The sequence below is a fragment of the Streptomyces sp. NPDC058773 genome, from assembly GCF_042746015.1.
In the GTDB taxonomy this organism is placed as follows: domain Bacteria; phylum Actinomycetota; class Actinomycetes; order Streptomycetales; family Streptomycetaceae; genus Streptomyces.
Map to the genome: position 1 here is coordinate 113,510 of NZ_JBHYPE010000004.1, position 168,959 is coordinate 282,468.

Here is a 168,959-nt window from a genome sequence, read left to right on the forward strand (position 1 = left end):
TCGGTGGCCGAGGAGGTCCGGCGCACGCTGGGCTGACGCTGCGGGATGAGGACCCCGAGGGGCCCGGACGGCGATCCGCCGGCCGGGCCCCTCGTGCGTAACGGACCTTCCGTGCCGCCGGGCCGCCGGGCGTCCGGTGTCAACGCCGGGCCGCGCGGGTCATCCCGGCGGAGGGATTCCGGCCCGGCCCGCCCCGGTGGGGCGGGCCACCGGCGGGCGGACAGGGCGGGCCGGGACGGCGAAACCTGAGAGAACGCTGTGTGCGGGGCGCCGGACTTTATGCTCATCGCACAGTGGGTCATGGTGGAGTTGGGGCAGAATGAACGGCGGGCCGCGACCGGGCCCGCGCTCAGCCCCACTCCCAAGGGATCGACGGAACGGCGATATGACGACGACAGCGCTTGACGACGTGTCCACCGACGACGACCGCGACAGCGGCACGGGCACCATCGGCTCGGGTCGCGGTTTCGCGGTGCTCCTGGTGATCACCGGCGCGCTGGGTCTGCTCGCGTCCTGGGTGATCACCTTGGACAAGATCGAACTGCTGAAGGACCCGCACTACAAGCCGGCCTGCAGCCTGAACCCGATCATCTCCTGCGGCAACATCATGCAGAGCCAGCAGGCGGAGGTCTTCGGCTTCCCGAATCCGGTCGCCGGGCTGGTCGCCTTCGGCGTGGTCGTCGCGATCGGCATGGCCCTGCTGGCCGGCGGCCGCTTCCGCCGCTGGTACTGGATCGGGCTGAACGTCGGCACGCTGCTCGGCACGGTCTTCTGCATGTGGCTGATGTCCCAGTCGCTGTACGTCATCAACTCGCTGTGCCTGTGGTGCACGCTGACGTGGATGATCACGATCCTGATGTTCTGGTACACCACCGTGCACAACCTCAAGCACGGGATCATTCCGGCCCCCGACGGTGTGCGCCGGATCGTGCTGGAGTTCCACTGGGTCGTGCCGGTGCTCTGGTACGGCGTGATCGCGCTGCTGATCCTCACCAAGTGGTGGACGTACTGGAGCAGCCTGCTCTGAGGTCCCGCCCCCACCGCGCTGCCCGCGCCCCGGCCCGTCCCCGACGGTGGCCGGGGCGTTGTCAGTGGGGTGGCTTAGGCTCGTGATCGTGGAGCCCGACCTGTTCACCGCCGCTGCCGAAGACCGCCAGGAGAAGGACCCCGCCGGGTCCCCGCTCGCCGTCCGGATGCGCCCGCGCACCCTCGACGAAGTCGTGGGCCAGCAGCATCTGCTCAAGCCGGGCTCGCCGCTGCGTCGCTTGGTCGGTGAGGGCAACGGCGGTCCTGCCGGGCCGTCCTCGGTGTTCCTGTGGGGGCCGCCCGGTATCGGTAAGACGACCCTGGCGTATGTCGTCAGCCAGGCGACGAACAAGCGCTTCGTGGAGCTCTCGGCGATCACGGCCGGCGTCAAGGAGGTCCGCGCGGTCATCGACGGCGCGCGGCGTGCCTCGGGCGGCTTCGGCAAGGAGACCGTCCTCTTCCTCGACGAGATCCACCGCTTCAGCAAGGCCCAGCAGGACTCCCTGCTGCCGGCCGTGGAGAACCGCTGGGTCACCCTCATCGCCGCGACGACCGAGAACCCGTATTTCTCGGTGATCTCGCCGCTGCTGTCCCGCTCCCTGCTGCTGACCCTCGAACCCCTCACGGACGACGATCTGCGCGGCCTGCTGCGGCGTGCGCTGACCGATGCCCGCGGGCTGGCGGGGGCGGTGACGCTCCCCGAGGACACCGAGGGGCATCTGCTGCGGATCGCGGGCGGCGACGCCCGGCGTGCGCTGACCGCCCTGGAGGCCGGGGCCGGTTCCGCGCTGTCCAAAGGCGAGAAGGAGATCACCCTCCAGACACTGGAGGAGTCCGTCGACCGGGCGGCGGTGAAGTACGACCGGGACGGCGACCAGCACTACGACGTCGCCAGCGCGCTGATCAAGTCCATCCGGGGCTCGGACGCCGACGCCGCGCTGCATTACCTGGCGCGCATGATCGAGGCGGGGGAGGACCCGCGGTTCATCGCCCGGCGGCTGATGATCTCGGCGAGCGAGGACATCGGGCTGGCCGATCCGACCGCCCTCCAGACCGCGGTCGCCGCCGCCCAGGCCGTGGCGATGATCGGTTTCCCGGAGGCGCGGATCACGCTGAGCCAGGCCACCATCGCGCTCGCCCTGGCACCGAAGTCGAACGCCGCGTATCTGGCCATCGACGCCGCCCTGGCGGACGTCCGGGCCGGCCAGGCGGGCGCGGTCCCGCCGCATCTGCGCGACAGCCACTACAAGGGCGCCCAGAAGCTCGGCCACGGCCAGGGCTACCAGTATCCGCACGACCTGCCGGGCGGTATCGCGGCCCAGCAGTACGCCCCGGACGAGGTGCACGGCAAGCGCTATTACGAGCCCACCCGGCACGGCGCCGAGGCGCGCTACGCCGAGGTCGTCGAGCGGGTGCGGGTGCGCCTGCGCTCGGACTCCGGCGAGAGCGCCGGGGCATAGCCCCTCCGCGGGCCGGGCCGCGGCCCCGGCCCGCGCTACTCCGCCGCAGCCTCGAAGAGCCGGTGCATCGCCCGCCGCAGCTCGGCCACGTCCCGTACCGGCTCGGGGAAGTCGAACCGGGCGTCGAAGGAGTGCTGCTCGGCGTCGGTGAAGCGGACCCGCAGCCCGAAGCGGTCCAGGCCCACCGGCACGGCCCGTTCGCGCAGCCCGCAGGCCTGTCCGCGGTCGCCCAGCAGAGTGCACAGCCCGCGCACCTGCTCGCTGTGCGCGGCGTGCAGATGCTGCAGCAGTTCCGCCTCGTGGGCGATGAGCGGATCGGGGGCCGCCATGGCGAAGTCGTCCGGCTCGACGGACTCGGCGCCCCACAGATCGTCCACCGCGCCCTCGCCGACCTCCAGCCGCAGCATCGTCCAGGCGGTCCGCCCGTAGAGGCCCGGTGCGGGCTCCGGCTGCAGTGCCTCGCCGATGCCGAGCAGCTCGCCCACCGGGTGCCGCTCGGCGAGCAGCAGCGCCGCCTCGGCCCGCTGCTCGTTGCGCACGGGGGTGAGCCAGCCGGCCACCCAGGCCCGTCCGCGAATGCGATGGGGCACGGATACGGGCGCGACGTCCGTGATCTCCATCACGGCTGTGAGGTCGTCGTCCTGCGCGTGGGCCGCCGCCCGAGCCGCCGCGGAGCCCCCGGAAACCAGCAACAGCACGTCTCCGCCGGGTGTCACGGTCCGGCAGACCGGTGCCGAGAGCCCGGTCTCGTCGGGATCCTCGACACCGGGGATGCTCAGTGACGCCATACCATGGGACTCGACGAGGGTTCGTATGCGCTCGGCGGCCGTGGGCTGCTGGGCGTCTTCCACGGGACGCGGCTGACCCGCCTCGGTGCGGTGTGCACTGGGCAGGGGGATCCCCGGTCGAAACATGCCTTCTCCTCGCGCTAAGGTAAGCCTCACCTAACTTACATGGAGGAACGTTCCACGTGAACCAGTCGCGTCCCAAGGTCAAGAAGTCCCGCGCGCTCGGCATCGCGCTGACGCCGAAGGCCGTCAAGTACTTCGAGGCCCGTCCCTACCCGCCCGGCGAGCACGGCCGTGGCCGCAAGCAGAACAGTGACTACAAGGTCCGTCTGCTCGAGAAGCAGCGTCTGCGTGCGCAGTACGACATCAGCGAGCGCCAGATGGCGCGTGCCTACGACCGCGCTCGGAAGGTCGAAGGCAAGACCGGCGAAGCGCTGATCATCGAGCTTGAGCGCCGTCTGGACGCGCTCGTCCTGCGTTCGGGCATCGCCCGGACGATCTACCAGGCCCGTCAGATGGTCGTTCACGGCCACATCTCGGTGAACGACCGCAAGGTCGACAAGCCGTCCTTCCGCGTCCGCCCCGGCGACGTCGTGATGGTCCGTGAGCGCAGCCGCGAGAAGCACCCCTTCCAGGTCGCGCGCGAGGGTGGCTACGCCCCCGACGGCGAGACCCCGCGCTACCTGGAGGTCAACCTCCAGGCGCTGGCCTTCCGCCTCGACCGGGACCCGAACCGCAAGGAGATCCCGGTGATCTGCGACGAGCAGCTCGTCGTCGAGTACTACGCCCGCTAAGCACCACCGCAGGCGCAGCACCACGCTCAGCCCGCCGTCTCCCCGCCGCTCGCGGAGGGGGAGGTGGCGGGCTCGTGTGTGTCCGGCGGTCCGATCCGTACGCTCCGGTGCCGGGCGGGCGCCGGACCGCCGGGCCGCAGCACCCGGGCCACCGCCGCGTCCATACCGAGGCGCCCGCCCGTGCGCACGGCCCGCCCGTACTTCTCGGCCCCCAGCCGTTTTCGCGCCTGTTCCTCGCACTCCGCGTGCGGCCCGCGGAAGTAACGCGAACCGAACAGCGGCAGCCCCACCGAGGGCCAGATCCGCCCTGCGGCGCCCTGGAGCACCGCCGCCTCCTCCGCGTCCCCCTCGCCGAGCGTCACCATCGCCACCAGTTCCAGCGCCAGCACCACGCCCAGCAGGTCGTGGAAGGTGTGATGGACGGCCAGCGACTCCGCCAGCAGCGTCCGGGCCCGCCCGCCGTCGCCCCGCGACCAGGCCGCGTACGCCAGCACGAACTGCGCGTACGCCCGCGTCCAGCGCTCCCCGTGGTCCTCGCACACCGCCAGCACGTCCTCGCACAGCCGCACCGCGTCCGCTGGCTCGCCCCGGAAGGCCACCGCCATCGCCAGCTCGACCTGGGCCAGCAGCACGGTGCCGTTCAGCTCGCCGATCTCCCGGTAGCGCCGCACCGCCCCGCGCAGCAGCTCCTCGGCGCGCGGGAGGTCGTCGCAGACCAGGGCCAGACAGCCGGTGCGGTGCAGCGCGTACGCGGCCGCGGTGGTGTTGCCGGTCCGCTCGGCCTCGTCGCGGCACTCCTGGAGCACCCCCAGCGCACCGACCGTGTCCCCCTGGATCAGCGCGACATAGCCGGCCACCCACAGCGCCTTCAGCCGGGCGTCGTCGTGGTCGCTCTCCAGCTCCAGCGCCCGGTCCAGCCAGTGCCGGCCCTCGGCGAGCCGGCCGCAGCCCACCCAGTAGAACCACAGGCTGCCCGCCAGGTACTGGCCCAGGTGCGTCTCGGCGGGGCACTCCAGGCTCTGCTCCAGCGCCACCCGCAGATTGGGCAGCTCGGCGTCGATCCGGGCCGCGATCTCGGCCTGCCGGGGGCTGAACCAGTCCAGTTCGCACCAGGTGGCCAGCCCCAGGTACCAGTCGCGGTGCCGGCGCCGCAGCCGGTCGCCGTCGTGCGTCGCCGCCAGCCAGCCCGCGCCGTAGGCCCGTACGGTGTCCAGTATCCGGTAGCGCACCCCGGCCGCGGTCTCCTCCCGCACCAGCACCGACTGGGCGACCAACTCCCCGATGACGTCGAGGAGTTCGGCGGCCGGCAGCTCCGGGCCCGAGCAGACGTACTCGGCCGCCTCCAGGTCGAACTGCCCGGCGAAGACCGACAGCCGCGCCCACAGCAGCCGCTCCTGGGGCGTACACAGCTCATGGCTCCAGCCGATCGCGGTGCGCAGTGTCTGATGGCGGGGCAGGGTGCCGCGGGCGGTGCCGGTCAGCAGCCGGAAGCGGTCGTCGAGCCGGTGCAGCACCTGGTCCACGGAGAGCGCGCGCAGCCGCCCGGCGGCCAGCTCCAGCGCGAGCGGAATCCCGTCCAGCCGCTCGCAGAGCTCGGTGACCGCCTCCTCGTTGGCCGCCCCGACGCCGAAGTCGCCGAGCACCGCCGCGGCGCGGTCGGCGAACAGGGCCGTCGCATCGGCGGTGTTCAGCGGCGCCAGCGGCATGTTCTGCTCGCCGGTCAGCCCGAGCGGCCGTCGTCCGGCGGCCAGCACCCGCAGCCCGGGGGAGCGCCGCAGCAGCTCGGCGGTCAGCTCCGCACAGGCGTCGACCAGGTGCTCGTAGCCGTCCAGGACGAGCAGCAGTTCCCGGCCGGCGAGGTGATCGCAGAGCGCGGCGCGCACCGGACGGCCGCTGTGGTCGGCCGGTGCCAGCACCTCGGCGACGGTGTGGTCAAGGAGGTGCGGTTCGCGCAGGGAAGCCAGTTCGACCAGCCACACCCCATCGCAGAAGCGATCCTGCAAGATCGCTGCGCCATGGCGGGCGAGCCGCGACTTGCCGACGCCGCCGAGGCCGGTGAGCGTCACCAGCCGGGCCGATTCCAGCTGCCGTGCCAGCGCGGCCAGTTCGTCGTCGCGGCCGATGAAGCGGTTGAGTTCCGCGGGGAGGTTCCCCGGCGCGGCCGGTGCGGGCAGCTGCTCGGGGGAAGGGCGGGAGACGGGGCCGGAGCGCGTGAGGCGTCGCATGGCACACGGAGCGTACTCGGCGCGATGCGGACCGTACAATCACGCCGCGGGATTCCTCCGGAGTCCGCTCCGCGCCACCGGGAACGGGGTACGGACGGACAGTCACGGCGCGATAAGGTCAAGGTTGCCGTTCGAGCAGGACGAGAACCAGACCGAACCAGTCGGAGAGTGGTGCCAACGTGTCCGGTGGAGAGGTGGCCGGGATCCTCGTGGCCGTCTTCTGGGCCATCCTTGTGTCGTTCCTCGCCCTCGTGCTGGTGAGGCTCGCACAGACGCTCAAGGCGACCACCAAGATGGTGGCCGAGGTGTCCGAGCAGGCCGTGCCCCTCCTGTCCGACGCCTCCGCGACGGTCCGCTCCGCGCACACCCAGCTGGCGCGCGTCGACGCCATCGCCGCCGACGTCCAGGAGGTCACCGCCAACGCCTCCGCGCTCTCCTCGACCGTGTCCTCCGCCTTCGGCGGCCCGCTGGTCAAGGTGGCGGCGTTCGGCTACGGAGTGCGCCGCGCGATCGGCAAGAAGGGCGAAGCGGCCCCTGCCGAGCGCGCAGAACGCACCGTCGTCCTCGGCCGTACCCTGCCCGGCGCCCGCCGTGGCGGGCGCCGCAACCGTCGCTCCAAGGACTGATCACAGCGATGTTCCGCCGCGCATTCTGGTTCACCACCGGCGCCGCCGCCGGCGTGTGGGCCACCAACAAGGTCCACCGCAAGCTGCGCAAGCTGCAGCCCGACAGCCTCGCCGCGCAGGCCGCGGACAAGGCCGTCGAGACCGGACACCGGCTGCGTCAATTTGCATTGGACGTACGGGCCGGAATGGCGGACCGTGAAGAACAGCTGCACGACGCCCTGGGGCTCGGCGAGCCGGACGGGGTGCGCGAGCTGCCGGCACCGCGCCGCGCGGTGCTCGAACCGCAGTACCGAACCACGAGAACAACCGGACACACCGGTCTGACCGGACCGACTGGAAAAGAGGACCACTGATGGAGTCGGCTGAAATCCGCCGCCGCTGGCTGCGCTTCTTCGAGGAGCGCGGGCACACCGTCGTGCCGTCGGCGTCGCTCATCGCGGACGACCCGACGCTGCTCCTCGTCAACGCGGGCATGGTCCCCTTCAAGCCGTACTTCCTCGGTGAGGTCAAGCCGCCCGCCCCGCGCGCCACCAGCGTCCAGAAGTGCGTCCGTACGCCGGACATCGAAGAGGTCGGCAAGACCACCCGGCACGGCACGTTCTTCCAGATGTGCGGCAACTTCTCCTTCGGCGACTACTTCAAGGAAGGCGCCGTCAAGTACGCCTGGGAGCTGCTGACCGGCTCGCAGGCCGACGGTGGCTACGGCCTCGACCCCGAGCGCCTGTGGATCACCGTCTACCTGGAGGACGACGAGGCCGAGCGCATCTGGCACGAGGTCATCGGTGTGCCCAAGGAGCGCATCCAGCGTCTGGGCAAGAAGGAGAACTACTGGTCCATGGGCGTCCCGGGCCCCTGCGGCCCGTGCTCCGAGATCAACTACGACCGCGGTCCGGAGTTCGGTGTCGAGGGCGGCCCGGCCGTCAACGACGAGCGGTATGTGGAGATCTGGAACCTGGTCTTCATGCAGTACGAGCGGGGTGCGGGCACCGGCAAGGAGGACTTCGAGATCCTCGGCGAGCTGCCCAGCAAGAACATCGACACCGGTCTCGGCCTCGAGCGCCTGGCGATGATCCTGCAGGACGTCCCGAACATGTACGAGACGGACACCCTGCGCGTCGTCATCGACAAGGCCACCGAGCTCTCCGGGGTGCGCTACGGCGACTCCGACGCCACCGATGTCTCGCTGCGCGTCGTCGCCGACCACATCCGTACGTCCACGATGCTCATCGGCGACGGCGTCACCCCCGGCAACGAGGGCCGTGGCTACGTCCTGCGCCGCATCATGCGCCGCGCCATCCGCAACATGCGGCTGCTCGGCGCGAGCGGGCTGGTCATCGGCGAGCTGCTGGACGTGGTCATCAAGACCATGGGCCAGCAGTACCCGGAGCTGCTGGAGGACCGCCGCCGGATCGAGACCGTCGCCCTCGCCGAGGAGGCCGCGTTCCTCAAGACGCTGAAGGCCGGCACCAACATCCTCGACACCGCCGTCACGGACACCAAGTCCGCGGGCTCCACGGTCCTCCCCGGCGACAAGGCCTTCCTGCTCCACGACACCTGGGGCTTCCCGATCGACCTCACCCTCGAAATGGCCGCCGAACAGGGCCTGTCGGTGGACGAGGACGGCTTCCGCCGTCTGATGAAGGAGCAGCGGGACCGCGCCAAGGCCGACGCCCAGGCCAAGAAGAGCGGCCACGCCGACCTGTCCGCCTACCGTGAGGTCGCCGACAAGACCGGCAGCACGGAGTTCACCGGCTACAGCGCCACCGAGGGCGAGTCCAGCATCGTCGGCCTCCTGGTCAACGGCGCCCCGGCCCCCGCCGCCCATGAGGGCGACGAGGTCGAGGTCGTCCTGGACCGCACCCCGTTCTACGCCGAGGGCGGCGGCCAGCTCGCCGACACCGGCCGGATCAAGCTGGACTCCGGCGCCGTCGTCGAGATCCGCGACGTCCAGCAGCCGGTCCCCGGCGTCACGGTCCACAAGGGCGTCGTCCAGGTCGGCGAGGTGGTGCTCGGCGCGGCCGCGTACGCCACCATCGACGTCACCCGCCGGCGCGCCATCGCCCGCGCCCACAGCGCCACCCACCTCACCCACCAGGCGCTGCGCGACGCCCTGGGTCCGACGGCCGCCCAGGCCGGTTCGGAGAACTCCCCGGGCCGCTTCCGCTTCGACTTCGGTTCGCCGGCCGCGGTGCCCGGCACGGTGCTCACCGACGTCGAGCAGAAGATCAACGACGTGCTCGCCCGTGAGTTGGACGTGCACGCCGAGGTCATGAGCATGGAGGACGCCAAGAAGCAGGGCGCCATCGCCGAGTTCGGCGAGAAGTACGGCGACCGGGTCCGCGTCGTCACCATCGGTGACTTCTCCAAGGAGCTGTGCGGCGGCACCCACGTCCACAACACCGCCCAGCTGGGCCTGGTCAAGCTCCTCGGTGAGTCCTCCATCGGCTCCGGTGTCCGCCGGGTCGAGGCCCTGGTCGGTGTGGACGCCTACAAGTTCCTGGCCCGTGAGCACACCGTCGTCTCCCAGCTCACCGAGCTGGTCAAGGGGCGTCCGGAGGAGCTGCCGGAGAAGATCTCCGGTGTCCTGGCCAAGCTGAAGGACGCCGAGAAGGAGATCGAGAAGTTCCGCGCGGAGAAGGTGCTGCAGGCCGCCGCCGGGCTGGCCGACGGCGCCAAGGACGTCCGTGGGGTGGCCCTGGCCGCCGGCCAGGTCCCGGACGGCACCACCGCCGACGACCTGCGCAAGCTCGTCCTCGACGTGCGCGGCCGCATCCAGGGCGGACGTCCCGCGGTGGTCGCCCTGTTCTCGGTCGCCAACGGCCGCCCGGTGACGGTGATCGCCACCAACGAGGCCGCCCGCGAGCGCGGCATCAAGGCCGGTGACCTGGTCCGGACCGCCGCCAAGACGCTCGGCGGCGGTGGCGGCGGCAAGCCGGACGTCGCCCAGGGCGGTGGCCAGAACCCCGCCGCGGTGCCCGAGGCCATCGAGGCCGTCGAGCGCCTCGTCGCCGAGGCGGCCTGACGCGCGTGAGTGAGATGCGACGCGGCCGGCGCCTGGCCGTGGATGTCGGGGACGCCCGTATCGGGGTCGCCTCGTGCGACCCCGACGGGGTCCTCGCCACCCCCGTCGAGACCGTGCCGGGACGTGACGTACCGGCCGCGCACCGCCGCCTCAAGGCGATCGTCGAGGAGTACGAGCCCCTCGAAGTCGTGGTCGGCCTGCCCCGCTCCCTCAGTGGGGGAGAGGGGCCGGCCGCGGCCAAGGTCCGGGCCTTCGCCCAGGAGCTGGCCCGGAACATCGCCCCCGTAGGGGTCCGGCTGGTCGACGAGCGGATGTCCACGGTCACCGCCACCCAGGGCCTGCGGGCCTCGGGGGTCCGGAGCAAGAAGGGCCGCTCGGTCGTCGACCAGGCGGCCGCGGTGGTCATCCTGCAGAGCGCACTGGAGACCGAACGCGTCTCGGGGGAGCCTCCGGGCGAGAGCGTCGAAGTGGTCATCTGATCGCGGTACGGTAACGTTCCGCGCGATGTGCGGCGTTCGAACAGCCGCGCGTGCAAGTAGAGGCGGATCGGTACAGCAAGCGCGCTGCCGGGACGGAGTGCACCGCCTCTCGGCTCTAGGGGATCGATGACCGAGTATGGCCGGGGCTACGGCTCCGAACCGTGGCATCCCGAGGACCCGCTCTACGGAGACGGTTCCTCCAGAGGCCAGGAGCAGCAGCCTCAGTGGGACGGACAGCAGGCCCACCGGTATCCCCAGCAGCAGGCTGACCCGTATGTCCAGCAGCACTACAACGGCGGCTGGGACGGGTCGCAGGGCGGGCAGGCGCCCTACGACCCGTACGGCCCTTACGGGCAGCAGCCGGCCGCCCCATACGGCGGGGCGGGCTCCGACTACTACGGCACTCCGGACGCCTATCAGCAGCCCCAGCACCCGCAGCACCCCCAGCCCCAGCACCCGCGGCAGCAGTCCCCGCAGGGGATGCAGGCCACGCAGGGAATGCCGCAGTACCAGCAGCCCCAGCAGCAGGAGCCGTACCACGACGACGCCGGCGACGACTGGCGGGCCGAGCCGGGCCCCCGCGAGCCGGAGCCGGAACACGCGTTCTTCGCGGACCACGGCGACGACGGCGACGACCCCGGCCTCCACGAGGAGGGCCGGGGCGGCCGCGAGCGCCGCGGCAAGAAGACCAAGAAGAACAAACGGCACAGCGGCCGGACCTGCCTGGTCGTCACGCTGGCCTTCGCCGCGGCGGCCGGCACCGTCGGCTATTTCGGCTACGACTTCATCATGAGCCACTTCGGCTCGGCCCCCGACTACGAGGGCGAGGGAACCGGCGAGGTCCAGGTCGACGTCCCGGAGAATTCCACGATCCTTCAGATGGGTCTGGCCCTCAAGAAGGCAGGCGTGGTCAAGAGCGCCGACGCGTTCTCCGAGGCGGCCGTCGACAGCAAGAAGGACAAAATCCTTCAGCCGGGGACGTATTCCCTGCGCAAGCACATGTCCGCGGCCTCGGCCGTCGAGCTGATGGTGGACCCCAAGAGCCGCAACGGCCTCACGATCCGTGAGGGTCTGCGCTCCGGCGACGTCTACAAACTCATCGACAAAAAGCTGCATCTCTCCACGGGCACCACCAAAAAGGTCGCCAAGACGGAGGCCAAGAACCTCGGACTGCCGTCGTGGGCCAATGACTCCGCGAAGATAAAGGACCCACTGGAGGGCTTCCTTTATCCGTCGACGTACAGCGTCGGCGGCAAAACGAAGCCGGAGGCGGTCCTCAAGCAGATGGTGGCGCGGGCGAATCAGGTCTACGAGAAATACGACCTGGAGCAGAACGCGCAGAAGCTGCACCTCGATTCGCCGATGCAGCTGCTCACCGTTGCCAGCCTCACGCAGGCCGAGGGCAAGTACAAGCACGACTTCCTCAAGGTCGCGCGGGTCGTCTACAACCGCCTCAAGCCGAACAACACCGAGACCTACGGTCTGCTCGACTTCGACTCGACGGTGAACTACGCCAAGTCCCAGAGCACCCTGGACACCGGTTCCGTCGACAATCTGCGGAACTTCAACGACCCCTACAACACCTACAAGTTCAAGGGTCTGCCGCCGGGGCCGATCGGAAATCCGGGCGAGCTGGCCCTCAAGTCGGCGATCGATCCGGCCAAGGGCAACTGGTACTACTTCGTCTCGATCAATCCGGAAAAGACGCTGTTCGCCGAGACGAACGAGCAGCATGAACGCAATCGCCGCATTTACTTCAAGGAACAAGAGAAAGCCAAGTAATGAGCGTCACCCGTCGGGCTGCGGTACTCGGTTCCCCGATCGCCCACTCCCTCTCCCCGGTACTGCACCGTGCCGCCTATGCGGAACTGGGGCTGGCCGACTGGGAATACGACCGCTTCGAGGTCGACGAGGCGGCGCTGCCCGGCTTTCTCGGAAAGCTCGGCCCCGAATGGGCGGGGCTGTCCCTGACCATGCCGCTGAAGCGCGCGGTGATTCCGCTGCTCGACGAGATCAGCGACACCGCGCAATCCGTCGAGGCGGTGAACACCGTGGTGTGCACCCCCGACGGGCGGTGCCGCGGGGACAACACCGACATCCCCGGCATGGTCGCCGCGCTGCGCGAGCGCGGGGTGCGGCAGGTGGAGCGGGCGTCGGTCCTGGGAGCCGGCGCCACCGCCTCGTCGGCGCTCGCCGCGCTCTCCCGGATCTGCACCGGTGAGGTCACCGCGTACGTCCGCAGCGAGGCCCGCGCCGACGAGATGCGCGGCTGGGGCGAGCGGCTCGGGGTCCCCGTCCGCACTGCCGCCTGGGCGGACGCCGCCGCGGCCTTCGAGGCGCCGCTGACCATCGCCACGACCCCGGCGGGCACCACCGACGCGCTCGCCGCCGCCGTCCCCGACCGGCCCGGGACGCTCTTCGACGTGCTCTACGAGCCCTGGCCGACCGCGCTGGCCACGGCCTGGGCCGACCAGGGCGGCGCCGTGGTGGGCGGCCTCGACCTGCTGGTCCACCAGGCCGTTCTCCAGGTGGAGCAGATGACGGGACGGTCTCCCGGGCCGCTGGCCGCGATGCGCCGGGCGGGCGAGGCGGCGCTCGCCGCCCGCTGACCCGCCGTACCGGACCCGCTCCGTCCGGATCTGCCCTCGTACCTCCCCGCGCGCCCGGTCCGCACCCTGGACTGGGCGCCGCCTGTCGCGCGCGACGTGGGAGGATCAGGGGGAGACCGTACGCGGATGAGCAGTACATGAGGAGCACCGTTGAGCAGGTTGCGCTGGCTGACGGCGGGGGAGTCGCACGGCCCCGCACTCGTGGCGACGCTGGAGGGCCTTCCGGCCGGCGTGCCGATCACCACGGAGATGGTGGCGGACGCGCTGGCCCGGCGCCGGCTCGGTTACGGCCGCGGTGCCCGGATGAAGTTCGAGCAGGACGAGGTCACCTTCCTCGGCGGGGTGCGGCACGGTCTGTCCATGGGCTCGCCGGTGGCGATCATGGTCGGCAACACCGAGTGGCCCAAGTGGGAGCAGGTGATGGCGGCCGACCCGGTGGACCCGGAGGAGCTGGCCGCGCTGGCCCGTAACGCGCCGCTGACCCGCCCCCGTCCCGGGCACGCCGACCTCGCCGGGATGCAGAAGTACGGCTTCGACGAAGCCCGCCCCATCCTGGAGCGCGCCTCCGCCCGTGAGACCGCCGCCCGGGTCGCCCTCGGCACGGTCGCCCGCTCCTTCCTCAAGGAGACGGCCGGCATCGAGATCGTCTCGCACGTGGTCGAACTGGCCGCGGCCAAGGCCCCCTACGGTGTCGTCCCCAAGCCCTCCGACGTGGACAAGCTGGACGCCGACCCGGTGCGCTGCCTGGACGCGGACGCGAGCAAGGCGATGGTCGCCGAGATCGACCAGGCCCACAAGGACGGCGACACCCTTGGCGGTGTGGTCGAGGTGCTGGCCTACGGCGTGCCGGTCGGACTCGGCTCGCACGTGCACTGGGACCGCCGTCTGGACGCCCGGCTGGCCGCCGCCCTCATGGGCATCCAGGCCATCAAGGGCGTCGAGGTCGGCGACGGCTTCGACCTGGCGCGGGTGCCGGGCTCGAAGGCGCATGACGAGATCGTCGCGACCGACGACGGGATCAAGCGCAGCTCCGGCCGCTCCGGCGGCACCGAGGGCGGGCTGACCACCGGCGAGCTGCTGCGGGTGCGCGCCGCGATGAAGCCGATCGCGACCGTGCCGCGGGCGCTGGCGACCATCGATGTGAGCACCGGCGAGGCGGCCAAGGCACACCACCAGCGCTCGGACGTCTGCGCGGTGCCGGCCGCCGGTATCGTCGCCGAGGCGATGGTGGCCCTGGTGCTGGCCGACGCGGTGGTGGAGAAGTTCGGCGGCGACAGCGTGCCGGAGACCCGCCGCAACGTGCAGTCCTTCCTCGACAACCTGGCGATCCGATGACGTCGCCGGCCGTCGTGCTGATCGGCCCGCCCGGGGCCGGCAAGTCGACGGTGGGCGCCCTGCTGGCCGAGCGGCTGGGTGTCGGCTACCGGGACACCGATGCCGACATCGTCGCCACGGCCGGCCGGCCGATCGCCGAGATCTTCATCGACCAGGGCGAACCGCACTTCCGTGACCTGGAACGGGCCGCGGTACGGGACGCGCTCGGCAGCCACCGGGGAGTGCTCGCGCTCGGCGGCGGCGCGATCCTCGACGAGGGCACCCGCGCGCTGCTGACCGGACTGCCGGTGGTCTTCCTGGACGTCCAACTCGCGGACGCCGTCAAGCGGGTGGGCCTGGATGCGCCCCGTCCGCTGCTGGCCGTCAACCCGCGCAAGCAGTGGCGCGAGCTGATGGAGCGGCGCCGCCCGCTGTACACGGAGGTTGCGCGCGCCGTGATCGCCACCGGGGAGCGGACCCCCGAGCAGGTCGCCGAGGCGATCCTGGACGCGCTGGAGCTACGCCAGGCCGCGGGAGACGCCCCGCAGGCCGCCCACAGGGAGGAACAGGCATGACGGAGCAGGCCACCCGGATCCAGGTCGGCGGCACGGCGGGCACCGATCCGTACGAGGTGCTCGTCGGGCGGCAGCTGCTCGGCGAACTCCCGGGCCTGATCGGCGAGGGCGTCAAGCGCGTTGCGGTGCTGCACCCGGAGGCGCTGTCCGCCACCGGCGAGGCGCTGCGCGAGGACCTGGCCTCCCAGGGCTACGAGGCCATCGCCATCCAGCTGCCGAACGCCGAGGAGTCCAAGACCGCCGAGGTCGCGGCGTACTGCTGGAAGGCGCTCGGCCAGACCGGCTTCACCCGCAGCGATGTGATCGTCGGCGTCGGCGGTGGCGCGACCACCGATCTGGCCGGCTTCGTCGCCGCGACCTGGCTGCGCGGGGTGCGCTGGATCGCCGTACCGACCACCGTGCTCGGCATGGTCGACGCCGCGGTCGGCGGCAAGACCGGCATCAACACCGCCGAGGGCAAGAACCTCGTCGGTGCCTTCCACCCGCCGGCCGGGGTGCTCTGCGACCTGGCCGCGCTGGACTCCCTGCCGGTGCACGACTACGTCTCCGGTCTGGCCGAGGTCATCAAGGCCGGCTTCATCGCCGACCCGGCGATCCTCGACCTGATCGAGTCCGACCCCGAGGCCGCCAAGCGCCCGGACGGCGCGCACACCGCCGAGCTGATCGAGCGGGCGATCCGGGTCAAGGCCGAGGTGGTTTCCGCGGACCTGAAGGAGTCCGGTCTGCGGGAGATCCTCAACTACGGCCACACCCTCGCGCACGCCATCGAGAAGAACGAGCGCTACAACTGGCGGCACGGCGCGGCCGTCTCCGTCGGCATGGTCTTCGCCGCCGAACTCGGCCGGATCGCCGGCCGCCTGGACGACGCCACCGCCGACCGGCACCGCTCCGTTCTGGAGGCCGTCGGGCTGCCGCTGACCTACCGGGGCGACCAGTGGCCCAAGCTGCTGGAGACCATGAAGGTCGACAAGAAGTCCCGCGGCGACCGGCTCCGCTTCATCGTCCTGGACGGCCTCGCCAAGCCGACCGTCCTGGAGGGCCCGGACCCGGCCATGCTGCTCGCCGCACACGCCGAGATCGCAGCGTGAGCGGCATGAGCAACAAGACCCGGCGGGTCCTCGTCCTCAACGGCCCCAACCTCGGCCGGCTCGGCTCCCGTGAGCCCGATGTCTACGGCGCCACCTCCTACACCGGACTGGTCGAGGAGTGCACCCGGCTCGGCAAGGAGCTGGGCTTCGAGGCCGAGGTCCGGGAGACCAACGACGAGGGGGAGATGATCCGCTGGCTGCACGAGGCCGCCGACGGCTCGATTCCGGTCGTCATCAACCCCGGTGCCTTCACGCACTATTCGTACGGCATGCGGGACGCGGCCGCCCAGCGCACCGCCCCGCTGATCGAGGTGCACATCTCCAACCCGTACGCCCGTGAGGAGTTCCGCCACAATTCGGTCCTCGCGGCGGTCGCCAGCGGTACGGTCGCCGGCTTCGGCATCGGTTCGTACCGTCTCGCGCTCCGCGCGCTGGCCGAGGAACTGAGCGGCTGACGTAGCATCACGGCGCCCCGGCCGTTCCACGGCGAAGGCCGGGGCACAAGGCCCTCCGGCCGCGTCCGGGAGGGTACCGTTCGCAGCAGTACCACCCCCGCCGACTGCCGCGGGGCACAACGGCCCCTCCGGGCCGGTGGGTTACCGCACCAGGCGCCGGGCACACGACCCGGCGCCCGGTGCCGCACCCCGGTGTGAGCCGGGGAGCACCGCACCACGTCGACCGCACGAGACGGAGAGCCACCGGATGCAGTACGCAGTGGGGGCTCCGCTGCCACCGCCCCACGGGCAGGCATCAGGACCCGGGGCCGCCATGCACTGGACGCCCAACCCGGGAGGGCACACCCCCGGTGCGCACACCCCGGGCGGGCACGCGCCGGGAGGCCACACCCCGCACACCCCGCCCGCCTCGCCACCGGCCCCCGCGGCCCCGCCGCCCGCTCCCGCCGCCCCGCCCCCCGCGCAGCAGCCCGCGCCCGCCGGCGGCCAGGGCTGGCACGGCCCGCCCCAGCAGGCCCCGCCCACCCCGAACAGCTCGGACGTCACCGGCCATGTGCCGCTGCCCCCGGGCGCCCCGGTGCCGCTGCCCAGCCCGCCCACCGACGCCGCGCCGGACGCCACGCACGCGGCCGTCGCGGTGCTGCTCATCGGCCCGGCCGGGGCCGGCAAGACCAGCGTGGCCCGCCACTGGGCCGACACCCGGCGGGTACCGACCGCACACATCAGCCTGGACGACGTCCGCGAATGGGTCCGGTCCGGTTTCGCCGACCCCCAGGCCGGCTGGAACGACCACTCGGAGGCGCAGTACCGCCTCGCCCGCCGCACCTGCGGCTTCGCGGCCCGTAACTTCCTCGCCAACGGCATCTCCTGCATCCTCGACGACGCGGTCTTCCCCGACCGCCCGGTGGTCGGCCTCGGCGGCTGGAAGCGGCATGTCGGTCCCGGCCTGCTGCCGATCGTGCTGCTGCCCGGCCTGGAGATCGTGCTGGAGCGCAACGCCCGGCGCAGCGGCAACCGCCGGCTCTCGGACGAAGAGGTGGCCCGGATCCACGGGCGGATGGCCGGCTGGTACGGCTCCGGCCTGCCGATCATCGACAACTCCCAGCACGATGTCGCCACGACGGTGCGGGTGCTGGACGACGTCGTCGCCCGGAGCATCGCCAGCCCGCCCAACTGGTAGACGGGGCGCGGCGCGGGCCATGGCCGCGCGCCGTGGTGGCGGGGGCCGCGGGCAGCGGTCCCCCGGGCGGACCCGCTCGACCGGCCGCCTCGGAGGAGTCGCCGTACGCTCGTGATATGTCCGAGTTGTACGCGGCCCGACGCACGCGGCTGCGCGACCGCTGCTCCGCAACCGGAAGCACCGCCGCACTGATCTCGCGCCCCGCGAACGTCCGCTACCTCACCGGTTGCGCGCCGCCCGGCGCCGCGCTGCTGCTGGGGCCGGCCGACGACGTACTGCTGTGCGGCAGTCCGCTCAGCGGCGATCCCTCCGAGGGGCGCCCGGCCGAGGACGTACGGGTCTCGGTGCTGCCGGCCCGTGGTGGCGACCCGGTCGTGGCCGGCGCCGACCTGGCCGAGAAGGCCGGCGCGGACATCCTGGCCGTCGAGGAACACCACCTCACGGTCACCCGGCACCGGGCGCTCTCCCAGGTCGCCCCCCGGCTGCGGCTGGCGGATCTGGCCTGCGCGGTCGAGGCGCAGCGGCTGGTCAAGGACGACGACGAGATCGCCTGTCTGCGGATCGCCGCGGAGATCGCCGACCAGGCCCTGGGGGAGCTGCTCGAATCGATCCTGGTCGGACGTACCGAGCGGCATCTCGCCCTCGAACTGGAGCGCCGGCTCGTCGACCACGGAGCGGACGGCCCGGCGTTCCCCACCTCCGTCGCGACCGGCCCGAACGCCGGCCGCCCCGGGCATCTGCCCACCGACCGGCGGGTCGAGGAGGGCGACTTCCTCAGCGTCGGGCTGGGCGCCAATTACCGCGGATACCGCTGCGAGATCGGCCGGACCTTCGTCATCGGCACCACGCCCTCGGACTGGCAGATCGAGCTGTACGATCTCGTTTTCGCAGCCCAGCGGGCGGGCCGCGAGGCGCTGGCGCCGGGGGTGGAGTGCCGCGAGGTGGACCGGGTGACCCGCCATGTCCTGGATGCCGCCGGGTACGGGGAGCGGCTCGGACCGTGGACCGGGCACGGCGTGGGACTCGAAATCGATGAGGACCCTCAGTTGTCCCCTGCCGCCATGGGTAAACTGGACGCTTGCGTGCCGGTCACCGTCGAGCCGGGGGTTCACATCCCGGGCCGTGGGGGTGTCCGGATCGACGACACACTCGTCGTCCGCCCCGAGGCGGACGGCGGGCCCGAGCTACTCACGATCACGACCAAGGAGCTGCTCGCACTCTGAGCCGTAGGGGTTCGCGTGCGCCGCTCCGCGGTCCCACCACCTGCAGTCCAGGAGATTCCGCAACCGTGGCATCCACGAACGACCTCAAGAACGGCATGGTGCTCAAGCTCGAAGGCGGCCAGCTCTGGTCCGTCGTCGAGTTCCAGCACGTCAAGCCCGGCAAGGGCCCCGCCTTTGTCCGCACGAAGCTCAAGAACGTGCTGTCCGGCAAGGTGGTGGACAAGACCTTCAACGCCGGCGTGAAGGTCGAGACGGCCACCGTCGACAAGCGCGGTATGCAGTTCTCGTACATGGACGGCGACTACTTCGTCTTCATGGACATGGACACCTACGACCAGCTGCACGTCGACCGCAAGGCCGTCGGCGACGCCGCGAACTACCTGATCGAGGGCTTCGAGGCGGTCGTGGCGCAGCACGAGGGCGAGGTGCTCTACGTCGAGCTCCCCGCCGCGGTCGAGCTGACCATCAAGCACACCGAGCCCGGTGTGCAGGGCGACCGCTCCACCGGTGGCTCCAAGCCGGCCGAGCTGGAGACCGGCTACTCCATCCAGGTGCCGCTCTTCATCACCACCGGTGAGAAGATCAAGGTCGACACCCGCACGGGCGACTACCTCGGCCGGGTGAACAGCTAACCGTGGCTGCCCGCACCAAGGCCCGTAAGCGCGCCTTCCAGATACTCTTCGAGGCCGACCAGCGCGGTGCCGATGTGCAGTCCGTGCTCGCGGACTGGATGCGGCACGCCCGGACCGATCCACGACAGCCGCCGGTGAACGAATACACCCTGCAGCTCGTCGAGGGATACGCCGACCAGGTCACCCGCATCGACGAACTGATCTCCACGTACGCGGTCGACTGGGACCTGGACCGGATGCCGGCGGCCGACCGCAGCATCCTCCGGCTCGGTGCCTACGAACTGCTCTGGGTGGACGACACCCCGGACGCGGTGGCGATCGACGAAGCGGTCCAGCTCGCCAAGGAATTCTCCACGGACGACTCCCCGGCCTTCGTCAACGGCCTCCTCGGCCGGCTCAAGGAGCTGAAGCCGAGCCTGCGGCGCGAGGCGCAGTAGGCGGTCGGCAGAGCGTACGAACGGGCCCGGAGCACAGGGCAAGGCTCCGGGCCCTTCGCATGCCCGCAGAACGCCGTCAGCGGCCTTCGTGGGGTGTCTCATGGGGCGGCCGGTGCGTACGGGAGCACCCCGCACCGGCCCCGGGTACGCAGAACCGCCGCCCCGGAAGCGCGGAGCGGCGGCACGTTTCTGCAGGTGCGCGGGGGTCTACGCGGGGCTCACAGCTCCTCGTGCGACACCGCGCGGCGGGCGTCGGCGTCGAGCACGCCCCAGCTGATCAGCTGCTCGGTCAGCACCGAGGGCGACTGGTCGTAGATGACCGCGAGGGTGCGCAGGTCGTCCTGGCGGATCGAGAGGACCTTGCCGTTGTAGTCACCGCGCTGGCTCTGGATCGTGGCGGCGTAGCGCTGCAGCGGGCCGGCCTTCTCCTGCGGGACATGGGCGAGGCGCTCGAGGTCGAGCACCAGCTTCGGCGGCGGCTCGGCCGCACCGCCCGGTGTCGTCCCCGGCAGCAGCTCCTGCACCGGAACGCCGTAGAAGTCCGCCAGCTCGGCGAGGCGCTGCACGGTCACGGCGCGGTCACCGCGCTCGTACGAACCCACCACCACGGCCTTCCAGCGGCCCTGGGACTTCTCCTCGACGCCGTGGAGAGAAAGGCCCTGCTGGGTGCGGATGGCGCGGAGCTTGGCCCCGAGCTGTTTGGCGTATTCGCTGGACATAAAACTCCCCAGACGGCTGTATCGACATGCGGCTCCGCCGCGGGCTGGTAACTCACTGTGAGGTTACGCAGCGTAATCTGACTTCGTCAAGCGGAACGGGGCAGACCCTCACCCGTCAGGGGTGCGGACGGGCTCTGGAGGGCCCCTGATAGCCTGGGCTCCGTAATTCCGACGTCCTTTAAGGTCCGTCCCGTGAGGCGGAGAAGGAGGTCCGTTTCGTATGGACGCAAGCAGTTCCGACACGAGGGCTCAGCTCCCCGTGCGGCCGGTGCTCGAAGGCCCGGACATCGCGCGGATGCTCACCCGTATCGCCCACGAGATCGTCGAGCGCGCCAAGGGCGCGGACGATGTGGTGCTCCTGGGAATCCCCACCCGCGGCGTCTTCCTCGCCCGCCGGCTGGCCGCCAAGCTCGAAGAGATCACCGGCCGTACGGTCCCGGTCGGCTCGCTCGACATCACGATGTACCGCGACGACCTGCGCCTGGGCCCCGCCCGTACGCTCGCCCGCACGGACATCCCCGCCGACGGCATCGAGGGCCGGGTCGTCCTGCTCGTCGATGACGTCCTCTTCTCCGGGCGCACGATCCGCGCCGCCCTGGACGCGCTGGGCGACATGGGGCGGCCGCGCGCCGTACAGCTGGCGGTCCTGGTCGACCGGGGCCACCGCGAACTGCCGATCCGCGCCGACTACGTGGGCAAGAACCTCCCCACGTCGCTGCGGGAGACGGTCAGGGTCCAGCTCACCGAGGAGGACGGCCGGGACGCCGTGCTGCTCGGCGTGAAGCACACCGCCCCGGCCGGCGAGCGATAGCGCACCGCACACGGACCCGGTGACCCCGGGCCCGCAGGCATGCCCGCTCAACGGACATTCCCGTACACCTCCTTCACTCACGGAGAAAACCGGATGAAGCGTCACCTCATCTCGGCCGCCGACCTCACGCGCGACGACGCCGTCCTGATCCTCGACACCGCCGAGGAGATGGCCCGGGTCGCCGACCGGCCGATCAAGAAGCTCCCCACCCTGCGTGGACGCACGGTCTGCAATCTCTTCTTCGAGGACTCCACCCGGACCCGGATCTCCTTCGAGGCCGCCGAGAAGCGGCTCTCCGCGGACGTCATCAACTTCGCCGCCAAGGGGTCCAGCGTCTCCAAGGGCGAGTCCCTCAAGGACACCGCCCAGACCCTGGAGGCGATGGGCGTCGACGCCGTCGTCATACGGCACAGCGCCTCCGGCGCCCCCTACCGGCTCGCCAACTCCGGATGGATCGACGCTCCCGTCATCAACGCCGGCGACGGCACCCACCAGCACCCCACCCAGGCCCTGCTCGACGCCTTCACCATGCGGCGCCGGCTCATCGGCCCGGACGCCGGGCTGGGACAGGACCTGAGCGGGCGGCGCATCACCCTCGTCGGTGACGTGCTCCACAGCCGCGTAGCGCGCTCGAACGTCGACCTCCTGCACACCCTCGGCGCCGAGGTCACCCTCGTCGCCCCGCCCACCCTGGTGCCGGTCGGCGTCGAGACCTGGCCGTGCGAGGTGTCCTACGACCTCGACCGCGTCCTGCCGAAAACCGACGCCGTGATGATGCTGCGGGTGCAGCGCGAGCGGATGAACGCCGCCTTCTTCCCGACCGAGCGGGAGTACTCGCGCCGCTACGGCCTGGACGGCGAGCGGATGGCGCGGATGCCTGAGCACGCCCTCGTGATGCACCCCGGCCCGATGGTCCGCGGTATGGAGATCACCGCCGAGGTCGCCGACTCCGACCGCTGCACGGTCGTCGAGCAGGTGGCCAACGGCGTCTCCGTCCGCATGGCCGTCCTGTACCTGCTGCTCGGCGGCAACGAGCCCGCCCACCCGTCGCCCGCCACCACCCAGCGATCGAGGCGCTTCGCGCCGCAGTCCGAGTCCCGTACCGAGGAGAAGTAAGACCATGAGCAAGATCCTGATCCGCGGTGCGAAGGTGCTCGGCGGCGAGGCCCAGGACGTCCTGATCGACGGCGAGACCATCGAGGCCGTAGGCGCCGGGCTGTCCGCAGAGGGCGCCGACGTCATCGAGGCCGGGGGCAAGATCCTTCTGCCGGGCCTCGTCGACCTGCACACCCACCTGCGCGAGCCGGGCCGCGAGGACTCCGAGACCGTGCTGACCGGTACCCGGGCGGCCGCCTCCGGCGGCTACACCGCGGTGTTCGCCATGGCCAACACCTTCCCCGTCGCCGACACCGCCGGCGTCGTCGAGCAGGTCTACCGCCTCGGCCAGGAGCACGGCTACTGCGACGTACAGCCCATCGGTGCCGTCACCGTCGGCCTGGAGGGCAGCAAGCTCGCCGAGCTGGGCGCCATGCACGAGTCCGCCGCCGGGGTCACCGTCTTCTCCGACGACGGCAAGTGCGTGCACGACGCCGTGATCATGCGCCGCGCCCTGGAGTACGTGAAGGCCTTCGGCGGCGTCGTCGCGCAGCACGCCCAGGAGCCGCGGCTCACCGAGGGCGCCCAGATGAACGAGGGCATCGTCTCGGCGGAGCTGGGGCTCGGGGGCTGGCCGGCGGTGGCCGAGGAATCGATCATCGCCCGGGATGTCCTGCTCGCCGAGCACGTGGGCTCGCGGGTGCACATCTGCCACCTGTCGACCGCCGGCTCCGTCGAGATCGTCCGCTGGGCCAAGTCCCGCGGCATCGACGTCACCGCCGAGGTCACGCCGCACCACCTGCTCCTCACCGACGAGATGGTGCGCACCTACAACCCCGTCTACAAGGTCAACCCGCCGCTGCGCACCGAGCGCGACGTGATGGCCCTGCGCGAGGCCCTCGCCGACGGCACGATCGACATCGTCGCCACCGACCACGCCCCGCACCCGCACGAGGACAAGGACTGCGAGTGGGCCGCGGCCGCCATGGGCATGGTGGGCCTGGAGACCGCGCTGTCGGTCGTGCAGCAGACGATGGTCGAGACCGGCTTGCTGACCTGGGAGGCCGTCGCGGACCGGATGTCCTACGCGCCCGCGCGGATCGGGCAGGCCAAGGGCCACGGCCGTCCCGTCTCGGCTGGTGAGCCCGCCAACCTCACGCTGGTCGATTCCGCTTACCGTGGAGAGGTGGACCCCGCGGGCTTCGCCTCCCGCAGCCGCAACACCCCCTACGAGGGCCGTGAGCTGCCGGGACGCGTCACCCACACCTTCCTGCGGGGCCGGGCAACGGTTGTCGACGGGAAGCTGGCGTGACTCCTCCACTGATCCACCTGGCCGAAGCGCAGAAATCCGCGCCGGTCACCGACTGGGCCGCACGGATCGGCTGGGTCGTCGGCCTGCTGGTCTTCGTGGTCTTCGTCTACTGGCTGATGCGTCAGGGCTGGAAGTGGCGCGGCACGCTCCAGGGCGATCTGCCCGAGCTGCCGTCCACCCCGGACGGCCTCGGTGAGCCGAAGCTGACGCTCAGCGGCCGCTACCACGGCTCCACCACCGCCGGGCAGTGGCTCGACCGGATCGTGGCCCGCGGTCTGGGCACCCGCAGCCGCGCCGAGCTGACCCTGACCGACCAGGGCCTGGACGTCGTACGGCCGGGCGCGGAGGACTTCTTTGTGCCGGCCGCCGCACTGCGCGGCGCCCGCCTCGACAAGGGCATCGCCGGCAAGGTCCTGCCCGAGGGCGGCCTGCTGGTCGTCACGTGGCGGCACGGGGACAAGGAGATCGACTCCGGTTTCCGCTCCGACCGCGCGGGCGAGCACCCGGCCTGGGTCGAGGCCCTGAACCAGCTGAGCACCACCGAGCACAGCACCACCGAGCACCACACCAGCACCACCGAGCACACCGAAACGGAAGGCGCACGATGACGACCTCCACCAGGGGGACCGCCAAGATCCCCGCCGTACTCGTCCTGGAGGACGGCCGCACCTTCCGCGGCCGCGCCTACGGGGCCGTGGGGGAGACCTTCGGCGAAGCGGTGTTCTCCACCGGCATGACCGGCTACCAGGAGACACTGACCGACCCCTCGTACCACCGCCAGGTCGTCGTCATGACAGCCCCGCACATCGGCAACACCGGTGTGAACGACGAGGACCCCGAGTCGCAACGGATCTGGGTCTCCGGCTACGTCGTCCGCGACCCCGCCCGGATCCCGTCCAACTGGCGCTCGGTGCGCTCGCTGGACGACGAGCTGGTCGCCCAGGGCGTCGTCGGCATCAGCGGCGTCGACACCCGCGCGCTGACGCGGCACCTGCGCGAGCGCGGCGCCATGCGCGTCGGCATCTTCTCCGGCGAGGCGCTGCCCGACGAGGGCACGATGCTGGCCAAGGTGCGCCAGGCCCCCGAGATGCAGGGCGCCGACCTGTCCACGCAGGTCGCCACCAAGGAGGCCTACGTCGTCCCGGCGATCGGCGAGAAGCGCTTCACCGTCGCCGCGGTCGACCTGGGCATCAAGGGCATGACCCCGCACCGGATGGCCGAGCGCGGCATCGAGGTGCACGTCCTGCCCGCCACCGCCACCGTCGAGGACGTCTACGCGGTCAACCCGGACGGCGTGTTCTTCTCCAACGGCCCCGGCGACCCGGCCACCGCCGACCACCCGGTGTCCGTCATGCAGGGTGTCCTGGAGCGGAAGACCCCGCTGTTCGGCATCTGCTTCGGCAACCAGATCCTGGGCCGCGCCCTGGGCTTCGGCACGTACAAGCTCAAGTACGGCCACCGCGGCATCAACCAGCCGGTGCAGGACCGTACGACCGGCAAGGTCGAGGTCACCGCGCACAACCACGGATTCGCCGTCGACGCCCCGCTCGACAAGGTCTCCGACACCCCCTTCGGCCGCGCCGAGGTCTCCCACGTCTGCCTCAACGACGACGTGGTGGAGGGCCTGCACCTCCTCGACCAGCCGGCCTTCAGTGTCCAGTACCACCCCGAAGCCGCCGCGGGTCCGCACGACGCCGCGTACCTCTTCGACCGCTTCGTTTCCCTGATGGAGGGCCAGCGTGCCTAAGCGCACCGATATCCAGTCCGTCCTGGTCATCGGCTCCGGCCCGATCGTCATCGGCCAGGCCGCCGAGTTCGACTACTCCGGTACCCAGGCCTGCCGGGTCCTCAAGTCCGAGGGCCTGCGCGTCATCCTGGTGAACTCCAACCCGGCGACGATCATGACCGACCCGGAGATCGCCGACGCCACCTACGTCGAGCCGATCACCCCGGACTTCGTCGAGAAGATCATCGCCAAGGAGCGCCCCGACGCGCTCCTGCCGACCCTCGGTGGCCAGACGGCCCTGAACACGGCCATCTCGTTGCACGAGGCCGGCACCCTCGACAAGTACGGCGTCGAGCTGATCGGCGCCAACGTCGAGGCGATCAACAAGGGCGAGGACCGCGACCTGTTCAAGGAGGTCGTCGAGGCCGTCAACGCCAAGATCGGCCACGGCGAGTCCGCCCGCTCGGTCATCTGCCACTCCATGGACGACGTCCTCAACGGCGTCGAGGAGCTCGGTGGTTACCCCGTCGTCGTCCGCCCCTCCTTCACCATGGGCGGCGCCGGCTCCGGCTTCGCCCACGACGAGGAGGAGCTGCGCCGGATCGCCGGACAGGGCCTGACGCTCTCGCCGACCACCGAGGTGCTCCTGGAGGAGTCCATCCTCGGCTGGAAGGAGTACGAGCTGGAGCTGATGCGCGACAAGAACGACAACGTCGTGGTCGTCTGCTCCATCGAGAACTTCGACCCGATGGGCGTGCACACCGGCGACTCGATCACCGTCGCCCCGTCGATGACGCTCACCGACCGGGAGTACCAGACCCTGCGGGACATCGGCATCGCCGTGATCCGCGAGGTCGGCGTCGACACCGGCGGCTGCAACATCCAGTTCGCGGTCAACCCCGAGGACGGCCGGGTCATCGTCATCGAGATGAACCCCCGCGTCTCCCGCTCCTCGGCACTGGCCTCCAAGGCCACCGGCTTCCCGATCGCGAAGATCGCTGCCCGGCTCGCCGTCGGCTACACCCTCGACGAGATCCCCAACGACATCACCGAGAAGACCCCGGCCTCCTTCGAGCCGACCCTCGACTATGTCGTCGTCAAGGTGCCGCGCTTCGCCTTCGAGAAGTTCCCGGTCGCCGACGCCACGCTCACCACGACCATGAAGTCGGTCGGCGAGGCCATGGCCATCGGCCGGAACTTCCCCGAGGCCCTCAACAAGGCCCTGCGCTCCCTGGAGAAGAAGGGCAGCCAGTTCGACTTCGTCAGCGAGCCGGGCGACAAGGCCGCGCTGCTGAAGAAGGCCGAGGTCCCGACCGACGGCCGGATCAACACCGTCATGGCGGCGATCCGGGCCGGCGCCACCCCGCAGGAGGTCTTCGACGCCACGAAGATCGACCCGTGGTTCGTCGACCAGCTCTTCCTCGTCAAGGAGATCGCCGACGAGATCGCCGCGGCCGACAAGCTCGACCCGGAGATCCTCGCCGACGCCAAGCGCTACGGCTTCTCCGACGCCCAGATCGCCGCGATCCGCGGGCTGCGCGAGGACGTCGTCCGCGAGGTCCGGCACTCCCTCGGCGTCCGCCCGGTCTACAAGACGGTCGACACCTGCGCCGCCGAATTCGCCGCGAAGACGCCGTACTTCTACTCGTCCTACGACGAGGAGACCGAGGTCGCGCCGCGCGAGAAGCCGGCCGTGATCATCCTCGGCTCCGGCCCCAACCGCATCGGCCAGGGCATCGAGTTCGACTACTCCTGCGTCCACGCCTCGTTCGCGCTCAGCGACGCCGGCTACGAGACCGTGATGGTCAACTGCAACCCGGAGACCGTCTCGACGGACTACGACACCTCCGACCGTCTGTACTTCGAGCCGCTGACGCTCGAAGACGTGCTGGAGATCGTGCACGCCGAGACCCAGGCGGGCCCGGTCGCCGGTGTCGTCGTCCAGCTCGGCGGGCAGACCCCGCTGGGCCTGGCGCAGGCGCTCAAGGACAACGGCGTGCCGATCGTCGGCACCTCGCCCGAAGCCATCGACCTCGCCGAGGAGCGCGGCGCCTTCGGCCGGGTGCTGACCGAAGCCGGACTGCCGGCCCCCAAGTACGGCACCGCCTTCTCCTTCGGCGAGGCCAAGCAGATCGCCGCCGAGATCGGCTACCCGGTGATGGTCCGCCCGTCGTACGTGCTCGGCGGCCGCGGCATGGAGATCGTCTACGACGAGCCCTCGCTGGGCGAGTACCTGGAGCGGCACGCCGGTCTGATCGACCGGCACCCGGTCCTCATCGACCGGTTCCTCGACGACGCCATAGAGATCGACGTCGACGCGCTCTACGACGGCCACGAGCTCTACCTCGGCGGCGTCATGGAGCACATCGAGGAGGCCGGCATCCACTCCGGCGACTCCGCCTGCGCGCTGCCCCCGATCACCCTCGGCGGCTTCGACATCAAGCGGCTGCGGGCCTCGACGGAGGCCATCGCCAAGGGCGTCGGCGTCCGCGGACTGATCAACATCCAGTTCGCGATGGCCGGGGACATCCTCTACGTCCTGGAGGCCAACCCCCGCGCCTCCCGTACGGTCCCCTTCACCTCGAAGGCCACCGCCGTACCGCTGGCCAAGGCCGCCGCCCGGATCTCGCTGGGCGCGACCATCGCCGAGCTGCGCGCCGAGGGCATGCTGCCCAAGGCGGGCGACGGCGGCACCCTGCCGCTGGACGCGCCGATCTCGGTCAAGGAAGCCGTGATGCCCTGGTCGCGGTTCCGTGACATCCACGGCCGCGGTGTCGACACCGTCCTCGGCCCGGAGATGCGCTCCACCGGCGAGGTCATGGGCATCGACTCGGTCTTCGGCACCGCGTACGCCAAGTCCCAGTCCGGCGCCTACGGGGCGCTGCCCACCAAGGGCCGCGCGTTCGTCTCCGTCGCCAACCGGGACAAGCGCTCGATGATCTTCCCGGCCCGTGAGCTGGTCGCGCACGGCTTCGAGCTGCTCGCCACCTCCGGCACCGCCGAGGTGCTGCGCCGCAACGGCATCAACGCCACCGTGGTGCGCAAGAACTCCGAGGGCGAGGGCCCGAACGGCGAGAAGACCATCGTCCAGCTGATCCACGACGGCCAGGTCGACCTGATCGTCAACACCCCCTACGGCACCGGCGGCCGGCTCGACGGCTACGACATCCGTACCGCCGCCGTCGCCCGCGGCGTCCCCTGCCTGACCACGGTCCAGGCGCTGGCGGCCGCCGTCCAGGGCATCGAGGCCATGTCCCGCGGTGATGTGGGCGTACGTTCCCTCCAGGAGCACGCCGAACATCTCACCGCGGCCCGCCAGGAGTAGCGGCCGGGAGGGGGACACCACAACGGTGTCCCCCTCTTCATGAGCCCTGGAAAACCTCCTCAGCGCGGAAGGCACCACCCGACGATGTACCGCCTCTTCTTCCAACTGATCTTCAAGCGCATGGACCCGGAGCAGGCCCACCACCTGGCCTTCCGCTGGATCCAGCGGGCCGTGCGCATCCCCGTGCTGCGTACCTTCCTCGCGGCCGCGCTCGCGCCCCGCCACAAGGAGCTGCGCACCGAGGCCCTGGGCCGCCGGATGCACGGCCCGTTCGGCCTGGCCGCCGGCTTCGACAAGAACGCCGCCGCCATCGACGGGATGACCATGCTCGGCTTCGACCATGTCGAGATCGGCACGGTCACCGCCCAGCCGCAGCCCGGCAATCCCAAGAAGCGGCTGTTCCGGCTCGTACCGGACCGCGCGCTGATCAACCGGATGGGCTTCAACAACGACGGCTCCGCCTCCGTCGCCGCCCGGCTCGCCGCCCGCAATCCGGTCTTCCCCACCACCGTCGGCGTCAACATCGGCAAGACCAAGGTCGTCCCCGAGGCCGAGGCGACCGCCGACTACGTCACCTCCACCGAGCGGCTCGCCCCGCACGCCGACTACCTGGTCGTCAACGTCTCCTCCCCGAACACCCCGGGGCTGCGCAACCTCCAGGCCGTCGACCACCTGCGGCCGCTGCTGACCGCGGTGCGCGAGGCCGCCGACCGTACGGTCACCGACCGCCGGGTCCCGCTGCTGGTCAAGATCGCCCCGGACCTCGCCGACGCGGACGTGGACGCGGTCGCCGACCTCGCCCTCGAACTCGGCCTGGACGGGATCATCGCCACCAACACCACCATCGCCCGCGACGGTCTCGGGCTGACCTCCGACCCGAAACTGACCGCCGAGACCGGCGGACTGTCCGGCGCGCCCGTCAAGCAGCGCTCCCTGGAGGTGCTGCGCCGCCTCTACGCCCGCGTCGGCGACAAGATCACCCTCATCGGGGTGGGTGGCATCGAGAACGCCGAGGACGCCTGGCAGCGCATCCTCGCCGGCGCCACCCTCGTCCAGGGCTACAGCGCGTTCATCTACGAGGGCCCGTTCTGGTGCCGCGCGATCCACAAGGGGCTGGCCGCCCGTCTGCGCAACAGCCCCTACGCCACCCTCGCCGACGCCGTCGGCGCCGAGCACAAGAAGGTGACCGCATGACCCAGGAAGCCGTCACCCACCCGCCGGTCCCCTTCGGGGCGCGCCTCCGGCAGGCCATGGACACCCGCGGCCCGCTCTGCGTCGGCATCGACCCGCATGCCTCGCTGCTGGCCGACTGGGGCCTGAACGACGATGTCGCGGGCCTGGCGCGGTTCACCCGGACCGTGGTGGAGGCCCTCGGCGACACGGTCGCCGTCTTCAAGCCGCAGTCTGCGTTCTTCGAGCGCTTCGGCTCGCGCGGCCTGGCCGTCCTGGAGACCGCCGTCGTCGAGGCGCGCGAGCGCGGTGCCCTGGTGGTGATGGACGCCAAGCGCGGCGACATCGGCTCCACCATGGCCGCCTACGCCGAGACCTTCCTGCGCCCGGACTCCCCGCTGTTCTCGGACGCGCTGACGGTCTCCCCGTACCTCGGATACGGCTCGCTCCGGCCGGCCGCCGACCTGGCCCGCGAGAGCGGCGCCGGACTCTTCGTCCTCGCGCTCACCTCCAATCCGGAGGGCGCGGAGGTCCAGCGGGCGGTGCGCGAGGACGGCAGCACCCTCGCGGCGACGATGCTCGGCCATCTTGCCGCCGAGAACGCCGGCGCCGAACCGCTCGGCTCCTTCGGCGCGGTCGTCGGCGCCACCCTCGGCGATCTCTCCTCGTTCGATCTGGCGATCAATGGTCCGCTGCTCGCCCCCGGCATCGGCGCGCAGGGCGCCACCCCCGCCGACCTGCCGAAGGTCTTCGGGAACGCCGTTCACAACGTCGTCCCGAGCGTCAGCCGGGGGGTGCTGCGGCACGGTCCGGACCCCGCGGCGCTGCGAGCTGCGGCGGACCGATGGGCCGGCGAAGTGCGCACCGCGCTCGCCTAGGAGCGTAAAGACGGGGAGTTTGGTCCCGAAATGTCCTGGTCAGCTGAGTCTGACCAGGACTTTTCGTCTGTTCTCGCTGACTCCGGCGCCCTTGCCCGCTAGTCTCCGTCGAGAGCACTGCACGTAAGCGCGTTGCTCGTTGCTCCGCACATGCGGGGTGACTAGGTTCCACACTGGTCCGTATCCGACAGTTCGACATCCGAGGTGACGTAGGCGTGGCTCTTCCGCCCCTTACCCCTGAACAGCGCGCAGCCGCGCTCGAGAAGGCCGCCGCGGCTCGCCGGGAGCGCGCCGAGGTCAAGAATCGGCTCAAGCACTCCGGTGCTTCCCTCCATGAGGTCATCAAGCAGGGCCAGGAGAACGACGTCATCGGCAAGATGAAGGTCTCCGCCCTGCTGGAGTCCCTGCCGGGCGTCGGCAAGGTCCGCGCCAAGCAGATCATGGAGCGGCTCGGCATCTCCGAAAGCCGCCGTGTCCGGGGTCTTGGCTCCAACCAGATCGCGTCGCTGGAGCGCGAGTTCGGCAGCACCGCTTCCTGAAATTTTCCGGCATCACCGGGAAGCTGGAATAATCGCTGCATGAGTTCTGCAGTCTCCCGGGGGACGACCCCCGCGCCCCCGGCCAGACAACCGCGACTGACCGTGCTCTCCGGCCCCTCCGGGGTCGGCAAGAGCACGGTCGTTGCGCATATGCGCAAGGTCCACCCCGAGGTCTGGCTCTCGGTTTCGGCCACCACCCGCAAGCCGCGACCCGGTGAGCAGCACGGTGTCCACTATTTCTTCGTCGAGGGCGAGGAATTCGACAAGCTCGTCGCCAATGGCGAGCTGCTCGAATGGGCCGAGTTCGCGGGCAATCGCTACGGCACCCCCCGCAAGGCGGTGCTGGACCGTCTGGAGTCCGGGGAGCCGGTCCTGCTGGAGATCGATCTGCAGGGCGCCCGCCAGGTCCGCGAGTCCATGGCGGAGGCCGAGCTGGTCTTCCTGGCCCCGCCGAGCTGGGACGAGCTGGTCCGCCGGCTCACCGGCCGGGGCACGGAGGCGCCGGAGGTCATCGAGCGCCGTCTGGCCGCCGCCAGGATCGAGCTGGCGGCGGAGAAGGAGTTCGATGTGACGCTTGTCAACACCTCCGTCGAGGACGTCAGCCGTGAGCTGCTAGCCTTGATGCTGAATCGATCCGAGGACCAGAACTCCAGCGGCTGACCGCGCAGCTCCCCGGATCGTCCGAAACTTTTCGTTCCACCCCGCTCCATTCCCCTTCGGAAGGTAGAGAGTGTCCTCTTCCATCACCGCACCCGAGGGCATCATCAACCCGCCCATTGATGAGCTTCTCGAGGCCACCGACTCGAAGTACAGCCTGGTGATCTACGCCGCCAAGCGCGCGCGCCAGATCAACGCGTACTACTCGCAGCTCGGCGAGGGCCTGCTCGAGTACGTGGGCCCCCTCGTCGACACCCACGTCCACGAGAAGCCCCTCTCGATCGCGCTCCGCGAGATCAACGCGGGTCTGCTGACGTCCGAGGCCATCGAGGGCCCCGCCCAGTAAGCAGCGCACTGACGTACCCAAGGGCCCGGCGGAGCATCCGCCGGGCCCTTGGTGTGTCATAGGGGCATACGTAGGGACCTAGCCCGGGGAGCGGCGAAGCGATGGACAAGCGGGAGCGGGAGCGGCCCAGGGTCGTCCTGGGGGTCAGCGGCGGGATCGCCGCGTACAAGGCGTGCGAGCTGCTGCGGCGGCTGACCGAGTCCGGGCACGACGTGCGGGTGGTGCCGACCGCTTCGGCGCTGCACTTCGTCGGGGAGGCCACCTGGTCGGCGCTCTCCGGCAACCCGGCGACCACCGAGGTCTGGGAGTCCGTCCACGAGGTCCCGCACGTCCGGATCGGCCAGGGCGCCGATCTCGTCGTGGTCGCCCCCGCCACCGCCGACATGCTGGCCAAGGCCGCCCACGGCCTCGCCGACGATCTGCTGACCAACACCCTGCTCACCGCCCGCTGTCCGGTGATCTTCGCCCCGGCGATGCACACCGAGATGTGGGAGAACCCCGCCACCCAGGAGAACGTCGCCACCCTGCGCCGCCGGGGCGCGCTGGTCATCGACCCCGCGGTCGGCCGGCTGACCGGCGTCGACACCGGCAAGGGCCGCTTCCCCGACCCGGCCGAGATCTTCGAGTTCTGCCGCCGGGTGCTGGCCCGCGGCGACCGGGCGACGGAGCGGGACCTCGCCGGGCGGCATGTCGTCATCAGCGCGGGCGGCACCCGCGAGCCGCTGGACCCCGTCCGCTACCTGGGCAACCGCTCCTCCGGCAAGCAGGGCTACGCGCTCGCCCGTACGGCGGCTGCCCGCGGCGCCCGGGTCACCCTGGTCGCCGGCAACACCGAGCTGCCCGATCCGGCCGGGGTGGACGTGGTCCACATCGGTACCGCCCGTCAGCTCCGCGAGGCCGTGCTGAAGGCCGCCGCGGATGCCGACGCGGTGGTGATGGCCGCCGCCGTGGCCGACTTCCGCCCGGCCGTCTACGCCACCGGCAAGATCAAGAAGGTCGAGGGCCAGGAGCCGGACCCCATCGCCTTGGTACGAAATCCGGACATCCTCGCCGAACTCTCCGCCGAGCGGGCCCACCCGGGTCAGCTCGTGGTCGGCTTCGCCGCGGAGACCGACGAGGTGCTCGCCAACGGCCGCGCCAAGCTCGCCCGCAAGGGCTGTGACCTGCTGGTCGTCAATGAGGTGGGCGAGCAGAAGGCGTTCGGCTCGGCGGAGAACGAAGCGGTGATCCTCGCCACCGACGGAACCGAGACCCCGGTGCCGTACGGACCCAAGGAATCCCTGGCCGAAACGGTCTGGGACCTGGTCGCGCCCCGCCTGGCCGAGACTCGTCGCTGAGCCGCCGAACCGGCCCCGGAATCACTCCGTCAGCCCTGCAAAATCGGGCATGTCCCCTTGACCCGGCACATCCTCAAGGTGATCGTCCTACCGTAAGGCGCGGTGTCCCAGGTCACGGGGGGTCCATAAATCGAGACCGCGTGCCCGGATGCCGCATACGACCGATAAACTGGCGAGTGGATCGGGCCGAGCGCAGCTCTCGGCCCTTCCGCCAATGATCAGCCAGCAGCCGCTGCAACCCCAGGGAGCGATGTGTCCCGCCGCCTGTTCACCTCGGAATCCGTCACCGAGGGCCACCCCGACAAGATCGCTGACCAGATCAGCGACACCATCCTCGACGCTCTCCTCAAGGAAGACCCGACGTCCCGGGTCGCCGTGGAGACGCTGATCACCACCGGCCTGGTGCACGTGGCCGGCGAGGTGACGACGAAGGCGTACGCCGACATCCCCAACCTCGTCCGCAACAAGATCCTGGACATCGGTTACGACTCGTCCAAGAAGGGCTTCGACGGCGCTTCCTGTGGCGTCTCGGTGTCCATCGGCGCGCAGTCCCCGGACATCGCCCAGGGCGTCGACACCGCGTACGAGAACCGCGTCGAGGGCGATGACGACGAGCTGGACCGGCAGGGCGCGGGCGACCAGGGCCTGATGTTCGGCTACGCCTGCGACGAGACCCCGGAGCTGATGCCGCTCCCGATCAACCTCGCGCACCGCCTGTCCAAGCGCCTGTCCGAGGTCCGCAAGAACGGCACCATCCCCTACCTCCGTCCCGACGGCAAGACCCAGGTCACCATCGAGTACGACGGCCACAAGGCCGTCCGCCTCGACACCGTCGTGGTGTCCTCGCAGCACGCCAGCGACATCGACCTGGACTCGCTGCTCGCGCCCGACATCCGCGAGTTCGTCGTCGAGCACGTCCTCAACCAGCTGGTCGAGGACGGCATCAAGCTGGACACCGACGGCTACCGGCTGCTGGTCAACCCGACCGGGCGCTTCGAGATCGGCGGCCCCATGGGTGACGCCGGTCTGACCGGCCGCAAGATCATCATCGACACCTACGGCGGCATGGCCCGCCACGGTGGCGGCGCCTTCTCCGGCAAGGACCCGTCCAAGGTCGACCGCTCGGCCGCCTACGCGATGCGCTGGGTCGCCAAGAACGTCGTCGCCGCCGGCCTCGCGGCCCGCTGCGAGGTCCAGGTCGCCTACGCCATCGGCAAGGCCGAGCCGGTCGGTCTCTTCGTCGAGACCTTCGGCACCGCCACCGTCGACACCGACAAGATCGAGCAGGCCATCGGCGAGGTCTTCGACCTCCGCCCGGCGGCGATCATCCGCGACCTCGATCTGCTCCGTCCGATCTACGCCCAGACCGCCGCCTACGGCCACTTCGGCCGTGAGCTGGAGGACTTCACCTGGGAGCGCACCGACCGCGTCGAGGCGCTGAAGAAGGCCGCGGGGCTGTAAGTCCCGTACCACCCGTGTGACAAGCCACGGCCCCGGACCGCTCGCCGGTCCGGGGCCGTCGGTTGTCCACAGGCCGCCCGGCACTGTCCGTGCGGTCTGCTAAGACTGATGCTGTGAGCAGGGAGAACGGGCGACCGGAGGCGGGGGCCTCGGATGCGGGCGAGCAGTTGGCCCTCATCCGGGAGGCCGTGCGGGAGACCAAGGCGGAGCGGGCGAAGCCGCGGACCTGGCGGGGCGCCGAGCTGGCGGCGGACCTGCCGGTGGCGCGGGTGCTGGTCGACAAGGGGCTGGTGCACCTCGACCGCTATTTCGACTACGCGGTCCCGGCGGCGATGGACCAGGAGGCGCAGCCCGGGGTGCGCGTCCGGGTGCGCTTCGGGGCGGGCGAGAAGGGCGGCCGGCGCGAGGGCGGCAAGCTGGTCAGCGGGTTCATCGTGGAGCGGGCCGCGGAGAGCGACTTCCGGGGGGTGCTCGCCCCGATCGCGCAGGTGCTGTCGTCCGAGCGGGTGCTGACGCCCGAGCTCCTGGCGCTGTGCCGGTCGGTCGCGGACCGCTATGCCGGCACGCTCGCCGATGTGGTGCAGCTGGCGGTGCCTCCGCGCAGGGCGCGCGCGGAGGCCAAGCCGTCGCCCGCCCCACTGCCGCCCAACTCCCCCCCGGAGCCCGGAAGTTGGGAGCGCTACGGCGCAGGCGCCGGATTTCTGGCGGCGCTGACCCGGGGGGACGCGCCACGGGCGGTATGGACGGCGCTGCCCGGGGTGACCTGGCCGCAGGAGCTGGCGCGGGCGGTCGCCGCGACGCTGGCGGGCGGGCGCGGCGCGCTGGTCGTGGTGCCGGACGGGCGGGCCGCGGCGCGGGTGGACGCGGCGCTCGGCGAGCTGATCGGAGCGGGCCGACATGTGCTGCTGACCGCCGACGCCGGGCCGGAGGAGCGCTATCGCCGCTGGCTGGCGGTCAGCCGGGGCGCGGTCCGTGCCGTGGTGGGGACCCGGGCGGCGATGTTCGCGCCGGTCGCCGGACTGGGCCTGGTCGCCCTCTGGGACGACGGGGACGCCAGCCACAGCGATCCGCACGCCCCGCAGCCGCATGCCCGCGAGGTCCTCATCCAGCGGTCGGTCCATGAGCGCGCCGGATTCCTGCTGGGCGGGCTGAGCTGCACGGTCGAGGCGGCCCAGCTGGTCGAGACGGGCTGGGCGCGCCCGCTGACCGCCGAACGCGAACAGGTCCGCGCCGCCGCGCCGCTGGTGCGTACGGTCGGCGACGGTGACGAGGCGAGGGACGCCGCCGCGCGGGCCGCCCGGCTGCCGACGATGGCCTGGCAGGTGGTCCGGGAGGGTCTCCAGCGCGGACCGGTGCTCATCCAGGTCCCGCGCCGGGGATATGCGCCCCGGCTGGCGTGCGAACGGTGCCGTACCCCCGCGCGCTGCCGGACCTGCGCGGGACCGCTGGAGTCGCAGGACGCCGGCGAGCTGTGCTGCGGCTGGTGCGGACGGCCGGAGCCGGACTGGCACTGCTCCGAGTGCGGCGGTGCGCGGCTGCGGGCGCAGATCGTGGGGGCACGGCGGACCGCGGAGGAGCTGGGCCGGGTGTTCCCCGCGGTTCCGGTGCGGACCTCCGGGCGGGACCATGTGCTGGCCACGGTCCCCGGTGCCCCCGCGCTCGTGGTGAGTACCCCGGGCGCCGAGCCGGTGGCCGAGGGCGGCGGGTATGCGGCGGCGCTGCTGCTGGACGGCTGGGCGCTGCTGGGGCGGCCGGATCTGCGGGCGGGGGAGGAGGCGCTGCGCCGCTGGCTGGGCGCCGCCGCGCTGGTCCGTGGCCAGGCGGCGGGCGGCACGGTCGCGGTGATCGCGGAGCCGACGCTGCGGCCGGTGCAGGCGCTGGTGCGCTGGGACCCGGTCGGCCATGCGGTCCGTGAGCTGGCCGAGCGGGCCGAGCTGGGGTTCCCGCCGGTGTCGCGGATGGCCTCCGTGGCAGGCCGCGGCGAGGACGTCGCCGAGCTGCTGAGATCCGCCCAACTCCCCGAAGGCGCCGAGGTGTTGGGGCCCGTACCACTGCCGGTCCCGGACCCGGCGCGTCCGCGCCGTCCGGGCGACCCGCCGCCGGGCGAGCAGTGGGAGCGTGCTCTCGTGCGGGTCCGTCCCGGTCAGGGCGCGGCCCTCGCCGCCGCGCTCAAGGCCGCCCGCGCGGCCCGGCTGGTCAAACGGGAGGGCGAGGCCGTACGCGTCCGGATCGACCCGCCGGACCTGGGGTGAGGGGCGGCCGCGCACACGGCGCTGCTCCGCACACGGCGCCGCCCCCGGGCATGGCGCCGCCCCGGGACCGAGGTCGGCGTCCCGGGGCGTTGGCGAGCGGCGTGGGGGCGAAGGCGCCCGGTGTCGCGGGTGGTTCAGCCGTTGCGGGGCCCGGGGAAGGCGCCCGGCCGGGCCGGCTCGTCGCGGGTGACGGCGGAGGGCTGGGCCGGCATGGCGCGGGCGGCCGGGACGGCCGCGGAACCCGGCAGCCCCGCGGCCACGGTGACCGCGCGGGTCGCCGAGGACTCGGGCGAACGCACCGCCGGCTCGGCGCCGTTGCCCTCCGCGGCCGACTGGGTCGTGGCTCTGCGGGAGCCGTAACGGCGGTGTACCGCCTGTTTGGTGACGCCCAGCGCCGAGCCCACCGCGTCCCAGGAGAATCCCAGCGAACGGTCGAAGTCGACCGCGGCCGTGACGAGGGTTTCGACGCTGTCCCGCAGTTCCTGGGCGAGGCGCACCGTCGGAGCGGGCGCGCGTCCGTAGACGACGAAGCCCGCGGAGGGGCCCGTGCGCCGCGGCCGGTAGACGTTGCCGAGCTGAGCGGTCAGCGTGCGCAATGCGTCCACCTGCCGGCGCACCCGTTCGATGTCCCGCACCAGGAGATGCAGGCTGGCGCGCGCCTGGGCGTCGTGGGTTGCGTGGTCGGCCATGAGCAAGCCTCTCGAACCGGCGTGGAATAGGAAGGATGAAAACGAGCGGGCCGCCAAAGCGGCCCGGTCGGGTCAATGCTGTTTGACCAACGCGACAGGAGCGGCTCTGGTCACGGTATGGGGGCGTACGAGCTTCCTTACGAGGCGCGGGAAATGGTGTACGCCCCCTGGATGCACCGCCCACGGCCCGGGACGGCCCCATAGACTGGTGTGTCGTTCCGCTGCGTGTGAGAGGTAGTTCGCCACCCATGAGGCTTGTCTTCGCCGGCACCCCCGAGGTCGCCGTACCCGCCCTCGATGCCCTGATCGCCTCGGACCGGCACGAGGTCGTGGCCGTGGTGACCCGGCCCGACGCCCCCGCCGGACGCGGCCGGAAGCTGGTCGCCAGCCCCGTCGCGGAGCGCGCGGAGGAGGCGGGCATCGAGGTGCTCAAGCCCGCCAAGCCGCGCGACGAGGACTTTCTGGCCCGGCTGCGGGAGATCGCGCCGGACTGCTGCCCGGTGGTCGCCTACGGTGCGCTGCTGCCGAAGTCCGCGCTCGACATTCCCGCCAAGGGGTGGGTCAATCTGCACTTCTCGCTGCTGCCCGCCTGGCGGGGCGCGGCGCCCGTGCAGCATGCGGTGCTCGCGGGCGACGAGGTGACCGGCGCCTCGACCTTCCAGATCGAGACCGGTCTGGACTCCGGCCCTGTCTTCGGCGTGCTGACCGAGGAGGTCCGGCCGACGGACACCAGCGGCGATCTGCTCACCCGGCTGGCGTTCGCCGGTTCCGGGCTGCTGGTGGCGACGATGGACGGCATCGAGGACGGCACGCTGCAGGCGGTGCCGCAGCCGGCCGACGGTGTCACGCTCGCCCCGAAGATCGAGGTCGAGGACGCGAAGGTGGACTGGGCGGCGCCCGCGCTGCGGGTCGACCGGGTGATCCGCGGCTGCGCGCCCGCACCCGGCGCCTGGACGGTCTTCCGCGGTGAGCGCCTGAAGCTGATGTCGGCCAACTCGGCTACGGAACACGGGGAGTTGGACCTGGCGCCCGGCGAACTCGCCGTCTCGAAGAAGGCGGTCCACGTCGGCACCGGCAGTCACGCCCTGGAACTCAACTGGGTCCAGCCGCAGGGCAAGAAGCCCATGAAGGCGGCGGACTGGGCGCGCGGCGTACGCATCGAGGCGGGGGAGCGGCTGGGGGACCGGCCGTAGGGGGTGGGCGAACACATCCCGTAGGGGATGCGAGCGCCCCCTGCGGGGCCACAACGTGGCGGGGCGGGCGGTTATTCCCGAGCGGCCCGCCCACTCGCGCCGCCTGCCGCGCCGTGGCCCCCACGCCGCGTCCCGCGCGCCAACCACTGCCCGCGCCACCCACCGTGTCGCGGCCTCTGTGCCTTGGTCCCCGCGCCGCTCACCACGCCGCGCTGCCCGCTGCGCCCCATCCCTCATCCCACCTCTCACCCCCTCCCTCCCCGGGGTCGCCGCCATCCGGTCCGCGTAGGCTGGGAGGGATCCCTCTTCTCGTATCCGGAGCACCTTTTCTGTGAGTCAGCAGCCGCGCCGTCGCCCCAGCAAGCCCCATCGCCGCCCGCAGAAGGACCCGGTCCGGATCCTTGCGTTCGAGGCGCTGCGGGCCGTCGACGAGCGCGACGCCTACGCGAATCTGGTCCTGCCGCCGCTGCTGCGCAAGGCGCGTGAGGGCGGCGACTTCGACGCCCGGGACGCGGCGCTGGCGACCGAGCTGGTGTACGGCTCGCTGCGCCGGCAGGGGACGTACGACGCGATCATCGCGCAGTGCGTGGACCGGCCGCTGCGGGAGGTGGACCCGCCGGTGCTGGACGTGCTGACGCTCGGGGCGCATCAACTGCTCGGCACCCGCATTCCGACGCACGCCGCGGTCAGCGCCAGCGTCGAGCTGGCCCGGGTGGTGCTCGGCGACGGCCGGGCGAAGTTCGTCAACGCCGTACTGCGCAAGGTCGCGGCCCATGACCTGGACGGCTGGCTGGAGCGGGTCGCCCCGGAGTACGACGAGGACCCCGAGGACCACCTCGGCATCGTGCATGCCCACCCCCGCTGGATCGTCTCGGCCCTGTGGGACGCGCTCGGCGGTGGCCGGGCCGGTATCGAGGACCTGCTGGAGGCGGACAACGAACGCCCCGAGGTGACCCTGGTGGCCCGGCCCGGCCGGAGCACCACCGAGGAGCTGATGGCGGCGGCCGGCGAGGAGAGCACGCTCCCCGGGCGGTGGTCCCCGTACGCGGTGCGGCTCGCGGAAGGCGGAGAGCCGGGCGCGCTGGACCCGGTCCGCGAGGGGCGCGCCGGGGTGCAGGACGAGGGCAGCCAGCTCGTCGCCCTGGCGCTGGCCAACGCGCCCGTCGAGGGCCCCGACCGCGCCTGGCTCGACGGCTGTGCCGGCCCCGGCGGCAAGGCGGCGCTGCTGGCGGCGCTCGCCGCGCAGCGCGGCGCCGCCCTGCTGGCGTCGGAGAAGCAGCCGCACCGTGCGCGCCTGGTGGCCCGTGCGCTGGAGGGCAACCCCGGCCCGTACGCGGTCATCGCGGCCGACGGCACCCGCCCCGCCTGGCGGCCCGGCGCCTTCGACCGGGTGCTGGTGGACGTCCCGTGCACCGGTCTGGGCGCGCTGCGCCGTCGTCCGGAAGCCCGCTGGCGCCGTCGTCCGGAGGATCTGGACGGCTTCGCCCCGCTCCAGCGCGAGCTGCTGCGGCAGGCGCTCGCGGCGGTCCGGATCGGCGGTGTCGTCGGCTATGCGACCTGCTCACCGCATCCGGCCGAGACCCGGGCCGTGGTGGACGACGTCCTCAAGGGACGGGGCGGCGACCCGGTCGAGGCGGAGTGGATCGACGCCCGCCCGCTGATGCCCGGCGTACCGGCCCTCGGCGACGGCCCGGACGTCCAGCTGTGGCCGCATCTGCACGGCACGGACGCGATGTATCTGGCGTTGCTGCGGCGCACCGGCTGAGCGGGTGGGGCGCGAGGCGGTGAGCTGAGCCCTCAGGAGCTTGGGCCTCCGCCGCACCCGTGACCGTCCCCCCTCCTCCGACCCTCGCCCCGCACGCCATACTGGGGGGCATGGCCTTGATCAACCCCAGCATTCTGTCCGCCGACTTCGCCCGCCTCGCCGAGGAGGCGAAGGCCGTCGAGGGCGCCGACTGGCTGCACGTCGACGTCATGGACAACCACTTCGTCCCGAATCTCACCCTCGGCGTGCCGGTCGTGGAATCGCTGAGCAAGGCGACGGACACCCCGCTCGATCTGCATCTGATGATCGAGGACCCGGACCGCTGGGCGCCGCAGTACATCGAGGCCGGGGCCGGTTCCGTGACCTTCCACGTGGAGGCCGCCGCCGCGCCGGTGCGGCTGGCGCGGGAGATCCGGGCCAAGGGCGCGCGGGCGTCGATGGCGCTGAAGCCGGCCACGCCGATCGAACCGTACGAGGACCTGCTGCCCGAGCTGGACATGCTGCTGATCATGACCGTGGAGCCGGGCTTCGGCGGCCAGGCGTTCCTGGACATCATGCTGCCGAAGATCCGCCGCACCCGTGAGCTGATCTCCAAGCACGGGCTTCAGCTGGCGCTCCAGGTGGACGGCGGGGTCTCCGAGGCCACCATCGAGCGGTGCGCCGAGGCCGGCGCCGATGTGTTCGTCGCGGGCTCCGCGGTGTACGGCGCGGACGATCCGGCGAAGGCGGTCCGCGACCTGCGGGAAAAGGCCGAGACGGCGACCGCGGCGGCGGGCTGGGGCTGCGCGCACTGAATTTCGGAAGGGGGCGTGGGCGGCCCGGTCGATTCCGGTCACGGGAATTTCCCCGTGGCCCGGCGGAGCCGCCCCTTGTCCGTGGCGCTACCCAGCGTTCACGAGGGTCGGGACCCCGATGGTCCCCGCTGCCCCCGGGTTTCTGAAAGGATGAGCAAAGACTCGATCAGATGCGCAAAAGGGGAGAATTTCGTGGTAGCCAGCCGCCCACAGTCCGGAATGGGCCCTGCCGAGCTGGTGCAGGCCGCGGCAATGGCCCGCCGTTTCTATCTTGAGGGCAAGTCGAAGATTCAGATCGCGGAGGAATTCGGCGTCAGCCGGTTCAAGGTCGCGCGGGTGCTGGAGACGGCGCTGGAGCGTGATCTCGTACGGATCGAGATCCGGGTGCCCTCCGAGCTGGACGCCGAACGCTCCGACGCCCTGCGGGCCCGCTACGGCCTGCGGCACGCGGTGGTCGTCGAGTCGCCCGCCGACGCTCCCCCCGCCTTCGGCGGCCAGACCCCGCCCGAGGACGCCGCCGACCCGGAGAACCTCGGCGAGGTCGCGGCCGACCTGCTGGGCGAGCTGGTCGCCGAGGGCGATGTGCTGGGGCTGGCCTGGGGCCGGTCGACCATTCACATGGCCGCCGCGCTGCACCGCCTCCCGCCGTGCACCGTCGTGCAGTTGACCGGTGTCTACGACGCGGGCACCGCCGACCGTGGCTCCGTCGAGGCGGTGCGCCGTGCGGCCGACGTCTCCGGCGGCGAGGCGCACCCGATCTACGCGCCGATGCTGCTGCCCGACTCGGCGACCGCCGAGGCGCTGCGCCACCAGACCGGCATCGCCCGCGCCTTCGACTACTTCGACAAGGTCACCGTCGCCTGTGTCTCCATCGGCTCCTGGGAGCCGGGCGTCTCCACCGTCTACGACATGCTGACGGACCAGGAGCGGGAGCACTACGCCTCGCTGGGTGCCGCCGCCGAGATGTCGGCGCACCTCTTCGACGCCGAGGGGCGGCGGATCGGCCGGGACCTCGGTGAGCGGTGCATCACCGTCGAGGCGGACCGGCTGCGCCGCATCCCGGAGGTCGTCGCCATCGCGGGCGGCCGGCGAAAGGCCGCCGCGATCGGCGCGGTGCTGCGCTCCGGGCTGGTGACGAGCCTGGTCACGGACACCGCGGCGGCCGACCACCTGCTGCTGGAGACCGGCCCGGGGCCGCGCCCCGCACTGGACCGGGCGGACCCTGACGGGGCGTGACACAGGCCGGGGGCGAAGTGGCCGGGCCTGGCTCGACGGGGCGGGCCGCCCGCCGTGTCCCGGTGCGACGGGGCGGGACGCACACCGGGGCGTGACGCGGCGCGGGCCCGCCGGGCGGGGCCGGTGCCGCCCCGGCCGCAAGTACCCGTCCCGGCGCCATCGACGAGCAGCCTGCGCGGGCCTGTGACAGCATCGGCGCATGGTGATCCGCTCCGTCCCGCGCCGTGCCGCCGCCGTTGCCGGCGCGCTGCTCGCCGGGCTGCTCCTGGTGCTGACCGGGTGCGCCACGGGCGGTGGTGCCCACGGGAGTTCGTCCGGAACGCCGCGGTCCACCGCGACCGTCGTGGACAGTTCGCCCCGCGCTTCCGGCGTACCGGACTGGGCCCGCGGGATGCCCGTCGTCCCGGTCGGCGAGCTGCCGTCCCGGGCACGGGACACCCTGCGGCTGATCGACGCCGGCGGGCCCTTGCCGTACGACCGGGACGGGACGGTCTTCGGCAACCGGGAGCGGCTGCTGCCCCGTCACCCGCGCGGCTACTACCACGAGTACACCGTGCCCACGCCCGGCGCACCGGACCGCGGTGCCCGCCGGCTCGTCACCGGCGAGGGCCATGAGACGTACTACACCAACGATCACTACCGGTCCTTCAAGGCGGTGCTTCGATGACGGGTCCCGTGCCCCGGCCCCTGGCGGCGGTCCTCGACGGCAGCACACCCCCGGGGGTGCTGCCCTGGCCCGCTGAGCGCTCGGTGGCGGACGCGCTGACCGCCGCCCGGGACGCCGGCTGGACCGGTGCGTCCCTGGACCTCGACGAGATCGCGGACAAGGCGGCCTTCATGGAGCGCTGCGCCCGCGCGCTGCGGCTGCCGGACTGGTTCGGCCGCAACTGGGACGCGCTCGCCGACTGCCTCACCGATCTGTCCTGGTGCCCGCCCGGCCGCGGCCGGCTGCTCGTGGTGACCGGCTGGCAGGGCTACGCGGCCGCCGCGCCGGACGACTGGAGCATCGTCGAAGGGGTGCTGGCGGACGCGGTGGGCTACTGGCGGGACACCGACACCGGGCTGGCCGTGATCATGGCCAGGGGGCGGGCCCGGCAGGGCGTCGACCGGCGGTCGTAGCGGCCCGACCAGCCGCGATGCCAGGCGGCGCGCGGTCCGCCGTGGAGGGGCCGGCCGGACCTCGCCCCACCGGGGTCCACGGGGCCCTTGGGGGATCGCACACACGGCCCGCAGGGCGCTCGGACAATCATATGACCCCTGGTCAGGGCCCGTATCCTGGCCATATGCGATTCCTGAACCCGAAGAACGGCGCGCTCGAAGAGAGTTCTTCGGTGCCCTACGACCTGACCTACGACGACGTGTTCATGGTGCCCGGCCGCTCCGCCGTCGGCTCCCGCCAGGGCGTGGACCTCTCCTCGCACGACGGGACCGGGACCACCATCCCGCTCGTGGTCGCCAACATGACCGCGATCGCCGGCCGCCGGATGGCCGAGACCGTGGCCCGCCGCGGTGGCCTGGTCGTCATCCCGCAGGACATCCCGCTCGATGTCGTCACCGACGTCGTCACCTGGATAAAGCGCCGTCATCTGGTACTGGACACGCCGATCGTGCTGTCCCCGGTCGCGACCGTCGCCGACGCCCTGTCGCTGCTGCCCAAGCGGGCGCACGGCGCGGGCATCGTCGTCGAGGGCGGCCGCCCGGTCGGCGTCGTCACCGAACACGACCTGGCCGGGGTGGACCGCTTCACGCAGCTGGCCGAGGTCATGTCCAAGGACCTGCTGGTCCTGGACGCGGACATCGACCCGCGGGAGGCCTTCAACCGCCTCGACGCCGCCAACCGCAAGCTCGCGCCCGCGGTCGACGCGGACGGAATGCTGGTCGGCATCCTCACCCGCAAGGGCGCGCTCCGCGCCACCCTGTACACCCCCGCCACGGACGCCAACGGCAAGCTGCGGATCGCCGCCGCCGTCGGCATCAACGGCGATGTGGCCGGGCGGGCCAACGCCCTGCTGGACGCCGGTGTGGACACCCTCGTCGTGGACACCGCGCACGGCCACCAGGAGTCGATGATCAACACGGTCAAGGCGGTCCGGGCGCTGGACCCGGACATCCCGATCGTGGCGGGCAACATCGTCGCCGCGGAGGGCGTCCGCGATCTGATCGAGGCCGGTGCCGACATCATCAAGGTCGGGGTCGGACCGGGCGCGATGTGCACCACCCGGATGATGACCGGCGTCGGCCGGCCGCAGTTCTCCGCGGTGCTGGAGTGCGCCGCCGAGGCCAAGAAGTTCGGCAAGCACGTCTGGGCCGACGGTGGCGTCCGGCACCCCCGCGACGTCGCCATGGCGCTGGCCGCGGGCGCGTCCAACGTCATGATCGGCTCCTGGTTCGCCGGCACCCTCGAATCGCCCGGTGACCTCCAGCACACCGCCGACGGCCGGCCGTACAAGGAGAGCTTCGGCATGGCCTCCGCCCGTGCGGTGCGCAACCGCACGAGCGACGAGTCGGCCTACGACCGGGCCCGCAAGGCGCTCTTCGAGGAGGGCATCTCCACCTCACGGATGTTCATCGACCAGGCGCGCCCCGGCGTCGAGGACCTGATCGACTCGATCATCGCGGGCGTCCGCAGCTCCTGCACCTACGCGGGCGCGGCCTCCCTGGCCGAGTTCGCCGAGAAGGCCGTGGTCGGGGTGCAGAGCGCCGCCGGCTACGCCGAGGGCAAGCCGCTGCACGACAGCTGGAACTGATCCGGCGCGGGGCCGCTCACCGGCCCCGCCACCGGCCCTTTCAACGGCCCCGCACCGACCCGGTGCGGGGCCGTTCGGCTAAGTGGAACCCGGGGCCCCGGTCCGGTCCACCCGGCCGGAACCCGTACGATCGGAACCCGGCGCGCAACGAACGGCCGCCTGCCGCGCCGGTGCGCAACGATCCTGTGCTGTTGCGCAAGGAACCCGCATTACGGCAGGTCAGCGGCGGCCCGTAAGGTCAAGCGCTGTACGTGGAGTGGCGGAGACCGTCTGCTCGGCGGTCTCCTGCCTGCGGGGTGCTTCGGCATGCCCTTGTACCGACCGCTGCCGGTCGTCGCCATCCGTACCCGTCATCCGATCGGCAGCGATAAAGGAGCCACCCCAGTGTTGGAGCACGGCGCAGCCCCGCCCGCAGGGGACAGCGACCCCCGACCCCCCTCGGCCGGGGGCCTGGCCACTCGGCTGATGCGGCGCAAGCCCGTCGAGCGGCTGGTCTCCGAGGGCGGCCAGGGGCAGGGGGGAACGCTCCGCCGCTCGATGGGCATGTGGCAGCTGACCATGATCAGCATCGGCGCCACCCTCGGCACCGGCATCTTCGTGGTCCTCGGCGAGGCGGTCCCGGACGCCGGGCCCGCGGTCATCCTCGCCTTCGTGCTGGCCGGCGTCACCGCGCTGTTCTCCGCCCTGTCCTACGCGGAGCTGGCCGGCAGCATCCCGGTCTCCGGATCGTCGTACTCCTACGCCTACGCCACCCTCGGTGAGCTGGTCGCCTGGGTCTGCGGCTGGTGCCTGGTCCTGGAGTACGGCGTCTCGGTCGCGGCCGTCGCCGTGGGCTGGGGCGAGTACCTGAACGAGCTGCTCGGCGGCGTCTTCGGCTTCACCATCCCGGAAGCGCTGTCCCAGCCGCCCGGCGACGGCGGCGTCTTCAACCTGCCGGCCCTGCTCGTCGTGCTGCTCGCGATGGTGTTCCTGCTGGGCGGGGCCAAGGAGAGCGCCCGCGCCAACACGATCATGGTCGTCGTCAAGATCGCCGCGCTGCTGCTGTTCTGCGGTGTCGCCATCCAGGGTGTGCGGTCCGGCAACTACGCGAACTTCTTCCCGATGGGCATGGCGGGCGTCAGCGCCGCCGGCGCCACCCTGTTCTTCTCGTACATCGGCTTCGACGCCGCCTCCACCGCCGGTGAGGAGGCCAAGGACCCGCAGCGTGACCTGCCGCGCGCGATCATGCTCTCGCTGGTGATCGTCACGGCGCTGTACTGCCTGGTCGCGGCGATCGCCGTGGGCGCGATGCCCTGGCAGAAGTTCGAGGGTTCGGAGGCCGCGCTCGCCGGGATCATGAAGACGGTCACCGGCCAGAGCTGGTGGGCCGTGCTGCTCGCCTTCGGCGCGGTGGTCGCCATCGCCAGCGTCGTGCTGACCGTGCTCTACGGCCAGACCCGCATCCTGTTCGCGATGTCGCGGGACGGGCTGGTGCCGAAGGTGTTCTCCAAGGTGCACCCCAAGAGCGGTGCGCCGCGCGCCAACACCGTGATCGTCTCGCTGTTCTGCGGAGTGCTCGCCGCGGCGGTGCCGCTGGGCGAACTGGCCGACGCCACCAGCATCGGCACCCTGTTCGCCTTCGCGCTGGTCAATGTCGCGGTGATCGTGCTGCGCCGCACCCGGCCCGACATGCCGCGCAGCTTCCGCACCCCGCTCTCGCCGCTCTTCCCGGCGATCGGCTTCCTGCTGTGCCTCTACATGATGGGCAGCCTCGGCGCCGTGACCTGGGTGGTCTTCGGTGTCTGGATGGCCGTGGGCCTTGTGGTCTACTTCGGTTACGGCTTGCGCCGCTCCCGATTGGCCACCGCAGAGAAGTGATCCACCCGCAGTGCGACTGAACGATCTCGACGAACGCATCGTCCACGCCCTCGCCGCGGACGCCCGCCGCAGCTATGCCGACATCGGCCAGGAGGTCGGGCTGTCCGCACCGGCCGTCAAGCGCCGGGTGGACCGGCTGCGGGCGGACGGCGCGATCACCGGATTCACCGTACGGGTCGATCCGGCCGCGCTCGGCTGGGAGACCGAGGGGTTCATCGAGATCTACTGCCGCCGGAACACCTCGCCCGAGGCGATCCACCGCGGACTGTCGCGCTACCCGGAAGTGGCGTCCGCCTCCACCGTCACCGGTGAGGCGGACGCCGTCGTCCAGGTCTTCGCCTCGGACATGCGGCACTTCGAGCGGGTGCTGGAACGCATCGCGGGCGAACCGTTCGTGGAGCGGACGAAGTCGGTGCTGGTGCTCTCGCCGCTGCTGCGGCGCTACAGCTCGGGGGCACCGGGCTGACGCGGCCGGTCGCCTGCCGGCCGCAGGCAGGCGTCGCGGACTGCCGCGGCACCCGGGGCGCAACAGCCCCGCGAAGACCGGCACACAGGTGCCGTTGGCCCGCAACAGCCGGGCGCGGAACGGGAGTCGGGCGGGGAAGCGGCGAAGGTCATCAGTGGGGCGCTAAGGTCCGCTTCAGTTGACCTCCCAGGCAAGGTGTGCCCTCGTGATTGCGCGAAACGCAAACATCGACCTCAACCTGCTGACGGCACTGGACGCCCTGCTCGAAGAGCAGAGCGTGACCGCGGCCGCCGACCGGTTAGGTCTCTCCGGACCGGCCATGAGCCGCGCCCTCGGCCGCATCCGACGCACCATCGGCGATCCCGTTCTCGTGCGCGCCGGCCGCCATATGGTGCCCACCCCGCGCGCCCTGGAAATCAGGGCCGACGTGCGGCGGCTGGTGGAGGCGGCGCACGGCGTGCTGGCCCCCTCCGCGCCGGCCGATCCGGCCCAGCTGGCCCGGGTGTTCACCATCAACGCCAACGACCTCTTCGTCACCGCCGTCGGTCCGCGCCTGGTCGCCCGCGCCGCCGAGGAAGCGCCGCAGGTCGTGCTGCGCTTCCTCGGCGAGAGCCATATCGATCTGCCGCTGCTGCGGGACGGCGCCGCTGACCTGGAACTCGGCGTGATCGACAGCCCCGAGCCGGAGATCTGCCGGGAGGAGCTGTGCACCGACCGCAGCGTCGCCGTCGTACGCGAGGGCCATCCGCTGACCACCGGAAGCCTCACCGTCCGCCGCTTCGCCGACGCCTCGCACCTCAACTTCTCCCGCCGCGGCCGCCTGACCGGCCCCGTCGACGCGGCGCTGGCCGCCCGCGGACTGCGGCGCAAGGTGATCGCCACCGTCCCGACCTTCGCCGCGTCGCTGATGATGATCCGCGACAGCGACGCGGTCGGCCTGGCCAACGAGCGGGCCGGGGTGGCGACGGTCCGCAGCCTGGGCCTGCGCACCCTGCCGATCCCGCTCGAACTGCCCACGATGACCTTGGAGATGGCCTGGCACCCACGCCAGGACGCCGACGCCGGCCACCGCTGGCTGCGCGGGCTGGTACGGGAGACGATGCGGGAGTCCTTGCGGGACGCGGCGGGCGATGACGGGGTGACCTGACCGGTGGCCCGGTTACCCGCACGCGCGAAGCGCACTCCCTTCACCGGGAGGGGCCCGCTCAGTGAAAGGGACCCCCGTCCGCGAAGGCGTGGGCGGCGAAGCGGTTGCCCATCCGGCGGTACGCGGCGGGGCCGGGGTGCAGCCCGTCGGTCAGGTCGTCCGTCTCGTCCGGGCCGAGCAGCGCGCGTCCGTCGAGATGGTGGAGATGGGGGTCGTGTGCCCGCCGGGCCGCCACGATCCGGGACAGCTCGGCGCGGACCACCGTCAGCGACAGCGCTCCGCCGGCCACATCGGCCGGATCGCCCAGGGCCGTGAGCTTCCCGTCCGGGGCCGTTGCCGTCGGGCCGGGAGTCTCCTCCAGGGCCGGACAGCTCACCGGGGACATCAGCAGCAGCGGGGTGTCCGGATGCCCTTCCCGGATCGTGTCCAGGAAGCCGTGCACCGCCGGGCCGAACGTCCGCAGCCGGAAGGCCGCCAGGCTCACGATGTTGATGCCTACCTTGAGGCTGATCAGGTCGGCGGGCAGGTCCCGGATCGTCCGGGCGACATAGGGGTCGAGCACGGCGTTGCCCGCCTGGCTGAGGTTGATCACCTCCACGCCCCCGAGCGCGGCCGCCACCACCGGCCAGGTGCCGGTCGGGCCGTCCGCCTCCAGGCAGTGGCTGAGGGAACTCCCGTGGTGCACCCAGCGGCGCCGCCCGTCCGGCAGCGGCGCCAGCACCTCGCCGTCGGCGCGCAGGGCGACCAGTTCCGTGGGGGTCTGCTGGGGCAGCCACAGCTCCACGGTCTTCATCCCGTCCGGCAGCCCGGTGAACCGCACGGTCCCCGGCTCGCCCGGGATCAGCCGCTGCTCGGCCCCCGGTCGCGCCATCCGCAGCACGTTCCCCACCGGCGCCTGCCGGCGCCCGGCCGGGGCGCCGTCCACCAGCAGCTCCAGCATCCCGGTCGGGCGGGGCTCGGGGTCGGTGTCGAGCTGGCCCGTGGAGGTGAGTACCACGAACTCCAGCTCCCGCGCGTCGGTGCGGAACACCAGCCGCACGCCCGACGGCATCAGGGTCACCCCGTGGACCGACGGGTCCTGGTACTGCTCCTTGGTCCACTCGGGCAGCCGGCGCGGCAGCACCCCCGTCGGAGTGACCTCCAGGTCCAGCGCACCCCGTAACTCCACCGGCCCGCCCACCAGGGGAACCGCCCGCATCGTCGCCATCACCGCTCCTGTCCCGGGCCGGGCGGCACGCAACGAAGCGCGCCGACCCGAACCCATTGATCACCAGTATTCGACGACAACGATCAGACACCACGCGCCACGAACGGACCGCACCGGCACCGGAGTGGGCCCCGGCCACCGGACGCGTACCCGGCCACCATGCGCACGGCCGCCCGCCAGGACCGCCCTCAGGACCGCACCCGCATGAACGCAACGAATCACCGCACAGCCGCGTGAAGGCGCAATGAATCATCCCTTGACGTGCAACGGTGGCGCCTTGTCCCGGATCAACGGCGGCCCGTACCGTCAATGCGTCCGCCCGCACCATCCCGCCGAGGGGTCCCATGACGTCGCTGCACACCGCCCTGCTCCAGAGCTCGGGACGGCCCGGCGATGTCGCGCACAACCTGCGGGTGCTGGAGGACGCGGCCCGCGCGGCGGCCGCCACCGGCGCCGGGCTGCTCGCCTGCCCCGAGCTGTTCCTGACCGGCTACGCCATCGGCGGTGACGTCCACCGCCTCGCGGAGACCGCCGACGGCGACAGCGCCCGCGCCATCGGGAAGATCGCCGCCGAGCACGGCATCGCGGTCCTCTACGGCTACCCCGAGCGCGCCGCGCGGGACGAGTCCGACAGCGCCGCGGTCTACAACTCGGCGCAGCTCATCGGCCCCGAGGGCGAGCGCCTCGCCAACTACCGCAAGACCCATCTCTTCGGCTGCTTCGAGCGCGCATGGTTCACCCCGGGGGAGCGCGCCGTCGTCCAGGCCGACCTGGCCGGGCTCCGGATCGGCGTGATGATCTGCTACGACGTGGAGTTCCCGGAGAACGTCCGGGCCCATGCGCTGGCCGGCACCGATCTGCTGCTGGTGCCCACCGCGCAGATGCACCCCTTCCAGTTCGTCGCCGAGTCCGTCATCCCGGTCCGTGCCTTCGAGAACCAGATGTACGTCGCGTACGTCAACCGGGTCGGCGTGGAGGGCGAGTTCGAGTTCGTCGGCCTCAGCTGCCTGGCCGGTCCGGACGGTGTGGTCCGCACCCGTGCCGGCCGCACCGAGGAACTGGTCCGGGCCGATGCCGACCCCGCGTTCCTGAAGGAATCCCGGGCGGACAACCCGTATCTGCACGACCGCCGGCCCGAGCTGTACGGCCCGCTGACGTGACCTGACCTGCCCCCGCCCCCGATCCGCCGCAGGCCGGCCCACCCGGCCTGCACTGCCCTGCCTGCTGTGCCCTGTCTGCAAGGAGCCCGTCCCCGATGACGTCCACGGTGCCCACCGCCGCCCACCACGCGGATGCCCAGCCGCCGATCACCATGTTCGGCCCGGACTTCCCGTACGCCTACGACGACTTCCTCGCCCACCCGGCGGGCCTGGGCCAGGTCCCCGCGACCGAGCACGGCAAGGAGGTCGCGGTCATCGGCGGCGGCCTCTCCGGCATCGTCACCGCCTACGAGCTGATGAAGATGGGCCTCAAGCCCGTCGTCTACGAGGCGGACCGGATAGGCGGCCGGCTGCGGACCGTCGGCTTCGAGGGCACCCCGTCCGAGGCCGCGGGCCTGACCGCCGAGATGGGCGCGATGCGCTTCCCGCCGTCCTCGACGGCGCTCCAGCACTACATCGACCTGGTGGGCCTGACGACCACGCCGTTCCCCAACCCGCTGGCCGCGGACACCCCGTCGACCGTCGTCGACCTCAAGGGCGAGTCGCACTACGCCCGTACCGTCGAGGACCTCCCCGAGGTCTACCACCAGGTCATGGACGCCTGGAACGCCTGCCTGGAAGAGGGCGCGGACTTCTCCGACATGAACACCGCGATCCGCGAGCGCGATGTCCCGCGCATCCGCGAGATCTGGGCCCGGCTCGTCGAGAAGCTCGACAACCAGACCTTCTACGGCTACCTCTGCGACTCGACGGCCTTCAAGTCCTTCCGCCACCGGGAGATCTTCGGCCAGGTCGGCTTCGGCACCGGCGGCTGGGACACCGACTTCCCCAACTCCATCCTGGAGATCCTGCGCGTCGTCTACACCGAGGCCGACGACCACCACCGCGGCATCGTCGGCGGCAGCCAGCAGCTGCCGCTGCGCCTGTGGGAGCGCGAGCCGGCGAAGATCGTCCACTGGGCCCAGGGCACCTCGCTGTCGTCGCTGCACGACGGCACCCCCCGGCCCGCGGTGACCCGCCTGAACCGCACCGCCGGCAACCGCATCACCGTCACCGACGCGCACGGCGACATCCGCACCTACGAGGCCGCCGTCTTCACCGCGCAGTCCTGGATGCTGCTGAGCAAGATCGCCTGTGACGACTCGCTGTTCCCCATCGACCACTGGACGGCGATGGAGCGCACCCACTACATGGAGTCCAGCAAGCTCTTCGTCCCCGTCGACCGGCCCTTCTGGCTGGACAAGGACGAGGAGACCGGCCGGGACGTCATGTCGATGACGCTGACCGACCGGATGACCCGCGGGACCTACCTGCTCGACAACGGACCGGACGAACCCGCCGTCATCTGCCTCTCGTACACCTGGTGCGACGACAGCCTCAAGTGGCTGCCGCTGGAGGTGAACGAGCGGATGGAGGTCATGCTGAAGTCGCTCTCGGAGATCTATCCGAAGGTCGACATCCGCAAGCACATCATCGGCAACCCGGTCACCGTGTCCTGGGAGAACGAGCCGTACTTCATGGGCGCCTTCAAGGCGAACCTGCCCGGCCACTACCGCTACCAGCGCCGCCTGTTCACCCACTTCATGCAGGACCGCCTCCCCGAGGACAAGCGCGGCCTGTTCCTCGCGGGCGACGACATCTCCTGGACGGCCGGCTGGGCCGAGGGCGCGATTCAGACCGCACTGAACGCCGTCTGGGGCGTCATGCACCACTTCGGCGGCACGACGGACGCCACCAACCCCGGTCCGGGCGATGTGTACGACGAGATCGCGCCGGTGGAACTGCCGGAGGACTGAGGGGGTTTGCGGAAGTGGATCACTCAAGGTGATCCACTTCCGCGCCCCTCGGGCTCACCCGGCGGCGCGGTAGTGGTAACCGCACCGTTCACGGAAGCCCGCCCGCCCGTACAGCCGCAGCGCCGGGGCGTTGTCGTGCTCCACCTGGAGGTACATCCGGTCGGCCGCGTGGGCACCCGCCCAGCCGGCCAGCGCGGCGAGCACCGCGCGGGCCGCGCCCCGACCACGTGCGGCGGGCAGCGTGGCCATACCGAACACGCCCGCCCAGCCGGTGTCGACGACCGCGCGGCCCACCGCGACCACCTCGTCCCCGGCCCTCGCGCAGGCATAGGCGGACGGCTTCTCCACCCGGGCGAGGAGGTCCCACTCGGGGCCGGGGTCCCCGCCATGACCGTGCACCGCGTGCCAGACGTCGAACCATGGGGGCGTCGGGCGGTCGGCCAGCCGGACCCGCGACGCGCCGGGTGTCTCCGGTGCCGAGACCCCCGCGGTCGGCGCCACCTGCAACGACATCGCGCTCTCACGGCGGTAGCCACGCTCCGCCAAGACTGTGTCGAGTCCGTCCGGACACGCCCCCGCAGTGATCTGGAACCGCGCGACGGAGCGCCGGCCGGCATAGAACTGCTCCGCCCCGGCGATCCGTTGCGCCAATTCGCCCGGCCCGGCGGCCCCATGGGGCAGCACCGTTCCCACCCACCAGGAGCAGCTCGGCGCATGGCGTAGCCGCCAACCCGCCGCATCCTCGACGTACTCAGCCGGCAGCGCCCGAGCCGCCCTCTCCTGCAGACCGCGCACCGATTCCGAGCCGTTCACTGTCGCGCCTCTCCGCCCTGTCCCGCTCCGGCCACCGTGGCCTCGTGCACGTCAGCCTGCTTGCCGGCCTGTCACCGACGCAAGGGAGTTCCGGGGCGGGCGTCGCCCGGCGGGTGGCCCGTACGGGGCCGGGATCAGCCCGGCAGCGGTGTCAGCAGCATTCGTCCGACCAGGCCCACCCCGGCGTCCAGCCGCTCGGTGAGTTCCTCGGTCACCTCGGGCAGCCGGCGTACGCTCCACAGTGCCCTGGCCGCCACCCAGGCGCCGTCCCTGGCCTTGTCCAGGCTCCACGAGCCGATCAGATGCGTCAGCGGGTCGGCGACGTCCAGCACGTCGGGGCCGGGCATCAGCAGCTCGCGGATGCGTTCCTCCAGGCTCGTCAGCACCCCGCCGACCCGGTCGAAGTCCTGTTCCAGCGCGGCCGGTTCGCAGTCCAGTGCCCGGCAGGTGTCGAGCACGGCCAGCGCCAGATCGTGGCCGATGTGGGCGTTGATCCCGGCGAGCGCGAACTGCAGCGGACGCACGCCCGGATGGCGGCGGAGCTGGAAGAGCGGCCGCCAGCAGGCCGGTGGCCGCAGTCCGGCGGCAGCGGCATCCAGCGCGTCGAAGTAGCGCCGCGCGAAGCGGATGTCCAGCTCACCGGCGGCCGCCGGGTCCTGGAACGCGCCGTCCCCGATGCGCCGCGCCACCGCCTCGGTGACCGCCAGATAGACCCCGTTGAAGACGGCCACCCCGTCCTCGGCGGGCAGCCCCGCGGCCACCGCCCGCATCCGTGCCAGCACCTCCGCCACACCCGTGGTGGCCGCGGCTGCCGTGCCGTCCGGCGGAGGGGCCGCGGATTGCCCGGCCGGGTCCGTGCGGCCGGGGCCGCCGTGTTCCTGTGTCGTCGTCATCGACTCAGCGTGACAGCGGAGATGCGGATGGTGAGGTTCGCCGGTTCGCCGATGACCGGATCGGGGTAATGGGCGGCGCGTCCGCTTGTGGCCCGTACGGCCGTCGACCGCGCATCGGGCGGTGCGGGGCGACGGTGCACACGGACCGGGCCCCGGGATGTTCCTCACAGGTGGATTTCCTTCACGCGGCCGATTTCCTCACGTGGATGGCGACGAGGAAAGCCGGCCGCCCCACGCCACCCGAAGACGCCCCGGCTTCGGTTTGTCCAGAACCATTCGGTCGACTATGAATCACCTCGGCTCTGTGACGCGCAGGGCGGCACGGAGTGGAGAGTGATCATGGCCGGACTCGGGTGGAAACTGCATGGGGACGGGCGCCATCTGAAGCCCGGTGAGGTGGTCAGGCCAGGGGAGCGCCTGACGTGGGGGCGGACGATCGCGCTCGGCGCCCAGCACGTGGTGTCGATGATCGGGGCCTGCTTCGTCGCCCCGGTGCTCATGGGCCTGGACCCCAGCCTCGCCCTGATGGCGTCCGGCGTCGCCACCGCCCTCTTCCTGGTGATGACCCGCGGACGCATCCCCAGCTACCTGGGCTCCTCACTCTCCTTCGTGGGCGTCTCCGTCGTGATCGCCGGCCAGGGCGGTGACGCCGGCACCCTGACGGGCGCGATGCTCGTGGTGGGCGCCTGCCTGGCGGGCTGTGGCATCGCCATCCATGTCGTCGGGGCGCGGGTGATCCACGCGGTGCTCCCGCCGACGGTGACCGGCGCGGTCGTGATGCTGATCGGCTTCAACCTCGCCCCCGTCACGGCGTCCACGTACTGGCCGCAGGACCAGTGGACGGCCCTGGCGACGATGCTGTTCACCGGGCTCGCGCTCGTCGTGCTCCGCGGATTCTGGTCCCGGATCGCCATCTTCCTGGGTCTGGTCTTCGGCTACGCGCTGTCCTGGGTTCTCGACCGCACCGCCGGAAAGATTCATTCCGTCAACGGCGCCGGCAAGCTCACCGACCACTGGCGCATCGACTTCTCCGGCGTCGAGAAGGCCGACTGGATCGGCGTTCCCACCTTCCACGCACCAAACTTCTCCGCCTCCGCCGTCCTCGTCGCCCTGCCGGTCCTCATCGCGCTGATCGCGGAGAACGCCGGACACATCAAGGCCGTCGGCGCGATGACCGGCGACCCGCTGGACGACAAGATGGGCATGGCCATCGTCGCCGACGGCACGGCAACGGTCCTGTCCACCGCGGTGGGTGGCCCCGCCACCACGACCTACGCCGAGAACATCGGCGTCATGGCGGCCACCCGCGTCTACTCCACCGCGGCCTATTGGGCGGCGGCCGGTTTCGCTCTGCTCTTCGGCCTGTGCCCGAAGTTCGGCGCCGTGGTGGCGGCGATTCCCGGCGGTGTGCTGGGCGGAATCACCGTCATCCTCTACGGCATGATCGGCCTGCTGGGCGCCCAGATCTGGGTGCGGAACAAGGTGGACTTCTCGGTCCCCCTGAACCTCATTCCGGCCGCGGCCGGCATCATCATCGCCATCGGCGGCGTCTCGCTGAGGTTCTCCGAGAACTTCGAACTGAGCGGCATCGCCCTGGGAACGCTCACCGTGCTCACCGGCTACCACTCCCTGCGCTGGCTCTCCACCGTGGCGGCCCGGCCCCGCACACCACTCCTCGACGGCGGGACCAGCGCATACCGGAAGCCCGCCGAGGAGGAGGACTGAGAAGGGCTGAGGGCGGCGCCGGCACCGCCCGTTGGGGCGGGTCCGGCGGCCGGTGACCTGCGGCCGGTGACCTGCGGCCGGTGACTTGCGGCCGGCGACCGCGTTTCGCCGGCCGCACCGCTCACTTGCAGAGGAGGAGGCTGTCGCAGACCCCGGTGCCCTGGGGAGCGGTGGCGGGATGGGGCAGCCCGTCCCAGCTGTTGAGGACGTAATACCCGTCAGCCGGGCCGTTTCCGGCCTCGATGACGATCATTGTCTGGTCGCCCATCGACTCATTGCGCGCGACAACCACATTCTCGTAAAGGGACTTGAAGAGATTGAGGGTCTTGAAGCTGTCGGTGTGGACCACGCGATAGGTACGGGCCTGCGGATTTCCGCTCTGGTCCTCGCCGGTGACCGTGTTCAGCATCGTGGGCCAGCTCTTCCAGTCCTTCGCGACCCTGCCGGACTGGTAGGCCATGTCGAGCACGGCTTTCACGCCCTGGCGGACCGCGGAGATGTGGATGTGCAACTGCTCGTGCGAGCGGTGATGAGCCGCATTGATCCCCAGTCCCACCACGCCCCACTTCTGCTGGCCGAACCAGTAGGCGGCCCGCTCCTCGGCCACCTGCCAGTAATTGTTGCCGGCATACGCACCGGAAACGAGGTCCGGGCATTCGATGCCCTTGATGCGGTCGGTGGCGACCAGCAGATATCCCTTCACTCCTCTGGACACCAGCCAAAAGCCATTGATCTGCCGCTCCCGGCAGTCGCGGGCCATGTTCCAGAGGAATTCGTCGCTGTCCCTGGGATCGCCGCAGAGCGCCACGGGCGGCACGGTGAGAGTGGTTTCCCGTTGCTTTTCGGTCACGGCGGCAGCACCTCCACGCTGTTCCGGGCCGCGGCACGAGCTGTACCACTACCGTCCCATCACCCCGAGACGGACGCATCTGCTGGCACGAGGGCGGTGGAGGCGACAACAGCGGCTCACTCAGCGGCATCCAGCACCGCGGCGACGGCTTCGATCTCCACGAGCTGGTCGTTGTAGCCGAGCACGGTGACCCCCATCAGCGTGCTGGGCACATCGTGGTCACCGAACGCGTCCCGGACCACCTCCCACGCCGTCACCAGGTCCTCCTGCCGGCTGGAGGCGACGAGGACGCGGGTGCTGATGACGTCGTGCAGTGACGCACCGGCGTCCGCCAGCGCGGTCCGCATGTTCTCCACGGCCTTGGCGGCCTGCCCCGCGACGTCCCCGATCGCCGCGGTGGAGCCGTCCTCATTCAGCGGACAGGAACCGGCGAGGAAGATCAGCCGCGACTCGGCCGGGGCCGTGGCCGCGTAGGCGTACTCGGCGACATCGGACAGGGAGGCGGAGCGGATCAGTGTGACGGCGCGGGGCACGGGCGTTCCTTTCGCGGTGATCCGGGACGCCCATGACCTTCTCAGGGATCAACGCCGCGTTCGACGCAATTTCGTGGCGGGGCCGACGAGTTCGGTGCGCCACTCCTCGGCCGTGACGACATCCGCCCACTGCGGGAACAGCTTCTCCGTGAGGAACCGGTGGACCTCGGGGTCGGTGTCGAGGCAGGCATCCGCCAACACCGTGAGGCCGAAGTCCTGGTCGTTGGCCTGGCACAGGGTGTGCAGCACCACCCCGCTGGTCGCGATGCCGGTCAGCACCAGGCTGTCGATGCCGCGGGCCCGGAGCACCAGATCGAGATCGCTGCCCGAGAACGCACTCGCCCGCCTCTTGGTGACCACAACGTCGCTCGGCTCAGGTGCGACGTCCTGGTGGATGGCGGTGCCGGGCGCGCCCTCGTCGAAGAGCCCGGCCGCTACGGCGGCGGTGAGCACCCTGTTGCGGGGGCTGACCTCCGGCCGGCCCGACCGTAACCCGATGACCACGTAGATCACCGGGATACCCGCCGCCCGGGCCCCTTCGATCGCGCCACGCAGACGCGCCAGATACCCGGAGCCGTCGTCGGCGGCGCCCACGATATCCACGATGTCCTGTTGGACGTCCATCACGAGGAGAGCGCTGTTCGGCATGTTTTCCGTCCGTTCTTCGCTGGGCAACTAGCCGAAAAATACTGGCAGTCGTCAAGGAGATTCACCACCGGAGCTGCCCCCCCGGGGATTCTGACCGCGACGCCGGCCGGCCTCGACACCGCGCCCACGGCGCCGTCATCACCGTCTGACGGAGTCCCGGCGACCCACCCCGCAGAGGCCCCCCACCGTGCGAGGTGGGGGGCTTCCCTGCGCGTTCACCCCGGCAAGTACTCGCCGGAGAGGTCTCCGCCGTACGGAACTCGAACCCGGCGGCCACGGCCTCTAAGCGGCCGCTTACCATGGCCCGGGCTCCCCGCACGAGCCTCACCCATCGCAACAGCGTCATCCGTAACCGACAGCGCCGGCCGGCGCGAGGAACCAGGAGCACCACCCGTGAGCGTCGAACCCCTCCAGACCGCCCCCGTCCCGTACGGCGAACTGGTCCCCGTCACCGTCCACTTCGACGACCTCGACGCGCTCGGCATGCTCCACAACTCCCGCTACCCGCTGCTCGCCGAGCGCGCCTGGGCGGAGTACTGGCACGGCCAGGGTTTCGGTTTCGACGGCGACTGGGCCGCCGCGGGCGACATGTGCAACGTCATCAAGGAGATGCGGGTCTCCTACGAACGCCCGGTCACCCGCCCCGGCCACTACGGGGCGCACCTCTGGGTCGAACGCCTCGGCCGCACCGGACTCACCTACGGCTTCCGGCTCTGCTCGGCCGACGGCACCGAGACCTACGCCCAGGGGCACCGGGTGCTCGTCCGTATCGATGCGCAGACGCTGCGCCCCACTCCATGGTCCGACCGGGCCCGCGCCATCGCGGGGCGGCTGCTTCGGCCGGAGGGTGCGGGTGCGGGTGCCGGTGTGGATGTGGAGGCGGATGCGGCCTGAGGGTGTCACGGGGGCGGCGGACGGGACTTCCTGCGGGCGTTGCTCCGGGGGAGCCCTCCGGTCAGTGCGGAGCCAGGCCGGAAGCGGCGGCGCCCCTGCCGCCGCTTCCTCCCCCACCACCGCTCAGGACCGCTCCAGATCTCCCGTCACCGCGGGAGCGCTGCCGGATGTCGTACGACTCGGCACCCGCAGCACCCGCCCCCCCGCCACCAGCCCGCACGCCAACGTCGTCACCAGCATGAACGACACCGGCAGTGAGGTCGCCTGGGCGACGCCGCCGATCGCGGAGGGCGCGATCAGGCCGGAGGTGTAGGTGATCGTGGCGACGCCCGCGATCGCCTGGCTGGGGGCGGGGCCGCTGCGCCCCGCGGCCGCGAAGGCCAGCGGAACCACCACCGCGATCCCGAGGCCCATCAGGCCGAAACCGCCCATTGCCAGGGCCGGATGCCACGCCGCGACGATCAGCAGTCCGCCGGCCGTCGCCAGCACCCCGCCGGCCCGCACCGTGCGCACTGCGCCGAAACGGGCCACGACCTTGTCCCCGGCGAGCCGTGCGACCGTCATCGTGCAGGCGAAGGCGGTGGTCGAGGCGGCCGCCAGACCCGCGTCGGTGCCCAGCTCGTCGCGGAGATAGACCGCCGACCAGTCCAGACCGGCACCCTCCGCGAACACCGCGCAGAACCCGATGGCCCCGATGGCCAGAGCCGACCTCGGCGGCAGCGCGAAGCGCGGCGGCGGATGCTCCTCGGGGGCGCTGCGCAGGTCCAGTACGCCCCGGCAGGCGAGCGCGCCGAGCAGGGTCAGGACGACTGCGGCGCCGGTCAGATGGAGCCGGGCGTCCCACCCGGCGTGCGCGGCGACGGTGCCGGCCGCCGAGCCGATCAGGGCGCCCGCACTCCACATACCGTGCAGCCCCGACATGACCGGTTTGCCGAGCCGGTCCTCGGTCTCCACGCCCAGCGCATTCATCGCGACGTCCGACATCCCGGAGGCCGCGCCGTACACCAGCAGCGCCGGACCCAGCGCGTACAGACCGGGGGAGAGGGCGGGCAGGACCAGCGAGAGGGTCCACAGGGCGAGCAGACCGCGCAGCGCGGTGCGGGCGCCGAAGCGGTGGCTGATCCGGCCGGCGAGCGGCATCGCCAGGGACGCGCCGATCGCGGGGAAGGCGAGGGCCAGGCCGAGTTGGCCCGGTGAGAGGGCGGTGTGGTCCTGGATCCAGGGGATGCGGGTCGCGAAGTTGCCGGTGACCGAGCCGTGGATGAGGAACACCACGGCGATGGACCGGCGCGCGCGACGCAGTTCGGTGTGGGGGAGCGGAGTGGCGCGGTCGGGGACGTCGTTGCCAGCCATGGGCGGTAAATTATCAGGAACCCTGCCTGATAATAAGGGTGTTGGTTCGACCGGATGAAAGAATCCCGCCATGCATGCACCGCGCGCGACTGCGGCCGGCCGCACCGCCTCCCCGGCCACCGCACGGCTGATCAACGATCGCCTGGCGCTCCAACTCCTGCAGTCCGAGGGACCGTTGACGGCAGGTCAGCTCAAGTCGCTGACCGGGCTGTCCCGGCCGACCGTGGCGGACCTCGTCGAACGCCTCCAGGAGGCCGGGCTGATCGCCGTGGTCGGCGAGAGCGGTGCCCAGCGGCGCGGGCCCAATGCCCGGCTCTACGGAATCGTCGCCGACCGGGCCCATCTCATCGGCCTCGATCTGCGCACGCACAGCATCACCGTCGCGGTCGCCGACCTCCTCGGCCGGTCGCGCGCCGAACACACCGTCCCCATCGGCCCGGACGTCGCCCCCGATAAGGCCGTCGCCACCGCGCTCGCCGCCGTGGACAAGGCACTCGCCGCGGCGGGCGCGCACGCACCGCACACCATCGCCGTCGGCGCACCCGGCCTGGTGGACCCCGCCACGGGGCGGCTCGGCGCCGCCGACTGGATCACGTCCTGGCACGACGGACTGGTCGGCGCGCTGCGCACCCGGCCGGGCGTACCGGTGCTGCTGGAGAACGAGGTCAACCTCGCCGCCATCGCGGAGCAGCGCGAGGGCGCGGCCCGCGACCGCGACACCTTCGTGCTGCTCTGGCTCGGCCATGGCACCGGCGCCGCCGTGGTCCTGGACGGCAGGCTCCGGCGCGGCGCCTCGGGCGGCACCGGCGAGATCGGCTTCCTCCCGGTCCCCGGCACCGGCGCCCTGCCCTCCGCGGCCGGCTGCGACGGTGGCTTCCACTCACTCGCCGGGTCGGCCGCCGTCTGCGCACTCGCGGCCGAACACGGCCTGACGGACGGGGGGAACGAGGCCGCCGGCCCGAACTGGGCGAACGAGCCCCCGCCCGGCACCGAGGGCGAGACCGAGGGCGTCAACGAGGGGGAAACGGAGGGCGCCGACGAGGGCGAAGCCAAGGACGAAACCAGGGGCGACGCCGGAACGTCTGCTGTTGCGGCATCCGCCGTACCCCTCAGGGCTGTCCCGCCCGCCGAGCCCCTGGTCAGGGCCGCCGTGGCCGCCGGAGACGCCGGTGCCGGCTTCCTCGACGCGCTGGCCGCGCGGATCGCCCTCGGCGTGGCGGCCGTGTGCGCCGTACTGGACCCCGGGTGTGTCGTCCTCGGCGGTGAGATCGGCCGCGCCGGTGGCGCCGAACTCGCCGACCGGGTCGCCGGTCATCTGGCCCGGCTCTCCCCGCTCGGCACCGATGTACGCGCGGGAAGGGTCGGCGGTCGCGCGGTGCTGCTCGGCGCGGTGCTCGCCGCACGGGACGCCGCACAGAACGAGCTCTTCGGGGCGGCGGGTGCGGCGGGTGCGGCGGGTCCGGGGGCGTCTCCGCGACCCTGAGCTGTCCCTTCAGGGGGGCGCGAACGGATCCCGTAGGGGTTGCGGGCACCCCTTGCGGGCCACAACGCGCGTACGGCGCAAGGTATTCCGGGAGACCGAAACCTTCGCCCCCTCACCCGGGCACCACCCCTCACCCACCCATCCGCTCCCCCAAAAACTCCCCATAAGTCCACAGCCCCACCGCATGTTCCGGGGTCAGGTTGCCGCCGCGGCGCAGGGCGGCGGCGGTTGCGCCCGGGAGGGGGAGGGGGAGCAGGAGGCGGTGTCGACCGCCTGCTTCCAGGGTGGTGCGTACGAGGTCGTGGGCGGTCAGTACCTCGGGGCCGCCCATGTCGGGGACCCGGCCGGCGGGCGGGGCGGTCGCCAACTCGGCGAGGCGGGCGGCCACTTCGCGTACGTCGATCGGCTGCACCCGTACCCCGGTCGGCACGGGTACCACCGGGGAACGGGCGCCTGACTTGATCAGCTGGAGCACCAAGTGGTGGAACTGCGTCGTGCGCAGCACCGTCCAGCCGATGCCGGAGTCCTCGATCAGCCGCTCCACCGCGAGCTTGGTGCGGTAGTAGCCGAGCGGCACCCGGTCCACCCCGACGATCGAGATGTACACCAGGTGCCCGACGCCCGCCGCTTTCGCCGCCTGGACGAGCCGTCCGGCCGCCTCCATGTCGCCGCCGGCCGGTGACGTGGCGCAGTGCACGATCGTGTCCACGCCCGCCACCGCCTCGTGCAGCCCCGTGCCGTCGCGAAGATCGACGGCGTAGGACCGGGGGCGGGGCCGTTCCGTGCCGGTGTGCGGCCGCCGGCTCAGTGACCGGACGTCATGGCCGTCGTCGAGCAGCCGGTGCACCAGGGGGCGCCCGAGTGTGCCGGTGCCGCCGGTCACCAGAATTGTCGCCATCGAGGATCATTCCTTGGGGGAGAAGGGCGGGTACGTCTCCGCTATGACGCCTCACGGGCGCGGTCTGTGACACGGACGGCGCGCCGGGGGCTGTGAGGCAGCCCACAGGGCTTCGCTCGCATGGGCGACGACGCGGCGTGGCAGACTGAAGCCGTACTGACATAAAGCAGCAGCGCACTCCGGGGTCGGTGTAATTCCGAACCGGCGGTAACAGTCCGCGACCCGTCCGCAGCCAGCGGCCGGTTGAGCAGGTGAAATTCCTGCACCGACGGTGAAAGTCCGGATGGGAGGCAGTGCGCGGCGGGCGAGCTTCGGTACACCGCCGTCGGCGGCGCCTCCGGTCGTTTTCCGGACGGTCCGCGCATTTCCGGCCGCGGTGTTCCCGTGGCGTCGTTTCCGCTTCTGTCGTCACAGACAGCCCCGGAGTCCGTGCCCTGAGAGGCAGGAGGACCCGGTGGCCACCGCAGCCCCCGTCGAGATCGCGGCGATGCGCCGAGCCATTGCGCTCGCCGCGCGCGGGCTCGGGCACACCAGCCCCAATCCCGTGGTCGGCTGTGTCGTCCTGGACTCCGCGGGCCGTACGGCGGGCGAGGGCTGGCACCAGCGGGCCGGCGGGCCGCACGCCGAGATCCACGCCCTGCGTGCCGCGGGCGAAAGGGCCCGGGGCGGCACCGCACTGGTCACCCTCGAACCCTGCAACCACACCGGCCGCACCGGCCCCTGCGCCCAGGCGCTGATCGACGCCGGGGTCGCCCGCGTCGTCTACGCCGTCTCCGACCCCAACCCGGCCGCCACCGGCGGCGCCGTCACCCTCGCCGAGGCCGGAATGGACGTCGAGGGCGGACTGCTCGCCGATGAGGCCGCGGCCGGCAACGAGGCCTGGCTGACCTCGGTGCTGCGCCGCCGCCCCTTCGTGCTGTGGAAGTACGCGGCGACCCTCGACGGCCGGATCGCCGCCGCCGACGGGACCAGCCGCTGGATCTCCTCGTCCGAGTCACGCGCCGATGTGCACCGGCTGCGGGCCGCCGCGGACGCCGTGATCGTCGGCTCCGGCACCGCCCGCGCCGACGACCCGCAGCTCGGCGTCCGGATCGCCGCACTGTCCGACGACGAGATCAGCCGGCCGCTGCGGGTCGTCGTCGACTCCGGTGCCACCGCCGTCAAGGCCGGCGCCCGCGTCCTGGACGGCACCGCGCCGACCCTGATCGCGGTCGCCGAGGACGCCGACGCCGGCCACCTCGAAGGCCTCGCCCCGATCGTCCGGCTGCCGCGTGCCGCCGACGGGCGCGGGCTGTCCCTCCCCGCACTGCTCCAGGCGCTGTACGAGCGCGATGTCCGCTCCGTACTGCTCGAAGGGGGGCCCACGCTCGCCGGGGCCTTCCTCGCCGCAGGGGCCGTCGACAAGGTCGTCGGCTATCTCGCGCCGGTGCTGCTCGGCGCCGGACCGGCCGCCGTCGGCGACGCCGGAATCACCACCCTCGCCCAGGCGTTGCGGCTCGACGTGACCGACACCGCACGGCTCGGGCCCGACCTGCGTATCACCGCCACCCCCATCCGCTCCGCCCGCCATGAGGAGAACTGAAGTGTTCACCGGAATCGTCGAAGAACTGGGTGCGGTCGTCGCCGTGGAGAACCTCGGTGACTCTCCCCCAGCCACCGCTGGGGGTTCCCCCACTCGCTCCGCTCGGTTCCGGCTCCGCGGCCCCGTCGTCACCGAGGGCGCCAAGCACGGCGACTCGATCGCCGTCAACGGTGTCTGTCTGACCGTCGTGGACACCGCCGACGGTGAATTCACCGCCGATGTGATGGCCGAGACCCTCAACCGCTCCAGCCTCGGCGCGCTGGCCGCCGGTTCGCGGGTCAACCTGGAGCGCCCGATGGCGCTCGGCGGGCGGCTCGGCGGACACCTCGTCCAGGGCCATGTCGACGGCACCGGCACGATCCTCGAACGCACCCCCGGCGAACACTGGGAGATCGTCAAGGTCGCCCTGCCGGCCGCGCTGTCCCGCTACGTCGTGGAGAAGGGCTCCATCACCGTCGACGGCGTCAGCCTCACCGTCGTCGAAGCCGCGGACGACTACTTCACCATCAGCCTCATCCCCACCACCCTCGCGCTGACCACCCTGGGTATCAAGCAGGTCGGCGACCCCGTCAACCTCGAGGTCGACGTCCTTGCCAAGTACGTCGAGCGGCTGCTCGGCCGCGGCTCCGACGACCTGCGGGACCTCGACGAGATCAAGGAGATGGACCGGTGAGCCTCCTCGACACGCTGAACGGCGAGGCCTTCACGGCCCTCGGGCAGCACGTCATCTGGTCGGACATGATCGGCAACACCATCGGTCTGGCCGCGCTGGCACTCGGCTGGCGGCGCTCCATCTGGACCTGGCCCGCCCAGTTCCTCTCCGGTGTCATCCTCGTCGCCGCCTACGCCTCCGCCCACCTCAGCGGCGGCGTCGGCAAGCAACTCCTCGTCATCGGCGTGGCGTTGTGGGGCTGGCGGCAGTGGCAGCGCGGCCGGCAGCGGGCCCAGGACGGCTCCATCGCCGTACGCTTCGCCGGGTGGCGGGAGCGGGCCGTGCTGCTGGGCGGCACGGCCGTGGGCACCGCGGCCGTCGGCACGCTCTTCACCCTGCTCCCGCAGCTGTCCTGGAATCCCTGGCCGGACGCCTACATCTTCGTCGGCACGCTCGCCGCGATGGTCGCCCAGGCCCGCGGACTGGTCGAGTTCTGGTTCGCCTGGCTGCTGGTCGACGTCGTCGGCGTCCCGCTCGCCTTCAGCAGCGGGCTCGCCTTCTCCGGCCTCGTCTACGTCGTCTATCTCGCCCTCGTCGTGTGGGGCATGCGCGACTGGTGGCTGCGTACCCGCGTCGCCGATCGCACCGTCCTGGAAGGAGCAGCGGCATGACCGCACTGCAGAGCTGGTACGACGAGGACGCCGCGGCCCTGGTGCTCGACCCCGTCGAGCAGGCCATCGCCGATATCGCCGCGGGCCGCCCGGTGGTCGTCGTCGATGACGAGAACCGCGAGAACGAGGGCGACCTCGTCGTCGCCGCGGAGAAGGCCACCCCCGAGATCGTCGCGTTCATGATGAGCGAGTGCCGCGGTCTGATCTGCGCCCCGATGGAGGGCCCGGAGCTGGACCGGCTGGAACTCCCGCAGATGGTCGAGCACAACACCGAGTCGATGGGGACCGCCTTCACGGTCTCCGTCGACGCCACCGCCGCGCACGGCGTCACCACCGGCATCTCCGCCGCCGACCGCGCCACCACCCTGCGGCTGCTCGCCTCCGGTGAATCGGCCGCCGGTGACTTCGTGCGGCCCGGCCACATCTTCCCGCTGCGCGCCCGCCCCGGCGGCGTGCTGGTCCGCAACGGCCACACCGAAGCCGGTGTCGACCTCGCCCGGCTGGCCGGACTGCGCCCGGCCGCCGCCATCGTGGAGATCGCCGGCGAGGACGGCACGATGCTGCGGCTGCCGGAGCTGGTGCCGTTCGCCCGTAAGCACGGTCTGTCGATCATCTCCATCGAGGACCTGATCGCCTACCGGCAGTCGTCCGAGCCCACCGTCCGCCGCGAGGCCGAGACCCGGCTGCCCACCGCACACGGCGAGTTCACCGCCTACGGCTACCGCTCCACCGTCGACGGCGTCGAACACATCGCACTGGTCGCCGGGGACCTCGGTGACGGCGAAGACGTGCTGGTCAGGGTGCACTCCGAGTGCCTGACCGGCGACATCTTCCACTCCCTGCGCTGCGACTGCGGCCCCCAGCTGGAGGCGTCGCTCCAGCGGATCGCCGACCACGGCCGCGGCGTGGTGATCTACCTCCGCGGCCATGAGGGACGCGGCATCGGCCTGCTGTCCAAGCTGCGGGCCTACGAACTCCAGGAGCGCGGCCGCGACACCCTCGACGCCAACCTCGAACTGGGCCTGCCCGCCGACTCCCGCGACTACGCGGCCGGCGCGCAGATGCTCCAGGACCTCGGCGTGCGCTCGCTGCGCCTGATGACCAACAACCCCGAGAAGACCGCCGCCCTGCTGCGGTACGGCCTGAGCGTCTCCGGCCGCGAGCCGATGCCCGTCCAGGCCGGGGAACACAATCTGCGGTATCTGCGCACCAAGCGGGACCGGATGGGGCACGACCTGCCCTGGCTGCCCGGTGCAAGCACCGGCTCCACCGGAGCGGCAGGCGCCGCACCCCCTGATGCCACCACCTGCGACAACCAGTAGCCACCCGGCACGACACCCGGCAGCACGTCACCACCAACCAGCACCATCACCCGAACGAGGAGAACCGTGAGCGGCAAGGGCGCACCCGAACTGACCGTGAAGAACTGTGGCGACCTGCGGGTGGCCGTCATCGCGGCGCAGTGGCACCAGCAAGTGATGGACGGACTCGTGGACGGCGCGCTGCGCGCCCTCACCGAGCTCGGTATCGACGAGCCGACGCTGCTGCGGGTGCCCGGCACCTTCGAGCTGCCGGTCGTCGCCAAGGTCCTGGCGGGCCGCGGCTATGACGCGGTGGTCGCCCTCGGCGTGGTCATCAGGGGCGGCACCCCGCACTTCGACTACGTCTGCCAGGGCGTCACCCACGGCCTGACCCAGGTCGCGGTGGACACCGGTGTACCGGTCGGATTCGGCGTGCTGACCTGCGACACCGAGCAGCAGGCCCTGGACCGCGCGGGCCTGGAGGGGTCCGTCGAGGACAAGGGCCACGAGGCGGTCACCGCCGCGGTCGCCACCGCCGCGACGCTGCGGACGGTGTCCGAGCCCTGGCGCTAGGGGAGACACCCCCTAGGGCCCGCCACCTTCAGCCGAGGCGCTGCGCGCCGCAGTGACCTCACCGCGTAGGGTGGTCCCCATCATGTCCAAGAAGACGTTCGAGGAGCTGTTCTCCGAGCTCCAGCAGAAGGCCGCCACCGGCGACCCCGCCACCTCCCGTACCGCCGAGCTGGTGCAGGCAGGTGTCCATACGATCGGCAAGAAGGTCGTCGAGGAGGCCGCGGAGGTCTGGATGGCCGCCGAGTACGAATCCGACGAGGCCGCCGCCGAGGAGATCTCCCAGCTCCTCTACCACCTCCAGGTCATGATGGTCGCCAAGGGCATCTCCCTGGACGACGTCTACGCCCACCTCTGATCCAGCTCCCGGCTTCTCCCAACACCCTTAGCTGCAAAGGAACTCGCTCTCATGCTGCGCATCGCTGTCCCCAACAAGGGTTCACTGTCCGAGCCTGCGTCGGCGATGCTCCATGAGGCCGGCTACCGCCAGCGCAAGGACCGCAGGGAGCTGGTCCTGGTCGACGCCGAGAACGAGGTCGAGTTCTTCTTCCTGCGCCCGCGCGACATCGCGGTCTACGTCGGCTCCGGCAAGCTCGACATCGGCATCACCGGCCGTGACCTGCTGCTGGACTCCGGCTCGCCGGCCGAGGAGATCCTCCAGCTCGGCTTCGCCGGCTCGACCTTCCGCTACGCGACCCGTCCGGGCACGGCCAAGGAGGTCAGCGAGTTCGGCGGCATGACGATCGCCACCTCGTTCAGCGGCCTGGTCCGGCAGCACCTCGCCGACAACGGTGTGGACGCCTCCGTCGTCCACCTCGACGGCGCCGTGGAGACCGCCATCCAGCTCGGCGTCGCCGAGATCATCGCGGATGTCGTGGAGACCGGCACCACCCTGCGCAACGCCGGCCTGGAGATCATCGGCGAGCCGATCCTGAAGTCCGAGGCCGTCGTCATCCGGGGCACCGGCGCACCGGACGACGACCCGAAGGTGCGCCAGTTCCTGCGCCGCATGCAGGGTGTCCTGGTGGCCCGCCGCTACGTGATGATGGACTACGACATCCGGGTCGAGCACGTCGAGAAGGCCGTCGGCCTCACCCCCGGGCTGGAGTCGCCCACGGTCTCCCCGCTGCACCACGAGGGCTGGGTCGCGGTCCGCTCGATGGTCCCGTCCAAGGACGCCCAGCGCATCATGGACGAGCTCTACGACCTCGGCGCCCGCGCGATCCTGACCACCGGCATCCACGCCTGCCGGCTCTGATCCCCGGCCGTCCCCCTCACGCACCGCCTCAGCCACGACGGAAGACCGACAACGTGTCCGCGCCCCTGCCCAGCCTGCCGGTGACCTTCCGGCCGACCCGCACCCGGGTCGTCCTGTACTCCGTCGGCCTCGCCCAGCTCGCCGCCCTCACCGCGATCGCGCTGGCGCTGCCGAAGCTGAGCGGCGGCGAGCGGCTGAGTTTCGTCGTCACCGGACTGCTGGTGCTGGCCGTCCTCCTGCTGCTCGGCCGCCCGAAAGTGGTCGCCCGGCAGGAGGGCGTCACGGTGGTCAACCTCACCACCAGGCGCGAACTGGCCTGGGCGCAGGTCGTCCGGGTCAACCTCCGGGTCGGCGACCCCTGGGTCCATCTCGACCTCGCCGACGGCACCAGCCTGCCCGCCATGGGTATCCAGCCCGGCATCGCCCGGGAGCAGGCCCTCCGGGACGCCCGCGCGCTGCGCGACCTCACCGAGAAGCATGGTGCTGTCGACCACACGGCCGGATGAGCCTGCCCTAATCGGGGCCCCGCTGTTTACTCTGTTCTCCGGGGTGCGCCCTGCGCCCCGCCCCTCAAGGGGACCACTGCGACCCGAGGAGTGACTCCCTCCGGCAATGGACGGATCGTCCTGTAGTACCTGCGCCGCCCCTCCCCAACCCCCGCACACCACGGAGGCGGCGGCATGACCGGCCCCCTGCTGCTGCTCGCGGCGGCTCTTGTGCTGATCCTGGCCAACGGCTTCTTCGTCGCCGCCGAGTTCGGGCTCGTCACCGTCGAGAAGGCGGACGCCGAACGTGCCGCGGCCGACGGCGACCGCCGCGCCCACACCGTCGTCTCCGCCCTCCGGGAACTCTCCTTCCAGCTGTCCGGCACCCAACTCGGCATCACGATCACCTCCTTGGTGGTCGGCATGCTCGCCGAGCCCGCCCTGGCCGAGCTGCTGGCCGGCCCGCTGCTGGCCACCGGCCTTCCCCGCGGCGCGGTCCCCGGCACGGCCGTGGTGACCGGCATGCTGCTGGCGTCCGGCGTCCAGATGGTCGTCGGCGAGCTGGTCCCCAAGAACTGGGCGGTCTCCAAGCCGCTGCCCGTCGCCCGTGTCGTGGCCGGTCCGCAGCGGGCCTTCTCCCGCTTCTTCCGCCCGGTGATCACCCTGCTGAACACCGTCGCCAACCGCCTGGTGCGCGCCCTGGGCGTGGAGCCGACCGACGAGCTGGCCTCCGCCCGGACCCCGGGTGAACTGGTCTCGCTCGCCCGGCACTCCGCCCGCGCGGGCGCCATCGAGCAGGACACCGCGGATCTCTTCGTCCGCACCCTGTCGCTGGGCGATCTGACCGCGGAGAACGTCATGACGCCGCGGGTCCGGGTGAGCGCGCTGCAGGCCTCCGCGACCGCCGAGGACGTGGTCAACCTCACCCGCGCCACCGGCCTCTCCCGCTTCCCCGTCTACCGCACCCGCCTCGACGAGATCGTCGGCATGGTGCACCTCAAGGACGCGCTGGCCGTCCCGGCGCACGAGCGGCTGCGCATCCCGGCGGCCCGGATCGCCGTCCCGCCGCTGCTGGTGCCCGAGACGCTGCCCGTGCAGCCGCTGCTGGAGCGGCTGCGCAGCGAGCAGCCGATCGCGGTGGTCGTCGACGAGTACGGCGGCACCGCCGGTGTGGTCACCCTGGAGGACATCATCGAGGAGCTGGTCGGCGAGGTCCGCGACGAGCACGACGGGGTGGACCTGCCCGAGCTGGGCCAGGCCCCGCCCGAGGAGGGCCGCCCCGCCTGGGACGCCGACGGCGGCTGCCGGGTCGACACCCTCCGGCGGATCGGCCTGGACGCCCCCGAAGGACCGTACGAGACGGTGGCAGGACTGGTGGCACACATACTCGGCCGGATCCCGGCCCCCGGCGACATCGCGGAACTCGACGGCTGGCGGCTGCGGGTGCGGCTGGTGTCGCACCACCGCGCCGAGCGGATAAGGATCGTCCGGACCGCGACCGTCACGGCGCCCGCCGCCCCCGGCGCGCCCCGTGAACCCCTCGTGCTCGGTGCGGAGGTGGCCCGGTGACCCTGGCCCAGCTCCTCTTCGCGGTGCTGCTGGTGCTCGCCAACGGCTTCTTCGTCGGCGCCGAGTTCGCCCTGGTCTCCGTACGCCGCAGCCAGATCGAGCCGCTGGCGACCGGGGGCTCCGGCCGGGCCCGGCAGGTGCTGCACGGCCTGGAGAACCTGCCGCAGATGATGGCCGCCGCGCAGTTCGGCATCACCGTCTGCTCGCTGACGCTCGGTGCGGTCGCCGAGCCGACCGTCGCCCATCTCCTGGAACCGCTCTTCGAGGCGGTGCACCTCCCCGCCGCCCTGGTCCACCCGCTCGGCTATGTCATCGCCCTGGCGCTGGTGGTCTTCCTCCACCTCGTCATCGGCGAGATGGTCCCCAAGAACCTGGCGATGGCGGCGCCGGAGAAGACCGCCCTGTGGTTCAGCCCCGGTCTGGTCGCCTTCGCTCGGCTGTGCCGTCCGGTCACCGCGCTGCTCGGGGCGTGCGCCCGCGGGGTGCTGCGGATCTTCCGGGTCGAGCCGAAGGACGAGGTCGAGGCGGTCTTCACCAGCGAGCAGCTGACCCACCTCGTGGAGGACGCGGGGCAGGCCGGCCTGCTGGAGCCGGCCGAGCAGGAGCAGCTCTCGGACGTCCTGGAACTGGGCAGCCGCCCCGTCACGGACGTCCTCCTCGACCGGGCGGCGCTGGTCACCGTCGAACCGACCGTGACGCCCCGTCAGGTGGAGGAGCTGACCGTACGGACCGGCTACTCCCGCTTCCCGGTGTGCGCCCCCGGCGGTGCGTACATGGGCTATCTGCACGTCAAGGACGTCCTGGACCTGGAGGAACGGGACCGCGCGGTGCCGCAGCGCATCTGGCACCCGATGACGACGCTGCGCGCCGAGCTGCCGCTGGACGACGCCCTGACGGCGATGCGCCGGGCCGCCTCCCACCTGGCGGCGGTCGCCGATGCGACCGGCCGGGTGCTGGGGCTGGTCGCGCTGGAGGACGTGCTGGAGATGCTGGTCGGTGAGGTCCGCGACCCGGCGCACCGGCGGGCACCGGCGGCCCGCGGTCGCGGACCGGCGGGGGAGCGGGTCAGCGAGCCCCGCGAGGAGGCCTCGCTGCCGGCGGAGAACCGGGCGCTGGCGGGCTGAGCCGGCCGACGGCCGGGACCGGGCCCGGCCCGCGGCGGCGCGAAGCCGCGGGCCGGGCCCGCGTAGTGGGCGCAGGCCGGGGCGGCCCGCTCCGGTGCCCGGCCCGGGGCGCTCAGAACTCCGGCCGCCCCGGCGTGTCCGGCCCGCGGCCGGAGAGGACCTCGCCGTAGGCCTGCATCAGATCGGGCAGCCGGAGGGTGGCGAGGTCGTCGCGGGTGGGCGCACCGCGCCAGGTGGAGAGCCGCAGATCGCGGTAGGCGCAGCTCTTCTCGTACAGGGTGCGCAGAAAGCGGCCGTTGCCCAGCTCGTCGATCCAGCCCTGCTCCACGACATGTCCGCTGATGCTGCACAGCTCGTCGCGGGCCTCCTCGTCCCAGCGGTCGCCGTTCTCCTCGGCCAGCACCTCACCGATGGCGGTGAGTTCCAGCGGCCGGTAGCTGGGGAAGTCGACGCGGCTGGTGAAGCGGGACGACAGCCCCGGGTTGGCGGCCAGCAGCCGGTCCATGCCCTCCGGATAGCCGGCCAGGATGACCACGAGCCGGTCGCGGTTGTCCTCGGCGCGCTTGAGCAGCACCTGCAGCGCCTCGTCGCCGTACGCGTCGCCCTTGCTGTAACCGGAGTTGGACAGGCTGTAGGCCTCGTCGACGAACAGCACCCCGCCCAGCGCCGAGTCGATCAGCTCATTGGCCTTCACGGCGGTCTGGCCGAGGAACTCGCCGACCAGATCGGACCGTTGGGCCTCCACGAGATGGTCGCCGCCGAGGAGCCCCAGCGCGTAGAAGACCCGCCCCAATATCCGGGCCACGGTGGTCTTGCCGGTGCCGGACGGCCCGGAGAAGACGAAGTGCCGCTTGGGCGGCTGCACCGGCAGGCCCTGGCCCGCTCGCAGCCGCGCCATCCGCAGCTGTGCCGACAGCGCCCGCACCTGCCGTTTGACCGGCTCCATGCCGACCATCCGCTCCAGCTCCGCCAGCGCCTTCTCCAGCAGCACCGGATCGGCAGGTCCGGCGGGCAGCCGCTCCGCGCCGCGCGGCACCGGCGCCCCCGCCTTGACCCGGGCCGCCGTGTCGCCCCCGGTGGGCACGCCGCCCGGCTCACCGCCCGCCGCGCCGTCCGGCCCGTCCGCCGCGCCGGGCACCAGCAGCTCACGGCCGTCGACCGGGTCGAGCGGGGCCAGCGGATCCGGATCGCCGCCCGCCCCCTGCCCCAGGCCCGCCGCGGACACCGTCGCGAGGTCGGCGCCCTCGTCCAGGCCGTCCCCCTCCGCGATGGCGGCGAGCCGCGCCGCGGTGTCCATGAACGCCGGGTCGACGCGGTGCACGGCGCGGTAGAGGGGGAGCGCGGCGGCGCTGCGGCCGGTGCCCTCGTGGGCGCGGGCGAGCCAGTAGCGCAGCTCCTTGCGCTGCGGCTGCTCACTGCGGCAGCGCATCAGCGCGGCGGCCAGCAGCGGTTCGGCCTGCCCGTACGTCTCCAGCCGCACCCGCGCCATCCCGCCGAACAGCCCCGCCTCGATGCCCAGCACCGGATCGGCCAGCAGCGGCTCGGTGTGCCGTACGAGCTGGTCCCAGTCCTTGACGAGATAGGCGCGGCAGGCGTGCAGAAAGCGCACCTGCGGATCGGTGTCGACGGGCGGGCAGCCGGCCAGCGCCTGGTCCAGTTCGGCGACATGGCGGCCGTCGAGCCAGTGCGAGGCGTGCGCGAGCAGCAGATCACGGCCGGTCTCCAGCACCGGCTGGACCCACCAGCCCAGCCAGTACCAGGAGTTGAGGGTGCGTCGGTGGCGGCCGCGCATCTCCCCGAAACGGTCGCGGTGCCGGTGCATCCGCAGCAGCGCGAGGGAGGTGTCGGCGCGCAGGGCGTGCAGCCCGAGCCAGGCGTCGGCCATCGTCGGATCGAGCCGTACCGCGGCCCGGAACTCCTCTTCCGCCTGTGGATAGGCGCCGATCGTATAGGCGTCGACGGCGCGCAGCCAGGCGAGCTCGGCCGGGGCGGGCGAACCCTGAGTGCCGAAATCCATCCCGTCCCCCCACAAAGCGTCCCCCGTGCGGCGGCGGGCGAGTGCCCGGCCGCGGCTCCCTAACCGGCATACGGCGAACGGGAGTTGACCGTCTCCGCGCACACCTCGGTCCCTGGCCTGCGGTGGCACGGACTCGCATGGTACCTGCGCGATCGGCGCACGCCGAAGAGGGCGGTACGGGCAAGAACGGGTGACCGGAAGCGGCGCGACGGCGCGAAGAATGCGGTGACCCAGGGTGAGGGAGAAGGGGCGCTCAGCGGCGGCGCGAGCGCGATCTGGGCAGAACGAAGCCCCCGATCACGGGGGAACAACCGGGGGCTTCGCATCTGCGGGCGGTCCGTTGAACCGCACATTGAGAACGTAAGTCCTGTACGCCCCCCAGGTCAAGCCGAGTTGAGGTACTCGGCGCGACCCTGTTGGCGTCCCCGGGCGCGTCGGCCGCGGTACGTGACGGAGCGTGAAATGCGGGGCCGCTCAGGGTGTTGTGGAAGGTCCCACGACCACCTCGTACCCCATCTGCCCCTGGTGGACCAGGAAATCGGCGTACGGGCGCGAAGGGTCCACCGCGAAGTGCGCGCGCTCCGCCGGAATCCAGCCACTCCAGAACGCGGAGAGGCTTGGCCCGTCCCGGAGTTGACCCCTTTCCCAGGAGTCCTCATGCGTCACTTCCATCCACAGCAGGCACGTCAGAAACGGCCGCAGCGCCCGCCGCCCCGCGCCCACCCCTTCGACCAGGACCAGTGGCGCGGGTGCCAGCGCACGCTCCTCGGTGAAGGCGCCGCGCACCCAGTCGTAGACGCCGTAGTGCGCCGTCTCGCCCCGGGACAGCGGCCCGAGGATCTGGGTGCCGAACCGCTCGCTCCAGGCGAAGAGCTCCTCGTGGGTGGCGAGGTCGTCGGTGTGCACCACCGGCACCCCGTCCAGCGCGGCGGCCAGCCGCCCGGCGAAGGTGCTCTTGCCCGACCCCGCGTGCCCGTCCACCGCGACCAGCCGCACCGGACCGCAGGAGGGCGGCGCGGTGCGCAGCCGAGCGGCCAGCGGGGCGAGATCACGGTCCATTGCGCCAGCGTACGCCCCCGGTTCCGGCCGCTCCGGCGCCACTGGTCCACACCAATATTGCTGCCGCGACGCGCCCCGCACCGCCTTCCGCAGCAGGCCCGGAACGGCAATAGTTGAGCCACTGCTCAGCCGCCCGCAGCCCGGCCCGACCGCTCGCACCCGCTCCTCTGCATCCCACTGGGGGACCACACCATGACCAGCTCCGCACCCCGGCGCACCGTCCTGGCAGCCGCGCTCGCCGCCGCGGCGGGCGCCGCCACCCCCTCGGCGCAGGCCGCCGACACCTCCCGTACGCACCCCGCGCCCGAGGCCGCCGCCATCCCGGAAGCCGCCGCGCGCCGACCGAAGAGCCTCGTGGACTATCACGCCTGGACCACCACCGCCGACTGGAACGAGGGCCGCGCCCGCGGCACCGGCATCGCGCACGGCGCCCGGCCCGGCATCCGCCTCGTCCGCCCGGCCGGCACCGTCGACTACAAGGACCCGCACACCGGCCGGACCACCGCCTGGGAGTACGCCGTCTGGACGTCCCCGGCGCACGCCCTCAAGGTCCCGGCCACCGAGGCCGTCGCGTCCTGGAACGCCCACACCCCGCCCGGTACGTGGATCGGCGTCGAACTGCGCGGCACCTACTCCGACGGCGGCCGCACCCCCTGGTACGTGATGGGCCGCTGGACCGCCGGCGACGGCGACACCGACATCCGGCGCACCTCCGTCGACGGCCAGAAGGACGGCCGGAGCAGCATCTCCACCGACACCTTCGCCATCGATGAGCCCGCGAGCGGCCTCCGCCTCACCGCGTACGAACTGCGCGTCACCCTCCACCGCAGGCCCGGCACCGCCCTCACCCCCACCGTCTGGCGACTGGGCGCCATGGGCTCGGACCTCCCCGACCGCTTCGAGGTGCCGGCGTCCAGCCCCGGCCGGGTCGGCCGCGAACTGGTCGTCCCGCGCTACTCGCAGGAGATCCACAAGGGGCAGTACCCCGAGTACGACAACGGGGGCGAGGCCTGGTGCAGCCCCACCTCCTCCCAGATGATCATCGAGTCCTGGGGCCGCAAGCCCACCCGCGAGCAGCTGGCCTGGGTCAACCCCGACTACGCCGACCCCCAGGTCTGCCACGCCGCCCGCCACACCTTCGACTACCAGTACGAGGGCTGCGGCAACTGGCCCTTCAACGCAGCCTATGCCGCCACCTACCGCGATCTGCAGGGCGTCGTCACCCGCCTCTCCTCCCTCACGGACGTCGAACACCTCATCCACGCCGGCCTCCCGGTCATCACCTCCCAGTCCTTCCTGAAGACCGAACTCGACGGCGCGGGCTACGGCACCGCCGGCCATCTGATGACCGTCGTAGGCTTCACCGAGGACGGCGACGTCATCGCCAACGACCCGGCCTCACACGACAATGCGGCAGTCCGACGCGTCTACAAGCGCCGCCAGTTCGAGAACATCTGGCTGCGGACGAAGCGCAAGAACGCCGAGGGCAAGGTCGTCGGCGGCAGCGGCGGCGTCTGCTATCTGTACTTCCCGGCCAAGCCGTCACCGACGCAGCGCCGGGTGCTGGCGGAGCTGGGAATCCGCTGAGCATGTGCATCCCGAAGGTGGCCTTGGTGACTGACGGCAGCGCCCGCTGCCGTCGGGGGTGGGGTGGCCGTACCGGTCCATCGTGATCTTGATGAGTCCACTCGGGGTGAGTGCGTAGCGCACTCCTGCCGGGCCGATCGTCACGGTCCGCAGCTGTCACGTTGCCGAGAAGACCTCGGTGAGGGCCCCGGCACCGCGCTCCGGGGTGCGGGGACCCTTGGCGCCCATGGCGGACTGTCACGGGGCCGTGCGGCGTCGGCGGCCGCGTGCCGCGAGCAGGCCGGCGGCGAGCAGCGGGGCATTCACGACGGCCTCGGGGAGGCCGTAGGGCGAGGTGGAAGACGACGAGTTGGGGCCGGCGTTTTCGCTACGGCTTGATTCCGGCCTTGCCCGGGATGGTCAGGCTGATGCGGTGGCCGGGGTTGAGGCGGACCGGGAGGCCGGTGGCGGCGAGGTGATGGCCGGTGGTCTGTTGCCACTGGTGCCAGGTGTCGGGGAGGTGGGTGGGGTGGGTGAAGGCCGGGATGTAGCGGCTGCCGTCGTCCTCGGCGAGGGTGTAGAGGCCGGTCTGCCCCTCCTGGCCGAACAGGATGAGCGTGGCGTCGCGGAAGGCCGCGAGGAGTTCCTGCTCGCTGCCATAACCGGTGACGGCGCGCTGCAGGGCGCCGTCCAGGGCGGTGACAGGGGGCGGGAACTCCAACGCCATCGGCGACGGGCGGTAGTTCGGGTTGTGCGTGAAGGAAACGAGTTGGCCGGAGCTGTCGACGGACCAGCCGCCGACGATGCCGTACGGGGGGACGGCGCCGTTGGGGTCGAAGTACGGGTCGATCGCGTACACGTAGCCGTCGCGCTGTTGTGCGGCCTGGGCGCGCAAAGCCTCGGTGACAGGGGGAACGGCGGGCGCAGGGCGGAACGGGGTGGTCACAGGTACTGGCTCCACTGCTCTTCGAAGGCGATCTGCTCGGCGACTGTGGCCAGCGTCTCGCGGGGTGCGGGTTGGAATGTCTGGATGCGATCGGGGCTGGTGGGGCGAAGCCCGGGCCTGAGTCGGTGGACGAGGAATCCCCCGGCTTCACGGCACATCCCGGAGGGCCAGGTGCCGTGACGCGAGCCGTTGACCCCCAGGAGCCACCCCCGGGGGGCGATCTCGGGTCCATCTTTCGGGCAGTTGACTGGCGGGCGATGCTTCAGGGGCGGGAGCGACGGGTTTTTCGATCGGGGACATGAGACTCGTGTTGAGGGTTCGGCAACCATTCTCCCGACGGGACTCTGCAGACACACCTTAGGATGAACGGCGTACGGTCAACATCGACTTGACGGTGCCGGACGGACAGGACAACGGGGAGACAATGACCAGCCCGACCCAGGCCCCAGAGCAGACCAAGGCCTATGAGCCCCACCCCTACATCGGGGGGCGCAATGCCGCGCTGCGCGCGCTCACCGCCTGGCGGATGGAGCGGGCGGGTGCGCCTCGGGTCGTCATCCTGACCGGAAGTCCGGGCACCGGGTGTTCGCGGCTGCTCACGGGGTTCCTGATGCTCTGCGACCCGGAGTACCGGAAGGGGGTCGAGCTGGACGCGCTCGATCCGGCGACCGTGCCTGTGGACTTGCCCGCACCCGCGGTGCCGAGCGTCGCCGGGCTGACGGCGGCACAGACCCTGTGGCTGCTCGCCGATCACTACGAGCTGTCCGCCACCCGCACCGCCGACATCTTCCCCGAACTCGCTCAACTCCCGTTGTCCGGGCGGCCGGTGACGATCGTGGTGCCGGATGTGGATCGGGCCGGTCCGGTGCGGGGGACAGGTGAGCCCGCGCGCCTGGTGCGGGACGTGCTGAAGCCCCTCGCCGCCGTCGAGTCCCTACGCCTTCTCGCCGACGTGCCCCGGGAGTTCGCCGTCGAGCTCGCCGAGAGCCTGCCGCCCGGCGCGGCCCGGATCATCGACCTCGACGCACCCGAGTGGGCCGACCCCGAAGGGCTTGTGCTGCAGGCCGAGGCGCTGCTCAACCCGCAGTTCGGCGCTCCGGAGCTGCCGTTCACGACCGAGCCCGACGCTCGACGCGCGCTCGCCGGGGCGATCACCCGGAGCGCCGGAGACGGTGCGGGCAGCCGTCTGACCGTGCATCTCGCCGTGCAGTCGATCCTGATGCACCCGGAGGGGTTCGACCCGGCGGATGCGCGCCAACTGCCGGGCAGCGTCGGTGAAGTGCTCGATCTGCACGCCGAGCGACTTGACACCCATCCCCGCACCCTGCGGCAGATCCTCGCGCCCCTCGCCCTTGCCGAGGGCGACGGGCTGCCCGTGCACCTGCTGACCCCGCTCGCCTCCGCAGTCGCCGAGCGGGACATGAGCGAGGACATGGCGCGGAGCATGCTGCTCGTCGCCCCCTTCATCCGCCCCATCGAGAGGGCCGGCGAAGGCATCCCGGAGGACGAGCGGACGCTCCTGGGACTGCAGCACCCGGGCATCGGCGAGGCCGTTCGGGCAGGCATTCCGGATGTCCCGGGGGCTCAGGCACGTATCGCCATGGAGTTGCTGGAGGCCGTACCTCACCAGGACTGGGCGCAGGCAGGGGCGTACGTTCGCGATCACATCGCGGGACACACCCTGGAGGCCGGTCTGCTCCCCCGGCTCCTCACCGATCCCGGCCTGTTCGCCCACGCCGAGCCGGTGCGGTTGCGCGCCGCGGTGGAGGCCGTACCCCCGGAGCAGTTGGACGCACCGGCGCGCACATATCTGCGTACGGCCCCGCTGCTCACCCGCACCCAGGCACCCGCCGTCCTTCGAGCGGCGCTCCTGGAGACCGCATTCGTCGAAGACGGACTGCCGGAGTACGCGGCGGCGTTGCGCCGCATGGTGCCCGAGCTTCCCTGGCACACCCTGTGGAGCGTACCGGTCGCCGGGGTCGACGCCGTGACCGTCGGCAAACTGCTCCCGTCCGCGGCCGCGTCGGACAGCGCCGCCAAGGCTCCTGCGAAGCCGGAATCTCCGGAGCCGGCCCCGCTCGCGGTCACCGTGAGCGCGGTGCCTCACGGCACCCCGGGTTCCAGCCCGTTGAAGGCCGACGATCCCACGGCCCCTGCCGTGCTGGTGCAGGACCTCGCCACCGGCTCCGTCATCGATGCCGATCCGGCCCGGATCCTGCGCCCCTCGGATGACGAGCGCGCCACGGGGACGCTCGGATTCAGCCGCGGCGCTGACTACGTACGCGTCTGGCGTCGCGGCGAGCAGCAGGGTGACGAGAAGATCGTCACGGCTCTGGTCTCCGCCACGCCCTTCACGGGAATGGACCTTTCCCCCGACGGCACCCTCCTTGTTGCCACGGCAAGTGGTGTGAAGGCGCTGCAGATCCGCCCGGCGCAGCCCTAGTAGGTGTGCTGTCCCGGGACGTTGGTGACAGCCGACATGCCGCGGCTGGTCCTTGAAAGAGGCGAGGGCCCTCTGGTTTGGGTGTGGATTGCGAAGTCTGCACCCGCTGCCAGGAGGCCCTCGTGATCCACCGTAACGCCCCGCTGATGCCGACCGGCAGGCTGCGCCTGGCCCGGTGCATCGTCGACGACGGCTGGCCGCCGCGCCGGGCCGCCGAACGATGCGGCGTCACCATCGAACGTGTCCTGACCGACAATGCCTGGGCCTACACCAAGGACACCTGGCGCCACACCTGCCGCGACCTGGGCATCCGACGATTGGGCCTACCAACAGCCCTACACCTCAGACGCCGAACGACAGGCAGCTTTCCCCGACTGGCTGGACTGATACACAACTACCACCGACCCCACACCGGAATCAGCGGTCACACCCCAGCCAGCCGGTCACCAACCTCTTCTCCGGACAACGCACCTAGCTCTTGAGGACGTCGAACGTCACAGTGTTGCTTCGTCTGTCGTGGGTTCCCTCCAGGTAAACCTGACCGCCGCCGTAGGGAAGGGCATTGGGGACATTTGCTGTGGCTTGAGTGGTGCTGCCGGGGACCGGGGTGCACTCGGTCGGGGTTTCTTTTCCAGCGAAAATAAACACTGCCTTTTGCGTGGAGCCCAGCTCGCTTCCGCTGAACGTGATCTTCGCGTTGTGAGCAGCCTCATCCGGATCGGCTGTCTCAAGAATCATGACTTTCTTGGTCATGGTCGTCACGACGGTTTCCTCCTTGGGTTCGCAAATTCTGCCGACACTTCCTCGTGCGTGGACTCGACGTTAGAACGGTCTCATGGCCGCAGCAAAGCAGCCGACCCGCATGAACGATTTTTCATCCGTGTAACGCATTTTTTCCGCATTCCGGTTGCGGAATTCTGAGTCTCTGGTTGTAATGCTCCATTCCCGATGGTCAGGGGTCTGTTGGTCATCAGGATCGGCCCTTGGAGGCGCCTGCCGACGCGGACCGGTCCGTGCAATTGCTGGGCCTGGACGGCTGTGTGATCGTGACGGTGACGCACAGGTGCGACTGCGACTGCGATGACGACGCGGGCGCTGTCCCGCCGTTCATCCCCGGAGGTCACCGTGGCGAAAAAATACGCATACGCCGTTCTTCACGACGGGAAGGGGCGGTTCCTCCTCGCCACGAAGAACGAGCGGGCGTTCTTCTTCAACTCGGCGAAAGGCGGGGACGTATACCCGAAAGGCATCGATCTCACGAAGGAGAAATGCGGAGGGAAGCGGGCCCTGCCCGGCGGCGAACGCAAGGCCAAGGAAAAGCCCGAGGCCGGCGCGCTCCGCGAATTTCAGGAGGAGACCGGTGTCAGCCTGGCCAGCTGTACCGCCGTCGGCAAGGAGTGGACCGGGCAGCAGTACAGCGCCGGGTACTTCGGCACATCCCCGGCCAACTTCGACCAGCTCGTGAAAAACGTGCGAGACCGCCTTGCCAGAGGACACCAGGCCGCCAAGGACATCGCGGACGGTGTCATCAAGACCGGATCCAGCGCCTGGGGCATGTGGTGCTGGAGACAAGGGTGTTTGCCCGAGCGCTGCAGTGGTACCTGGACACACTCGGGATGATCGTCTCCGACTTCCTGTTCCTGGACGGCCAGCGCGACCGGGGCCCGACGATGGCGTTCATCCGCTGTGACCAGGGCAGCCTGGCCGTGGATCACCACACCCTGGCCATGCACCTGGGGCCGGGCGCCGGGTACGTGCACTCCGCCTATCAGGTCGCCGACCTGGACGCGATCGCGGCCGGTGGTGAGTACCTCGCCGAGCGCGGCTATCGGCGCAGCTGGGGGATCGGCCGCCACATCCAGGGCAGCCAGCTTTTCGACTACTGGCGCGACCCCGACCGCTTCCTGCTGGAGCACTTCGCCGACGGCGACCTTTTCTCCTGCGATGTCGAGCCGGGCTGGGCGCCCCTGACGGCGAGCGGCCTGGTCCAGTGGGGGCCCGCGGCCACCCGTGACTTCCTCGGCACCAGCCCCTCTCCGGCCCGGGCCCGCGACGTCATCCAGGCCCTGCGTGGTGACAACGAACTCGACCCGGCGCGTCTGCTGGGCCTGCTGAAAGCGATGAACTCATGAGCACCAACATCCTGCGCACCGCCGACGGCTGGTGGGTCGTCCGCGGTGACCGGGCGGTCCCCGTCCCCACCAAGGCCGTCACGACCGCCGAAATCCTCGCCGACCGCACTGCCGTGGGCGAGGCCGCCCGGTCCCCGGAGGAGGGGGTGCCGGTGGCGGAACTGACGCCCCTCTCCCCGGTCACCAACCCGTGCCGCGTCGTCGCCCAGATGGTCAACTACCGTAGCCACGCCCGGGATTCAGGCTTCACCGGAGCCATACCGCCCACCTTCTTCCGCAAGGCGTCGGCTTCGCTCAGCGGGCCGGAAGACGCCATCGTCCGCCCCGCCCACGTCAAGCTCCTGGACTACGAGGTCGAACTCGGCCTCGTCATCGGGGCGCCGCTGCCGGTCGGCACCGTGGTCGGGGAGGAGGGCCTGCCGGCGTTCGTCGCCGGGCTCGTGGTCGCCAACGACGTCAGCGCACGTGACGTACAGCTGACGAAGACCCAGTTCTACGAGAGCAAGTCGTACCCGACCTTCACGCCGACCGGGCCGTACCTGGCCCTGCTGGATGCGGTGGACTTCACCCGTCTCCTGGACCTGCGGCTGAAGCTGTCGGTGAACCGCGTACCGCGCCAGGACCGCACGCTGGCGGACATGATCGTCCACCCGGCGCAGGCGCTCACGCTGCTGGCCCGCTTCCAGCCCCTCGGGCCGGGTGACCTGCTGCTGACCGGCACCCCCGGCGGCACGGCCCTCAAGGCCCCGCCCAAGGCCGTTGAGAAGATCAGCGCGCTGCTGCCGCCCGCCGTGAAATGGAAGGCGTTCTTCAGGAGCCAGTCCAGGAATCCGCGCTATCTGCGCGAGGGCGACGTCGTGACCGCCACCGTCGCCACACCGGACGGCCGGATCGATCTCGGCGAGCAGCGCACCGCCGTGACGGGAGCCGAGTGAGCGCCGTGAACCGGGTACCGGTGGTGATCGTCGGTGCGGGGCCCGTCGGGGTCACGGCGGCTCTTCTGCTCGCCCGGCACGGGGTCCGCGCCGTCGTCCTCGAACGCCACCAGGACGTCTACCCGTTGCCGCGGGCCGTTGCGGCCGACGACGAGGTCCGGCGGATACTCCAGTCGGCGGGCGTCCAGGAGGAGTTCGCCGCCCTTGCCCGCCCTGCCAGGGGACTGCGGCTGCTCGACGCCCGGCATCGCGTGATCGCCGAATTCCCGCGCTCCCCGCACGGCCTGCACGGCTTTCCGCAGACCAGCATGTTCGACCAGCCCGAGCTGGAGCGGCTGCTGCGCGACGCTCTGGCCCGCCGCCCGGAGTGCGAGCTGTGGGGCGGGGCGGAGGTTGTCGCCATCGAGCAGAACGCCGACGGGGCCCGGGTCGCCTTCCGCCGCGACGGCGGCGAGCCGGAGTACCTCTGGGCCGATGCCGTCCTCGGCTGTGACGGCGCGGGCAGCCTCACCCGGGACGCTGTCGGAGCCGCGTGGGAGGACCTTCGCTTCGAAGAGCGCTGGACCGTCATCGATGTCCGCACCCGCGCCGACGTCCGGTGCTGGGAGGGCGTTGACCAGGTGTGCGACCCGAGGCGGCCCGCGACGTTCATGCGCATCAGCGAGGACCGCTACCGCTGGGAGTTCCGGCTGCGGGACGGCGATGCGCTGGACACCGAGCGGGTGCGTGAACTGATCGCCCCTTGGACGGACGCCCCGCACGGCGACTTCGAGGTCGTCCGGCAGGCGCGGTACACCTTCCGGGCCCGCGTCGCCGACCGGTGGCGCCGCGGCCGTGTCTTCCTGCTCGGCGACGCTGCCCACCTCACCCCGCCCTTCGTGGGGCAGGGCTTGTGCGCGGGCCTGCGCGACGCCCACAACCTCGCCTGGAAGCTTGCCCGCGTCCTCCAACGGCGTTCCGGCGAAGCGCTGTTGGACACGTACGAGAGCGAACGCAAGCCGCACGCCCGTCACATGATCCGCCTCGCCAGGGCGATGGGCTGGGCCATGACCGGCGGGCAGGACCGGGCCGCCGCGCTGCGCCGGGCCCTGGTGGGCACGGCCTGCCGTATTCCTGGCATGACGGCGATGGTCGGCCGCGACTTCAGTCCCGCCCTCGTCCCGGGGCCGCTGGTACGCCGCTCCAGGCGGCCGGGCGGTGCGCGCCGCCTTCTGGCCGGCACGTACTGTCCGCAGCCCTGGGTCACCGTCGACGGCGGTCGAGTCCGCCTCGACGACGTGCTGGAGGACTCCTTCGGCGTCCTGACCGCCGGCCCCCCGCCCCCGTCGGCTCGGGCGGTGGCCGAAGGGCTCGGGGCACGCATCATCCGCACGGACGGCCTGGGCGACGACGGGACTCTCGGCGCCTGGCTCCGTGGCGGCCGGGCGGACGCCGTCCTGCTGCGGCCCGACCGCGTCGTCCTGGACGTCCTTCCCGCGGGCGGCAGTGCCTTCACACAGACCGCGGACTGGGCACCGCTGCTGTGCACCACGCACCGTCCGGCCCCGCCGGGCGCACCGATTGTCCCGCTGCACGATCAGTAAGGAGCGCCATGCGATGACCGCCCCGCACACCACTCCGTACCCGTTCCTGCCTCCCGACCCGCTGACCGCCGGGCGGAGCCGCATCGCGGACTTCGGCCGTCGGGTCGCCCGGAGCCGGGGCGCCGAGGCCGGCGAGGACCACACCGCCTACGCCGCCCTCCACCGATGGTCGGTTACGGACATCGAGGGTTTCTGGGGGCGCGATCTGGGAGTACTTCGCCATCGAGGCCGTCACGCCGTACCGGCGAGTGCTGGCCGAGGAGATGATGCCCGGCGCCCGCTGGTTCCCTGGAGCGACCACGCCTCGCCTGCACACCGGTGCCCTTCGGCCACCCGCTGTGGGTCGTCTTCTCCTCCGGCACCACCGCCTGCCCAAGGGCATCGTCCATGGCCACGGCGGTGTCCTGCTGGAACACCTCAAGGTTCTCGGTCTGCACTCCGACCTCGGCCCCGGTGACCGCTTCCTGTGGTACACGACCACCCACTGGATGATGTGGAACCTGGTCGCCTCCGCGCTCCTCACCGGCGCCACCACCTGCACCTACGACGGCAGCCCCGCCCCGTCGGCCCGCCGGGACGTCCTGTGGGAGCTGGCTGCGCGCCACCGGGTCACCGTCTTCGGCACCAGCCCTCAATACCTGCTCGGCATGGCCAAGTTCGGCATCGACCCGTCCGTCCACGACCTGTCGTGGCTCCGCGCCGTCGGCTGCACCGGGTCCGCTGTACCCGCCACCGCGTACCCATGGGTGCGCGACCATGTCGGTGACCGCGTCCAGCTCGCCTCCCTCAGCGGCGGCACGGATGTCGTCTCCGCTGTCGCGGGGTGCGCGCCCACCACCCCGGTCCGGGCCGGAGAGCTGTCGGCACCTCAGCTGGGCGTGGCACTGTCCGCATACGACGACGAAGGCCACGCGGTCACGGACCAGGTCGGCGAGTTGGTCGTCACCCGCCCCATGCCGTCCATGCCGCTGTACTTCTGGAACGAACCGGACGGCAGCCGTTTTGCGCCAAGGGGCCGCGGACGTGATCCGTGGCGGGTCCGCCGGGGGGCCTGCCTCAGCTCCGGGGGAGAGGGCGGTTGACGATCGCGTGGGCGGAGCGGCGCGGCATGCCGAGCATGCGCAGAACCTGCTCGGTGAGTTCGTCGCAGGCGGCCTCGTCCACGACGTCGGGGTCGGTGACCCAGAGGTTGATCAGGGCGCACAGGGAGCCGGCGGTGGTGGCGAGGGCGACGTAGGGGTTGTCGATGTGGAAACGGCCGGCCTCGATGCCGCGCCGGATGTCCCGCAGCGCCCGGGGGGCCAGGCCTTCCTCCGACGCCAGATAGGACATGCCGGTCTGCGCGAGAATGCGGGCGATCTGCGGGTGTGTCCAGATCATCCGAGCGGTCTTGCGTACCGAGGCGGCGAAGATCTCGGCCGGGTCCTCGATGTCGGCGGTGACCTCGTCGAGGAGCTGGCCGTGCTCCTCGAGTACATCGGCGATGGCCGCGTGGAACAGCTCCTGCTTGCTGGTGAAGTGGTTGTAGAAGGAGCCGAAGCCGACGTCTGCGGCTTCGGTGAGGTCCTGGATGCTGACCTCCGCCATGCCGTGTTCGGCGAGGAAGGCGCGGGCCGCGTCGAGGAGCGCCTGACGGGTCCGGGCCTTGCGTCGGTCGAGTCGGTTCATCGGCTGCTGAGCTGTCACCATGACTGAAATCATAACCGGCCACACTTCTGATGACTATCTCAGTCCTGTGTCGTGCTCGCGCGTCTCGGGCATGCGTCCGCCCGGCCACTGACGGCGACACGGGCAGCGGCCCGGCCGGGAAGACGGCGCTCTGCACCCAGCGGGCCATGGTGAGGTCGGGCAGGTCCGTGACGTGGTCGCTGTGTACATGGGTGACGAAGACGGCGCTGAGTTCGTACGGGCGCACACCGGCCTCCGCCAGACGCAGTGTGGTGGCCCGGCCCGCGTCGAACTGCAGGGCGAAGGCCGCAGAGCCAGGCCTTTCAGCCGCCCGTCTCAGCGGAACGGGCCGCCCGGACCCCGGCCGCGTTCCAGCGCGATACCAGGCAGGCCACGGACCCCGGCCCGGAAGGAGAATGACCGGGGGCTTGTGCGTCGAGCCGAAAAGCAGGCTCTGTCACCGGAGGTTGCGGTCTGGGCCGAGTGTCATGGTGCAGGTGTACGGGGGTTCCCTTTGAGTCGTTGGCCTGATAGCCACTCACTCGCCGGAAAGAATTCGGCTTTGCGGGGGAGTCGGATGTGCGCGTATGTGTAATCCCTGATGACGGGCGACTTGTCGCTGATCTGCTTCAGGGTGTATCGCGTGGCCATGTCATCGAGGGCCTGCTTCTGTTCAGTGCTGAGCGGTTGGGAGCCGTGGTTGCAGAAGCACCAGTACTGATTTCGTTCGGAAGCAGTGATCGAGTGCGCATTCGTAAAGGGTCACGTCCGACCCGTCCGTGGTCCCCTCCGAAGTCGCATCGAGGTACTTGTCTTCGCTCGCATGGCGAATTACGTAATTCCCCTCGCGATCCCCGTCTGGATGTCCCATTTCGGGACCAAGTTGCCCGCATCGCAGGGCTCCTGATGCAGACCGCCAATCGGTACGACCGGGCACCCGGCGCCGTGGCCGGGCCGTGCGGAGCGTTTCGGCGAGCGGAGCAGGAGGGTCGGGTGCCGGTATATCGCGTCACTCGCCCCCATTCCGGTGCTTCAAGGGGCATAGCGCGTCACACATCCGAGAAGCAACGCACGTGAGAAGTGCCTCCGGCGGGCTCTGGCGGCTACCGGTGAAATCCGAAGGCGGTTCGCCTTCGCTGGGCCAGGGCTCGGCGGAACTGCTCGCAGGGCAGGAGTCGACACCATGCGGTGGCGGCTCGGCAAATGAAACGGGCGGCCAGTGTTCAGCTGATTCGCCGGAGGGGGCCGGCCGCAGCGGAAGAACGTTTACGGGGAGGTCGCCATGGTAGTTGCAGCGGTGCTCTACGCCCTTCTGCGCCGTCGCGCGCCAAAGTGTTACACCCGTGCCGAAAAACGGGTGGATAGGCTCGGCAGTGCGTTACCCGAGCCGGGTCATGAGTACACTCGCGCCCCATGTGTGAGGTCAAACGGCATGCAAGACCGGATAGAAAACGGCAGAGGAGCCAGAAAAGGCGCTATGAGCGACCGTCCGCCGATGTTTGCGCCCGGGGCGGGTCGGCCCTGCGGAGACAGGCCATAGCCGTCGCAGCGACCTCGTACCGGATAGTCGTCGGCCCAAGGGCCGATCGTACGGACGCCCCCGCGGCGCCGGCCCCCGCCGCTCCGGAGGCGATGTGAGGCGCCGCTCCAACCGGGCCCGGCACCGGCAGTCCCGTGACCCCCGCGGCCACTGGCTGCTGCTGCTCCTCGTCCTCCCCGTGATGTTCGGCGCTCTGTTCTTCGAGGGCTGGACCAACCACGAGGTCGACGCCGCCAAGGACCGCAAGCCCTGCACCACCCCCGTGCCGTCGGCCGTGGCGAAGGGCGGCCCGGTGCTGAAATTCCGCGGTGACAAGGTGACCTCGTCCAGGGTGCCCGCCCGCACCGTGGCGCTCACCTACGACGGCGGCCCGGACCCCGTATGGACCCCGCGGCTGCTGAAGCTGCTGCGCAAGCACCACGCCCACGCCACGTTCTTCCTCAACGGCTCCCGTGCGGCCCGGTACCCCGACCTCGTCCGCCGTATCCACGCCGAGGGCCATGAGATCGGCTCCAACACCTACACCGGCGCCGCCATGGGGTCGGCCTCGCCGCTGCGCGCCCCCCTGGAGCTCTCGCTCACCCAGAAGTCGCTGGCCGGGGCCGCCGGCATCCACACCACACTGCTGCGGCTGCCGCTGGTCACCGAGGTGGACACGATGTGCGGCGCCGAGTGGCAGGCGGCCCGGAAGGCCGGCGCGGAGGGCTACACGCTCGTCGCCGCCGACCGGTGGTTCCGCAAGCCGGCACAGGGAACGATCCGGCAACTCCAGCAGAACGACACCGCATACCACGAAACGGAAAAACTGCTCAGGAACCCACAGGTCAGGAAATTCACCACGGTCACCGAGGGCACCGGCCTCCCCGCTGCCGAGCGGCCGGTCTCCACTCTGGAGCGCTGGGCCGGCAGTGCCCTGATCTGGGCCAAGTACCTCGGGCACACCTTCGTCAGCGGGATGGGCTGGGTGCTGGCCATCGCCGGCACCATGGGCGCGCTGCGCCTGGCGATGCTGGTCTTCTTCGCCCGTACCCACGTGCGGCGGCTGACCCGGTTCCGGCCCGGCTCGCCCTGGCTGCGGGAGGTGACCGACCCGGTGACCGTGCTGGTCCCCGCCTACAACGAGGAGGCGGGCATCGAAGGCACCGTCCGCTCGCTGCTCCGCTCCACCCACCGGGCAATGCAGATCATCGTGATCGACGACGGGTCGACGGACAACACGGCGGACCTCGCCACCTGGATCGACGACGCCCGTGTGACGGTGATCCGGCAGACCAACGCGGGCAAGGCCGCCGCACTCAACACCGGTCTGGCACACGCCCGGCACGACATCGTGGTGATGGTCGACGCCGACACGGTCTTTGAACCGGACGCCATCCAGCGGCTCATCCAGCCGCTGGCCCACCCGGCCATCGGCGCCGTCAGCGGCAACACCAAGGTCGGCAACCGTAGTCGGCTGCTGGGGCGCTGGCAGCACCTGGAGTACGTCTTCGGGTTCAACCTCGACCGCCGGATGTTCGAGGTCCTCGAATGCATGCCGACCGTCCCCGGAGCCATCGGTGCCTTCCGCCGGGACGCGCTGATCGGCGTCGGCGGGGTCAGCGAGGACACCCTCGCCGAGGACACCGATCTGACGATGGCGTTGTGGCAGGCCGGCTGGCGGGTGGTCTACGAGGAGTCCGCCGTTGCCTGGACCGAGGTCCCCACCTCGCTGAGCCAGCTCTGGCGGCAGCGCTACCGATGGTGTTACGGCACCATCCAGGCCATGTGGAAGCACCGCCGGGCGGTGTTCGAGGTGGGCCCGGCCGGACGCTTCGGCCGCCGCGGGCTGAGCTATCTCGCCCTGTTCCAGGTCGCGTTGCCGTTGCTGGCGCCGATCGTCGACGTCTTCGCGCTGTACGGGGCGCTGTTCCTGGGGCCCGTGGAGTCGGCCGGTGTGTGGCTCGCCTTCCTGGCCCTCCAGCTCGTCTGTGCGGGGTACGCGCTGCGGCTGGACGGGGAGAAGGTGCGGGCGCTGTGGGCGATGCCGTTCCAGCTCCTGGTCTACCGGCAACTGATGTACCTCGTCGTCATCCAGTCCGTGGTGGCCTTCCTGCTCGGCACCCGCCTGAAATGGCAGCGGATGCAGCGCTCGGGCACCGCGGCCCAGCAGCTCGGGCAGCCGCTCGACCAGCCGGTGGCTCAGCAGAGCCTGACGTCGAGGTGATCACCGGACAGGGGAGCCACGCTCCCCGTCGGTGCGCCCGCCCGGCCTCCGCGCCCGCCCGGCCTCCGCGGCCGGGCGGGCACACCCGGGTGCCACCTGGCTGACGGCGCCTCCGCTTGCGGGCGGGCCCACACAAACGACATCCGCCACGTAACACCCCATCTTTCTGTGGAGAATCGAGTGAGTTTTGGTGAAGAGCTCGTGAGCATGCAGACTGTGCGCCCATGACTGACTGGCTGGACGGGTCCCCCGACACAAGCCGCTACGGCGGCCAAGCGGAGTCGACGCACGCCCTCACCGGACGGGTGTGGCAGCGGTCCTCGTACGACGCGGTGCCCCCCGCCCAGTACGACGGTCAAGCGGCGGACGCTGGATACGGCGGGTACGGACACCGCACGTACGCCCCCATGCCCGAGGCCGCAGCGGACCACGGGTACGGCGGCGAAATGGTGCGCGACGGCTCCCTCGGCAGCGGCACGGCACAGGACGGCTTCGCCACCGGTGGCGCGGTGTACGACGGCTTCGCCACCGGCGGCGCGGTGTACGACGGCTTCGGCCCGCACGGCGGCCTCGACCCGTACGAGCAGCCCGGCCCCCAGGGCGCCACCGGTGGCCCCCTGGGCGGGCCCACCCGCACGGAGTCCGACGGCGCGGGCAGCCGGGTCACCGGCGTCACGCGGAGCACCCGTCCCCCGGCGCGCACCCCCTCCCGCAGCCGCCGGATCATGCGGCTGGCGGGCGTGCTGGGCGCCGCGCTCCTGATGGGCTCCGCCGGCACCTACGTCTGGGCCGACACCCGGCTCGACCGCGACGTGAAACTCGACAACCTGGCCGGCCGGGCGCCGCTGGGCAAGGGCACCAACTATTTGATCGTGGGCTCCGACAGCCGCGCCGGCCTGTCCCAGAAGCAGCTCAAGGACCTGCACACCGGCGGCTCGGCGGACGCGGGCCGCCGCACCGACTCGATGCTCCTGCTGCACACCGGCGCCCACGGCACCACCATGGTGAGCCTCCCGCGCGACTCGTGGGTGACCATCCCGCCCTTCATCCGCCCGGAGACCGGCAGGCACTACCGCGCCTCGAAGAACAAGCTCAACGCCGCTTTCTCGCTCGGCGGTCCGGAACTCCTCAGCCGCACCATCGAGCACAACACCGGTCTGCACATCGACCACTACACCGAGATCGGCTTCGCCGGCTTCGTGAACATCGTGGACGCGGTGGGCGGGGTGCCGATCTGCATCGACCGGAACATCAAGGACGAGAAGTCCGGCGCCGACCTGACCAAGGGCTGCCACACCCTCAACGGCCACACCGCACTCGCCTTCGTGCGCCAGCGCCACCAGGAGGCCCAGGGTGACCTCGGCCGCGGCCAGAACCAGCAGAAGTTCCTGGCGGCGCTGGCCCACAAGGCCGCCACCCCAGGTGTCCTGCTCGACCCCACCACGGTCTTCCCCACGGCCGCCGCCGGCCTGGACACCCTGATCGTGGACGACGACATGAGCCTGGTGGGCGTGTCCGACCTCTTCGAGGCCATGCAGAAGGTCTCGTCGGGCAACGGCAAGCGCCTCACCGTGCCCGTCGCCAGCCTCGGCCTCCGCACCTCCAAGGGCAGCGCCGTGAAGTGGGATCTCCCTGCTGCCAAGCGCCTGTTCGCCGAACTGCGCGAGGACCGCCGGGTATCGGTGAAGGCGACGGCGCCCAAGAAGGGGTGAGCGGAGCACCGGGGCACCGAGGGGCGGCGACCGGTCATCGCTCATAAAATGGACATCTCTGACGCACGCCTGCCGGTGGGTCGGGCAGGCGCGGGAGCCGGAGTGGAAAGGTGAGCGACCGGGGACGGGATGCCCATGGAGGGGTCGTCGACTGCGCGCACGGCTCGGGCCACCCGAGACACCCGCTTCCCGGTCCGCCTGCCGCTGACCTCGGCCGGCCCCGTCCCCCACAGGAGCCATCATGACCACCCCGCACGGAATCGACCCCTCCGTCCCGCCCGGCGGGACCGGCTGCGCCGAGTGCGACGCCGGCGGCGGCTGGTGGTTCCACCTGCGGCGCTGCGCCCAGTGCGGCCACATCGGCTGCTGCGACGACTCGCCCGGCAAGCATGCGACGGCCCACGCCCGGGGCAGCGGGCACCCGTTGATCCGCAGTTTCGAACCGGGCGAAGCGTGGTTCTACGACTACGACACCTCCGAGGTGTACGCCTCCGGCCCGGCCCTCGCTCCTCCTGAGAGCCACCCGGCCGACCAGCCCACCCCGGGCCCGGCGGGACGCGTTCCGGCGGACTGGGCGGACCGTTTGGGATAGGCGGGCCGCGGACTCGCCGGCCTCGTCCGCCGTGACCCGCCCGGTCGGCCCCGCCCTGCGCGGCAGGTCCGTCCGCCAGTGGCTCCCGCCGCCGCGTGGCAGTTGCCCGGAGCCGCACTTAGCGTGGAGATGAACGGCGGTTCGCACACTCGGTCCACATGGTCGGGGGGCCGTGCGGCCGGATCGCCCTCGTAGTGGAGGTCCGGGATGGAATCTGTCTCGTTCCTGCTCCTGGCCGTGATCCTCACGGCTCTGGCATTCGACTTCACCAACGGATTCCATGACACCGCCAACTCGATGGCCACCTCCATCGCGACCGGTGCGCTGAGCCCGCGGGTGGCCGTCGCCGTCGCGGGTGTGCTCAATCTGGCCGGGGCCTTCCTCTCCACGGAAGTGGCCAAGACGATCTCGGGGGGCATCGTCAACGACGGCCAGGTGTCCCTGGTGATGATTTTCGCCGGGTTGATCGGGGCCATTCTGTGGAACCTGGTCACCTGGCTCCTCGGGCTCCCCTCCAGTTCGTCCCACGCCCTCTTCGGCGGGCTGATCGGAGCGGTGTGGGTGGGGGCCGGGGGCTCGGCCGTGCGCTTCGGCGCGATCGTCGAAAAGATCGTGATCCCGGCGGTGGCCGCGCCGGTGATGGCCTGTGTGGTGGCGGTGCTGGCCACCTACCTCGCCTACGTGATCACCCGGAGGACGGCCGCCCGCGCCGTCGGGAAGGGCTTTCGCGCGGGACAGGTCGGATCGGCGTCCCTGGTGGCCCTGGCCCACGGCACCAACGACGCCCAGAAGACGATGGGCGTCATCACCCTCGCGCTCATCGCGGGCGGCGTACTCGACCACGGCGCGGGCCCGCCGTGGTGGGTGGTGCTGACCGCGGGCCTGGCGATCTCCCTGGGGACGTACGCGGGCGGCTGGCGCATCATCCGCACCATGGGCAAGGGACTCACCGACATCCAGTCCCCGCAGGGCTTCGCCGCCGAGACCAGCGCGACCGCGGTGATCCTCGCGTCGTCGCACATGGGGTTCGCGCTGTCGACCACCCAGGTGTGCACGGGCAGCATCCTCGGCGCCGGCCTGGGCCGCAAGCTGGCACATGTGCGCTGGGGAGTCGCCGGCCGGATCGCGGTGTCGTGGCTGCTCACCCTGCCGGCCGCGGCCGTCGTGGGCGGTGTGGCGGCGTGGGTGGCAGACCAGGGCACCCTGGGTGTGGCCCTGGTGGGCTGCGTCGCCATGGCCGCCGCCGCGGGCTTTTACGTCCTCTCGCGCCGCCGCCCGGTGAGCGCCGAGAACGTCAACGAGATGCCGGCGCCGACGCCCCAGCCCACCGCCGGGCGGGCCGGCTGAGGCCTCCGGACCGGCCGGGCCGCCATCGAGGAATGCGAGGAGTCCGCGGAGTCCGAGGACGAGGAAGCGGAAGAGGGAACGGAATGGACATCGACTGGGGCGCTCTCGCCGGAGTCTTCGCCGTGAGCCTCGGGATCACGGTGGTGGTGGTCACGATGTTCGCCCTCGGCCTGGCCGCCTGGGCCCGCGCCGGGCACGGAGATCCCGTTCCCGACGCACCCCGAGGACGACACCGGAAGGTGGCGACGGTGACGGCCGTGCTGTGCTTCGGTGCTTGCCTGGCGGTCGCGGCGTATGGGATCGATCTGATCGTGCCGGGGTGAGCGGGGGAGCGGGCGACGCCACGTAGCTCCTTCCTGGCAATCGCCGACCCGTCCACCGGAGATGTCCCGCCCGGCCGCACCTGCCGCCGGCCCCGGCCTCGCGCGGAACCTCCGGCCTCTGGGCGGGACCCTCCGGCTCGGGCGAGCGGTGCGGCGCCCCCCCCGCGAGCAGTTACCACCACCCGCAGAGGTTCCATCGGCCTTCGGGCGGAAGCGGCGTTCCTCCGCTCGGCGGAGGCGGATGCTTCTGCGGCAGGAAGTGGGGGGTGCGGGGGGACGGACAGCATGGATTCATGAGCGCACGGGCCGGACCTCCCCGCTTCGGGGCAGGGGCCGACCCGGCGGCGCTTCACCGACGTCACGTGCAGTGCGTGACACCTAGCCAAGGGACACCTATGCGTATCCGTCACATTGCCGCTGTGGGCGCCGCTGTTGCCGCACTCACGCTCGGCGTCGCGCTGCCGGCCTCCGCCATCGAGGCCCAGCCGTCCGCCGCCCCGTCCCACGCGGTGGTTGCGCACCACACCGCAGACCTCGGGGACTTCGCGGCCAAGAGGAAGGTCAAGGTCTACCAGGACGGCGGCTACAAGAACCGGAACACGACCTTCACCGAGAACATGCGGAACCTGAAGAAGGACGGCTGGAACGACACCATCAGCTCAGCCAAGAACCAGGGCAAGCGCACGGTCACCTTCTACCAGCACGCCGGCTACACGGGCGCCCGCTTCTCCCTGGCGCCGGGTGAGTCGGAGCCGCACTTCGGTGACGTCGGCATGGGTGACAAGACGAGCTCCGTCAAGTTCCGCTGACAGCGGGTCCGTCAGCAGCGAAGCGCTGACGGGCGGGGTGCGGCTCACGGGGGCCGCACCCCGCCCCGGCCGGCCACCGCCCCCTTCCACGCGCCCCGCGTATCGCACGACGAGAGGCACCCATGCCGCCCTCCCGCGCCCGGTCCACCACCGCGCTCGCACTGCTTGTGCTGGCCACCACCACCGCCACCGCCTGCACAGCCGTGGAGCACGGCGCCACGGCCGGTCACCACACCGCCGCAACCCCGCCGGCGCACGCAAACAGGCAGGCCGAGCAGCTCCAACTGCCCCTGGATGCCTATGCGTCGAGCGTGGCCGAGACCCATCTCGTGGAGGACGCCCAGGACGTCCTCATGCGTCGGTGTATGAGTGACCTGGGGATGGAGTGGAAGGCGCTGCCTCGGGTGGCTGCCCGGGACATCGAGCCGCCGAATCTCGGCCGTTACGGAGCGGGTGAGGCGGACGCCCTGCGGTATGGGTATCACCCGCGTCCCGACCCGCAGTCGGTGGTGCGGCGCAACCGTGCCTGGGAGGAGCGGGAGGCGCTCCCGGCCGAGGTGCAGCACGCGGCCTACGGCGCCTCGGGCAAGGGCGGCTGCCTCAAGACCGCCCGGCACCAACTCGCCGGTGACACCGCGCCACCCGACTTCCACGCGTTCAACCAGCTGACCGGCACCGCCCTGGAAACCTCGCGGCGCGCCCCCGAAGTGCGCGCGGTCCTGCGCCGGTGGCACACCTGTATGGCGAAGGCGGGCTTTGACTATAAGGAGCCCATGGCCGCCGCCGCCAGCGAGCGCTGGAAGACGTCCGCACCCACGCCGGCCGAACGTGCCACCGCCCGCGCCGATGCGGCCTGTCAGCGGTCGGTCAAGGTGGTGAAGGTCTGGTCAGCGGCCGAGATCCGCGTCCAGCGCCGTCTGATCGAGCAGAACGCCGGCCGTCTGGACGAGGCGAAGGCCCGTAAGGACCGCTGGCTGGCGGCCGCCCGCCGTGTCCTGAGCCAGTAGGGCGGTACGCAACAACCGCATCATTCGCGTCGTTCGGATCACCGCGTCACGTGTCCGAGCAGTACCCGGTCATCAACCTTCAGACAGAGGAGTTCCTCATGCGTATGGGTCGTATCGCCGCTGCGGGCGCCGCCGCTGCCGTGCTCACACTCTGCTCCGCGCTGCCGGCCTCCGCCGGGGCGGCTCCGGCGGACTCCGGCACGCCGAAACCCGGCCGGGCCAAGGTCACGCTCTACCAGCAGCCCGACTTCAAGGGAAGGAAGACCGTCCTCACCCACAGCGTGCCGAATCTGCCGGCCGCCGGCCTGGACGAAATCGGCTCCGCCAGGAACACCGGCAAGCGCACGGCCGTGTTCTACCAGCACACCAACTACCACGGCGCCCGCTTCTCCCTGGCGCCGGGCGAGTCGGAATCCCACTTCGGTGACACCGGGATGTGGGACAAGGTGGGCGCCCTCAAGTTCAAGTGACAGCCGACGGCCCCCGGCCGGGGGCCGTTTGCCGCCCGTTACCGCGCAGAGTGGCCGAAGAACTCCAGCTCGGAGATGGCGACTTGCTTCTCGTCCGTGGTGCCGTAGGCGGAGCGCAGCACGAGTCGTACGCTCACCGCGTTCCGTACGGCCACGTCGATCTTCTGGGGTCCGCCGTCGTTGAGCCGGGGGTGCGAGACGTACTGCTTGCCGGCCGAGTCGGTCACGATCAGGTCGAACTCGCGCGGACGGGCCGGGTCGGTCGCCTGCGGGGTCCGGGGGGAAGCCCCGGGCGTGATCAGGACGTTGAGCAGGTCGGTGGGCTGGCCGAAGCCCGCCTGGAGGTACTGGCCGTTGGAATTGCCCGAATAGCCCGTACCCCACCAGGTGTTGGAGTAGGTGTCGAAGGCGAGCTTCGCGGCGTGGCCGGGGCCGGCGTGTGAGGCCTTCCAGGTGGCGGCGGGGACGGGGATGCGCTTGGCGAAGTGGTCCTGGATGGCCCGCGCGGCCGGCGGCCCCCCGAAGATGCCCCCGACGACGACGGCCACGATCACCGCCGCGACGATTGCCCGGGCGATCCAGCGGCCGCGGGTGCGGTTCAGCCGCGGCCGCTCCCCGGCGTACGGGCCCTCGGCGGTCTCGGCCGTGGTCTCGACGAGGGGGATGGCGCAGCTGCGGCAGAAGTGGCGGCCCGGCGTGTTGAGGGTGTGGCAGCTCCGGCAGGGTGCGCCGTCCACCGGCTGGTCGGTGTGCGGGGTACGGACCCGCGGACGGGCCGGCTCGGGGCGGCCCGGCAGCACGCTGCCCGGGGCCTCGGGCGGCGGCGTGGGGGAGGCGCCCGGTACGGGGACCAGCAGGGCACGGATGCCGGTTTCGGAGACGCCCTGGTCGCCGGTCGGGGGGTTGGGGGCGGCCGGGGTGCCCTGGCCGTCCTTCCCGCTCCGGTTCGCCTGGCCGGTGGGGCCGGGCTGGGGCCGGCCCGCGTCCCCCTGGTGCGGGGCGGCGGGCGGCAGCGGGGCCGTCGGCGCTGCGTCGGGGTTCTGCTGTGCGGCGGCCGCCTGGCGGGCGCCGCCGTCCCCGGTGGCCGGAGCCGGGGGAGTGGCGGGGGCCTGGGCGGGTGTGCCGGTGGCGGCCTCGGCAGGGCGGCCCGCGGAGCTGACCGGGCCGGCGGCGGGGGCCGGGGGAGTCGGGTCGGCCGCGGCGGGGGTGCGTTCCGGTTCCTGCGTGGAGGACGGCGCGGTCGGCCGGTCCCAGCGCAGGAAGGCGCCGCAGGAGTCGCAGAAGGACTGGCCCGCCTTGGGGGCGGGGGAGCCGCAGTCGGGGCAGATGGTGGGGTCGGTGGGCATAGGTCAGGTTCCTTCTGGGGTGGACAGGTGGGTCACCTCGGCCGCGAACGGGAGGTGTGCGGGGCGGGCCGCGGCGACCACGGCCTGCAGCCGGTGCCGGTCGACGGTGGCCGGATCGGGGACCCGCAGGGTCACCCGCAGGCCGGGGTGCGGCGAGCCCGGGAAGGGGCCGAGCGGGCGCGCGGACCAGGTCGCGCCGCCGCTCTCGATGATCTCCGGGCGTACCCCGAAGGCCAGGTGGACGGCGTCCGACAGACCGCGCCGGGTGCCGCGTACCCGGTGCAGCGAGACCGCCGTGGCCACCGCGCGGCGGCGGGTGGCCAGCGGTTCCGTCCCGTCGAGTTCGGTGCCGACCCAGGTGGTCAGCCAGTCGACGAAGTCCTCGGGCGCCAGGGCGGGCGTGAAGTAACTCTCCAGGCAGTCCAGGACGTTGAAGAGGGGCGCGAGGACGACATCGAGGCCCTCGACGAAGCGCTGGGCGAAGTCGTCGTCGGCGTAGACCGCGGGGAGCTGCCCGCCCAGGGGGTGCGGGGAGACCGTCCCCGCGGGTGTGCCCCTCATCGCGCCTCGATCACGCGGACGCGGTGGTCGAACGGGAACAGCAGGGCGGAGCCGGCGAGTTCGATGCGGTCGGTGGCGTCGCCGCGGCGCCCGGTGAGCGGGTCGGCGGGGTGCAGCAGCACCTCGTCGACGAGCTCCACGCCGGGGACCCGCTGGAGGGCCGCGAAGATCTCACCGGCGCGCAGCGGGCGGCCGAACGGCCAGCCGTCGCCATGGGCGCCGCCGGTCAGCGGGTCGAGGTAGGCGTAGAGCGCGTCCAGGGCCTCGGCCCGTACCCGGTCGGCCCGTGCCGCACGGAAGGAGTGCAGGGTCGCGACGACCGTGACGCCCTGATAGAAGGGCGGGCCGACGGCGAGGCGGGTGCCCACCGGGCGGCGGTCGTCGAGGAACTGGGTGACCCGGCCCAGGAGTTCCTTGCCCGGCACCAGCTGTTCGAAGCGCAGCCGGCCGCCGCGGTCGGGGACGGCCTGGGGGACGACCAGGACCCGGACGGCGTTGTCGCCGACGTGACCGGTCCCGGTGTTCTGGCCGGCGTCGGCACCCGGCGCGCTGTGCGCGGCGGGTGCCGCGCGCTCGGCGGGGTCGACCGCGAGACAGGCGATCCGGGCGGCCTCGGGGGCCGCGCGCCGCGCCAGTTCCTCGTAGTCGCGGGCGGTCACGGCCCGCTCCTGCGCACGCAGCGCGATCGGCGCCCGGACCTTCGCCTCCTGCACCGTCTCACCGTCGACCCCGCCGCGTGCCGCCTCCCGGTTCTCCACCCGCGCCACGTACGGGATCGAGCTGCGCAGCGCCTGGATCGCGCCGCGCGCCACATTGCCCGACCGCCCGCCGCCGGTGCGGTAGTGCGGAACGCGGATCATCGCGCCCTTGGGCGGTACCGCCCCGAACTGCCGTACCGAACCGTCCGGTTGGCGCACCGACGGACCGAAGGCGATTTCGCCGGTCGACTCCTCCAGCGTGAGGTGCAGATCGTCCGGACCGGAGGACGCGAAGTCGGGGACGACCTGCCACTCCTGCCAGCCGTCCCCGTTCGAGACCTCCAGCCGCAGCGGCGGGCGGTCGGCGACGACCGGGGCGTGCGCCAGCCGCATCCGCTGGCCGGGCACACCGGCCGACTCGCCGAGCATCTCGTCCCGCACCACATCGGCGTGCGCGACCGCCGTCGTGCCCCCGATGGTGAACGCGGAGGCGGCCCGTACGGTCGGTGAGGCGCTGTAGAACGGCTGGCCCTGCGCGGCCTCGACGACCCGGCAGCGCAGCCAGGCTGCGTCCGCCCGGCCGACGCGGGAGACGGTGTGTGCGACCGGGATGTGCAGGATGACCTCGCCGGGACGGTTGAGGCCGCCGGTGGAGTCCTCCTCGACCTCGCACTCCGACCAGCCGTCGGTGGTCCAGGCCTCCCAGACCAGCGGCGGCTGGCGCGGGTCGACGCCGACGCCGTCCACCCGGCTGTCCAGCTGCAGGACGGCCGCGCACCGCGGCACCGCCGCGGACAGCCCGAACAGCAGGGCGTCGCCCGGCTGCGGGGCGGCCGTGAAGACGGCGACGTCGCTGCCGCCCAAGACGTCCTGGCTGCAGTCCTCGGGGGTGGTCCCGGCCTCCTGCCGCAGCACGGCGGTCAGTTCGCAGGGAACGACGGTCAGATCCTCCTCGGTGGCGAAGAGCACCGCCTCCTCGGTCTCCGTCCGTCCGGTGGCCACCTCCGTCCCCGCGGGCAGCACGACCGGCTCCGGCTGCGGGGCGGAGAGCCAGAAGGTGACGTCCGCACGGGCGGCGGAGGGCGGGAAGAGGGTGACGCCCAGCAGGTCGAGGAAGGCCAGATGGTTCTTCTCCGGGACCCGGTTGAGCCGGTAGACGATCTGGTCGGCCATATGGGCGACGGCCTCGATGAGGGTCACTCCGGGGTCCGAGACATTGTGGTCGGTCCACTCGGGGCAGCGCTGCTGGATGTAGCGCTTGGCGTCGTCGACGAACTGCTGAAAGCGACGGTCGTCGAGATGGGGTGCGGGCAGGGCCATCAGGCTTCGCTTTCGGTGGGCGCAGGGGCGGAGGATTCCGTGGACGGGATCACATAGAAGGGGAAGACGAGGCTGCGCGGGTTGTTGGTGCCGCGCACGCTGTAGCGCACGTCGATGAAGAGCACGGACGGATCGTCGGGCGCCGGGGTGACCTCGACGTCCTGGACCTCGATCCGCGGCTCCCAGCGGTCGAGTGAGGACCGCACCTCGTAGCGGATGCGCCCGGCCGTCGCCTCGTTGACCGGCGCGAACACCATGTCGTGGACGGCGCAGCCGAACTCCGGCCGCATCGGGCGCTCGCCGGGCGCGGTGGCGAGGACGAGCCGGATCGACTCCTCGACCTCGCGCTCGCGGCGGGCCAGCGCGATGCCGCCGCCCGCGTCCGTACGCAGCGGAAAGGTCCAGCCCGCGCCGACGAACTGTTCACTCATGTCCGGTGACCCCCTTGTGATGCATGTCCCTCAACTTCCTCAATGCCCCTAGAAGGGAATGCCGTTGCGCAGGACGGCCGGCGCGTTCAGGGTGACCGTGGCAGGCGAGTTGATGGCTGCCGCGGCGCCCGCGTTGACGGCCACCGCGCCGACCGCGCTGACGGAGACCGCGCCGACCGAGTTGACCGCCACCGCGCCGGCCGACTTGAGGCTGATGGCGCCGGTCGCGTTGATGTCCGCCACACCGCCCGCCGCGACGCCGAACTTCGCGCCCGCCTTGATGTCGACCGCCCCGCCGGCGCTCATGGTCAGCGAGCCTCCCGCGGTGAGCGACAGGTTGCCGCCCGCCTTGATGCTCACGTTCCGGGTCCCGGTGATGGAGACCGAGCCATCGCTGCGGATGGTGACCTGGGTGCGCGTCTGGTCCATGTGGACGGTCAGCTTGCCGTTGCCGGTCTGCAGCCTGATGCCGCTCTTCATACGGGACTTGGCGTCGACGAGCTCGACGGTGTGACCGCTGCGCGAGGCGAGGGAGCGCCAGTTGACCCGGCCGCTGGTCGGGTCCACCGGCTGCAGCCCGTCCGTGTTGGGCGTCGGCCTGTCGATGCCGTTGTACAGCCCGGCCAGGACGTACGGATGCTCCAGCGAGCCCCGGTCGAAGGCGACGAGCACCTCGTCGCCCACCTCGGGAAGGATCAGACCGCCGCCGCGTACGCCGCCCAGCTGCGCGACCCGGCACCAGTCGCTCTCGTACGTGTCCGACAACCAGGGAAAGCGCAGCCGGACCCGGCCCAGCTTCAGCGGGTCCTTGGCATTGCTGACCAGGGCCATGGCCACGCCCGGCATCGGCGGCGCCGCCTCCGCGCCGCCGGACGCGAGCCCGTACAGCGACCGGAACTGCCGCCCCGAGACGGTCACCCAGGTGGTGAACGGCCGCCCGGACTCGAAGACATGGCGCACACCGGTCGCCGTGTACTTCCCCTCGAAGGGGAAACCGGCGCCCTTGAGCGTCACCGGCTGGCCCGGCTTCAGATCCGGGTTGCCGGTGACCGCCACCTCCAGCTCGGCGAAGGAGCCCGCCACATCGTCGGCGAGCGACCGCGCGGCATGGGTGACCTGGGCCTGGGTGGTGAACGGCGTGTGCGTGGCGGTCAGTTCGGCCTTCCCGAACGGCTTGCTGAGCGCCGAGGGCGCGATGTCCGCGACGATGTCCTTGCTCGTCGTGGCCGGGAACTGCTCGGACAGCGTCCGCTTGGCCCGCATGTTCCAGCCGCGCGCGCCCGCCTTGTTCACCTGCCCGGAAGCGGTGACGGCGATCCGGCTGTGCATCGCGTTGTGGCCGAACTCCAGGACGTACGGGCTCTGCGCGGCAGGCGTGCTGTCGGCGGGCGCCGACGAGGCCGGGGTGAGCTTGCCGAAGCGGAGCTTGCCCTTCGGGTCGAAGGAGAGATGCGCGTCGTTCTCCTGGGCGAGGCGGAGCAGGAAGTCCCAGTCGGTGATGTTGGGCTGAGTGGCGAGCTCGTAGACGGTGCGGGTGGGCTCCACCTTGCCGAGGGCGAGCCCGTTGAGGCCGGCGATACGGCGCACGATGTCGCTCGCCGTCATGTTGGGGTAGCCCTCGACACGGCGGTTGCGCAGCAGCCGGTGCCCCGGGTCGTAGCCCCGTACGACCAGATACTTGCCGCTCGCGTCCGCGTCCACTTCGAGCGCGGTGACCTCGCCGGTCAGCATGGGCGTGCCGCGCCGCCCGTCCGTGAAGGGCGACAGCACCGCCTTCGCGCCGACCTTGAGCTTCGGGAAGGTCTTGAGGATGTCCGACCCCGTGTCACTGAAGGTGAGCTGAAACGCGGACGGCACATTGACGCTCGCGTCCACCCAGCCCTCGATGAGAAGGGTGGCGAGTTTGTCGGGCAGCGGCGTGCCGCCGATCTCGGCGTGCAGGACGCTGGTGTACGTCTTCTCACTCATCGGCTGTTCTCGCTGGTCATCGGGCGGCCTCGGGAGTCGTGGGCAGGCTCGGAGAGCCTTCGGGAGCTTCTTCGTCGGCGGCGGGCAGCAGCAGCTCGGTGCCGGGCCGGAGCCGCATCGGATCGTCGATCTCGTTCGCCTCCGCGATCAGCCGCCAGCGGGTCGCGTCCCCGTACTCCCGCCAGGCCAGCGAGGCGAGCGAGTCGCCCGCGACCGTGCGGTGGATACGGCGTGCGGAGAGCGCGCCGGACGTGGGGTTCTGGCCCTTGGTGGGCATGGCAACTTCGGTGAGGGACAGCGTGCAGGTGGCGCGGATCGGTTCGCCGGTGGGGTTGAAGAGGGTGTAGGTGGCGTTGACGCTCGTCACATACGCCACGAACTGCACCGTGTTGAACGACCCCCAGGAGAACCGCACCCAAGGGGGCGAAGGACGCTTCGAATTGACGCTCTGCGCCGTTACTTCGCAGCACGACAGCAGCATTTCGATCTGCTTCTGCACCTTGCCGGAGGTCGGGGTGCCGGAGGCGTCCAGGAACACTTCCAGCTGGAGCGTGGCGGGCCGGGTGCCGGTGAACTTGGGCGGGGCGCCCCGCGTATAGGCGACCGCGGTCTGGGTGTGCCACTCCGCCTCCCGCCCGAGCTGCAGCTGCGTCGGATTGAACTGGAACTCCACCTCACCGATGCGGCCGCCGATGGAGCCGCCGAGGTCGGTGGGGGGCTGGTGAATGGCGAGCGCGGCCCGCACGAGGCTCGCACCCGCTTTGCCGCCGGTCGGTGCGGCCATCTCACGCACCTCCCGCGTCGGTGAATCCGTGGTGCGCGATCTCCAGCGTCTCGGTCGCCACCGCCGGGCTGGCCGGGTCCAGGCTCGGCCCCTGCCAGCGCACCGGCAGCACCTCCACCAGCCCCCACTGCGCGACGATCGAGCCGTCGGCGCGGAGGGCGGCGATCTGCGCGGTGGGCCGGCTGATGCCGGTGGCCAGGGACGAGATCCAGGCGGCCACCCGGGACGTGTCGGCGGTCAGCGGGCGGGTGAGCCGGATCGTGGAGAACGTCACGCGGGTCGGCAACTGCCAGACGAAACCGTTGTTGCCGCCCTCCTGCCGCTGCTCCACCTCCACCTCGGACGCCAGGCCGTCACAGCCGTTGAACAGGCCGAGGTCCTGCCCGTCGATGGTCAGCTTGAAGAAGACGGTGGAACCGGGGTCCAGGGCCTGGGGCATGGTGGGTGGTCTTTCGGGTGGAGTGGTGGTGGGGCGGGGTCGGGGCCGGTGGCTGGGTTCGGTCGGCTTTTGGTCTGGCTTTGGTCTGGCTTTGGTCTGGAGGGGCCGGCCCGGCCGGGGTCCCGGTCGGCGGTGGGTCAGCGGCCGTTGTCGCGGAGGCGGCCGATGCGCTCGCGGTCGCCGCGCAACTCGGCGCGGAGCAGGCGGGAGAGCGGGGCTACGAGGCGGCGGGCGAGGGCGTCGAGGGTGGCGGGGTCGGTGGGGTCGGTGGGGGCGGGTGGGGTTGTTGGGGTGGAGGTGGTGGTGGAAGTGGAGTTGGAGGTCGCGGTGGAAGTGGTGGATTGGTTGGTGACGGTGCGTTGGATGGGACGGGAGGTTTGTGTGGGGGTGTGGCCGGAGGGTGTGGCTGAGGGGGATCGGAGGGGCTGGGCGGACGGCGTGGGGAGGGGGGCCGGGGTTGTGGCCGGGGGCGTCGTCGGGCCCGGGGTACCGAGGGTGGTGGGAGCTGCGGGAGGAGTGCCGGCTCGCTGCACCGTGGGCATGCCGGGCATGTTGGGGTTGCTGGGGGTGTTGGGGATGCCCGGCGCGGTGCGGACCGTACGGGTCGGTGCGGGCGAGGCGATCGGTGACCGTGGCGGCGCGGATGCCGGTTTCTGCAGGGCTACGGCGGGGACGCTCGCGGCTCGTCGGGGTGTCGTCGCTCGTGCCGTGTCAGCGGGGGCTGCCGGGTTCGCCGGGTGCGCCGAACCCGTCACATGACGGAGCGGGACGGCGGGTGCGGGGGCCTGCGGGGCTGAACGCTGTACTGCTGCGGGGCCGGCGGATGCGGCCGACGCGGCGGAGCGCTGCATTGCTGCGGGCGCGTCCTCCGCCTGCTGCCCGGTGGCCCGTTGCCGGGCGGCCGGGTCCAGCGCACGTGCCGACGCGAGCGGCGCCCGTCGGGTGGGACGGGGAGCGGCGAGGGACGGGCGGGGGGCGCCGTCGGCGGTCTGTGCTTGCGCTTGGCTCGTGGGCGTAGGGGGTGCCGGGGCGTGGGATTCCGGTGCACGGAGGTCCTGTGCGGGGGATGCCGGCGTGCGGGATTGTGGCGTATGAGGTGCTGACTTGTGGGGCCGGGGCTGGGGCCGGGGCTGGGGCTCTCGGAGGGCCGGGGCGCCGGGTTCGGGGGTGAGGCTGTGCGGAGTGCCGGGCGCCGATGTACGTGGTGTCGGCAACGGGCCTGCGGGGGTGGGGCGTTCGGCGGCTGTTGCCGAACGCTGCACCGGGGCAGGGACAGGCGCCGCGGCTGACTTCGGGGCCGGGGCCGACGGCGAGGTCTGCGGTTGAGCCGGTGTGGATGCCGGCTTCGGTGTCGGCGGCGCTATGGGGCCCGGCGTCGAGGCAGGCGTCACCGCCGATGCAGGCATCCCTGTCGACGCAGGCGTAGCCGTGGACGTGGGCCCAGGTGTCGGTGCCGCGTCCTCGCGGCGGATCGCGGTGGACTCGGTGGGCGCGCCGATGAGTGGCTTCCGCTGGACCATCGGTCGCGAGGGCTGTCCGGTGCCCGGCGTACGGCTGTTGTCGGCCGGAGGCCGGACCGGCTTTGCGCCGGCCGGAGCGTTCTTGGCCGGGTTGTCGGTGGCTGCATCGGAGCGCAGCGGGGCGCCAAGTCCCAAGCGCTGACGGCCCGTTCCGGCTGCTCGCCGCGCAGGCCGCTGACCGGCCCCTTCCGCTGCTCGCTGGACCGGGCGGCTCGTGCGGTCGCCGCTGTTCGGGGCGGGGCTCGGGTCCGTGGCCGTGACCGGTGTGGGGTCCGTTGTCGGGGCCGGGAACTGGGCCGGGGCCGGGCTCGTGATCTTCGCCGGGGCCGTGCGATCGCCGGCGTCGGCGTTTGCGCGTACGGGAGTGCTCCCGGAAGAGGAAGCAGGGGAGACCGGCCGAGGACTCGGGACAGGGCTCGCGCTCGGTGAGGTGCCGGGAGCCGGCGGCGGGGTCGAGTCACCGCTCGGTGCCGGGGCGACGCCGGGCGTGGGGTCCGTGGTCGGAGGGTTCTCCGGCGCGTTGCCCGGGTTCGAGGTGGTGGGGCGGTGTGGGCCGGCAGCCCGCCGCTGTACGACCCGTCGGGGGGAGCCGGGGCGTCCGGCGGCGGGGGCCTGGGCCGCACCCTCGCTCGTCGTCCCGGCGACGGGGACGCGTGGTGGGGGAGGAGGAGAGGCGGGGGGTGCCGCTTCCGGAGCCAGGCCGGCGGGGGTTGCTGCCGTCGACGAGGGTGCCTCGGCGCGCTGCAAGGGCGCGTTGGCGGCGGAGGGGGCGGAGGGGGAGGTGTCGCTGTTCCCCGGGCCCGGCGAAGTGCCCGGTCGCAGCCGGCGCGGCGGCATGGCGACCCTGCCCGCCGAGGTGAGCGGGGATCGGGCGCCGACGGCCCTCCGTACGGGCATGGCCACGGGCAGGTCCGAGCGGCGGGCAGCGGGCGCCGCCGCGCGCGATGCGGAGCGGGCTGCCGCACCTCCGTCACCGGGCACGGCATCGCCACCGGGCGCGGCCGTGGCGCCGGGCACGCCCGTGCCACCCTGCGCCCCAGCCGCACCACCGGTGTCCCCGGCCGGCGGCTTACCCACTGCCGCCCCGGGCCGTCCCGCACGCGGAGCGCCCGCCGACGCGCCGGACGGTCCGGCAGACGGCGTCCCGGACGGCCCGGCAGACGGGCTTCCGGCCGGAGAGCCGGACGGCCTGGCCGCCGACGCGCTCGAAGGCGCGCTCGGCAAAGCAGCCGACGCAGCCGACGAGACTGCGCTCGACACATCGTTCCGCGGCGCCGCGGACGACCTCGCGCCGCCCGAAGCAGACGAACGAGGACTACGCACCGGATCCGTGGGGGAAGGCGAAGCACCGCCCGGCGACACCGCCCGCTGTACGGCGGCCCCACCCCGGGCTGCGCCACGTCCCGCATCCCGGGCCGCGGTACGCCCCGCACCCCGAGCCTCGGCACCTGCTGCACCCCGGCCCTCGCCAGAGGCTGCCCCCGGGCGCTCCTTACGCGCCACACTCCGGCCCGCGCCACGCGCCGCACCCTGGGTCTCAGCGCCAGCCGCCCCCCGGCTCTCCGTACGCGTCACACTCGGAGAATCGGAACCCGCCGAACCAGGGACCCCGGACCGCGCCGGACCCGGGGCCGCGGAACGCGCCACACTCACGGCCTCGGACCGCGCCGGACCCGGAGACCCGGAACCCCCGGCCCCCGGAACCCCAGAACGCCCGCCGCCCGGCCCCGCAGCAGCACGCGCGCCGGCACTTCGCCCGGCACTCACGCCACGCCCAGCACCACCGCCCCGCGCACGCCCCCCACTTCCCCGGGACCCGGCGGCGAGCCCGAAGCCCGCCGCCGTGCTCTCCGCCGAAATCTCCCCCGCAGCCTCATCGGTCCCATCCGCCCGCCCCGCGACCGGGAGCCGCAGGACCGGAAGCCCGAGGTCGGAGGGGCGGCCGGTGACGGGGACCAAGGCGTCGCGCAGGACGCCGCCGGGGGCCGAGGCACGGACGTCGTGCCCCAGCTCCCCGCCGAAGGACGGGTTGTGGTGCGCGCTCAGCGACGCGGCGAAGCCGGTCTCCGCGACGGTGCGGGGCGCCGCCAGGACCCGCTGGATGGGGGGCACGGCGGACCAGCCGCCGGCGCCACCACCGTCCGCGTTCCCGGCCGCCGCCTCCGTGACCGCCTCGGTCTCAGGCCCTGGCGCCTGCTGCGCACTGCGGGCATCCCGCGACCCCCGTCGCCACCTGAACAACCCCATCCTCAGTTCACTGCTTCCCTTCAGCCCGCTCCACCAGGGCGGCGATCTGTGACACGTACGCGCGCCGGTCGGCGTGTTCGAGGTCGAGGATGTCGTCGATGCCCCAGTGGAAGTGGTAGGCGAGATAGGCGACTTCCTCCTCGATACGCCCGGTCGCGTACGTCACGATTCCCCCAGGCGGCTCCCGGCCAGTTCCACTTCGAAGGACTCCTCGCAGTGCGGGCAGGACACCGCGGCGCGGGTGTGTCCCTCCGCATTGATCTGCCGGTAGAAGTCCTGCAGAAAGGCCAGATCGGAGGCGAACATGTTCTCCACCGTTCCGTCGTGCACGGTGGCGAGCGTGCCGAGCCGGGTGATGACCCGGCCCAGCAGCACGACCGACAGATATGCCGGATTCTCGCGGACACGCACGTCCCGCAGCGGGATCAGTTCGTCCCGCGCCGTCGCGAGCCGCATCGCGCCGTTCCGGTGGACGGCCCCGGACTCGTCCACGAATCCGCGTGGCAACTCGAATTCGAATTCCGTGCGCAGAGGCTCACGTTGCTGTGGTGTGCCCGCCGGGCCGTCGCGCCGCATTATTCGATGACCAGCTCTTCGAAGACGATCGTGACCTGCTCGGTCAGCGCGGCGGCGTCGCCCGCCTTGACCCCGCTGGTCTCGACCTTGCTGCACCAGGCGTTGCGCATGTTGTAACGCTTCACCGGGTTGTTCTGGTAGTCCATCATCATGATGGTGGCGTTCTTACGGGCCGAACCCATGTCGCCCGCAATGGACTTGTTGATCCACTCGCTGAACGCACCGCTCTGCGTCATACCGCGGGTCACGGTGCACTCGCCGGCCTTCTTCGTGCCGGGCATCTTCTTGACGACGGGCTTTCCGTCCGCCGAGACCTGCTGGTACTCGATGACGTCCTGCTCCATGGTCAGGCCGCTGACCTCCTGCAGGTATTCGACCATCACACCGTCGATCTGCAGGCCGAAATTGTGTGAGGTGAGGGCATCACCGGGCTGAAGGGACAAGGTGGTTCACTCCTGTGCTGGAAAGGTAAAGGTGACGGTTGAGGGACGGCGCGTGAAGAGGAGGGGGAATGCCCCGGTGGTGACTTCTACTCCTCCAGCTCCCCGCCGCCGCCCGAGAACTGGGCCAGCCGGAAGACCACGAATTCGGCGGGCTTGACCGGCGCGATGCCGATCTCGCACACGACGCGTCCCACGTCGACGGACTCCACGGGGTTGGTCTCCGCGTCGCACTTCACATAGAACGCGTCCTCGGGGCGCTGCCCGAACAGCGCGCCGGAGCGCCACTCGTTCACCAGGAACGCCGAGATGTTGCGCCGGATACGGGCCCACAGCGCCTGGTCGTTCGGCTCGAACACCACCCACTGGGTGCCGATGAGAATCGACTCCTCCAGGTAGTTGAAGTAGCGCCGCACGTTCAGGTAGCGCCAGGCCGGGTCGGAGGCCATGGTCCGCGCGCCCCACACCCGGATGCCGCGTCCGGGGAAGGCCCGGATGCAGTTCACGCCGATCGGGTTGAGCAGGTCCTGCTCACCGCGGGTGATCTGGAGCTCCAGGTCGACGGCGCCACGGACGATCTCGTTGGCCGGGGCCTTGTGGACGCCACGCTCGGAGTCGTTACGGGCCCACACACCGGCCATGTGGCCCGACGGCGGAATGGTGCGGGTCTGGCCGGTGGCCGGGTCGAAGGCCTTGATCCACGGGTAGTAGAGCGCGGCATAGCGGGAGTCGTAGCCCGCGATCTCCTGGCGCCACTTGCGGATGTCGCGGGCGTTGAGGGCCGGCGGCGGGTCGAGGACGGCCATCCGGTCGCCCATCAGCTCGCAGTGTGCGATCAGGCCGAGCTGGACGGCCTTGACCTGCTCCAGGTCGATCAGACCCTGCTGGTAGGCGGCCATCAGGTCGGGCACGGCCACCATGTTGACCTCGTCGAGCGCCTCCAGGCCGCCGAAGCCGGTGCGGTCGGCGGAGTCGCCGATGAACTGGCCGGAGGCGATCCGCTCGGCCGCGCCGTTCCCGGCGGGCGCCGCGGGCGCCGCGGTGGGCGGGGCCAGCGTGATGTTCTGCGCGTCCGGCTTCGCCAACTGCGCGGCCGGGGCGGCCTCTTCGACGGCGATCGTCTTGGAACGCTGCTTCACCTGCGTGACGACATAGTTCCGCGAGCTCTTCTTCGCGCTGACGTCGAAGCTCTCGACGACCTTCTCGCCGTCCTTGACGACCAGCTTGAACCGGTCGCCGCTGTTCTCACCCTCGACGTCCTGCACCTCGACGGTGAGCGCCCCGCCGGCCGTGGAACCGGCCGTGATCGCCGACACCTTGAACGACCCGAGCGCGGCCGGCTCCCCGGCGGTCAGCGCCTTGGGCGCCTCCGGGGCCGCGGCGGCCTGCTGCTCACCGTCGCCGGACCCGCCGACCCGTACGACGTACGCGGCGGTGCCGCCGTTGTTGAAGAACCCGTACACCGAGTGCGCGAGGTAGTACCCGTCCGTGAACTCACCGAAGGCGGCCACGTACTGGGACCAGTTCGTCACCAGCGTCGGCTCGTTGAGCGGACCGGTGGGAGCGAGGCCGACGAAGGCCGCCACCGACGTCCCGACCCCTTCAATGGGCCGCGATCCACTGGCGACTTCCTCGACGTAGACGCCGGGGGACAGGTAGGTGGGCATGTTCTGTTACTCCCTGGATGTGCGGACCGGGCAGGCGGACCGGCCCGTTCGGTGGTTTCTCGTGCTGTGCGGGTGGCGAGGAAAGCTGAGGGCGATGCGGCTCAGGGCATCTGGTAATCGAAGGTGCCGGCGAAGGCGCTCATCGAGGTGGCCGCGATCCTGTCGCACCCCTTGTAGAACTCCTCCGCCTCTCCCGGATCGAACCCGTTGGCGGAGACCAGATCTGCGAGTGCCCGGTATTCGGCGAGTGCGCGCTTCTTGAAGTCCTCGTCGCTCTGGTTGACATCCGGATCACGGTGGAATTGCGAGTCCTTGGAGCCGCCGGTGGCGGAGTTCCCCTTGGGCTTGGCGAAGACGGCGTAGGTGCTGAGCGCCTCGTGCAGCGTTCCGGCCGCGCCGGAGACGACCTGGTTGAAGGCGGCGATCGCCACCGTCGGGTTGGCCGCGGCACGGCGGAATTCGGCGCCCTGAATGATGGCGACGATCTTCGTGCAGTACTTACGGCCTTCCTCACTCACGCCCTCGAAGTTGTACTCCGACTCGGTCAGCGCCCGGATGAAGTGCTTGGCCAGTTCCTTGTCGGACAGGCCGGTGCTGTTGCCGGCGCGCTCGAAGAGCACGTCGTATTCACCTTCCTGGGGGCCGCCCAGGACGAAATTCCCGGTATGGCCTATGGAGTAGGCGTTTCCGGTCGGCTTGTGCGTGAACGGGTTCACCATCTTCTGGCGGTTACGGAAGCCGTCCAGATTCTGTTCCGTCCCGCGCTGGGAGAGCCGCCGGCGGACCTCGGTGAGCCGGCTGATCTTCTCGGTGTCCGGGATCTCCGTTCCCGTGTGCTCCGGATGCGACGCACCGGTCCTGATGGCGGTCGGAACCACCGGAGCGAGATGGGCCGCCGCTGCCGCCCGGACCCGCTGTCCGGCGAAGTCCAGCAGATCCTCGTACGAACCCCATCGGCCGAGGTCCTGCTCCTCGTCCGCCATCCTGACGAGTTCGTTCCGCACCTGTGCCTTGAAGGCGTCGTCCCACCGGGCGTGGCGCGCCTTGCCCTTGGTGAAGAGGGTGTCGAGCGGGAGGACGTCCTCCGCGGCCTTGACGGCCTTGTTCGCCATCTTGAACGTGCGCTGCACGGGGTGCCGTCCGTCGTCCGGGCCGCCGTGGTCCGGTGCGTGCGCGGGCTCCGCCGTGCGCTGCACCGCGGAGAGCGCCCGGCTCGCGTTCGCCTCCGCCTCCCGCTCGAACCGGTCGGACGGATCGCTCACCTTCGTCCCGTCGCCGCGGTCCGTGCCCGCGACCGGGCCGTTGCGCTGCTGGATGACATGCGTCAGCTCGTGAGCGAGCATATGGCGGCCCGCCGAGGACGAGGTGTTGTAGCGGCCGCGCTGGAAGACGATGTGCGAACCGGAGGTGTACGCATGGGCGTTGACGGACTCGGCCGACTGATGGGCGGAGTTGTCGGTGTGCACCCGTACGTCGGAGAAGTCCGCGCCGAGGCGGTCCTCCATGTCCGCGCGGACCGGCTCGTCGAGCGGGCGGCCGGGTGTGCTCAGCACCTCGTGCACGGCTGAGCGCTGCACGGCGGGCGCTGCGGTGTGGCCGCAGCCAGGACCGTGCCGGTGCTCGTCCACCCCGGTCATGACGGCCGAGAACGCCGCGTTGCCCACGGTCCGTTGGAGGACGGCGGCGGCCTCCGGAGTGAGGCGCTCCGCCTCACCGGCCGCCACCTGGCGGGCGACGTCGGAAGCGGGGGCGGACGCCGAACGGACGGGGGCCGCCGCCGGCGAGCGGTCGCTCCCCGCGCGGGACTGCCGGTCCTGTGCTCGCACGATGTTCCTCCCCCGTCACCACAACTGCCGCTTCTGCTCCCTACGCTTTCGACCTTGGCCTACGGGCGGCACGGGCTGTAGAGACGAACGGGCGTCGTCGGGGGCAGAGCGGGCTGCCCGTTCGGTCATGTGGCGGGTGCCGACCGCGCCGCGTAGTCCCGGTTCTTGCTGCCGATCACCGCGTCGAAGGACTGGTCGCTCCCCGCCTGGCCGTACAGCTCGAAGTACCCGAGGGACTTGCCCTGCTGGATCACCGCGGTGCGGTCGGCGGCCGACTCGTACGTGAGACTGTCGGGGCCGTCGCGCAGGATGACGGCGGCGAAGTGGTTCGCCCAGCCGTCCGCGGCCGCGCCGGTCAGGTCGACGAAGTGGTTCTCGCCGACGGCGGGCGCGTCCCGGCGCACGCTGAGACCGCCGTTCGGCGGCGTGCCGATGAGCTGCGCCGCCGCGGCCTTGCAGTCGTTCGGCAGCGTGATCAGCAGCTCGTGCACCTGCGCCTCCTGGTTCTCCACGGCGGGGAGCCCGGCGAGGAAATCGGAGGTCAGGCTCGGCATGATGACGGCGAGGTCGCTCAGCCCCTCCCGGCCGGGGCGCTCGGGGTACGGGAACCGCGCGGCGACCCAGCCGCCGCCCATCGTGGCCACCGCCAGCTTCATGGCATCGGACCGCAGCCCGTCGACCACGGAGCTGCGCGGTTCGCCCCGCCCCTGGAGCGCCGCCACGATGCGCTGGGTGAGCGCGACGAGCTGCTTGACCTCCGGGGGATCGGTCAGCGACCGCATATAGGCGGCACGCTTGTCGTCGCGCTCGGCCGCAGTGTCCCCGGCCACCGGCTCATGACCGGCCCCGTCCGGGTGCCGGCCGGCGGCCCGTACGGCGGCCGCGGCCCGCGCCGCGTCCTTGTACACCGGCAGCACCCGGTACAGCGTGCGCTCACCGACCTGTGCCGCCGCCCCGCGCTCCAGGGTGATCGGCACCTGCTCCTGCGAGCCGAGGCTCTGTGCCGCGGCGGTGATCATGTCCGCGTCGGCGTACGCCTCGTACCGGCCCCGGATGGCGATCGCACCGTGCGCGGAGACCTTGTCGAAGCCGTGCGCGGCCTCCCCCTCCGCGTACCGCTGCACCTGCTGCGGCTCCCGTGCCCGCTCCGCCGCCGGGGCCAGCGCACGGGCGACCGCCGCGTTGCCCGCGGTCCTTTGGAGGGTGCGCAGCGCGTCGGTCCGGTGGGGGGAGCGGGCTGCGGCGGGGGTGCGGGTCGTGGTGCGTGACGCCGACTCCCCTCCCGTGGCCCGTCGTTCGTGTGCGTGCACAAGGGCTCCGTTCTGGCGGCCGGTGGATCAGTGGGCCTGGCCCGTCGGGTGGCCCAACCGCCGATTTTCGGCCGCAGCGCTCATCGTGGCCAGAGGCGGAAGGGGAGCCGAAGGGGCAGTCCGGTTGCCCTGCCGAACACCGGTGCGTGTCAGCCGGAACCCCCGAACCAGCGGCGAAGTAGGCACCGGCGCGGAGGGGAAGCCTTGAGGGTGGGAGAAAAGGAGGAGATTGACCGTTGGGCCAATACCAGTCATTTTCCCGGCTGTTCTGTCCGAGCGCTGGGCTAGTTTGGTAAGGCCGGTGCATTCGTGCTGGTCCAAGGGGTGGGTGGCAGGCCGACCGGGGGAGGGGAGCGAGCTGGCAGTGCGCGGCGACGCGGTCAATGTGGACGAGTTGAAGGGCCCGGCGGAGGTGAGTGGCCCGGACCTGTGTGACGGTGTGCGGTTTCAGGTGCTCGGCCCGGTGCGGGCCTGGCGGGGGGACCGTCCGCTCGATCTCGGCCCGCCGCAGCAGCGCGCGGTGCTGGCGATGCTGCTGCTGCACGCCGGCCGCCCCGTCTCCGTACCGCAGTTGGTGGACGCACTCTGGGAAGAGGAGCCGCCGCCCCGGGCGGTGGGCACGCTGCGCACCTATGTCTCCCGGCTGCGCGCCCTGTTGGAGCCGGACCGCAAGCCCCGGCAGGAGGGGCGGCTGCTGGTGTCCTCGGGCGGCGGCTACGCCCTGCGGGTGCCCGCCGGGGCACTGGACGCGGCCGCATTCGAGGAACGGCTCGGCACGGCCCGCCGGCTACGGGCCGCGGGCGACACCGCGGGCGCGTACGCGCAGCTGAGCGAGGCGCTGGCGCTCCCGGCAGGCGTGGCCCTGGCCGGCCTGCCCGGACCGTACGCGGAGCGGCAGCGCGACCGGCTCACCGAGCTCTGCGTCACCGCGCAGGAGGAACTCTTCGACTGTGTCGTGCAGTTGGGCGGCGCGCACGCCGGGGCCGTGGCGGACTCGATCGCGGGGCTGCGCGCCTTCGCCGCCGAACACCCCCTGCGGGAACGTCCCCAGGCCCTGCTGATGCTGGCCCTGCACCGCGCGGGCCGCAGGGCTGAGGCTCTCGCGGTGTACGAGGCGACCCGCCGCACCCTTGCCGACGAACTCGGCGCCGAGCCGGGGAATGAACTCAGGTTGCTGTACCGCGAGTTGCGGGCCGCTCGGAACACCCGGGGTGGCCCTGCCCCCCGTGACACCCGTGACACCCGAGATGGCCGGGGCAATCACGCCGGCCACTCCAGCCGCTACGGCCAGGACACTCGCGACAGCCCAGGCCGCCGCGACGTCCACACCACCCACGACACCCACACCACCCCCGCCACCCATCACACCCCCGCCCCCCGTGACCAGCGGCCCTACCCGCCCCGCCTCGCCCGGGACATCTCGTGCATAGCCCCGCCACCACCCGTCCCCGCGCAACTCCCGCCCGACACGGCGGACTTCACGGGACGTGCGGAACCCGTCGCCCACCTGGCCGCGGCGCTCCGCGGGGCCGCCGATGGACGGGCGCCGGTGGTGGCCGCGCTCAGTGGGCTCGGCGGGGTCGGGAAGACGGCGCTGGCCGTGCATGTCGCGCATGCCGTACGGGGCCACTTCCCCGACGGGCAGCTGTATGTGGATCTGCAGGGCACCGGTCCGGCACCGGTCGACAGCGGGGCCGTGCTGACGCGCTTCCTGCGTGCTCTCGGCGTCGCGCCGGGTTCCGTACCGGACGGGCCGGCGGAGAAGGCCGCCCTGTACCGCTCGCTGATCGCCGACCGCAAGGTCCTCGTCCTCCTCGACAACGCCCGTGACAGCGCCCAGATACGGCCGCTGCTGCCCGGGGTGCCGGGCTGCGCCGTGCTGGTCACCAGCCGTGCGCGGACGCTGGCGCTGCCCGGTGCCGGCGGTGTCCACGTCGAGGAGATGGACGAAGGGGAGGCGCTGGGACTGCTCGGCGCGGTCGCGGGGGCGGAGCGGGTGGCCGCCGAGGCGGACGCGGCGCGCGAACTGGTCGCCCTGTGCGGCGGGTTGCCGCTCGCCGTGCGCATCGCCGCCGCCCGTCTGGCGTCCCGGCCGGGCCGGTCCCTGACCGACCTCGTGGCCCGGCTGAGCGAGGAGCGGCGGCTCAACGAGCTGCGGGTGGGCGACCTGGGCGTGGAAGCGACCTTCCGGCTCGGCTACGAGGCGCTCGCGCCCGGCCTCGCCCACGCCTTCCGGGCCCTCGCCCTGAGCGGCCCGCCGGCCTTCTGCCGGGCCGCCGCGGCCGCGTTGCTGGACACCACCGACGACGAGGCCGAGGCCGCGGTCGAGGAGCTGGTCGACGCCGGGCTCGTGGAGCCGCACGGCGACGACGGCTACCGCTATCACGAGCTGGTGGGGCTGTTCGCCCGGCGACTGGGCGAACGCCAGGACAGCCCGCGGGAGCGGGCGGCGGCGCAGCGCCGCTACGTCGACCATCTGCTGGCCACCGTCCTGACGGCGGTGCGGCTGATCGAACCGATAGCCGCCCCGCGCCCCCTGCCGCGCCGCCCGGACTCCCCGGCCCGTCCGCTCGCCGGTGCCGACGCCGCGCGCGCCTGGCTGCACGAAGCGCACCCACGGCTGTACGCGACGGTGCAGCGGGCCCTGGACGCGGCGCCGGAACTGCTGGCGCCCGCCGTGGACCTCCTCACCGCCTGGTCGAGGGCGCTCAGCGGCAGCGCCCGCCACCGCGACCTCGCACCCCTCGTGCGCCTCGCCGTGGACAGCGCCCGGCGGCAGGGCGACGACCGGGCCGCGGCGCGCGCCCGGCGCCTGCTCGGGGTCCCGCGCCACGCCACCGACCCGTTCGGACGGGCCCGGCGCATGCCACGGGAAGGCCTGCCGTGGGCCTCTGCGTCCGCCTTACCGCGCGCCGGAGCCCCGGCAGCGCACCGGGCGGTGCCCCTGCTCCGGCCGGCGACGCGGCCGCCGTGCCGTCTTGAGCGGCACCCGTGCCCGGTGACGCCGATCCGCGCCCGGTTCAGACCGCACGACCTTGCCGGGGGCGGCCGGGAGCGGCCGCCACAGGAGTACGCACAGGTGGCCGTCGTGGCGCTCGTCCTCGAACGGGAGTGGCCGCCGCGGCGCTCGTCGCCCGGTTGCTCCAGGAGTCCTCCAAGGGGAGCCGCTGGGGCAGCAGTCGGTGCCCCCGGGGCGGCACTTTCGTACCACCGGAGGTGGCGTACGCGGGCCTAGCCTGCGGGTACGACGTCGTGGATCACTCCGGAACCGGTCTCCGCGACCGTGCTTCCCGCACCGGGACGCCGTGACCACGCTCCCGGACCGGGACGCGGTGACCGTAGGGCCCCGGCCCTGGTCGGCGCGCGCCTGCAACGGGCCGGTCAGTCGTGCCGCCAGGCCGTCGGACCGTCCGGCGAGCAGCCGTGGAGGGAGCCGCAAATCCCCCGCGGGCTGTGGCGAGTCCAGGGGGCCGTCGCGGCGTGCGCTGCTCGTACGGCGTGACGGGCGTGGTGGCCTGGACGGCGCTTTCGGCGTGCGCGGGGCGTGAAGAGCCGTAAGGACATCGCGTTCTGCCCCCGGCTCTGCCCTTCCGCACGCTGACCCGGGGCCGGTGTGGCCGGTTGACTGCCCTGGTGAGCATGTGGACTTCACTGGAACCGGCCGCGATCTCCGTCGACCCCGGTTCCGTCGCGAGGGTAAGGCTGCGAGTACGCAACACGGGCGACACCGTCGAGGAGTACCGGCTGCGCCCGGCCGGCGGTGCAGCGGGCTGGACACGGGTCGAGCCGGACGTGCTGCGGCTGTATCCCGGGGCCGAGGGCACGGCGCAGGTCGAGTTCGCGCCCCCGCGCACGCCCGATGCCAAGGCCGGTCCGACGCCGTTCGGTATCCGTGTCGAACCGGCCGAGCACCCCGAGATCCGCGATGTGGTCGAGGGCCAGGTCACGGTCGGGACGTTCACCGAACTCCGCTGCGAGCTGGTGCCCTTGACGGTACGCGGCCGCCGGCGCGCCAAGGCGTCGGCCGCCGTCGACAACCTCGGCAACACACCGCTGACGGTGTCCCTCTCCGGACGCGAGAACGGCGACGCCCTCACCGTCGAACCCGAGCCGACCTCGGTCCAGGTCGCGCCGGGCCGCGCCGGCTTCGTGGATCTCAGCATCCGCCCCGCCGCGGTGAGCTGGGTGGGTGATGTCCACAAGCACCCGTTCACCGTCTCCGTGTCACGGGCCGGTGTGCCGGATTCGACCGAACTGCACGGCACCTACCTCCAGCCGTCCGTGTTTCCGCGCTGGGTGATGGTGGTGGGCTCACTGCTGCTCGCGGCGGCGCTCGCCTTCGTGGTGCTGTGGATCAACAACGAGCCCAAGGTGACCAGCAGCGCGCGGGAGAAGGCCAGCCAGTCCCACAAGCTCCCGGCGAAGGAGGAGAAGCCGTCCTCGCCGGCGCCGCCCCCGCCCCCGGAGAAGAAGCCCGAGGAGAAGCCGGAGGAGAAGCCCGAGGAGCCGCCCGCCGATGACGGCGGTGGGGAGCCCGAGGGGCCGCCGCAGCAGACCATCCGGTCCGACGCCAACGGCGGCTGGTACCTCCAGGCCAACCAGGGCGGTCAGGAGGACGGCACGCAGATCGGCCAGAGCGCCATGTGGACGGACGGCCAGTTCGGCCGCAACCAGTGGTGGACCATCCACCACTACGCCGAGGACAACTCGATCGCCCTGGAGCCGGGCAGCGCCCCGGGCAGTGTTGCCCAGCTGAAACCGGGCACCAACGAGGTCGAGCTCATGAAGGCCGACCCGGAGCAGCTGGGCTCGGGGCAGCTGCCGCCCCATCAGAAGTGGCGGCTGGTGGATGCGGGCAACGGCCGCAGCCGCATCGTCAACCTCAGCAACGACGAGTGCCTGACCGACATGCAGAACGACAAGGGCGCCGTGTCCTTCAAGTGCGCCGACGGGCCCTTCGACCGGCAGGACTGGAAGATCGCCGACGGGCAGTGACGCCTCCGGGGCCGGCCTGCGCACAGGCCGGCCCCGGAAGCTCAGTCCCACAACGGTGACGCGTCCGGCACCAGCCGCCCCATCTTGCGGTACTCACGCCGCGCCCCGGCCCGTACGTCCTCGGCCGTCACCGGCCCGCCACGGCCCGCCGCGAGATAGCCCGCGGTCACCGCCGCCGACCGGATCGCCCCGCCGGCCAGCTCGTACTCCTTGGCACAGACATCGAGGCCGAGATCCTGCGCGCACGGGGTGGCCGCCAGACAGGAACGCCACAGGTCGATCCGCTGCTCGACGTCCGGGAACGGGAAGTCGACCACCAGGTCCAGCCGCCGGGTGAACGCGTCGTCGATGTTGGCCCGCAGATTGGTGGTCAGGACGGCGATCCCGTCGAACGCCTCCAGCCGCTGGAGCAGGTACGCGCTCTCCAGGTTCGCGTACCGGTCGTGCGAGCTCTTGACCTCCGAGCGCTTGCCGAAGACGGCGTCGGCCTCGTCGAAGAGCAGCACCGCGTCCGTGCGGTCCGCCTCGGCGAAGATCCGCTCAAGATTCTTCTCCGTCTCCCCGATGTACTTGTCCACCACCGCTGACAGCTCCACCACATAGAGATCCAGGCCCAGTTCACCGGCCACGACCTCCGCGGACAGCGTCTTGCCCGTACCGGACTCCCCGGCGAACAGCGCCACCACGCCTCTGCCGCGCCCGCCGCCGGTGCGCAGCCGCCACTCACCGAGCACTTTCTCCCGGTGCCGGGCCCGCTGCACCAGCTCGTGCAGCAGGGACAGCGGTTCGGGCGGCAGGACCAGCCCGTCGAAGCCGACCGCGGGCCGTACCCGGCGGGCGTGCCGGTCCAGCAGCGGCGCGGACTGCTGGCGCGCGCTGTGCTGGATGTGGGCGGCGGTCACCGGCGTCCGGTCGAAGGCGGCGAGGGCGGTGGCCGCACGGGCCGCCCGGCGGATCTGGGCGGCGCCCAGCCGGTACGGCGCCACGGCCGCACCGAGGTCGAAACCACCGTCCACGGAGCCGAGTTCGGCGCTCCAGACCTCGTCCGCCGCCGCCCCGACGTCCGGCGCGTCCAGTGCGAACAGCCCGGAATCCGGCGCCCAGCCCGGGTCGTACGGCTCGCTCCCGAAGAAGACCACCGGCACTCCGGTCCCCGCCAGCGCCCGGACGAGCCCCTCGGCCCGCTCCGGCAGCGGCCCCACGACGAGCGCGGCCCGCCGCAGCCGGGCCTCCCGCAGCAGTGCTCCCGCGAGACCGGCACCGTCCTCGCGCGGGCCGTCCGGCCGATACCGCAGCACCGGCAGTCCGGCCCGCCGCAGCCCGTCGGTGACCGCTCCGGCGGCGGTGCCGGGCCGGCGTTCCCGCAGATGGACGGCGAGCGGCCGCTCGCCCGCGAGCGCGGCGAGCCGCCCGGCGAACGACCCGTCCTCGGCGCGGGCGGCGCTCCCCGTACTGCCGTCGGCGCCCAGCTCACCCGCCGGCAGCAACTCCACCGCACCCCTGCTGAGTTCCGGATCGAGCCCGTCGTCCCCCAGCAGATGGGCCACCACCCGTTCCGGCACCCGCAGCGCCCGTCCCGGCAGCGGCCGGTCCTCGTCCTCGACGACCAGCAGCCTGCCGGACAGCAGCGGCGCGGCGGGGTGGAAGCGGGCGCGGGCCCCGGGCTCCCACGGTCCGGTGCCCGCGAGGTCCAGCGACAGCGCGACCGTGGCCCGGCGCCGCCCGACATCGTCGTTGAGGTAGCCGTACAGCGGCTCGAAGCCCCGGTCCACATCGGGCGCGAGCGCGGCCAGGAGGATGTGCAGGTCCAGGGCCGACAGCCCGAACCGCGCGGCGAGCGTGACCGAGCGGTCCGCCGGTCCCGGGGAGCCCGCGGCCCGGTCGGCCGGCTCGCCCGTGGCCGTCGTGTCCGCATACGCCGCGTCGGTATCCGTCACAGCCGCACGGGTCCCGTCCGCGTACGGCTCGCCCGTGCCCGCCACCGGCGGCTGCGCGGCCAGCCGTCTGGCCGTCTCCGGGGTGACGTACAGGCCGCGCAGCGGGTCCGTGGCCGTCGGATCGTCGGCGCTGCGCCGCTCGACCAGCCCGGCCACCCGCTCGCGCAGCCCCGCCAGCCGGGTGAGCAGCGCACCGCCGGCCTGCTCGGCCGCCGTGCCGTCGCTCACCGTGCCTCCTCGCTGTCCGCCGTGGACGGCGCGGTACCCGGCCTGGACCGGAGCATCCGGGGCTCGGAGTCCCCGGGCACACCGTCGAGTCCGCGGACGACAGCGACCGCGCCCTCGGTGACCGGCGGCGCCACGTCGTACGACGGCGAGACCGGGAAGGGCACGGTGATCACCACGTCCAGGGACGGCTTGAGTTCGCCGCCCAGCGCCGACCAGATGTCGGCGATCGACCGGGACTCGGGAGGCGGCACCGCGACCGTCAGCGGAATGCTCGCCTCCAGCGCACGGAGCGCGTCCGGCAGCGCGGCCGTCGGCAGGATCTCGTGCGAGAGCAGGCACCCCAGCGCGGCGGACAGCAGCCGGTGCTCGTCCTCCGGGCGCGTGGTCCATGCCGTGACCAGGTAGGACAGCCGGAACCAGCGCCGCGGCTGACGCCTGCGCACGACCACACCGGAGGCGTCCCGCTCCGCGATCGCCCCGCGCTCCCGTCGGGCGACCTCCTCGCGGATGTCGTAGAGGTACGCATTGAGCGTGGGGGCGTTGCGCCGCGCCGCCCAGTCCCGGGTCGGCGCCTCGAACGCGACCTCCCCGGCGCCGTCCGGCAGCACCCCGCCGCGCAGCACGCTCCGCACCGCCGCATCGACCTCGTGAATCATGCGCCTTCCCCCGCCCGGCGACCCGCCGCCCGCACGTTCTCCGCCAACTCCGTCACCACGTCACCCTCTGCTCTCGCTCCTGCACCTGTCCTCGCGCCGGCACTTATGGCCGTGCCTGTTTCCGTGCCTGCTTCCGCCCCCATCAGATGTATCCCTCCCGCAGCGCGTAGGCGACGGCGTGCGCGCGGTTGTGCAACTGGAGCCGTGTCATCAGGGCGTGCAGGATGTTCTTGACGGTGCGTTCGGAGTAGGCGAGCTTCTCGGAGATCTGCCGGGTGTCCAGCCCCTCGGCGACCAGCCGCAGCACATCGACCTCGCGCGGCGCCATCCCGAGCGTCGGTACGAACCCCACGGGGGCGGCGGTCGTCACCGAACGCCGCAGCTGCCCCACCTGCGAGAGCAGCGTGCTGATCAGGTCCGGCGGCAGGTCGCCCTCACCGCGCGCCGCGCTCTGCACCGCCCGCAACAGCCGCTGCGGGGTGGTCTGATGGCGCCACAGGATGGCGCGCACGCCGTACTCCACGACCGTCATCAGTTCCGGTTCGCGAAGATCCCGGGCGATCAGCACCACGCGCTGGTCGCCGCCCCGCACGAGCCTTCTCAGTTCGGCCGCGGCGATCTCGTCGAACCGGTCGATCGGCATGATCGCCACGGTCCCGACCGCCTCCCCGCTTCCTTCCTTCCCCCGTCCGTGCTCCGCCTGCTCCGCCCGCTCCCTGACTGCCGTTCCCGCCTGTTGCTGGACGATCTCGACGGTGGGCTGGTGCTGCAGATGGCTGACGACCCCGGCCCGGCTGAGCGGGTCGGAGGCGTGCACCGTCACCGTGACACGTGTATCCGGCACTTAAGTTCCTCGTCTCGCCCCCGTTTACCGATTGCTGCAGCATGCGCGAAGGCAATCAACAAACGTTTACCGGGCAATCAACGTCGGTGACATACGTGTTGGCGATCCTGTGGATCAAGGCCACTGACGGGCAGGAGCCCTGGAGTGCAGCTGCCCGAGCAGTACGCAGGGGCGCCCTTCGGCCGGAGGCGTTCATCCGGTTCCTCACATTGATCAGGAATCAGCCGGGGCAGTGGCCGTCCTGGAGGCTGTCCCATATTTCCGTGAGGTCCAGGGGCGGCAGCTGAGACAGCTCGGCGCCGGCCGCGCTCATGGCGGCGCCGTAGCGCGGGGCGCCAAGGAGTACGGTCAGCGCATCGGCGATCTCGTCGCGTCCCGCCGTGACGTCCAGCGCCCGGCCCAGGCCGCTGCGGGAGAAAGCGGCGACGTTGTCGGGCTGTTCGGCGAGAAGGCCCAAACCCAGGACGGGCGTTGCCCCCTGCACCGCGTCGAGCAGGGACGCCCGGCCCCCGTGCGTCACGAACAGGTCGGCGCGGCGCAGGAGGGCGGGGGCGTCTCGTGGAACCAGTGGCCCGGTGCGGGGGTGAGCATCGGCGGGAGCGTGGGGGTGTCCTGCTCGTGCTGCTTCGCCGACGGGGCGTCACGGCGTGCGTGGTCAGGTCAGTTGCTGGTGATGGAGGGGACGGCCGTGGGCGGCGGGCGGCTGTCGAAGCTGGGGCCAGTGCACCGGCCGCGGCACCTACTACTGGCACGTGGAGGTGGACTGCACCCTGGGTGGGTGGGGTTCGAGCGGCACCCAGGCCGGGCGGGGCAAGACGTACGCCTACTGCAACTGGGGCAACGTGGAGACCGTGAAGATCATCACGGAGTCGTAGATAGGTGGAGCTGACCGCCGGCCCGCGCCTCGGCCGGCGGTCCGTCGTGCCCGGCGCTCACCCTTGCCCACGCGCCGGGTCCTTGGAAGACCGCGACCTTCGAGAGTGCCCGGGCCCCGCCGGGGCGGCCCCGGGCCGATCCGCATCGGGGTCCGGCAGCGGCCGCACACCATCCGCCTCGCCCCCCCGGGCTGACTCCGCCAGAGCCAAGGTCAAGGCCGGTAGATGTACTCCGCCATCGTCGTGTGCTTCTTCCAGCCCAGCGTCTCGTACAGCGCATGCCCGGCGGCGGTCGCACCGAGAACACCGAGGACCGCACCCTCCTCCAGCGCACGGTCGGCGAGGGCGCGTATCACGAAGGCGCCCAACCCGCGCCGCCGATGGGCCCGTTCCGTCACCACCCGGTCCACGACGACGGCTTCCCCGAGGGCCGCCATCTGCCCCTTGGCCGCCTGCCGGCCCACCGCATCCCGTACCCGCACACAGGTAACGGCGCCCACGGTCTCCACGGTCGCGCTGTACCCCTGGGGCGCGACCGGACTCGTGGCCACCAAATCAACGGCCATCAGATGCCCGTCCTCCTCCTGCACCCACCCCTGAGGCAGCCAGGACCCGGCCTCCTCCGGCCTCGCCGGCACCTTCAGCCAGGTCCGCGGCTCAGACGCCGAGGCGGCAGCCCCGCGGACCAAGGCCTCCTCGGCCCGGGGCAGGACATGACGCCCTACTTCACCGGCACTGCCGGTGGGGCTGCAGGCACGGCCTCCGCATCGCCACGCGATCTCCCGTGCGTACGCCATGGTTGTGCAGTGTCAGCCTGCTGACATGATGTGACGCACGTGATGTGTGACGGACAATATGGCGAAGGGCCGGACGGCTGCCGAACGCCGTCGGCGCCGGCAGGGGGCGCAACGGAAGCGCCTGGGCCTCGCCAGTGCAAGGAAGGTATGAGGGGGATGAATTCGACGCGCACGCTGCGCGCGGTGGGCGGCGCGGTGGGCGGCGCGGTGGTGGCGGGGGCACTGCTCTTCTGTACTGCGCCGGTCGCTTCGGCGGACCAGATCAGGCATGACCAGTCGCCGTTGAGGTCTTTCGGGGCTGACGGCGCCTGGAAGGTCTCGACTCTCATCCCCGGCCATGGGCGCGGGCCGGGAGGCGCGAAAAGCGTAGAGGGACTGGCTCCTGCCGCCAAGGTCCGGCCTGCGGGAATTGACCTTGAAGATGCCGACTCCCCTGACCCCGAGAGAGATGAAGGGGCATACGAGACGCCGGCCGAGAGCAACGGCAGGGGCTCTGCGCAGGAATTCAAGGGCAACAAGGGCGCCATCATGGGCGTCGCCGGCGGTGTGATCGGCCTCCTCGCCGTCATCCTGGTGGTTGTTCTGGTGGCCGTGAACAAGAAGCGGCGTAATGGGCCGCCGCCTCCGGGGGCTGGCGGCTACGGCGGCCCCGGTGGCCCGGGCTTCCCTGGTGGTTTTGTGCCCCAGCCTCCCGGTCCTCACCAGCAGCAGCCCAGCGCGCCGGGTGCGTACCCGCCCGGTGCTTACCAGCAGCAGCCCGGTGCGCCGGGTGCCTACCCGCCCGGTCCCTACCAGCAGCAGCCGGGAGCGCCCGCTTCGTACCCGCCGGTGCCGCCCACTCAGCCGCCAGGAAGCTAGCGCACCGCCGCAGCAAGGACGGCAGGGGTACCGGTTTGAACAAGGGCTGTCGGCCCCAGCCTGCCCCGGACTGTGTTCAGTCCGGAGCCGACGCGATCGATCGAGGAACTCGGGCGGGCGGTGCGCACGGCGTTCTGCCACCGTTGTTCTGGACGCACGTCAACCCCTGCGGCCGGTTCGAGCGGGACGTGAACAGCCGCTTGGAGCTTGACCTGACCGCCACGGCCGGGGCGGTGCCGGGCCCGCGCCGTCCGCAGGACAAGGCGGCGCCTGCCGGGGTGTGATGCCCGGTTCTAGGGGCGGGCAGCGGGAGCGTTCTGCTCCAGGCGGGCGCCCAGGGTGGCGGCGAAGTCCTCGGCGCGGGACAACTGGATGCGCAGCTTCTCCACTTGCTCGGTGGCGGCCTGTTGGTAGGTCCGTACGCGTTCCAGGAGGGCTTCGCGTTCGTCGGCGTCGAGGCCGGCGTGGGCGTCGAGGCGGTCGGTGGCGTCCAGCAGGTCGCGCATCTGGTCCAGGGTGAAACCGAGCGGCTTCATGCGGCGGATGACCATCAGCCGGGCCACGTCGGCTTCGGTGTAGAGGCGGAAGCCGCCCTGGGAGCGGGCGGAGGGGATGACCAGGCCGGTCTCCTCGTAGTGCCGGATGGTGCGCAGGGACAGCTCCGTGCGCGCGGCGACCTCGCCGATCTGCATGTGCTTGCCGTCCACGCCCGTGATCCTCTGGCCCTTCTCGTCGTCGGTGGTCTCGGCCCCGGGTGGGCACCACCGATCTCTACCCTAACGTTAGGGTAGAGTTGCTGGTGGTGAGGGTGGTGTGCCGCTGCCCCGCCGTTGCCGTGTCGGGGCCGATGGTGCCCCGGCGAAGATCCGATTCTTGCAGGAGAGAAGCGTGCGCGAGCCCATGACGCCCGGCGCCGCCGCCTGCCCGCCGTGAGGCTTCGCTCCCGGACGTGAGGTAAGGCCGTGCTCCTGGGCAGGTCCCGGCCCGTCCGTCCTCGACTTCCGGCTCCGTATGCACGGGGTCGTCCGCGGGGTGCCGGCCCGGCCCCTCCGCGTCCTCCCGCACGCCCTGGCCTGCCGTAGGGGTGTGCCCGAGCACGACAGGTTCCGTCTCCCTTGTCTTCTGCTGCCACTGCTGTGTCCCCGGCCGCGCGCTTGCGCGGCCTGAAGCCCGACTGGATCTCCGACCCGAAGGTCTGGCGCACCGAGGTCCTCGCGGGCCTGGTTGTCGCGCTCGCGCTGATCCCCGAGGCAATCTCGTTCTCGATCATCGCGGGCGTCGACCCCGCGATCGGCCTGTTCGCCTCCTTCACCATGGCCGTGACCATCGCGATCGTCGGCGGACGCCGGGCGATGATCTCCGCCGCGACCGGCGCGGTGGCGCTGGTGACCGCGCCGCTCAACCGTGAGCACGGCTTCGGCTACCTGGTCGCCGCCGTCATCCTCGCCGGTGTCTTTCAGGTCGCGCTCGGTGCGCTCGGGGTGGCGAAGCTGATGCGGTTCATCCCGCGCTCGGTGATGGTCGGCTTCGTCAACTCGCTGGCCATCCTGATCTTCATGGCTCAGGTCCCGGAGATGGCTGGCGTCCCGTGGGCCGTTTACCCGCTGATCATCGGCGGGCTCGCGCTGATGGTGTTCTTCCCGAAGATCACCAAGGTGATCCCGGCCCCGCTCGTCTCGATCGTCGTCCTGACCGTCATCACCGTGGCGGCCGGCATCGCGGTGCCGAGCGTCGGGGACAAGGGTGAACTGCCGTCCTCCCTGCCCGTTCCGGGCTTGCCGGACGTGCCGTTCGCGATGGACACGCTGACGACGATCGCCCCGTACGCGTTCGCGATGGCGCTGGTCGGCCTGATGGAGTCGCTGATGACCGCCAAGCTGGTCGACGACATCACCGACACCCACTCCAACAAGACCCGCGAGTCCATCGGCCAGGGCATCGCCAACATCCTCACCGGATTCTTCGGCGGCATGGGCGGCTGCGCCATGATCGGCCAGACGATGATCAACGTGAAGGTCTCCGGCGCCCGCACCCGCCTCTCGACCTTCCTGGCCGGGTCCTTCCTGATGGTGCTGTGCATCGTCTTCGGCCCCGTCGTCTCCGACATCCCCATGGCCGCCCTGGTCGCCGTCATGGTCATGGTGTCGTTCGCGACCTTCGACTGGCACTCCATCGCCCCCAAGACCCTCAAGCGGATGCCCGCCGGGGAGATCGCCGTCATGGTGATCACCGTCGGCTGCGTCGTCGCCACCCACAACCTCGCCATCGGTGTCGTCGTCGGCTCGATCACCGCCATGGTTGTCTTCGCCAAGCGTGTGGCCCACCTCGCCGAGGTCACCGCCGTGGTCGACCCCGACGGCCACACGGTCGTCTACCGGTCACCGGCGAGCTGTTCTTCGCCTCCTCCAACGACCTCGTCGGCCAGTTCGACTACGCGGGCGACCCGAAGACGGTCGTCATCGACCTGTCCTCCGCCCACATCTGGGACGCCTCCTCCGTCGCCGCCCTCGACGCCATCGAGACCAAGTACGCCCAGCGCGGCAAGACGGTGGAGATCACCGGCCTGAACGACCCCAGCGCCGACCTCCACGGCAAGCTCACCGGCGAACTCACCGGCGGCCACTGACCCCTGCGCCACACGCTCACAGCACAGGACCCCGGCCCAACAGGCCGGGGTCCTCTCGTCTTCTACGCCGGCGAAGGGCCGCGGTAGGTCCCGAAGGTCCACAAGTTGCCCTCCGGGTCCCGCACCGTGCACACGTACGCCGCCGCACCCGACCCGAATCGGGTCTCCTGCGGCGCTTCCAGAATGTCGCCGCCGGCGTCGACCACCCGCCGGTGCACCGCGTCGGTTCTCGGAACCCGTTACGAGATGAAGCGCCTCGGCCATGACGCCGCCGAATCACCGCGTTCGCCGACCACCTCACCGCCCACGGCGTGGAGACTGCCGCGTACGCGGCGTACCGCGGGGCGCCGTCCCGTACGGAGTCGGAGCGGTTCTTCCTGGACGATGCGGACCGGGAGCTGTGGTGGAACTCCGGACTGGGCCGGGGCCGGGGTGCGGGCGGCCGCCGCACCGCGTGGGTGCGGCGGCCGTGGGTGGCCGGCTCGTGGTTCGAGTCAGTCAGCAGAGCGGCGGCTCAGCCCGGCGTCACCGCACACTCCGGCACTCCGAACCACTCCTCCAGTGCCTCCGCCAGCCCGGCCGTCGGCGTCGGCGCCCCCGCGTCGGCCGCCCAGGCCGTGAAGCCGTCCGGACGGACGAGGGCCGCCGCCAGTTCCGGGCGGGACGGGCAGCCGGCCGTCAGGGTGTCGACGCGGCCGGCATACCCCGCAGCGAGGGCCCGGAGCTCCGGGTCGTCGGCGAGGTCGAGCAGGAGCGCCCGGCCGCCGTGGAGGTGGTCCGCGAGGCGGCCTCCGTCGGTGAGTTCGAGGTCCGGGGCGCTGCGGCCGATCAGCGGGTGCTCGCCCGGAAGCTCGTACCGCACCCCGGCACCGTTGAGCCGCGCGGTGAGGTACGTGGTGCCCACGACCGTCCCCGCCAGGTCGCTGACGATCTCGCGCAGGGCCCGGGACTGCGGGTCCGGGCGCATGGCCGCAACCTGGGACCTGGTCCAGTCCAGGACCCACGCACCGACCGGGTGCCGCTCGGAGGTGTACGTGTCCAGCAGCCCTTCCGGCGCCCGGCCGCCGATCACCGCGGCGAGCTTCCAGCCGAGGTTCATCGCGTCCCCGATACCCAGGCTCAGCCCCTGGCTCCCGAACGCGGAGTGCACGTGCGCCGCGTCGCCCGCCAGCAGCACCCGGCCCTTGCGGTACTCGGTGACCTGGCGGGCGTGGTCGGTGAAGCGGGTCGCGGTCCGCAGCCCGGTGATCGTGACGTCCACGCCGGAGACGCGGCGCAGCCGCGCCTGGAGCTCCTCGGTGGTGACCGGCGCGTCCCGGTCGGCCGGCGGGCCGTCGAACTCCACGGTGACGACGCGGCCCGGCATCGGCCCGTGGGCGTACACCCCGGTGTCCGTGGCGGTCCAGCCGACCTTCAGGTCCTCGGCGCCGGTCATCTCCACGACCGCCTGGTGACAGGTGATCTCCGGGTCCGTGCCGGGGAATTCGAACCCCGCGAGCTTGCGGACCGCGCTGCGGCCGCCGTCGCAGCCCACGAGCCAGCCGGCGCGTATGGCCCCATGGCTGGTCCGCACGGTGACGGCCCCGTCGTCCGCGTCGAAGCCGGTCAGCTCCACTCCCCGGCGCACGTCGACGCCGAGTTCGTCCGCCCGCCCGCCGAGCAGCCGCTCGATGTCCTGCTGCGCCACGAAAGCGATCTCGGCGGCGGGTCCGGCGTCGCCGAGGCCCGGCTCCGTACGGTCGACCAGGTCGGCGCGCAGCATGATTCCGGCGAAGTGCCCGACGAACCCGAGCCCTTGGCCCGCGGTCCCGCCTCCGTCCCCGCCGTTCCGCTCGCGTATGAATGCCTGGAAGCGGTCCATAGCCTGCCGCTGCACCTCGGCCAGCGCGGGCAGCAGGCCTCGGCGGTAGAGCGCCTCGGCGCTGGGCGTGGTGATCGCCCCGCCCTTGATCGTCGGGTCCACTTCGGTGAGGCGCTCCAGGACGGCCACCCGCGCGCCCCCGAGCCGGAGCTCACAGGCCAGCATCAGTCCGACCGGGCCGCCTCCGGCCACCACTACGTCATAGTCCATGGCGCCGACTATGACCGAGGGGCGAAGAGGCCAAAAAGGCGCCGTGGTGTCAAGGGACCGGCCCCGCGCGGAGAATGGGGCCGGCACAGTCAGCGCTGAGAACGATTAAGGAACGAGATTCATCGGCTGCTACCGCCGGGAGCGAGCAGGCTCGTGAGCTCGGCGATCGCCTCTGGGGACGGCTTGGCCGGCCGGCTGCCGACGCCTGCACCGTCGCTACGAACGCACGGCGGAACATCCTCGCCTTCGTCGGCCGTCGCCGATCGACATCCCTCGCCGGGCAGACCGTCAGCGCCGGAACCACTGGGGCGCACCCCCAACCCCCACCTCACCTTCGGCGCCGCCCCCCACTTCTGCCTCGGCCAGTCCCTGGCTGGCACCGAACTCCGGGTAGCGCTCGAAACCGGTCCGCCCAGGCCCAGGCGGATGCGGCCGGGGACATCGACTGGCTCGGGTCGGTCGACTCCACCGGCGTCCGCGCCCACCGGCGCGCCGCCGGGGCCCGAAAGCTCGACGGCCATCCGGACCCGGCTGCGGCGACGAGGTATCGGCCACACCATCCCCGAACGGGCCGACCGGATCCGCAGCCGTCACCCTCGCATCACTCCTGATGTGGGCGTGACATTTGAAGACAACTCCTAGTGCGACGGCGAAGCCGTCCGCTCCGGTGTCGGCGGCTGCGTCGGGTTGCTCCTCGGGTGTTGCGGGTTGAGGAACCACTTGCGGGCCGAGACGAACCACCAGGTGCCGGCGAAGAGCAGCACCACGCCCACCGTGATGGGCGCGTAGTTGAAGGTCTCCAGGGTCACCGGGTGCTGCTGGGGCAGCATGAACAGCACGGTGATGACCGCGACCCAGCCGACCGCGATCAGGCCCACGGGCTTGGACCAGCGCCCCAGGTGCCAGGGGCCGCGGCGGAAGTTGTCGCCCTGGCGCAGGCGCAGCAGGGTGGGCACCACGTACGCGATGTAGAGGCCGATGGTCGCGATGGACGTGACGGCGGCGTACGCGGTCGTGTTGAACAGGTACGGCAGCCCCAGGACGAACGCGCCGCCGGCGGCGAGCCACACCGCGTTCGTCGGGGTGCGGGTCCCCGGGTGGAGCTTGTGCCAGACAGTGGAGAACGGCAGCGCCCCGTCGCGGGAGAAGGCGTAGATCATGCGGGAGTTCGCGGTGACCGACGCCATTCCGCAGAACAGCTGGGCGCCGATGATGACCAGCAGCATCAGCTTGCCGGTGCTCGCGCCGAGCGCGTCCATGAAGATCTGCGCCGGCGGTACGTCGGTGCTCGACTCCAGGGCGCCGGTGTACGACTGGATCGCGAAGGTCAGGCCGAAGAGCAGCACGAACCCGGCGGCCCACGACACCACGATCGAGCGGACGATGCCCTTGGGCCCCTCGACCGAGGCATTCTTCGTCTCCTCCGTCATATGGGCCGACGCGTCATAGCCGGTGAAGGTGTACTGCGCCATGAGGAGCCCGATGAGCACGACATAGACGGCGGAGCCCCAGCCGGTGTTGTTCACGAACTCGGTGAAGACGAAGGCGGGGGACTGGTGCTTGCCGGGGATGACCAGCAGGGCGCCGACGATCACGACGACGCCGATCAGATGCCACCACACCGAGACGGTGTTGAAGAAGCCGACCACGCGCACCCGGAAGGTGTTCACCACCGCGTGCAGCAGGAGGATCACGCCGAACAGCGTGATCGTGTGGACGGGCGTGGCGGCGTAGCCGAACTGCAGGTTCAGGTAGGCATTGAGGAAGGACGCGGCACCGAAGTCGATGCCCGCGGTGACGGCCACCTGGCCGAGGGTGTTGAACCAGCCGGTGAACCAGGCCCAGGCCGGGGCGGACCGCTGCGGGGCGAGCTTGTGCGCCCAGAAGTAGAGACCGGCGGAGGTCGGGTAGGAGGAGCAGACCTCGGCCATGGACAGGCCGACGAAGAGGGTCATCAGGCCGACGAGAACCCAGCCCCACATGATCAGGGCCGGCCCGCCGGTGTTCATACCGAAGCCGTACATGGTGAGGCAGCCGGACAGGATGCTGATGATGGTGAACGAGACAGCGAAGTTCTGCCGCCCGGACATCGAGCGGTCCAACGTCTGCGCGATGCCGAGTTCGGCCAGGCGCTCCTCCTCCGTCTGTGTGACGCTGGGAATGTCCAATGGCATGGCTGTGCCTCTCCTGTTGGTGGCGCGATGACATGCGGAACACATTCGGCAGGCGCTACGGTGCGGCCCCCTTGACGGCCCACTTCCGGTGCCGGGCGAAGAGCTGCTGGGCGTCTCCGCAGTAACTCCACGGCACATCCGTGGCGTACGGGCCGATGGCGTCGAAGACCTCGGCCGCCACCCGGTGCTGGTTCGCGAAGGACAGCGCGTGGGCCAGGTAGTTGGCGTCCTCGTGGAAGGCGGCGTGCGGCATGGAAGGGGCACGGTAGGTCCACCAGTTCGCCCATGCCTGCTGGGTCGACGGGTTCTCCGTCCACGGATGCACCGTCAGGCCGTACCGGTGCCCGTCCTTCTTCATCCGCGTACGGTGCGACTCGGCGAGCGCCACCAGCGGCAGGACGTGCAACGGCATCCCGCGGGGCACATGGGCGCACCGCTCCTGCGCCCAGTGGAACATCTCGCCCGCCACCCCGTGCCAGTCGGGGAACATGTAGGTGAGCAGCTCATGGTGCGCCTCCCGGTTCCACGGGTCGCGCTCCTCGACCTCCCGCCACACGCTGTGCACCGTCTGCCGCCACTCCCGGTCGCGGTCGGGGGAGTGGTAGCGCAGCAGCGCGAGCATGACGACGTACGGCGTCGGGTCGGCGGGCAGGACGTCACCGGCGGCATGGCAGGTCTCCCACGCCTGTTCCATCTCCGCGCCGCTGCCCTGCCCCCGTTGACCGGCCATCGAACGCAGGGCCTGGACGGTGGCGAGGAGGGCCAGGGCGTGCGGGGAACGCGGTTCGGCCTGGGCCCAGGTGTCGGCGAAGGTCAGCCGGGCCCCGGCACGGGCGAGCACCTGGAGGCGGAAGATCCGGCGGTCCCAGTCGGCGCCGGTCGCGCTCAGCAGTTCGCGTGCGCCTTCCCACCTGCCCATCGCGGCGTCCTCCACCACACCGCGTAACCGGGTGTCGTCCCGTGCCGGATGCCGGTCGAAGGCCGGTTTGCGTCTCACTGCTGTCCCGCCGGCGTTCTCTCGGACGAGGGGAGCAGGTCCTCACCGTGCTCAAGGGGGCGGAGCCCGATTCGACCGTGAGGGGCAATCACCGCAATCTCCTGTACGTGGCGTGCATGGTCTGCGCAAGCGGACTGTCAACTTCGTTCATGAAATGCCGACTTGAGAAAGAAGACTATTCACTGACGCGCGCCCGCGCACATTGCTTCGGTGATAAAGACCATGCGATGTGGCGCCCTTGAGCCGTACGAGGTGGTCCCGGACGGCCGGGCCGGTTCCGCGTCGACGGGTCAGCCGTCCGTAGTGGGGAGCCGGCGGACGAGGGCGTCGAGGTTCTGGAACGTGGCCCCGAGCAGGGCGACATGCTTCCAGCGCAGCCTGCCGTCGGAACCGATGAGGAACACGGACCGGCGCAGCCCGATGCCGGGAGCCGCGATGCCGAGGCGGCGGGCCAGTTGGCGGTCGGTGTCGGCGAGCAGCGGCAGCCGCAGACCGTATTTGCGGGCGAACTGCTCATGGCTGTCGAGGTCCTGGGGGCTGATCGCCCAGACCTCCGCGTCCTGGTCCGTGAACTGGTCCAGGCCGGAGGAGTAGGAGCACAGCTGCTTGGTGCACACGCTGGTGTCATCGCCCGGGTAGAAGGCCAGCAGCAGCGGCCGGCCGCGTTGCAGGGACAGGGTGTAGTCGCGCCGCTCGAAACGGTCCCCGGTCAGCACCCCGCCGGGCAGGGTGAAGTCGGGGACGGGCGTACCGATCTGCAGCGTCGTGGCCATCGGGATTCCAATCGGTCAGGGACCGGCGGGACGTGGGCTCCGGTCCTGCGGGGGAGGGGCAGGCGGTCATGCTCCCCTCTTCGGTGCGTTCGTAGCGGGAGCCGTTACGGATTGGCCGGGTGCGCGAATCCGTCGGTGCCGGGCCAGTTGTGGGGCCGTGGCAGGGCCGTTCCGGGGTCATGTCGGGCGGTGCAGCGGACCGTTGGACGACTTTGTTGACTCCGACGACCGCAGGTGCCTCCGCGAAGTGCAACGACGGGACCTACAGCTACAGCCGGCACCGGCGGGGCACCTGTAGCCACCACCACGGAGTCGCCGTCTGGCTGCGGAGCCTGCCGGCCTGAACCGCCGGGCGCGCTCCGGAATGCGGCCCTACAACCTTCAATGCCGCTGGGTGGTCTTCACGGCACCGTCACAAAAGCCCAGGGGGATTGTTTATGTCGTACCCGCAGCGGTCCGTGCCGTCCGGTCAGCGGTCCCACCCGTTCGCGTCGCCGCGGCCCGTGCGGCCGCCGGTGTCGCAGCACGCCGCGCTGAAGATCGTGGTGGGCTCCGGGTGCGCCCTCCTCGTCGTCGGGCTCGGCATAGCCGTCGGCGGCGGCAAGAAGGCGGAGGCGAACCCCGCCTCCGCCCCCACCGTCACCGGCAAAACGGAGCAGGCCGCGGCGGAGCGGCCGATCGGGGCGACCGGGCGCACCGGGAAGACAGCGGCGTCCGGGCCCGCCACCACGGCTGGTCCGGGCAGCTACCGCGTGGGGGAGGACCTCGTCCCGGGCACCTACGAGACCGGCGGGCCCACCGCCTCCGATGTGCCGCCCTGCTCCTGGGCGCGCGCCCGGGGCTCCGGCAGGGAGCCGGGCAGCGGCCTCACCAAGGGCGCCTCCCGAGGCCCGGCCCGCGTCACCGTGTACGACGGCCAGACCTTCGAGACCCACGGCTGCCGGCCGTGGACGAAGACCGGCTGACGGCCCTCAACCCACCACCCGTCGCACGACCTTCAGCAGATACTCCTTGCGATGCAGCGGATCGTGGTCCGTCCGCGGCCGGACCGGAACCTCGCCGCGCACCGGCTGATACCCCGAGAAGTCGCACGCCAGCACCCCTTAGCCGCGGGTCAGCCCCGGCAGCCGCCGCTCCAGTTCATGCACCCGGGCCACCGGAAGCTCGCCCTCCAGCAGGCACTCGGCACCCCGTACCGTCTGCGCACGCGGCACCGCGTGCAGCCGGGCGAGCAGCGGCGACAGCGGGCCGAGGGCGTCCGCCGGGATCTCCAGCCGGAAGCGGTGCACCGGCTCGTACACCCGGGTGCCGGCCCGCCGCAGCGCGTCCATCAGGACCAGTGGCGTCAGATGCCGGAAGTCCCCCGAGGTGCTCGACATGCTCTTGTCGAAGGTGCCGTGGGCATGGCTCTGCCGGGCCCGGTAGCCGGAGTGCGTCATCGTCACCGTGCAGTCCTCGACCTGCCATCCGTACACCCCTTCGCGCAGTGTCTCGTGCACGGTCTCCTCGACGGCCTTCATGAACGGGTACGGCATCGAGCATCAGCGCCTCCAGGCCCGCGCCGGTGACGGCCGAGCCGAAGAACACCGGATGCACCAGCCCCGCCGCGTGCGCTCCGCCGGCTCCCCGCGCAGCCGCCCGTAGGACAGGGCCGAGGCGTCCTCGATGTAGGTGGCCAGCAGCGCGTCATCGTGCGCGGTGAGCAGGTCGGCGAGCCGGTCGGTGAATCCGGTATCGGCGGCGTCGTACGAGGTGATCCGCGCTTCGCGGGTGCCCGGCGCGTCCACGCAGGTCATGGCGACGGCGTCCGGGGTCAGCCGCTCGGCGATCTGCCGCAGTACGCGCGCGCCGTCCGCGCCCCGGCGGTCCACCTTGTTCACGAAGATCAGGGTCGGGATGCGCAGCCGCTGCAGGGTCCGCAGGAGTACGCGGGTCTGCGCCTGTACGCCCTCCACGGCGGAGACGACGAGGACCGCGCCGTCCAGCACGCTCAGTACCCGCTCGACCTCGGCGATGAAGTCCGTTCGCAGCGGATCGGAACCATTTCCTCCACTTTTGCCCGTGGCGGGGTCCTGTCGAGAGGGAGGCACTCACGAGATATCTTGATGTCGAGCAATGTTGCAGACGTGGAGCGGAGCACCCGGTGACTGACTCGACCATCATTTACACCCACACTGACGAGGCCCCGGCCCTGGCGACGTATTCGTTCCTGCCGGTGATCCAGGCATACGCGTCGACGGCCGGCGTCAGCGTGGAGACCCGTGACATCTCTCTGGCCGGGCGCATCATCGCGAGCTTCCCCGAGCGCCTGGAGGAGGGGCAGCGCATCGACGACGCCCTGGCCGAGCTCGGTGAGCTGGCGAAGACTCCCGAGGCGAACATCATCAAGCTGCCGAACATCTCGGCCTCGATCCCGCAGCTGAAGGCGGCCGTCGCCGAGCTGCAGCAGCAGGGCTACGCGCTGCCGGACTACCCGGACGACCCGAAGACCGACGAGGAGCGCGACATCCGCGCCCGTTACGACAAGGTCAAGGGCAGCGCCGTCAACCCGGTCCTGCGTGAGGGCAACTCCGACCGCCGGGCGCCGGCGTCGGTCAAGAACTACGCCAAGTCCAACCCGCACCGCATGGGCGCCTGGACGGCCGACTCGAAGACGAACGTCGCCACCATGGGCGTCGACGACTTCCGCTCCACCGAGAAGTCCACCGTCATCGGCCAGGACGGCACGCTGCGCATCGAGCTGTCGGGCGACGACGGCTCCACCACCGTCCTGCGCGAGTCGGTACCGGTCCTCGCGGGCGAGGTCGTCGACGCGTCCGTGATGCGGGTCGCCGCGCTGCGCGAGTTCCTCACGGCGCAGGTCGCCCGCGCCAAGGCCGAGGGCGTGCTGTTCTCGGTGCACCTCAAGGCCACGATGATGAAGGTCTCCGACCCGATCGTCTTCGGCCACGTGGTCCGCGCCTTCTTCCCGAAGACCTTCGCCCAGTACGGCGAGTCGCTCGCCGCCGCGGGCCTGACCCCGAACGACGGCCTCGGCGGCATCTACAAGGGCCTGGAGTCGCTGGCCAACGGCGCCGAGATCAAGGCGTCCTTCGACGCCGAGCTGGCCGAGGGCCCGGAGCTGGCCATGGTCGACTCCGACCGCGGCATCACCAACCTGCACGTGCCCAGCGACGTCATCGTCGACGCCTCCATGCCGGCCATGATCCGCACCTCCGGCCACATGTGGGGCCCGGACGGCGCCGAGGCGGACACCCTCGCCGTCCTCCCCGACAGCAGCTACGCCGGCATCTACCAGGCCGTCATCGACGACTGCCGCGCCAACGGCGCCTACGACCCGTCCACCATGGGCTCGGTCCCGAACGTCGGCCTCATGGCGCAGAAGGCCGAGGAGTACGGCAGCCACGACAAGACCTTCGAGATCCCGGTCACGGGCACCGTGCGGGTCCTCGACGAGAACGGCAACGCCGTCCTGGAGCAGGTCGTCGGCGCCGGTGACATCTTCCGGATGTGCCAGACCAAGGACGCCCCGATCCGCGACTGGGTCAAGCTCGCCGTCACCCGCGCCCGCGCGACCGGCAGCCCGGCGGTGTTCTGGCTGGACGCCGGCCGTGCGCACGACGCCCAGCTCATCGAGAAGGTCAAGACCTACCTCGCCGAGCACGACACCGACGGCCTGCAGATCGAGATCATGGCGCCGGTCGACGCGATCACCTTCTCCCTGGAGCGCATCCGCCGCGGCGAGGACACGATCTCGGTCACCGGCAACGTGCTGCGTGACTACCTGACCGACCTGTTCCCGATCCTGGAGCTGGGCACCAGCGCCAAGATGCTCTCGGTCGTCCCGCTGATGAACGGCGGCGGACTGTTCGAGACCGGCGCCGGCGGCTCCGCCCCCAAGCACGTCCAGCAGCTCGTCAAGGAGAACTACCTGCGCTGGGACAGCCTGGGTGAGTTCCTCGCCCTCGCGGTCAGCTTCGAGCACCTCGCGCAGAAGACCGGCAACGCGCGCGCCCAGGTGCTCGCCGACACCCTCGACCGCGCCACCGGCTCCTTCCTCAACGAGAACAAGTCGCCCAGCCGCAAGCTCGGCGGCATCGACAACCGCGGCAGCCACTTCTACCTCGCCCTCTACTGGGCGCAGGAGCTGGCCAAGCAGACCGACGACACCCAGCTCGCCGAGGCGTTCGCGGCCCTTGCCGAGACGCTCACCGAACAGGAGCAGACCATTGTCGACGAGCTGATCGCGGTGCAGGGCTCGCCGGCCGACATCGGCGGCTACTACCAGCCCACCATCGCGAAGGCCGATGCGGTCATGCGTCCGTCGAAGACCTTCAACCAGGCCCTGGCGTCCCTCAGCTGACGCGACGGCTTCGCTGGTCCCTGCCGCCCCGGCCGGTCTCGCACCGGCCGGGGCGGTGCCATGCCCGGCGGCGCCCCGGCCGCCGCCGGTGGCTCAGCCCACGCGATCCAGCACCGGCCGCAGCCCGTCCGGCCGCCGGTCCACCGGCAGATGGCCGACCGGCAGGAAGGCGCAGCCCAGCGCCGTGGCGCCGCCGTCCGCCCGCCGGTCGTCGCCCACCATCAGCACGGCGGACGGGTCCAGCCCCAACTCCCGGCAGGCCACGGCGAAGAGCTGCGGATCGGGCTTCTGGACGCCGTGCTCGTAGGACAGCACACAGGCGTCCACATAACGGTCCAGGCCATGGGCGCGCAGCACCGGTCGCAGATCCCAGCCGATGTTGCTCAGCACGCCGATACGGATACCGCGCCGGTGCAGTTCCGCCAGCACCCCGGCGGCGTCGGGGTACGGCTGCCAGGCCGCCGCCGTCATATGGCGCTCGTAGAGCGCGTCGTACAACTCGGGTGCGGGGAGCGGCACTTGACGGGCCAGTCCGGTGTAGACCGCGCGGTGGTGGTGGGCGTCTCGGTCGCGGAGCTCCCACAGGCCGGCCAGCTCGGCCGGGATGCCGACGGGGGAGGAGCCGCCGGGAAGCGCACCGGCCCGCTCCAGCGCGGCCGCCCGGCGGGTGATCTCGGCGTCGGTCATGGCCGTACCGGACGCCGCCAGCGCCGCCCGCAGCCACGACTCGGCGGGTTCGATCCGCAGCAGGGTTCCGGAGAAGTCGAAGAGCACACCTTTGATCGTCGTCATGACCGTTTTCCTGCCCATTGCGGACCCTCTTTGCCCTCTTGGGGAGCGAAGAGGGTGTATGCGGCTGCCGCCGCGGCCACCAGCGCCCCGCCCAGCAGCCAGCCCCCGACCACATCCGACAGCCAGTGCACACCCAGATAGACCCGGGTGAAGCCGACGCCGACGACCGACACCACGGCCACCGCCCCCGCCGTCCGGCGCCACCGCGCGCGGGCCCCGCCCAGCCGCAGCAGCCACAGCACCAGCGCGCTCGCGACCAGCGCGGACATCGCATGCCCGGACGGGAACGCCGCGTAGTGCGCGGTGTCCACCGGGTCCGGCCAGACCGGGCGCTCCCGGCCGACCACCGCCTTCAGTACCTGCTGCAGCCCCGTCCCGACGAGCGCGGTGCCCGCAACCCAGACCGCCAGCAGCCGTTCACCACGCCGTACGAGCAGGAGGACCGCGGCCACCAGCACCGCGCGCATCGTCCACGGGTCCCACAGCCAGTCGCTGAGCAGCCGGCCGAGGCGGGTCCAGCCGGGCTCGGCGACCGCCGTCCGGTGCAGCGCACCGGCCAGCGCCCGGTCGACCGACAGCAAGGGGCCCCAGCCCAGCACGACCAGGGTGAGCAGCAGACCGAAGGCGAGGGCGCAGAGCGCGGCGCAGGGGAGGGCCGGGACGCGCGGTGGGGCGAGTGCGGCGCGGCGGGTGGCGTCCACGGCGGCGGACGACCGGACGGAGGGCGGCGGCGTCGGTGGCATGCCACGATCCTCGCCGATACCCGGCGTTCCGGGCGAACGGGCCACGCCCTCCGGCGCCGCGTGGCCTACGTCAGGGCGCGCAGCCCCGGAATGAAGGTCACCAGCAGCGGGATCGCCGGCACCAGCGCCGCCACCGCCGTCATCCGCAGCCGGCGGCCGGGGGTGAAGCGCGGTGCGGGAGCCAGCAGCCGGTCCACCCGCTCCGGCACCTGGGCGAGCTGGGCCGGGCAGGGGCCGAACACCCCGCGGTCCTCGTTGAGTTCGACCAGCGCCAGGGCGATCGTCCGCCGGCCGAAGCGGCGCGAGGCCACATCGTCGGCGGCCAGCTCGACCAGCCGGTGCACCTGGTCGCGGAACGCGGCGAAGACCGGGACCTGCGGGAATCCGGCGGCCAGTGCCGAGGCGCAGTACAGCAGGAGGTCGTGCCGGGCCCGTGCGTGCCCCTGCTCATGGGCGATCAGCGCATCGAGCTGATGCCCCTTCAGGCGGCGCAACGCCGAGGTGGTGATGACGAGTTGGGGCGAGGAGTGGGACAGCCACCAGGCCTCGGGGCGGTCGCCCTCCAGGACGACCAGGCGCTCCCCGGAGGGCTCCTCACCGGGCAGCAGCGGCGAGCGCAGCAGCAGTTCGGCCCGCCGCTGCCGGCGACGGGCGCGCACCGCCCGTACCTCGCGGGTCAGCGCCACGGCCGTCCAGGCACCGCCACCCGCCAGCACCAGGGCCAGCACCCCGGCCCACGGCCCGTGCGCCTTGAGGGCATACGCCTCGACGACGACCCGCGGGGCGAACCCGAACACCGGGCTGCGGACGGCTTCCCAGGCGGCGGCCGCGCTCAGCGACATCGCGAGCAGACAGCACAGCAGCACCCCGGCGACCACGCACTGCCACACCCACAGGGCGAGCACCGGCTCACGGCCGGGCCAGTCGGAACGGGCCATCAGCCGTGGCGCCGTTGCCGCGGCCAGCACGCCGAGAATCATCAGCGCGAGAGGGACCATCATGCCGTCAGCCTATGAGCGCACGACTACCCGTTGGTACGGCCACGCGTCGGAAGTGACGCACACCACCTCGCCCCGGCCGGCGCCGCGCACCGGGCGCGCCCACTGCGGCGCACCGGACGGCAGGGCGTCGCCGCAGCTCACAGCACCAGCAGCATCGCCAGCATGCCGATACCCATCGCCACCCGGCAGGCCTGCAGCACCCCGGCGCCCGCCGGCGCCACCGCCGCGCCCGCCACCGCTTCCCCGGCGCCCGCACCGGCCCCCGGAGCCGCCGCCGGCACCAGCCGGACCCCCGCCGCGAGCACGTACCCCGTGAAGTAGACGAGCAACAGCCCCGTCACCAACGGCACACCGCCCGCAACCGCATGCCCCATCGGCCCCGTCCCGCCCACGGAGCCCATCTGTCCCATCGATGCCATCGGGCCCATCTGCCCGGCGTGGCCCGCCCGTTGGGACGGTGCCACCATCACCAGCGCCATGTACACCATGGTCAGCGCACCCACCGCATGGTGCGGATGCCGGCGCACCAGCGCCCACAGACCGTTCGCCCCGAAGGCCGCGGTGAACAGCCAGGGCATCCAGGAAGGCGCCGCCAACGGCCAGGCCATCGCCGCCATCCCCAGCGCCATCAGCCCCTCGCCGCGCGCCTCGTCCCGCTGTCCGGCCGGTCCGCTGCGCGCCCGCGCGAGGCAGTACGCGCCGGCCGCGGCACCCAGCAGCACCAGCAGCCAGCCGACCCACACCGGTCCGTGCACGGAGCCCCTCCCCTCGCACCCGTACGCATCGGGGGCAGGATGCCCGCCGGCCGCCCGGCACACGGGAGCGCACGGGCGCAAGGGGGGAGCGCGGCGGAGGGGCCCACCGGGACCGGGTCCGCCCCGGCCGGCCGGGGCGCGCGGCGGTCCTCAGGGGCGGTAGCGCAGCGGATGGTCCGCCGGCACCTCGGTCAGCACGATCCGGTGACCGTCCGGGTCCGCGATCCACATCTCGATCAGCCCCCAGGGCTCCTGCACGGGCGGCCGCAGCACCTCCACCCCGTGCGCCTGCAACTCCCGGTGTGCCGCCGCCGCGTCCGCCACCTGGAGCCACAGTTGGAGGGTCTCCGTGGCGGGTCCGGCGGCGTGGCCGGACACCTCCAGGAAGCCGCCGCCGAGGAAGTAGACCGTGCCGCGCTCGGGCCCGGTACCGAATTCCCGGTAGATCTCCAGCCCCAGCGCCTCACCGTAGAAGGCCCGCGACCGCTCGGGATCGGCCGGCCGCAACAGCACCCTGCTGCTCAGTACGTGCACCATGGGCCGGACCCTACGCCGCCCGCCCCGCCCGGAGGGGCACCCGCGGCCGGAAGCCCGCGGCAATCGTGCCCTGACGCCGTGGCCCCGCCCGTTGTTAGCCTCCTCGCAGCCACCCGTCCGCCGGAGAGGACCGTGCCTGCGATGCCCACCACCGAGCTGACCTTCCGCACCGCCCGCGACGCCGACGTCCCCGGCCTCGTCGGCCTCATCGAGTCGGCCTACCGCGGTGAGGTGAGCCGCGGAGGATGGACGACGGAGGCGGACCTGCTGGAGGGGCCGCGCACCGACCTGGAGGACGTCGCCGCCGCGGTGCGCAAGGAGTCCGGCCGGCTGCTGATCGCCGAGTGGGACGGCGCGCTGATCGCCTGCTGCCGGATCGAACACCGCGGGGACCACGCGCACTTCGGGATGTTCGCGGTGCGCCCGGACCTCCAGGGCGACGGCCTCGGCAGGATGATCCTCACGGAGGCGGAGCGCACCGCCCAGGACCTCTGGGACGTCCGGGAGATGCGGATGACGGTCATCCGGCAGCGCACGGAGTTGATCGCCTGGTACGAGCGCCGCGGCTACCGGCGTACGGCGGAGTACACCCCGTTCCCGTACGGCGAGGAGCGGTTCGGTATCCCGCAGCGCCCCGACCTGGAATTCGAGCTGCTGGTCAAGCAGCTCGGCTAGGGCGTGTCCCGGGGCTCCGGCCGCCGCTCACAGCCGGCCCGCCCGGATGATCCGCTGCAGGAACTGCCGGGTGCGGTCGTGCCGGGGAGCGCCGAAGACCTGCTCGGACGTTCCGCGCTCCAGCACCACCCCGCCGTCCAGGAAGCACACCTGGTCGGCGACCTCCCGCGCGAAGCCCATCTCATGGGTGGCGATGACCATGGTCATGCCTTCGTCCTTGAGCTCGCGGACCACGCCCAGCACCTCGCCCACCAGCTCCGGGTCGAGCGCCGCGGTGATCTCGTCGAGCAGCAGCAGCCGGGGCCGCCCGGCCAGCGCCCGGACGATCGCCACCCGCTGCTGCTGGCCGCCGCTGAGCCGGTCCGGGTACTCCCCGGCCCGCGCGCCGAGCCCGAGCCGCTCCAGCAGCTCGCGGGCCCGCGCCTCCGCCTCGGCGCGCGGCACCCCGTGCACCCGGCGGGGCGCCAGCGTGATGTTGTCCAGCACGGTCATGTGCGGGAAGAGGTTGTAGGCCTGGAAGACCACACCGATCCGGCGGCGCACCGCGTCCACGTCGGCCCGCGGGTCGGTGATCTCCGCGCCGTCCAGGAAGATCGCGCCGTCGTCGATCTCCTCCAGGAGGTTCGCGCAGCGCAGCAGAGTGGACTTGCCCGACCCCGAGGCGCCGATCAGCGCGGTCACGGTGTGCGGCGGGACCTCCAGATCCACGTCCCGCAGGACGACCGTGCCCCGGCCGTAGGTCTTGCGTACGGACTCCAGCCGCAACACCGGTCCGCCGCCGTCCGCCGCCGGCCCGGCCGCTTCCCCGGCCGGCCGCGGAGTGTCGTCCGTCGTGCTCATACGAGGCCCCCCTGGGCGCGCCGGCGGTCCATGCGGGCCGTGATCCAGTCCGTGCAGCGGGTCATCGGGATCGTCAGCGCGACGAAGACGAGCCCGGCCACCACATAGGGCGTGAAGTTGAAGTCCTTGCCGGCGATGATCTGGGCCGCGTAGACCGCGTCCACCGCGCCCGCGATGGACACCAGACCGGTGTCCTTCTGCAGCGAGACCAGATCGTTGAGCAGTGGCGGCACCACCCGCCGCACCGCCTGCGGCAGCACCACGAAGCGCAGCGCCTGCCCGTGGGAGAGCCCCAGCGACCGGGCCGCGGCCCGCTGCGAGGGGTGCACCGCCTCGATACCGGCCCGGAAGACCTCGGCGACATAGGCCGAGTACGTCAGCACCAGCGCGGACCCGCCGAGCAGCACCGGATCGATGGGCACGCCCTGCAGCCGCAGCGCCGGCACCCCGAAGACCACCATCAACAGGCAGATGATCAGCGGCAGTCCGCGGAAGAAGTCCGTGTACGCGGCGGCCAGGGCACGCAGCGGGAAGAACACCGGACCGCGCAGCGTCCGGGCCACCGCCAGCAGCAGCCCGAGCAGCAGCACCGCCACCCCGCACACCACCAGCAGCCGCAGATTCAGCAGCAGCCCGTCCAGCACCTTCGGCAGCGCCAGCCGCGCGTACTCCAGGCTGAAGAAGGTCTCGCGGGTACGTGGCCAGCCGGGCGAGCGGGTGATGACCAGGAAGAGGACGGCGCCGGTGACCAGGGTGCTCAGCGCGGCGACGGCGGTGGCCCGGCGCGCCCTCGCCCGCCGGAAACGCTCCCTCTCGATCCGCCGCGCCGAGGGCACATACCCGTCGTCGGCCGCCTCCCGTGCCGTAGGGGCCTTCACCACACCTTCTCCGTACGTCACTTGAGCACCGGAACCGCAATGGCGTCGGTCAGCCACTTCTTCTCCAGCCGGGCCAGCGTGCCGTTCCTGCGCAGCGTGTCCACCGCCGCCGTCACACACCCGGTGATCCGGCTCTGCTTGTCGAGGACCAGCCCGAACTGTTCCTTCGCGGGGCCGGTGGCCGCGAACTGCCCGACCACCTCGGCGTCCTTCACCTCCGCCGAGGTGATGTAGAAGGCCGTCGGCAGATCGGTGAGGATCGCGTCGACCTGGCCGTTCTTCAGCGCGGACTTGGCGAGGTCGTTCTTCTGGAAGACGGCCGGCTGCTGCGCGGGGCGGACGGTGTCCTGGAGGACGTCCAGGCTGGTGCTGCCGACCTGCGCACCGAGCTTGACCCGCCGCAGATCGGCGATGCTCTTGGCGTGCGCGGCCCGGGAGCCCTTGAGCGCGATCACCGCCTGCCGTACGCCGTAGTAGCCGGAGGAGAAGGCGACGGCCCGCTTGCGCGTGGCGCTGATGGAGATCTGGTTGATGTCGAAGTCGAACTTCTTCGCACCGGGCGCGAAGGCGTTGTTGAACGGCACGGTCTGCCAGCGCACCGCGTCCCTGCCGTAGCCCAGTTGCCGGGCGACGGCGTACGCGACCGCGGATTCGAAGCCCTTGCCGTTGGCCGGGTCGTCGTCGTGGAACCACGGCGCGTAGGCGGGCTTGTCGGTGCCGACCGTGAGCGTGCCGCGGGCCACGGTGGCCAGCCGGCCGCGGTCGCAGCTCTGCTCGCCCCGGGCGGCCCCCGGCTCACCGGGGGACGCGTCCTGCGGGGCACAGCCGACGGCCGCGGTGAACAGCGCGACGGCGGCGCAAGTGGCAAGGCGGAGGGGGCGGTTGGCGAGGCGCATGGCGGGAGCGTGGCAGTGCGCGCGCCCGCCTGTCGAGATCACCGGCGGAGAATTCCGCCTGCCGAGACCACATTGCACGGCTGTGAACTGCGGATTTCGCCGTACGCGGGGGCACGAGGAGCGGGGCGGGTGCGAAACGCGGGACGGGAACGAAGCGCGGGGCGGCCCCGGGGACGCGTTGCGCCCCGCCCGCCCCGGTGCCGCCCCGCCCGCCTACGCCGTGAAGCGGACCGCCCGCCGGATCTCCGGCTGGTCGGTCACCACGCCGTCCAGGCCGAGCCCCCGGGCGAGACGGAGCTGATCGTGGGTGTTGACCGTCCAGGCCACCACCTTCAGCTGCGCGGCGTGCGCCCGCTCGACCAGTTCCAGGGTGAGCCGTCGGATGTTCAGCGAGAGCATCGTCGCGCCGACGGCCAGCGCCCGGTCGACGACATCGGTGCCGTAGCGGCTGGCGACCAGCGCGGTACGGACGCCGGGCAGCAGGGTCCTGATCGCCGCCAGCGCCTCGTCGTGGAAGGAGATCACCTCGACCCGGTCGGCCAGATCCCGCGAGCGCAGCACCTCGGCCAGCGCCTGCGCCGCCGCCACATCCTTGATCTCGGCCTGCAGCGGTGCCTTGACCGCCGTCACGACCTCCTCGAAGACGGGGATCCGCTCACCCTGCCCGGCATCGAGTTCGCGCAGCTCGGCGAGGGTGCGCTCGGCGATCGGACCGGCACCGTCGGTGGTCCGGTCCACATCCGCGTCGTGCATCACCACGAGCGCGCCGTCCTTGCTCAGATGCAGATCCAGTTCGATGACATCGAGGCCCTCGTGCTCGGCGCGCACGAAGGAGCGCAGGGTGTTCTCCGGCTCCACGCCCATCATTCCGCGGTGTCCGATGGTGAGAAAGGACAAGGCTGCCTCGCTTCTGTCGGCTCGGTGCTGCTGTCGGCTCAGTCCCGGTGTCGACCGTCGACCGTCGGCGACGGTGAACGAAATGGCGCTCAGCCTAACGGGACCGTACGGCGGAAAAAGGGGTGCCGGACGGGGCCGCGGTGTGTCCAGTACGGGTACCCGCCATATCCGGTTCCAGACCGCCTCACCCGCGCGTGGGCGAGTCCTCCCCTCGCTGACGGCCCCGCCGGGACCCGGTCGGGGCGGTCAGCGGCGGCCCGGGGAGCGGGGTGTGGCATATGCCATACGACTACGGGCAGTAGGTGTCGCGTACGCCGGACGGTGGCGCCCCGGAGGGCGAAGAGGTGCCCTTTTCCCGTCAACAGGCCCTGAAAGAAGCGCTGTACGCCCCGGCGCATCGGACAGGAAGTGAGGTCTGGGCCGTCACGCACAGGAAAAATCGGCGTGAGCACCGGGTGTCGGCAGAAATATTTTCACCGGGGCCACTTGAGCGGGCGATCCTCGGCTGGTTACCGTGTTCTGACAACACGATCTACCGCCGGAGGGCAGTCATGACGGAAATTCTTTCGCCTGTGGGTGTCCGGGAGGCCACCGCGACCGCAGAGAGTGTGGTCGCGCACCCCGCGTGGTCCGTGCTCAAGGACGCGGTCGAGACCATCCGCCCGTGGCAGTCCGAGGACGGTTCGATCGACCTGGCCGCGGAGGGCGCGCCGACCGCAGACGCCGTCCGCGCCGAGGTCGAGCGCGTGATAGCGGCCGTCGCCGAGCTGACCCCGCTGGTCCCGCACGACGCCGCCCACCACCGGGCGGTCGCCGCCGACCTGCGCCGCTGGGCCGACAGCGGCTTCGGCGTGCCGGACTTCCTGGACTCGCTGCTCGCCTTCCAGCCGGCCCAGCAGCGCGCCGACGGCCTCCAGCACCTCGTGGTGTTCCCCATGTACACCCAGAACGGCAACCCGAACCGCAACTTCGAGGCCGTCGTCCTGCGCATGGTCTGGCCCGAGTGGCTCTCCGAGCTGGAGCGCACCCGCTACGACAACCCCCTTTTCTGCGGCATCACCTTCGAGGACTTCACGGCCGGCTACGACACCCACTCCGCGGTGCTCTTCCCGGAGACCATCGCCGTGCGTGAGGCCCCCGAGCGGTTCAACTGGGGCGGGATCTTCTGCGACCGCGAGGCCGCCCGCTTCCGCCGGGTCAGCCAGGCCGCCGTCGAGACGCTCGGCATCGAACTCCCCGAGGACATCCGCACGATGCTCGAGGACCAGCAGCGCTGCCAGGAGTCGTTCGTCCTGTGGGACATGGTCCATGACCGCACCCACAGCCACGGTGACCTGCCGTTCGACCCGTTCATGATCAAGCAGCGGCAGCCGTTCTGGATGTACGGCCTGGAGGAGCTGCGCTGCGACCTCACCGCCTTCAAGGAGGCCGTGAAGCTGGAGGCCGAGGGGTACCCCCAGGCGCGCGACGTACAGTTCACGGTGATCTTCGACCGGATGTTCCGCTTCCCGGTCAGCGGCGACCGCGTCCGCAACTACGACGGCCTCGGCGGCCAGCTGCTCTTCGCGTACCTCCACAAGCACGACGTCGTACGCTGGACGGACAACACTCTGCACATCGACTGGGAGCGGGCGCCCAAGGTCACCAACCAGCTGTGCGGCGAGATCGAAAAGCTCTACCGCGACGGTATCGACCGGCCCAAGCTGGTCCACTGGTTCGCCGCGTACGACCTCGTCTCGACGTACCTGGCACCGCACCCGGGCTCGGTCTGGGCCAAGGGTCCCGACGCCCTCGACCTGGACCAGCCGCCGCGCAAACTCGTGGATGACGTGCTCCCCGACGAATTCCCGCTGAGCATGTTCTACGAAGCGCTCGCCAAGAAGCTGCGTGCTGTGATCGCATCCACCAAGGGCATCACGGCCCACAGCGACGCATTGGCGGCGGCATGACGACGGACCGGAACACCCGGCCGCAGGCCGTCGAGGAGCAGGACGAGGAGGCGACGAAGATGGGTACTTCGACGGGCGGCCAGGGGCCGCTGGAGGGTGCGGTCATCGCGGTGGCGGGGGCGGCCGGCCCCGCCGGGCGGGCGACCCTGCTGCGGCTGGCCGAGGCGGGTGCGGTGGTCGTCGGCTCGGACTCGAACCCCGAGCGGCTGGCGGAGGCCGTGGACGCGGCGCGCTACGCCCACGGCGGCGCCACGGTGATAGGGGACACCGTGGACCTCCTCGACCTGGATCAGGCCCGCGAATGGGCGGACCGTACGGAGAAGGAATTCGGCCGGATCGACGGCCTGGTGCACCTCGTCGGCGGCTGGCGCGGTTCGTCGACGTTCGCGGAGACCGACCTGACCGACTGGGACGTGCTGCACAAGCTGCTGGTCCGCACCGTCCAGCACACCTCCCTCGCCTTCTACGAGGCCCTGGAGCGCAGCGGCAACGGCCGTTTTCTCCTCACCAGCGCGGCCGGCGCCAGCAAGCCCACCGGCGGCAACGCCGCCTATGCCGCCTCCAAGGCCGCGGCCGAGGCCTGGACGCTGGCCATGGCGGACGGTTTCCGCAAGGCAGGGGGTGAGCAGGGGCCGCGCGCCGCTGCTGCCATCCTGATCGTGAAGGCGCTCGTCAACGACCAGATGCGCGCCGAGCGACCGAACGCGAAGTTCGCGGGCTTCACGGACGTCACGGAGCTGGCCGAGGCCATCGCCGGAGTCTGGAGCCGGCCCGCCCAGGAAGTGAATGGACAGCGTCTGTGGCTGACCCCCGAGCCGTGACCGGAGCGAAGACCGACGCCCGGCAGCACCACGATCCCGCGGTACGCGGCTTCGCCAGCGACAACTACGCGGGCGCGCACCCCGAGGTGCTCGCCGCGCTCGCCCTCGCCAACGGCGGTCACCAGATCGCCTACGGCGAGGACGACTACACCGCGCACCTCCAGCGGGTGTTCCGCAGCCACTTCGGGCAGCGCGCCGAGGCGTTCCCGGTGTTCAACGGCACCGGCGCCAACGTCGTCGCCCTGCAGGCCGTGACCGACCGCTGGGGCGCGGTGATCGCCGCCGAGTCCGCGCACATCCACGTGGACGAGTGCGGTGCGCCCGAGCGGGTCGGCGGGCTCAAGCTGCTGACCGTGCCGACCGAGGACGGCAAGCTCACGCCCGAGCTGATCGACCGCCAGGCGTACGGCTGGGACGACGAGCACCGGGCCATGCCGCAGGTCGTCTCGATCGCCCAGAGCACGGAGCTCGGCACGGTCTACACACCGGACGAGATCCGGGCGATCTGCGAACACGCCCATGAGCGCGGCATGGTGGTGCATCTGGACGGCTCGCGGATAGCCAACGCCGCGGCGACGCTCGATGTCCCGATGCGGGCCTTCACCAACGCCGTGGGCGTCGACATCCTCTCCTTCGGCGGCACCAAGAACGGTGCGGTCTTCGGCGAGGCCGTGGTGGTGCTCAACCCCGACCGGGTGCGGGCGATGAAGCATCTGCGGAAGCTGTCCATGCAGCTGGCCTCCAAGATGCGCTTCGTCTCCGTCCAGTTGGAGGCGCTGCTGGCCAAGGACCTGTGGCTGCGCAACGCCCGGCACGCCAACACCATGGCGCGGCGGCTGGCGGACGGGGTGCGGGAGATCGGCGGGGTGGAGATCCTCTACCCCGTGCAGTCCAACGGGGTGTTCGCCCGGCTGCCGCACGACGTCAGCGAGCGGCTCCAGAAGCGCTACCGCTTCTACTTCTGGGACGAGGCGGACGGTGTGGTGCGCTGGATGTGCGCCTTTGACACCACCGTGGAGGACGTCGACGGCTTCCTCGCCGCACTCCGCGAGGAGCTGGGCCGCTAGACGGAATAGCCCTGCATAAGTATGCGCCCGGTCGAAAAGTCATTGACTCTCGGCCGGGTGCATCGCTATGTTCCCCGGGTATGGAGCTGATCCAGAACACCCCGGAAATCTCTGCCTACTTGGCAAGGCGGCCTTCGCATTCGTCCGCGACACCCTCGATCGTGAGCAGCTCGCCTTCACCGTCCGCACCGGAGTGCAATGAACTGGACCACCCGGTGCTATTTGCTGAACCGCACCCGGCCGTGCTCCAATGCCTCCGGGAGGCCGTCGACCGGCCTCACCTCTGGCAGACGCTCCCCACCGACCTCTGAGGACCGGCCCTGATGTCCAGCCCTTCGCAGACCTCCGACCTGACCTGTGACCTGCATGTCTCCGACGAGGTGCGTGCCCTGGCGCCCGGCTTCGGCTGGCTCGCAGTGGAAGCCCGCGGTCTGACCAACGGGCCCAGCGACGAGGCCGGCTCGGCGCTCCTGGATGACGCCGCCCGCCGGCTGGCCGAGCGCCTCGACGGGCGGGCCCCGCAGGACGATCCGCACATCGCCGCCTGGCGCGCCGCGTACACCGCCTTCGGCAGCAAGCCGTCCCGTACCCGCAACTCCGCCGAGGCGCTGGCCCGGCGTGCGCTCGCGGACGGCGGGCTGCCGCGCATCAACCGCCTGGTCGACCTCTACAACGCGATCAGCGTCGCCCACCTCGTCCCCGTGGGCGGTGAGGACCTGGACCGCATCCAGGGCGGGATGCGGCTCGTCCGGGCCACCGGCGACGAGCCGTTCGCGACCGCGGCCGGAGGCGCCGAGGTCATCGAGCACCCGGACGCGGGCGAGGTGGTCTGGCGCGATGACGAGGGCGTCACCTGCCGCCGCTGGAACTGGCGGCAGGGTGTCCGCACCCGTCTCACCGAGGACTCGGCCAGCGCCCTCTTCCTGCTGGAGCGGCTGGACCCGATGCCGCTGGACGCGCTCGCGGCCGCGGGCGCCGAGCTGGCCGAGGTGCTGCGCCGGGCCTGCCCGGACGCCCGGATCGAGATCGGCGAGATCCGGACCTGCTGATCCGGGCCGCTCCCGCGGCGCCTACGCGAGACCGCGGGGCGCCGGGGCGGTGCCGCCGAGGTGGGCCGGAATCCACCAGGTGTCCTCGGCGTCCTTGGGGCGCACGGGGTAGGCGCGCTGGGCGGCCTCCAGCAGATCCTGCACCCGGGTCCGCAGCCGGTCGGTGATCTTCTCGGCCTGCTCGGCGGGGTCGGCCTCCATCGGCTCGCCCACCCGGATCGTTATCGGGAAGTGGTTCCGGCCCAGATCGCGCTTGTGGCCCTTGGTCCACAGCCGCTGGGTGCCCCACAGTGCCACCGGCAGCAGCGGCACCCCGGCCTCCTGGGCCAGCCGCGCCGCACCGGACTTGAAGTTCTTCAGGGTGAACGACTCGGAGATCGTCGCCTCGGGGAAGACCCCGATGATCTCCCCCGAACGCAGCGCGGACAGCGCGTGCTTATAGGCGTGGATGCCCTGCCCGCGGTCGACGGGGATGTGCTTCATCGCGCGCATCAGCGGCCCCGACACCTTGTGCCGGAAGACCGACTCCTTCGCCATGAAGCGCACCAGCCGCTTGGCCGGCCGCGCGGTGAGCCCGGCGAAGACGAAGTCCAGGTAGCCGATGTGATTGCTCACCAGAACCGCCCCGCCGCGGCGCGGAATGTGATCCGTCCCGGCGATGTCGAATTTCAGATCGAGCGCCTTGAAGAGCGTACGGGCGGCGCCGATCACCGGCGGATAGACGAGCTCTGCCATTGTCCGGAGGACCCCTTTTCCACGCCTGGGGAGGGTTCTCCCGGCGGAAACCTACGCAGTCGTAACTGCGGCTTTCGGGAGATCGTGCCCGATGTCGGCCGTGGCGGCCAGCGCGCCGGCGGCTGCAAGCGGGAGATTCTTGTCACGTGACGCCCGCTTCGGCCCGCCTCGCGCCGCATCGGAAGGTACATTCCGCACCCTTGGCCGTAGCAGGGCCGACAGGGAAGAAGGGGCGATGACGGTGCTGGAGCGGGACGGCAGGGTGCGGCTGGGCGCCGCCGAGATCGGCGCGGAGCCGGGGGAGCGGGCCACTCTGCTCCAGTTCTCCAGTGCCTTCTGCCAGCCCTGCCGGGCCACCCGGCGCATCCTGGCCGAAGTGGCCGAAATGGTCGCGGGGGTGGCTCATATCGAGATCGACGCGGAGGACCATCTGGACCTCGTACACCGGCTCGACGTGCTGAGCACCCCCACGGTGCTGGTGCTCGACGCGGACGGCGCGATCGTGCGCCGCGCCACCGGACAGCCCCGGAAAGTGGATGTCATCGCGGCACTGGGCGCCGCTGTCCGTGATTGATCTCCCAGATGGCGGGCGCCCCTTGACGCTGTGCGTCACGAATCGTCACTCTGACGTGATGCGGTCAGGACCCCTTCTCTACGGACGCGCCCACGTCGACCTTCTGCGGACTGCCAGCGCCTGCTGTCCGGGCATGTGAGCAGCGACGACACCCCTGCCGCCGGCCGCCGCAGCGCCGCCGCCGGCTCCGACCGGGCCCGTACCCGACAGCAGAAGGACAACTCCATGACGGCCCTGACCGGCCTCGGCACGCCACACACCGCTTCTCCCGAGCTCCTGCGCTCGGTCTTCCGGCAGCACGCCGCCGGTGTCGCGGTGATCACCGCACCCGGCGTCCGCCCCGCGGGCTTCACCGCCACCTCCCTCACCTCCGTCGCCGCCGACCCGCCGCTGCTCTCCTTCGGCGTGGGCACCGGCTCCTCCAGCTGGCCGAACGTGTCGGAGGCCGAGCACATCGGTGTCCACATACTCGGCGAGCACCAGCAGGAGCTGGCCGCCACCTTCGCGCGCAGCGGCGCCGACCGCTTCGGCCCCGGCACCTCCTGGCGCACCGGCCCGGAAGGCGTGCCCCTCCTGGACGGCGTACTCGCCTGGATGGTCTGCAAGGTCGTGGCGCGGGTGCCGGCCGGCGACCACTGCATCGTGCTCGCCCAGCCGGTCGTCGGTGACCCGGCGGGGCCCGGCCGTCCGCTGCTCTATCACCAGGGCCGGTTCAACGCCCTGCGGGACTGACGGTCCGTCGCCGGAACCCGGCCCGCCCGCGTTCCGGCGCGGCTTCCTCTTCGCCCGTTCAGGGCCGTTGGCAACGTCACATTTCGACGGCCTTGATTCGGGGCACGAGACTGGATGTACTGGCGAGTAATATGACGGTCGGCGTGGGGAACCCGATCAGACCGGGGGCCGCCCCAACAGGCGCCTATGCTGCCAGCACAAGGCAGTTCTGAAGAGACGAAGCAGGTAGGAGAGTCGGCGTGAGCTTGAGGATCGTTGTCTGTGTGAAGTACGTGCCCGACGCCACCGGCGACCGGCACTTCGCCGAGGACCTGACCGTCGACCGTGACGATGTGGACGGTCTGCTCTCGGAGCTCGACGAGTACGCCGTCGAGCAGGCCCTGCAGATCAAGGAAGCGGCCGACGACGCGGAGATCACGGTCCTCACCGTCGGTCCCGAGGACGCCAACGACGCGCTGCGCAAGGCGCTGTCGATGGGCGCCGACAAGGCCGTCCACGTCGAGGACGACGACCTGCACGGCACCGACGCGCTCGGCACCTCCCTCGTACTCGCCAAGGCCATCGAGAAGACCGGCTACGACCTCGTCGTCTGCGGTATGGCCTCCACCGACGGCACGATGGGCGTGCTGCCCGCGCTGCTCGCCGAGCGGCTGAACGTCCCTCAGGTCACCCAGCTCTCCGAGGTCTCCGTCGACGGTGGCAAGGTCACCGGCCGCCGGGACGGCGACACCGCCAGCGAGCAGCTGGAGGCCGCGCTGCCGGCCGTCGTGTCCGTCACCGACCAGTCCGGGGAGGCGCGTTACCCCTCCTTCAAGGGCATCATGGCCGCCAAGAAGAAGCCGGTGGAGTCCCTGGACCTGGAGGACCTGGAGATCGAGGCGGGCGAGGTCGGCCTCGAGGGCGCCTGGACCAAGGTCGAGGACGCCACCGAGCGTCCGGCCCGTACGGCGGGCACGGTCGTCAAGGACGAGGGCGAGGGCGCCAAGCAGCTCGCCGAGTTCCTCGCGGGCCAGAAGTTCATCTGAGCCGCGTAGTCCTTCCACCGCCCTCATTCTTCCCCGCAGGAGAGCAATCCCATGGCTGAAGTTCTTGTCTACGTCGACCACGTGGACGGCGCCGTCCGCAAGCCCACCCTCGAACTCCTCACCCTCGCCCGCCGCATCGGCGAGCCGGTAGCGGTGCACCTCGGCCCGAACGCCGAGGAGGCCGCCAAGGTCCTCGGCGAGCACGGCGCCGTCAAGGTGCTGGCCGCCGACGCCCCCGAGTTCGCCGAGTACCTCGTCGCCCCCAAGGTCGACGCGCTGCAGGCCGCTTACGACGCGGTCTCCCCGGCCGCCGTGCTGCTGCCGTCCTCCGCCGAGGGCAAGGAGATCGGTGCCCGCCTCGCGGTCCGCATCGGCTCCGGCATCATCACCGACGCCGTCGACCTGGAGGCCGGCGACGAGGGCCCGGTGGCCACGCAGTCCGTCTTCGCGGCCTCGTACACCACCAAGTCCCGGGTCTCCAAGGGCACCCCGGTCATCACCGTCAAGCCCAACTCCGCCGCTCCGGAGGCCGCGTCGGCCGCCGGTACGGTCGAGCAGCTCGCGGTGACCGTCGCCGACTCCTCCAAGGGCACCAAGATCGTCTCGCGTACGCCGCGCGAGTCGACCGGCCGCCCGGAGCTGACCGAGGCCGCGATCGTGGTCTCCGGTGGCCGCGGTGTCAACGGTGCCGACAACTTCCCGGTCATCGAGGCGCTCGCCGACTCCCTCGGTGCGGCCGTCGGCGCCTCGCGTGCCGCGGTGGACGCCGGCTGGTACCCGCACACCAACCAGGTCGGCCAGACCGGTAAGTCGGTCTCGCCGCAGCTGTACATCGCGGCGGGCATCTCCGGTGCGATCCAGCACCGCGCCGGTATGCAGACCTCGAAGACGATCGTCGCCATCAACAAGGACGAAGAGGCGCCCATCTTCGACCTCGTCGACTACGGCGTGGTCGGTGACCTCTTCGACGTCGTCCCGGCCCTCACCGACGAGGTCAAGTCCCGCAAGGGCTGAGCCCGTTCGCGGTGCCGGACCTCCGGCGCAGGCAACGAGGCCCCGTACGCGCGCTGCGTACGGGGCCTCGTGCGTCCACGGCCGAAGGGGTGCCGCGGAGCCTCTGGCGGAGGGCGTGCAGCGGGTCCTAGCTGCCCGTCGCACCGTCGATCTGCTCGCGGATCAGATCCGCGTGGCCGTTGTGGCGCGCATACTCCTCGATCATGTGGACGTAGATCCAGCGCAGGCTCAGCGTGCCCCGGCGGGTCTCGAAGGTCTCGTCCAGCCCGCTGTCCGCCACGGCCTTGTCGCAGGCCTCGACCTCGGTGCGGAAGGCCGTGAACGCCGCCTCGGCGGTGGCCGGGTCGAGATCGTCGAAATCGGCGTCGGGCCGGGCTTCGGTGAAGTAGACGTCGTCGATCGGCTCACCGAGGAAGCGCTTGCGGAACCAGGACCGTTCGACGTCCGTCATGTGGCGGACGAGGCCGAGCAGGGTCAGGGTGGACGGTGCGCTGGTCGCCTGTGTGAGCTGCTCGCCGGTGAGGCCGGTGCACTTGGTGAGCAGGGTGTCGCGGTGGAAGTCGAGCCAGCCCTGCAGCATGTCCCGTTCACCGGCCACGGTCGGGAGTTCTCGGCGCTCTACGGAGGGTGCGATCCACGTCATGCGGGTGAGTCTGGCGGTGCCGGGGCGGTGGCGCCACGGAGTTTCCGGGCGGCGGCCCTACGCCCGTGAACCGGCCGTCCGGGGCGGAGGGTGTTGACCTCGCCGAACGACGCGGTTAGCTTCGCTATACGGATTGTTGATTCCGTTGAGCGGAATACGCTCGATCGTCGGATGTGAGCACCGGGAGGGGCAGCGAATGGGGCAGCAGGAGACCGTGGCGACGAGCCTCGCGGACACCGTACGGGAGGGCATCGGCGCCGCTCTCGCCCAGGTGGACGCGGATCTGGCGCGGCGCTACCCGGGCGACCCCGGCACCCGCCAGCCGGTCCACACGGTCTACGTCCCCGGCGACGTCTTCACCGCCGACACCGTGCGTTCCTGGGGTGACCAGGCGCTCGCCGCCCTCGACGCGCACGCCCCCGACGCCGGTGCGCTCGCCACCGTCCTCGGCATCCCCGACGCGCTCGCCGTCGATGTGCACGACCGGGTGCGCGCCAAGCTGGCCCGCGAGCCCATCGAGGACCTGCGCATCGACTTCGAGGACGGCTACGGCCCCCGCCCGGACGCCGAGGAGGACGCGGCCGCGGCCCGCGCCGCCGCCCTGGTCGCCGCCGCGCACGCTGGGGGCACCTCCCGGCCGGCGGCCGGGGGAAGTACCACGGCCCCGTACATGGGCATCCGGATGAAGTGCATGGAGGCCGCCGTCCGGGAACGCGGTATCCGCACCCTCGACATCTTCCTCACCGGCCTGATGGAGGCCGGCGGGCTGCCCGGCGGGCTGGTCCTCACGCTCCCCAAGGTCACCTACGCCGAGCAGGTCACGGCGATGGTGCGGCTGCTGGAGGCCTTCGAGACGGCGCACGGCCTGGAGCGCGGCCGGATCGGCTTCGAGATCCAGATCGAGACCACCCAGTCGATCCTGGGCGCCGACGGCCGGGCCACCGTCGCCCGCATGATCGAGGCGGCCGAGGGCCGTGCCACGTCCCTGCACTACGGCACCTTCGACTACAGCGCCTCCTGCGGCGTCAGCGCCGCCCACCAGTCCCTGGACCACCCGGTGGCCGACCACGCCAAGGCCGTGATGCAGGTCGCGGCGGCCGGCACCGGCGTACGGCTCTCCGACGGCTCGACCAATGTCCTCCCGGTCGGCCCGACCGAGCGGGTCCACGAGGCCTGGCGGCTCCACCACCGCCTCGTGAGCCGCTCACTGGCCCGCGCCTACTACCAGGGCTGGGACATGCACCCGGCCCATCTGCCCACCCGTTACGCCGCGGTCTACGCCTTCTACCGCGGCGGCCTGGAACAGGCCGCGGCCCGGCTCGCGGCGTACGTCGCCAAGGCCGGCGGCGATGTCATGGACGAGCCCGCCACCGCCAAGGCGCTCAGCGGCTATCTGCTGCGCGGCCTGGACTGCGGCGCCCTGGACACCGCCGAGGTCGCCCGGCTGTCCGGACTGACCCGCGCCGACCTGGACACCCTCGCGGGCGGGCCGGCGGCCCGGAACGCCTGAACGTGGCCGACCGGGTGAGCAACTCACCGTGGAGCGCGGTGAGTTGACCGCGATCATCCCTTGTATACGCTGGGCCCCCGTCGATCCGGCGGGGGCCTCGTGCGTCAGTCCGCCGTCAGTCCGCCGCCGGTCCGAGGTCGTCGATATGGGCGCGCAGGACCGTGGCGCAGGCCGGTGCGTCCAGTACCTCGGGCCGTAGTACGGCGGTGAAGGCGAGGCCGTCCAGTAGGGAGGTCAGCCGCTCGGTCTCGGTCTCGACGGACAGGCCGGGCCGCAGGCCGCCCGCGGAGTCGAGCCGGGTGAGGATGCGGCGTACCAGAGTGCGGGTGGCGACGGCGGTCTCGTGGGCGAGGTCTTCGAGCGTGGGATCGGTGCGGGCGGCCGTGGAGAAGTCGACGAGGACGGTGACCTCGGCGCGCCGGCCCTCGTCCAGGGGCAGCAGCTCGGAGAGGAGCTCCACCGCGAACCGGCGGATCCGGGGCCCGGAGAGGCCGTCCAGATCGCCCAGTTCGTCGATCCGGCGCTGGAGCCGGTCGCCGACCCGGTCCACCATCGACCGCATCGCGAAACGCATCAGCTCTCCCTGGCCGGCGAAGTAGTGCCGGACCGAACCGATGTTGAGCCGCGCCTCGTCGGCGACGGCGCGCAGGGAGGCGCGCTGGAGGCCGTCGCGTACGGCGACGCGGAGGAGGGCGTCCACGACCTCGCGGCGCCGGGCTTCCCGGTCCACCTGTTTGGGCATGAGCCCTTTCTATCACGGCTGTGATAAATTGTTTTTGTATCACACCCGTGATACAAAAACTGGGACGGTGGTCATGGAACAGGTCCTGAACCTTCTGCTTCTCCGATTCGGCCTGCTCGTCGGCGGTTCGGTGGTGCTGGCCCTGCTGGCCCTGCTGGTCTTCTCCGTGGCGCTGGCGCTCCGGCGGCGGGGGAGGCTCGACGAGATGCGGCGGTATGCGGCACCCGCCGCGCGTGCCGCGAGCCGCTGTCTGGAGGGCCGGGATGGTGCGGGGCGCCGGGGTGCGTCCCGCGGCGGAGGCTCGGTGGCCCGTGCGGCGTTCCGGGCCGCGGCCCGTCGCCTGGACGACGACGGGCGCGAGCAGCGGGAGCGGGGTGCGGGCCGGTGACCGGCGGTTCGCTGACGGGGCACGGGCTCGCGCTCGCCCGGGGCGGCGAGGGGGAGGCCGGCAGCTCCGGCCTCCTTCATCACCTGCTGGTCGATCACGCGATCAAGGCCGGCATCGTGCTCGTCGCGCTGCTGGTGCTCGCGGTGGGGATGGCGCTCATCTGGAAGAAGGCCGGGCGAGGTGGGCCTCCGCGGCGCGAGGACCCGTGATGCCGGCGCGCGCCGGAGCTGCCGCGTGCGGCGCCCCGGCGCTGGGTGGTTCAGCTCTCCGCGGGCGGTATCTCGCCCGACCCGCGCGGGATCAGCCGGGTGGGGATCTCTTCCCGGCGGGGTGCGTCATCGGCGCCGTCGAGGCGGCGGAAGAGCAGCTGTGCGGCCGTACGGCCCAGCCGGGCGGCGTCCTGGGCGACGACGGTGATGGCGGGGTTGACCAAGTCGGCGAGTTCGAAGTCGTCGAAGCCGACGAGGGCGACCGGGCGCGGGTGGTCGGCGAGTACCCGGACCGCGGTGACCGTGACGCGGTTGTTGCCCGCGAAGAGCGCGGTCACCGGCTCCGGGCCGGCCAGCATGGCGGTGGCGGCGGCGCGCACCCGTTCCGGTGCGGTCGGGCCGAGGGACACCCAGGACTCGTCAACGGGCAGGCCGGCGGCGGCCATTGCCGTACGGTAGCCGCGCAGTCGTTCATGGGCGGTGTGGATCCTGGGCTGGTCGCCGATGAAGCCGATCCGGCGGTGGCCGTGCGCGATGAGATGGGTCACCGCGTCCCGTGCGCCGCCGAAACTGTCGGAGAGGACGACATCGGCGTCGATGCGTCCGGCCGGGCGGTCGACGAAGACCGTGGCTATCCCGGCCGCGATCTCCGGCTCCAGGTATCGGTGGTCGTCCGCGGCCGGGATGATGACCAGGCCGTCCACCCGCCGGGCGCACAGGGCCAGTACCAACTCCTGTTCGCGGGCCGGGTCCTCGGCGCTGGAGCCGTTGATCAGCAGTGCGCCATGGCTGCGGGCGACTTCCTCGACGGCGCGGTTGAGCGGGCCGTAGAAGGGGTCGGCGAGATCCTCCAGCACCAGGCCGATGCTCGCGGTGCGTCCCTTGCGCAGGATCCGGGCGGAGTCGTTACGGCGGAACCCCAGGGCTGTGATGGCCTCCTGGACACGGCGTTCGGTGTCCGGGGTGACTCCCGGTTCGCCGTTGACCACACGGGAGACCGTCTTGAGGCCGACGCCGGCGCGTGCCGCGACATCCTTCATCGTGGGCCGGGTGCCATAGCGGCGGGACGTGCCCCGCGCGGTGTCGGTCACGGTGTGCGGTCCTGGTTCTGTCGGCATCGGCATGTGGCGTCGAGCATAGCCCCTAGACAACGTTGTCAATCACAGGGAGACTGGCGTTCTCACGCCGGGCCGGTACGCTCGGTCCCCGGGCCCACCAGGAGATTCCACACCGATGCAGACGGACCTCAGCGCAGCCTTGGACATCGGCGGCACCAAGATCGCCGGCGCCCTGGTGGACACCCGCGGCAGGATCGTCGTACGCGCCGCCCGGCCCACGCCCGCCGACGAGGACGGGGCGACGGTGATGCGCGCGGTGGCCGAGGTGATCGGCGAGCTGGCGGCGGGGCCGGACTGGGCGCGGGTGGCGGCCGTCGGCATCGGCAGCGCGGGCCCGGTGGACGCCGCCACCGGCACCGTCAGCCCGGTCAACATCCCCGGCTGGCGCGACTTCCCGCTCGTCGCCGGGGTGCGGGCGCTGGTCGGGGGGCGCCCCGTCGTCCTGGTCGGCGACGGCGTCGCGATGACCGCGGCCGAGCACTGGCAGGGCGCCGCGCGGGGCCACACCAACGCCCTGTGCATGGTGGTGTCCACGGGGGTCGGCGGCGGGCTCGTCCTCAACGGCCGGCTGCACCCGGGACCCACGGGCAACGCCGGGCACATCGGCCACATCAGCGTCGATATCGACGGTGACGCCTGCCCGTGCGGGGCCCGTGGCTGTGTCGAACGGATCGCCAGCGGTCCCAACATCGCCCGCCGGGCGCTGGCCAACGGCTGGCAGCCGGGCCCCGACGGTGACACCAGCGCGGCCGCCGTCGCCGTCGCCGCGCACGCCGGGGACCCGGTCGCCCTCCGCTCCTTCGAGCGAGCGGCGCGGGCGCTGGCCGCCGGGATCGCCGCCACCGCCACGCTCGTCGAGATCGATATCGCGGTCATCGGCGGCGGCGTCGCGGGCGCGGGCGAGGTCCTCTTCCGTCCTTTGCGTACGGCGCTGCGGGACTACGCGAAGCTGTCATTCGTGTCGGGCCTGACGGTCGTACCCGCCCAGATGGGCACGGACGCCGGGGTGGTGGGCGCCGCGGCCGCCGCACAACAGTCCCGTCTCGATGCCGTGGTCACCGCGTCCTGACCGCACCACGCGCGCCCGTGCGCCCCTTGGCGGTCGGCAGTTGGGGCAGGCAGAACGGTGAACCCGGGGGCCCAGGGCGGCGCTGACGGCGCCGACGGCGGAACGGACGGCGGCAGCGGGCCCGGACGGTGGCGCGTCCGGCGGGACCGGCGAGAGCTGTGGCGGTGGCGCACCGACGGACGGGCCGTCGTGCGAGGCGATCGGCGGCGGCCAGGCCAACTGCGGCGTATGGCGCGGCGCGGACTCGTACACGGCGTCCTTCCAGCGGGTCGGCACCCTCCAGATGGCCACCAACTACGCCTACTGCCAGGCGAAGCCGGGCCGCCGGGAGACGTACGAAAGCGGACCAACGTCTGGTGCGCCAAGACCGATGACGACAGCGGCAATTCCGGTGTCTACATCAGCGCCGTCTACCTCAAGGGCGGGGCGAACGACCAGCCGGTTCCCGGGCTGCGCACCTGCTGACCTGTGCGGCGCGGTGCGCGGCCCGGGTGCCGGGCGGACCGAGGGGCCCGCCCGGCACTCGTGTCGGCGCCCGCTGCTCAGCGGCGGGCGTCGCGGCAACTGCCGTTTCAGCAGCGGAACGTGGCGTCCGCCCAGTCGGCGTGGTCGTAGTCGATACCGTCCCCGCCGTCGGTCACGACCAGCCGGACGGTCTGCGCCCCGGCGACCCGGGCGCTGACGTCCTGCGCGGGATCGGTACCGGTCACCGGCGCGATCCGGGCGACCCGTTTGCCGTCGGCCCAGACCTCGAAGCCCACCGTGCCACGGTCCCCGGCCTCGTCGTCGATGCCGGCGCGGGCGCTGAACGCGGAGCACCGGCCGCCCGTGTAGAAGGTCACCTCGCTGGCGGCATGGACCCCCAGGCCCTTCGCGAAGCCGGTGCCGCCGATGCTGAGCGGTCTGCCGTCCCCGGCCCCGTCCTCCCCGACGCTGGTGTTCTTCTCCACCGGGCCCCAGCCGTTGGTGGCGCCGATCCAGGGGAGCGCGGCGGCGTCCGTGGTCCCGGACGGCGGGGGCACCACGACATGGGCGGTGCCGGGCAGGGTCGTGGTGACCCGTGCGCCGCGGGGCGACCGGTAGTCCGCGGTGAGCGGCAGCGCGTACGCGCCGGGCGCGGTGCCGGCCGGTGCGGTGATCCGCCAGCCGGTACGCAGCGTCCGGCCCCCGGGCAGCGCGCGGGCCGTCGCGGGCGAGGTGGCCCGGACCTGCCAGCCCCGCGGGGCCTTGAGTGTCACCGCGAGGTTCTTGGCGGGGGTGCCGCCCAGGTTGCGGACGGTGGAGCGGAGTACGGCGGCGGTGCCGGCCTCGACCAGCGCGGTGCGGTCGGTGCCGGTCTCGACGGCCGGCGGGTGGGTGGCCCAGCGCGGGTCGGCGGAGACGCGGTAGACGGTGGTGCCGTGGGCCGGGACGGTCGCGGAGACGGTGCCCGTGGTGTGGGTGTCGCGGTGCTGCCACAGATCGCGCAGCCGGTAGCCGTCGGCGCGCGGCAGACCGAGGTCCTTGGCGGTGGTGGAGATCCGCTGCGGTGAGCCGGTCTCGTTGAACAGCGCCACCGCTCGGTCACCGTTGGCCAGTTGCCGGACCACCGTCCAGCGGCCGTTCTCGGACTTCAGCACCGTCGCCTGCTTGCCCAGGGGGTCCTGGTCGACGGCGATGAGGTCCTTGTTGGCCAGGATCTCGAACGTCTCCGGGCCCGCCTTGCGCAGATCGGAGCCGATCAGCAGCGGGGCGGCCATCATCGACCAGAGGGAGAAGTGGCTGCGGTACTCGGTGTCCGTCATCCCGCCGTTGCCGACCTCCAGCATGTCCGGGTCGTTCCAGTGCCCGGGGCCGGCGTGCGCGGCGAGCGGGAGGTTCTGCTTCGCGATGGCGAGCATGCTGGACCACGAGTCGCTGATGTCGCCGGTCGTGCGCCACAGATGTCCTACGTCCGACGCCCACTCCCAGGGCTTGTTCTCGCCCCATTCGCAGATGCTGTAGACGATGGGCCGCCCGGTGGCCTTCAGCGCGTCCCGCATGGTGCGGTACCGCTGCTGGGCGTCCACACCCAGGTTGTTGCAGTTGTCGTACTTGAGGTAGTCAACTCCCCAGTCGGCGAACTGCTGGGCGTCGGACTTCTCATGGCCCAGACCGCCGGGGAATCCGGCCTCGTTGCAGGTTTTGATACCGGCGCTCGTGTAGATGCCGAATTTCAGGCCCTTGGCGTGGACGTAGTCGGCCACCGCCTTGATGCCGTGCGGGAAGCGCTTCGGGTCCGGTACGAGTTTGCCGTCGCCGTCGCGGGTGGGCAGTGCCCAGCAGTCGTCGAGATTGACGTAGCGGTAGCCGGCGTCCTTGAGGCCCTTGGTGACGAAGAGGTCGGCGATGCCCTTGACCATCTCCTCGTTGAACTCCGCCCGGCAGTGCGTGGAGTTCCAGTTGTTGAAGCCCATCGGGGGTGTCTTCGCGAGCCCGCCGGGAAGCCGGGGGGCCGGATCGGCGCCGGCGGTACGGGCGTCGGTGGCTGTGGCTGTGGCTGTGGCTGTGGCGGGGGCCGGGGCGTCGGGTGTCCGGGCCGCGGCGGGCAGGGCGGTCACGCCTGCGGTGCACAGCAGGGCGGCGGACAGCGCTCCGACGATTCTTCGCCGGCCTCGCCGGTGGATGGTGCGGATATGAACGCGCATGCTTCGCGTCCTCCGTCTTCGCGAGAGGTGTGGTGGGGTCGGTACCGGTCGCGTGCGAGTGTTTACGGTAGGGCTTGTTGGAGTCTGTTGGAAGAGGAGCGGTAACGGTTCCTGCTCGGCCTGCCAAAACCCTTGACGCGCCCTGCCGTTCGGAGTGAGATCCCACCACTCGCGTTCGTTTCTGTTTGGTTCCACCCCTGAGGAGGGGGACATGGCCCAGTCAGCGTTCGGCGGTTCGGGTGCACATGAGGGAGCGGCAGGAGGTCGGATGTCCCGCCGGGCCCTGCTGAGGGGCGCGGCGGTCGGTGCGGGGGCCGTGGCCCTCCCCTCCCTGCTGACCGCCTGCGGCGGCGGGCCCGGCGGCATCACGATGGGGTCCAACGCCTCGGACGCCGTACCGAAGAAGGCCTTCGCCGCGGCCTTCACGGCGTACGAGAACAAGTCAAAGAAGACGGTGAAGGTCAATACCGTCAACCATGAGAACTTCCAGGAGAACATCAACCGCTATCTCCAGGGCACGCCGGACGATGTCTTCATGTGGTTCGCCGGCAACCGTATGCAGTACTTCGCGCAGAAGGGACTGCTCTCCGACATCAGCGATCTGTGGCGGGACTTCGACGGATTCACCGAGGCGCTGAAGAAGCAGTCGACGGGCCTGGACGGCAAGCAGTACCTCGTGCCGTACTACTACTATCCGTGGGCCGTCTTCCACCGGAAGAGCGTATTCCGGGAAAAGGGATATGAGGCCCCCAAGACCTTCGACCAGTACCGGGCGCTCGCCAGGCAGATGCAGAAGGACGGCCTGGTGCCCTTCGCCTTCGGCGACAAGGACGGCTGGCCGGCGATGGGCACTTTCGACTACCTCAATATGCGCGCCAACGGCTACGACTTCCATATCGCGCTGCTGCGCGGCCAGAAATCCTGGAACAGCCCACAGGTCAAGCAGGTATTCGACCTGTGGCGCGGACTGCTGCCCTATCACCAGCCGGGCGCCAACGGCCGTACCTGGCAGGAGGCCGCACAGACCCTCGCGCAGAAGAAAGCCGGGATGACCGTGCTCGGACTGCCGCACCCCGGGCAGCAGTTCAGCGCCGCCGACCGGGAGGATCTGGACTTCTTCCCCTTTCCGGAGATCGACCCGGACCATGGACAGGACGCGGTCGAGGCGCCCATCGACGGATTTCTGATGTCGAAGAAGGCCAGGGACCGGGACGGGGCGAAGGATCTGCTGACCTTCCTCGCCACGCCCGAGGCGGAGAACATCTACCTGAAGTCCGACCCCAACAACATCGCGGTCAACAGTGGTGCGGACACCGCCGCCTACACCCCGCTGCAGAAAAAGGCTGTCCAGCTCGTCTCGGGCGCCCGGCAGATATCGCAGTTCCTGGACCGCGACACCCGGCCCGATTTCGCCTCGACCGTGATGATTCAGGCGATCCAGCAGTTCCTGAACAGACCGGATGACATCGACGGACTGGTGAACGACATCGAACGCCAGAAGAAGCAGATCTTTTCCGCCGAGTGAGCCGCCGTCGAACCGCGGTGAGAGACGGGGAGCGAACCGTGCCGAACCTCCGCGCACCGCGCGCCCGACGCCCCGGGCCGCGCCGGTACAGCCACCGCGACCGCCTTGTCCTGGGCGTGCTGCTGGGCCTGCCGATCCTGCTCGAACTCGCCCTGATCTGGGGCCCGACGCTCGCCTCGGTCGGACTGTCCTTCACCACCTGGGACGGCATCGGAGAGATCCACTGGGCCGGCCTGAAGAATTACGAAAGCCTCTTCACCACCTACCCGCAATTCTGGCCGGCGGTCCGCCACAACCTGCTCTGGCTGGCCTTCCTCGGACTGCTCGCCACCCCCTTCGGCCTGCTGCTCGCCGTCCTCATCGACCGCGGCGTCCGCTTCAGTCGCTTCTACCAGTCGACGCTCTACATGCCGGTGGTGCTCTCGCTCGCCGTCGTCGGCTTCATCGCCCAGCTGATCCTCTCCCGGGACCAGGGCGCACTCAACGCCGTCGTCGGCGGAAGGAATCCCACCGACTGGCTGGGAAATCCCGGACTCAATATCTGGATGGTGCTGCTGGCCGCCTGCTGGCGGCACACCGGCTATGTCATGATCCTCTATCTCGCCGGACTGAAATCCGTCGACCCCGGCCTGAAAGAGGCCGCCGCCCTCGACGGCGCCGGCGCCCGCCAGACGTTCTTCCGGGTCGTCCTCCCCACCCTGCGCCCGGTGAATGTCATCGTCGGCGTCATCACCGTCATCGAATCGCTGCGCGCCTTCGACATCGTCTACGCCGTCAACAAGGGCCGCAACGGCCTGGAACTGCTGTCCGTGCTCGTCACCGACAACATCATCGGTGAAGCGAGCCGGATCGGATTCGGCTCGGCGCTCGCCGTCGTCCTGCTGCTGGTCTCGCTGGGATTCATCGTGACCTATCTCGTCCAGGAAATCCGAGAGGAGCAGCGATGACCGCATCCGCCACCACCGCACCGCCAACCCTCCGGCCGGCACCCGCCCGCCGGCAACCGAGACGCCGCCGCGGCCGATTCGGTATCCACCTCTTTCTCGGCGCCGTCTCGCTCACCTTCCTCGCCCCGCTCCTGCTGGCCGTCTACGCCTCCCTGCGCCCCTACGAAGAAACCGCCGAATACGGCTACTTCTCTCTCCCGCGCCACCTTTCCTTCGACTACTACCGCCAGGCCTTCACCAACGCGGAAATGGGAAAGTACTTCCTCAACTCCGCCCTCATCGCCGTCCCCGGAGTGCTGCTCACCCTCTTCCTCGCCTCCTTCGTGGCCTTCGCCGTCTCCCGGCTGAGGATGCGCGGCGGCATCGTCCTGCTCATGCTCTTCACCGCCGGGAACCTGCTGCCCCAGCAAGTGATCGTCACCCCGCTCTATGTCCTCTTCAACAACATTCCGCTGCCGTACTGGATGTCCGACTCCTTGATGCTGTACGACTCCCGCTGGGCCGTCATCGCCGTACAGACCGCATTCCAGCTGGGCTTCTGCGTCTTCGTCCTCGCCAATTTCATGCGCACCCTGCCCCGGGAAATCCTGGAGGCCGCGATCGTCGACGGCGCCGGTGTCTGGACGCAGTACCGGCGGATCACGCTGCCCCTGTGCCGTCCCGCGCTGGCCGCCCTGGGCACCCTGCAATTCACCTGGATGTACAACGATTTCCTCTGGGGCCTGGTCTTCCTCTCCGACGGCGACAAACTCCCGGTCACCTCGGCCCTCAACAATCTGCGCGGCCAGTTCTTCACCGACTACAACCTGCTGGCCGCGGGCTCCGTCCTCGTCGCACTGCCCACGGTCCTGGTCTTCCTGCTCCTCCAGCGGCATTTCATCGCCGGTCTGACCCTCGGCGCGAGCAAGGGCTAGGCGGCACCGGCCGCCGAGGCCCTCAATGGGCCGCCGTCATATGCGGTCCCCCACGGTCCGGGGGGCGGTTCGGAAATCCGGTATCGGGTGGGGGTTTCGGTACAGGAGGGGCGGGGGAGCGCTTGTTAGCCGGGGGCTTCGCGGCGGCGGATACGTGACCGATCATCCGCCGCGCGCGGCATTTCTCGATCGGCGCGTCCACGGGTGAGCGAAGTCCCCTGGACGGGCCGATGGTCGAATGTGCAACGTTCCCGGTCGTGCGCGCGGCCCCTGGTTCCCGAGCGTTTCCGTGGCAGGGTGTTGCGGGCAACTCACCTGGGTCTAGGGAAGAGGGGAAACCGTGATCGTCTGGCTGAACGGCGCGTTCGGTGCGGGCAAGACCAGTACGGCTCATGAATTGCTCGACCTGCTTCCCGGAAGCACGCTCTACGACCCCGAACTCCTCGGCAGCGGACTGCGCTTGATGCTGCCGGCCAAGCGGTTCGAGGAGATCGACGACTATCAGGATCTCCCGGCCTGGCGGCGCATGGTCGTGGACACCGCGGCCGCCCTGCTCACCGAGGTACCCGGTCCGTTGGTGACACCGATGTCGCTGCTGCGCCAGGAGTACCGCGACGAGATCTTCGGTGCCCTCGCCGCCCGCCGGATACCCGTACGGCACGTGCTGCTGCACACCGAGGAAACGATCCTGCGGGCCCGGATAGCGCAGCGCGAGGAGATCCCCGGCGACACCGGCACCAACGCGTCCGTCCGCCAGTGGTGCCTGGAACACCTGGGCCCGTACGCCGACGCCCTCCCGTGGCTGCGCGACGACGCCCACGTCGTGGACACCACCCGGCTGACGCCCCGCCAGGCCGCCGAGCAGGTCGCCGAGGCCGTCCGCACCGGCGCCGGCGACTGCGACATCGTGCAGACCCCCGAGCCGACGGCTGAGACACTCGCCGCCGGTGTGCTGCTCTTCGACGACCAGGACCGGGTGCTGCTCGTCGACCCCACCTACAAGGCCGGCTGGGAATTCCCCGGCGGCGTCGTGGAACGTGGCGAGGCACCCGCCCAGGCCGGGGTCCGCGAGGTCGCCGAGGAACTGGGCATCGAACTCCCGGGCGCGCTGCGTCTGTTGGTACTCGACTGGGAGGCGCCCAAGCCTCCCGGCTTCGGGGGACTCCGTCTGCTGTACGACGGCGGCACGTTGCCGGCCGACCGCATCGGCAAGCTGATGCTTCCCGGAGCGGAGCTTCGTGACTGGCGCTTCGTCACCGAAGCCGAGGCGGAGGCGATGCTCCCGCCGGTTCGCTGGAACCGGCTTCGGTGGGCGCTGCGGGCGCGCGAACGGAACTGTCCGCTGCACCTGGAGGCCGGTGTCCCTCTCGGGTAGCCCCACGTTTTTGTCTTGCCCGCCGTGTGGGTTGCTCGCCGTTTGTGGCCCGTTTCGCGGTGCCCTCGCCGTTGCGCCTGCGGGTCCGCTGCGCTGTGCCTCGGCCCGCGTTTTCGGCTGGCCCGCCGTTGCGCCTGCGGCGGGCGGGGTCCGCTGCGCTGTGCCTCGGCCCACGTTTTCGGCTGTCCCGCCGTTGCGCCTGCGGCGGGCGGGGTCCGCTGCGCGGGGCTGTCGGGTGCGGTGACGGGCCTGCGCGGGTGGGGGTGTCCGGCTG

General features: G+C 71.7%; 152 protein-coding genes, 7 pseudogenes and 1 riboswitch (1 of these 160 cut by a window edge). Of the genes and pseudogenes, 101 read left to right on the forward strand and 58 right to left on the reverse strand.

What is annotated here, in order from left to right:
- The 3 genes from hisS to ACFW5B_RS05315 all read left to right on the forward strand — a co-directional run.
- Positions 1-36: the 3' portion of a histidine--tRNA ligase gene (hisS, locus tag ACFW5B_RS05305; protein WP_386433540.1), read on the forward strand. Its footprint begins 1,227 nt before the window's first position; only the last 36 of its 1,263 coding nucleotides appear in the window; its start codon lies beyond the left edge, outside the window; the stop codon is at positions 34-36.
- A 349-nt stretch (positions 37-385) separates the two neighbouring features.
- The gene (locus tag ACFW5B_RS05310; RefSeq protein ID WP_386433543.1) at positions 386-1,027 is read left to right on the forward strand and encodes a vitamin K epoxide reductase family protein; all 642 of its coding nucleotides are present in this window, start codon (positions 386-388) and stop codon (positions 1,025-1,027) included.
- An 88-nt stretch (positions 1,028-1,115) separates the two neighbouring features.
- Positions 1,116-2,486 carry a replication-associated recombination protein A gene (locus ACFW5B_RS05315; RefSeq protein ID WP_386433545.1) on the forward strand — a complete coding sequence of 457 codons (1,371 nt, stop codon included), beginning with the start codon at positions 1,116-1,118 and terminating at the stop codon, positions 2,484-2,486.
- Positions 2,487-2,521: 35 nt separating this feature from the next.
- On the opposite strand, the gene ACFW5B_RS05320 is transcribed toward ACFW5B_RS05315, so the two are convergent.
- Positions 2,522-3,274: a DUF2470 domain-containing protein gene (locus ACFW5B_RS05320; RefSeq protein WP_386433949.1), complete on the reverse strand. Its 753-nt coding sequence runs from the start codon at positions 3,272-3,274 to the stop codon at positions 2,522-2,524.
- Between the two features lie 182 nt (positions 3,275-3,456).
- On the opposite strand from ACFW5B_RS05320, the gene rpsD reads away from it, so the two are divergent.
- Entirely contained in the window at positions 3,457-4,068 is a 612-nt protein-coding gene (gene rpsD / locus ACFW5B_RS05325) for a 30S ribosomal protein S4 (RefSeq protein ID WP_384429048.1), read from the forward strand.
- Between the two features lie 26 nt (positions 4,069-4,094).
- Here rpsD and ACFW5B_RS05330 read toward each other — a convergent pair whose 3' ends face one another.
- Positions 4,095-6,293, reverse strand: coding sequence for an ATP-binding protein (locus tag ACFW5B_RS05330; RefSeq protein WP_386433549.1), 2,199 nt, complete (start codon positions 6,291-6,293; stop codon positions 4,095-4,097).
- A gap of 179 nt (positions 6,294-6,472) precedes the next feature.
- Between ACFW5B_RS05330 and ACFW5B_RS05335 the strand changes: the two genes are divergently transcribed.
- The 14 genes from ACFW5B_RS05335 to nusB all read left to right on the forward strand — a co-directional run bounded on the left by ACFW5B_RS05335 (position 6,473) and on the right by nusB (position 19,933).
- Entirely contained in the window at positions 6,473-6,919 is a 447-nt protein-coding gene (locus tag ACFW5B_RS05335) for a DUF948 domain-containing protein (RefSeq protein WP_386433552.1), read from the forward strand.
- A gap of 8 nt (positions 6,920-6,927) precedes the next feature.
- Positions 6,928-7,272: a DUF6167 family protein gene (locus ACFW5B_RS05340; RefSeq protein WP_386433555.1), complete on the forward strand. Its 345-nt coding sequence runs from the start codon at positions 6,928-6,930 to the stop codon at positions 7,270-7,272.
- Positions 7,272-9,941, forward strand: coding sequence for an alanine--tRNA ligase (gene alaS / locus ACFW5B_RS05345; RefSeq protein WP_386433557.1), 2,670 nt, complete (start codon positions 7,272-7,274; stop codon positions 9,939-9,941). The genes ACFW5B_RS05340 and alaS overlap by 1 nt, the downstream gene beginning before the upstream one ends.
- A gap of 14 nt (positions 9,942-9,955) precedes the next feature.
- A complete protein-coding gene (gene ruvX, locus ACFW5B_RS05350) occupies positions 9,956-10,420 on the forward strand; it encodes a Holliday junction resolvase RuvX (RefSeq protein ID WP_386433951.1) in 465 nt (154 codons plus the stop codon).
- 126 nt (positions 10,421-10,546) lie between these two features.
- Positions 10,547-12,202 carry an endolytic transglycosylase MltG gene (gene mltG, locus ACFW5B_RS05355; RefSeq protein ID WP_386433560.1) on the forward strand — a complete coding sequence of 552 codons (1,656 nt, stop codon included), beginning with the start codon at positions 10,547-10,549 and terminating at the stop codon, positions 12,200-12,202.
- Complete coding sequence (locus ACFW5B_RS05360; RefSeq protein WP_386433563.1) at positions 12,202-13,029, forward strand: shikimate dehydrogenase; 828 nt, start codon at positions 12,202-12,204, stop codon at positions 13,027-13,029. Before mltG ends, ACFW5B_RS05360 begins: the two co-directional genes overlap by 1 nt.
- Positions 13,030-13,179: 150 nt before the next feature.
- A complete protein-coding gene (gene aroC, locus ACFW5B_RS05365; protein WP_386433566.1) occupies positions 13,180-14,364 on the forward strand; it encodes a chorismate synthase in 1,185 nt (394 codons plus the stop codon).
- Positions 14,361-14,918, forward strand: coding sequence for a shikimate kinase (locus ACFW5B_RS05370; RefSeq protein ID WP_386433569.1), 558 nt, complete (start codon positions 14,361-14,363; stop codon positions 14,916-14,918). The genes aroC and ACFW5B_RS05370 overlap by 4 nt, the downstream gene beginning before the upstream one ends.
- On the forward strand, positions 14,915-16,006 hold the full coding sequence (gene aroB, locus ACFW5B_RS05375) for a 3-dehydroquinate synthase (protein ID WP_386433572.1): 1,092 nt from the start codon (positions 14,915-14,917) through the stop codon (positions 16,004-16,006). The genes ACFW5B_RS05370 and aroB overlap by 4 nt, the downstream gene beginning before the upstream one ends.
- A gap of 5 nt (positions 16,007-16,011) precedes the next feature.
- On the forward strand, positions 16,012-16,461 hold the full coding sequence (gene aroQ, locus ACFW5B_RS05380; protein ID WP_386433575.1) for a type II 3-dehydroquinate dehydratase: 450 nt from the start codon (positions 16,012-16,014) through the stop codon (positions 16,459-16,461).
- Between the two features lie 247 nt (positions 16,462-16,708).
- Positions 16,709-17,641: a Pro-rich N-terminal domain-containing protein gene (locus tag ACFW5B_RS05385; protein WP_386433578.1), complete on the forward strand. Its 933-nt coding sequence runs from the start codon at positions 16,709-16,711 to the stop codon at positions 17,639-17,641.
- Positions 17,642-17,757: 116 nt separating this feature from the next.
- Positions 17,758-18,864: an aminopeptidase P family protein gene (locus ACFW5B_RS05390; protein WP_386433581.1), complete on the forward strand. Its 1,107-nt coding sequence runs from the start codon at positions 17,758-17,760 to the stop codon at positions 18,862-18,864.
- Between the two features lie 65 nt (positions 18,865-18,929).
- Positions 18,930-19,496: an elongation factor P gene (efp, locus tag ACFW5B_RS05395; protein WP_018087607.1), complete on the forward strand. Its 567-nt coding sequence runs from the start codon at positions 18,930-18,932 to the stop codon at positions 19,494-19,496.
- Positions 19,497-19,498: 2 nt separating this feature from the next.
- Entirely contained in the window at positions 19,499-19,933 is a 435-nt protein-coding gene (nusB, locus tag ACFW5B_RS05400) for a transcription antitermination factor NusB (RefSeq protein ID WP_386433585.1), read from the forward strand.
- Positions 19,934-20,151: 218 nt separating this feature from the next.
- On the opposite strand, the gene bldD is transcribed toward nusB, so the two are convergent.
- Entirely contained in the window at positions 20,152-20,652 is a 501-nt protein-coding gene (gene bldD, locus ACFW5B_RS05405) for a transcriptional regulator BldD (RefSeq protein WP_018087605.1), read from the reverse strand.
- Between the two features lie 220 nt (positions 20,653-20,872).
- On the opposite strand from bldD, the gene pyrR reads away from it, so the two are divergent.
- From pyrR to ACFW5B_RS05475, 14 genes are all read left to right on the forward strand, one after another.
- Positions 20,873-21,463 carry a bifunctional pyr operon transcriptional regulator/uracil phosphoribosyltransferase PyrR gene (gene pyrR / locus ACFW5B_RS05410; RefSeq protein WP_386433588.1) on the forward strand — a complete coding sequence of 197 codons (591 nt, stop codon included), beginning with the start codon at positions 20,873-20,875 and terminating at the stop codon, positions 21,461-21,463.
- 93 nt (positions 21,464-21,556) lie between these two features.
- Positions 21,557-22,579 (forward strand): aspartate carbamoyltransferase catalytic subunit, encoded by a 1,023-nt coding sequence (locus tag ACFW5B_RS05415; protein ID WP_386433591.1) that lies wholly within the window; start codon positions 21,557-21,559, stop codon positions 22,577-22,579.
- Between the two features lie 4 nt (positions 22,580-22,583).
- A complete protein-coding gene (locus ACFW5B_RS05420; RefSeq protein WP_386433594.1) occupies positions 22,584-23,870 on the forward strand; it encodes a dihydroorotase in 1,287 nt (428 codons plus the stop codon).
- Positions 23,867-24,478 (forward strand): hypothetical protein, encoded by a 612-nt coding sequence (locus ACFW5B_RS05425; protein WP_386433597.1) that lies wholly within the window; start codon positions 23,867-23,869, stop codon positions 24,476-24,478. Before ACFW5B_RS05420 ends, ACFW5B_RS05425 begins: the two co-directional genes overlap by 4 nt.
- Complete coding sequence (gene carA, locus ACFW5B_RS05430) at positions 24,475-25,617, forward strand: glutamine-hydrolyzing carbamoyl-phosphate synthase small subunit (RefSeq protein ID WP_386433600.1); 1,143 nt, start codon at positions 24,475-24,477, stop codon at positions 25,615-25,617. The genes ACFW5B_RS05425 and carA overlap by 4 nt, the downstream gene beginning before the upstream one ends.
- Positions 25,610-28,921 (forward strand): carbamoyl-phosphate synthase large subunit, encoded by a 3,312-nt coding sequence (gene carB, locus ACFW5B_RS05435; protein ID WP_386433603.1) that lies wholly within the window; start codon positions 25,610-25,612, stop codon positions 28,919-28,921. The genes carA and carB overlap by 8 nt, the downstream gene beginning before the upstream one ends.
- 84 nt (positions 28,922-29,005) lie before the next feature.
- Positions 29,006-30,115, forward strand: a complete 1,110-nt coding sequence (locus ACFW5B_RS05440; protein ID WP_386433606.1) for a quinone-dependent dihydroorotate dehydrogenase — start codon at positions 29,006-29,008, stop codon at positions 30,113-30,115.
- The gene (pyrF, locus tag ACFW5B_RS05445; RefSeq protein WP_386433609.1) at positions 30,112-30,969 is read left to right on the forward strand and encodes an orotidine-5'-phosphate decarboxylase; all 858 of its coding nucleotides are present in this window, start codon (positions 30,112-30,114) and stop codon (positions 30,967-30,969) included. The genes ACFW5B_RS05440 and pyrF overlap by 4 nt, the downstream gene beginning before the upstream one ends.
- A 215-nt stretch (positions 30,970-31,184) precedes the next feature.
- Positions 31,185-31,508: an integration host factor gene (locus ACFW5B_RS05450; protein WP_006607450.1), complete on the forward strand. Its 324-nt coding sequence runs from the start codon at positions 31,185-31,187 to the stop codon at positions 31,506-31,508.
- A gap of 39 nt (positions 31,509-31,547) precedes the next feature.
- The gene (gene gmk / locus ACFW5B_RS05455; RefSeq protein WP_386433612.1) at positions 31,548-32,168 is read left to right on the forward strand and encodes a guanylate kinase; all 621 of its coding nucleotides are present in this window, start codon (positions 31,548-31,550) and stop codon (positions 32,166-32,168) included.
- A gap of 70 nt (positions 32,169-32,238) precedes the next feature.
- Positions 32,239-32,511, forward strand: a complete 273-nt coding sequence (gene rpoZ / locus ACFW5B_RS05460; RefSeq protein WP_005319902.1) for a DNA-directed RNA polymerase subunit omega — start codon at positions 32,239-32,241, stop codon at positions 32,509-32,511.
- Positions 32,512-32,612: 101 nt separating this feature from the next.
- Positions 32,613-33,848 carry a bifunctional phosphopantothenoylcysteine decarboxylase/phosphopantothenate--cysteine ligase CoaBC gene (gene coaBC / locus ACFW5B_RS05465; protein WP_386433615.1) on the forward strand — a complete coding sequence of 412 codons (1,236 nt, stop codon included), beginning with the start codon at positions 32,613-32,615 and terminating at the stop codon, positions 33,846-33,848.
- A 252-nt stretch (positions 33,849-34,100) separates the two neighbouring features.
- On the forward strand, positions 34,101-35,309 hold the full coding sequence (gene metK, locus ACFW5B_RS05470) for a methionine adenosyltransferase (protein WP_159479646.1): 1,209 nt from the start codon (positions 34,101-34,103) through the stop codon (positions 35,307-35,309).
- A 113-nt stretch (positions 35,310-35,422) separates the two neighbouring features.
- Positions 35,423-37,561 (forward strand): primosomal protein N', encoded by a 2,139-nt coding sequence (locus ACFW5B_RS05475; RefSeq protein ID WP_386433619.1) that lies wholly within the window; start codon positions 35,423-35,425, stop codon positions 37,559-37,561.
- Positions 37,562-37,695: 134 nt separating this feature from the next.
- Here ACFW5B_RS05475 and ACFW5B_RS05480 read toward each other — a convergent pair whose 3' ends face one another.
- On the reverse strand, positions 37,696-38,250 hold the full coding sequence (locus tag ACFW5B_RS05480) for a hypothetical protein (RefSeq protein WP_386433622.1): 555 nt from the start codon (positions 38,248-38,250) through the stop codon (positions 37,696-37,698).
- 248 nt (positions 38,251-38,498) lie between these two features.
- On the opposite strand from ACFW5B_RS05480, the gene fmt reads away from it, so the two are divergent.
- The 10 genes from fmt to ACFW5B_RS05530 all read left to right on the forward strand — a co-directional run bounded on the left by fmt (position 38,499) and on the right by ACFW5B_RS05530 (position 49,455).
- Positions 38,499-39,443, forward strand: a complete 945-nt coding sequence (fmt, locus tag ACFW5B_RS05485) for a methionyl-tRNA formyltransferase (RefSeq protein WP_386433625.1) — start codon at positions 38,499-38,501, stop codon at positions 39,441-39,443.
- A gap of 331 nt (positions 39,444-39,774) precedes the next feature.
- Positions 39,775-41,208, forward strand: coding sequence for an RsmB/NOP family class I SAM-dependent RNA methyltransferase (locus ACFW5B_RS05490; RefSeq protein WP_386433628.1), 1,434 nt, complete (start codon positions 39,775-39,777; stop codon positions 41,206-41,208).
- A 110-nt stretch (positions 41,209-41,318) separates the two neighbouring features.
- Positions 41,319-42,002: a ribulose-phosphate 3-epimerase gene (gene rpe, locus ACFW5B_RS05495; protein WP_386433631.1), complete on the forward strand. Its 684-nt coding sequence runs from the start codon at positions 41,319-41,321 to the stop codon at positions 42,000-42,002.
- 219 nt (positions 42,003-42,221) lie between these two features.
- Positions 42,222-43,238, forward strand: a complete 1,017-nt coding sequence (locus ACFW5B_RS05500; RefSeq protein ID WP_386433634.1) for a sugar-binding transcriptional regulator — start codon at positions 42,222-42,224, stop codon at positions 43,236-43,238.
- A gap of 199 nt (positions 43,239-43,437) precedes the next feature.
- Entirely contained in the window at positions 43,438-43,905 is a 468-nt protein-coding gene (locus tag ACFW5B_RS05505; protein ID WP_386433637.1) for a ribonuclease domain-containing protein, read from the forward strand.
- Positions 43,902-44,357, forward strand: coding sequence for a barstar family protein (locus ACFW5B_RS05510; protein ID WP_386433640.1), 456 nt, complete (start codon positions 43,902-43,904; stop codon positions 44,355-44,357). Before ACFW5B_RS05505 ends, ACFW5B_RS05510 begins: the two co-directional genes overlap by 4 nt.
- A 164-nt stretch (positions 44,358-44,521) precedes the next feature.
- Positions 44,522-45,985, forward strand: coding sequence for a GuaB1 family IMP dehydrogenase-related protein (locus ACFW5B_RS05515; protein ID WP_386433643.1), 1,464 nt, complete (start codon positions 44,522-44,524; stop codon positions 45,983-45,985).
- Positions 45,986-46,369: 384 nt separating this feature from the next.
- A complete protein-coding gene (locus ACFW5B_RS05520) occupies positions 46,370-47,842 on the forward strand; it encodes an amino acid permease (protein ID WP_386433646.1) in 1,473 nt (490 codons plus the stop codon).
- A gap of 10 nt (positions 47,843-47,852) precedes the next feature.
- Positions 47,853-48,308: an Lrp/AsnC family transcriptional regulator gene (locus ACFW5B_RS05525; RefSeq protein WP_362602384.1), complete on the forward strand. Its 456-nt coding sequence runs from the start codon at positions 47,853-47,855 to the stop codon at positions 48,306-48,308.
- A 205-nt stretch (positions 48,309-48,513) separates the two neighbouring features.
- Positions 48,514-49,455 carry a LysR family transcriptional regulator gene (locus ACFW5B_RS05530; protein WP_386433650.1) on the forward strand — a complete coding sequence of 314 codons (942 nt, stop codon included), beginning with the start codon at positions 48,514-48,516 and terminating at the stop codon, positions 49,453-49,455.
- Between the two features lie 58 nt (positions 49,456-49,513).
- Here ACFW5B_RS05530 and ACFW5B_RS05535 read toward each other — a convergent pair whose 3' ends face one another.
- On the reverse strand, positions 49,514-50,653 hold the full coding sequence (locus tag ACFW5B_RS05535; protein WP_386433954.1) for a lipase: 1,140 nt from the start codon (positions 50,651-50,653) through the stop codon (positions 49,514-49,516).
- A gap of 353 nt (positions 50,654-51,006) precedes the next feature.
- Here ACFW5B_RS05535 and ACFW5B_RS05540 point away from each other — a divergent pair, with 353 nt between their 5' ends.
- Positions 51,007-51,822: a carbon-nitrogen hydrolase family protein gene (locus ACFW5B_RS05540; protein ID WP_386433653.1), complete on the forward strand. Its 816-nt coding sequence runs from the start codon at positions 51,007-51,009 to the stop codon at positions 51,820-51,822.
- A gap of 95 nt (positions 51,823-51,917) precedes the next feature.
- Positions 51,918-53,618 (forward strand): flavin monoamine oxidase family protein, encoded by a 1,701-nt coding sequence (locus ACFW5B_RS05545; RefSeq protein ID WP_386433656.1) that lies wholly within the window; start codon positions 51,918-51,920, stop codon positions 53,616-53,618.
- 54 nt (positions 53,619-53,672) lie between these two features.
- On the opposite strand, the gene ACFW5B_RS05550 is transcribed toward ACFW5B_RS05545, so the two are convergent.
- Together ACFW5B_RS05550 and ACFW5B_RS05555 are read right to left on the reverse strand one after the other, a co-directional pair.
- Positions 53,673-54,131 carry a GNAT family N-acetyltransferase gene (locus ACFW5B_RS05550; RefSeq protein WP_386433658.1) on the reverse strand — a complete coding sequence of 153 codons (459 nt, stop codon included), beginning with the start codon at positions 54,129-54,131 and terminating at the stop codon, positions 53,673-53,675.
- A 434-nt stretch (positions 54,132-54,565) separates the two neighbouring features.
- Positions 54,566-55,201 carry a DUF5995 family protein gene (locus ACFW5B_RS05555; RefSeq protein WP_386433957.1) on the reverse strand — a complete coding sequence of 212 codons (636 nt, stop codon included), beginning with the start codon at positions 55,199-55,201 and terminating at the stop codon, positions 54,566-54,568.
- A 462-nt stretch (positions 55,202-55,663) separates the two neighbouring features.
- On the opposite strand from ACFW5B_RS05555, the gene ACFW5B_RS05560 reads away from it, so the two are divergent.
- Positions 55,664-57,049 carry a uracil-xanthine permease family protein gene (locus ACFW5B_RS05560; protein ID WP_386433661.1) on the forward strand — a complete coding sequence of 462 codons (1,386 nt, stop codon included), beginning with the start codon at positions 55,664-55,666 and terminating at the stop codon, positions 57,047-57,049.
- A gap of 121 nt (positions 57,050-57,170) precedes the next feature.
- On the opposite strand, the gene ACFW5B_RS05565 is transcribed toward ACFW5B_RS05560, so the two are convergent.
- The 3 genes from ACFW5B_RS05565 to ACFW5B_RS05575 form a co-directional block, all read right to left on the reverse strand.
- Complete coding sequence (locus tag ACFW5B_RS05565) at positions 57,171-57,899, reverse strand: CDP-diacylglycerol diphosphatase (protein ID WP_386433664.1); 729 nt, start codon at positions 57,897-57,899, stop codon at positions 57,171-57,173.
- Positions 57,900-58,015: 116 nt separating this feature from the next.
- Complete coding sequence (locus ACFW5B_RS05570; RefSeq protein WP_386433667.1) at positions 58,016-58,432, reverse strand: RidA family protein; 417 nt, start codon at positions 58,430-58,432, stop codon at positions 58,016-58,018.
- A gap of 48 nt (positions 58,433-58,480) precedes the next feature.
- Positions 58,481-59,080, reverse strand: a complete 600-nt coding sequence (locus tag ACFW5B_RS05575; RefSeq protein WP_386433670.1) for a cysteine hydrolase family protein — start codon at positions 59,078-59,080, stop codon at positions 58,481-58,483.
- A gap of 393 nt (positions 59,081-59,473) precedes the next feature.
- Here ACFW5B_RS05575 and ACFW5B_RS05580 point away from each other — a divergent pair, with 393 nt between their 5' ends.
- Positions 59,474-59,974, forward strand: a complete 501-nt coding sequence (locus ACFW5B_RS05580) for an acyl-CoA thioesterase (protein ID WP_386433673.1) — start codon at positions 59,474-59,476, stop codon at positions 59,972-59,974.
- Positions 59,975-60,097: 123 nt separating this feature from the next.
- On the opposite strand, the gene ACFW5B_RS05585 is transcribed toward ACFW5B_RS05580, so the two are convergent.
- On the reverse strand, positions 60,098-61,327 hold the full coding sequence (locus tag ACFW5B_RS05585; RefSeq protein WP_386433676.1) for an MFS transporter: 1,230 nt from the start codon (positions 61,325-61,327) through the stop codon (positions 60,098-60,100).
- A 70-nt stretch (positions 61,328-61,397) separates the two neighbouring features.
- Between ACFW5B_RS05585 and ACFW5B_RS05590 the strand changes: the two genes are divergently transcribed.
- Positions 61,398-62,810: an ROK family transcriptional regulator gene (locus tag ACFW5B_RS05590; RefSeq protein ID WP_386433679.1), complete on the forward strand. Its 1,413-nt coding sequence runs from the start codon at positions 61,398-61,400 to the stop codon at positions 62,808-62,810.
- A 130-nt stretch (positions 62,811-62,940) separates the two neighbouring features.
- Here the strand turns inward: ACFW5B_RS05590 and ACFW5B_RS05595 are convergent, their stop codons facing one another.
- A complete protein-coding gene (locus tag ACFW5B_RS05595; RefSeq protein ID WP_386433682.1) occupies positions 62,941-63,708 on the reverse strand; it encodes an SDR family oxidoreductase in 768 nt (255 codons plus the stop codon).
- Positions 63,709-63,878: 170 nt separating this feature from the next.
- Positions 63,879-64,009: riboswitch (FMN riboswitch) on the forward strand.
- Between the two features lie 153 nt (positions 64,010-64,162).
- Between ACFW5B_RS05595 and ribD the strand changes: the two genes are divergently transcribed.
- The 10 genes from ribD to ACFW5B_RS05645 all read left to right on the forward strand — a co-directional run bounded on the left by ribD (position 64,163) and on the right by ACFW5B_RS05645 (position 72,920).
- The gene (gene ribD, locus ACFW5B_RS05600) at positions 64,163-65,290 is read left to right on the forward strand and encodes a bifunctional diaminohydroxyphosphoribosylaminopyrimidine deaminase/5-amino-6-(5-phosphoribosylamino)uracil reductase RibD (protein WP_386433685.1); all 1,128 of its coding nucleotides are present in this window, start codon (positions 64,163-64,165) and stop codon (positions 65,288-65,290) included.
- Between the two features lies 1 nt (position 65,291).
- Complete coding sequence (locus ACFW5B_RS05605; RefSeq protein ID WP_386433687.1) at positions 65,292-65,963, forward strand: riboflavin synthase; 672 nt, start codon at positions 65,292-65,294, stop codon at positions 65,961-65,963.
- Positions 65,960-66,613 (forward strand): nicotinamide riboside transporter PnuC, encoded by a 654-nt coding sequence (locus tag ACFW5B_RS05610; protein ID WP_386433690.1) that lies wholly within the window; start codon positions 65,960-65,962, stop codon positions 66,611-66,613. Before ACFW5B_RS05605 ends, ACFW5B_RS05610 begins: the two co-directional genes overlap by 4 nt.
- Positions 66,610-67,935 carry a bifunctional 3,4-dihydroxy-2-butanone-4-phosphate synthase/GTP cyclohydrolase II gene (locus tag ACFW5B_RS05615; RefSeq protein WP_386433693.1) on the forward strand — a complete coding sequence of 442 codons (1,326 nt, stop codon included), beginning with the start codon at positions 66,610-66,612 and terminating at the stop codon, positions 67,933-67,935. The genes ACFW5B_RS05610 and ACFW5B_RS05615 overlap by 4 nt, the downstream gene beginning before the upstream one ends.
- A 66-nt stretch (positions 67,936-68,001) precedes the next feature.
- Positions 68,002-68,487, forward strand: a complete 486-nt coding sequence (gene ribH, locus ACFW5B_RS05620) for a 6,7-dimethyl-8-ribityllumazine synthase (RefSeq protein ID WP_386433696.1) — start codon at positions 68,002-68,004, stop codon at positions 68,485-68,487.
- An 82-nt stretch (positions 68,488-68,569) separates the two neighbouring features.
- A complete protein-coding gene (locus ACFW5B_RS05625) occupies positions 68,570-68,842 on the forward strand; it encodes a phosphoribosyl-ATP diphosphatase (protein WP_086720687.1) in 273 nt (90 codons plus the stop codon).
- 51 nt (positions 68,843-68,893) lie between these two features.
- The gene (gene hisG, locus ACFW5B_RS05630; RefSeq protein ID WP_386433700.1) at positions 68,894-69,742 is read left to right on the forward strand and encodes an ATP phosphoribosyltransferase; all 849 of its coding nucleotides are present in this window, start codon (positions 68,894-68,896) and stop codon (positions 69,740-69,742) included.
- A 53-nt stretch (positions 69,743-69,795) separates the two neighbouring features.
- Positions 69,796-70,248: a PH domain-containing protein gene (locus ACFW5B_RS05635; RefSeq protein WP_386433703.1), complete on the forward strand. Its 453-nt coding sequence runs from the start codon at positions 69,796-69,798 to the stop codon at positions 70,246-70,248.
- Positions 70,249-70,422: 174 nt separating this feature from the next.
- A complete protein-coding gene (locus ACFW5B_RS05640; RefSeq protein ID WP_386433705.1) occupies positions 70,423-71,796 on the forward strand; it encodes a hemolysin family protein in 1,374 nt (457 codons plus the stop codon).
- Entirely contained in the window at positions 71,793-72,920 is a 1,128-nt protein-coding gene (locus ACFW5B_RS05645) for a hemolysin family protein (RefSeq protein ID WP_386433708.1), read from the forward strand. The genes ACFW5B_RS05640 and ACFW5B_RS05645 overlap by 4 nt, the downstream gene beginning before the upstream one ends.
- 112 nt (positions 72,921-73,032) lie before the next feature.
- Here ACFW5B_RS05645 and ACFW5B_RS05650 read toward each other — a convergent pair whose 3' ends face one another.
- On the reverse strand, positions 73,033-74,937 hold the full coding sequence (locus ACFW5B_RS05650) for an AAA family ATPase (RefSeq protein WP_386433711.1): 1,905 nt from the start codon (positions 74,935-74,937) through the stop codon (positions 73,033-73,035).
- A 474-nt stretch (positions 74,938-75,411) separates the two neighbouring features.
- A complete protein-coding gene (locus ACFW5B_RS05655) occupies positions 75,412-75,996 on the reverse strand; it encodes a uridine kinase (RefSeq protein ID WP_386433714.1) in 585 nt (194 codons plus the stop codon).
- Between the two features lie 192 nt (positions 75,997-76,188).
- On the opposite strand from ACFW5B_RS05655, the gene ACFW5B_RS05660 reads away from it, so the two are divergent.
- Entirely contained in the window at positions 76,189-77,583 is a 1,395-nt protein-coding gene (locus tag ACFW5B_RS05660; protein ID WP_386433717.1) for a peptidase C39 family protein, read from the forward strand.
- Between the two features lie 367 nt (positions 77,584-77,950).
- Here ACFW5B_RS05660 and ACFW5B_RS05665 read toward each other — a convergent pair whose 3' ends face one another.
- Positions 77,951-78,508 carry a type VII secretion system-associated protein gene (locus ACFW5B_RS05665; RefSeq protein ID WP_386433720.1) on the reverse strand — a complete coding sequence of 186 codons (558 nt, stop codon included), beginning with the start codon at positions 78,506-78,508 and terminating at the stop codon, positions 77,951-77,953.
- 424 nt (positions 78,509-78,932) lie between these two features.
- On the opposite strand from ACFW5B_RS05665, the gene ACFW5B_RS05670 reads away from it, so the two are divergent.
- Positions 78,933-80,951 (forward strand): ATP-binding protein, encoded by a 2,019-nt coding sequence (locus ACFW5B_RS05670; RefSeq protein WP_386433723.1) that lies wholly within the window; start codon positions 78,933-78,935, stop codon positions 80,949-80,951.
- A 122-nt stretch (positions 80,952-81,073) separates the two neighbouring features.
- A pseudogene (locus tag ACFW5B_RS05675) lies at positions 81,074-81,187 on the forward strand (IS481 family transposase); the annotation flags it as partial.
- A gap of 235 nt (positions 81,188-81,422) precedes the next feature.
- On the opposite strand, the gene ACFW5B_RS05680 reads toward ACFW5B_RS05675, so the two are convergent.
- Positions 81,423-81,713 carry a hypothetical protein gene (locus ACFW5B_RS05680; RefSeq protein ID WP_386433726.1) on the reverse strand — a complete coding sequence of 97 codons (291 nt, stop codon included), beginning with the start codon at positions 81,711-81,713 and terminating at the stop codon, positions 81,423-81,425.
- Positions 81,714-82,031: 318 nt separating this feature from the next.
- On the opposite strand from ACFW5B_RS05680, the gene ACFW5B_RS05685 reads away from it, so the two are divergent.
- The 5 genes and pseudogenes from ACFW5B_RS05685 to ACFW5B_RS05705 all read left to right on the forward strand — a co-directional run.
- A complete protein-coding gene (locus tag ACFW5B_RS05685; RefSeq protein WP_386433729.1) occupies positions 82,032-82,571 on the forward strand; it encodes an NUDIX hydrolase in 540 nt (179 codons plus the stop codon).
- Positions 82,487-83,083 (forward strand): annotated as a pseudogene (locus ACFW5B_RS05690) (VOC family protein); the annotation flags it as partial. The gene ACFW5B_RS05685 and the pseudogene ACFW5B_RS05690, both read left to right, overlap by 85 nt.
- Positions 83,080-84,018, forward strand: coding sequence for a fumarylacetoacetate hydrolase family protein (locus ACFW5B_RS05695; protein ID WP_386433731.1), 939 nt, complete (start codon positions 83,080-83,082; stop codon positions 84,016-84,018). The pseudogene ACFW5B_RS05690 and the gene ACFW5B_RS05695, both read left to right, overlap by 4 nt.
- Positions 84,015-85,601 carry a bifunctional 3-(3-hydroxy-phenyl)propionate/3-hydroxycinnamic acid hydroxylase gene (locus ACFW5B_RS05700; protein ID WP_386433733.1) on the forward strand — a complete coding sequence of 529 codons (1,587 nt, stop codon included), beginning with the start codon at positions 84,015-84,017 and terminating at the stop codon, positions 85,599-85,601. Before ACFW5B_RS05695 ends, ACFW5B_RS05700 begins: the two co-directional genes overlap by 4 nt.
- Before the next feature lie 13 nt (positions 85,602-85,614).
- Positions 85,615-86,677: pseudogene (locus ACFW5B_RS05705) on the forward strand (AMP-binding protein); the annotation flags it as partial.
- Here ACFW5B_RS05705 and ACFW5B_RS05710 read toward each other — a convergent pair.
- Positions 86,658-87,290 (reverse strand): TetR/AcrR family transcriptional regulator, encoded by a 633-nt coding sequence (locus tag ACFW5B_RS05710; RefSeq protein ID WP_386433735.1) that lies wholly within the window; start codon positions 87,288-87,290, stop codon positions 86,658-86,660. The pseudogene ACFW5B_RS05705 and the gene ACFW5B_RS05710 sit on opposite strands and share 20 nt — an antisense overlap.
- 121 nt (positions 87,291-87,411) lie before the next feature.
- A pseudogene (locus ACFW5B_RS05715) lies at positions 87,412-87,720 on the reverse strand (MBL fold metallo-hydrolase); the annotation flags it as partial.
- Between the two features lie 1,183 nt (positions 87,721-88,903).
- Here ACFW5B_RS05715 and ACFW5B_RS05720 point away from each other — a divergent pair.
- The 8 genes from ACFW5B_RS05720 (at position 88,904) to ACFW5B_RS05755 (ending at position 97,272) form a co-directional block, all read left to right on the forward strand.
- A complete protein-coding gene (locus ACFW5B_RS05720) occupies positions 88,904-91,012 on the forward strand; it encodes a bifunctional polysaccharide deacetylase/glycosyltransferase family 2 protein (protein ID WP_386433737.1) in 2,109 nt (702 codons plus the stop codon).
- 224 nt (positions 91,013-91,236) lie between these two features.
- Positions 91,237-92,724, forward strand: coding sequence for an LCP family protein (locus ACFW5B_RS05725; RefSeq protein ID WP_386433739.1), 1,488 nt, complete (start codon positions 91,237-91,239; stop codon positions 92,722-92,724).
- Positions 92,725-92,965: 241 nt separating this feature from the next.
- Positions 92,966-93,316 carry a UBP-type zinc finger domain-containing protein gene (locus ACFW5B_RS05730; protein ID WP_386433741.1) on the forward strand — a complete coding sequence of 117 codons (351 nt, stop codon included), beginning with the start codon at positions 92,966-92,968 and terminating at the stop codon, positions 93,314-93,316.
- A gap of 207 nt (positions 93,317-93,523) precedes the next feature.
- On the forward strand, positions 93,524-94,663 hold the full coding sequence (locus tag ACFW5B_RS05735) for an anion permease (protein WP_386433743.1): 1,140 nt from the start codon (positions 93,524-93,526) through the stop codon (positions 94,661-94,663).
- Positions 94,664-94,746: 83 nt separating this feature from the next.
- Positions 94,747-94,986: a hypothetical protein gene (locus ACFW5B_RS05740; RefSeq protein ID WP_386433746.1), complete on the forward strand. Its 240-nt coding sequence runs from the start codon at positions 94,747-94,749 to the stop codon at positions 94,984-94,986.
- 419 nt (positions 94,987-95,405) lie between these two features.
- Positions 95,406-95,795, forward strand: coding sequence for a peptidase inhibitor family I36 protein (locus tag ACFW5B_RS05745; RefSeq protein ID WP_386433749.1), 390 nt, complete (start codon positions 95,406-95,408; stop codon positions 95,793-95,795).
- A gap of 122 nt (positions 95,796-95,917) precedes the next feature.
- On the forward strand, positions 95,918-96,802 hold the full coding sequence (locus ACFW5B_RS05750; RefSeq protein ID WP_386433752.1) for a hypothetical protein: 885 nt from the start codon (positions 95,918-95,920) through the stop codon (positions 96,800-96,802).
- 98 nt (positions 96,803-96,900) lie between these two features.
- Positions 96,901-97,272: a beta/gamma crystallin-related protein gene (locus tag ACFW5B_RS05755; RefSeq protein ID WP_386433754.1), complete on the forward strand. Its 372-nt coding sequence runs from the start codon at positions 96,901-96,903 to the stop codon at positions 97,270-97,272.
- A gap of 38 nt (positions 97,273-97,310) precedes the next feature.
- Here the strand turns inward: ACFW5B_RS05755 and ACFW5B_RS05760 are convergent, their stop codons facing one another.
- The 14 genes from ACFW5B_RS05760 to ACFW5B_RS05825 form a co-directional block, all read right to left on the reverse strand.
- Complete coding sequence (locus ACFW5B_RS05760; RefSeq protein WP_386433757.1) at positions 97,311-98,618, reverse strand: NADase-type glycan-binding domain-containing protein; 1,308 nt, start codon at positions 98,616-98,618, stop codon at positions 97,311-97,313.
- Between the two features lie 3 nt (positions 98,619-98,621).
- Positions 98,622-99,179 carry a phage tail protein gene (locus ACFW5B_RS05765; RefSeq protein ID WP_386433760.1) on the reverse strand — a complete coding sequence of 186 codons (558 nt, stop codon included), beginning with the start codon at positions 99,177-99,179 and terminating at the stop codon, positions 98,622-98,624.
- The gene (locus tag ACFW5B_RS05770) at positions 99,176-101,197 is read right to left on the reverse strand and encodes a putative baseplate assembly protein (protein WP_386433763.1); all 2,022 of its coding nucleotides are present in this window, start codon (positions 101,195-101,197) and stop codon (positions 99,176-99,178) included. The genes ACFW5B_RS05765 and ACFW5B_RS05770 overlap by 4 nt, the downstream gene beginning before the upstream one ends.
- Positions 101,197-101,628 carry a GPW/gp25 family protein gene (locus tag ACFW5B_RS05775; RefSeq protein WP_386433766.1) on the reverse strand — a complete coding sequence of 144 codons (432 nt, stop codon included), beginning with the start codon at positions 101,626-101,628 and terminating at the stop codon, positions 101,197-101,199. Before ACFW5B_RS05775 ends, ACFW5B_RS05770 begins: the two co-directional genes overlap by 1 nt.
- 48 nt (positions 101,629-101,676) lie before the next feature.
- Positions 101,677-103,596, reverse strand: coding sequence for a VgrG-related protein (locus tag ACFW5B_RS05780; RefSeq protein ID WP_386433769.1), 1,920 nt, complete (start codon positions 103,594-103,596; stop codon positions 101,677-101,679).
- Positions 103,597-103,612: 16 nt separating this feature from the next.
- Entirely contained in the window at positions 103,613-104,380 is a 768-nt protein-coding gene (locus tag ACFW5B_RS05785; protein ID WP_386433772.1) for a LysM peptidoglycan-binding domain-containing protein, read from the reverse strand.
- 1 nt (position 104,381) lies between these two features.
- Positions 104,382-104,819 carry a phage tail protein gene (locus ACFW5B_RS05790; RefSeq protein ID WP_386433775.1) on the reverse strand — a complete coding sequence of 146 codons (438 nt, stop codon included), beginning with the start codon at positions 104,817-104,819 and terminating at the stop codon, positions 104,382-104,384.
- Positions 104,820-104,956: 137 nt separating this feature from the next.
- Positions 104,957-105,361 carry a hypothetical protein gene (locus tag ACFW5B_RS05795; RefSeq protein WP_386433778.1) on the reverse strand — a complete coding sequence of 135 codons (405 nt, stop codon included), beginning with the start codon at positions 105,359-105,361 and terminating at the stop codon, positions 104,957-104,959.
- 3,232 nt (positions 105,362-108,593) lie between these two features.
- On the reverse strand, positions 108,594-108,752 hold the full coding sequence (locus tag ACFW5B_RS05800; protein WP_085927347.1) for a DUF6760 family protein: 159 nt from the start codon (positions 108,750-108,752) through the stop codon (positions 108,594-108,596).
- Positions 108,749-109,162 carry a hypothetical protein gene (locus ACFW5B_RS05805; protein WP_386433781.1) on the reverse strand — a complete coding sequence of 138 codons (414 nt, stop codon included), beginning with the start codon at positions 109,160-109,162 and terminating at the stop codon, positions 108,749-108,751. The genes ACFW5B_RS05800 and ACFW5B_RS05805 overlap by 4 nt, the downstream gene beginning before the upstream one ends.
- The gene (locus ACFW5B_RS05810) at positions 109,162-109,605 is read right to left on the reverse strand and encodes a phage tail protein (RefSeq protein ID WP_018087540.1); all 444 of its coding nucleotides are present in this window, start codon (positions 109,603-109,605) and stop codon (positions 109,162-109,164) included. Before ACFW5B_RS05810 ends, ACFW5B_RS05805 begins: the two co-directional genes overlap by 1 nt.
- An 86-nt stretch (positions 109,606-109,691) precedes the next feature.
- Positions 109,692-111,269: a phage tail sheath subtilisin-like domain-containing protein gene (locus ACFW5B_RS05815; RefSeq protein WP_386433785.1), complete on the reverse strand. Its 1,578-nt coding sequence runs from the start codon at positions 111,267-111,269 to the stop codon at positions 109,692-109,694.
- 101 nt (positions 111,270-111,370) lie between these two features.
- Complete coding sequence (locus tag ACFW5B_RS05820) at positions 111,371-113,095, reverse strand: DUF4157 domain-containing protein (protein ID WP_386433788.1); 1,725 nt, start codon at positions 113,093-113,095, stop codon at positions 111,371-111,373.
- A gap of 125 nt (positions 113,096-113,220) precedes the next feature.
- Positions 113,221-114,405, reverse strand: coding sequence for a hypothetical protein (locus ACFW5B_RS05825; protein WP_386433791.1), 1,185 nt, complete (start codon positions 114,403-114,405; stop codon positions 113,221-113,223).
- Positions 114,406-114,733: 328 nt separating this feature from the next.
- Here ACFW5B_RS05825 and ACFW5B_RS05830 point away from each other — a divergent pair, with 328 nt between their 5' ends.
- Both ACFW5B_RS05830 and ACFW5B_RS05835 read left to right on the forward strand, forming a co-directional pair.
- Positions 114,734-117,640, forward strand: a complete 2,907-nt coding sequence (locus tag ACFW5B_RS05830; protein ID WP_386433794.1) for a BTAD domain-containing putative transcriptional regulator — start codon at positions 114,734-114,736, stop codon at positions 117,638-117,640.
- Positions 117,641-118,044: 404 nt separating this feature from the next.
- Positions 118,045-119,400, forward strand: coding sequence for a hydrogenase expression protein (locus ACFW5B_RS05835; RefSeq protein WP_386433797.1), 1,356 nt, complete (start codon positions 118,045-118,047; stop codon positions 119,398-119,400).
- 41 nt (positions 119,401-119,441) lie between these two features.
- Here the strand turns inward: ACFW5B_RS05835 and ACFW5B_RS05840 are convergent, their stop codons facing one another.
- The 4 genes from ACFW5B_RS05840 to ACFW5B_RS05855 form a co-directional block, all read right to left on the reverse strand.
- Positions 119,442-121,565 (reverse strand): ATP-binding protein, encoded by a 2,124-nt coding sequence (locus tag ACFW5B_RS05840; protein WP_386433800.1) that lies wholly within the window; start codon positions 121,563-121,565, stop codon positions 119,442-119,444.
- Positions 121,562-122,221, reverse strand: coding sequence for a DUF4255 domain-containing protein (locus tag ACFW5B_RS05845; protein WP_386433802.1), 660 nt, complete (start codon positions 122,219-122,221; stop codon positions 121,562-121,564). The genes ACFW5B_RS05840 and ACFW5B_RS05845 overlap by 4 nt, the downstream gene beginning before the upstream one ends.
- A 142-nt stretch (positions 122,222-122,363) precedes the next feature.
- Positions 122,364-123,065 (reverse strand): response regulator transcription factor, encoded by a 702-nt coding sequence (locus ACFW5B_RS05850; RefSeq protein WP_386433804.1) that lies wholly within the window; start codon positions 123,063-123,065, stop codon positions 122,364-122,366.
- A gap of 220 nt (positions 123,066-123,285) precedes the next feature.
- Positions 123,286-123,585, reverse strand: a complete 300-nt coding sequence (locus tag ACFW5B_RS05855) for a hypothetical protein (protein ID WP_386433807.1) — start codon at positions 123,583-123,585, stop codon at positions 123,286-123,288.
- A 232-nt stretch (positions 123,586-123,817) separates the two neighbouring features.
- On the opposite strand from ACFW5B_RS05855, the gene ACFW5B_RS05860 reads away from it, so the two are divergent.
- Positions 123,818-123,940 (forward strand): hypothetical protein, encoded by a 123-nt coding sequence (locus ACFW5B_RS05860; RefSeq protein ID WP_386433810.1) that lies wholly within the window; start codon positions 123,818-123,820, stop codon positions 123,938-123,940.
- A gap of 212 nt (positions 123,941-124,152) precedes the next feature.
- On the opposite strand, the gene ACFW5B_RS05865 is transcribed toward ACFW5B_RS05860, so the two are convergent.
- Entirely contained in the window at positions 124,153-124,506 is a 354-nt protein-coding gene (locus ACFW5B_RS05865) for a GNAT family N-acetyltransferase (protein WP_386433813.1), read from the reverse strand.
- Between the two features lie 387 nt (positions 124,507-124,893).
- Here ACFW5B_RS05865 and ACFW5B_RS05870 point away from each other — a divergent pair, with 387 nt between their 5' ends.
- The gene (locus tag ACFW5B_RS05870; RefSeq protein ID WP_386433816.1) at positions 124,894-125,595 is read left to right on the forward strand and encodes a hypothetical protein; all 702 of its coding nucleotides are present in this window, start codon (positions 124,894-124,896) and stop codon (positions 125,593-125,595) included.
- A 293-nt stretch (positions 125,596-125,888) separates the two neighbouring features.
- Here ACFW5B_RS05870 and ACFW5B_RS05875 read toward each other — a convergent pair whose 3' ends face one another.
- The gene (locus ACFW5B_RS05875) at positions 125,889-126,302 is read right to left on the reverse strand and encodes a MerR family transcriptional regulator (protein WP_386433819.1); all 414 of its coding nucleotides are present in this window, start codon (positions 126,300-126,302) and stop codon (positions 125,889-125,891) included.
- Positions 126,303-126,710: 408 nt separating this feature from the next.
- Between ACFW5B_RS05875 and ACFW5B_RS05880 the strand changes: the two are divergent.
- Positions 126,711-128,221 (forward strand): annotated as a pseudogene (locus ACFW5B_RS05880) (SulP family inorganic anion transporter).
- 62 nt (positions 128,222-128,283) lie between these two features.
- Here ACFW5B_RS05880 and ACFW5B_RS05885 read toward each other — a convergent pair.
- From ACFW5B_RS05885 to ACFW5B_RS05905, 5 genes are all read right to left on the reverse strand, one after another.
- Entirely contained in the window at positions 128,284-128,439 is a 156-nt protein-coding gene (locus ACFW5B_RS05885) for a hypothetical protein (protein WP_386433822.1), read from the reverse strand.
- A gap of 296 nt (positions 128,440-128,735) precedes the next feature.
- Positions 128,736-130,292, reverse strand: a complete 1,557-nt coding sequence (locus tag ACFW5B_RS05890; RefSeq protein WP_386433825.1) for an FAD-dependent oxidoreductase — start codon at positions 130,290-130,292, stop codon at positions 128,736-128,738.
- 638 nt (positions 130,293-130,930) lie between these two features.
- Entirely contained in the window at positions 130,931-132,466 is a 1,536-nt protein-coding gene (locus tag ACFW5B_RS05895; protein WP_386433828.1) for an amino acid permease, read from the reverse strand.
- 55 nt (positions 132,467-132,521) lie between these two features.
- A complete protein-coding gene (locus tag ACFW5B_RS05900) occupies positions 132,522-133,463 on the reverse strand; it encodes a hypothetical protein (protein ID WP_386433831.1) in 942 nt (313 codons plus the stop codon).
- 290 nt (positions 133,464-133,753) lie between these two features.
- On the reverse strand, positions 133,754-134,236 hold the full coding sequence (locus ACFW5B_RS05905) for a peroxiredoxin (protein WP_386433834.1): 483 nt from the start codon (positions 134,234-134,236) through the stop codon (positions 133,754-133,756).
- Between the two features lie 179 nt (positions 134,237-134,415).
- Here ACFW5B_RS05905 and ACFW5B_RS05910 point away from each other — a divergent pair, with 179 nt between their 5' ends.
- Positions 134,416-134,580: a DUF3761 domain-containing protein gene (locus tag ACFW5B_RS05910; RefSeq protein ID WP_386433837.1), complete on the forward strand. Its 165-nt coding sequence runs from the start codon at positions 134,416-134,418 to the stop codon at positions 134,578-134,580.
- Between the two features lie 93 nt (positions 134,581-134,673).
- Positions 134,674-135,201, forward strand: coding sequence for a hypothetical protein (locus tag ACFW5B_RS05915; RefSeq protein WP_386433840.1), 528 nt, complete (start codon positions 134,674-134,676; stop codon positions 135,199-135,201).
- 6 nt (positions 135,202-135,207) lie between these two features.
- On the opposite strand, the pseudogene ACFW5B_RS05920 reads toward ACFW5B_RS05915, so the two are convergent.
- Positions 135,208-136,269 (reverse strand): annotated as a pseudogene (locus ACFW5B_RS05920) (GTP-binding protein); the annotation flags it as partial.
- Between the two features lie 110 nt (positions 136,270-136,379).
- Here ACFW5B_RS05920 and ACFW5B_RS05925 point away from each other — a divergent pair.
- Positions 136,380-138,599 carry an NADP-dependent isocitrate dehydrogenase gene (locus ACFW5B_RS05925; protein ID WP_386433843.1) on the forward strand — a complete coding sequence of 740 codons (2,220 nt, stop codon included), beginning with the start codon at positions 136,380-136,382 and terminating at the stop codon, positions 138,597-138,599.
- A 93-nt stretch (positions 138,600-138,692) separates the two neighbouring features.
- On the opposite strand, the gene ACFW5B_RS05930 is transcribed toward ACFW5B_RS05925, so the two are convergent.
- The 5 genes from ACFW5B_RS05930 to ACFW5B_RS05950 all read right to left on the reverse strand — a co-directional run bounded on the left by ACFW5B_RS05930 (position 138,693) and on the right by ACFW5B_RS05950 (position 142,427).
- Positions 138,693-139,391 carry an HAD family hydrolase gene (locus ACFW5B_RS05930; RefSeq protein ID WP_386433846.1) on the reverse strand — a complete coding sequence of 233 codons (699 nt, stop codon included), beginning with the start codon at positions 139,389-139,391 and terminating at the stop codon, positions 138,693-138,695.
- On the reverse strand, positions 139,388-140,134 hold the full coding sequence (locus ACFW5B_RS05935; RefSeq protein WP_386433848.1) for a phosphatase PAP2 family protein: 747 nt from the start codon (positions 140,132-140,134) through the stop codon (positions 139,388-139,390). The genes ACFW5B_RS05930 and ACFW5B_RS05935 overlap by 4 nt, the downstream gene beginning before the upstream one ends.
- 65 nt (positions 140,135-140,199) lie before the next feature.
- Positions 140,200-141,135, reverse strand: coding sequence for a M56 family metallopeptidase (locus ACFW5B_RS05940; RefSeq protein WP_386433851.1), 936 nt, complete (start codon positions 141,133-141,135; stop codon positions 140,200-140,202).
- Positions 141,136-141,272: 137 nt separating this feature from the next.
- Entirely contained in the window at positions 141,273-141,890 is a 618-nt protein-coding gene (locus ACFW5B_RS05945; RefSeq protein ID WP_386433854.1) for a DUF5134 domain-containing protein, read from the reverse strand.
- Positions 141,891-142,040: 150 nt separating this feature from the next.
- Positions 142,041-142,427 carry a VOC family protein gene (locus ACFW5B_RS05950; protein WP_386433857.1) on the reverse strand — a complete coding sequence of 129 codons (387 nt, stop codon included), beginning with the start codon at positions 142,425-142,427 and terminating at the stop codon, positions 142,041-142,043.
- Positions 142,428-142,568: 141 nt separating this feature from the next.
- Here ACFW5B_RS05950 and ACFW5B_RS05955 point away from each other — a divergent pair, with 141 nt between their 5' ends.
- Positions 142,569-143,102 carry a GNAT family N-acetyltransferase gene (locus tag ACFW5B_RS05955; protein ID WP_386433860.1) on the forward strand — a complete coding sequence of 178 codons (534 nt, stop codon included), beginning with the start codon at positions 142,569-142,571 and terminating at the stop codon, positions 143,100-143,102.
- 27 nt (positions 143,103-143,129) lie between these two features.
- Here ACFW5B_RS05955 and ACFW5B_RS05960 read toward each other — a convergent pair whose 3' ends face one another.
- From ACFW5B_RS05960 to ACFW5B_RS05975, 4 genes are all read right to left on the reverse strand, one after another.
- Positions 143,130-143,942, reverse strand: coding sequence for an amino acid ABC transporter ATP-binding protein (locus ACFW5B_RS05960; protein WP_386433863.1), 813 nt, complete (start codon positions 143,940-143,942; stop codon positions 143,130-143,132).
- Positions 143,939-144,841: an amino acid ABC transporter permease gene (locus ACFW5B_RS05965; protein ID WP_386433866.1), complete on the reverse strand. Its 903-nt coding sequence runs from the start codon at positions 144,839-144,841 to the stop codon at positions 143,939-143,941. Before ACFW5B_RS05965 ends, ACFW5B_RS05960 begins: the two co-directional genes overlap by 4 nt.
- Positions 144,838-145,716, reverse strand: coding sequence for an ABC transporter substrate-binding protein (locus tag ACFW5B_RS05970; RefSeq protein ID WP_386433869.1), 879 nt, complete (start codon positions 145,714-145,716; stop codon positions 144,838-144,840). The genes ACFW5B_RS05965 and ACFW5B_RS05970 overlap by 4 nt, the downstream gene beginning before the upstream one ends.
- 213 nt (positions 145,717-145,929) lie before the next feature.
- Positions 145,930-146,613, reverse strand: a complete 684-nt coding sequence (locus ACFW5B_RS05975; RefSeq protein WP_386433872.1) for a glycerophosphodiester phosphodiesterase — start codon at positions 146,611-146,613, stop codon at positions 145,930-145,932.
- Between the two features lie 551 nt (positions 146,614-147,164).
- Here ACFW5B_RS05975 and ACFW5B_RS05980 point away from each other — a divergent pair.
- From ACFW5B_RS05980 to ACFW5B_RS06000, 5 genes and pseudogenes are all read left to right on the forward strand, one after another.
- On the forward strand, positions 147,165-148,562 hold the full coding sequence (locus ACFW5B_RS05980; RefSeq protein ID WP_386433875.1) for a DUF6421 family protein: 1,398 nt from the start codon (positions 147,165-147,167) through the stop codon (positions 148,560-148,562).
- A gap of 59 nt (positions 148,563-148,621) precedes the next feature.
- Entirely contained in the window at positions 148,622-149,383 is a 762-nt protein-coding gene (locus ACFW5B_RS05985) for an SDR family NAD(P)-dependent oxidoreductase (RefSeq protein WP_386433960.1), read from the forward strand.
- On the forward strand, positions 149,380-150,450 hold the full coding sequence (locus ACFW5B_RS05990) for a threonine aldolase family protein (RefSeq protein ID WP_386433878.1): 1,071 nt from the start codon (positions 149,380-149,382) through the stop codon (positions 150,448-150,450). Before ACFW5B_RS05985 ends, ACFW5B_RS05990 begins: the two co-directional genes overlap by 4 nt.
- 154 nt (positions 150,451-150,604) lie before the next feature.
- Positions 150,605-150,761 (forward strand): annotated as a pseudogene (locus ACFW5B_RS05995) (transglutaminase); the annotation flags it as partial.
- 12 nt (positions 150,762-150,773) lie between these two features.
- Positions 150,774-151,499 carry a B3/4 domain-containing protein gene (locus tag ACFW5B_RS06000; RefSeq protein WP_386433881.1) on the forward strand — a complete coding sequence of 242 codons (726 nt, stop codon included), beginning with the start codon at positions 150,774-150,776 and terminating at the stop codon, positions 151,497-151,499.
- 21 nt (positions 151,500-151,520) lie between these two features.
- Here ACFW5B_RS06000 and ACFW5B_RS06005 read toward each other — a convergent pair whose 3' ends face one another.
- The gene (locus ACFW5B_RS06005; RefSeq protein ID WP_386433883.1) at positions 151,521-152,234 is read right to left on the reverse strand and encodes a lysophospholipid acyltransferase family protein; all 714 of its coding nucleotides are present in this window, start codon (positions 152,232-152,234) and stop codon (positions 151,521-151,523) included.
- 235 nt (positions 152,235-152,469) lie between these two features.
- Here ACFW5B_RS06005 and ACFW5B_RS06010 point away from each other — a divergent pair, with 235 nt between their 5' ends.
- The 5 genes from ACFW5B_RS06010 to ACFW5B_RS06030 all read left to right on the forward strand — a co-directional run bounded on the left by ACFW5B_RS06010 (position 152,470) and on the right by ACFW5B_RS06030 (position 155,579).
- Complete coding sequence (locus tag ACFW5B_RS06010) at positions 152,470-152,808, forward strand: TlpA family protein disulfide reductase (protein WP_386433886.1); 339 nt, start codon at positions 152,470-152,472, stop codon at positions 152,806-152,808.
- Between the two features lie 58 nt (positions 152,809-152,866).
- Positions 152,867-152,947 (forward strand): putative leader peptide, encoded by an 81-nt coding sequence (locus tag ACFW5B_RS06015; protein WP_386433962.1) that lies wholly within the window; start codon positions 152,867-152,869, stop codon positions 152,945-152,947.
- A gap of 86 nt (positions 152,948-153,033) precedes the next feature.
- Positions 153,034-153,540, forward strand: a complete 507-nt coding sequence (locus tag ACFW5B_RS06020) for a flavin reductase family protein (RefSeq protein WP_386433965.1) — start codon at positions 153,034-153,036, stop codon at positions 153,538-153,540.
- 239 nt (positions 153,541-153,779) lie between these two features.
- Positions 153,780-154,565: an electron transfer flavoprotein subunit beta/FixA family protein gene (locus tag ACFW5B_RS06025; protein ID WP_386433889.1), complete on the forward strand. Its 786-nt coding sequence runs from the start codon at positions 153,780-153,782 to the stop codon at positions 154,563-154,565.
- Between the two features lie 51 nt (positions 154,566-154,616).
- On the forward strand, positions 154,617-155,579 hold the full coding sequence (locus tag ACFW5B_RS06030; RefSeq protein ID WP_386433892.1) for an electron transfer flavoprotein subunit alpha/FixB family protein: 963 nt from the start codon (positions 154,617-154,619) through the stop codon (positions 155,577-155,579).
- 127 nt (positions 155,580-155,706) lie between these two features.
- Here the strand turns inward: ACFW5B_RS06030 and ACFW5B_RS06035 are convergent, their stop codons facing one another.
- Positions 155,707-156,222: a DinB family protein gene (locus ACFW5B_RS06035; RefSeq protein WP_386433895.1), complete on the reverse strand. Its 516-nt coding sequence runs from the start codon at positions 156,220-156,222 to the stop codon at positions 155,707-155,709.
- A gap of 196 nt (positions 156,223-156,418) precedes the next feature.
- Between ACFW5B_RS06035 and ACFW5B_RS06040 the strand changes: the two genes are divergently transcribed.
- Positions 156,419-157,732, forward strand: a complete 1,314-nt coding sequence (locus tag ACFW5B_RS06040) for a DUF6986 family protein (protein ID WP_386433898.1) — start codon at positions 156,419-156,421, stop codon at positions 157,730-157,732.
- Positions 157,733-157,847: 115 nt separating this feature from the next.
- On the opposite strand, the gene ACFW5B_RS06045 is transcribed toward ACFW5B_RS06040, so the two are convergent.
- Complete coding sequence (locus ACFW5B_RS06045; RefSeq protein WP_386433901.1) at positions 157,848-158,474, reverse strand: TetR/AcrR family transcriptional regulator; 627 nt, start codon at positions 158,472-158,474, stop codon at positions 157,848-157,850.
- Between the two features lie 67 nt (positions 158,475-158,541).
- Between ACFW5B_RS06045 and ACFW5B_RS06050 the strand changes: the two genes are divergently transcribed.
- Positions 158,542-158,862: a hypothetical protein gene (locus ACFW5B_RS06050; protein ID WP_386433904.1), complete on the forward strand. Its 321-nt coding sequence runs from the start codon at positions 158,542-158,544 to the stop codon at positions 158,860-158,862.
- Entirely contained in the window at positions 158,859-159,071 is a 213-nt protein-coding gene (locus ACFW5B_RS06055) for a hypothetical protein (RefSeq protein ID WP_386433907.1), read from the forward strand. The genes ACFW5B_RS06050 and ACFW5B_RS06055 overlap by 4 nt, the downstream gene beginning before the upstream one ends.
- Positions 159,072-159,121: 50 nt before the next feature.
- Here the strand turns inward: ACFW5B_RS06055 and ACFW5B_RS06060 are convergent, their stop codons facing one another.
- Positions 159,122-160,162, reverse strand: a complete 1,041-nt coding sequence (locus ACFW5B_RS06060) for a LacI family DNA-binding transcriptional regulator (RefSeq protein WP_386433909.1) — start codon at positions 160,160-160,162, stop codon at positions 159,122-159,124.
- A gap of 142 nt (positions 160,163-160,304) precedes the next feature.
- On the opposite strand from ACFW5B_RS06060, the gene ACFW5B_RS06065 reads away from it, so the two are divergent.
- Positions 160,305-161,258, forward strand: coding sequence for an ROK family protein (locus tag ACFW5B_RS06065; RefSeq protein ID WP_386433912.1), 954 nt, complete (start codon positions 160,305-160,307; stop codon positions 161,256-161,258).
- 228 nt (positions 161,259-161,486) lie between these two features.
- Positions 161,487-161,723: a hypothetical protein gene (locus ACFW5B_RS06070; RefSeq protein ID WP_386433915.1), complete on the forward strand. Its 237-nt coding sequence runs from the start codon at positions 161,487-161,489 to the stop codon at positions 161,721-161,723.
- A 107-nt stretch (positions 161,724-161,830) separates the two neighbouring features.
- Here ACFW5B_RS06070 and ACFW5B_RS06075 read toward each other — a convergent pair whose 3' ends face one another.
- The gene (locus tag ACFW5B_RS06075) at positions 161,831-163,924 is read right to left on the reverse strand and encodes an NPCBM/NEW2 domain-containing protein (protein ID WP_386433918.1); all 2,094 of its coding nucleotides are present in this window, start codon (positions 163,922-163,924) and stop codon (positions 161,831-161,833) included.
- A gap of 268 nt (positions 163,925-164,192) precedes the next feature.
- Here ACFW5B_RS06075 and ACFW5B_RS06080 point away from each other — a divergent pair, with 268 nt between their 5' ends.
- The 4 genes from ACFW5B_RS06080 to ACFW5B_RS06095 all read left to right on the forward strand — a co-directional run bounded on the left by ACFW5B_RS06080 (position 164,193) and on the right by ACFW5B_RS06095 (position 168,685).
- A complete protein-coding gene (locus tag ACFW5B_RS06080) occupies positions 164,193-165,449 on the forward strand; it encodes an ABC transporter substrate-binding protein (protein ID WP_386433921.1) in 1,257 nt (418 codons plus the stop codon).
- 38 nt (positions 165,450-165,487) lie between these two features.
- A complete protein-coding gene (locus ACFW5B_RS06085; protein ID WP_386433924.1) occupies positions 165,488-166,396 on the forward strand; it encodes a carbohydrate ABC transporter permease in 909 nt (302 codons plus the stop codon).
- A complete protein-coding gene (locus ACFW5B_RS06090) occupies positions 166,393-167,310 on the forward strand; it encodes a carbohydrate ABC transporter permease (protein WP_386433926.1) in 918 nt (305 codons plus the stop codon). Before ACFW5B_RS06085 ends, ACFW5B_RS06090 begins: the two co-directional genes overlap by 4 nt.
- Positions 167,311-167,650: 340 nt before the next feature.
- Positions 167,651-168,685, forward strand: a complete 1,035-nt coding sequence (locus tag ACFW5B_RS06095) for an NUDIX domain-containing protein (protein WP_386433929.1) — start codon at positions 167,651-167,653, stop codon at positions 168,683-168,685.
- The last annotated feature ends 274 nt before the right edge of the window (positions 168,686-168,959 follow it).

Coding starts and splice junctions, on each gene's coding strand:
- ACFW5B_RS05505 (WP_386433637.1), top strand. CDS start 43,438: ATGGTGATCCGCTCCGTCCCGCGCCGTGCCGCCGCCGTTGCCGGCGCG.
- ACFW5B_RS05390 (WP_386433581.1), top strand. CDS start 17,758: ATGTCCGAGTTGTACGCGGCCCGACGCACGCGGCTGCGCGACCGCTGC.
- ACFW5B_RS05625 (WP_086720687.1), top strand. CDS start 68,570: ATGTCCAAGAAGACGTTCGAGGAGCTGTTCTCCGAGCTCCAGCAGAAG.
- ACFW5B_RS05535 (WP_386433954.1), bottom strand. CDS start 50,653: ATGCGGGCGGTTCCCCTGGTGGGCGGGCCGGTGGAGTTACGGGGTGCG.
- ACFW5B_RS05725 (WP_386433739.1), top strand. CDS start 91,237: ATGACTGACTGGCTGGACGGGTCCCCCGACACAAGCCGCTACGGCGGC.
- ACFW5B_RS06000 (WP_386433881.1), top strand. CDS start 150,774: ATGTCCAGCCCTTCGCAGACCTCCGACCTGACCTGTGACCTGCATGTC.
- ACFW5B_RS05790 (WP_386433775.1), bottom strand. CDS start 104,819: ATGCCCCAGGCCCTGGACCCCGGTTCCACCGTCTTCTTCAAGCTGACC.
- ACFW5B_RS05545 (WP_386433656.1), top strand. CDS start 51,918: ATGACGTCCACGGTGCCCACCGCCGCCCACCACGCGGATGCCCAGCCG.
- ACFW5B_RS05895 (WP_386433828.1), bottom strand. CDS start 132,466: ATGCCATTGGACATTCCCAGCGTCACACAGACGGAGGAGGAGCGCCTG.
- hisG (WP_386433700.1), top strand. CDS start 68,894: ATGCTGCGCATCGCTGTCCCCAACAAGGGTTCACTGTCCGAGCCTGCG.
- ACFW5B_RS05420 (WP_386433594.1), top strand. CDS start 22,584: ATGAGCAAGATCCTGATCCGCGGTGCGAAGGTGCTCGGCGGCGAGGCC.
- ACFW5B_RS05540 (WP_386433653.1), top strand. CDS start 51,007: ATGACGTCGCTGCACACCGCCCTGCTCCAGAGCTCGGGACGGCCCGGC.
- ACFW5B_RS05835 (WP_386433797.1), top strand. CDS start 118,045: ATGTGGACTTCACTGGAACCGGCCGCGATCTCCGTCGACCCCGGTTCC.
- ACFW5B_RS05320 (WP_386433949.1), bottom strand. CDS start 3,274: ATGGCGTCACTGAGCATCCCCGGTGTCGAGGATCCCGACGAGACCGGG.
- bldD (WP_018087605.1), bottom strand. CDS start 20,652: ATGTCCAGCGAATACGCCAAACAGCTCGGGGCCAAGCTCCGCGCCATC.
- ACFW5B_RS05385 (WP_386433578.1), top strand. CDS start 16,709: ATGCAGTACGCAGTGGGGGCTCCGCTGCCACCGCCCCACGGGCAGGCA.
- ACFW5B_RS06075 (WP_386433918.1), bottom strand. CDS start 163,924: ATGCGCGTTCATATCCGCACCATCCACCGGCGAGGCCGGCGAAGAATC.
- ACFW5B_RS05515 (WP_386433643.1), top strand. CDS start 44,522: ATGCGATTCCTGAACCCGAAGAACGGCGCGCTCGAAGAGAGTTCTTCG.
- ACFW5B_RS05770 (WP_386433763.1), bottom strand. CDS start 101,197: ATGGCCCTGCCCGCACCCCATCTCGACGACCGTCGCTTTCAGCAGTTC.
- ACFW5B_RS06070 (WP_386433915.1), top strand. CDS start 161,487: ATGGCGCGGCGCGGACTCGTACACGGCGTCCTTCCAGCGGGTCGGCAC.
- ACFW5B_RS05815 (WP_386433785.1), bottom strand. CDS start 111,269: ATGCCCACCTACCTGTCCCCCGGCGTCTACGTCGAGGAAGTCGCCAGT.
- pyrF (WP_386433609.1), top strand. CDS start 30,112: ATGACCCAGGAAGCCGTCACCCACCCGCCGGTCCCCTTCGGGGCGCGC.
- ACFW5B_RS05760 (WP_386433757.1), bottom strand. CDS start 98,618: ATGCCCACCGACCCCACCATCTGCCCCGACTGCGGCTCCCCCGCCCCC.
- ACFW5B_RS05890 (WP_386433825.1), bottom strand. CDS start 130,292: ATGGACTATGACGTAGTGGTGGCCGGAGGCGGCCCGGTCGGACTGATG.
- ACFW5B_RS05615 (WP_386433693.1), top strand. CDS start 66,610: ATGACCGCACTGCAGAGCTGGTACGACGAGGACGCCGCGGCCCTGGTG.
- ACFW5B_RS05440 (WP_386433606.1), top strand. CDS start 29,006: ATGTACCGCCTCTTCTTCCAACTGATCTTCAAGCGCATGGACCCGGAG.
- aroQ (WP_386433575.1), top strand. CDS start 16,012: ATGAGCAACAAGACCCGGCGGGTCCTCGTCCTCAACGGCCCCAACCTC.
- ACFW5B_RS05650 (WP_386433711.1), bottom strand. CDS start 74,937: ATGGATTTCGGCACTCAGGGTTCGCCCGCCCCGGCCGAGCTCGCCTGG.
- ACFW5B_RS05805 (WP_386433781.1), bottom strand. CDS start 109,162: ATGCGGCGCGACGGCCCGGCGGGCACACCACAGCAACGTGAGCCTCTG.
- ACFW5B_RS05310 (WP_386433543.1), top strand. CDS start 386: ATGACGACGACAGCGCTTGACGACGTGTCCACCGACGACGACCGCGAC.
- alaS (WP_386433557.1), top strand. CDS start 7,272: ATGGAGTCGGCTGAAATCCGCCGCCGCTGGCTGCGCTTCTTCGAGGAG.
- ACFW5B_RS05870 (WP_386433816.1), top strand. CDS start 124,894: ATGAATTCGACGCGCACGCTGCGCGCGGTGGGCGGCGCGGTGGGCGGC.
- ACFW5B_RS05740 (WP_386433746.1), top strand. CDS start 94,747: ATGGACATCGACTGGGGCGCTCTCGCCGGAGTCTTCGCCGTGAGCCTC.
- ACFW5B_RS06015 (WP_386433962.1), top strand. CDS start 152,867: ATGCGGTCAGGACCCCTTCTCTACGGACGCGCCCACGTCGACCTTCTG.
- ACFW5B_RS06005 (WP_386433883.1), bottom strand. CDS start 152,234: ATGGCAGAGCTCGTCTATCCGCCGGTGATCGGCGCCGCCCGTACGCTC.
- ACFW5B_RS05670 (WP_386433723.1), top strand. CDS start 78,933: ATGACCAGCCCGACCCAGGCCCCAGAGCAGACCAAGGCCTATGAGCCC.
- ACFW5B_RS05550 (WP_386433658.1), bottom strand. CDS start 54,131: ATGTCGTTGCAGGTGGCGCCGACCGCGGGGGTCTCGGCACCGGAGACA.
- ACFW5B_RS05415 (WP_386433591.1), top strand. CDS start 21,557: ATGAAGCGTCACCTCATCTCGGCCGCCGACCTCACGCGCGACGACGCC.
- coaBC (WP_386433615.1), top strand. CDS start 32,613: ATGGACAAGCGGGAGCGGGAGCGGCCCAGGGTCGTCCTGGGGGTCAGC.
- ACFW5B_RS06090 (WP_386433926.1), top strand. CDS start 166,393: ATGACCGCATCCGCCACCACCGCACCGCCAACCCTCCGGCCGGCACCC.
- ACFW5B_RS05775 (WP_386433766.1), bottom strand. CDS start 101,628: ATGAGTGAACAGTTCGTCGGCGCGGGCTGGACCTTTCCGCTGCGTACG.
- ACFW5B_RS05555 (WP_386433957.1), bottom strand. CDS start 55,201: ATGCGGGCGGTGGCCGCGGGGCTGCCCGCCGAGGACGGGGTGGCCGTC.
- ACFW5B_RS05500 (WP_386433634.1), top strand. CDS start 42,222: ATGGGCCCTGCCGAGCTGGTGCAGGCCGCGGCAATGGCCCGCCGTTTC.
- rpe (WP_386433631.1), top strand. CDS start 41,319: ATGGCCTTGATCAACCCCAGCATTCTGTCCGCCGACTTCGCCCGCCTC.
- ACFW5B_RS05360 (WP_386433563.1), top strand. CDS start 12,202: ATGAGCGTCACCCGTCGGGCTGCGGTACTCGGTTCCCCGATCGCCCAC.
- ACFW5B_RS05750 (WP_386433752.1), top strand. CDS start 95,918: ATGCCGCCCTCCCGCGCCCGGTCCACCACCGCGCTCGCACTGCTTGTG.
- pyrR (WP_386433588.1), top strand. CDS start 20,873: ATGGACGCAAGCAGTTCCGACACGAGGGCTCAGCTCCCCGTGCGGCCG.
- carA (WP_386433600.1), top strand. CDS start 24,475: ATGACGACCTCCACCAGGGGGACCGCCAAGATCCCCGCCGTACTCGTC.
- ACFW5B_RS05865 (WP_386433813.1), bottom strand. CDS start 124,506: ATGGCCGTTGATTTGGTGGCCACGAGTCCGGTCGCGCCCCAGGGGTAC.
- ACFW5B_RS05710 (WP_386433735.1), bottom strand. CDS start 87,290: ATGGTGACAGCTCAGCAGCCGATGAACCGACTCGACCGACGCAAGGCC.
- ACFW5B_RS05955 (WP_386433860.1), top strand. CDS start 142,569: ATGCCCACCACCGAGCTGACCTTCCGCACCGCCCGCGACGCCGACGTC.
- ACFW5B_RS05940 (WP_386433851.1), bottom strand. CDS start 141,135: ATGATGGTCCCTCTCGCGCTGATGATTCTCGGCGTGCTGGCCGCGGCA.
- ACFW5B_RS06045 (WP_386433901.1), bottom strand. CDS start 158,474: ATGCCCAAACAGGTGGACCGGGAAGCCCGGCGCCGCGAGGTCGTGGAC.
- ACFW5B_RS05755 (WP_386433754.1), top strand. CDS start 96,901: ATGCGTATGGGTCGTATCGCCGCTGCGGGCGCCGCCGCTGCCGTGCTC.
- ACFW5B_RS05510 (WP_386433640.1), top strand. CDS start 43,902: ATGACGGGTCCCGTGCCCCGGCCCCTGGCGGCGGTCCTCGACGGCAGC.
- ACFW5B_RS05960 (WP_386433863.1), bottom strand. CDS start 143,942: ATGAGCACGACGGACGACACTCCGCGGCCGGCCGGGGAAGCGGCCGGG.
- ACFW5B_RS05765 (WP_386433760.1), bottom strand. CDS start 99,179: ATGAGGGGCACACCCGCGGGGACGGTCTCCCCGCACCCCCTGGGCGGG.
- ACFW5B_RS05780 (WP_386433769.1), bottom strand. CDS start 103,596: ATGAGTGAGAAGACGTACACCAGCGTCCTGCACGCCGAGATCGGCGGC.
- ACFW5B_RS05930 (WP_386433846.1), bottom strand. CDS start 139,391: ATGACGACGATCAAAGGTGTGCTCTTCGACTTCTCCGGAACCCTGCTG.
- ACFW5B_RS05935 (WP_386433848.1), bottom strand. CDS start 140,134: ATGCCACCGACGCCGCCGCCCTCCGTCCGGTCGTCCGCCGCCGTGGAC.
- ACFW5B_RS05340 (WP_386433555.1), top strand. CDS start 6,928: ATGTTCCGCCGCGCATTCTGGTTCACCACCGGCGCCGCCGCCGGCGTG.
- ACFW5B_RS05575 (WP_386433670.1), bottom strand. CDS start 59,080: ATGCCGAACAGCGCTCTCCTCGTGATGGACGTCCAACAGGACATCGTG.
- ACFW5B_RS05655 (WP_386433714.1), bottom strand. CDS start 75,996: ATGGACCGTGATCTCGCCCCGCTGGCCGCTCGGCTGCGCACCGCGCCG.
- ACFW5B_RS05910 (WP_386433837.1), top strand. CDS start 134,416: ATGTCGGGCGGTGCAGCGGACCGTTGGACGACTTTGTTGACTCCGACG.
- ACFW5B_RS05730 (WP_386433741.1), top strand. CDS start 92,966: ATGACCACCCCGCACGGAATCGACCCCTCCGTCCCGCCCGGCGGGACC.
- ACFW5B_RS05330 (WP_386433549.1), bottom strand. CDS start 6,293: ATGCGACGCCTCACGCGCTCCGGCCCCGTCTCCCGCCCTTCCCCCGAG.
- ACFW5B_RS06035 (WP_386433895.1), bottom strand. CDS start 156,222: ATGACGTGGATCGCACCCTCCGTAGAGCGCCGAGAACTCCCGACCGTG.
- ACFW5B_RS05845 (WP_386433802.1), bottom strand. CDS start 122,221: ATGATTCACGAGGTCGATGCGGCGGTGCGGAGCGTGCTGCGCGGCGGG.
- ACFW5B_RS06065 (WP_386433912.1), top strand. CDS start 160,305: ATGCAGACGGACCTCAGCGCAGCCTTGGACATCGGCGGCACCAAGATC.
- ACFW5B_RS05950 (WP_386433857.1), bottom strand. CDS start 142,427: ATGGTGCACGTACTGAGCAGCAGGGTGCTGTTGCGGCCGGCCGATCCC.
- mltG (WP_386433560.1), top strand. CDS start 10,547: ATGACCGAGTATGGCCGGGGCTACGGCTCCGAACCGTGGCATCCCGAG.
- fmt (WP_386433625.1), top strand. CDS start 38,499: ATGAGGCTTGTCTTCGCCGGCACCCCCGAGGTCGCCGTACCCGCCCTC.
- aroB (WP_386433572.1), top strand. CDS start 14,915: ATGACGGAGCAGGCCACCCGGATCCAGGTCGGCGGCACGGCGGGCACC.
- ACFW5B_RS05595 (WP_386433682.1), bottom strand. CDS start 63,708: ATGGCGACAATTCTGGTGACCGGCGGCACCGGCACACTCGGGCGCCCC.
- ACFW5B_RS05785 (WP_386433772.1), bottom strand. CDS start 104,380: ATGGCCGCACCGACCGGCGGCAAAGCGGGTGCGAGCCTCGTGCGGGCC.
- ACFW5B_RS05985 (WP_386433960.1), top strand. CDS start 148,622: ATGGGTACTTCGACGGGCGGCCAGGGGCCGCTGGAGGGTGCGGTCATC.
- ACFW5B_RS06080 (WP_386433921.1), top strand. CDS start 164,193: ATGTCCCGCCGGGCCCTGCTGAGGGGCGCGGCGGTCGGTGCGGGGGCC.
- ACFW5B_RS05370 (WP_386433569.1), top strand. CDS start 14,361: ATGACGTCGCCGGCCGTCGTGCTGATCGGCCCGCCCGGGGCCGGCAAG.
- ACFW5B_RS05590 (WP_386433679.1), top strand. CDS start 61,398: ATGCATGCACCGCGCGCGACTGCGGCCGGCCGCACCGCCTCCCCGGCC.
- ACFW5B_RS06040 (WP_386433898.1), top strand. CDS start 156,419: ATGGGGCAGCAGGAGACCGTGGCGACGAGCCTCGCGGACACCGTACGG.
- gmk (WP_386433612.1), top strand. CDS start 31,548: ATGAGTTCTGCAGTCTCCCGGGGGACGACCCCCGCGCCCCCGGCCAGA.
- ACFW5B_RS05735 (WP_386433743.1), top strand. CDS start 93,524: ATGGAATCTGTCTCGTTCCTGCTCCTGGCCGTGATCCTCACGGCTCTG.
- ACFW5B_RS05480 (WP_386433622.1), bottom strand. CDS start 38,250: ATGGCCGACCACGCAACCCACGACGCCCAGGCGCGCGCCAGCCTGCAT.
- ACFW5B_RS05970 (WP_386433869.1), bottom strand. CDS start 145,716: ATGCGCCTCGCCAACCGCCCCCTCCGCCTTGCCACTTGCGCCGCCGTC.
- ACFW5B_RS05905 (WP_386433834.1), bottom strand. CDS start 134,236: ATGGCCACGACGCTGCAGATCGGTACGCCCGTCCCCGACTTCACCCTG.
- ACFW5B_RS05915 (WP_386433840.1), top strand. CDS start 134,674: ATGTCGTACCCGCAGCGGTCCGTGCCGTCCGGTCAGCGGTCCCACCCG.
- ACFW5B_RS05685 (WP_386433729.1), top strand. CDS start 82,032: ATGACGACGCGGGCGCTGTCCCGCCGTTCATCCCCGGAGGTCACCGTG.
- ACFW5B_RS05640 (WP_386433705.1), top strand. CDS start 70,423: ATGACCGGCCCCCTGCTGCTGCTCGCGGCGGCTCTTGTGCTGATCCTG.
- ACFW5B_RS05980 (WP_386433875.1), top strand. CDS start 147,165: ATGACGGAAATTCTTTCGCCTGTGGGTGTCCGGGAGGCCACCGCGACC.
- ACFW5B_RS05585 (WP_386433676.1), bottom strand. CDS start 61,327: ATGGCTGGCAACGACGTCCCCGACCGCGCCACTCCGCTCCCCCACACC.
- ACFW5B_RS06020 (WP_386433965.1), top strand. CDS start 153,034: ATGACGGCCCTGACCGGCCTCGGCACGCCACACACCGCTTCTCCCGAG.
- ruvX (WP_386433951.1), top strand. CDS start 9,956: ATGCGACGCGGCCGGCGCCTGGCCGTGGATGTCGGGGACGCCCGTATC.
- ACFW5B_RS06010 (WP_386433886.1), top strand. CDS start 152,470: ATGACGGTGCTGGAGCGGGACGGCAGGGTGCGGCTGGGCGCCGCCGAG.
- ACFW5B_RS05560 (WP_386433661.1), top strand. CDS start 55,664: ATGGCCGGACTCGGGTGGAAACTGCATGGGGACGGGCGCCATCTGAAG.
- ACFW5B_RS05795 (WP_386433778.1), bottom strand. CDS start 105,361: ATGCCCACGGTGCAGCGAGCCGGCACTCCTCCCGCAGCTCCCACCACC.
- ACFW5B_RS05660 (WP_386433717.1), top strand. CDS start 76,189: ATGACCAGCTCCGCACCCCGGCGCACCGTCCTGGCAGCCGCGCTCGCC.
- ACFW5B_RS06030 (WP_386433892.1), top strand. CDS start 154,617: ATGGCTGAAGTTCTTGTCTACGTCGACCACGTGGACGGCGCCGTCCGC.
- ACFW5B_RS05695 (WP_386433731.1), top strand. CDS start 83,080: ATGAGCACCAACATCCTGCGCACCGCCGACGGCTGGTGGGTCGTCCGC.